Source organism: Chelativorans sp. M5D2P16 (assembly GCF_034427935.1).
In the GTDB taxonomy this organism is placed as follows: Bacteria; Pseudomonadota; Alphaproteobacteria; order Rhizobiales; family Rhizobiaceae; genus Chelativorans.
Window position 1 is genome coordinate 1 of record NZ_JAXQNM010000002.1, and the last position, 167,709, is coordinate 167,709.

At 65.0% G+C, this 167,709-nt stretch carries 151 protein-coding genes; 84 read left to right on the forward strand and 67 right to left on the reverse strand.

Annotation, left to right across the window (positions count from 1 at the left end; translation table 11 throughout):
* The 6 genes from SIN08_RS00025 to SIN08_RS00050 form a co-directional block, all read right to left on the reverse strand.
* Positions 1-438, reverse strand: a 438-nt coding sequence (locus SIN08_RS00025) for a hypothetical protein (protein ID WP_322449403.1), incomplete at its 3' end; no start/stop codon positions are given.
* 26 nt (positions 439-464) lie between these two features.
* On the reverse strand, positions 465-1,439 hold the full coding sequence (locus SIN08_RS00030) for a YVTN family beta-propeller repeat protein (RefSeq protein WP_322449405.1): 975 nt from the start codon (positions 1,437-1,439) through the stop codon (positions 465-467).
* Positions 1,440-1,465: 26 nt separating this feature from the next.
* A complete protein-coding gene (locus SIN08_RS00035; RefSeq protein WP_416207984.1) occupies positions 1,466-2,683 on the reverse strand; it encodes an ABC transporter substrate-binding protein in 1,218 nt (405 codons plus the stop codon).
* 321 nt (positions 2,684-3,004) lie between these two features.
* Positions 3,005-3,688 carry a response regulator transcription factor gene (locus SIN08_RS00040; RefSeq protein ID WP_322449406.1) on the reverse strand — a complete coding sequence of 228 codons (684 nt, stop codon included), beginning with the start codon at positions 3,686-3,688 and terminating at the stop codon, positions 3,005-3,007.
* 10 nt (positions 3,689-3,698) lie between these two features.
* Positions 3,699-5,237: an ATP-binding protein gene (locus SIN08_RS00045; protein ID WP_322449407.1), complete on the reverse strand. Its 1,539-nt coding sequence runs from the start codon at positions 5,235-5,237 to the stop codon at positions 3,699-3,701.
* 79 nt (positions 5,238-5,316) lie between these two features.
* Positions 5,317-6,234: a LysR family transcriptional regulator gene (locus SIN08_RS00050; protein ID WP_322449408.1), complete on the reverse strand. Its 918-nt coding sequence runs from the start codon at positions 6,232-6,234 to the stop codon at positions 5,317-5,319.
* Between the two features lie 112 nt (positions 6,235-6,346).
* Between SIN08_RS00050 and SIN08_RS00055 the strand changes: the two genes are divergently transcribed.
* The 7 genes from SIN08_RS00055 to SIN08_RS00085 all read left to right on the forward strand — a co-directional run bounded on the left by SIN08_RS00055 (position 6,347) and on the right by SIN08_RS00085 (position 15,641).
* Positions 6,347-7,093: an NAD(P)H-dependent oxidoreductase gene (locus SIN08_RS00055; RefSeq protein ID WP_322449409.1), complete on the forward strand. Its 747-nt coding sequence runs from the start codon at positions 6,347-6,349 to the stop codon at positions 7,091-7,093.
* A 325-nt stretch (positions 7,094-7,418) separates the two neighbouring features.
* Positions 7,419-9,290, forward strand: a complete 1,872-nt coding sequence (locus SIN08_RS00060; RefSeq protein WP_322449410.1) for an ABC transporter ATP-binding protein — start codon at positions 7,419-7,421, stop codon at positions 9,288-9,290.
* An 11-nt stretch (positions 9,291-9,301) separates the two neighbouring features.
* Positions 9,302-10,819: an ABC transporter substrate-binding protein gene (locus tag SIN08_RS00065; RefSeq protein WP_416207989.1), complete on the forward strand. Its 1,518-nt coding sequence runs from the start codon at positions 9,302-9,304 to the stop codon at positions 10,817-10,819.
* A 72-nt stretch (positions 10,820-10,891) separates the two neighbouring features.
* A complete protein-coding gene (locus SIN08_RS00070; protein ID WP_322449412.1) occupies positions 10,892-11,815 on the forward strand; it encodes an ABC transporter permease in 924 nt (307 codons plus the stop codon).
* 3 nt (positions 11,816-11,818) lie between these two features.
* Positions 11,819-12,679 (forward strand): ABC transporter permease, encoded by an 861-nt coding sequence (locus SIN08_RS00075; RefSeq protein WP_322449413.1) that lies wholly within the window; start codon positions 11,819-11,821, stop codon positions 12,677-12,679.
* Positions 12,676-14,421 (forward strand): peptidase M14, encoded by a 1,746-nt coding sequence (locus tag SIN08_RS00080; RefSeq protein ID WP_322449414.1) that lies wholly within the window; start codon positions 12,676-12,678, stop codon positions 14,419-14,421. The genes SIN08_RS00075 and SIN08_RS00080 overlap by 4 nt, the downstream gene beginning before the upstream one ends.
* A 146-nt stretch (positions 14,422-14,567) precedes the next feature.
* Positions 14,568-15,641 (forward strand): siderophore-interacting protein, encoded by a 1,074-nt coding sequence (locus SIN08_RS00085; RefSeq protein ID WP_322449415.1) that lies wholly within the window; start codon positions 14,568-14,570, stop codon positions 15,639-15,641.
* A gap of 34 nt (positions 15,642-15,675) precedes the next feature.
* Here the strand turns inward: SIN08_RS00085 and SIN08_RS00090 are convergent, their stop codons facing one another.
* Positions 15,676-15,981 (reverse strand): hypothetical protein, encoded by a 306-nt coding sequence (locus SIN08_RS00090; protein WP_322449416.1) that lies wholly within the window; start codon positions 15,979-15,981, stop codon positions 15,676-15,678.
* Positions 15,982-16,117: 136 nt separating this feature from the next.
* Here SIN08_RS00090 and SIN08_RS00095 point away from each other — a divergent pair, with 136 nt between their 5' ends.
* From SIN08_RS00095 to SIN08_RS00125, 7 genes are all read left to right on the forward strand, one after another.
* Positions 16,118-16,645 carry a hypothetical protein gene (locus SIN08_RS00095; RefSeq protein ID WP_322449417.1) on the forward strand — a complete coding sequence of 176 codons (528 nt, stop codon included), beginning with the start codon at positions 16,118-16,120 and terminating at the stop codon, positions 16,643-16,645.
* Positions 16,646-17,012: 367 nt separating this feature from the next.
* Positions 17,013-18,104, forward strand: a complete 1,092-nt coding sequence (locus tag SIN08_RS00100; RefSeq protein ID WP_322449418.1) for an ABC transporter ATP-binding protein — start codon at positions 17,013-17,015, stop codon at positions 18,102-18,104.
* A 15-nt stretch (positions 18,105-18,119) separates the two neighbouring features.
* Positions 18,120-19,094: an ABC transporter substrate-binding protein gene (locus SIN08_RS00105; protein ID WP_322449419.1), complete on the forward strand. Its 975-nt coding sequence runs from the start codon at positions 18,120-18,122 to the stop codon at positions 19,092-19,094.
* A 9-nt stretch (positions 19,095-19,103) separates the two neighbouring features.
* Positions 19,104-20,852 (forward strand): iron ABC transporter permease, encoded by a 1,749-nt coding sequence (locus SIN08_RS00110; RefSeq protein ID WP_322449420.1) that lies wholly within the window; start codon positions 19,104-19,106, stop codon positions 20,850-20,852.
* Positions 20,840-21,922: an MBL fold metallo-hydrolase gene (locus tag SIN08_RS00115; RefSeq protein WP_322449422.1), complete on the forward strand. Its 1,083-nt coding sequence runs from the start codon at positions 20,840-20,842 to the stop codon at positions 21,920-21,922. Before SIN08_RS00110 ends, SIN08_RS00115 begins: the two co-directional genes overlap by 13 nt.
* Before the next feature lie 10 nt (positions 21,923-21,932).
* Positions 21,933-22,520 carry a dual specificity protein phosphatase gene (locus SIN08_RS00120; RefSeq protein ID WP_322449423.1) on the forward strand — a complete coding sequence of 196 codons (588 nt, stop codon included), beginning with the start codon at positions 21,933-21,935 and terminating at the stop codon, positions 22,518-22,520.
* A gap of 2 nt (positions 22,521-22,522) precedes the next feature.
* Positions 22,523-23,527 (forward strand): LacI family DNA-binding transcriptional regulator, encoded by a 1,005-nt coding sequence (locus tag SIN08_RS00125; protein WP_322449424.1) that lies wholly within the window; start codon positions 22,523-22,525, stop codon positions 23,525-23,527.
* Between the two features lie 28 nt (positions 23,528-23,555).
* Here SIN08_RS00125 and SIN08_RS00130 read toward each other — a convergent pair whose 3' ends face one another.
* The 8 genes from SIN08_RS00130 to SIN08_RS00165 form a co-directional block, all read right to left on the reverse strand.
* Positions 23,556-24,500: a dihydrodipicolinate synthase family protein gene (locus SIN08_RS00130; RefSeq protein WP_322449425.1), complete on the reverse strand. Its 945-nt coding sequence runs from the start codon at positions 24,498-24,500 to the stop codon at positions 23,556-23,558.
* Positions 24,501-24,607: 107 nt separating this feature from the next.
* A complete protein-coding gene (locus SIN08_RS00135; RefSeq protein WP_322449426.1) occupies positions 24,608-25,921 on the reverse strand; it encodes a TRAP transporter large permease subunit in 1,314 nt (437 codons plus the stop codon).
* 3 nt (positions 25,922-25,924) lie between these two features.
* The gene (locus SIN08_RS00140; RefSeq protein ID WP_322449427.1) at positions 25,925-26,440 is read right to left on the reverse strand and encodes a TRAP transporter small permease subunit; all 516 of its coding nucleotides are present in this window, start codon (positions 26,438-26,440) and stop codon (positions 25,925-25,927) included.
* Between the two features lie 25 nt (positions 26,441-26,465).
* Positions 26,466-27,527 carry a TRAP transporter substrate-binding protein DctP gene (gene dctP / locus SIN08_RS00145; RefSeq protein ID WP_322449428.1) on the reverse strand — a complete coding sequence of 354 codons (1,062 nt, stop codon included), beginning with the start codon at positions 27,525-27,527 and terminating at the stop codon, positions 26,466-26,468.
* 242 nt (positions 27,528-27,769) lie between these two features.
* On the reverse strand, positions 27,770-28,492 hold the full coding sequence (locus SIN08_RS00150) for a GntR family transcriptional regulator (RefSeq protein ID WP_322449429.1): 723 nt from the start codon (positions 28,490-28,492) through the stop codon (positions 27,770-27,772).
* A 131-nt stretch (positions 28,493-28,623) separates the two neighbouring features.
* Positions 28,624-30,978, reverse strand: coding sequence for a xanthine dehydrogenase family protein molybdopterin-binding subunit (locus tag SIN08_RS00155; RefSeq protein WP_322449430.1), 2,355 nt, complete (start codon positions 30,976-30,978; stop codon positions 28,624-28,626).
* Entirely contained in the window at positions 30,975-31,469 is a 495-nt protein-coding gene (locus SIN08_RS00160) for a (2Fe-2S)-binding protein (RefSeq protein ID WP_322449431.1), read from the reverse strand. Before SIN08_RS00160 ends, SIN08_RS00155 begins: the two co-directional genes overlap by 4 nt.
* Positions 31,466-32,335 (reverse strand): xanthine dehydrogenase family protein subunit M, encoded by an 870-nt coding sequence (locus SIN08_RS00165; protein WP_322449432.1) that lies wholly within the window; start codon positions 32,333-32,335, stop codon positions 31,466-31,468. The genes SIN08_RS00160 and SIN08_RS00165 overlap by 4 nt, the downstream gene beginning before the upstream one ends.
* 295 nt (positions 32,336-32,630) lie before the next feature.
* Between SIN08_RS00165 and dctP (SIN08_RS00170) the strand changes: the two genes are divergently transcribed.
* From dctP (SIN08_RS00170) to SIN08_RS00195, 6 genes are all read left to right on the forward strand, one after another.
* Positions 32,631-33,635 (forward strand): TRAP transporter substrate-binding protein DctP, encoded by a 1,005-nt coding sequence (gene dctP / locus SIN08_RS00170; protein WP_322449433.1) that lies wholly within the window; start codon positions 32,631-32,633, stop codon positions 33,633-33,635.
* Between the two features lie 92 nt (positions 33,636-33,727).
* The gene (locus SIN08_RS00175; RefSeq protein ID WP_322449434.1) at positions 33,728-34,243 is read left to right on the forward strand and encodes a TRAP transporter small permease; all 516 of its coding nucleotides are present in this window, start codon (positions 33,728-33,730) and stop codon (positions 34,241-34,243) included.
* Positions 34,244-34,249: 6 nt separating this feature from the next.
* Positions 34,250-35,563, forward strand: coding sequence for a TRAP transporter large permease subunit (locus SIN08_RS00180; RefSeq protein WP_322449435.1), 1,314 nt, complete (start codon positions 34,250-34,252; stop codon positions 35,561-35,563).
* 63 nt (positions 35,564-35,626) lie between these two features.
* Entirely contained in the window at positions 35,627-36,904 is a 1,278-nt protein-coding gene (locus SIN08_RS00185) for an ArgE/DapE family deacylase (protein WP_322449436.1), read from the forward strand.
* Between the two features lie 39 nt (positions 36,905-36,943).
* A complete protein-coding gene (locus SIN08_RS00190) occupies positions 36,944-37,543 on the forward strand; it encodes an SRPBCC family protein (RefSeq protein ID WP_322449437.1) in 600 nt (199 codons plus the stop codon).
* 27 nt (positions 37,544-37,570) lie between these two features.
* A complete protein-coding gene (locus tag SIN08_RS00195; RefSeq protein ID WP_322449438.1) occupies positions 37,571-38,917 on the forward strand; it encodes an MFS transporter in 1,347 nt (448 codons plus the stop codon).
* Between the two features lie 65 nt (positions 38,918-38,982).
* On the opposite strand, the gene SIN08_RS00200 is transcribed toward SIN08_RS00195, so the two are convergent.
* Positions 38,983-40,449 carry an aldehyde dehydrogenase family protein gene (locus SIN08_RS00200; RefSeq protein ID WP_322449439.1) on the reverse strand — a complete coding sequence of 489 codons (1,467 nt, stop codon included), beginning with the start codon at positions 40,447-40,449 and terminating at the stop codon, positions 38,983-38,985.
* Positions 40,450-40,625: 176 nt separating this feature from the next.
* On the opposite strand from SIN08_RS00200, the gene SIN08_RS00205 reads away from it, so the two are divergent.
* The 6 genes from SIN08_RS00205 to SIN08_RS00230 all read left to right on the forward strand — a co-directional run bounded on the left by SIN08_RS00205 (position 40,626) and on the right by SIN08_RS00230 (position 46,986).
* A complete protein-coding gene (locus SIN08_RS00205) occupies positions 40,626-41,414 on the forward strand; it encodes an SDR family oxidoreductase (protein WP_322449440.1) in 789 nt (262 codons plus the stop codon).
* A 24-nt stretch (positions 41,415-41,438) separates the two neighbouring features.
* Positions 41,439-43,088: a thiamine pyrophosphate-binding protein gene (locus SIN08_RS00210; RefSeq protein WP_322449441.1), complete on the forward strand. Its 1,650-nt coding sequence runs from the start codon at positions 41,439-41,441 to the stop codon at positions 43,086-43,088.
* A gap of 29 nt (positions 43,089-43,117) precedes the next feature.
* On the forward strand, positions 43,118-43,471 hold the full coding sequence (locus SIN08_RS00215) for a cupin domain-containing protein (protein ID WP_322449442.1): 354 nt from the start codon (positions 43,118-43,120) through the stop codon (positions 43,469-43,471).
* Between the two features lie 89 nt (positions 43,472-43,560).
* Positions 43,561-44,247, forward strand: coding sequence for a GntR family transcriptional regulator (locus SIN08_RS00220; RefSeq protein ID WP_322449443.1), 687 nt, complete (start codon positions 43,561-43,563; stop codon positions 44,245-44,247).
* Between the two features lie 40 nt (positions 44,248-44,287).
* Positions 44,288-45,478 (forward strand): diaminopropionate ammonia-lyase, encoded by a 1,191-nt coding sequence (locus SIN08_RS00225; protein ID WP_322449444.1) that lies wholly within the window; start codon positions 44,288-44,290, stop codon positions 45,476-45,478.
* 29 nt (positions 45,479-45,507) lie between these two features.
* Complete coding sequence (locus SIN08_RS00230) at positions 45,508-46,986, forward strand: pyridoxal-phosphate dependent enzyme (protein WP_322449445.1); 1,479 nt, start codon at positions 45,508-45,510, stop codon at positions 46,984-46,986.
* 45 nt (positions 46,987-47,031) lie between these two features.
* Here SIN08_RS00230 and thiI read toward each other — a convergent pair whose 3' ends face one another.
* Positions 47,032-48,501, reverse strand: coding sequence for a tRNA uracil 4-sulfurtransferase ThiI (gene thiI / locus SIN08_RS00235; protein WP_322449446.1), 1,470 nt, complete (start codon positions 48,499-48,501; stop codon positions 47,032-47,034).
* 232 nt (positions 48,502-48,733) lie between these two features.
* On the reverse strand, positions 48,734-49,651 hold the full coding sequence (locus SIN08_RS00240) for a LysR family transcriptional regulator ArgP (protein ID WP_322449448.1): 918 nt from the start codon (positions 49,649-49,651) through the stop codon (positions 48,734-48,736).
* Between the two features lie 100 nt (positions 49,652-49,751).
* On the opposite strand from SIN08_RS00240, the gene SIN08_RS00245 reads away from it, so the two are divergent.
* Both SIN08_RS00245 and SIN08_RS00250 read left to right on the forward strand, forming a co-directional pair.
* On the forward strand, positions 49,752-50,360 hold the full coding sequence (locus tag SIN08_RS00245; protein ID WP_322449450.1) for a LysE/ArgO family amino acid transporter: 609 nt from the start codon (positions 49,752-49,754) through the stop codon (positions 50,358-50,360).
* A gap of 359 nt (positions 50,361-50,719) precedes the next feature.
* The gene (locus SIN08_RS00250) at positions 50,720-52,096 is read left to right on the forward strand and encodes a S10 family peptidase (RefSeq protein WP_322449451.1); all 1,377 of its coding nucleotides are present in this window, start codon (positions 50,720-50,722) and stop codon (positions 52,094-52,096) included.
* A 12-nt stretch (positions 52,097-52,108) separates the two neighbouring features.
* On the opposite strand, the gene SIN08_RS00255 is transcribed toward SIN08_RS00250, so the two are convergent.
* The 3 genes from SIN08_RS00255 to SIN08_RS00265 are packed head-to-tail and all read right to left on the reverse strand — an operon-like array spanning position 52,109 to position 55,229.
* Positions 52,109-53,188: an ABC transporter substrate-binding protein gene (locus SIN08_RS00255; RefSeq protein ID WP_322449452.1), complete on the reverse strand. Its 1,080-nt coding sequence runs from the start codon at positions 53,186-53,188 to the stop codon at positions 52,109-52,111.
* The gene (locus SIN08_RS00260; protein WP_322449453.1) at positions 53,185-54,552 is read right to left on the reverse strand and encodes a sensor histidine kinase; all 1,368 of its coding nucleotides are present in this window, start codon (positions 54,550-54,552) and stop codon (positions 53,185-53,187) included. Before SIN08_RS00260 ends, SIN08_RS00255 begins: the two co-directional genes overlap by 4 nt.
* Positions 54,549-55,229 carry a response regulator transcription factor gene (locus tag SIN08_RS00265; protein WP_322449455.1) on the reverse strand — a complete coding sequence of 227 codons (681 nt, stop codon included), beginning with the start codon at positions 55,227-55,229 and terminating at the stop codon, positions 54,549-54,551. The genes SIN08_RS00260 and SIN08_RS00265 overlap by 4 nt, the downstream gene beginning before the upstream one ends.
* 103 nt (positions 55,230-55,332) lie before the next feature.
* Between SIN08_RS00265 and SIN08_RS00270 the strand changes: the two genes are divergently transcribed.
* From SIN08_RS00270 to SIN08_RS00280, 3 genes are all read left to right on the forward strand, one after another.
* Positions 55,333-56,319 carry a Bug family tripartite tricarboxylate transporter substrate binding protein gene (locus SIN08_RS00270; RefSeq protein ID WP_322449456.1) on the forward strand — a complete coding sequence of 329 codons (987 nt, stop codon included), beginning with the start codon at positions 55,333-55,335 and terminating at the stop codon, positions 56,317-56,319.
* A gap of 75 nt (positions 56,320-56,394) precedes the next feature.
* On the forward strand, positions 56,395-56,826 hold the full coding sequence (locus tag SIN08_RS00275) for a tripartite tricarboxylate transporter TctB family protein (protein WP_322449457.1): 432 nt from the start codon (positions 56,395-56,397) through the stop codon (positions 56,824-56,826).
* Between the two features lies 1 nt (position 56,827).
* Positions 56,828-58,348 carry a tripartite tricarboxylate transporter permease gene (locus SIN08_RS00280; protein WP_322449458.1) on the forward strand — a complete coding sequence of 507 codons (1,521 nt, stop codon included), beginning with the start codon at positions 56,828-56,830 and terminating at the stop codon, positions 58,346-58,348.
* 53 nt (positions 58,349-58,401) lie between these two features.
* On the opposite strand, the gene SIN08_RS00285 is transcribed toward SIN08_RS00280, so the two are convergent.
* The 3 genes from SIN08_RS00285 to SIN08_RS00295 all read right to left on the reverse strand — a co-directional run bounded on the left by SIN08_RS00285 (position 58,402) and on the right by SIN08_RS00295 (position 61,015).
* A complete protein-coding gene (locus SIN08_RS00285) occupies positions 58,402-59,973 on the reverse strand; it encodes a GMC family oxidoreductase (protein WP_322449459.1) in 1,572 nt (523 codons plus the stop codon).
* Between the two features lie 67 nt (positions 59,974-60,040).
* A complete protein-coding gene (locus tag SIN08_RS00290; protein WP_322449460.1) occupies positions 60,041-60,580 on the reverse strand; it encodes a gluconate 2-dehydrogenase subunit 3 family protein in 540 nt (179 codons plus the stop codon).
* Positions 60,581-60,619: 39 nt separating this feature from the next.
* On the reverse strand, positions 60,620-61,015 hold the full coding sequence (locus SIN08_RS00295; RefSeq protein ID WP_322449461.1) for a VOC family protein: 396 nt from the start codon (positions 61,013-61,015) through the stop codon (positions 60,620-60,622).
* 203 nt (positions 61,016-61,218) lie between these two features.
* Here SIN08_RS00295 and SIN08_RS00300 point away from each other — a divergent pair, with 203 nt between their 5' ends.
* Positions 61,219-61,560, forward strand: coding sequence for a ribbon-helix-helix domain-containing protein (locus SIN08_RS00300; RefSeq protein WP_322449462.1), 342 nt, complete (start codon positions 61,219-61,221; stop codon positions 61,558-61,560).
* Between the two features lie 70 nt (positions 61,561-61,630).
* Here the strand turns inward: SIN08_RS00300 and ilvD are convergent, their stop codons facing one another.
* Entirely contained in the window at positions 61,631-63,466 is a 1,836-nt protein-coding gene (gene ilvD / locus SIN08_RS00305; RefSeq protein WP_322449463.1) for a dihydroxy-acid dehydratase, read from the reverse strand.
* Positions 63,467-63,819: 353 nt separating this feature from the next.
* On the opposite strand from ilvD, the gene idi reads away from it, so the two are divergent.
* Positions 63,820-64,392: an isopentenyl-diphosphate Delta-isomerase gene (idi, locus tag SIN08_RS00310; RefSeq protein ID WP_322449464.1), complete on the forward strand. Its 573-nt coding sequence runs from the start codon at positions 63,820-63,822 to the stop codon at positions 64,390-64,392.
* Here the strand turns inward: idi and cydB are convergent.
* Positions 64,386-65,390, reverse strand: a complete 1,005-nt coding sequence (cydB, locus tag SIN08_RS00315) for a cytochrome d ubiquinol oxidase subunit II (RefSeq protein WP_322449465.1) — start codon at positions 65,388-65,390, stop codon at positions 64,386-64,388. The two genes, idi and cydB, sit on opposite strands and share 7 nt — an antisense overlap.
* Before the next feature lie 5 nt (positions 65,391-65,395).
* Positions 65,396-66,832: a cytochrome ubiquinol oxidase subunit I gene (locus SIN08_RS00320; RefSeq protein ID WP_322449466.1), complete on the reverse strand. Its 1,437-nt coding sequence runs from the start codon at positions 66,830-66,832 to the stop codon at positions 65,396-65,398.
* 269 nt (positions 66,833-67,101) lie between these two features.
* Between SIN08_RS00320 and SIN08_RS00325 the strand changes: the two genes are divergently transcribed.
* Positions 67,102-67,860: a TIGR04290 family methyltransferase gene (locus SIN08_RS00325; RefSeq protein ID WP_322449467.1), complete on the forward strand. Its 759-nt coding sequence runs from the start codon at positions 67,102-67,104 to the stop codon at positions 67,858-67,860.
* 9 nt (positions 67,861-67,869) lie between these two features.
* Here SIN08_RS00325 and SIN08_RS00330 read toward each other — a convergent pair whose 3' ends face one another.
* The 11 genes from SIN08_RS00330 to SIN08_RS00380 form a co-directional block, all read right to left on the reverse strand.
* Positions 67,870-68,931 carry a glycosyltransferase gene (locus tag SIN08_RS00330; protein WP_322449468.1) on the reverse strand — a complete coding sequence of 354 codons (1,062 nt, stop codon included), beginning with the start codon at positions 68,929-68,931 and terminating at the stop codon, positions 67,870-67,872.
* Positions 68,922-69,785 (reverse strand): PIG-L family deacetylase, encoded by an 864-nt coding sequence (locus tag SIN08_RS00335; protein WP_322449469.1) that lies wholly within the window; start codon positions 69,783-69,785, stop codon positions 68,922-68,924. The genes SIN08_RS00330 and SIN08_RS00335 overlap by 10 nt, the downstream gene beginning before the upstream one ends.
* Positions 69,782-70,699 (reverse strand): beta-xylosidase, encoded by a 918-nt coding sequence (locus tag SIN08_RS00340; protein ID WP_322449470.1) that lies wholly within the window; start codon positions 70,697-70,699, stop codon positions 69,782-69,784. The genes SIN08_RS00335 and SIN08_RS00340 overlap by 4 nt, the downstream gene beginning before the upstream one ends.
* 14 nt (positions 70,700-70,713) lie before the next feature.
* Entirely contained in the window at positions 70,714-71,559 is an 846-nt protein-coding gene (locus SIN08_RS00345) for a nucleotidyltransferase family protein (protein WP_322449471.1), read from the reverse strand.
* Between the two features lie 3 nt (positions 71,560-71,562).
* Entirely contained in the window at positions 71,563-72,669 is a 1,107-nt protein-coding gene (locus SIN08_RS00350; protein ID WP_322449472.1) for a CgeB family protein, read from the reverse strand.
* Positions 72,666-73,283, reverse strand: a complete 618-nt coding sequence (locus SIN08_RS00355; protein ID WP_322449473.1) for a histidine phosphatase family protein — start codon at positions 73,281-73,283, stop codon at positions 72,666-72,668. The genes SIN08_RS00350 and SIN08_RS00355 overlap by 4 nt, the downstream gene beginning before the upstream one ends.
* Entirely contained in the window at positions 73,280-74,383 is a 1,104-nt protein-coding gene (locus SIN08_RS00360; protein WP_322449474.1) for an inositol-3-phosphate synthase, read from the reverse strand. Before SIN08_RS00360 ends, SIN08_RS00355 begins: the two co-directional genes overlap by 4 nt.
* A gap of 189 nt (positions 74,384-74,572) precedes the next feature.
* Positions 74,573-74,908, reverse strand: coding sequence for a hypothetical protein (locus tag SIN08_RS00365; RefSeq protein WP_322449475.1), 336 nt, complete (start codon positions 74,906-74,908; stop codon positions 74,573-74,575).
* 55 nt (positions 74,909-74,963) lie between these two features.
* Positions 74,964-75,818, reverse strand: a complete 855-nt coding sequence (locus SIN08_RS00370; RefSeq protein WP_322449476.1) for a GGDEF domain-containing protein — start codon at positions 75,816-75,818, stop codon at positions 74,964-74,966.
* Positions 75,819-75,934: 116 nt separating this feature from the next.
* On the reverse strand, positions 75,935-76,600 hold the full coding sequence (locus SIN08_RS00375; RefSeq protein WP_322449477.1) for a thermonuclease family protein: 666 nt from the start codon (positions 76,598-76,600) through the stop codon (positions 75,935-75,937).
* Positions 76,597-77,136, reverse strand: coding sequence for a thermonuclease family protein (locus tag SIN08_RS00380; RefSeq protein WP_322449478.1), 540 nt, complete (start codon positions 77,134-77,136; stop codon positions 76,597-76,599). Before SIN08_RS00380 ends, SIN08_RS00375 begins: the two co-directional genes overlap by 4 nt.
* Before the next feature lie 582 nt (positions 77,137-77,718).
* On the opposite strand from SIN08_RS00380, the gene SIN08_RS00385 reads away from it, so the two are divergent.
* The 14 genes from SIN08_RS00385 to SIN08_RS00450 all read left to right on the forward strand — a co-directional run bounded on the left by SIN08_RS00385 (position 77,719) and on the right by SIN08_RS00450 (position 93,667).
* A complete protein-coding gene (locus SIN08_RS00385; protein WP_322449479.1) occupies positions 77,719-77,919 on the forward strand; it encodes a hypothetical protein in 201 nt (66 codons plus the stop codon).
* 18 nt (positions 77,920-77,937) lie between these two features.
* Positions 77,938-78,927, forward strand: a complete 990-nt coding sequence (locus tag SIN08_RS00390; RefSeq protein ID WP_322449480.1) for a type IV secretion system protein — start codon at positions 77,938-77,940, stop codon at positions 78,925-78,927.
* Between the two features lie 17 nt (positions 78,928-78,944).
* Entirely contained in the window at positions 78,945-79,634 is a 690-nt protein-coding gene (locus tag SIN08_RS00395; protein WP_322449481.1) for a virB8 family protein, read from the forward strand.
* Positions 79,634-80,476 (forward strand): TrbG/VirB9 family P-type conjugative transfer protein, encoded by an 843-nt coding sequence (locus SIN08_RS00400; protein WP_416207985.1) that lies wholly within the window; start codon positions 79,634-79,636, stop codon positions 80,474-80,476. Before SIN08_RS00395 ends, SIN08_RS00400 begins: the two co-directional genes overlap by 1 nt.
* Positions 80,473-81,639 carry a type IV secretion system protein VirB10 gene (virB10, locus tag SIN08_RS00405; protein ID WP_322449482.1) on the forward strand — a complete coding sequence of 389 codons (1,167 nt, stop codon included), beginning with the start codon at positions 80,473-80,475 and terminating at the stop codon, positions 81,637-81,639. The genes SIN08_RS00400 and virB10 overlap by 4 nt, the downstream gene beginning before the upstream one ends.
* Complete coding sequence (virB11, locus tag SIN08_RS00410) at positions 81,620-82,636, forward strand: P-type DNA transfer ATPase VirB11 (protein WP_322449483.1); 1,017 nt, start codon at positions 81,620-81,622, stop codon at positions 82,634-82,636. The genes virB10 and virB11 overlap by 20 nt, the downstream gene beginning before the upstream one ends.
* A 242-nt stretch (positions 82,637-82,878) precedes the next feature.
* Positions 82,879-83,379 (forward strand): helix-turn-helix transcriptional regulator, encoded by a 501-nt coding sequence (locus SIN08_RS00415; protein ID WP_322449557.1) that lies wholly within the window; start codon positions 82,879-82,881, stop codon positions 83,377-83,379.
* A gap of 158 nt (positions 83,380-83,537) precedes the next feature.
* Complete coding sequence (locus SIN08_RS00420; RefSeq protein WP_322449484.1) at positions 83,538-84,551, forward strand: polysaccharide deacetylase family protein; 1,014 nt, start codon at positions 83,538-83,540, stop codon at positions 84,549-84,551.
* Positions 84,552-84,655: 104 nt separating this feature from the next.
* Complete coding sequence (gene panB, locus SIN08_RS00425; protein ID WP_322449485.1) at positions 84,656-85,501, forward strand: 3-methyl-2-oxobutanoate hydroxymethyltransferase; 846 nt, start codon at positions 84,656-84,658, stop codon at positions 85,499-85,501.
* A complete protein-coding gene (gene panC, locus SIN08_RS00430; RefSeq protein ID WP_322449486.1) occupies positions 85,498-86,397 on the forward strand; it encodes a pantoate--beta-alanine ligase in 900 nt (299 codons plus the stop codon). The genes panB and panC overlap by 4 nt, the downstream gene beginning before the upstream one ends.
* A 132-nt stretch (positions 86,398-86,529) precedes the next feature.
* Positions 86,530-88,338: a DNA helicase RecQ gene (gene recQ / locus SIN08_RS00435; RefSeq protein ID WP_322449487.1), complete on the forward strand. Its 1,809-nt coding sequence runs from the start codon at positions 86,530-86,532 to the stop codon at positions 88,336-88,338.
* 583 nt (positions 88,339-88,921) lie between these two features.
* On the forward strand, positions 88,922-90,268 hold the full coding sequence (locus SIN08_RS00440; protein ID WP_322449488.1) for a TolC family protein: 1,347 nt from the start codon (positions 88,922-88,924) through the stop codon (positions 90,266-90,268).
* Positions 90,265-92,466 carry a type I secretion system permease/ATPase gene (locus SIN08_RS00445; protein ID WP_322449489.1) on the forward strand — a complete coding sequence of 734 codons (2,202 nt, stop codon included), beginning with the start codon at positions 90,265-90,267 and terminating at the stop codon, positions 92,464-92,466. Before SIN08_RS00440 ends, SIN08_RS00445 begins: the two co-directional genes overlap by 4 nt.
* Positions 92,459-93,667: an HlyD family type I secretion periplasmic adaptor subunit gene (locus tag SIN08_RS00450; protein ID WP_322449490.1), complete on the forward strand. Its 1,209-nt coding sequence runs from the start codon at positions 92,459-92,461 to the stop codon at positions 93,665-93,667. The genes SIN08_RS00445 and SIN08_RS00450 overlap by 8 nt, the downstream gene beginning before the upstream one ends.
* Positions 93,668-93,770: 103 nt before the next feature.
* Here the strand turns inward: SIN08_RS00450 and SIN08_RS00455 are convergent, their stop codons facing one another.
* Entirely contained in the window at positions 93,771-94,649 is an 879-nt protein-coding gene (locus SIN08_RS00455) for a GntR family transcriptional regulator (RefSeq protein ID WP_322449491.1), read from the reverse strand.
* A 268-nt stretch (positions 94,650-94,917) separates the two neighbouring features.
* On the opposite strand from SIN08_RS00455, the gene SIN08_RS00460 reads away from it, so the two are divergent.
* Genes SIN08_RS00460 through nagA form a run of 3 tightly spaced genes read left to right on the forward strand, consistent with a single transcriptional unit; the run spans position 94,918 to position 97,995 of the window.
* Positions 94,918-95,817, forward strand: a complete 900-nt coding sequence (locus SIN08_RS00460) for an N-acetylmuramic acid 6-phosphate etherase (RefSeq protein ID WP_322449492.1) — start codon at positions 94,918-94,920, stop codon at positions 95,815-95,817.
* The gene (locus tag SIN08_RS00465) at positions 95,810-96,838 is read left to right on the forward strand and encodes an SIS domain-containing protein (protein WP_322449493.1); all 1,029 of its coding nucleotides are present in this window, start codon (positions 95,810-95,812) and stop codon (positions 96,836-96,838) included. Before SIN08_RS00460 ends, SIN08_RS00465 begins: the two co-directional genes overlap by 8 nt.
* Positions 96,835-97,995, forward strand: a complete 1,161-nt coding sequence (gene nagA / locus SIN08_RS00470; protein ID WP_322449494.1) for an N-acetylglucosamine-6-phosphate deacetylase — start codon at positions 96,835-96,837, stop codon at positions 97,993-97,995. Before SIN08_RS00465 ends, nagA begins: the two co-directional genes overlap by 4 nt.
* A gap of 13 nt (positions 97,996-98,008) precedes the next feature.
* Here the strand turns inward: nagA and SIN08_RS00475 are convergent, their stop codons facing one another.
* The 4 genes from SIN08_RS00475 to SIN08_RS00490 form a co-directional block, all read right to left on the reverse strand.
* Entirely contained in the window at positions 98,009-98,173 is a 165-nt protein-coding gene (locus tag SIN08_RS00475; protein WP_322449495.1) for a hypothetical protein, read from the reverse strand.
* A 24-nt stretch (positions 98,174-98,197) separates the two neighbouring features.
* On the reverse strand, positions 98,198-99,616 hold the full coding sequence (locus SIN08_RS00480; protein ID WP_322449497.1) for a TRAP transporter large permease subunit: 1,419 nt from the start codon (positions 99,614-99,616) through the stop codon (positions 98,198-98,200).
* Positions 99,613-100,233 carry a TRAP transporter small permease subunit gene (locus tag SIN08_RS00485; RefSeq protein ID WP_322449499.1) on the reverse strand — a complete coding sequence of 207 codons (621 nt, stop codon included), beginning with the start codon at positions 100,231-100,233 and terminating at the stop codon, positions 99,613-99,615. Before SIN08_RS00485 ends, SIN08_RS00480 begins: the two co-directional genes overlap by 4 nt.
* Positions 100,234-100,311: 78 nt before the next feature.
* On the reverse strand, positions 100,312-101,439 hold the full coding sequence (locus SIN08_RS00490) for a TRAP transporter substrate-binding protein (RefSeq protein ID WP_322449500.1): 1,128 nt from the start codon (positions 101,437-101,439) through the stop codon (positions 100,312-100,314).
* Between the two features lie 216 nt (positions 101,440-101,655).
* Between SIN08_RS00490 and SIN08_RS00495 the strand changes: the two genes are divergently transcribed.
* On the forward strand, positions 101,656-102,297 hold the full coding sequence (locus SIN08_RS00495) for a LysE family translocator (RefSeq protein ID WP_322449501.1): 642 nt from the start codon (positions 101,656-101,658) through the stop codon (positions 102,295-102,297).
* A gap of 3 nt (positions 102,298-102,300) precedes the next feature.
* Here SIN08_RS00495 and rlmN read toward each other — a convergent pair whose 3' ends face one another.
* From rlmN to SIN08_RS00525, 6 genes are all read right to left on the reverse strand, one after another.
* On the reverse strand, positions 102,301-103,527 hold the full coding sequence (gene rlmN / locus SIN08_RS00500) for a 23S rRNA (adenine(2503)-C(2))-methyltransferase RlmN (RefSeq protein ID WP_322449502.1): 1,227 nt from the start codon (positions 103,525-103,527) through the stop codon (positions 102,301-102,303).
* A 136-nt stretch (positions 103,528-103,663) separates the two neighbouring features.
* Positions 103,664-104,752, reverse strand: coding sequence for a sn-glycerol-3-phosphate ABC transporter ATP-binding protein UgpC (locus tag SIN08_RS00505; protein ID WP_322449503.1), 1,089 nt, complete (start codon positions 104,750-104,752; stop codon positions 103,664-103,666).
* A complete protein-coding gene (locus tag SIN08_RS00510) occupies positions 104,752-106,440 on the reverse strand; it encodes an alpha-glucosidase (RefSeq protein ID WP_416207986.1) in 1,689 nt (562 codons plus the stop codon). Before SIN08_RS00510 ends, SIN08_RS00505 begins: the two co-directional genes overlap by 1 nt.
* 8 nt (positions 106,441-106,448) lie before the next feature.
* Positions 106,449-107,585 carry a carbohydrate ABC transporter permease gene (locus tag SIN08_RS00515; protein WP_322449504.1) on the reverse strand — a complete coding sequence of 379 codons (1,137 nt, stop codon included), beginning with the start codon at positions 107,583-107,585 and terminating at the stop codon, positions 106,449-106,451.
* Complete coding sequence (locus SIN08_RS00520) at positions 107,582-108,544, reverse strand: sugar ABC transporter permease (RefSeq protein WP_322449559.1); 963 nt, start codon at positions 108,542-108,544, stop codon at positions 107,582-107,584. The genes SIN08_RS00515 and SIN08_RS00520 overlap by 4 nt, the downstream gene beginning before the upstream one ends.
* A gap of 347 nt (positions 108,545-108,891) precedes the next feature.
* On the reverse strand, positions 108,892-110,256 hold the full coding sequence (locus SIN08_RS00525) for an ABC transporter substrate-binding protein (RefSeq protein WP_322449505.1): 1,365 nt from the start codon (positions 110,254-110,256) through the stop codon (positions 108,892-108,894).
* A gap of 273 nt (positions 110,257-110,529) precedes the next feature.
* Between SIN08_RS00525 and SIN08_RS00530 the strand changes: the two genes are divergently transcribed.
* From SIN08_RS00530 to SIN08_RS00560, 7 genes are all read left to right on the forward strand, one after another.
* Positions 110,530-111,606 carry a substrate-binding domain-containing protein gene (locus SIN08_RS00530; protein WP_322449506.1) on the forward strand — a complete coding sequence of 359 codons (1,077 nt, stop codon included), beginning with the start codon at positions 110,530-110,532 and terminating at the stop codon, positions 111,604-111,606.
* A gap of 31 nt (positions 111,607-111,637) precedes the next feature.
* Positions 111,638-112,993, forward strand: a complete 1,356-nt coding sequence (locus SIN08_RS00535; protein WP_322449507.1) for a GH1 family beta-glucosidase — start codon at positions 111,638-111,640, stop codon at positions 112,991-112,993.
* 70 nt (positions 112,994-113,063) lie between these two features.
* Complete coding sequence (locus SIN08_RS00540; RefSeq protein WP_322449508.1) at positions 113,064-113,723, forward strand: DUF599 domain-containing protein; 660 nt, start codon at positions 113,064-113,066, stop codon at positions 113,721-113,723.
* Between the two features lie 1,022 nt (positions 113,724-114,745).
* Positions 114,746-115,714 (forward strand): metal ABC transporter solute-binding protein, Zn/Mn family, encoded by a 969-nt coding sequence (locus SIN08_RS00545; protein WP_322449509.1) that lies wholly within the window; start codon positions 114,746-114,748, stop codon positions 115,712-115,714.
* A 13-nt stretch (positions 115,715-115,727) separates the two neighbouring features.
* Positions 115,728-116,543: a metal ABC transporter ATP-binding protein gene (locus SIN08_RS00550; RefSeq protein ID WP_322449510.1), complete on the forward strand. Its 816-nt coding sequence runs from the start codon at positions 115,728-115,730 to the stop codon at positions 116,541-116,543.
* A gap of 52 nt (positions 116,544-116,595) precedes the next feature.
* Complete coding sequence (locus SIN08_RS00555) at positions 116,596-117,807, forward strand: metal ABC transporter permease (protein WP_322449511.1); 1,212 nt, start codon at positions 116,596-116,598, stop codon at positions 117,805-117,807.
* A gap of 10 nt (positions 117,808-117,817) precedes the next feature.
* A complete protein-coding gene (locus SIN08_RS00560) occupies positions 117,818-118,744 on the forward strand; it encodes a metal ABC transporter permease (protein WP_322449512.1) in 927 nt (308 codons plus the stop codon).
* Here SIN08_RS00560 and SIN08_RS00565 read toward each other — a convergent pair.
* Entirely contained in the window at positions 118,677-120,935 is a 2,259-nt protein-coding gene (locus tag SIN08_RS00565) for a heavy metal translocating P-type ATPase (protein ID WP_322449514.1), read from the reverse strand. The two genes, SIN08_RS00560 and SIN08_RS00565, sit on opposite strands and share 68 nt — an antisense overlap.
* A 69-nt stretch (positions 120,936-121,004) precedes the next feature.
* On the opposite strand from SIN08_RS00565, the gene SIN08_RS00570 reads away from it, so the two are divergent.
* Together SIN08_RS00570 and SIN08_RS00575 are read left to right on the forward strand one after the other, a co-directional pair.
* A complete protein-coding gene (locus SIN08_RS00570) occupies positions 121,005-121,433 on the forward strand; it encodes a helix-turn-helix domain-containing protein (protein WP_322449515.1) in 429 nt (142 codons plus the stop codon).
* A gap of 602 nt (positions 121,434-122,035) precedes the next feature.
* Positions 122,036-122,941: a LysR family transcriptional regulator gene (locus SIN08_RS00575; protein ID WP_322449516.1), complete on the forward strand. Its 906-nt coding sequence runs from the start codon at positions 122,036-122,038 to the stop codon at positions 122,939-122,941.
* Positions 122,942-122,979: 38 nt separating this feature from the next.
* Here SIN08_RS00575 and SIN08_RS00580 read toward each other — a convergent pair whose 3' ends face one another.
* The 3 genes from SIN08_RS00580 to SIN08_RS00590 form a co-directional block, all read right to left on the reverse strand.
* Positions 122,980-123,999 carry a LacI family DNA-binding transcriptional regulator gene (locus SIN08_RS00580; RefSeq protein ID WP_322449560.1) on the reverse strand — a complete coding sequence of 340 codons (1,020 nt, stop codon included), beginning with the start codon at positions 123,997-123,999 and terminating at the stop codon, positions 122,980-122,982.
* A gap of 67 nt (positions 124,000-124,066) precedes the next feature.
* On the reverse strand, positions 124,067-125,035 hold the full coding sequence (locus SIN08_RS00585) for a DMT family transporter (protein ID WP_322449517.1): 969 nt from the start codon (positions 125,033-125,035) through the stop codon (positions 124,067-124,069).
* A gap of 156 nt (positions 125,036-125,191) precedes the next feature.
* Positions 125,192-125,668, reverse strand: a complete 477-nt coding sequence (locus SIN08_RS00590) for a MarR family transcriptional regulator (RefSeq protein ID WP_322449518.1) — start codon at positions 125,666-125,668, stop codon at positions 125,192-125,194.
* A 189-nt stretch (positions 125,669-125,857) separates the two neighbouring features.
* Here SIN08_RS00590 and SIN08_RS00595 point away from each other — a divergent pair, with 189 nt between their 5' ends.
* The 4 genes from SIN08_RS00595 to SIN08_RS00610 all read left to right on the forward strand — a co-directional run bounded on the left by SIN08_RS00595 (position 125,858) and on the right by SIN08_RS00610 (position 129,613).
* Positions 125,858-126,619, forward strand: a complete 762-nt coding sequence (locus tag SIN08_RS00595) for a creatininase family protein (protein WP_416207987.1) — start codon at positions 125,858-125,860, stop codon at positions 126,617-126,619.
* Positions 126,620-126,686: 67 nt separating this feature from the next.
* Positions 126,687-127,748 carry a GTP-binding protein gene (locus SIN08_RS00600; protein ID WP_322449519.1) on the forward strand — a complete coding sequence of 354 codons (1,062 nt, stop codon included), beginning with the start codon at positions 126,687-126,689 and terminating at the stop codon, positions 127,746-127,748.
* A gap of 192 nt (positions 127,749-127,940) precedes the next feature.
* On the forward strand, positions 127,941-128,915 hold the full coding sequence (locus SIN08_RS00605) for a WD40 repeat domain-containing protein (RefSeq protein ID WP_322449520.1): 975 nt from the start codon (positions 127,941-127,943) through the stop codon (positions 128,913-128,915).
* 53 nt (positions 128,916-128,968) lie between these two features.
* A complete protein-coding gene (locus SIN08_RS00610) occupies positions 128,969-129,613 on the forward strand; it encodes a UdgX family uracil-DNA binding protein (protein WP_416207988.1) in 645 nt (214 codons plus the stop codon).
* Positions 129,614-129,819: 206 nt separating this feature from the next.
* Here the strand turns inward: SIN08_RS00610 and SIN08_RS00615 are convergent, their stop codons facing one another.
* The 3 genes from SIN08_RS00615 to SIN08_RS00625 all read right to left on the reverse strand — a co-directional run bounded on the left by SIN08_RS00615 (position 129,820) and on the right by SIN08_RS00625 (position 133,906).
* On the reverse strand, positions 129,820-131,085 hold the full coding sequence (locus SIN08_RS00615; RefSeq protein WP_322449522.1) for a glycerate kinase: 1,266 nt from the start codon (positions 131,083-131,085) through the stop codon (positions 129,820-129,822).
* Positions 131,086-131,376: 291 nt separating this feature from the next.
* A complete protein-coding gene (gene guaD, locus SIN08_RS00620; RefSeq protein WP_322449523.1) occupies positions 131,377-132,681 on the reverse strand; it encodes a guanine deaminase in 1,305 nt (434 codons plus the stop codon).
* A 10-nt stretch (positions 132,682-132,691) separates the two neighbouring features.
* Positions 132,692-133,906: a urate hydroxylase PuuD gene (locus tag SIN08_RS00625; protein ID WP_322449524.1), complete on the reverse strand. Its 1,215-nt coding sequence runs from the start codon at positions 133,904-133,906 to the stop codon at positions 132,692-132,694.
* Positions 133,907-134,032: 126 nt separating this feature from the next.
* Between SIN08_RS00625 and SIN08_RS00630 the strand changes: the two genes are divergently transcribed.
* The 3 genes from SIN08_RS00630 (at position 134,033) to SIN08_RS00640 (ending at position 136,674) form a co-directional block, all read left to right on the forward strand.
* Positions 134,033-134,953 (forward strand): LysR family transcriptional regulator, encoded by a 921-nt coding sequence (locus SIN08_RS00630; protein WP_322449563.1) that lies wholly within the window; start codon positions 134,033-134,035, stop codon positions 134,951-134,953.
* Between the two features lie 166 nt (positions 134,954-135,119).
* Entirely contained in the window at positions 135,120-135,635 is a 516-nt protein-coding gene (locus tag SIN08_RS00635) for a DUF992 domain-containing protein (protein ID WP_322449525.1), read from the forward strand.
* A 247-nt stretch (positions 135,636-135,882) separates the two neighbouring features.
* On the forward strand, positions 135,883-136,674 hold the full coding sequence (locus SIN08_RS00640) for a MipA/OmpV family protein (protein WP_416207990.1): 792 nt from the start codon (positions 135,883-135,885) through the stop codon (positions 136,672-136,674).
* 24 nt (positions 136,675-136,698) lie between these two features.
* Here the strand turns inward: SIN08_RS00640 and xdhC are convergent, their stop codons facing one another.
* The 4 genes from xdhC to uraH all read right to left on the reverse strand — a co-directional run bounded on the left by xdhC (position 136,699) and on the right by uraH (position 141,998).
* On the reverse strand, positions 136,699-137,511 hold the full coding sequence (xdhC, locus tag SIN08_RS00645) for a xanthine dehydrogenase accessory protein XdhC (protein ID WP_322449527.1): 813 nt from the start codon (positions 137,509-137,511) through the stop codon (positions 136,699-136,701).
* A gap of 90 nt (positions 137,512-137,601) precedes the next feature.
* Positions 137,602-139,947 carry a xanthine dehydrogenase molybdopterin binding subunit gene (gene xdhB / locus SIN08_RS00650; protein ID WP_322449528.1) on the reverse strand — a complete coding sequence of 782 codons (2,346 nt, stop codon included), beginning with the start codon at positions 139,945-139,947 and terminating at the stop codon, positions 137,602-137,604.
* Entirely contained in the window at positions 139,944-141,428 is a 1,485-nt protein-coding gene (gene xdhA / locus SIN08_RS00655; RefSeq protein ID WP_322449529.1) for a xanthine dehydrogenase small subunit, read from the reverse strand. The genes xdhB and xdhA overlap by 4 nt, the downstream gene beginning before the upstream one ends.
* Positions 141,429-141,632: 204 nt before the next feature.
* The gene (uraH, locus tag SIN08_RS00660; RefSeq protein ID WP_322449530.1) at positions 141,633-141,998 is read right to left on the reverse strand and encodes a hydroxyisourate hydrolase; all 366 of its coding nucleotides are present in this window, start codon (positions 141,996-141,998) and stop codon (positions 141,633-141,635) included.
* Positions 141,999-142,156: 158 nt separating this feature from the next.
* On the opposite strand from uraH, the gene puuE reads away from it, so the two are divergent.
* Genes puuE through SIN08_RS00680 form a run of 4 tightly spaced genes read left to right on the forward strand, consistent with a single transcriptional unit; the run spans position 142,157 to position 145,540 of the window.
* The gene (gene puuE, locus SIN08_RS00665; protein ID WP_322449532.1) at positions 142,157-143,611 is read left to right on the forward strand and encodes an allantoinase PuuE; all 1,455 of its coding nucleotides are present in this window, start codon (positions 142,157-142,159) and stop codon (positions 143,609-143,611) included.
* The gene (locus tag SIN08_RS00670) at positions 143,608-144,450 is read left to right on the forward strand and encodes a bifunctional allantoicase/(S)-ureidoglycine aminohydrolase (RefSeq protein ID WP_322449533.1); all 843 of its coding nucleotides are present in this window, start codon (positions 143,608-143,610) and stop codon (positions 144,448-144,450) included. The genes puuE and SIN08_RS00670 overlap by 4 nt, the downstream gene beginning before the upstream one ends.
* Complete coding sequence (locus SIN08_RS00675; protein ID WP_322449534.1) at positions 144,447-144,947, forward strand: ureidoglycolate lyase; 501 nt, start codon at positions 144,447-144,449, stop codon at positions 144,945-144,947. The genes SIN08_RS00670 and SIN08_RS00675 overlap by 4 nt, the downstream gene beginning before the upstream one ends.
* A complete protein-coding gene (locus tag SIN08_RS00680; protein ID WP_322449535.1) occupies positions 144,944-145,540 on the forward strand; it encodes a nucleoside deaminase in 597 nt (198 codons plus the stop codon). The genes SIN08_RS00675 and SIN08_RS00680 overlap by 4 nt, the downstream gene beginning before the upstream one ends.
* Positions 145,541-145,561: 21 nt before the next feature.
* Here the strand turns inward: SIN08_RS00680 and SIN08_RS00685 are convergent, their stop codons facing one another.
* From SIN08_RS00685 to xylB, 4 genes are all read right to left on the reverse strand, one after another.
* Positions 145,562-145,891, reverse strand: a complete 330-nt coding sequence (locus SIN08_RS00685) for a hypothetical protein (RefSeq protein ID WP_322449536.1) — start codon at positions 145,889-145,891, stop codon at positions 145,562-145,564.
* A complete protein-coding gene (locus SIN08_RS00690) occupies positions 145,888-146,112 on the reverse strand; it encodes a hypothetical protein (RefSeq protein ID WP_322449537.1) in 225 nt (74 codons plus the stop codon). The genes SIN08_RS00685 and SIN08_RS00690 overlap by 4 nt, the downstream gene beginning before the upstream one ends.
* Before the next feature lie 266 nt (positions 146,113-146,378).
* Complete coding sequence (gene xylA / locus SIN08_RS00695; protein ID WP_322449538.1) at positions 146,379-147,689, reverse strand: xylose isomerase; 1,311 nt, start codon at positions 147,687-147,689, stop codon at positions 146,379-146,381.
* Positions 147,686-149,140: a xylulokinase gene (gene xylB, locus SIN08_RS00700; RefSeq protein WP_322449539.1), complete on the reverse strand. Its 1,455-nt coding sequence runs from the start codon at positions 149,138-149,140 to the stop codon at positions 147,686-147,688. Before xylB ends, xylA begins: the two co-directional genes overlap by 4 nt.
* A gap of 217 nt (positions 149,141-149,357) precedes the next feature.
* On the opposite strand from xylB, the gene SIN08_RS00705 reads away from it, so the two are divergent.
* A complete protein-coding gene (locus SIN08_RS00705) occupies positions 149,358-150,335 on the forward strand; it encodes a 2-hydroxyacid dehydrogenase (protein WP_322449540.1) in 978 nt (325 codons plus the stop codon).
* 58 nt (positions 150,336-150,393) lie between these two features.
* Entirely contained in the window at positions 150,394-150,822 is a 429-nt protein-coding gene (locus SIN08_RS00710; protein ID WP_322449541.1) for an AprI/Inh family metalloprotease inhibitor, read from the forward strand.
* Here the strand turns inward: SIN08_RS00710 and SIN08_RS00715 are convergent.
* Positions 150,809-151,582: a gamma-glutamyl-gamma-aminobutyrate hydrolase family protein gene (locus tag SIN08_RS00715; protein WP_322449542.1), complete on the reverse strand. Its 774-nt coding sequence runs from the start codon at positions 151,580-151,582 to the stop codon at positions 150,809-150,811. The two genes, SIN08_RS00710 and SIN08_RS00715, sit on opposite strands and share 14 nt — an antisense overlap.
* Positions 151,583-151,802: 220 nt before the next feature.
* Between SIN08_RS00715 and SIN08_RS00720 the strand changes: the two genes are divergently transcribed.
* A complete protein-coding gene (locus tag SIN08_RS00720) occupies positions 151,803-152,891 on the forward strand; it encodes a TRAP transporter substrate-binding protein (protein ID WP_322449543.1) in 1,089 nt (362 codons plus the stop codon).
* Between the two features lie 55 nt (positions 152,892-152,946).
* On the opposite strand, the gene SIN08_RS00725 is transcribed toward SIN08_RS00720, so the two are convergent.
* The gene (locus SIN08_RS00725; RefSeq protein WP_322449544.1) at positions 152,947-154,338 is read right to left on the reverse strand and encodes a TRAP transporter large permease subunit; all 1,392 of its coding nucleotides are present in this window, start codon (positions 154,336-154,338) and stop codon (positions 152,947-152,949) included.
* On the reverse strand, positions 154,338-154,910 hold the full coding sequence (locus tag SIN08_RS00730) for a TRAP transporter small permease subunit (RefSeq protein ID WP_322449545.1): 573 nt from the start codon (positions 154,908-154,910) through the stop codon (positions 154,338-154,340). Before SIN08_RS00730 ends, SIN08_RS00725 begins: the two co-directional genes overlap by 1 nt.
* A gap of 541 nt (positions 154,911-155,451) precedes the next feature.
* Here SIN08_RS00730 and SIN08_RS00735 point away from each other — a divergent pair.
* From SIN08_RS00735 to SIN08_RS00775, 9 genes are all read left to right on the forward strand, one after another.
* A complete protein-coding gene (locus SIN08_RS00735) occupies positions 155,452-158,925 on the forward strand; it encodes an indolepyruvate ferredoxin oxidoreductase family protein (protein ID WP_322449546.1) in 3,474 nt (1,157 codons plus the stop codon).
* A 91-nt stretch (positions 158,926-159,016) separates the two neighbouring features.
* On the forward strand, positions 159,017-161,323 hold the full coding sequence (locus SIN08_RS00740; protein ID WP_322449548.1) for a putative bifunctional diguanylate cyclase/phosphodiesterase: 2,307 nt from the start codon (positions 159,017-159,019) through the stop codon (positions 161,321-161,323).
* A 250-nt stretch (positions 161,324-161,573) separates the two neighbouring features.
* Positions 161,574-162,254, forward strand: a complete 681-nt coding sequence (locus tag SIN08_RS00745; RefSeq protein ID WP_322449549.1) for an N-acyl amino acid synthase FeeM domain-containing protein — start codon at positions 161,574-161,576, stop codon at positions 162,252-162,254.
* A 179-nt stretch (positions 162,255-162,433) separates the two neighbouring features.
* Positions 162,434-162,577, forward strand: a complete 144-nt coding sequence (locus SIN08_RS00750) for a DUF3096 domain-containing protein (protein WP_416207991.1) — start codon at positions 162,434-162,436, stop codon at positions 162,575-162,577.
* A gap of 69 nt (positions 162,578-162,646) precedes the next feature.
* The gene (locus SIN08_RS00755) at positions 162,647-163,957 is read left to right on the forward strand and encodes an ABC transporter substrate-binding protein (protein ID WP_322449550.1); all 1,311 of its coding nucleotides are present in this window, start codon (positions 162,647-162,649) and stop codon (positions 163,955-163,957) included.
* Positions 163,958-164,141: 184 nt separating this feature from the next.
* Positions 164,142-164,369, forward strand: coding sequence for an aa3-type cytochrome c oxidase subunit IV (locus tag SIN08_RS00760; RefSeq protein WP_322449551.1), 228 nt, complete (start codon positions 164,142-164,144; stop codon positions 164,367-164,369).
* Between the two features lie 66 nt (positions 164,370-164,435).
* Positions 164,436-165,893 carry a Re/Si-specific NAD(P)(+) transhydrogenase subunit alpha gene (locus SIN08_RS00765; RefSeq protein WP_322449552.1) on the forward strand — a complete coding sequence of 486 codons (1,458 nt, stop codon included), beginning with the start codon at positions 164,436-164,438 and terminating at the stop codon, positions 165,891-165,893.
* Positions 165,893-166,309, forward strand: coding sequence for an NAD(P) transhydrogenase subunit alpha (locus tag SIN08_RS00770; RefSeq protein ID WP_322449553.1), 417 nt, complete (start codon positions 165,893-165,895; stop codon positions 166,307-166,309). Before SIN08_RS00765 ends, SIN08_RS00770 begins: the two co-directional genes overlap by 1 nt.
* A 1-nt stretch (position 166,310) precedes the next feature.
* Positions 166,311-167,708, forward strand: a complete 1,398-nt coding sequence (locus SIN08_RS00775; protein ID WP_322449554.1) for an NAD(P)(+) transhydrogenase (Re/Si-specific) subunit beta — start codon at positions 166,311-166,313, stop codon at positions 167,706-167,708.
* Position 167,709: the final 1 nt, after the last annotated feature.

Genomic DNA, 167,709 nt, shown 5'->3' on the forward strand with positions numbered 1-167,709 from the left:
GCCCTTCATGCCTCTGTCTTCAAGGTCTGGGACGGACCATGTGAAGAAGCCTGGTCTTGCGGCGACGAACTGGACCTGGATGGTGCCTGGGGCGTCGAATTCGAGCCAGGCGGGGGCGCCGTTCATGTGCACTTCCAGGTCCTCGATGACGATCTGGTTCATCCACACATTGCGGAAGAGGTCGGTGAAGAACTTGTATTCCAGCCGCCCCTTCGACGTGATCTGCCAGCGATAGGCCTGGCCGGCCACCAGCTCGAAGTTCTGCCGGTTGACGGCGAAGTCGTCGTCGGGCGCGCCCAGCACCAGCTCCGGCACGTCCTTGCTCGATAGCGTGATCTCCGGGCCGTCGTCGTCATCGTCGTCGTCCTGCGCCCAGGCGAGGCCCTGCGGCAGCAGCGCAAGGCTTGCCGCCAGGAGCAATGTCGCCAGCTTCTTCATGGGTCTTCCTCCCTCCGCTTGTGTGATCATTCCGGCGCCACCACCACGCCCCAGGGCTGCTGGCCCACCGTCACCGACTGCACCGGCTCGTCGCTCGCCACGTCGATGAAGGTCACGTCGTTGGAGATGCCGTTGGTGCTGATGACCATCGCCTGGTCCGGCGTGAAGGCGAGCTGCCACACGCGCTGGCCGACCAGGATGTAGTCGAGCACCTCGTAGGTTTTCGTGTCGACCACTGCCACCCGGTTGGCCGGGCCGAGCGCCACATAGGCCTTGGTGCCGTCCCTGGTGATGCGCACCCCCACCGGCTGGATCGATTCCGGCCTCAGACCCGGGATCTCGAAGGTGATCTTGTGCTTGATCTCGCGGCTCTCGTTGTCGATCACCGACACCGTGCCGCCGATCTCCGCGCTCACCCACACCTCCGCCCCGTCGGGCGTGAACTCGGCGAAGCGCGGGCGCGAATCGACCAGCACGTTGTCGGTGATCTCGTGGCTCTCCGTGTCGATGAAATGCGCCATGTTGGTGGTCTCCGAGGTGTTGACCAGCGTCCTGCCGTCGGGGCTGATGCCCATCCCCTCCGGCTCCACCCCGACCGGGATCTCGGTCACCACGCTGCGGTTCTCGATGTCGATCACGGTCACCAGATTGTCGTCCTCGTTGGCCACATAGAGCGTCTTGCCGTCGGGCGACAGCACGAACAGCTCCGGGTCCGGCCCCGACGGCAGCGTGCCGACGATCCGGTGCGTCTCCGTGTCGATGATCTCCACCGTGTCGTCGTCGCTGGCGCACAGATAGATGAACCTGCCGTCATGGGAGATGGTGATGCCGCGCGGGCGCTGGCCGGTCTCGATGGTCTCGACCACCGCCATCGTCTCGGTGTCGATGACGCTGACGGTGTTGCCCCGCTCGTTCGACACATAGGCCATGGTGGCCGAAGCCGGCGTGGCGAGCGCCGCCGCCAGCGCGGCGCCGGCGAGCGCGGACAGGGTTCTATGCATGCAGGCTCCTCCCGATCGGTGAAAAACTAGTCAAGCACGCAGCGCGTCTCCGGCCGGTCGACGCCCAGCGTGTCGAGCTCGGAGACCTGGTGCAGGAAACCCTCCTGCGGCGAGGTCGACACCACCGAACGCCCGTCGCCCAGAAAGATCGGCTGGCGCAATTGCTGGTTCCAGTCGCGGTAGGTCAGCTTCTGGCCGCGGAAGGCGGCCACCGCGAAATCGTCGGAACGGATGAAGGCGGCCACCTCTTCAGGATCGCCGCTGCCCGTGCGCGTCACCGCCTCGCCGATCGAGCGCGCCGCCGTCCAGGCCGACATGTCCTTCGACACCATGCGCCGGCCGATCCTGTCCGCGAACCGGTTCTGGATCTGCGTGCCGCCCCATTGCTCGCTCGCCGGGTGCCAGGCCGAGGGCACCAGCCCCGCCGTGCCGGCCACCGGCCGCGGCACCCAGGTGCGGTAGGGCAGATAGGTGCCGAACACCTCGCTCTCGTCGGCCACCAGCACCACGTCGTGCTCCGGCAGCCCTTGCGTGAAGACCGGCATCTCGCGCTGGATCTGGGTGACGCCCGAATCGGCGCGCCGCGCCGTGCCGCGGTCCTCGTAGAGCTTCTCGGCCACGATCTCGCCGCCGAAGCGTTCCGCCGCCCGCTTGAGGGCCTCGGCGAACAGCCGGTCCGGCGCGTGCGAGCCGTGGATCAGCACCCAGCGCCGCCACTGCTTCCACATCAGATACTGCGCCAGCCCGTCGGCCAGCATCGAGCGCGTCGGCGCCGTGTGGAAGACGTTCGCCCGGCATTCCTCCTCGCGCAGAATGTCATCCGGCGCCCCGACATTGAACAGGATCACGCCGGCTTCGGCCGCCAGATCGGCGATCGAGACGAGCTGTTCGGCCGAGACGTCCGTCAGCACGAACCGGTTGCCGTTCTCCACCAGCCCGCGAAAGGCCTCCCTCGCATTCGCCCCCGGCGCGATCTCGCGCACTTCCAACGCAAATTCCTGGCCGAGGAAGCTGCCCGTCGTGTTGTTGTCCGCAACCGCAATCTCCGCCCCCGCAACCCCCTCGTCACGCGGCGGAATGTCCAGAACCGACAACGCCAACTCCGGCGCATACGCGCGGAGATAGCCGATCTTCACTTCCAGCGGGGAGTCTTCCGATCCATCCGACTGGGCAAAAGCCGTGCCGGAAGCGATGCACATGAGCAGCCCCACGAGGACGGCGATGATCGATCTTTTCTCCACCATACGGCTTTCCACGGTACACATGTCAGTCGGCGCGAAGGCAAAGGCCCCCATGCGCAACGCTCTTCCCTGAGGCGTTTGGCCGGCCATCTCCGGCAGCTTGCGAAGAGGGGAGCTGTCCACCCCACCGCGCCGACCAAACGCCAGCTTGTCTTCAAGTCCGGGCAGCTTATTGAAGTCGGCGGTGCCAGGCTACGGCAACACTTCTCGATTTCATTGCCAAAAGTTCCCGGTCCGCTTCCTCGACTTCCCGTCCCGCCGCGGGATCGACCGGACGCGGAAGAGAACTTGCGTTCTCCCTTCCTTGCCCTTCGCCGGACGGCGTCAGCCCGTTCCACCGTCTCCGAGTTGAAGCTCGGGCGGGGGCGGCCGGTCGGTTGTGGATGAAACATAGTGGACAGCCATGCGGATCAGTTCAGGGAGATTGCGGACGCCGAGCTTTCCCTTGAGCTGCGAGCACAGATTGGCCACGGTCTTGTAGCTGACGTTGAGTTCATGGCCGATCTGGCGATACGCCTTGCCCTCGGCGAGCAGGGTGAGCACCTGCAGTTCGCGCGGCGAAAGGCCGCTGAGCCCGCCGATCGCCGGACGCGCACCATGCAGCGCCACCTGGACTGCCGTGTCGTGGTTCAGATAGGGCTTGCCGTTGCGCACGGACTCGAAGGCATCGAGGAAATCGCCCGGGCCGGCGTCCTTCAGCACATAGCCGGTGGCGCCGGCCTGCAGGGCCCGGCTGACGATGAAGGCATCGCTGTGCATGCTGAGCACCAGGATGGGAAGCCGGCTGTCATGAAGGCGCATACGGGCGACGAGATCCAGGCCGCCCAGCCTGTTGCCCTTGAGCGCAAGGTCAACAATGACGATGTCCGGGCGGTTGCGCCGGAAAAGCCGGTATCCGCTCGTCGCGTTGCTGGCCTCCAGAACATCGCAGACGCCGGCATCCTGCAGAACCCTCCGGCAGCCCTGAAGGACCATCGGGTGGTCATCGACAATGAGGACCCTGGTCATCGTACTCCTCTCAACGGTGGCTTTCGCCAGGTTCGCATCCGCGGGGCGCCTCGGCCAGCGGTATCGTCACCTCGAGCCGCGTTCCGCCGTCAGGCGTGCCGGCGACCGTCACCGTGCCGCCGAGTGCGCGGACCCGCTCCTCCATCGCCGTCAGGCCAAGGCCCTTTTTTGCGCGCCGGGCCATGCCGGGCCCGTCGTCGCGAACGGAAAGACAAAGGACGGATAGAGCTTCCGGTCCATCACCCCGTTCGCCGCTGCACTCCGACAGAGCGACGGTGACGGTGTTGGCCCGGGCATGCCGCTCGGCATTCGTGATGCCTTCCTGCAGACAGCGATAGACTGTGAGATCGACCGAGTCGCCATAGCTGTCGGCGAGCGGCCCGACAACGGCGGTCACCTTGGTCTGCGGGTTGAGGCGCTCGAAATCCGCCGCCAGGCCGGTGACGATCTCGGCGAGCGGCACATGGCCGAGCGCCATCGGCCGGATCCTGCCGAGCAGTCCGCGGTTGAGCATTTGGATCCGGTCTGTGATCTCGCCGAGGGTCGCAACGCGCTCGCGCAGCGGCGCAGCCAGCTTCCCGCCGGCTTCCGCGGCCAACTTATCCAGGGAAGCGATGTTCGCTTTCATGCCGAAGAGGCACGGTCCGATCTCGTCGTGCAGTTCGGCAGCGATCTGCCGGCGCTCGTCGTCCTGCACGGAGACAAGCCTGCGCGTCAGCCGGCCGTTGTCGGCTTTCGCCGCCCGCAAGCGGTCGGCGAGCGCGTTGAAATGGTCCGCAATATAGGCGAGTTCACGGATTTGCGGCCGGGAGAGGCGATGCCGGAACTGGCCCCGCTCCAGTTGCCGCAGCCCTTGCGCCAGGCCGGTGAGCGGATCGAGCAGGCGTCCGAGGGTGAAATACAGAATGGCGATCACCGTCAGATTGACGGCGAGTGCGATGATCGCCAGGTGCTTGGTATCCCTCCAGACTTCGGCGATTTCGTCCGCGGGATGGCCGACGAGGACGACCGACCCGCGCAGCCGGCCGTCGGAGACGATCTTCATCTCGCGCCGGATGTCGTCGACCCGGACAAGCGCGGTAAACCAGCCCGGCACGCGCGTTTCGGGGCCGGCCGCCGTGCCGAGCGCCTCGGCTGGCAGAAGCGACGGCAGTGCTCCATTGCTGTCGGCAAAGAGGATCCGCACGTGCCGCAATTGCCCGAGTTCAAGCACCAGGTTACGGAAAAGGGCCGTCAGGGGTGTCCCGGCTCCGCTGCGCTCCACGGCCGCGTGGACCAGACGTTCGGCCACGCGCATCGAGGCGGCCATTTCAGCCTGGGCCGCCTGCCGCGCGTCGTAGACCACCACAGCGGTCGCGGCCAAGGCGGCGATGATGTTTATGAGGACGATCGCTGCGAGAATTCGGCTGCGCAGCGACAACCGCTCCCATAGTTCAAACCACCGGCGGCGGAAGGTGGAGCCAAGGACCCTTCGCGCGGGATCGAGCGGCCGCAAGGCATGGCAATGCGGCAAGACGGAAGACGACTCCTTCACGGGAATTCCGGTCATCATTCCTCCCTTGGGTTCGCGGCCTGGGAAACCCGGTGCCTAGTTTTCTGCAAAGCGCGGCCGTGTTCCAGCGGGAATTTCACCGGGCGGGAACTTTATCGCCGCTTTCGTGCCGGGATGGCCAACCTTCCCCGGCGAGCCTGCCCCGCTGGCGCTTCAGAGCATCAGCGAGAAAATCGAGAAACACCCGGATCCTGGCGGTCGCACGCAGATCCGCATGGGTGAGCAGCCAGAGATCGGTCGCGAGGGCCTCGATGGGGGCGCCCACGCGCCTCAGTTCCTTGTCGCCGTCGCCGAGATAACATGGCAGGACCGCCAGGCCCGCGCCTTCCTTTGCGGCCAGGTAGAGCCCGAGCATCGTATTGGTCCGGTAACGGCTATGTGCAAGCAGGCCCGCCTCGCGCAGCCACTTCTCGAGGGCCGGATATTGCATGCGTTCGTCCGGCCCCACCCATGCATGGGCGTGGATATCCGCAGCGTCGGGGATAAATTCACGGTTGCCGTAGACCGCCTGCGCGATGGTCGCGATCCTGCGGCCTACGAGGATCTCCGGGGGTGCCGTGGCCGGGCGCAAGGCCACGTCCGCTTCGCGTCGCGTGAGGCTGAAGACCTCGTTCGAGGCCGCCACTTCCAACTCGATCTCCGGATAGGCCTCACGAAAGTCTGCGAGGATCGGCGAGAGAACGCCGAAGAGGAGCGTGTCCGTGGTGGTGAGGCGAACCGTTCCCGACGGGCGCAGGTCCCGGCCTGCGATGCGCCGCTCGGCAGCCAGGACCTCGCGCTCGATCCGTCGCGCGACCGTCGCCAGTTCCTCACCCGCCAGGGTGGGCGTATAGCCGTTTCTCGACCGGTCGAACAGCCTGACGCCCAGGCGCTCCTCCAGACCGCCGAGTTGTCGGAAGACCGTGGCATGGCTGACGCCGAGCCTGCGTGCGGCGCCCGAGAGCGAGCCGGACGCGGCGATCGCCAGGACGAGATGCAGGTCGTTCCACTGCATCAGACTGTTCATATCTGCAAACGGAATATGCGCATTCTTCGGATTTCGGTTTGCATATGAACAAACTACATCCGGGTGGCCGTTGGCAACAGCATCAAGGAGACCAGCTACCATGCATGCCCTGATCGTCCTCAGCCATCCCGAGCCCACGTCGTTCAATGCTGCGCTCAAGGACGTGGCGGCGGATACGCTGGAGCGCCTTGGCCACAGCGTCGACGTCTCCGATCTTTACGCCGAAGGGTTCGATCCGGCGGAAAGAGCCGCCCAATACCCGGCCCGCAAGCACCCGGACAGGTTCGCCGCGCTGGCCGAACAGCGCCACGCCAGCCAGACGGGTAGCCTTCCGGCGGACGTTCGCCGCGAGATCGAGCGCCTGGAGCGGGCCGATCTCGTCGTCTTCCAGTTTCCTCTCTGGTGGCACGCGCAGCCGGCGATGCTGAAGGGCTGGTTCGACCGGGTCTTCGTCAATGGCGGGCTCTACACCAGCACAATGCGCTACGACCGTGGATATTTCCGCGGCAAACGGGCCGTCCTGTCGGTGACGACCGGCGCTCCGGCGGCGGCGTTCGGCCCGAACGCGCGCGGCGGCGACATGCACCATCTGCTCTGGCCGCTGCACTATTCGCTGCATTATGTGGGGTTCGCGGTTCTGCCGCCTTTTCTAGCCCACGGGGTGCAGGGGCATGGCTACGCCTATCAGGACGCGGATCGCTTCGCGGCCCAGCTTGCGGACGAAAAGGCGCGATGGCGGCGGCGTCTGGAAACCCTGGACGAGGCGGAGCCGCTCGCCTTTCCGGGATGGAACGACTGGACCGAGGACGGCGGGGCGAAGCAGCCGGGCTTTCGAGCGGCCGTGTAGTGCCGCCGTGATCGATCTCCTTTGAAATGCAGCAGCACCCGGTATCGCCCGGGCGCTGCCGGCGTCATGCGCCGGGACAGGTGTGTGTGTGTGTGTGTGTGTGTGGGCTCCCGCTCCGATTAAGAACACATTATTGACATTTTATCGTTAAAATGATGATGTGCCCTGAAACCACGAGATCCGGGGCGCTGCCGTTGCAGGCAAGAACGATCTTCACGCTGACGCTGGCGGGCAGCCAAGGCCATTTCCGGCAGGGGTCGGGGAAGGCGGGTTGCGCGTCCATCTCTGCAGCCGTTTGCATCCCGCCAAGGGGCGGCGGGGCGCGATGACGGCTCGGCCGCTGCTGTCCGTTCGCTCCCTTGACATCGACTTCGGGGAAAACCGGGTCGTCGACGATCTGAGCTTCGACGTTCATGCCGGCCGCACGCTGGCGATCGTCGGCGAATCCGGCTCGGGCAAATCCGTGACATCGCTCGCCATCATGCAGCTCGTGCAGCACCTCAACGGCACGATCGCGGGCGGCGAAATTCTTTTCGACAACGGCAAGGCGGCTACCGATCTGGTGCGTTGCGACGAGCGGGCGATGCGACGCGTCCGCGGCAAAGAGATCGCCATGATCTTTCAGGAGCCGATGACGTCGCTGAACCCGGTCTTCACGATCGGGGATCAGATCATGGAGGCGCTCATCCTCCATGAAGGCCGCAGCAAGGCATCCGCGCGGGCCGAGGCCAAGAGGCTCCTGGAACTGGTGCGTCTGGCCGACGCCGGGGCGCTCCTCAGGCGCTATCCGCACCAGCTTTCGGGCGGCATGCGCCAGCGCGTCATGATCGCCATGGCGCTCGCCTGCCGCCCCAGGCTTCTGATCGCCGACGAGCCGACCACGGCGCTCGACGTCACCATCCAGGCGCAGATCCTCAGCATCATGCGCGACCTGCAGCGCGAACTCGAAATGGCCGTCATTTTCATCACCCACGACATGGGCGTGGTGGCCGAAATGGCCGACGACGTGGTGGTGATGCACAAGGGTCGCAAGGTCGAGCAGGCGCCGGTGGAAACGCTGTTTGAAGCACCCGCCGACATCTACTCGCAGACGCTGCTTGCCGCGGTCCCCAAGCTCGGCAGCATGGCCGGCGAAAAGCTGCCGCGCCGCGAGCCGCTGATCGTTCTGGAGGAGGGCCGGCGCCGGCGGATCGGTGAGGCGAAGGTGCAGGATACGGCGCGCTACGACGCGCCGCCGGTCGTCTCCGTTCGCGATCTGGTGACCCGCTTCGACATCAAAAAGAGCTTTTGGGGCAGCGTGACCCATCGCGTCCACGCGGTCGAGAAGGTGAGCTTCGACATCTTTCCCGGCGAGACGCTGGCTCTTGTGGGCGAATCCGGGTCCGGCAAGTCGACCATCGGGCGCACCATCCAGCAGCTGCAGGAGCCGACGGCGGGCGAGATCCTGTTCGACGGCAAGCCGGTCTCGGCCATGGACCGTGCCGGGCGCATGCGGCTGCGCCAGGAGGTGCAGTATATCTTCCAGGATCCATTCGCCTCGCTCGATCCGCGCCGCACCGTCGGGTTTTCCATCGCCGAGCCGATCCATACGCACGGACTTCTGTCGGGCAAGGTGGTGGAAAAGCGCGTGCACGCGCTTCTCGAGCGTGTCGGCCTCGAGCCGCATCACGCGCGGCGGTATCCGCACGAATTCTCCGGCGGCCAGCGCCAGCGCATCTCCATTGCCCGTGCACTCGCCTCCGACCCGAAGCTGATCATTGCCGACGAGGCGCTGTCGGCGCTGGACGTCTCCATCCAGGCGCAGATCATCGATCTCTTCATGGAGTTGCAGGCCGAGCGCGGGCTCGCCTACCTCTTCATCAGCCACGATATGGCCGTGGTGGAACGCATGAGCCACCGGGTCGCGGTGCTTTATCTCGGCCAGGTGGTGGAATTCGGCCCGCGGCAGGCCGTCTTCGAGAACCCGAGTCATTCCTATACACGCCGGCTCTTGTCGGCCGTTCCCGTCGCTCGGCCGGGGCTCAGGCGCGACCGGCCGCTCCTGGAGGGGGAAATCCCGAGCCCGGTGCGGCGCGCCGGTAACGAGCCGGAAATCGTCAGTCTAAAGGAAACGGCGCCGGGCCATCTGGTGGCCGTCGAGAATCAGGTGCCGCAACAGGTCTCAACCGAGCATTCAAAGGAGTTCAGTTCCCCATGACCAAAATCTTGATGACGGCCTTCATGGCCACCTCCGTTCTTGTCTCCCCGGCCGCCCTGTCGCAAGCAGCCGCCGCCGGCGCTCTCACCATCTCCTCGCCGCAGGATCCGGGAAGCTGGGATCCGATCGACACCTTTCTCGTCAACTGGGCCTCGGTCTCCACGAACATCTTCGATGGACTGACCTATCGCGGCCCGGATCTGAAGCTGGTGCCGGCACTCGCCACCTCCTGGGAGGAGCTCGACGAGGGCCAGCGCATCCGCTTCACGCTGCGCGAAGGCGTGACTTTCCACAATGGCGAGCCCTTCAACGCCGAGGCCGTGAAGTTCACTTTCGATCGCCTGCTTGGCGAGGAGGGTTCGAAGGGGCCGCAGCAGTCGAACTACGTCGCTGTCGAGAACGTCGAGGTCATCGACGACTTCACCGTCGACTTCCACCTAAAGGAGCCCGATCCGGTGCTTCTGACGAAGCTCGCCGGCTACGGTGCCATGATCGTGCCGCCGGACTATATCGAGGAGCACGGTGACGAACATTTCAACACCCATCCGGTCGGCACCGGCCCCTTCAAGTTCGTCTCCTACGAGCCGCGCGAGGAAATCCGGCTCGAGGCCTTCGCCGACCATTGGGGCGGTGCGCCGAAGCTCGACACGGTGACCTACCGCTTCATTCCGGAGCCGGCGACGGCCGTCGCCGAGCTGCAGGCCGGCCGGGTCGACATCGTCATCCCGCCGACCATCCCGATCGGCATGATCCCCACCATCGAGAACGACCCCGATCTTGACCTCGTCTCGGTGACGAGCCCGACCGTCGAGGCGCTGCGCTTCAACACCGAATCCGGCATCACGGCGGACGAGCGGGTGCGCAAGGCGATCATCATGGCGATCGACCGCCAGGCGATCATCGATTCCATCCTGGCCGGCCAGGCCGAGCCGATCGCCAGCTTCCAGGGCGCGCTCTCCTTCGGCCACGACCCGGAAATGGAACCGCTGCCCTTCGACCCCGCCGAGGCAAAGCGGCTTCTGAGCGAGGCGGGGGTGGAGCCCGGCACGCAGATCCAGATCGACGTGCGCGGCAACGATTCCACTTTCGGCGAGGTGGCGCAGGCCGTGGCCGCCTATCTGCAGGCGGTCGGCATCAACGCCACGATCCGGCCCTACGAGACCAACGTTCTTTTGAACGACATCATTCCGGCCGGACGAACGGGCGTGATGTTCCAGCAGAAGTGGGGCGGCTGGACGTTCGACTACGACAACACGGCCTATCTGATGTACCACACGGGCGAGCGCTGGAACCCCTATGACAGCGACCCGGAGCTCGACCGCATGCTGGAGGCCCAGCGCAGCATAACCGACCGCGCCGAGCGCGAAGAGATGCTGCAGGAGATCGCCCGCTACACGGCCGACCGGGCGCTCGAAATCCCGCTTTACAACATCAACGCGCTCTACGGCGTGAACAAGCGGGTGGAGAATTTCGAAGCCGCCCCTGACAGTCGCCTGCGGCTGACGAACGTCTCGGTCTCGGACGAGTAGGGCTTTCCGCTCCCGCCGGCGTGCCGGCGGGAGCGGTCGCCTTCAAAGGCATCGCATTCCGGAAAGGGCGCCGTGGCGAAGTTCATCCTCACCCGCATCCTGCAGGCGATTTTCGTCGTCCTGGTCGTGACGCTGATCGTCTCCTTCGCCATTCGGCTGACGGGCGATCCGGCCTTGATGCTGACCCAGGGCGCGGGCAGCATCACCGAGCAGGATCTGGAAAACATCCGCCAGGCGCTGGGACTGAACCAGTCCTTCGCCGCGCAGTATCTCGACTTCCTGCGCGGGCTCGTTGTCGGCGATCTGGGGCGCAGCTTCATGGGCGGCACGCCGGTGAACGACCTCGTCGCCCGCGCGCTGCCGGCGACCTTGCTGCTCGCCTTCGCCTCTATGCTGGTGTCCATCGTGCTTTCGATCCCGCTCGGCATCCAGGCGGCGGTGGCCCGCGGCAAATGGGCGGACCAGCTCATCCGCATCCTGTCGCTGGTCGGCCTTTCCTTCCCGAATTTCTGGCTGGCGATCATGCTGGTCCTGCTCTTTTCGATCACCTTGCAATGGCTGCCGCCGAGCGGGATGGAAGGGATCGAGAGCTTCATCATGCCGGCCGCCACGATGGGCGTGATCCTGACGGCGACCAACGTACGGCTGGTGCGCACCACCATGCTGGACACGCTGCGTTCCCAATACGTAATGGTCGCCCGGGCGAAGGGGCTTTCGGAAACCGCGGTGCTCTACAAGCACGCGCTGCGCAACTGCGCCATTCCGCTGATCACCTATTTCGGCCTGCAGTTCGGACAGCTCATGGGCGGCATCGTCGTGGTCGAGCGGGTGTTCGACTGGCCGGGGCTCGGCACGCTCGCCTTCGAGGCGGTCGCCGCGCGCGACTATCCGGTCCTGCAGGGCGTCATCACGGTGCTCTCGTTGCTCATCATCACCGTCAACCTCGCCGTCGACATCGCCTATGGCCTCGTCGACCCGCGCATACGCACGGAGTGATCCATGTCGGACGGGACCATCGGCAAGGGCAGCCCTCTCAATCGCTTCAAAACGCTGGAATTCATCCTCGGCGTTCTCCTCGTCGGCGGGATCGGGCTTGCCGTGCTCTTCTCGGGCCTTCTGTTTCCCGGCGGTGGCGCGGCCGTGGATCTCGCCGCTCGGCTGACACCGCCCTTCATGAGCTGGGCGCATCCTCTCGGTACCGATCCGCTCGGCCGCGACGTCCTCGCGCGCGTCGTGGTGGGCGGCGAAATCTCGCTTCAGGTCGGGCTCTATTCCGCTGCGGGTGCGGTGGTGATCGGTGTTCTCCTGGGACTCGTCTCGGGCTATTACGGCGGCTTCTGGGATATCTTCGTGATGCGCTTTGCGGATGTGCAACTGGCGCTGCCCTTCATCCTGCTCGCCATCACCTTCATCGCCATCATCGGTGGCAGCACGACCAATACGATCCTGCTGCTAATTGTATCCCAATGGGTGCAGTATGCGCGTCTGGTGCGCGGCTCCGTCCTGTCGCTGAGGGACCGCGAGTTCATCCAGTCGGCGCGCGCCATCGGCGTGCGCGACCATCGCATCCTCTTCCAACACCTGCTTCCGAACCTGATCGGTCCGGTGATCGTGCTGACGACGCTCAACGTCGCCAACAACATCCTTCTGGAAAGCAGCCTCACCTTCCTCGGCATGGGCGTCGATCCGACGATCCCGAGCTGGGGCGGCATGCTGGCCGAGGGCCGCACCTATCTGCAGACGGCATGGTGGGTGAGCGTCTTCCCGGGCCTTGCCATCCTCCTCACGGTGCTCGGCCTGAACCTTTTAGGCGACTGGCTGCGCGACACCCTTGATCCGACGGGACGCACCAGCCGATGACGATACTGCTGGAAAAGACCTTCGAGCGCACCCTGGACCGGCTTGTCGCCGACTACGCCACGCCGGCCAATCGTGGCGGCCAGCTCGAGGCCTGGGTGTTCGAGGACGCCGAGACACGGCAGGCGGGCGAGCGGCGCCTTGCCGAGCATGGCGTTACGGCGCGGATCCGCAGCGCCTACAAGCCGCTCGTCCATGCCTTCCTCGAGGAGATCGATCTGGAAGGCGTGGAGGAAGTCCGCGTCACCTATCCATTGCTTGGCGAGATGCCGCGCCGCTTTCGCCTGGAAGCCTATCCGCTGGCCGCGCTCGTGGCGCCCGCCAGGCTCGTTTTCACCGAGGAGGAAGAGGGCGGTTTCACCTATCGGGTCGCTCTCGTGCGGGCGGACGGCCGCAGCCGGACGTTTGATGTTTTCGCGCCGAACCGCGCGCATACCGATCCCATCGGCATGACGGTCACCTCGCCGACGGGCTGGCTGAAGTGGACCGGACCCGATGGCGATATGGAGGAGCGGCGTCTCGAGACGGACTATGAGGCTCTATTCTCCGCGGCAGTGGACGTGATCGCCCGATATCCATGGGGCGAGGAGGAGCCTTACTTCGAGGCCCTGTCGATCCGGGCCGAACTGCCCGTGCGAGACCGACCGCTTCCCCACGGCCATGAATCCATCAGCTTGTGCGAGGCGCTGCACGAGGATCTCTATTTCTCCGCACTCGAAATCTTCCAGAAGAAGTCGGGCCGCCCGCTGGGTGATCGCGGTCTGCGGCCCGGGCAGATCGTCCCGGAGGTCCTGAACGGGGAGGGCGCGCCGCGGCTGCGCGTCGAGGCGCGCGCGCTGCAGGCGTCGGCATGGAGCGGGCCAAAATACGATCTGGACAGCGCGCCGGCGGCGATCGGCCCCGGCCAGGTCGGCGCCGTTCTGGATTCGCTCGGAGGACGCCGCTTCACTGCCCGCTCGCGCGCCGGCCGCAAGGTCGAGGGGCTCTATCGTCCGGGCGCGGACCCGGCGGTGATGATCAGCGGTGGTCAGCATGCCAACGAGACCTCGGGCGTGATCGGCGCGCTGAGGGCTGCAAAGCGGCTGGCGGGGCTGCCGGAGGCGCATTTCGCCGTCTCGCCGCTGGAAAATCCCGACGGCTACGCCCTGCATCACCACCTTTGCGCCGCACACCCCGCGCACATGCATCACGCCGCGCGCTACACCGCCTTCGGCAACGACCTGGAGTTCGAGCCCGAGCCGGCCGAGGGTGCGGCCGGTTTCGAAAAGGACATCCGGTGGCAGGCGGAGGCGCTTTGCGCGCCAAAGCTCCACGTGAACCTGCACGGCTACCCCGCGCATGAATGGACGCGGCCCCTGACAGGCTATGTCCCGCGCGGTTTCGAGATGTGGACGATCCCCAAGGGCTTCTTCCTCGTGCTGCGCCATCATCCCGACTGGGAGGAACGCGGCGCGCGCCTGATCGAGGCAGTCACCGCCCATCTCGACCGCGTTCCCGGCCTCAGGGCCTTCAACGAGGCGCAGATCGCGCTTTTCGAGATTCACGCCGGCGAGACGGGCTTTCGCATCGTCAATGGTGTTCCCTGTCTCATCAGCGTTGAGACGCGGCACGCGGCTCCCCTGACACTGATCACCGAATATCCCGACGAGACGATCACGGGTGCGGACTTCGTGCAGGCGCACACCGCGCAGATGGAGACGGTGCTGGCAGCCTATCACGCGTTCCGGCAGATGATGCTGTCCTGAGCCAGCGGCGATTTTTTCCACCATCCTCAGGGTTGCGGGGGCGCGGCTGCAAAGAGCCTCGCCGTTCCGCTTCTGCTTTCTTGCCAAGGCATAAAGTCGACTGTAAATGTCAGGAAAACATTTCGTCTTGCCGAGGCAGCGCTTCCATGATCACCGCATCCGATCGTTTCCATGCTCGCGCCACACTCGCCGGCGTGTCGGAGTCAGGTATTCTCAAGGCCGTTCAGGAAGGGGCCGAGGGCGGTGCCGTGGAAAGGGCGGAGGGCGGTTGGCGGGTGGCGCATGCCCTCGGGCGGATCGCGCTGCGGCCGCAGGACAGCGGCTTCGAAATCCTGCTCGAGGCAGAGGATCGCACCTCGCTCGCCTATCTTCAGCTCGGCCTCACCTATCGCCTCTCCACGCTCAACAGGCGCCTTCAGCCCGATTGGGAAAGCGACAACAAGCCCGGGATGCTGCTGCCCTATTTCCGCGAGATGCGCGTGGTGTCGGTGACCGACGTCACGCCGCGCCTGCGCCGCGTCCGGCTGGCGGGCGAGGATCTGGCGCGCTTTGCCCGCGACGGGCTTCATGTCCGCCTCCTGTTTCCGCCCGAAGGCGCGGAAAGACCTGTCTGGCCGCGGATCGGCAAGAACGGCGATGCTGTCTGGCCGGACGACGAAGACCGGCCCGTGGCGCGGGTCTACACGATCCGCCGGATCGACGTGGCCCGGGGGCTGGTGGACATCGATATGGTATTGCATGGTGGCGATGACTATCCGGGTGCCGGATGGGCGGCGCGGGCAAAGCCGGGCGATATCGTCGGCATGACGGGTCCGGGCGGCGGCGGCGCGCCGAAGGCGCGCAAGCTCGTGCTCCTGGGCGACGAGACGGCTTTGCCCGCCATCAGCCGGATCCTCGAGAACCTGCCGGAGGAGGCGGAGGCCGTCGCCCGCGTGGAGATCGCCGATGCGGCAGAGATTCAGCCACTTGAAACCCGGGCCGCGCTCGATTTCGCCTGGCTGCCGCGCGAGGGGCGTCCGGCCGGCAGCACGGTCCTTTTGCCGGAAGCGCTGAAGAGCCTGCAGTTGCACGGGGACGACCCGGATGTCTTTGTGTGGGCCGGCTGCGAGTTCTCCGCCTTCAAAACCATTCGCAGGCATTTGCGCACGGCGTTGCGTTTGCCCAGGGCACAGCATCTGGCCGTCGCTTACTGGCGGCGCGGCACTGTCGGCGCCCACTGAAGCGCGATCCGAAACGGCCGCAGACCCGCCGGCTTCAACCGCCTTCGTGCGCGGGATTCCCGGGTGCCTCGCGGGCGGCGTCCAGACGGCGCATCGCGGCAAACAGCACCTCGCGATCCCGGCAATGGGCTTCGAACAGCGCGACGAAGATCGTATTGGTCGTGTCGTGTGGGCCGGGCGCTTCCATCGCGCGCGAAAGGCTCTCGGCGGCAGCCTGCTTGGCCTCGCGGACGGCGCGCCGCAGCCGTTCGATCTCAACGGTATGCTGCTCGCGGGAAGGCGTGTCCTGACTGGGCCCGGCAGGGAGAGGCCGTGGCTCAGGGAAACCGAAATGCATCATGTCGCAACGCCTCCCGGCGCCTTCTGAAATCCTGCTCCTTCCGATACATAATACCTTACCAAAAAAGTCAAGTTTATGCTAGGATGCGTTCGATGACGCCTGAGAGGAAGGGGCGCAACGATCCGGAGGACCGCACATGCCGGAGAGGCGAAACGAGCTTGACGATCCGTGCCGCTATTTCGAGCGTCCCGCCGAGAAACTCGTGCTGGAGGGCTACCGCTGCTGGACCCACGGCTATGCCACGCGTTCGACCGAACCCTGGATCGATGCCCAGCGCCTTTATCGCCGCCTTCTCGGCGAGGAGAACGGGGCTGATGCAATCATCGCGCTCGCCGGGTTCGTGAAGACGCTGGGCGTGTGCGCAGTCTGTCCGTTACGCATGTTCCGGTCGGGCGCCCCGTTCATCTGCCGCGACGAAGCCCTTGTCCTCGGGCTGATCTCGGGAATCCAGAACGCGGACCAGCCGACGGTGGATTATTGCCTGCAAAGTCTGTGCTGCCCACAGTTTTGCGAGGACGTCGCCATGACCGCAGGGGCGTTCGCGCTCAGCCTGAAGGCCTCCGACAGGATCATGATGCCCATCCCCGTCCACGTTCTCGCCAGGATCGGCGAACGGTCCCACGAGAGCGACCGGGATCCGGCGATCTCGCGGACCATCCACTGATGCATGGTTGCCGGCCTATGCCGGCGCCTCGAACAGCAGGAGGGCTGCTGTCCTCGTCATCCGGCCAAGCGGCAACGCCTCGCCTCGCCGGGATCCGTTGAGCAGCGGCGGTCGTTCTTCGGGGAATGCGCTGACGGTTTCCGACGAGGGGCAGTACTCGATGACGTCCCAGCCGATAGGTGCCGGATAAGCTCTCTGCTTTCCGGGCGACGGGGTCGTCCTCTATGCGATTTGCCCTGCCCTGAGGCGGGGAGAAGATGTCATCGGCCCGTCATCGGCGTGTAAAGCGCGTGACACAAACCTTCGCTATCCGTTCCGCCATCGCGTTGCACACGAGTGCAAACATGCGAGCGAGAGGCGGGGCCGGATGAGTGCCATCGAGTTGCAGTCGGTTTGCAAGTCCCTCGGGGGAAAGCCCGTGGTGCGCGACGTCTCCCTCTCGATCGCGAACGGTGAGTTCGTGGCCATTCTCGGACCGTCGGGTTGCGGCAAGACGACCATGCTCCGCCTGATCGCGGGATTTGAGACCGTCGACAGCGGCCGCGTCCTTGTGGGCGGGCGGACGCTTTCCGCGCCGGGAACCCACGCCCCGCCCGAGGTGCGCAATGTCGGGATCGTCTTCCAGAACTACGCCTTGTGGCCGCACATGTCGGTAGCAGAGAATGTGGGCTTCAGTCTCAAGGTGGCCGGCCTGCCGCGGGCAGAGCGCGAGGCGCGCGTCTCCCAGACTCTGGCCATGGTGGGGCTGACGCAGTTCGGCGACCGCGCACCGGCGGCGCTTTCGGGCGGCCAGCGCCAGCGCGTGGCGCTCGCCCGCTGCCTGGCCGCGAAGAATCCCGTGGTGCTTCTCGACGAACCGCTCGCCAATCTCGACGTGCATCTGCGCGCGGCGATGGAGGACGAGTTCGCCGATTTCCACGCCCGCTCCGGCGCCACCATGCTCTATGTCACGCACGACCAGGCCGAGGCCATGGCGCTGGCCGACCGCATTGCGGTCATGGATGCCGGGCGGATCGTCCAGTTCGATACGCCGCAGACGCTTTACCGCGAGCCGGCGAACGAGATGATCGCCCGTTTCGTCGGCGACGGCCGGCTGGTCGCGGTCGAGGATCTGCGGCCGCTCGGAGACGGCCGTGCCACGGCGCGGCTGTACGGACAGCCCGTCACCGTGCGCTGTGCCGCCGGGGAACGGGCGCGCCGACGCGCCAGCCTGTCGCTGCATCCGGGTGACCTGTCGCTGACAGGGGACGATCCGCAGGCGGGCCTTGCCGCCGAGGTCCTCCGGATACGCTACCGCGGCGACCATTTTCGCGCCGAGCTCGCGCTCGGTGCCGATCCGCGGATCGTTCTGCCCGTCAACCTGCCCCAGCGGGTGCCGGTGGGGCAGAAGGTGGCCGTCGCGCTGCGCGACGGCTGGGTTCTTCCGGACCCGAATCTTGCCCAAGCTCAAGCCGCTTAACTGAAGGATGATACGATGAGAGTCTCGACCATTGCCCTTGCGGCCGCGCTCGCCGTCGCGCCGTTCGCCGCTTTCGCACAGACCACGCTCACCCTCTACACCAGCCAGCCGCCGGAGATCGCCCAGCAGACGGTCGACGCCTTCCAGGCCGAGCACCCCGAGATCGAGATCGACTGGATCCGCAACGGCACCTCGGCGCTGATGAACGTGCTGCGCGCCGAGATCGAGGCAGGCGAACTGAAGCCCGACGTGCTTCTGGTGGCGGACGTCATCAATCTCGGCCAGCTCAAGGCCGAGGGCCATCTGATGGCTTACCCGGAAGCCCCGGTCGAGCCCTACGACCCGGCCACCTACGACAAGGACATGACCTTCTTCGGTACGAAGGCGATCACCACCGGCATCGCCTACAACACCGAGAACGCCGAGCCCGTCGAGACGTGGGCGGATCTCCTGGTGGAGGAAAACCGCGGCCAGATCGCCGTGCCGAGCCCGCTTTATTCGGGCGCCGCGCTCAACCACCTCCATGCCCTCATCAACGAAGAGGACATCGGCTGGTCCTTCTACGAGGGGCTGGAGCAGCTCGACATCGTGCCGGAAGGCGGCAACGGCCCGGCGCTGAAGGCGGTCGCCTCGGGAATGGCCAAGTACGGCATCATCGTCGACGCCAACGTGCTGACCGCAAAGGCGCAAGGTTCGCCGATCGACTATATCGTGCCGGCCGACGGTGTCTCCTTCATCACCGAGCCGGTGGCAATCATGGCCAACACGGACCAGCCGGAGGCAGCCAAGCTGTTCGTCGACTTCCTTCTGTCCAAGGAGGGCCAGGAACTGGTGGCCGAGCAGAACTACCTGCCGATCCATCCCGACGTGGCGCCGCCGGAAGGCTTTCCCGCGATTTCCGGCATGAAGCTGCTGGGCTATGACGCCGACGCGGCGGTGAAGGACAACGAAGAGGTGCGCGCCCGCTTTGCCGACATCTTCGGCGGCTGAGCCGGGATCATGACGGACACCACGCAAACCTTCGAGGAGCGCCCCACGCGGGCGCTCCTCCCTGTGCCGAGGTTGCGTCGGCCGAACACCGAGCAGGTGACACTGGTCCTGCTCGCCCTGCTTGTCGCGGCGGTTTCGCTGGGTCCGCTCCTGCGCTTGATCTGGGCAGCGCTGATGCCGGACGGCGCGTTCGATACGGCAAGGCTCAAAGAACTCCTGTGGAGCCGCAGGGTCCTGGAGGCGATCTGGAACACCGTCTATATCTCGCTTTCCGCCACCGTTCTCGCCGTGGTCGTGGGGACGGCCGCCGCGCTGCTTGTCGGCCTGACGGACATGCGTTTCAGGACGGCCTTCGTTTTCGGCTTCGTCCTGCCGCTGATGATCCCGCCGCAGGTGACCGCGCTCGCGTGGATCCAGTCTTTTTCGCCTGCAAGCCCCATCCTCGGTGCGCTCGGTCTGTCGCTGGAAGGGGGCATGCGCCATCCGCTCTATTCTGCCGCCGGCATTATCCTGCTGCTCGGCCTCTACAACGCGCCGCTCGTCTTCCTGACGGTGCGCGCCAGCCTACGGCGCCTGCCGGGCGAACTGATCGAGGCGGGCCGCGCGGCGGGGGGACGGCCTTTTCGGCTTCTTCTCGAGATCGTCCTGCCGCTGTTGCGCGCAGGTATTTTCGCCGGGGCCGCACTCGCCTTCGTCTCCTCCATCGGCAATTTCGGCATCCAGGCGATGCTGGGCATTCCCGCGCGCGTGCACACGATGATCACGCTCATCTACCGCAGGCTCAACGCCTACGGTCCGTCTGCTCTGAACGACATGGCGCTTTTGGCGGTGGTGCTCGCCGTTCTCACCATTGCCGGCGTGGCGCTTGCGGGCTGGCTCGGCAGCCGCGGCGACCAGCGGGTCAGCGGGGCGGCCAGAAGCGTGAGGCTGCCCCTGGGGCGCTGGCGCAGGCCCGCGCAGGCCGCCGCCTGGAGCTATCTGGTGCTCACATTGGCATTGCCCCTGAGCGCCCTCGTCGGCTCCTCCCTCGTTTCGGGATACGGTCAGGCACTCACCCTCGAGACACTCACCTTCGCGCACTATCGCAATGCGCTTTTCGAGCACGGCGCCATCCGCGAGGCCTTCGTCACCAGCCTGGGGCTGACGGTCGCCGCCGTCATCGTGCTGATGCTCGTCTCGGTCGTGCTTGGCTATTATCTCAGCTGGCGGCGCGGCCGGCTGGCACGGCTGCTGTCGCTTTCCAGCGAACTGACCTACGCCCTGCCGGGCATCGTCATCGGCGTGGCGATGATCCTCTTCTTCCTGCGCCCGCTGCCGCTCATCGACGTCAGCCTCTACGGGACGGTGTGGATCATCCTCATCGCGTACATGTCGAACTTCCTTGTCCTCAGCCTGCGCCCGACGCTCGGCGGCTTCGCCCAGCTCGACCGCAACTGCGACGAGGCGGCACAGGTGGCCGGTGCCGGCTTTCTCCGCCGCATGGCGAGCATCGTCTTTCCCATGGTGCTGCCGGCGGCGGCGGCCGGGGGCGTCATCGTCTTCATGACCGCGCTCAACGAGATCCAGGCCTCGGTTCTTCTCGTCTCCTCCAAGGCGCAGACCATCGGGCCGATGATCATTTTCCTGGAGGAGGCGGGTTCGTCCACGCTGGCAGCGGCCGTCGGCTGTCTGATGATACTGGCGGTCCTCTTCCTGATGCTCGCAAGCTCGGTCTTTGCCAAGCGCCTGCCGGCCGGGATCCTGCCATGGCGCGACTGAGCATACTGGGCGGACTGGGCCGCAAGGGACCGGCCGCCTTTCTTCTGGAAGTCGAGGGACGGCGCATCCTGATGGACCTCGGCGAGGGGCCCGTGCCCGGCGAGCGGCCGTGCCTCGACAAGCTCGGCGCGGTGGATGCGCTGGTGCTGTCGCACGCCCACATGGACCATTGCGGCGCCCTCGACCTGCATACACGCATCGGCGCGCCGCCGGTCCATGCCAGCGCCGCTACCTGGGCGCAGATCCCGCCCGAGCGGCTGGCCGAACGCCATCGCGTCGTCGTGCCGCTCGAAGGCGTGGCGGAGGTCGCCGGCCTGGCGATGCGTTTCGGGCGCAGCGGGCATGCCCTCGGCGGCGTCTGGATGCGCATCGATACCCCGCGCGGCGGTCTGCTCTACACGGGCGACTGGAGCGTGGAGTCCGAAATCTTCCCCTTTGATCCCCCGCCTGCGGCGTCGACACTGATCGTCGACGCCTCCTATGGCGACCGCGCGCAAGCGCTGGAGGATCAGTTTGACCGGATCCGCGCCATGGCGCAGGGCGGCGCCGTCCTCTGCGTGCCTGCCGCCGGGCGTGGTCCGGAAGTGGCTCTGCGTCTCGCGCGTGCGGGGCTTTCGCCGAAGGTGTGTCCCGTCGTGGCGCGCGAGATCCGTCTTCTGGCCGGAGACTTTGAGAGCGGATGCGTGCCCGAGATTCGCGCCGCGCTCGCCGCGTTCGCGTTTGCCCTCGCCGACGGCGGCACTGCGCGACCCGGCGACGCCATCGTCGCCACGGAGGCTAATGCCGAGGCCGGGCTTGCCACCGCGCTCCGCGCCCGCCTCGGCGAGGGGTTCCGTTTCCTCTTTTCCAGCCATGTGCCTGCCGGCACCCCGGCGGAGGCGCTGCTTCAGGCCGGTGCCGCGCACTGGCTGGGCTGGAACGTGCACCCGCGGCTCGGAGACGTTCTGGACCTTGCCGATTCCTGCGCCGCGCGACGGGTGGTCCCCCTCTTCCTGAACGTTTCCGAAGCGCCGAACCTGGGTGCCGGGCTGGGTGACCGGCTCTGTCTCGACAGGACGATCGAAGTCTAGCGGATAGCTAATGCAGAAAGCCTTTCCTTCCGTCATCCACCAAACGCCGGGGGACCGGCCGGTCCTCGCTCCTGTGGGGCACGGCTTCGGCCGGGACCGCCTCACGCTCTATATCGGCAACCTTTCCGCGGCCGAAGATGCCGGCATGCTGCAGGCCGCCGGCGTGACGGCCAGCCTCAATGTCGCTCTCAACGTGTTCCCGATGCCGCTGGCGCTGGCCGACGGGATGCATATGCGCCGTTATCAGATCGGCCTGACCGACGGTCCGGGAAACGATCCCCGCGTTCTTGCCGCCGCCGTTCTGGCGCTCCACGGGCTGGTCGAAACCTATACGGAAGGAAAGCCGCACTACCCGCCGAACCGGCGCGGCAATATTCTGGTCCACTGCCGCGCCGGCCAGTCCCGCTCGGCCACGGTGCTCGCCCTTTATCTGCATATCTGCCGGCCTCGCGATTATCCGCGCCTTAGCGACTCCCTGGTGCATATCCGGCGTTGCCGTGGCATGGACGAGCGCTATCCGCTGGCGTCCATGATCGCGCTTGCCGAACAGGCCTTACCGATGCTCGCGGCGATAAGCGGCCGGGCGGAGGCCCGCTGAGCATGCGCCGGGGGTTCGTGAGGGCGCTCGACGTCGCGCTGCATGCCGGCGTTTCGCGCTCGGCGGTCTCGCGCTGCTTCACCCCCGGCGCCAGCGTCTCGGATACGGTGCGAATGCGGGTCGAGGCCTCGGCACGGGCGCTGGGCTACCGCGTCAATCGCCTGGCGCAGACCCTTCATACCGAGCGTTCCAGCCTGGTGGGCGTTGTCGGGTCGAACCTCGCCAATCCCTATCTCGCGGTCCAACTCGCCGATCTCACCGCGGCGCTGGTCGAAGAGGATCTTCAATGCCTGCTGATGAACGCCAGCGGCGACGGGAAGGACCTGAGGCGGTCGCTTCAGCTGCTTCTGGAATATCGTGTCCGTGCGGTGGTGGTCCTGTCCGGCGCGCCGCATCATTCGCTGGTGCGCGAGTGCCTGGATAACGGCGTGCGCGTCGTCCTCATCAACCGGACCGTCGACAGCGCCCTGGCCGATATCATCGCCTTCGATGCAGAGCAGGGCGGGCGGCTCGCCGCCGAGCGGCTGATCGCCGACGGGCGCCGGCGGGTGGCGGTGGTGCAGAGCGCCAGCAAGACTCTGTCGAAGCAGCAGCGCGCAGAGGCATTCCGCGCGCGCATGGCGGAGGCGGGGGTGGAGGTCGTCACATGGGCGCGCGGCGGCAACAGTTACACCGCGGGCGAAGAGGCCGCTCGCGCACTCCTGGGGCAGGGCGGCATCGACGGCGTGTTCTGCGTCACGGACGAATTGGGGCTGGGGTTCCTGAACACTGCGCGCCATGCGCTCGCCCGGCGCATCCCCGAGGAGGTGTCGCTGATCGCCTTCGACGACGTGCCGCAGGCGGCGTGGTCGTCACACGCCATGACAACCATCCGGCAGCCGGTCGCCGAGCTCAATCGCGCCGTCATCGAGGCGCTCACCCGCGACACGGCCGGAGATCGGCGCCCCTTCGTGCGCAAGATCCCGGTCACCCTCGTGGAGCGCGGCACCACGCTGCCGGGGCGTTGAACCCCGGCAGTTAAAAAGCAAGGTCTCCTCAGGCGTCGTCCTGCGCGCTCCAGTCCGCGTACCAGTCGCGGAAGAGCGCATACTGCGCTTCGAGATAATTGCGCTGGGCATCGGTCAGCGCGTCGGTTTCATTGAAATGCAGCGCGTATTCGCTGTCGCCGTTCAGCACCATCAGGTGCTTGTAATAGAGCACCAGGTCCGGTCCCTCGTCGAAGGAGGAGAGGACCGCCATCGCCTCGTCGAGCTCCTTCGCACGGATGCGGGCGCGGGCGTTGCCCCTGGCCGCCTTCTCGCACAGGGAAACGAGGTGCAGCACCTCGCGCGGGAGCGCATTGCCGATGCCGGTGATCGCGCCCCTGGCGCCGCAATTGACGAAGCCGTGGAAGACGTTGGTGTCGACGCCGACCATCAGCGTCACGTCGTCATCTTGCGAGGTGATGTGCTCGGCGGCGTAGCGCAGGTCGGCGGCGCCGCCGAATTCCTTGAAGCCGATCAGGTTGGGATGCTCGGCACGCAGCGCGAAGAACAGGTCGGCCCGCGTGGCGAAGCCGTAATAGGGGCTGTTGTAGATCACGGCGGGCAGGTCGGGGGCGGCCGAAAGGATCGCCTTGAAGTGCGCGCGCTGGGCGCTGGGCGAGGTGCCGCGCGAAAGCACGCGTGGGATCACCATCAGGCCGTGCGCGCCGACCTCGGCGGCGTGCGCCGCATGGGCCACCGCCTGCCTGGTGTTCACCGCGCCGGTGCCGACGATGGTGGGCACGCCCGCCGCGACGAGCCGCGCCACGCCCTCCATGCGCTCGGCGTCCGTCAGAAGCGGCCAGTCGCCCATCGAGCCGCAATAGACGACGGCGGACATGCCCGCTTCGATCAGCTCCTTGCCCTTCTTCACGAGCGCGGCGTAGTCGGGCGTGCGCTCCGCCGTGCAGGGCGTCATCAGGGCGGGAATTGTGCCTGTGAAAATGTTGTCAGCCATCTTTCTATCCTTCGGGTGTGCCGGGCACCGGGAGTTTGGCGGTATGCGACTGCGCTTCTGACAATGGCATCGCGCCGGATGTGCCCGTTAGGGGAGGGGACGGTCGGTCAGAACCCCACGATCTTGGAGGGCAGCCAGGTCGTGAGCTCGGGAAAGAGCGCGATCGCGACCAGGGTCGCCAGTTGCAGCAGAATGAAGGGCGTCACGCCCCGGCACATCTGGCCGTATGTCATGTCGGGCGGCGCGATGGATTTCAGGTAGAAGATCGACGATGCCATGGGCGGCGTGAGGTAGCTCGTCTGGATCACGACGATCACCATCGTGCCGAACCACACCGGGTCGATACCGGCGGCGCGGATGAAGGGTGTGAAGAGCGGCACGCAGATCAGCACGTTCGCGGTCCAGTCGAGAACGAAACCGAGGAGCAGGACGATAAGCAGGAACAGCGCGATCATGCCCGCGTCGCCGAGCCCGGCGGTTTCGACCATGGTGCGGATGAGGCGCGACCCGCCGTTGGCCGCGAAAGTGCCCATGAACATGGTGCCGGCCGCCACGATCAGCAGGATCATCGCCGAGATGCGCACGGTGATCTTCAGGGATTCGCGCAGCATGCCGAGGCTGAACCGGCCATAGGCGATGCATAGAATCAACGCGCCCACCGCACCCACGGAGGCGGCTTCGGTCGGCGAGGCGATGCCGGCAAGCAGGGAGCCCAGTACCGCGAAGATCAGGGCGAAGATGGGCAGGAGGGACGTAGCGGTCAGGCGCAGCTTCTCCGCCAGCGGAACGTCGGTGAAGTCGTCTTCCGCCTCGGGCTTTTCGGGCGGACGCACCAGACCGTGGACCAGGAGGAAAAGGATGAACAGCGCCACCATCAAAAGCCCCGGCAGCATCATGCCGGCAAGAAGCTCGCCCACCGACATCTGAGCGAGCGAGGCATACATCACCGCGATGACCGAGGGCGGGATCATGGTGCCCAGCGAGCCGCCCGCGCAGATCGTGCCGGCGATCAGGCTGTTGTCGTAGCGATAGCGCTTCATGGCTGGAATCGCCATCATGCCGATCATCACCTCGACGGCGCCCACGACGCCAGCGGCGGCGGCGAAGACCGCGCCCATGGCGATGGTGGCGACGGCGAGCCCGCCCGGCAGGCGCGACATCCAGAGCTGCATGACGCGGAACAGCCGCTCGGCGATGCCTGAGCGTTCGAGAATCGCTCCCATCAGGACGAACATCGGGATCGCCGCGAGGATGAAGTTTGTGGCAGCGGAATAGAAAGAGCCGTAGAGCTGCCCGAAAGCGTTCGGCCCGAAGGCGATCAGCCCCGCTCCAGCCGAAACCACGGCGAGCGAAAAGGCGATCGGAATGCCCGAAAGGACGAGCAGGAACAGCATTGGAAACATGAGCGCGGCAATGAGCATGTCTCAGGCTTCCAGATCGAAATCGGTGTTGGTTTCGCCCCGGAAGGCGCGCAGGCCCTGCACGGCGATCTGGAGGGTAAGCGCCACCAGGCCCAGCGCCAGCATGGTGTAGAAGGGCCACATGAGGGGCGCCCAGGGGCTGACCATCTCCACCTCGCCGGTCGCATAGGCACGCCAGGCGCGGCCGATCGCGAACCAGGACAGGCCTGCGAAGATGGGTGTCAGCAGAACGAAGAAAACGACGCCCTCGATAGCGCGGCGAGCGCCGGACGGCATCTTCTGTGCGAGGAAGTCGATGCGTACATGGGCGTCCTGGCGCAGCGCGTAGGCGGCGCCGAGGACGAAGAGCGTTCCGGTGCACATGTAGGAGATGTCGAACGCCCAGATGGTGGGCGCGCCGAAGACATAGCGCGCCGCGACCTCATAGATCATGGAGACGACCAGCACGAGGGTTATCAGTTCCGCAACGCGGGAAAGCGCTCCCGACATTGCGTCCACCGTCCTGAATAGCCGATTCATTCCGGTCGTCTCCGATCCTTGGGTTTCAGTCTTCGTTGCGGATCAGGTAGCTGCTTTCGGAAGACCAGCGGTCCTTGAAAGCCATGTAGTCGGAAAGCAGTTCCGCCATCTCGGGCTTGCCTTCCTCCTTCAGGGCCGCGGCCTTCTTGGTGATCCAGTCGACGCCGGCTTCGGACAGCTCGGTCACGAATTCGGGATCGAGGGTGATGATCTCGTTGGGTCCTTCGCGATAGGTTTCCATCGCCTTGAGGTCTTCGCCGTAGAAATGCAGCAGTGCCTGCATCGTCGTCAAATCCGCGGCCTTTTCGACCAGCGGCTTCAGCTCATCATCGAGCGCGTCCCAGGTTTCCTGTTTGAGAACCACCTCCCACAGGAAGGTCGGCTGATGAACGCCCGGCACGATGATGTACTTCGCCGCTTCATGGAAGCCTTCCGGCAGGTTGCCCGAGGGCGGGCCCCACTCGACCAGATCGACGCCCTTGCGCTGCAGAAGCGTGTAGATCTCACCGGGAGGCACGACCGTCGGCACGGCGCCGAAATATTCGCCCATCACCTCGGCCCAGGGGCCGGATGTGCGGTACTTGACGCCCTTGAGGTCCTCGGCAGTGCGGATCGGCACGTTGGCATGGGCCATGATTTCCGAAGAGCCGATGCCGACGATCAGGCTCTTGAAGCCTTCCTCGGCACGCAGCGCGTAGAGCGCTTCCTTGCCGCCGCCCTCGTAAATCCAGGTGATGTAGGCCTCGGGCCCCATGCCGCCGGGAAAGCCGGCGAAGATCGCGTTGATCGGGTCCTGGTTGACCCGGTAGCTCGGCGTGGAGTGGCCGGCCTGGACGATGCCGTCGCGTACGCCGTCATAGACCTGCAGGGCGGGCACGAGAACGCCGGCGCCAAAGGGTTCGATCTCGACACGGCCCTCGGTCAGAACGTCGACGTTGTCGGCGAAGCGCTCGAGAAAATTGATGTAGAACGGCGAGCCCTCGGGCACCGAGGTCGGCACCTGCCAGGTGACCTCCTGAGCCGTGGCGGTCGTGCCCACCATCAGGAGCGGCACGATCAACCCCCATTTTCTGATGTGTTCGAACATTACAATCCCCTGTTGTTTGTCTGTTCCACGGGCCTGTGCATGGCGCCAGGCGGTTCCGGTCGCCCGCCGCACGGAACCGAAGGTTTCACTGGCCGGACGCGCGCGCCGGCTCCAGCCACGATGCAGGCTAATGCAGAAGACTTATCATGTCGACAACAAATATACATGAAATCCAGCGTAACGTTTGACGGCACTCCACGGTGTCTTTTTTTGCGGGGAGAATGCGGCCGGTAGGCCTACCGTCAGAGCGTCAGTTCGGCGTTCACGCGGCGGTCGGCGGCGATATAGGCCTGAATCTGGCGGACGATCTGGTCTGCGTGCGCCCGGGCCACGCGGTCTGCGCGCGCCACGTCGTGGGCTTCGATAGCGGCGACCATCTCTTCGTGCTCGTCGAGATAGGCGCGTGGCAGTTCGTCATTGAAGGAGGAATAGTAGAAGCGCAGGAGGCGGCGCCCCTCGTCGAGCAATCGCTCGAAGAGCTCGGTATAATAGCGGTTCTTGCCCGCCCTTGCGATCTCGGCGTGAAAGTTGCGGTTCACCTCGATCATGCCGGAGACGTCCTTTGCCGCCACGGCTTCGGCATAACCTGTCTGCAGCGCGCGGATCGTGGCGATCTCATCCTCCGTCCGGTTGGCGGCGGCCAGCCGCGTGGTCACCCGGTACATCAGCGAAAGCGCATCGAAGAACTGCGGCATCTCCAGGAAATCGATCGGCGCGACGACGGTCGAGCGGTTGGGGAGGGTGACGACCAGTCCGTCGCTCGCCAGCCGCACAAGCGCCTCGCGGATGGGCGTCCGCGACATGCCGAAACGCTCGGTCAGCTTGATCTCGTCGATGAGGCTGCCGGGCGGAATCTTGAGTTCCAGGATCTCCCGCTTGAGCGTGGCATAGGCGGTGGCCACGCCGAGTCCGCGCTTGCGCTTGGCGCCGTTCGCCTCCGAGGCGGCGGAGGTTTGTTCGTTCATGAGTCCGCGCCCTGCCAATAGGAACATCTTGTCGACAAGGTGTTCCTATCAGCGCGCATGTCGAAATGAAAGGGGCCGCCTCGTGCGGCGGCCCGGAAAGGAAAGCGGGGGGAGGGCGACGCCCTTTCGTATCACCCGGCCCGGTTCTTTTCGCCCTTTCGTGCCAGATGCCACAGGGCGTTGGCGTTGAGCGGCGTCTTCGACACCTCGATGCCGAGCGCATCGGCGACGGCATTGGCGATCGCCGCCGCCGGCCCGATCGCGCCGCCTTCGCCGAGGCCCTTTGCGCCGAGCGGTGTGAGCGGTGTCGGCGTTTCGATGTGGTGCAGCTCGATCTCCGGGATTTCGGTCGCCAGCGGCATCAGATAGTCGGCGAAGGTGACGGTAAGGGGTTGGCCTTCCTCGTCATAGATGAAGTGCTCGAGCATGGCCGAGCCGATGCCCTGCACGACGCCGCCGCGCACCTGACCGTCGACGATGAGCGGGTTCAGGATGGTGCCGCAGTCCTCGACCACGACGAAGCGTTTGAGCCGCATCTTGCCGGTTTTGGTGTCGATCTCGACCACCGCCGCGTGGACGGCATTGGAATATGTGCCGTCATTGGGTCCGTCGAGCGAATATTGCACCTCCAGCCCCGGCTCCATTCCCGCCGGCAACTGGTCGACATTGCGCAGCGCGGCGCGCGCCAGCTTGGCGACGGCGACATGCCTGTCGGGATGGCCCTCCGGATGGGCCGCACCGTTCTGCAGGACGATCTTCTGCGGGTCTGTCTGAAGAAGGTGGCCGGCAATGGCCTTGAGCTTGTCGGCGATGCGGGTGGCGGCGACATGCACCGCGCCGCCACCGAGCGCCCCGCCGCGGCTGCCCCACGTGCCGACGGAATAGGGGGTCGTCAGCGTGTCGCCGTGACGCACATGTACATCCCCCGGATCGATCCCCAGGGCATCGGCGGCGACCTGGGCCATGACGGTCTCGTGGCCCTGGCCGTGGTTCTGCAAGCCGATGTCGACGAAAGCCTGTCCGTCGGGCGTCATTTCCACCCGGGCGGCGATATAGCCCGTCTCGATGGGCACGCGGCGGCGGGTGAAGTCGGGCGTGCCGTGCGCGGTCTGCTCGACGAAGCAGGCAAGGCCGACGCCGATCCTTTTGTGCGGATCCTTGTGCGAGGCTGCGGCCGCCGCGCGATCCTCGGCCAGAAGGTCGCGGACCTTCTCCAGGGTCTCTGCATAAGAGCCTGGATCATAGGTGAAGCCGAGCGCATTGGTGTAGGGAAAGTTCCGGACGACGTTCTTGAGACGGAAGGCGATGGGATCGAGGCCGAGCTCCTTGGCGATGTCGTCCATCAGCCGTTCCTGCGAGAACACGGCGGACGGCCGCCCGACGCCGCGATAGGTGCCGATCGGGCACTTGTTGGTCGCCAGGGCGCGGAAGGTGGCTTCGTAGTGCTGGAAGTCATACGGGCCGGGCATCACCTTTGCCGCCATGCCGGGATCGCCGGCGGCGGTGAACGGAAAGGTGGAATAGGCGCCGACATCCACGCTGATGTCCGCTTTCAGCCCGAGAATCCGGCCGTCCTCGGACACATAGGCCTCGAGCGTGTGGCTGTGGTCGCGGGCGTGGATGCTGGAGGTGAGGTGCTCGCGGCGGTCCTCCACCCATTTCACCGGGCGGCCCGTCTTCATCGCCAGCCAGGGGACCAGGACCTCCTCCGGGAAGACCTGTCCCTTGACGCCGAAGCCGCCGCCGACATCCGGCGCGACGACACGCAGGCGCGATTCCGGCAACCCCAGTTCCTCCGCGATATAGGTGCGCACGAGATGCGGGATCTGCGTCGAGGACCATACGGTCAGCGTCCGGTTGGCGGGATCATATTCGGCGGCGACGCCGCGCCCCTCCATGGGTACGCCGGCCTGGCGCTGGGTGGTGTAAGTGCGCGTGATCACATGGGCGGCCTCGGCCTTCGCCGTGGCGATGTCGCCGCCCTTCATCTGCCGTTCCACGAAGACGTTGGTGCGCCATCCCTCGAAGAGGCCCGGGACCTCCGGATCGCGTGCCTGGTCCATGGTCGTGACTACTTCCAGGGGATCGTAATCGACGAAAACCATCTCGGCGGCGTCCTCCGCCCGGTAGGCGTCGTCGGCCAATACCGCGGCGACCGCCTCGCCGACGAAGCGGACACGGTCCCTGGCGAGCAGGGGCTGCTCCGAATACTGCATCTCCGGATAGTCCTGGTGCGCCTTGATCGACAGATCGCCGATGTCGGCGCCTGTGAAGACCTGCGTCGGGAAACCGATGTCCTCAAGCGTCTCGGTGTCGATCTCCAGGATTTTCGCATGCGCCATCTGCGCGCGGACAAAGCGCAGATGCAGCATGTTCGGCAGCCGGATGTCGTCGATATAGCGCGCCGTGCCGGCAAGCAGGCGCGTGTCCTCGAAACGCTGAATGCGGGCGCCGATATGCTTCGGCCGGTCCATATGCTGGGTCATGCCTGCGCGCCCTCCTTAAGATTTTCGCCGATGGCCTTGCGCACCGCTTCGACAATGCCCTGATAGCCGGTGCAGCGGCAGATATTGCCACTCATGGCTTCGCGGATCTCCTCGTCGTCGGGCATGCGTCCCTCGGCCGTCATCTCCTCGACGAAGGGGATGAGCGTCATGATGAAGCCCGGCGTGCAATAGCCGCACTGCAGGCCGTGCTCGCTGCGGAAGGCCTTTTGCAGCGGGTGGTCGGCATCGACGCCGCCGACGCTTTCCACGGTGCGGACCGACATTCCGTCGCATTGGGCGGCGAAGGTGAGGCAGGACAGGCGTGGCTTGCCGTCGAGATGAACCGTGCAGCAGCCGCAGGCGCCCTGGGCGCAGCCAATGTGCACGCCCGACAGGTTGAACTCCTGACGCAGAACGTCGGCGAGCAGCCTGCGCGATTCGACGCTGAGCCGACGCGTCTCGCCGTTCACTTCGAGGGTGATCTCGATCATGATGCCTCCATTGCGCGGGAACAGGCGACGGAAAGGGCCCGTTCCACCAACTGCCCGATCAGCGCGCGGCGATAGTCCGCGCTGGCGGAATGGTCGTCGGGGGGATTGAGGGTGTCGGTGAAGGCGGCGATGGCGGTCGCGGCATCCGGGCACTCGAGCTCCAGGCCTTCCAGCGCTTCCTCCAGTTGCGGAGCGCGCATGGCCGTCTGGCCGGCACCCGAACAGGCGACCGCCGCGCGGGTGACGCGCCCTCCGGCGTGTTCCAATGTCACGCCGCAGGCGGCAATCGCGAAATCACCACGCCGTTCCGCCATCTCGACAAAGGCGCCCGAGGAGGACGCCGGCGGGACGGGCAGTTCGACGGCGACGATCATCTCGCCCGGCTCCAGCACCGTCATATAAGCCCCTTCGAAGAACTGCGTGGCGAGGATACGCCGTTCACCCCCGGCGGAAGCGACGATGATCTCCCCGTCATGAAGCATGCACAAAAGCGGCAATTCGGCCGTCGGGTCCGAATGGGCCAGGCTCCCGCCAATCGTGCCGTTGCGGCGGATGGTGGGATGCCCGATGGCGTGTACTCCGTCGATGAAGGCCGGAAAATTGTCGATGATGAGTGGCTCGGCGAGATAAGTTTCGTGGCGCACGAGGGCGCCGATGCGGATGACGCCGCCCCCTTCTTCGATGGCATCCAGCCCGAGGCCGTTGATGTCGACCAGGTGAGCGGGGCGGGCCAGCCGCAGGTTCATCATCGGCACGAGGCTCTGGCCACCGGCAATCGGCCGGCCCTCGTCGCCAAACTCCTGAAGCAGCGCCAGCGCCTGCTCCAGGCTCTCCGCCTTATGATACTCGAATTCCGAAGGCCTCATCTGCAAGTCCGTTGGTTGCAAGCCCTTGGTGCGGGCACCGAGGGCATGGGGTTTACGTGGGTTCCGACCACAATCGAAACCGACGCGCCCGCAGGCGCGCGGGCGTGGCTGTTGCAGCCTGCGAGGAACCTACCCATCGGGCCTGTTGTATGCAATGAAAAAAAGATTGTAGACAAAAACGCGATCAACGTATTAGGTTTGGCTATGTCAGCCTCGCTCAGGATGGCTGAGGGGAACAGACGGCTGAAGCGGCCGGCGGCCGCCAGAACATTGGAACAACGCAAGGGAGAACGGAATGAACAAAGCGATCAAGGCGGCTCTAGGGGCGCTCGTGGTGGCCGCGCTTTCGAGCACCGCCACCATTGCCGTTGCACAGGAGAAGGTCACGCTCAGGATGGTCGGCGCGTTTCCGATCGGGCCTTCGCCCACGGCCGAGATCGGCAACAAATTCATGGAAGCGGCCAATCGCCTGGGTGAGGGCAAGGTGGAGATCAGGTATCTCGGCGCATCCGACGTGGTGCCGACCTTCGATCAGCCCGAGGCGCTGGTGAACGGCGTTTTCGACGTCTGGTATGGAGCGCCGAACTATTGGGCCGGCGTCGTGCCCGGCGGCGACTTCACCGAACTGTCCGATCTCAAGGTTCCCGACGGCGGCCCCGGCTCGGAAACCTATGAATATCTGGTCGACATGTTCGCCGAGAAAGGCGTGCGCTATCTTGCACACGCAGCCGGCGACGTCGGTGTCGGCACGCACAAGCTGAGCACCAATTTCGAGGTCGGCTCTGTGGAGGACCTTCAGGGCAAGAAGATCCGCGTCGCGCCGCTGCTGCGCCACTTCGTGGAGGCGGTCGGGGCCGAGCCGATCACGCTCCCGCCGAGCGACATCTTCCTGGCCATCGATCGCGGCACGGTCGACGGGTTCACCTGGCCCGTGGCCGACGGCTACACCAATAACGGCTGGGAAGAGGTGACCGAAAATCTGGTCGATCAGCCCATGTATCGCAGTGGTGCGGGGCTGGCCATGAACCTCGACAAGTGGGAAAGCCTGTCGCCCGAGGTGCAGGACATCCTGACCGAGGCCGTGGTCGAGGCGCAGACCTTCGCGCAGGATTGGTTCCTGAAGAACGAGCAGGAGCAGATCGAAAAGATGAAGGCCGCCGGAATGGAGATCCTGCCCATCTCCGAGGAGGAATCGGAGAAGTGGACCGAGATCGCCAACGACGCGCTGTGGGAGTACTATCAGGAGGTCCTGACCGAGGATCAGGTCGCCGAGGTTTCGCGCCTGCTCGGGCGCGAGTGACACTCTCCCCGCACAACCGCGGCCGCGCACGCTCCGGTGACGCGGCTGCGGTCCAATAAGCGATAAAGACAACGCGGCGTCGGGGGTTGCGCATGCAACTGCTAGAGAAGATCTTCACTTGGATCGTCAATTTTTTTGCCGTGCTTGCCGGACTTCTTCTGGTGGCCATCATGCTGGCCACCGTTTTCAAGGTCGGCTTGCGCGGAATCGCGGGGCAGGGGATCATCGGGATCGACCAGCTCAGCGGAACCGCCATGGTCTATATGACCTTCCTCGGTAGCGTTTGGGTTCTGCGCAACGACAGCCACGTCACCGTCGACCTGGTGTTGAGCACGACGCGAGCGGCGGTAAGGCGCAACCTCATCGTTCTCAACTCCGTCATCGGCGCCATCATCTGCTTCATCGTCAGCTATTACGGTTTCGTCGCGGTTCAGACCTCTCTGGCCCGCGGCATAATGGTGGTCCAGGAGCTGGAAATCCCGCGGGCCATCGGGCTCTTTCCGATCCCCGTCGGTGCTCTTTTGCTTGGTATCGAATTCGTGCGCCGCGCGATAGCCGCCCATCGCGGCGCTTTCGACGTGCAAGAAACAATAAAAATGGAGGCTTGAGACTCCATGGAATGGTGGCAATTTCTTCTGGCCTTCTTCTCGGCCCTCGGTGTCCTGCTGCTCATAGGTCTGCCGGTCGCGTTCGCCTTCCTGCTCGTGAACATGGTCGGGGTCTACTTCCTGTGGGGCGGCACCTCGGGATTCAACCAGATCATCATGAGCATCGAAAGCTCGATCTCGACCTTCGTTCTGGTGCCTATACCGATGTTCGTCCTGATGGGCGCGATCATGTTCCATTCGGGGATCGCCCGGAAGATGATCGACGTTCTCGACCACTGGATCGGCTTCGTTGCCGGCCGGCTGGCCGTGCTGGCAATTACCACCGGGGCGGTCCTCGGCGCCCTGACCGGCGTGGCGATGGGGAGCGTCGCCATTCTCGGCTCAGCCCTCCTGCCCGAGATGAAGGAAAGGGCCTATTCGAAATCGATGTCCGTCGGGCCGATCCTGGCAAGCGGCAGTCTCGCCATCCTGATCCCGCCAAGCACGCTCGCCATCGTGCTCGCCAGCTTGGGTGGCTTTTCAGTAGCGAAAATCCTCGTGGCCATTGTGGTACCCGGGCTGCTTCTGGCCATGATGTATGCGACCTACATCATTCTGCGCTGCGTGTTCAATCCGGAACTGGCGCCGGCCTACAGGGTGCCGCAGGTGCCGATGTCGCAGCGCCTCAAGGAGACCTTCATTCACCTGGTGCCACCGGTCTCGATCATTGTCTTCGTGATCCTGGCCATCTTCTACGGCGTGGCGACGCCGACCGAGGCTGCGGCCCTCGGCACCTTCGTCACCTGTATTCTTGCCGCGCTTTATGGCTATTTCAACTGGAAGGTCATCCGTACCTCGATCGCCTCGGCGACGTCCCTGTCGATCATGGTCCTGATCATCCTCACGGGCTCGGCCGGATTCAGCCAGCTTCTGAGCTTCGCCGGCGTGACGACGGCGATCACCAGTTTTGCCACCGACCTGCCGGTTCATCCGCTGATCCTGCTGATCCTGATGCAGCTGGTGGTCATGTTTCTCGGCATGTTTCTCGAGCAAACCTCCATCGTGCTGGTCACCATCCCGATCTTTTTGCCGATCATCCATGCCCTGGGCTGGGACCCGATCTGGTTCGGCACGATCATGATGCTCAATCTGGAGATGGCAACAATCACGCCGCCCTTCGGGCTGTCGCTTTTCGTCATGAAGGGCATCGCCCCGCCGGACGTGACCATCGGCGATATCTACAAGGCCGCGGTCCCCTTCATCCTCATCAACATCGTCCTCATGGCCCTGATGATCGCCTTTCCGCAGATCGTTCTCGGGCTTCCGAACATGATGAACTGAGAACGCGGTCGCCCCGTCCGGCAGGGGGTTCCACGGGTCAAACATGCGTCAAAGGAGCAATGAATGAGCACCGATCATCGCCAGGCCATCATCGTCAAGGTCGAGGAGAACCGCGACTACGCGATCGAATTCCTCCGCCGGATGATCGCCATCCCGAGCGTTACCGGAGACGAGGCGGCGATCCAGAAGTTCGTCGCCGAGCACATGCGCAAAATCGGGCTCGATGTCGACATGTGGGAGACGGACTGGGAGGAGCTCAAGAAGCATCCCGGCTATCGCCCCGTCGCGCGCGGATACGAGAACCGGCCCAACATCGTCGCCACGTACAAGGGCACCGGCGGCGGCCGCTCGCTGCTTCTCAACGGCCATACCGACGTCATCCCGGTCGGTGATGGATCGGGCTGGACCGACGACCCGTGGTCGGCGAAGATCCGCGACGGGCGCATCTACGGGCGCGGCTCGGCCGACATGAAGAGCGGTGTGGCCAGCCATATCCTGGCGGTCGAGTTTCTGAAGCAGCTCGGGCTGCGCACGAAGGGCGACGTCTACGTCAACGTGGTCATCGACGAAGAGGTCAGCGGACACGGCACGCTGGACACCGTCATCCGCGGCTACCGCGCCGATGCCGGCATTTCCGGCGAGACCAGCGATCTGCACATCCAGCCGGCCTGTATCGGGCGCATCTGGTTCGAGATCGCCGTCCAGGGCAAGCCGGCCGGTGTCCAGAAGCGCTACGAGGGCATCAGCGGCATCGAACTCGGCAACAAGATCGTCAAGGCGGTGCAGGAACTCGAGGACGAGCGCGTCGCCACGGTGACGCATCCGCTCTATCCCGTCGCCATCGACTCCCTGCCGTGCCTGATCGGCAGCTTCCAGGCGGGCAGCTATCCCAGCGCCTTCCCCGACAGTGCCGTGCTGAAGGGCTCGATCGGTACCGTGCCGGGCGAGGACCACGAGGGGGTCAAGCAGAGCCTGGTCGACAAGATCGCCAAGGTCGCCGCCGAGGATCCCTGGATGAAGGACCATCCGCCGGTGGTGCGCTTCGTCGGCTACGACGCCGAGGCCTCGGAAATCCCCACCGATCATCCGATCGTCGAGATGCTGAGCGGCATCTATAAGGAGCATACGGGCAAGGAGCCGGAGATATCCGGCCGCCAGGGTGCCGCCGACACGCGCTTCCTCAACAAGTATGCCGACACGCCCACCGTCATTTTCGGTCCGGGTTCCACATCCGTCATGCACGCCAATGACGAGTACGTGTCGATCGACGACTTCATCACCGCCATCAAGGTGATGGCGCTGGCGATTCACGACTGGTGCGGGGTGGAAAGCGCGGAGTAAGCCGCGGCCTTTCGCCCGCCGACAACAGGAAAGAGCCAAATGGCCGAGTTGAAGCAGGAATTTGTCGTAGCACAGCCCAGAGAGAAGGTCTGGGCTGTCTTCCAGGATATCGAGACCGTCGTCGGCTGTCTTCCGGGCGCCAGCCTGACTGAGCCGCCGACCCCGAACCACGCCAAGGGCCGCATGACCGTCAAGCTGGGGCCGGTGAAGGCGAATTTCGCCGGCGAGGCCGACATCGAGCGCGACGAGGCCGGCTATACGGGTGTCATCAAGGGCTCCGGGATCGACAAGAACCAGGGCTCGCGTGCCAAGGGCAATGTCCGCTATGCGCTGGAGGAGGCCGACGGCGGCGGCGCCACCAAGGTGGTCGTCGCCGTCGACTACACGCTCTCCGGCGCGCTGGCGCAGTTTTCGCGCGGGGGCATCGTCGAGGCCGTGGCCGCCAAGCTGACGGAGGATTTCGCGACAAACCTCGAAGCGGAGCTGTCGGGCGGCGATGCCGCGGCCGATGCGCAACCGGCGTCCTCTGCGGCCGGCGGCGGCGAGCCGAAAGGAGCCCGATCCAACGAGCTCAACGCGTTGAGCCTGATCGGCGCGGTCGTCAAGGGCTGGTTCAGGAAGCTTTTTGGTGCAAAGTAGGGGCGCATAGCTGGAAGGACTGGTCCGATGCTTTTCGAGGTGCTGCGCAATCCGACCTATCAGCGTCTGTTCGGCGCCCAGATCATCGCTCTTCTGGGAACCGGACTGCTGACGGTTGCCCTCGGCCTTCTTGCCTTCGACGCGGCGGGTGGGGAGGCCGGCGTCGTTTTGGGGATGGTGTTCTTCATCAAGATGGTCGCCTATGTGGGGCTGTCCCCGCTGGCCAATGCCGTCGTTTCGAGATTGCCGCCGCGCCGCGTGCTGGTGGCGATGGACCTTGTCCGTGCCGTTGCCGCGCTGTGCCTGCCCTTCGTGGATTCCATCTGGCAGATCTATCTCCTGATCTTCGTGCTGCAGGGTGCGTCGGCGACGTTCACGCCGACATTCCAGGCGCTCATCCCAGAAATCCTGCCGGACGAGCGCCAGTACACCCGCGCCCTGTCGCTTTCGCGGCTGGCCTACGATCTCGAGAACCTGGTGAGCCCCGTCCTTGCCGGCCTCGCCTTGCTGTTCGTCAGCTATCATTGGCTTTTCGGCGGCACGACCTTCGGCTTTCTTTTGTCCGCGTTGCTGGTCGTTTCGGCGACACTGCCGCACAGGGAGCGCGCGCAACAGGCGCAGCCCTTTCTCGACCGGCTGAGCCGGGGCATGCGGATCTACCTCGCGACGCCGCGCCTGCGCGGCCTGTTGTCACTGAATCTGGCCGCGGCTTCGATCGGCGCGATGGTCATCGTCAACACGGTGGTGATCGTGCGCGCGGGCTTCGGTCTGGGTGAGCCGCAGGTGGCGATGGCGCTCGGCGCCTTCGGTGCGGGCAGCATGACAGCCGCGCTGCTCCTGCCGCGGCTGCTCGACCGCCTCGACGACCGAACGGTCATGCTGGCCGGCGCCGCGGTGGTCAGCACTCTTTTCCTGGGCCTGTCGCTCGGTCTCGGCAGCTTCACCCGGCCCGGCTGGGGGGGCTTTCTGGCCCTGTGGCTGGTGATCGGATTCTGCTATGCCGTGGTTCTGACGCCCTCCGGCCGGCTGCTTCGGCGCTCCGCGCAAACGGCGGATCTTTCCCCGGTCTTTGCGGCCCACTTCGCCCTCTCACACGCTTGCTGGCTCGTCACCTATCCGCTCGCGGGCTGGCTGGGCGCGCGGCTCGGCATGGCCGAAACGGCGCTCGTCCTGGGTCTGCTCGCGGTGGCCGGCGTGCTGACGGCGCTGTTTCTGTGGCCGGTCCGTGGCGACAAGTCCGTCCTGGAGCACGTACACACCGATCTCGACCCGGCGGACCCGCACATCGCCAATGCCGTGCGCACGCCGCACGGCTGGCGCCACGCGCATGTCTTCAATATCGACGATCGCCATCGGCGCTGGCCGAGCCATTGAAAAAAGCGACCGAATAAAAAGGCCGCCCGAGGGGCGGCCTTTTTGGGCAGATGCTTGTCTGTGCCTCAGCGCGGGATCGGGTGATGCACGCAGATGTTCTTGATCTGCTGATAGGCGTTCAGCGCTTCGAGGCCCTTTTCCCGCCCGAAGCCGGACAGCTTGTAACCGCCGAAGGGGAACTCCACGTCCAGCCCCACGGCGAAGGAATTGATCCAGACCTGGCCAGCACGCAGCCTCTCGGCCATTGCCAGGGCCGCGTCGATGTTGCGCGTGTGGACGCCGGCGACGAGCCCGAACGGCGAGTCGTTGGCCAGGCGTGCGGCCTCCTCGGCGCCGTCGAAGGGAATGACGGTCAGGACCGGCCCGAAGATCTCCTCGCGTGCCACGCGTGCCGCGTTGCTGGCGCCGACGACCAGGCCCGGACGCACGAAGGCACCACCCGACAGCGGATCTTCCTTCGGCGTCTGGGCACCGAGGATCAGTTCGCCTTCCTTGCGCGCGATGTCGTAGAACGCCTCGACGTCCTTCTTGTGGGCAAGGCTGACCAGCGGACCGAGGTCGGGATCGTCGATGCCGGCGCCGATGGACATGCCTGCGATCTTCTTCTCGAGCCTGTCGACGACCTTGTCATGGATGCTGCGCTCGACGAGAAGGCGCGTTCCGGCATTGCAGACCTGGCCGCAATGAGTGAAGACGCCGCCCGCGATGACCGGCAGGGCACGATCAAGATCGGCGTCGGCAAACAGGATCTGCGGCGACTTTCCGCCCAGTTCCATGTTGCAGGGGATCGCGTGCGAGGCCGCGGCGACCATGACGCGCTCGCCGGTGGGCACCGAACCGGTGAAGGTGATCTGGTCTACGCCGGGGTGGCGCGCCAGCATGTCGCCGGCCACCGAGCCGCGCCCGTTGACGAGGTTGACGAGACCCTCCGGCAGCTCGGCTTCCTGGCAGATCTTCATGAACTCGTAGGCGGTCACCGGCGTCTCGGCCGACGGCTTGATGATCACCGCGCAGCCGGCCGCCAGCGCCGGTGCGACGCCGCGGGCGATCAGCTGGAACGGGTAGTTCCACGGGATGATATGGAGGCTGACGCCGATCGGGTCTTTGACGGTCCAGTCGGACCAGTCGGGCCCGAGCGGAATGGAGCTGCCATGCAGCTTGTCGGCGGCGCCGGCATAGAATTCAAAGAAGCGCGCCGAGCAGTCGACCTCCCAATAGGCGTCGCGCAGCGGTTTGCCGCTGTCGGCGCATTCCTTGCGCACCAGATCCTCACGGCGTTCGAGGATCAGGTCGGCGATCCGCTGCAGCACGCGGCCGCGCTCGAAGGGGCGCATCCGCCGCCACGGGCCTTCGTCGAACGCCTTGCGTGCGGCGGCGACGGCCTGGTCGACTTCCGTCTGCCCTGCGCGGGCGAATTCGGCGATGACCTTGCCGGTTGCCGGGTCATGGGTGCGCCCGACGCCGTCGGAGCCCTCGGTAAGGACCGAGTTGCCGCAGACGATGGGAATGAGCGGTGGAGAAAGGGTGTTCACGAAATGCCTCCTCGGTCGTGACGCTGCGTTTAATTTCGAGGGCAGCCGCGGGGGACCGTCCTCCGGCAGGAGGCTTTCATGTGTATACAATATCGTTTTCATTGTCTACAGTATTTGACAGAGTGTGTTCCGAGTGGTACCCGATGTCTTCAAAAACGACACCAGATGGAGCCTTCATGAATCTTGAATTGCGGGGCAAGCGGGCCCTCGTTACGGCGGCCTCACGCGGACTTGGAAAGGCATCGGCCTTGGCGCTCGCCGAGGAAGGGGCGAGCATCGCCGTTACCGGGCGCGACCCGGCCCGGCTCGAGGCTCTGGTGGACGAACTGCGCGCAGCCGGGGCGAGCGATGCCATCGCCGCCGTCGTCGATCTGGGGCGCCCCGAGACCTTTGCGGAAGCCGTCGAGGCTGCGGTCTCCCGCTTCGGCGGGCTCGACATCTTCATCGGCAATACCGGCGGGCCGGCGTCCGGGCCGTTCGTCGACATTCCGCGGGCGGAGTGGGAGCGCGCGCTGGGCGAGACCCTGCTGCCGATGGTGGATCTCTGTCACCTGGTGATTCCGCATCTGAAGACGTCGGATTGCGGACGCATTCTCTTCATCACCACCGTCGGCGTGAAGATCGTGCAGCCGCATATGGTGCTGTCCGATTCCCTGCGGCTGGCGATCGTCGGCCTGGCGAAGTCGCTGTCGCTGGAACTCGCCGAATACGGAATCACAGTCAATTGCCTCTGCCCCGGCCCGTTCAGGACCGACCGCATGGAGGACCTGATCACCGCGAGCATGGAGCGCGAGAAGGTCGATCGCACTGCCGCCGAGGCCATATGGCTGGAGGAGGTGCCGCTGGGCACGTTCGGCGATCCGGCGGATTTCGGCGCCATGGTTGCGCTCCTGTGCTCGCCGCGCGGGCGCTTCACGACGGGAACCGCCATGACGATCGACGGCGGCAAGTCCCGCGCCTACTGACCCTGATCAATGGAAACGCAGAAGATGACGAAGCAGCAGAATCTGGACGGAGGAGCGGCGGTCGTCCGCTGGCTGAAGGCGGCTGATGTCGACCACGTCTTTTCCGTGTCGGGCGGACCGATCAATCCCGTCTACAGGGCGTGTGCCGAACTCGACCTTCCGCTCGTCCACGCGCGCCACGAGGCGGCGGCCTGTTTCATGGCCGAGGCAGCCTCGCGCGTTAACGGCAAGGCGGGCGCGGTGGTCGTCACGCTCGGACCGGGCGCCACCAACACGGTCACGCCGGCGCTGGTGTCGACGCTTGCCGGGACGCCCCTCATCATCATCGCGGCGCAGGCGCCCACGCACACCTTCGAGCGCGGTGCGGGCATGTCCTACGATCCGCTTCCCATTCTCTCCAGCGTCACGAAGTGGTCGGCGCGCGTCCTCGATGTGGATCGCATCTCCGAGTATCTGGACATCGCCTGGCGCAAGATGTGGGCAGGTCGGCCCGGCCCGGTCTTCCTCGAGATTCCGGCCGACATCATGGCGGCGCCGCTTTCGGATTCTCCGACTTCGCTCGCCCGCTCCGCGCCGCCGGCCCCGGTGCGCCCGGCGCCCTCGGCAGGCGATGCCGGACGGCTTGCCGAGGAACTGTCGCAGGCCAGGCGGCCGCTGCTTCTGCTCGGCGAGGAGATCTTCTGGACGGGCGGTGCCGGCTGGCGCGCGGTCGTTGAGAAGCATCATCTGCCGTTCGCGACGCTGCGCCTGGCGCGCGGCATCGTCGACGAGCACCATCCGCTCTTCATGGGACCGGGCTACAGCCCCTGCAACGCGACCTTGCGCAAGGCATTGCAGGAGGCGGACCGTGTCTTTCTGATCGGCCATCACTTCGAGTTCGATCTCGAATTCGGCGACAAGCTCGGGGCCGAGACGCGCGTCATACAGATCGCTTCCGACCCGGAACTCCTCAACCGCAACCGGCGGGCCGACCTGGCGATCGCCTCGGCGCCGGCGAACGTGGTGCAACTGTTCGAGGCGGCACCGGAGGCGCCGGTCGAGCGGCAATGGGTCGACGGCCTGCTGGCCGGTTGGCGCGAGGAGTGGCAGGGCCAACTCGGCGTGGATGCCGAGGATGGCGGGCTTCACCCTATCGCCGCCATCGATGCGGTCACCGACGCCGCACCCGCCGAGACCATCTATGTGTCCTCGCACGGCAACGTCGATTTCTGGGCCGATGCGCGTCTTCGCCTCAACGCTCCCGGCCGCTATCTGCGTGCCGGCCAGTCCGGGGCGCTCGGCGCCGAGGTCCCGTACGGAGCCGGCGCGGCCTTTGCGGCGCCCGGTGCGCCGGTGATCGTCTTCGTGGGGGATGGGGGCGTCGGATTCCATGTCACGGAGCTCGACACGGCCGAGCGCTACGGCAAGCCCTTCATCATCGTCGTGCTCGACGATGAATTGTGGGGCGCCATCGCGCTGCCGCAGGAAGCCAGCTACGGCGCTATGTATGAGATGGACCTGCCGCGCCGCGACTGGGCCAAGGTAGCCGAGGGGCTGGGCGGCAAGGGCTATACCTGCCGCAATCGGGAGGAGATCGACCATGCGGTCAAGGATGCCCTTGCGAGCGGCAAGCCGGCCATCATCCAGGTCTCGGTGCGCTCGGTGATCAGTCCCTACATGGAATACATCTCCTGAATTATGAAAATGAACGGGAACTCAAAGCGATGAAAGTCTGGAAGGACGGAGACAAGCGCGGCATCACGCCGCCCAATCATTTCGGCGGGCTCGAGGTCCTCGATATCGTTTCGCTGGCCGGCAGCCCTTTCTCGGTGCAGGTCTCCAAAGCGCCGCCCGGGGGCGGCGGTGAAATGCACCACCATGAAGAGTGGTCGCAGGTTTTCTACGTCGCTAAAGGTGAGATGACCTTCGATACGGGCAACGAGCGCTTCACGCTGACCGAGGGTCAGTCGGTTCTGTTCGAGCCGGGCGATCCGCACTACACGTTGAACGAGAGCGAGGAGGAGAGCACCTGCCTGGTGATCACGGTCGATCACAGTCGGGCCGGTTCTCGGGCATAACGGTCGCCAAGTCGATTGCCTTTGCGTCGCGCCGGCCATATGGCGGATCTAGAATGGATACGCTTGAAAACAATGGCGAGAGGTGAACAATGCAACGCCAGCTAGTCTCGGGCAGGGAGACCGCTTCCACGGCCGCTACCGTGGTCGAAGCGCTGGAGGACGATATCCTCCACAGCGTCTTGAAGCCTGGTGACAGGCTTGACGAGCAGGCGCTTGCCAAGCGGTTTCAGGTCTCGCGGACACCGATCCGCGAGGCGCTGCGCGATCTGGCGTCAAGCGGGCTCGTCGAGATCCGGCGCAATCAGGGTGCCATGGTGCGCACCCTCACCACGACCGAACTCATCGAGATGTTCCAGGTGGTGGCGGAACTCGAAGGCCTGTGCTGCCGCCTGTGCGCCCGGCGCATGAACGACGCAGAACTGGCGGAAATCCGCAGGCTCAACGAGGTCTGCGACGAGCGCGCACGGGCAAACGATCATGACGGCTTCTTCGCCGCCAACAACCTCTTCCACGAGATGATCTACGACGGGTCGCGGAACGCCTATCTCCAGGAGGAGGTGCGCAAGCTGCGCAATCGCGTCAACGTCTACCGCCGCCACATCAGCTTCCAGCCGCGCCGCATGGTGCGGTCGGCGGCCGAGCACTGGAAGATCGTCGAGGCGATCGAGAAAGGCGAGGAGGAGGCCGCGCACAACCACATGCGCGAGCATGTCGACCTGCTGGCGGGTTCGGCGGCGGACGTGCTCCTGGCGCTCGAGGCGCGCAACAGAAAATAGGTCCGGCCGTCGAGCCGGCGCAGATCGGATACGTAACTAAATGAAGATCATAGACAACCGGGCGGCAGCAAAGGGTGCAGCGCTGTCGCCGCAGGAGGCCGAAATCGTCGGGCTGAGCGCGCCCGGCATCGTGGCGCCGTTCATTGCCGCCTGCCCGAAGCACGGGGCCACGCCGCTCGTCCCGCTGCCGGGGCTGGCCGCTTCACTCGAGGTCGCCGGCATCGACCTCAAGGACGAGGGCCAGCGTCTCGGCCTCAAAAGCTTCAAGGCCCTCGGCGGCGCCTACGCGGTGGCGCGTCTGGTCCACGAACACGTGGAGGCGCGTCTTGGCCGCAAGGTCGCGCCGTCCGAATTGAGGGACGAGGCGATCCGGCCCATTGCCGCCGAATTGACGGTCTGCTGCGCCACGGACGGGAACCACGGCCGTTCCGTCGCCGCGGGGGCGCAGCTGTTCGGTTGCCGCTGCGTGATCTTCCTGCACGAGGGAGTCTCGAAAGGGCGCGAGGAGGCGATCGCCGGCTTTGGCGCGCAAATCCGCCGCACCGACGGGAATTACGACGCGTCCATGGCCGAGGCGACCGAGACCGCCGGGCGCGAAGGCTGGACGACTGTGTCCGACTTCTCCTGGCCCGGCTATGAGCGCATCCCCGGTCTCGTCATGCAGGGCTATACGATGATGCTGGCCGAGATCGTCGAGCAGATCCAGGCGCCCTATACGCATGTCTTCGTACAGGGCGGGGTGGGCGGCCTTGCCGCCGCGGTCGCCGGATACTTCCATGACTGGCTGGGCAGGGACCGACCGAAGCTGATCGTCGTCGAGCCGGATCGCGCCGCCTGCCTTCAGGCGAGTGCGGAAAAGGGCGAACGCCTTGAGATCGCGGCCGGCGACTCCACCGTCATGGCCATGCTCGAATGCTACGAGCCTTCACTCATCGCCTGGCAGATCCTGGAGAAATCGGCGGATGCCTTTATCGACATTCCCGATGGCGCCGCGGTGGACATGATGCGCCGGCTTGCCCACCCCGCTGGCGGCGACCAGGCGCTGGAGATCGGCGAATCGGGCGTGGCCGGCCTTGCCGGGCTCAAGGTGGCGGCAGCGCAGCCGGAGCTGCGCGCCGCGCTGGGGCTCGACGCCGGCTCCCGCATTCTCGTGATCGGCACCGAGGGGGCGACGGATCCCGTCCTCTACCGCCAGCTCGTCAGCGGCGACACGGCGGCCGGCGAAGCGTAGATGAGCGCCGCATTTCGGGAGAACGGACCATGAGCAATCTCTTTTCGCAGACCGTCGTCGACCAGGCCGCCTACGACAATGTCGTTGCGCAGCTGAAGGACAAGGGCGTCCGTCTTCCCAGGATCGCCGAGCTGGCCGACCCGTCGACGATCGCGCCGGAGATCGTCTCGGATCTGCACGCCGTGGACCCGGATGCGGCCGATGCGCGCAACCTGTTTCGCGTGCACTGGTACAATGACGCCGGGCGCAAGGGCTTTGCCGACACGCCCGCCCATCTGGTGCTGCCGCCCGAGCTCACCGGCGTGCGGGCGACGATCATCGTCGCCGTCGGCGCCCGCTTTCCAATGATCAGGGCGCACAAGGTGCTGGCGGCCTACGGGTGCCTGGTGCCGCGGCTGGTTACCGGGCAGTTCGATCCGTTCGCACAACGCAGCGTCTGGCCGTCCACCGGCAACTACTGCCGCGGCGGTGTCGCCATCGCCACCACCCTCGGCTGCCGCAGCGTTGCCGTCCTGCCGGAGCTGATGAGCAGCGAGCGCTTCCGCTGGCTGGAGGAATGGGTGGCGGATAGGCGCGACATCGTGCGCACGCCGGGTTCGGAAAGCAATCTGAAGGAGATCTACGACGCGTGCCGCGAACTGGCCGGGGACCCGCAGAACGTCATCTTCAACCAGTTCAGCGAGTTCGGGAACTACATCATTCACCGCGCCGTCACCGGGCCGGCGCTGGAGGCCGTTTTCAACGCGGTGAACGGGGAGGGACGTCTCGTCCCGCGCGCCTTCGTTTGCGCGTCCGGCTCCAGCGGCACGCTCGCCGCCGGCGATCACCTGAAGAAAAAGCTCGGCAGCGCCGTTGCGGTGGTCGAAGCGCTCGAATGCCCGACCTTGCTGCGTAACGGCTACGGCGAGCACAACATCCAGGGGATCGGTGACAAGCACGTTCCGCTCATCCACAACGCGCTCAACAGCGATTTCGTGATCGGCGTGTCCGACCAGGCCTCGGACCATCTCAATCTGCTCTTCAACACGGAGGAGGGCAGAGCCTATCTGGCGCATCGCAAGGGCGTCGACGCTGCGCTTCTGCGGCAGCTTTCCGCACTCGGCCTGTCGGGTATCGCCAACGTCGTGGCGGCGATCAAGCTGGCGCGCCATCTCGACCTGGGGGAGGACGACGCGCTTATGACCGTGGCGACCGACAGCGCCGAGATGTATGGCTCCCAGGCCGAAAAGACCTTGAAGCAGGACTATCCGGAAGGTTTCGACACGGTGTCGGCGGCGGAGGTGGCGGGGCGCTACCTGTTCGGCGCGGCCACCGACAATCTGGAGGAACTCGATCACGTGGGCCGCCAGCGCATCTTCAATCTCGGCTATTACACCTGGGTCGAACAGCAAGGCGTTGCGCTGGATGATTTCGATCGTCGCCGTGATCCGCGCTTCTGGGACGGGCTGATGGACATGGTGCCGATCTGGGACGGTCTTATCGACGCGCTCAACGCGCGGCTTGGATGAGGTGAGACAGGGTGCGATCCCTTTTCCGAACCTCACAAGGGCGGGCTATGCCGGTTCTGCGCCGTGGTCGTGGCGTTTGCGGATGGCGCCGATGCCGCCGCGCAGCGCATAGGCCTGGTATCCGTATTGCTGCATGATCTCCGCCAAATGCGCCGATTGCGTGCCGAACGCGCAGTAGAGAACGTATGAGTGCCGCTTGTCGAAGCGCTTCATGTCGCGGATGACGCTTTCGGGGGAGCGGTTCACCGCGCCGGGAAGGTGCCACCGGTCGTAGTGCGCCTTCGGCTGGCAATCGATCACCTGCGCACCCTCCGGCACCTCGTCGACGAAGAGATAGTCCGTGCGCAGATCGGCCCCCGTCACGGTGGCGAGATCGACCTGCCGCATGCCGGCGATGGCACGCTTAAGCGCCTGTTCTTCCGTCTTCGCTTCCTCGCTCGCCGCGGCGCGCGCCGTGCTGCGCACCGCCGGCGAGCGGTTCGCAAGAGCGCAATGCTCGGGAATGCGCTCCGACAGAAGCGCTGTGCCGATATGGCGGGCCTGGGCCATGATCTCGCTCTTGTCGAGGCCGACCAGCGGGCGCAGGACGAGCCTGTCGGCCGCCGGCTCGATGGCACTCAGGTTCGACAGCGTCTGCGACGAGACCTGGCCGAGGGCCTCGCCGGTGACGATCGCCTGGGCCCTGAGGCGCTCGGCGAGACTGGAGGCGGCGCGGTACATGAGGCGCTTGAGGACGACCTGCCAGAGGGCCGGGTCGACATGCGCCTTCATGTCCGAGACGACTTCGTTGAAATCGATCACGAAGATGCGCGGGCGCCCGCCGAAGGCCCACATGTCCGTCAGCACCTTGGCGATCTGGATGACCTGGCGCTCGTAGGCGCCGCCGGCGAGGTTGCAGAACAGGAAATCGACGGCGACGCCGCGCCGCATGATCCGCCAGGCCGCGACGGCCGAATCGAAACCGCCCGAAAGAAGCGCCACCGCCTTGCCTTCGCTGCCGAGCGGCAGTCCGCCGGCTCCTTCAACGCGCTCGGTGAAGAAGTAGGCGTCGTTGCCGAGAACCTCGACATGGACGGTGACCTCCGGATTGTCGAGGTCGACGGTGGCGTGCGGATTGAGAACAGCACCGAGATGGCGCTCCACATCGACGGAATTGAAAGGGTGGTGCCCGGTGCGGCGCACGCGCACCGCGTAGCGGCGGCCCTCGACCGTGCGGGCGAAATGCGCTTCCACCGTTCGCGCCATGTCGTCGAGGTCCGCCTTGCAGCGCGCGGTTACGTGCGAGAAGTTCGCGATGCCGAACACACGACCGAGTTGCGCCCGCGCCCGCGCTTCATCGCTTGCGAAGACGAAAAGCCGGCCGTGGGTCTGCGCGATTCGTGCGCGCACACCTGCCTGCGACAGGGCGGCAAGAATGTTGCTTCGAAGCACTTGCGCGAAACGTCCCCGGGTCCTGCCCGACTTGGTCGAGAGGTCGGCGGAGAAACGCACGATGAACAGGGCTTGCGACGTCATTCTTCCTATCGGCGTTTTCGTGGCGGTGCCTCGGCTGCGGTGCGCGACCGGGGCCGCGCACCATTTGGGCCGGGCGGCCAGGAATTTCAAATCGGTCTATCAGCTTGGTCGGCGCGGCAGGCTGCGATGCATCCGCCAGCCGTGCTTCTATCGCGGTTGTCGACCCGTATCCAGTGGTCGGGCCCGTTTGCGCGGGGTGCCCGCCGCATCCGCAACAGCGTCCTTGCGGCGCTCATTCATCCTCACGCGGCGCCTCCTGCGCAAGGTCGCGCCGGGCGGTGGCGACGATCTCCTTGGTAAGCCCTTCAAGCCGTTCGGCGGCGAGACGGTTCACCTGCCAATAAAGCCGAACGTCGAGCCCGAGACCAGGGATCAGTTCCACCAGCCGGCCCGATTTCAGGTCGTCCTTCACCAGTTGCGCCGGGTTCAACCCCCATCCCATGCCGGACCGGCAGGCTTTGACGAAGGCTTGTGTCGAAGGCAGCCAATGGGTGGGATGGGAGAGCTCTTCTCCGAAGGCCTGCCCGATCCACTGGGCCTGCAGGCGATCTTTCTGGTTGAAGGTGAGAGCGGGCGCATGGGCGAGGCTTTCGGGGGTGACGCCTTGAGCGAAATGTCGCGCGAAGAAATCGGGGCTGGCCGTCGCGTGATAGCGCAGGGCGCCGAGAAAGATGCGGCGGCAGCCGGCAACCGGTTTATCGAGGCTCGTCACCGCGGCAAGTACCCTGCCGCGCTGCAGCCACTCGGCCGTGTGGTCCTGATCGTCCACGGCGATGTTGAGGAGATACGCCGATTGGCCGGAGAAGCGCGCAACCGCCTTGAGGAACCATGTCCCCAGGCTGTCGGCGTTTGTCGCCACATGGATGGTGACCTTCTGTGGCGTTTCCTGTCCAGCCAGCGCGGGAAGGGATCTGTAAAGCTCGCTTTCCAGCATCCCAACATGCTCGACATGCCGGCATAGCAGTTCTCCTTTCGCGGTGGCCACGCACGGGTTCCCACGGACGACGAGGACGACTCCGAGCCGCTCCTCCAACTGCTTGATGCGCTGGGAGACCGCGGAGGGGGTGACATTGAGCACGCGTGCGGCTTTCTCGAAGCTGCCGGTCTGTACGACCGTGGCGACGGCGCGAAGAGCGGGATAGTCCATCATCAGATTAGTTCTGCTTTATTCAACTTAGAAACATTAATTGGCCTAAAGTTGCAGCCGCGGCTAGAGGAAAGTCGTGTCCGGACATCGGGATTTTCACGGCATGGCGGTTTCGGTCTACATGACGGGGCTGACGATCGGTCTCGGGCTGATCGTCGCGATCGGTGCGCAGAACGCGTTCGTTCTGCGCCAGGGCTTGCGCAACGAGCACGTCTTTGCCGTCTGCCTCGCCTGCTCAGCGTCCGATGCGTTGCTGATCACCCTCGGCGTTACCGGCTTTCAGCGCGTCGCTGCCTTCCTGCCCTGGCTCGACCCGGCCATGCGCTACGGCGGTGCTGCCTTCCTTTTGTGGTTTGGCGCCAGGAGCCTCTATTCGGCCATGCAAACGTCCGAAGCGCTCGAGGCCGGCGCAATGGGCGCGTCGAGCCTGCACAGAACTCTCGCCACCTGCCTGGCGCTGACCTGGCTCAATCCGCACGTCTATGTCGATACGGTCGTGCTGCTCGGCACGGTCTCGACGCAGTTTCCCGATGCTGGCGTGTCGTTCGCCGCGGGCGCGGTGACGGCGTCCTTCCTGTTTTTCTTCACGCTCGGTTACGGGGCGACGCGGCTGCGCCCCGTCTTTGCGCGACCGTCCTCCTGGCGCGTTCTGGAGGCGCTCATCGCCGTCACCATGTGGGCGATTGCCTGGAAGCTGTTGGCCGGCATCTAAAGCATTCCAGGAAAAGTGGATGCCGGCTTTCCGTTTGGATTATGTGAGATCCAGCACGCCCGGCCTTTTCATCGTGAGTTCAAAACCGGACGTGCTAGGTTGCCGCGACAACCGGATTCGATCAAACGGCGGCACGAATGAAATTCCTTTCCAAATCGGCGCCTTGGGCGACACAGGCAGGAAATACGGAGCATGGAAGGGCGGCCGGCTCTCCACCGTGGCTGCGGGCCATCCTTGTCGCGTTTCTTAGCTGCTTCCTCGCTGCGCCGCTGTCTTACGCGCAGGATGAGAGCGATGCCCAAAAGGCTGGATCCGCGGCCGAGACCCAGGAGGCTCAGCCGGCCGATGCGCAAGGGCGCTTGCCGGAGACACGGCGGACGCGGCACACGATCCGGATCGGCGGGGAAGACATCCGCTTCATGGCCACGGCGGGGGCGATCACCCTGACGAATGCGCAGGATCGGCCCGAGGCGGACATCGCTTTCGTCTCCTATACACTGGAGGGTGCCGATCCGGCCGCGCGGCCGGTCACCCTCGCGGTCAATGGCGGCCCGGGGGCGGCATCCGCCTATCTTCACCTCGGCGTGCTCGGACCGTGGATCTTGCCGATGGACGAGGAGCAGATCGTGCCCTCGCAGAAGGTCGGACTGGTCGAAAATCCACAGACCTGGCTGGCGTTCACCGATCTCGTCTTCATCGACCCTGTCGGGACCGGGTTCAGCCGGCTCGTCGATTCGAACGACCGGCTGCGCGAGCGCTATCTTTCCATCGACGGTGACATCGAGGCGCTCGCCCGTTTCATCGTGCGCTGGCTTACGGAAAACGGCCGCCTGGCCTCGCCGAAATTTTTCGTCGGTGAGAGTTACGGTGGCTTCCGCGGACCGCTTCTGGCGGAAGCCTTGCAGACCGACCACGGGGTCGGGCTCAGCGGCATGGTCCTCCTCTCGCCGGTTCTCGATTTCGGCTGGTGGGCGCAACCGGAGCATTCGCCTCTGCCCCTGGCCTCCCGCCTGCCGTCATTCGCCGCCACGGAGATGGAGCGCCGGGGCACCTTCTCGGAAGAGGGGCTTCGCGAAGCCGAGGCCTACGCTAGCGGCGCGTTCGTGACGGACTTCCTGCGCGGGGTGAGTGACGAGGACGCGCTCGGCCGGATCGTCGAACGCGTTTCCGAATTCACCGGACTGCCGCAGGATCTCTTGCGCGAGCATGGCGGGCGGATCGGTATGGACACTTTCACGCGCAATTTCCTGCGGGAGGAGGGGCGTATCGCCAGCAGCTACGATGCGGCGGTCAGCCTCGAGGCACCGGTGCGGGGGCGGCGCACGCACGTGCCGGATCCCGTCCTCGACGCGATGACGGCACCGCTGACCAGCGCGATGCTCGCCCACTACCGCGATACGCTCGGCTGGCTCCCCGAGCGGCGCTACCACCTCCTCAACACCGGGGTGAACCGCGCCTGGGAATGGGGCGGCGGGCGCAGCCAGCCGGAGGCGATCAGCGCGCTCGGCCGGGTTCTGTCGCTGGACCCCGCGTTCCGGACGCTGGTCGTTCATGGCTACACGGATCTGGTGACGCCCTATTTCGCGAGCCAACTGCTTCTGCGCCAGCTTCCCGCCTTCGGGCAGGGAGAACGCCTGCAACTCGAGACCTATCGCGGCGGACACATGTTCTACACACGTGAAGGCTCGCGCTCGGCGTTTCGGGACGATGCGCGGTCGCTTTACCCCGGTCGATAGAAGGGCCGCCCTTCAAGGGCTCCCGGCGGCGATGTCGCCCGAGGGCAGTGCCGCGCGCCATTCCTGAAGAAAGATCTCGCGCTTGGCCCGGTCGAGCCCGACCAGGAGCGCCGGGGTCATGGCCACCGGCCGGAATGTGCGCGCATCGGCACTGCCGTCGGCAAGCATGCGCGCCAACTCCTGCGCGCCGTCGATGGGCGACAGAAGCCGCATTTGCGCCGTCAGGACCTCGCGCCCGGCCGGGGAGAGCATGAAGCTGATGAAGGTCTCCGCAAGTTCCGGCGCGCGGGCGGTGGCCGGGACGAATGCCGCCCGCGCGAAGACGAGCGTATAGTCGGAAGGCAGGACAATGCCGATGCGCTCGTCGCTGCGGATCATCTGAAGCGCGTAGGAGCCCAGCACGTTGTAGCCGACCAGCAGGCGCCCGTCGGCAACCCGGTCGAGGATTTCCGCCGTGCAGCAGAACAGCCGGGCGCGGTTGCGGCCGAGACTTTCCACCAGCCGGCCCCAGGTGCTGGCCTGCAGCGCGTCCTGGAAGGCGAAGAGATAGCCGACGCCCGAGGCCTGAATATCATAGGTGCCGATCTTGCCTATGAAATCCTCGCTCTCGCGCAGGAGGTCGATCAGCTCGAAGCGGCTCTGCGGCACCGCGCGGCCGGTGAAATAGGCGCGATTGTAGACCATCACCGCCGGCTCGAAGGTGAGCCCCACGAGTTCCTCGCGCCAACGCGCCCAGTCGGGCAGCCCGGCGCGGGCTTCCGCCGGCAGGGCAAGGGCGCAGCCGTCGTTGACGAGCTTGAGCTGCTGGTCGACCGATGAGCTGACGACCAGATCGGCCACGAAACGGCCCGCCTCGCAGGCCGCAGAAACGTGATCGTCGAGTTCGTTGGTGGTGAGCTCGCGATAGGTGATGGCCACGTCCGGGTGGCCGCTCTGGAAGGCACGCAGCATCGGCTCGAAGATGGCGAAATCCGTCGAGCTTTCGATCACCAGGTCCCGCGCGGCCGTGCCCGGCGCCTCCAGCCGCGTTTCCGTCCCCCAGGCCGGAAGCGCCGTCAAAAGCAAGAGGGCGATGAAGAACACTCTTTTCATGCCGCCGCCATCTCCAGGCCGATCGAGAAGCCATCGGCACAGGTCCCGCGCGTCAGCCGCGCGTCGTGCATGCGCGCCACGGAGGCGACAATCGACAGGCCGAGGCCGGCGCTGTCGGGGCCGATCCCGTTGGCGGTGAAGCGCTCGCCGATGCGCGCGGCCAACTCTTCGGGAAGGCCATCACCATGATCGTGTACCGTGATGGCGGCGTGCCGGCTGCCACAGTGCGCGACCCGAAGCGTGACCGGTGGTGCGCCGTATTTCGCGGCGTTGTTGAGCAGGTTCTTGACCGCTTCGCGCAGGCTGACGGGGTCGCCTTCGACCCATACCGGCCCGTCGGGCAGGTCCAGCGCGACCGTCCGATCCGTCGCCGCGTGCAGGGCGCGCTCGGCCTCGATCGCCACGCGGCGCAGATCGATGCGCTCCTTCTCAGCCGTGTCGGCGCGGTGGGAAACAAGTGCCTGGCTCAACAGCTGGTCCGCCAGCCGACCGAGCCCCACACTGCGCGCGTAAAGCCTCCGGTGCAGCCGCTCCAGGCGGGCCGGCTCCTTCTCTTCGAGCGCCAGTTGGGCCTGGGCCCTGAGAGCGGTGATCGGCGTGCGGATCTGATGCGCGGCATCGGCGACGAAGTTCTGCATCGCCTCGATGCGCCGGTCGAGCCGGCCCATGAAGCGGTTGATGGCCGAGACCAGGACGGCGATTTCCTTCGGCGCCGGGATGGCGATGGGCGACAGGTCGTTCGCCTCGCGCTCCAGAATAGCCCGTTCGACGCGGGCGAGCGGCCTGAGGGCGACACGCAGGACGAGAAGCGCCAGGAGGAGAAACAGAATGCCGGCCGCTGCGATGATCAGCACGGCGCGCAGGGCGATGCTGTTTGCCAAGGCGGTGCGCTCGCGCGTCGTCTGGGCGACGAGGATGACGACCTCGCCGCTGATGGTGCGCTCGGCCAGTTGCCGGGTCAGCTTGAAGGCGCGCACATCCACGCCCTTGAAGCGGGTGTTGTAGAAGCTGTTCGGCGCTTCCTCATCGGGCGGCGGCAGGTCTCCATAGCCCGTCATCGTTTTCCCGTCGGGGCCGATGACGCGATAAAACACCCGGTCGGTCGCCACCAGCGACAGAAGCTCGAAAGCCGAAACCGGCAGGTCCACCTGCGCCTCGCCCTCGCTGACGGAGATCCGCTCGGCGATCTGCAGCGCGGCCCCGCGCAGAAGCCGGTCGAACGCCTCGTCGCTGGCGGCCTGCCCGAAACGCGTCGCCGCCACCATGCTCGCCAGCACGACCAGCACGAGGATGAACCCCATTGCCATGGCCAAGCGGAAGGCAAGGGACTGAGCACGGGGGAGGGCGCTCGCCGCGGTGGTCACGGTCTTTCTCCCTGGCGGATCGTGGCCTGGTAGCCCAGTCCGCGCAGTGTCTTGATTTCGAGATCCGCCGTTTCCAGCTTGCGCCGCAGCCGCCCGATATAGACCTCCACGGCGTTCAGCCCCGCCTCGCCGGTGAGGCCGTAGAGGCGCGAGTAAAGATCGTCCTTTTCCAGAACCCGGCCGAGATTGCCGAGGAATGCCTCCAGCAGGATGAATTCGCGCCGGGTCAGCTCCACCTCGCACCCGTCAATGGCGACGGTGCGCGCGGCGAAGTCGCAGCGCAGGTTCCCGGCATCTATTGCCGCCTCCGCCACGCCGTGACGTCTGCGGCTGACGGCGCGGGCGCGCGCCTCCAGTTCCCGCAGGTCGAACGGTTTGACCAGATAGTCGTCGGCACCGAGGTCGAGTGCATCGATCTTGTCTTCGACGTGCATGCGGGCGGTCAGCACGAGAACCGGCACATCGTTTCTGGCCGTGCGCAGTTCCTTGAGAAGCGTCAGCCCCGAACCGTCCGGCAGGTTGAGGTCGAGGATGATCAGGTCGTAGGGCTCAAGGTTCGCCAGATGCGCGGCATCCTCTCTGTTGGCCGCATGATCGCACACGTGGCCTTGACGCTGAAAATGGGTGACGATCGCCTCGGCGACGTCGTGGGTGTCCTCCACCACCAGAACCCGCACTGTCTTGTTCCTCCCGAAATGACAGCTTGTTGACAGCTTGCCGTCTTATCTTCCCCGAACCTTCGCACAATGTACGTGCGGCAGGAACAAGGGAGGTTTTCTCATGAAAAAGCTGATCGCGGCCGGCGCCGCAACTCTTTTTGTCACCATTGCCTCGGCCGGCGCTTCGCTTGCGTTCGAACCAGGCAAGACCGAGTGCATCGCTCCGGCGAATGCCGGCGGCGGCTGGGACTTCACCTGTCGCCAGGTGGGCAAGACGCTTTATGACCTGGAGATCGTGCCGGGACCCATGCAGGTGACGAACCTCGCCGGTGGTGGCGGCGGTGTCGCCTTCGCCGAGGTCGTTTCCAAGCGCAATGACGACGACAGTCTCATCGTCGCCGCGTCTTCATCCACCACGACGCGGCTCGCCCAAGGAGCATTCCCCGGCGCCAGCATGGACCAGGTCCGCTGGCTCGGGACCGTCGGTGCCGATTATGGCGTCATCGCGGTCGCCAAGGATTCCCCGGTCGAGACGCTGCCGGAGCTTTTCGAGCAGGTGAAGGAGAATCCGTCCTCCGTTTCCTTCGCCGGCGGATCCGCTGTCGGCGGCTGGGACCACCTGAAGATCCTGGTGGCGGCGCAGGCGGCCGGCATCGAGGATGTGCGTTCCATCAAGTATGTCGCCTTCGAGGGCGGCGGCGAAGCCGTCACCCAACTCCTCGGCGGCCACGTGCAGGCCTTTTCGGGCGACATCTCCGAGACCAAGGGGTTCGTGGATTCGGGCGACCTGAAGGTGCTCGCCGTGCTTTCCGACGAGCGCCTGCCCGGTGACGACTTCGCGCGGTTCCCCACCGCCAAGGAGCAGGGTATCGACGCTGTGGGCGCCAACTGGCGTGGCTTCTATGCGCCGGGCGGCATGAGCGACGAGGCCTATGACTTCTGGGTCGACGCGGTCAAGACCACCTATGAAAGCGACGAGTGGAAGGAGATCATGGCGAACAACGGCCTGATGCCGCTCGCCAAGTTCGGTGACGATTTCAATACGTTCGTCGGCGAGCAGATCGACGCCACCGAAAAGCTCAGCCGCGAGATCGGCATCCTCAAGTAAGGGCCGGCAAACCGGCGAGGCAGGCCGCGGGCGAGCGTGTCCGCGGCCCCCGTGCCAACGAAACGGGAGGAAACCGTGAGCGACCGTATCCTGGGCAGCACATGCCTTGTCCTGGCGCTGCTCTACATCTACTTCGCCCTGCAGACGCCCGTCGGGTTCGTATCGGACCCCATGGGACCGAAGGCCTTTCCCGTCGGCATCGGCGTGGTTCTGGCAATCGGCGCGGTCTATACGCTCCTCAAACCGGATCCGGAGCCGGTCTGGCCGCGGCTGGGCCGCTTCGGGGAGATCGTCTTCGCCGTCGTGGTGATGGTCGCCTACACCTACGCCCTGCCGGAGTTCGGCTTCGTCGTTTCCACGAGCGTCGCCGCGGGCCTGCTGAGCTGGCGCCTGGGCGCAGGGCCGCTCGCGGCCGCCGTGGCGGGTATCGGCATTGCCGTTGCGATCTTCGTCATCTTCCGCCTGGTCCTGGGCCTGTCGCTCGCCGTCGGCCCCTGGGGGTTTTGACATGGACATTCTTTCGAATCTCGCCGACGGCTTCGCCGTAGCACTCACCTGGCAGAATCTTGGACTTGCGCTGATCGGCTGCTTTCTCGGCACCATCATGGGTGCGCTTCCCGGGCTAGGGCCGTCGAACGGCGTCGCTATCCTCATCCCGCTCGCCTTCACGCTCGGCCTGCCGGCCACGCCCGCCCTGATCCTGCTGACCTCGGTCTATTACGGGGCCATGTATGGCGGGCGCATCTCCTCGATCCTGCTCAACATCCCGGGCGACGAGCCGGCCCTGATGACCACGCTCGATGGCTATCCGATGACCAAAAAGGGCCAGGCCGGCGAGGCGCTGGCCCTTTCGGGCGTGGCCTCCTTCGTCGGCGCCTTCTTCGCCACCTGGGGGCTGGTCTTCCTGGCGCCGCTTCTCGTAAATGTGGCACTCCTGTTCGGGCCGGCCGAATATTTCGCGCTTTTCACGCTGGCCTTCGCCACACTCGGCGGCATCGCCGCCCGCAACCAGGCCAAGGCGCTGATCGCCGCGGCCCTCGGCCTTGGCGTGGCCATGATCGGCGTCGACCACCAGACGGGAGTGCCGCGGCTGACCTTCGGCAACATCCATTTCTACGACGGCATTCACTTCCTGATCGCCATTGTCGGCCTGTTTGCGATCTCGGAGGTCCTTCTCTTCCTCGAGCATCAGAAGGGCGAGGCACCGGAGGCGGGTCAGACCAAGCTCGGCCGTATCACCGCGCCTTTCTCGATGCTGGCCAAGACCGCGGCGACGATGGCCCGCAGCACCGTGATCGGCTTCGTCTCCGGCGTGCTGCCGGGCGCCGGTGCCTCGCTCGGCTCCTTCGTCTCATACACGATCGAAAAACGCCTGAAGGACAAGGACAAAACCTTCGGCACGGGAGATCCGCGCGGCGTGGCCGCACCCGAAGCCGGCAACAACGCCGCCGCCGGCGGCGCGCTGGTGCCCATGTTGGCGCTCGGCGTACCGGGTTCCGGTACGACGGCGGTGCTTCTTGCCATGCTGATGGCGCTCAACATCACGCCGGGCCCGCTCCTCTTCACGCAGCAGCCGGAGGTTGTGTGGGGGCTGATCGCAGCGCTCTTCATCGGCAATATCATGCTGCTTCTTCTCAACGTGCCGATGGTGAGCATCTTCGTGCGCGTGCTTCAGGTGCCGACCAAATATCTGATGCCGGCGGTGGCCATGATCTCCTTCGTCGGGATCTACGGCCTGTCGGGCTCGACCTTCGATCTTCTGGTGATGATCGTCTTCGGCGTGGCGGGCTATCTGCTGCGCAAGCTCGACGTGCCGCTCGTGCCGGTGATCCTCGGCATCCTGCTCGGCAACGAGATGGAGAAGAACCTGCGCCGGGCCCTCACCATCTCGGACGGAGACCTGTCGATCCTCTGGGGCTCACCCATAGCGATCGGCATCTGGATTCTGGCCATCCTGGGCTTCATCGCGCCGCTGCTGTTCGGGCGGTTCGTGCGGCGCAAGCGTGCCGAGGTGAAAGCGGCGCCGTAGAAGCGTCCCGCCTCGCCGGAGAGGGGCAGCGCGGCGAGGCGCTGCCCCTTGCTTCAGATTTCCCTCTTGGCCATCTGGTCGGCGATATACTCCGCCTGCCGGACGGCCAGCGCGACGATCGTCAAGGTGGGGTTCTCCGCTGCTCCGCTGGTGAACTGGCTACCGTCGGAGACGAACAGGTTGGGAATGTCGTGCGTCTGGCCCCACTTGTTCACCACGCCTTCCTCCGGCTTCTCGCTCATCCGGTTCGTACCCAGATTGTGCGTGGACGGATAGGGTGGGGTGGGCATCGTGCGGGTGGCGCCCACCGCATCGTAAAGTGCACTCGCCTGCCGGAACGCGTGCTCGCGCATGGCAACGTCGTTCGGATGGTCTGTGAACCGGACGTCCGGTATCGGCAAGCCGTATTCGTCCTTTTCTTCGCCGTGCAGCTTCACCGCGTTCTGCTCCTGCGGCATGTCCTCGCCGACGATCCACAGCCCCGCCATGTTCTCGTAGTGGTCGAGCGCGGTCGTGAAGGAGCGGCCCCAGGATCCCGGATTCAGGAAGGCCGCCATGAAGGGGAGGCCCAGCGACAGCGTCTCCATCTCGTAGCCGCCGACAAAGCCGCGCGATGGATCATGACGCGCCTCGTCCTGGACGATGCCGGCCATGGTCGTGCCGCGCCACATGCGCACCGGCTTGTCGAAGATGGCGTAGACGGAGGCGGTCGTGTGGCGCATGTAGTTCTTGCCGACCTGGCCGGAGGAATTCGCGAGCCCGTCGGGGAAGAGGTTGGACGCCGAGTTCAGGAGAAGCCGCGGGCTTTCGATGGAATTTCCGGCCACGCAGACGATGCGTGCCTTCTGGCGCTGGAGATCGCCGTCCCTGTCCGCATAGACGACCTCGCTCGCCTTGCCGTCGGTGTCGTGCTCGATCTTCAGCACCTGGGATTGCGGCCGGACCTCGAGGCGCCCGGTGGCCTCCCCCTTCGGTATCTCTGTATAGAGGGTCGACCACTTGGCGCCCCACTTGCAGCCCTGGAAGCAGAAGCCGGTCTGCTGGCAGGCCATCCGATCGTCGCGCCATTCGGAATTGATGGCCATGCGGCCGGTGCTGACCTCCTTGTAGCCGAGCTTCTTCGCCCCGGCTTCAAACACCTTGTAGTTGTTGTTGCCGGGCAGGCCGGGGATGCCGTTGGTGCGCGTGACGCCCATCTTGTCCTCGGCCTTGGCGTAGTACGGCGCGAGGTCGGCGAGCGTGATGGGCCAGTCGATCAGGTTGGCGCCGTCGACCGCACTATAGTGCGTGCGCGGCTTGAACTCGTGTTCCTGGAAGCGCAACGAGGCGCCTGCCCAGTGGGTGGTCGTGCCGCCGACGGCCTTGACGATCCAGGCGGGCAGGCCGGGAAAATCCTTTGCAAGCCTCCAGCCCCCGGAAGCCGTGCGCGGGTCGAGCCAGGAAAGTTGGCTGAAGGCGTCCCATTCGTCATTGATGAAGTCCTGATACTCGATGCGCGGACCGGCCTCGAGGATGACGACATCGATGCCTTTCTGGGCCAGTTCGTTGCCGAGCGTGCCGCCACCGGCGCCCGAACCGATGATGACGACGACACTGTCGTCGTTCAGGTCGTAAGGTGCTGCCATTTTTTTCCTCCCGAAAACGACGCCTGCTTCCCGGCTGGGAAAGGCGCCGGTTGCTCAGCCTTACGGGCTAGAGCCAGTCGATGTCGTCGAAACCGCGGTCGATGTAGCCGCCCTTGGAGTAGGATTCGCCCTCGTAGCCGAAGACCGGCCAGACATCCTTTTGATTGTATAGGCCGGTCACGAGGTCCGCCCGCAGGCTCTGGAAAAATGCACTGTCCTCGATGTCCTTGAGGATTGCGGTCCGGTCCTCCTCCCAACCGACGAAGCGGTAGCCCTCTCCTCCGGCGCGGCTGTCGAGATCCGCCACGCCTTCCTCCAGCATCGCGCGATAGTCCGCATCTTCCGCCGCCTTGACATCGTGGTTCTTGACCGCGACCGCATAGAAGCGGTCGGCGATCCGGTCATGGGGATAGATGTCGCGCGCCATCTGGATCAGCGTCGCCACGGTCTCGGCCTTGAGCGCCTTCGGCTCCAGGCCCCAGGCCTGGGGCGGGCAAATGACCGTTCCCCCGCTGACCACGAGAAGTCCGCCGACGCCGAGCGTGCCGGCCCGGCGCATCAACTCGCGGCGCGTTATGCCGGAATCTCGCCTGTAGACTGTGACCATTTCCTCCTCCCTTTGCTGTCCTAGGAACTAAAGCGCCCGTCACAGGTAGCGGCCCCGGCGCTGAAGGACTTCGATCTGATAGCCATCCGGGTCGGCGACGAAGAAGAAGCGCGCCAGAAGCTTTCCCTCGTGGCTGAACTCGACGATCTTTCGCGGCTCGAGACCGGCCTCCTGAAAGCGCTTGTGCTCCGCGTCGAGGTCATCGACGGAAAAAGCCAGATGGCCGTAGCCGTCGCCGAGGGCATAGGGCTCGCTGCGATCCTTGTTGACCGTCAACTCCAGCTCGAATTCGCTCTCGGCGTTGCTCAAATAAACGAGGGTGAAGGAGTCGAACTCCAGCCGCTCCGCAACTTCGAGGCCGAACGCTTGCCTGTAGAAGCGGGTCGAGCGCGCTTCGTCGAGGACCCGGATCATGGAGTGAATCGCTTTCGCCAATGGCTCGCTCCTCTGTGCTGTTTCGCCCATTGTGCCACGGCCGCGGCGGCGGTGGTGGCATCGGGCTACTACATGGAGCGTTTCAGCGCTGAGGTGGCGGTCACGCGGATGGCGGGGGGCGCGGCAGTCGACGGGCGAGTGGATTTGGCCGTCATTGGCCTGTAAGGTTCTCGTCAAGAACCACAACAAAGGAGGAGGAAGCCATGTGCAAGGTATTCGCCGAGCAGGATCCCGCCGGCTACATGCACGTTAGCCGCTCCGTTCGCATCGGCGGCCATGCCACCAGCATCCGGCTTGAAGCGGCCTTTTGGGCGCTGCTGGACGAGGTGGCAAGGTCGCAGGGGATGACCACCCCGAAATTCCTGTCCACGCTCTACGAGGAGGCCCTGGAATCCAAGGGTGGGGTAGGCAATTTCGCGTCCATGCTGCGGACGACTTGCCTGCTCTATCTGCGCGGCAACCATGTTCCCGGCGCGGAGGATTGCGTGGCCGACTCCGAGGCCGACCAGATCGGAAAGCATACCGCACCGCTTCACCTGCAATAGAGGGCAGGCCCGGAAGCTCTCCGCCGTTCCGGGTGCCGGCTTTCGTCAGCACCCTGGTCTGGCGCTCTGCTTATTCGGGCACGCGGCGCACCGCGCCCTGGGCGGCGCTGGTGGTCATGGCCGCATAGGCCTTGAGCGCGGCGGTGACGTGACGCTTGCGCGGGGCTGCGGGCTTCCAGCCGGCCGCGTCCTGCTCGGCCCGGCGGCGTTCCAGCTCCTGCTCGTCGACGGCGAGCCGGATCGAGCGGTTGGGGATGTCGATCTCGACCGTGTCGCCCTCGCGTACGAGGCCGATGGCGCCGCCTTCGGCCGCTTCCGGCGAGACATGGCCGATCGACAGGCCCGAGGTGCCGCCCGAGAAGCGCCCGTCGGTGACCAGCGCGCAGGCCTTGCCGAGCCCCTTCGATTTCAAATAGCTGGTGGGGTAGAGCATCTCCTGCATGCCCGGCCCGCCGCGGGGTCCCTCGTAGCGGATGATCACCACGTCGCCCGGCTTGATCTCGTTCGACAGGATGGCCTTGACGGTGGCGTCCTGGCTTTCGAAGACACGGGCGGGGCCGGCAAATTTCAGGATGCTCTCGTCGACGCCCGCCGTCTTCACGATACAGCCGTCGGGGGCCAGATTGCCCTTCAGCACGGCCAGCCCGCCGTCCTTCGAAAAGGCATGCGGGACGTCGCGGATGGCGCCCGTCTCGCGGTCGAGGTCGAGCGTCTCCCAGCGCCGTTCCTGGCTGAAAGCCTGTTGCGTGGGCACCCCGCCGGGGGCGGCGCGGTAGAACGTATGAACCTTCTCCCCCGTTGTGCGGCGAACATCCCAGCGCTCGATGGCCTCGCCGATCGAGGCGGCATGGACCGTCGGCACGTCCCGGTGGAGGAGGCCAGCCCGGTCGAGCTCGCCGAGGATGGCCATGATGCCGCCGGCGCGGTGCACGTCCTCCATGTGCACGTCCGACTTGGCGGGCGCCACCTTGCACAAGACCGGCACGTGCCGCGACAGCCGGTTGATGTCGTCCATGGTGAAATCGATTTCGCCTTCCTGGGCGGCGGCGAGGATGTGGAGTACCGTGTTCGTCGAGCCGCCCATGGCGATGTCGAGCGTCATGGCGTTCTCGAAAGCGGCCTTGCTCGCGATGGAGCGGGGAAGAACGCTCTCGTCGTCCTGCTCGTAGCGGCGCTGGGCGAGATCGACGACGAGGTGCCCCGCCTCGACGAAGAGGCGCCGGCGGTCGGCATGGGTAGCGAGCATCGAACCGTTGCCGGGCAGCGACAGGCCGAGCGCTTCCGTCAGGCAGTTCATCGAATTGGCGGTGAACATGCCGGAGCAGGAGCCGCAGGTGGGGCAGGCCGAGCGCTCGATCGCCTGGACGTCCTCGTCCGAGATCCGGTCGTCGGCGGCCGCCACCATGGCGTCGACGAGATCGAGTGCCTGCTCCTTGCCGGAAAGCACCACCTTGCCCGCTTCCATCGGTCCGCCGGAGACGAAGACCGTCGGGATGTTGAGCCGCATGGATGCCATCAGCATGCCAGGTGTGATCTTGTCGCAATTGGAGATGCAGACCATCGCATCGGCGCAATGGGCGTTGACCATGTACTCGACGGAATCGGCGATGAGCTCGCGCGAGGGCAGGGAATAGAGCATCCCGTCGTGCCCCATGGCGATGCCGTCGTCCACGGCGATGGTGTTGAATTCCTTGGCCACCCCGCCGGCCGCCTCGATCTCGCGCGCGACGAGCTGCCCGAGGTCCTTCAGGTGCACGTGGCCGGGCACGAACTGGGTGAAGGAATTGACGACGGCGATGATCGGCTTGCCGAAATCCGAGTCCTTCATGCCGGTGGCGCGCCAGAGGCCGCGGGCGCCGGCCATGTTTCTGCCGTGGGTCGTCGTGCGGGAGCGGTAAGAAGGCATGTCTTTTCTTCGGTTCCTCTTGATCTGTCGGGCGCGACTATATCCGGGCGGACCGGCCAAGGCTACCGCCCACGTGGCCGTCCTCAGCCGCGGTCCTTAGCGGGAAAGGACACGAGGGGCACGACCGCCCATCATCGAGCGAGGACTTGAGGCGTGCGGCGTGCGGTTCTCGCGAAACGCCGCGCGCCCTTGACCCGATGGGATTGCGGCGTATCTGTCGGGGATGCTCCGTGTCGCCACATTTCCGGCCGCCGCGCCATGGCGGCGTCCGGCGCCGGCCAGTCAACGAAAGGAACGCCCACCGCTTCTTCCGGCAGCGGCAAGGGGCGGAGAATTGCAAGGGCCTCCTTCCGATGTCGCATGAAGAACAAGTCATCCTGGTCAGCCCCGACGACAGGGCCGTCGGCGTTGCCGGAAAGCTCGAGGCGCATCGCCGCGGCCTCAGGCATCGGGCGTTTTCGGTCATCCTGTTCAATGGCGAAGGCGAGATGCTGATTCAGAAGCGGGCGGCGGAAAAATATCATTCCGCCGGGCAATGGGCGAACGCGTGCTGCTCCCATCCGCGTCCCGGCGAGGCGGTGGATGCGGCGGTCGTCCGCCGGCTCCGATGGGAGCTCGGCATCGACTGCCCGGTCATGCCGCTGCAGACCGTCTCCTATTGCGCGCGCGTCTCGTCCGAACTCGTGGAGAACGAGGTCGCGCATCTCTTCGTCGGCCGTCATGACGGCACGCTGCGGCCCAATCCGGAAGAGGTCGCGGAGACGCGCTGGATCGATCCGGACCGCCTCATGCGGGAGGTTGCGGCCGCGCCCGAGCGGTTTACCGTCTGGTTCCGGATTTATCTCGAGCGGTGTGCGCCGTCATTTGCCGCCGCGGCCCGCAAATTGTCGGTCTCCTCGCACAGGGCGCTTGTGACGCCTCAGTGATATCCTTCGCCGGGTGCGATCTTGCCGCGGAAGACCCAGTAGACGAAAGCGGTGTAGCCGAGCACCAGTGGCAGCAGGAAGATGGTCCCCATCAGGAAGAAGATCTGCGATGCCGGCGCGGCGGCCGTGTCCCAGAAGGTCAGGTGCGGCGGCACCAGATACGGCACGTTGGAAATGACGAGACCGGCATAGCCCAGCAGGAACAGGACGATGGTGCCGAAGAAGGGCAGGCCGTCCCTGCCGGCCTCGATCCAGCGCCACACGCCGAAGGCTGTCAGGGCCGCGGCGAGCGGGATCGGCCAGAGCAGAAAGATGTTCGGCGTGCTGAACCAGCGTTCGGCGACGCGGTCGATCCCCAACGGCGTCCAAACGCTGATCACCGCCATTGCCCCGACCACGCCGAGAAGCAGCGCAGGCGCGTAACGGCGGGCGAACTCGCGCACCGGCCCGCTCGTGCGCATGATGAGCCAGGTGGCGCCGAGGAGGGCGTAGCCCGCCACCACGGCCAGGCCGACGAAGATGGAAAAGGGTGTGAGCCAGTCGAAGGCACCGCCGGCATATTGCCCGTTCTCCACGTCGATACCCTGCAGAAGGCCGCCCAGGATCACACCCTGCAGGAAGGCGGCGACGATCGAACCGCCGGCGAAGGCGATGTCCCATATCAGGTGGCCCGGCTTGGCGACCCAGCGGAACTCGAAGGACACACCCCGGAAGACAAGCGCCAGAAGCATGCCGATGACGGGCAGGTAAAGCGCCGGCATGACAACGGAATAGGCCATCGGGAAAGCGACCCAGAGGCCGCCGCCGCCCAGCACCAGCCAGGTCTCGTTGCCGTCCCAGAAGGGGGCGACCGAGTTCATCATCAGGTCGCGCTCTTCCTCCTCGCGGGCAAAGGGAAACAGGATGCCGATGCCGAGGTCGAAGCCGTCGAGAATGACATACATGGCAACAGCGGTGCCGATCAGGCCGGCCCATATGACGGGAAGATACCATTCCATGATCGTCACCCCTTCGGCGCCGTGAGGGGCCGCCCCGGGCCCTCGCCGGATTCGCGGCCGGTCGCTTCGCGCGTGGCTCCTTCGGCGCCCGAAAGCGGCCGGTTCGGCACGCCGGTGGCGGCTTCGGTGGCCCGGCCGACGGGGCCCTTATGGATCAGCCGGTTGATGTAATAGATCCCCATCGCGAAGACGATGCCATAGATGAAGACGAAAAGCGCCAGCGTGCCGGCGACACTGGCGCCGGGCACGGGCGAGACGGCGTCCACCGTTCGCATATGGCCGTAGACGACCCATGGCTGCCGGCCCTGCTCGGTCACGAACCAGCCGGCGAGGATGGCGATGAAGCCGAGCGGCCACATATAGGAGGTGGAGCGCAGGAAGAAGGCGCTGTCGAAGAGCCGTCCGCGCCACCACAGGTAAAGGCCCCAGAAGCCGACGGCGATGAGCAGCAGGCCGATGCCCACCATGATGCGGAAGGTGAAGAAGACATTGGCGACGGGAGGCCATTCGTCCTCGGGGAAATCCGTGAGGCCGAGATAGGTGCCGTTCCAGTCATGGGTCAGGATAAGCGCGCCGAGATGGGGGATGGCGACCTCGAAATGGTTGGTGCGCTGTTCCTCGTCGGGAATGCCGAACAGCACCAGATGGCCGGGATCGCTCTCGCTCCAGTGCCCTTCCATCGCCGAGACCTTCACCGGCTGGTGCTCGAGCGTGTTGAGGCCATGCATGTCACCGATGACGAGTTGCAGCGGTGCGGCAACGGCGATCATGCCGACCGCCATTCTCAGCATGGTGCGGCTTTCCTCCTCGTGGCGGCCGGCGATGAGGTAGCGCGCGCCCACGGCGAGCACCACGACCGCCGTCGTCAGATACGCCGCGTTCAGCATATGCGCCAGCCGGTAGGGAAAGCTCGGATTGAAGATCACCTGCAGCCAGTCCACGGGATAGGCGATGCCATCGCGGATCTCGTGCCCGGCCGGCGTCTGCATCCAGCTGTTGGCGGCCAGGATCCAGAATGCGCTGATCGAGGTGCCGATCGCCACCAGCACCGCGGCAAGGGTGATCAGCCAGTCGGGAAACCGGTTCCAGCCGAACAGCAGGATGCCGAGGAAGGTCGCCTCCAGATAGAACGCCGTCAGCACTTCGTAGCCGATCAGCGGGCCGATCACATTGCCGCTGAATTGCGAGAAGCGGCTCCAGTTGGTGCCGAACTGGTAGGACAGAACGATGCCGGAGACCACGCCCATGGCGAAGGAAACGGCGAAGATCTTGGTCCAGAAGCGCGCCAGCCGGTGGTATTTCTCATTGCCGGTCCGCAACCAGGTGAGGAGCAGGACCGCGATGAAGGCCGACAACCCGATGGTGAAGGCAGGGAAGATGATGTGGAAGGAGACCGTGAAGGCGAATTGGATGCGTGCCAGAAGAACCGGATCAAATTCCATTTCCCCCTCCAATGGCGGCAAGCCGCAACGAACCGGCTCGCGGCGCCATAATCTGCAGGATGGGTGTGCTTGTCCACCCCGCAGGTGTCGCTGCGTGCGAAAGCCGCACCCGGTTCGATAGGACACGTCGGAATTGCCGCGCATGCGGAACTCTCGCAGCCGCGGGAGGTTCTGACGGGAAGACGCCTCAGGGCCGGTGGATAGATGGTCGCGCTACGCCACACCATAGCTGTCCATGGGCCCGGGGAAACGCGCAGGAGACAAACGCGATGACGGCCGGCTTGGACGCGGAAGACACGCGCGAGATTCGCAAGCGTATCGAGGAGCTTGGCCCCTGGTTTCACAATATGCGGATTCGCGGCGTCGAAACCGCGCCCGATCACTTCCTCGGCAATTATCCGGCGTGCAAGTGGGAGACCTTCGCGCAGGTTCTGCCGGAGGATCTGACGGACAGGACGGTGCTGGACATCGGCTGCAACGCCGGCTTCTACTCCCTCGAGATGAAACGGCGCAACGCGCGGCACGTGGTGGGCATCGATCACGACGCGCATTATCTGCGCCAGGCGGGTTTTGCAGCGGAGCAGGAGGACTTGGACCTCGAATTGCACCAGATGTCCGTCTACGATGTGCCGAAGCTTCAGCGCAGGTTCGACCTGGTGATCTTCACCGGCGTTCTCTACCATCTGCGCCATCCGCTGCTGGCGCTGGATATGATCTACGAGCACGTCGCGGACGATCTGCTTCTCTTCCAAAGCATGCAGCGCGGCAGCGATGACGTTCCGCAACTGGAGCGGGATTATCCGTTCTCCGAGCAGGCGGTGTTCGACGAGCACGCCTTTCCCAAGCTGCATTTTGTTGAGCACCGCTATTGCGGCGATCCGACGAACTGGTTCATTCCCAGCCGCGCGGCCGTCGAAGGCATGTTGCGCAGCGCCGGATTCGCCATCGAGGCGCATCCGGAGCGCGAGGTCTATCTTTGCCGGAAGGGTGTGCGGCCGGACTATGTCGATCCGCCGCCATGCGCGTAGCAGGCGGCCTCAGCCGGTCTTCTCCAGCGCGCCTTCTTCACCATTCTGCCGGCCGATACGCCCGTAGACATCGAAATACCGCGCCGTCATCGTTTCGAGCGAGAAGCGCTCGGCCGCAACGGCCCGGCATTCCTCCGGATCGAGGTCGCCGGTGGCAAGGATCGCCTCTGCCATCTCGCGCGCATCCCTGACAAGGAAACCGGTCTTGCCGTGTTCGATGATGGATGGAAGCGCGCCGTTGGGCAGTGCGACGACCGGCGTGCCGCAGGCAAGCGCCTCGATCGCCGCCAGCGAGCTTGTCTCGGCCGCCAGGCTCGGGATGAGCGCGCAGCGCGCAGCGGCGAGAAGGCGCCGTTTGCGGTCGAAGCCGAGCGGGCCGAGAAAGCGGCGGCGTTCATCGAGAAGAGGTCTGACCCGTTCCTCGAAATAGCACTCATGAGCCGCATAGGGGAAAACCTGGCCACCGATCAGCAGCGGCGTATCGGCCAGGCGGCAGGCTTGAAGGGCGATGTCGATCCCCTTCTCGGGGCAGATGCGGCTCAGGACGATCGCATGCCCGCGCTTGCGGCACGTGGTGGCAAACAGCTTCGGCGAGACGCCGTTCGGTATTGGCGGCAGGAGTTGCGCTCCCGGCGGCCGGGTCGCGTGTTGGGCCTCGGAGACGCAGTGGAGCCGGAGATCGGCCTGCAGATGGAAAATCGAGGTGGGATACCAGTCGAGCGGCAGGTGGAGGGTGGCAAGCGTGGGAACGCCTTCGGGGAGGTATGCCGGAAAGTCGATTCCGTGCAAATGAACCAGATCGAGAGTTTCGTCATGCACGACCTCGCTGATTGCCGCGCGGTAGGCTGCCCAGGCCCGCTCGTGGGCGGTCTCGTCCACCCGGCCGCTTTCCACCGCGACGGGTACGAGCTCTCCGGCGGAGCTCGACCCCTCGCAGGCGATCACGATCGAGCGATGCCCTTGTTGGACCAGCGCGTAATCCAGGGCGGACAGCACCTGCTCCGCGCCGCCCACGGCGTCGAGACCGACGGGGGCGAAAGGGTAGGCCACATTGAGGACCGTCAGAACCATCGCGGCAGGCCGAGTTCGCGGCGCGCCTCTTCGGCGAGGCAAAGCCACGTCTTCCCATCGAGCCCCCAATCGAAGCGCTCGTAAAGAAGTTCCCCGCCATTGGGCAATCCCGCAAAATCGTAGCGCGGCGCAGGGCGAAAGCACTCCACCGCGCAGGTGAAGCGCGCAAGCGTACGGTGCTGGCTGGCATGAGCCCAAAGCATTCTTTGTTTGCCCTGCGCCCTTTCGGGCGTGAGGGCGATTCTGATCTCCCTGCCGCCGGGATGTGGCCGCAGCGCGAAATCCTGGGCCGTCCAGTTGCCACAGCGTGAATGATACAACGGACATTCAACGATTTCAGGTGCGGCGGCACCGCGCTCCTCCAGGAGCCGGCACGCGGCATGGACGATATGGGCGGTCGCGTCGTGATCCGGATGGCCGCCCTCATAGGCATGGGTGATCACCGTGCGTGTCTGGCTGCCATGGAAGGTCGCGGCCAGCGACCGCGTCAGTTCAGGCATTTGAAAGGCCACTGTCTGGTCGGCCGCGCCCAGGGGAAGCAACGCTTCGGCCGGAATACCGGCCATGGCCACGGCGGCGGCCAGCTCACGTTTTCGCGCTGCGGCGTAGTCTTCGCGGCGGGAGAACCCGTTGGCCAGGGCGTCCGCCATCCCGGCGGGGGCTCCATCCGTCACGTGAAGCAGGCGGATTCCCGGCAGCCGCGGCAGATGTCCGCCGATGGCGATGGTTTCGTCATCGGGATGGGCGAAGACGGCCATTATGCCGCTGCCGTCGATGATCGCTTCAACGGAATTGCCGAGCCGGTCGAGGAAGCGGCGGCCCGCCTGCCGTTTCCGCCCGGCATCGGGCTTCATGCGGCTCCTCTTATGCGGCGTTTGGAATGGCCCGCGTAGCGCTCGATCATGGACGCACAGAAGTCGGCGAACTCCTCCTTCACGAGCGGCGGGCTGGTGTGGTGGGGGGCGATGCCGCGGTGCTCAGGCGTGAAGCAAAAGGTAAGCGTCACGTCGAAATCCTCGATCGCCGCCATCTGCCGGTCGAACCAGTCGAGCGCGTTGGGGCGGAAACTGTCGGCCCAGGAAAGACCCGTACGCAGCGACTTCACGCCCAGCCGCTTCAGCCACTCCACGCCTTCCTCGAGACGCGGATCTTCGAAATGGAACCACTGGCAGATGCCGAAATCCGGCGTATGGCGGGCGAATTCTTCCAGCGCCGGCTTGGGCGTGCCGTCCTCGCGGATGAGTCCCATGTAGAAGTGCCGGTAATAGGAGGAGCCTTCCGCTTCCTTGTGCCGCGTCGTGGCCCCCCAGGATTGCGGCAGGTCGAACAGGCTGTACCATTGGATGCGCGGTGCGCGGCCCTTGAGCAGTTCCGCCGTGCGCTTCAGGCCCCACAGCTGGACTTCCTCCGCGCCGAACGACGAGACGCCCACCTCGCTGACCCAGACGGGCAGCCGTGTGAGCGCCTGGATCTCGGCGAGCTTATCCGGCCACTCGTGGACCGACCACAGGTTCCAGTCGAGCGGGAAGCCGTGGACCGCGACCGCGTCGACATGGTCCAGCACCGATCGGCTCTGCATGTTTTGAATGAAGAGCGGGTCGATCGGCGAGATTCCGCCCAGCACCGTGGTGACGTCTGGGTTCGCCTCACGGATCGCATCCGCAGCGCTGACCGCCATGTCGGCGAAAAGCGACCAGGCCGGATCGATCTCCAAGTCCCAGTGGGACTTGTTGTTGGGCTCGTTCCATATCATTGCAGCTTCGATCATCGCTCGGCTTTCCCTCAGGTGCGTTGTTCGATCTCGGATGCGGCAGTGACGGACGGCAGGCTGCGTTTCGGCGCGAAAGGCCGTCTGCCGGCAGGCGCGGCCATGGTGACGTGGGTTCCGCCCTCCGCCGCCGCGGGTCTGTCGCTGCGCAGCAACTCGCCGGCTGCGCGGTAGCCGGCGAGGGTGCCGACGTCGACATAGGCTTCGCCCGCCTTGACGCCGGCGGCTTCGCCGCCCTGGGCAAGCCATGCATTGACCAGGGTGCCCATATACTCGTCGGCTCGGCCGCGCTCGATCCACAGTCGCCGCAGATCGTGCAGTATCCGGCCCGGCATGCGGAAGGCGCCCCACACCCAATGGGTCGAGGGCCGCGCGCGCTTTACCTGGATTTCGCGAACATGGCCGGCGTCGTCGGTCTCCACCGCGTCGAAGGCTGTCGGGTTGTCGACGGGGAAAAGCAGGAAGGAGAGCTTGTCCTGCGGTAGCGCGCGATAGCCGTCGGCGGGCAGCCAGATGGTGTCCGGCAGGCCGACGAGCACGTGTTCCTCCGGCGTGATCAACGGTGCGACGCGGAAGATCGCATCGCATAGGCCCGCCGGCTCGGGCTGGACCACATAGGCGACCGAGGCCGGTCCGTAGCCGCCGCCGTAATATTCCATGATGTCGGACTTGCCCGGCGCGATGACGAAGCACAGCTTGTCGGCGCCGCCGCGGATCATGCGCTCGCAGAGATATTCGCTGACGGCGCAGGGGCGTTCCGATTCGCCGTCCAGCCGGCTGCCGACAGGCAGCAGTTCCTTAGAGAAGGCCAGCGGCTGGATACGGCTACCGCTGCCGGCAGCGGGAATGATGCCCCACATCCTTCAGCTCCCATGCATTTGCAATGTTGGCCTGTCGTCGGCGGATTCCCGGGCGCGTTCCAGACAGGAAACGAACTCGCCGGCCCGCTTTTGCGAGGTGTGCTCGGCCAGCACGCGGTCACGCGCGCGTGCGGCGATGGTCTTCAGCTCGGCCTCGCTGCGGTCGAGCGCGGCCAGGGTGTCGGCTGCCTGCCGCGCCACGAGGATCTCGCGATCGGGCGCGAAGAAGTGATCGAGCCCCTCCCACCAGTCCGAAATGACCGGTACGCCGCAGGCCGCCGCCTCGAAAAGCCGGCCGGAAGGACACCACCCCATCTCGGCCATAGCGCGACGGGTGATGTTGAGGGTCAGCCGGCCCGAGGAATAGAAGGCCGGGTGCTCGTCGGGCGGGAGGTGCCGGACGAAGAAGATGTTTCTCGCCCAGGGAAAATCGTCCGGATATTGCGTGCCGGCTATGACGAAGCGGTTGGCGGGCCGCTTTCGCGCGGGTTCGACGAACAGTTCCACCAGCGCATCCTGCCGGTCGGCGGCATAGGTTCCGATATAGGACAGGTCCGCGGCATAGTGCCGGCGTGGCGTGGTCGGCCTATGCACGGCCGGGTCCACATGACCGTAGAGCGGTCGCACCAGGCGCGCGCCCAGCCGCTCGCGCAGAGCGTGCAAGGCGCGGCCGCCGGTATAGCTTAGAACGAGGTCGAAGTCCCGCAGCCCGCGTGCGCCGATATAGGGCACACGTTCGCCGCGCCCGAGCGCCGACAGCGTGACCGGTGTGTCGAGATCATAGAAGACCTTCACGGGCCGTTCGGCCGACAGCGCCAGGTCCGAGGCATGCACGCCGTCCGGACAATAGGACGTGACGATGGCGGCATCCGCCTCCCGCAGGTGGCGCCGGGCGGCGGGAAGGATGTCCGTCCAGTCCCGGTAAAGGACAAGCTCGCCTCCTTCGATCTCGAACAGGTCGCGGGCGTCGGCGTAGTAGGGGACGTCGCGTTCGAAGAAGACGACGGTCCAGCCCTGGCGCGCCAGGGCCCGGACAAGACCACGCCACAGCGTGGCATGGCCGTTTCCCCAGGAGGAGGAGATCGTCAGGCCGAAAATCACCATCTTCAAGGCACGCCCTCCTCGGCCAGATGGCCGCAATCGTTGAGCGCAAGGATCTTTCCGCCACGCGGCCCCAGCGCAAGCGTGGTGACGGCGGCGGGTGAGATCTCGAAAGCGTCCACGGACTGGAACGGCCGGCCGCTGAAGCGGCAGACGGCGGCCTTGATGACGTCGCTGTGGCTGACGAGGCAGACCGTTGCGCCGGGCAAGCGCAGCGCGAGGCCTTCCATGAAGCCGGTGATGCGTTCGGCAACCATCCGCATGGTGTCGCCGGCCGGTGTGGCGGCGAGGTCCCGCTCGGCATTCCAGCGCTGCCATTCAGGGTCGTCTTCGAGAGCGGCGAATGTCTTGCCCGTCCAGCGGCCGAAATCGATCTCGTCGAGGGCGGCTGCGCTTTCCACTTCCACGCCGACGGCGGCGGAAAGGATCTTTGCGGTCTGGCGCGCGCGCGGCTGCGGGCTGGCGAAGAGGGCAGCGGTTTGCCCTTCGCGCAGATGTCGGGCCAGGGCTCCGGCCTGGGCACGGCCGGCCTCGGAGAGGTCTATACCCGGCATCCGTCCGGTGAGAACCGTGCCGACGTGGCCGTGGTCCGCGTGTCGCACGAGATGAAAGACGGTACTCACTGCGCGGTCCTGGTGGGAAATTCGTCATCGCCGGAGATGAAGCGCAAGGTGCGCGCCCGGGCATCGGAATCGGTGAACTGCTGGGGCGGCGACTTCATGAAGTAGCTTGAAGGACCGATCAGCGCGCCGCCCAGCCCGCGATCGAGCGCGAGCTTCGCGCAGCGCACGGCGTCGATGACCACACCGGCGGAATTGGGCGAGTCCCAGACCTCGAGCTTGAGCTCGGCACTGATGGGCACCCCACCGAAGGCGGTGCCTTCCATCCGGATATAGGCCATTTTCCTGTCGGTGAGCCAGGGGACGTGGTCGCTGGGTCCCACATGCACGTTCTCCGCCGGCATCGGCACGCCGAGCTGGCTCGTCACCGACTGGGTCTTGGAGATCTTCTTCGATTCCAGCCGCTCGCGTTCCAGCATGTTGAGGAAGTCGGTGTTGCCACCGAAATTGAGCTGGTAGGTCCGCTCCAGCTTGATGCCGCGCTCGCGGAACAGGTTGGTGAGCATGCGGTGAACGATGGTTGCGCCGACCTGGCTCTTGATGTCGTCGCCGATCAGGGGCAGGCCGCGTTCCTCGAAGCGCGCGCGCCATTCCGGGCGCGAGGCGATGAAGACGGGAATGCAGTTGACAAAGGCGCAGCCGGCCTCCAGCGCCCGCTCGGCATACCAAAGGGAGGCCTGCTCGGAGCCGACCGGCAGATAGGAGACGAGCACGTCGGTGCGGCTACGGCCGAGCACCTCGGTCACATCGGCCTCGGGCTCGTCCGATTCCTCGACCAGATCGCTTACATACTGGCCGATTCCGTCCAAGGTTTTGCCGCGCTCGACCTTCACTCCCGTTGGGGCGACGTCTGCAAAGTGCATGGTGTTGTTCGGCGGTGCGAAGATCGCTTCCGAAACGTCGCGGCCGACCTTTGCGGCGCCCACGTCGAAGGCCGAGGAGATCACGACGTCGTCGACCGAGTAGCCACCGAGATCGGTGCTCATCAGGCCGGCGATCGGTTCGTTCGAGTGCTTCCCGCGGTAATAGCTCAGCCCTTGCACGAAGGACGACGCGCAGTTTCCGACGCCGACGATTCCGACCCTTAATTCTGCACCTTGCATGCTTCACCTCCAGCTGCCGGAGGGCGGCCGGCGTTGGCCAGAGGCACCGGCCGAACCGCTCCTCACGCTACCAACAACGAGGCGTTGCGTTTGTTCCAGAGATGCTGGTTTCGGCTCCCGCGCCCTTTTGGGGGGGGGTCGACCCGCGACAGGGGCGGTTTCGTGTCGCAGCCGGCGGTGCCGACTGGCTCAGCACGCGTTTTGATTCAGTCCCTTGCGGGCGAGAAGGATGGCGCGGAGATTGCGCCAGCGCTCTTCGGGCAGCGCAAGGTTCTCGAACGCCGCCTCATCGGGCACGCGCATCAGACGATCGATTTCCCTGTCGTGCAGGTGGGCAATGACGGCGTGCTCCCACACACGCAGCTCGCCTTTGGACACCGGTCCCCGGTTAAGCCGCTCGCCGAGATCCTCGAGCAGGCGCAGAAGCTCGGCATAGCCCTCCGCCGCAGATCTGCCCGTCGGCGGGACGTGCAGGTCCAGCTTCTGCGGCAAGCCGGAGGGGATGTGGTGATGCCGCGTGATCATTCCGGCTCTCCGACAGGCGCGATCGGCGGTTTTCGCCGCCCAGTCCTGTTGAAATCTAATGCCCGGTGGCCGGCAATGTTCCCCGGCAGTCGGGCAGGACCTTGGCCTCCTCGGGGGCGACGCCCGGGGCCTGGCGCGTGTCGTGCGGGTGTTTCTCCCGCGCGAGAGGCTGGATGATGACGCGGTTGCGGCCGCGATTCTTGGCCTGGTAAAGGCAGAAGTCGGCTTCGCGCATCAGGAATGAGGCGGGCTGTCCACCGATCTCCGCCGCGCCGCCGATGCTGACGGTGAGCGGGACTTTGCTGCCGTCGGAGGCGATGAACTCGATGCACTCCACCTCCCGGCGGATGCGCTCGGCCACCTCCAGAGTCTCGTGCGCATCGGCGTTTATGAGGATGATCCCGAATTCTTCGCCGCCGATCCGCGCGACGATGTCGTTGGCCCGGACGGCCCGGCACAGCGCCTGGCTGATCTGCATCAACGCCTTGTCGCCCACCAGATGGCCATGTCGATCATTGATCTTCTTGAAGTGGTCCGCGTCGATGATGAGCAGCGAACGTATCTCGGACTTGCGGCGGCTGCTCTTGAGCATGCGGTAGAAGTGTTCGCGGTTGGAGAGTCCGGTGAGATGGTCGGTGCGCGTTTTCGCCTCCAGCCGCGCGTAGGCGCGCGTCAGTACTTCCAGTTCCTGCGCCAGGCGATGGTTGCGGGCGAAGACGGTCAGGCTGAAGAGGAAGGCGGTGCATGCGGCGGCGAGCGCGACAGCGACGGCGAGCGCGACAGCGACGGCGAGAAGGGGTGTAAACGGCTCACCGACGGTTGCCCGCGTGTGGATATGGAGCGCAGCGAGCAATCCAGCGGCCGCGGCAGCGAGCGCCGTCAGCCCGGCTCTCAGGAAGACGTCTTTCATTCCCATTCCGCATGCTCGGCGTCCCTTCCGAGAAGCCGGCTTACAGAGATCGGATGAGTATCATCCTTCAAAAACCGTTCGGATTTGAACAATCCCTATCGACGGGCGGTAAACGTTCACCGGTCCCTGCGCACCGGCCGTCTGCGGGCATCCCGGAAAGGTGGTGAAATCTCTTTTTCGCGCTCGGCAAGCAGATTGAAATCTGCGATGGGCTTTCGGCGGAGCGTCTTGTCGCGCGCCTTCCGGCGCCATTCCTCCATATCCAGAACGTAGGTTTTCCACATGCCGTAGCGTGCGGCCATGGCGTGGCGTTGCGCGGTGAGATAGCCCGCCCGGGACGGGCGCGGCGTGTTTACCCGCGCCCACCCCGCCTGCAGCATCTCGGCACCGAGATCCCGTCCGGCCACGCTGCAATACGCCGTTGCAAGGTTTCCCACATCATAAGCGGCGGTCACGCACCGCACGCTGCTGCCGCCGACCAGGCGCTTCAGCCAAGCCCTGGCCAGGGGACCGCACGGCACGGGGGCGGGCGATTTCGTGTGCTTGCGGTTCTCCCATTCCGGATCGAGCGCCCATTGCGGCAGTTTGCAGGTATCGAGATCCGTCAGGCGCACCTTCTGCGCGAAGCGGGGGTACCACAGGGTGCGCCCGTCCATCACGGCCACCCTGCCCTCGAATATGGGGAGGCCGGCGATACCGCGTACATCAGGCGTCGACGGGCCGGCGGTGCAACCCGCCGCTGCGGCCGATGCGCTGACCAGGAGGACGGCGAACCGCTTCATTTTGCGGTTCCACCCGCGCCGTGTCGCGCGTTCGTGCTCATGAGAACTGCGGGGTGGACGACGTCGCTGAACTGCCACAGCCCCTCCTTTTTCTTCCGCGCCGTCTGTTCGGCGAGGGCATAGGCCATCTGGTACGGCATTCCTTCCGCGTCGAGCGCCGCAAAGGCATAGCCGCTGTTGATCAATAAAAGGCCGAGATCGCTGCGTTGCCTGCCGACAGTGGCGTAGCACATGACGTAGGTCAGATCGGGGGTCCGCATGACGGGCGCGCAGACTGGGCTCGTGTCCTCGATGAATGCCGCCAACATGGCCATGGAGGCCTCGCCGCAGTCCCGTTCACGATTTTGCTTGTCGGTATAGGTGGTGCCGCGGAGGCAGGACTGGACGCCATAGAGTCGGTAGCGCCCCTTGTCATCACGCCAGGTGTCGCCGCTTTCGAGCGTGATCTGCGGTTCCAGGTCGAAGTAGCCGGCAGGTGCAGCGACGGCACTGAACGGAGACAAGGCGGCGAAGACGATCAGCAGTGCAGATTTCATCGTTTTCCTCCCAGGATAGTGGATAGCCAGAACGGTATCAAAAAATCTCTGGATAACTGCGCCAAATACGTATACGTATATGTGGCATTAATCAATGCTGGCTTGTACGGGCATCGAGATCGTTAGGGAGGAGCGATGAGAGGCGTGAAGGTTCCAGGCCTTGTATCCGGGCTGTCCCCGGCGGTGGTGGCCGGGCTTTTTTCGCTGTCGGTTCAGGCCTCCGAAAAAGAAAATATTACATTCTAAAACAATAATTTAAGAGATGATAGAGTTCATGTCGAGCTTGCGTTGGCTGGTGCCACCTTCGATGAACGCTGGGGTGCCGGAGAGCGTGCCGACGCTGCGATTCTGAGAAGGGAAGGAGGCGTTATGGCCTCTGCAATCCCATCGTATAGATTGCATCAAATCGGTAATGTTTACTTAGATGAGTTGATGTATGCGAACTGCTCACGATCAACGAGATGATCGGGGTGCTGAACGGCGTCCTGGCCTCGCAACAGGCGGAGAACCAGCGAAAGCTGAGCAATCTCTCGAGCATGAGCAAAGCGCTTAGCTATGGCCGCCGCCGTCCCTAACCTGCGCATGGCGGGCTTGCTCCTGATCGTGCTGGCCTCGCTCGTCGAGGCCGGCTGCTCACAGACGGTGAAGGAGAAGTCCGCCCCCTGCAAACGGCCCGCCGGCGTGATGGGTTTCGCCGCCGACCCCGGCGATTGCGGGCCCATGGCGCCGATCAACGAGAACCCGGCCGACGTGCGCGCAGCCCTTGCGGCGATCGGTGGCTGAGATGGAGGAGGCAGGCCGGTGGAGAATTTCCTGACAGACGTTCTCGGTAGGGTCGACGAGGCGGGCGCATCCTTTTCGGAACAAGCATATACGTTCATCGGTGCCCAGATCGCGCCGTTGCTGACGGCGCTGTTGGTGCTGTACGTCGCTTTTTACGGGGTCCAACTCATCACCGGCACCGCCTCGGTCGGCGCTGCCGAACTTGCGGGGCGCCTCGTAAGACTGGTCGCCGTTCTGGTGCTGATCGTCAACTGGCACAATTTCGACGTGCTGTTTTTCGGCTGGCTCGACAGGACGCCGGAGCAGGTCGGCCGGGCACTGCTTCAGGCGACGCTGTCCAAGATCGACGATCCGGTCGGTGCCCTCTCGGAGATTTGGAAGACGGCCAATATCGCCGCAACCGCCTTTGCCGCGCAGACCGGTTACGAAGACGGCCTGCCGAGCCTGGTCAGTTTCCTGTTCATCTTGGTCGCCGGCGCGTTCGTCGGCGTCGCCCTGGCGATCCTGTTTCTCGCCAAGGTCATGCTCTGGGTGCTCGTCGGCACCGCGCCCATTTTCATCGCGTGCATGCTGTTCGAGCAAACGCGCGGCTACGGCCGGGGCTGGGTGAACCAGGTGCTCGTCTACGTGCTTACGCCGATGTTCGTCTATGTGGTCACCGCGTTCCTCGTCATCGCCATGGAACCGAGCCTTAACGAGCTGGAAAGGCACATCGATCTGAAGGACCTGCAGTTGAGCGATTTCGCCGTTTTCGTGCTTCTGTGTATCGCCGGTGCGATCGTCTTGGCGCAGGTGCAACTCCATGCACACGGAATCGTGCGCGGCATTGAAACAGGCATTGCCCGCGGCCTGGGGCGCGCGACCGGCCGTTTCCCCGCCAGGTGGATGGCCGAAGCGGCGTGGGAGCGCCGTGGTCCCCGGCGCAATGTGTCGTCCGTGTACACCGGCAGCACCGAAAACATGCAAGCCATGCAGAACCGTATCAGCGCAAACAGCATGCCGCTTTAAGAACGAGGCAGGGTACGATGAGTGCAGGACCGGACGAACTTCGCACCTACTATCAGGACGGCGTCTGCTGGGAAGCGGAGATCATCAAGAAGGCGAAGCGTTCCCGCGCGCTTGCCTGGTTCGTCACCACGATTTTCGGCGCCGTCGCGCTCATCAGCCTGACGGTGCTGCTCATGCTCGTGCCGTTGAAGAGCTTCGAGCCGTACATCGTGGAGGTCGACACGAACACCGGGTACGTCGAGGTGAAGAGCGGCCTCACCCGGCCGCTGAACCTTACGGAGGAAAAGGCCGTCACGCAGGCCAACATCGTTCGCTACGTTCGCGCGCGCGAAGGGTACGACCCCTATCGCATCTCGGACAATTATCGCCTTGCCGCTCTTCTTTCGACGGCGCGCGCGGCAAAAGACCTCCAGAGCCTCTACAGTTCCGGCAACCCGAAGAATCCCAAGCGCATATATGGCGACAGCACGGAAGTGCTGGTCCGGATCAAGTCGGTCAACTTTCCCAACGACACCACCGCCATCGTGCGTTTCTCGACCGAGGAACGCACGAGCGTCGACTCCCTGACGCGCCACTACGCGTCGGTTGTGCGGTTTCGTTATACCGATACCCCGACGGCCAACAAATGGCGCTTCGAAAACCCCCTCGGCTTTCAGGTCTACCACTACCGCCGAGAACAAGAGACCGTTTCACCGGAGGCGGGCTGATGTCGAGATCGCATTTCGGCGGCGGTGTTTCCATCTTCGGCCGCGCACTGATCGGCGCCGCGATGGTTGCCCTGACGCTTCCTTCCGCGCAGGCGGGGCAAAGCCCGAAACCGGGCCGGCGCGACCCACGGATCACCACTGTTACCTACAAGCCCAACGATGTCGTTCAGGTAAACGCCGCCTACGGGATCTCCACCATGATCATTTTCGACGAGGATGAAAGTTTTGAGACCATCTCCCTGGGCGACACGGAGAGTTGGCAGGTCGTGCCGGCCAAGAAGGGCAATATTCTCTTCGTCAAGCCGGTTGCCAGGGATGTCCCGACCAATATGAACGTCGTGACGAGTAAGCGCGTCTACTACCTGGAACTGCGCGATCACCGGCCAGGTGGCAGGGATGTCTTCGGGATCCGTTTCATCTATCCGGAGAAGGATTTGAACTCTGCGCTCAGGGCCGAGGCGGAATACCGCGCCGCTTTCCCGAACATGTCGAAGATCGACAAGCAGAACGTCAATATCGACTATTCCTATTCGGGGACGGCGCCGCTCAAGCCGCAGATGGTCTTCGACGACGGGAAGAAGACCTTCTTCAAGTTCGGCGCGCGGATACCGGCGATCTTCGGGGTCGACGCGGATTATTCCGAAACGCTGCTCAACTTCCACAAGGAAGGGGACTATGTGGTGGTGGACGGCGTGGCTAAGCAATTCACGCTGCGCGACGGCGACGATTGGGTGTGCATCTTCAACCTCGCCGCGCCTGATTTCGGTGCGCCCGATCCCGCCATCCATGGGCCGGCGCATGACGGGACCGCCAAAAAGCGCAGGGGCAGCGGTAACCGATGAAACGCTCCCCCGAACTCGATGCCCTGTTGACGGCTGACGAATCCGACGTGCGGGATTCGAATGCCGGGCGCTACCAGGGCCTGCGCCTTGCGGTACTGCTCGCCGGCGCCGCCGTGATCATCTATTTTCTGTTCCTGGGGCAGGACGCGCCGACCGACATGGGACTGAGCGGGGACGAGGAGTTTCGCACCACCGAGTTGTACCCCTCTTCCTTCGAACGGAAGACGCCGGAACCGCCCGAGCCGGTGGAGTTGCCGGAGCTTCCCCCACCGCCCGAGGCGCCAGTGGAGCCGCAGATTCCACCACCGCCCGCGCCCGAAGAGGACTTTCCCGCCCGTTATCTGTCTGGCCTGGTCCTTATGGACGAGACGGCGGCCTCCGAAGGCGCGGGCGATGCGGCCTTCGGCGGCGTGGCCGGGCAGGACAGAAACAGCGTCTTCCTGGGTGCACTCTCGGCGATCGGAAACCGGACGGCCACTGCCCGGCGCCTGAAGCGGATCGATGCCCTCGTTCCCGAAGGAACCATGATCCCGGGCATTCTGGAGACCGCGATCAACTCCGATCTGCCGGGCCAGGTGCGTGCCGTGGTTTCGCGCGACGTCTATTCCTTCGACGGCCGACGGGTGCTGATTCCAACCGGATCGCGCCTGATCGGCGAATATCAGGCGGATGTCGAACGCGGCCAGACACGGGTCTTCGTCGTCTGGTCCCGGCTCCTGCGCGAGGACGGCGTGTCGGTTCGGCTGAACTCGATCGGAGCCGATGGAATGGGACGCGCCGGACTGACCGGACACGTGAACACGAAGTTCTTCAAGCGCGTTTCGACGGCCATGCTGCTTTCCGTGGTGGGAGCAGGCGCCGGCTATCTGATCGATCCCAGAGAGACGTCAACGGAGGTGTTCGACCCGAGGACCGGGCTAACGCGACGCAACGTCAGTCGAGAAAGTGGAAAGGAGGCTGCAGTCGAATCGATCGTGAGGGCGACATCCGAAATGACGAAGAACGAGTTCGGCGCAAATCTCGACATACCGCCCACGATCAGCATTCCCCAGGGGGAGCGCATCTTCGTCTATGTGCGTCAGGATCTCGATTTCGCGACGCTCTACGACGATCCGGTGACGGAGGCGCTGAAGGAGATCAAGCGTGAGCGCAATCTCGAATAGAGCCGCCAGCGTCGAGTACTTTCTCAGACGTGCTTTGGCACCGGTCCAGACATTTCTCAACGACCCGCGCGTCGTCGAAATTGCCGTGAACCGGCCGGGACAGGTGTATGTCGAGCGCTTCGGCGCCGGTTTCATGGAGCACCACGAAATTCCGGAACTGACCGCCGAGGAGATCCAGAACATCGGCGAACGGGTGGCGGCGGTCACGGACCAGTTCATCAGCCCGGCTCACCCGATCCTCAGTGCCGCACTGCCGACAGGCGAGCGCATTCAGGTGGTGCTGCCCCCGGCGGCGCCGCTGGGCGGGACGATTGCGATCCGCAAGCAGGTGGTCCAGGACTTCACCCTGGAGGAATATCGTGACAATGGCTCGCTCGACGGGGTTTCCGTCGCCGTCGGCGGTCTCAGCGACAGCGATCGGGCTCTGATCGATCTGCTCAGGCGCGAGGATATCTACGGCTTCATCGGCACGGCGATCCGCAACCGGGTCTCCATTCTCATCAGCGGCGGCACCTCGTCGGGCAAGACCACCTTTCTCAACGCCTGTCTCAAGAGCATCGACCCGCGGGAGCGGATTGTCACACTCGAGGATACGCGGGAGCTTTTCCCGCCGCAGCCCAACACGGTTCACCTCCTGGCTTCCAAGTCCGATCAGGGCACGGCACATGTGACGATCCAGCATCTGCTCGAAGCCTCGCTCAGGATGCGGCCCGATCGTCTCTTCGTCGGCGAGATCCGTGGAGCGGAGGCATTTTCGTTCCTGCGGGCGATCAACACCGGCCATCCCGGGTCCATGTCGACGGTCCACGCCGATACGCCGATGGGGGCCTACGAGCAGATCGTCATGATGATGCATCAGGCGGGAATGGGCGCGGGATATGCCAAGCACGACCTCATGTCGTATATCCAGGAGGTCATTCCCGTTGTCATTCAGTTGCGCCGTGACGGCGGCAAGCGCGGCGTCTCGGAAATCTATTTCGCGCGCCAGACGGAGTAGCCGTGCGCCCGGCAGAGGCCGGTTAGCTGCCTTACGCTCCCCCGGTGGCAGGGGTTCCGGCGCTTAAAGTTTATGTTAGTTTCTGGCGTCATATAGCTGTTTCTCAGTACCGGTGGGGCGTGCGCACCGTCGCTGCGTTCTCGGGCGGTGCCGTGCGGCGCTCTCCGAAAACAGCCCTGTGAGCAGTGAAGGGGAAACAGGTGTCGAGGATCAGCTTGAAAAAACGTGCGGCTGTACCCGACATGGACGCCTACAAGAAGCAGATGGGGCTCGTGGAGACGGCGGATCCCGATATCGCCAAGCCCGTATATCGCCGTCCCTCGTTCGACGGTGTTCGCACGCTCGGTGAAATGGAACAGCGGATCGCCGCCCACTTGCGCCGCAAGCGCAAGGAGAAGGCGCTTTCGCGCGAGGAGCTCGCCGAACTGCTCGGGCTTTCGGCACAGGTTTACGGACGCTATGAGCGGGCGTTCTCCAAGATGCACGTCACGCGCATGATCCATCTTTGCGAGGTGCTCGGCCTCATGCCCATGGAGATGCTGTTCGACGCCGCACCGCACATCTGGGGCCGGACGCCCGAGGAGGCGGAGGACCGGCTGGCGCTGGCGAAGCTCGTGGTGGGATTGCCACACGCCGTGACAAAGGATCTGCTGCGCATCGTCGAGCACCTTTCCCAGGACGAAGAACAGCAACCGGCAGAGCAGATGAGGCAAGCGCCGCGCCGTATGGCCGGCCGGGGGTGAGCGCCTCGGAAGGGTGAATGCGGGCCGTTTGCAAGGGGGCGGGCATCATGGGACATGGCAGGCTTGCGAGCCGAATGACAGGCGGGGCGTTCTTTGCGCCGGAGGGGCCTTCAGCTCCGGAGACGGCCAGGTCTCTGCTGCGCGCTGCCGCGGTGCGGATGAGACATGCCGTCATTCGGGCCGGCCTGGAAGCCACGGCGCTTTCCCGTGCGGCCCGACTTGTCCCGACCGTCGGCGGGCGTGGACTGATTTTCACCCTTCACCACGTGCGGCCGCACGAGAAAGCGCCCTTTTCGCCCAATGCCGCTTTGTCGGTCACGCCCGAGTTCCTGGAAAAGGCCGTGGTTGCGGCGCTCGACGGCGGGCTCGTTCCGGTCCACCTGCATGCGCTGCCGGCGCTGTTGGCCGAGCCGGACGGGCGCAAGTTCGTCGCCTTCACCCTGGACGACGGCTATCGCAACAACGCGCAGTTCGCCGCGCCCGTTTTTCGCCGGTACGGGATTCCCTACACGATCTTCATCACCGCCGGGTTTGTGGAGCGCAAGCGTACCCTTTGGTGGGAAACGGCGGCGGAGCTGGCCGGGCGCGGGACTGGCTTCGTCTTTGACTTCGGCCGCGGCCCGGAAGAGGTGCCGGCGCGCACGCTGGCGCAGAAGAACGCCGCCTTTGCGCGCTTGGCGGCTTATGTTCACGCGATCCAGGAGGACGAGGCCGTGGCACGGATCGACACGGCGGCCGCCGAGGCCGGCATCGATGCCGGGTCGATCGTTCGCGAACTCGTCATGGATGCGGATGAATTGAAGGCGCTTGCCGAGGATCCCCTGGTTCATTTCGGTGCCCATACCGTCACCCATGTCAACCTGCGTCGGGTGCCGGCGAAACGGCTGAATGAAGAAATCACCGAATCCGCGCGCGCGGTCGAGCGTTATGTCGGCAGCAGCCCGCGCTCCTTCGCCTATCCATACGGAGGGCGATCGGCAGCAGGTCCGCGTGAGATGGCGGCGGTCGCCGAGGCGGGTTTTTCGGCTGCAGTCACCACGCAGCCGGGCCGTCTGGAGGCGGCATGCCTGGAGCAGCCGACCGGGCTTCCCCGGGTTTCCCTGAACGGGCTTTTCCAGAAGAAGCGCTATGTCGCGGCGCTGATGACGGGGCTGCCGTTCCGGTTCACCTGACCAGGTCACGGCCTTGCGTAGCCTCTCTCGCGCGTGCACAGCGACTTCGCATTTGCGCCAGAATGTGTCATATGCCGCCCACCGCCTGGCATAAGGAGGACCACATGAGCGCATCGAGCAAGGCAGCCGCCATTACCGCGCCCGGGATCGCCCGGCACAAGGGCAAGCCGTCGCTGGTCTGTCTGACGGCTTATACCACCCCGGTCGCGGAACTCGTGGATGCCCACTGCGACATTGTTCTGGTCGGCGACAGCGTCGGCATGGTCATGCACGGGCTTTCCTCCACCCTTGGCGTCACCCTCGACATGATGATCATGCACGGCAAGGCCGTGCGCCGTGGGGTGAAGCGCGCGCTGATGGTCGTCGACATGCCATTCGGCACGTATGAGGAAAGCCCGGAACAGGCCTTTCGCAACGCCACCCGGCTGATGGCGGAGACCGGCTGCGCCGCCGTCAAGCTGGAGGGCGGCGAAGAGATGGCAGAGACGATTCGCTTCCTTTGTGCCCGCGGCATTCCGGTCATGGGCCACATCGGGCTGACGCCGCAGGCAGTGAACAGCCTCGGCGGCTACCGCGTGCAGGGCAGGGGCGAAGGCGCAGAGATCGTCAGGCGTGACGCAGCCGCCGTAGCGGAAGCCGGCGCCTTCTCCATTGTGCTCGAGAAAGTGCCGGATGGGCTCGGACGGCTGATCACCGAAGAGATTCCCGTTCCCACCATCGGCATCGGCGCGTCGGCCGCCTGCGACGGGCAGGTGCTCGTGACGGACGATATGCTGGGAATGTTTACGGCTTTCCGTCCGAAATTCGTCAAGCGCTATGCGGAACTCGGCCAGGCGGCGGATGCGGCTATCGCCGCATTCGCGCGGGAGGTGCGCGAGGGGCGTTTCCCGGCCGCCGAGCATGTTTTCGCAGACGAGATTCCGACAGCTCCACGGGGAGCAGCGGTATGAGCGTACCGATCGTTCGCACCGTCCCGGATCTGCGCGCCCGGGTGCGGGCGTGGCGGGAGGAGGGCGCGCGAATCGCCGTGGTGCCCACCATGGGAGCGCTCCACGAGGGGCATCTGAGCCTCGTGCGTGCGGCGCTGCGCCGGGCCGACCGCGTGATCGTCACGCTGTTCGTCAATCCCAAGCAATTCAACAGCGCCTCAGACCTTGCCGCCTATCCGCGCACGGAAGAAGAGGATGCGGCCAAGCTCGCTCCGCTCGGGGTGGATATCCTTTACGCTCCCGGCGCGGAGGAAATGTATCCGGAGGGCTTCGCCACGACCGTGTCGGTGGGCGATGTCAGCGAGGGCCTGTGCGGGGCCTTTCGTCCCGGCCATTTCGACGGCGTTGCGACAGTGGTCACGAAACTCCTGCTGCAGGCCGGAGCCGACCTCGCCTTTTTCGGCGAGAAGGATTTCCAGCAGCTGCAGGTGGTGCGCAGGCTGGTCCGCGATCTCGATATTCCCGTCGAAATCGTTGCCTGCCCGACGGTGCGGGAAGAGGACGGACTGGCGATATCCTCGCGCAATGTTCGCCTGTCGGAAACGGAGCGGCAGATCGCGCCGAAGCTGGCGGAGATTTTGCGCCTGGCGGCCGGGCGGATTGGCGCGGGCGCCCCGGTGGACCGGACCCTGGCGGACGCCCGGAGCGCGATCCTGGCAGCGGGATACGCGCGCCTCGAATATCTCGAATTGCGTTCGGAGGAGGACCTCGCCCCCCTTTCCACGCTGGACCGTCCCGCCCGGCTGCTCGCCGCCGCCTGGCTGGGCGAAATCCGGCTCATCGACAACATCCAGGTGATGCCGTTGCCGCAGAACGGCCTCGCCGGCGCTTCGGACCGGCAGCTGGAGGAAGGGTGATCCGGAGCCTGCCGCGTACGGGAGGCCGGCGGTGGGCCGATTTTCATTGGATGCGGCGGAGGGGCACGTGCAAACGGCCCGGCCGGCTGTTATGAAGCCGGCGGAGCTTCGTTCCCGCCAGCCTGTGTTTCAATGTCCCAGCCCCTGCATATCCTGAAGACAGTCTACGGCTACGAGGCCTTCCGCGGGCGCCAGGAAGAAGTCATCAGCCATGTGCTTGCGGGCCGCAACGCGTTCGTGCTGATGCCCACGGGGGGCGGCAAGTCACTTTGCTATCAGATCCCCGGGCTCTGCCGCCCGGGCCTGGGGATTGTCGTTTCTCCGCTGATTGCGCTGATGGCCGACCAGGTGGCGGCACTGCGTCAGGCGGGCGTGCGTGCGGCCGTCATGAATTCCACTCAGGCGTTTCAGGAAAGAGCGGATGTCTGGCGGGCGATCGGGGACGGTACCCTCGATCTCCTGTATGTGGCGCCGGAAACGCTGCTGAAGCCCGAAACGCTGGAGCGGCTGAGCCAAATCCGGCTTTCCCTGATCGCCATCGATGAGGCGCACTGTCTCTCGCAATGGGGCCATGACTTCCGGCCGGAATACCGCCGGCTCGATTGTCTGGTCTCGCATTTTCCCGACACGCCGCGGATCGCGCTTACGGCCACCGCCGATGCGCCCACGCGTGGTGAGATTCTGGAACACCTGCGGATTTCGGCCGAAGACAGCTTCGTAGCAGGCTTCGACCGTCCCAATATCCGCTATGCCATCGCCGAGAAGGACAGCCCGAGAAAGCAGATGCTGTCGCTTCTCGAGCGCTTCAAGGGCGAGAGCGGTATCATTTACTGCCTCCGCAAACGCACGACGGAGGAGATCGCCGCCTTTCTCAACGAGCGCGGCTTTACCGCACTTGCCTACCATGCCGGCCTCGACAAGGCCGTGCGTGAGGCCAACCAGACGCGCTTCCAGCGCGAGGAGGGGCTGATCATCGTCGCCACCACCGCGTTCGGCATGGGGATCGACAAGCCCGACGTGCGCTTCGTGCTCCATCTCGACCTGCCGGGCAGCATCGAGGCCTATTATCAGGAGACGGGGCGGGCAGGGCGCGACGGATTGCCGGCGGAGGCGCTGCTGCTTTACGGGTATGACGATATCGCGCTGCGACGCCGGTTCATCGACGAATCGGAAGCCTCGGAGCCGCGCAAACGCATGGAGCGGCAGAAGCTCGATGCTCTTCTGGGCCTGACCGAGACGGGCCGGTGCCGGCGCGAGATGTTGCTCGACTATTTCGGCGATGCCCACGCCCGGTGCGGCAACTGCGACAATTGCGAGGCGCCGCCCGCGCTCTTCGACGCCACGGTCTCCGCCTTGAAGGCGCTGTCGTGCATCTACCGGACCGGCGAGCGCTTCGGACAGGCGTACATCGTCTCGGTCCTTCTGGGGGCCGAAGACGAGCGCATCGCCCGTTTCGGCCATGACCGGATCTCCACCTACGGCATCGGCAGCGAGCATGATGCGCGGCAATGGCGGTCCATTCTGCGCCAGCTTGTCGCGCACGGGCTGGTGTCGGTCGACCTGGCAGGCCATGGCGGACTCTCGATATCGCAAAAAGGCCGGGATTTCCTGCGGGAAAAGCCGCAACTGATGCTGCGCGGGCCGAAGCAGAGGCAACGCAAGGACAGAAATGCTGCCGCACGCGCGGCCTCCGGCGCGGTCCCGGCCGAGGCGCAGGGACTTTTCGAGGCGCTGCGCGAAAAGCGCCTGGAGCTTGCTCGCGCCCAGGGCGTGCCGCCCTACGTCATCTTCCATGACAAAACCCTTGCGCAGATTGCTGCCGAACGTCCGGCAGACCGGCAGGCGCTTTCCGCCATTTCCGGCATCGGCGCGGCAAAGCTGGAGCGTTATGGCGACGTTTTCCTCAACGTCGTCGCACACCATGAGGGTGCCCGTTCCTAAGTCGGTAGTGCGTGCGTAATCGCGCACGGCACCACTTTGCCTTTGTCTTTGTCGCATGGCTGCGGCGCAAGTGATTCCCCCGCCTAAAAGAATGCTCCAAAGCCTGTTTGGACTTCGGACAAGACCGGGTCGGAGCAGGGAAGGCGGGCTCTTTGCGTCTAGCGGAATGCGCGGGCTGCTACCGGTGCTGGATCGTGCCGGTTCTTCACTCGTTTTTCGAAAGTTCGATATCCCCGGCTCACGAACCTAATGTGGCTCGACAACCGGTGCGTGTTCGTTTATTCCTTTCGTATATGATCTGTGGTTATAAACTATAATGTTTTCAAAGCGGTGATTTGACTATTTAAATATAGCTTTCCGTTATGTTGCAATACAGATTGCACGTAAACGCAGCTTCCGACCGGCCTCAGGGCAGTGACGGAGCGCGGGTTGGTTTGTCCTGAGTGTTTTCCGGGGCGACCAGTCGGAGGGCCGGCGTACTGCCAAAAGCAGTACGGCCTGTGGGCAGACGCCACTGTCGGTTTGAGATGTTCAGGAGCGGATTTTGGTTTTTAGGAATTTCTGCGAAGCGTTAGCGGCTACCATGGTCACAGCCCTTCTCGTTCAAGGGTGTGTGGGCGCGGTTGCGGACGGGACCGGCGACGTTGCGGCCGGGAAAACAGCGGAGCAGGCGCGAGCGCCGGAAGAGGAGCGCGCGCCGACGCCGCAGCGGCGGGTCCAGTCTGCGGTCGTTCCGACGGATTCGAAGCACGAGGGCGCCAGAAGCCTGCGAAGCTCCGTCGCCGCCGCACTCGGTCACAGTGCGGACGGGCGCAAAGCGCAGGCAAATCTTGCTGCTGCGGCAACGGACACCAAGATTGCCTACGCGGGGTACCAACCGACCATCCGGAGTGGGGTCGGCGTCGGGACGGACGACACCTATGATTTCAGTGTGACGGTTTCCCAGCCGCTTTTCGACTGGGGGCACACCCAACAAGAGGTCGGCAAGGCGAAGGCGCTGCAATCGGCGGCCTCTTCGCGGCTTTCCGCGACCTGGGAAGCGGATGCGCTGAACGCCGCAAAGGCACATATTGACCTGAAGCAAACGGAGGAACTGGTCGCGCTAGCCGAGAAGAACGTGACGGTTCACAAGCGTTTCACCGCCTTGGCGAAGGATCGCACGGAAGGCGGTGTCGGTGACGCTACCGAGATTGAACTTGCCGGCGTTCACGAGGCGACAGCCGAATCGACGCTGGAGCAGGTGCGTGGTGCGCTGCTTGACGCGCGCAGTACCTATATCTCGAGGACAGGCGTTCAACCGGACAATCTGGCGCCTGTCCCGGAACTCGCCCTGTCGCTGCCGCAGGGCAGTGACTTCGAGGCGGCGACCGACGAAGCGCCGACCGTCAAGAGCGCCCGCGCGGAGGGGCAGGCGGCCCGTCACGCCGTGAAATCGGAACGGAAGGGCCTGTTGCCGACGCTGAGTGCCGAGGCTTTCGCCCGTCGTGACGAGAACGACAACGAGACCGAAACGGGCATCGGTTTGCGGCTGAGGGGGCCGACACTCGTCGGACTCAGCAGCTTCAGCAAGGTGGAAGCTGCACGGTTGCGCGCCGAGAGTGCCACATGGGCCGCCGAATCGGCGCGGCGCGAGGTGAGGCTGCAGGTTCATGAACTCTTCGACCGCGAGCCGATTCTCCGCAAGCGGATCGGCATCCTCTCGCAGCAGCTGAAAAAGGCGCGCGCCCTGCGCGATCTTTACGAGGACCAGTTCAAAATCGGCCAGCGCAAGCTCGCCGATCTGGTCAATGTGCAGGCGGACGTCTTCCGCTTTGAGCGGGATCTGGTGGAAGCGCACGCCAAAATCCGCGAACTCCAATACTCGGCGGCGGCTTCCCTCGGAACACTGGTGGAGACGCTCGGCCTGAAATCGGGCGGAGGCATGGAATGACGACAAAAGGAACCGGGAGCAACGAAAAGAAGCCGGTGCCGAGGCAGGCTTCGCACGGCCCGCGCGACGATCTGCTTGAAGGGCTTCTCCTTCTGTGCCGGCTTCATCACCGGCCGACCACGGCAAGTGAGTTGACGGCCGGCCTGCCGCTCGCGGACGGACGGATGACGGTGCCGCTGCTGCGCCGCGCGGCTGCCCGTGCCGACGTCGATGTGCGGGTGCGGGAGGTCACGGATCTCGGCGCTGTTCGCGCCGCGCTCCTGCCGGTTCTCCTGCTCCAGCGTGACGGTTCCGTGTGCGTTCTCTCCAAGATCGGGGAAGAAGAATGCACCATCCTCTTGCCGGAGGTGGAGACGCGCGAGCAGGTGGTGCCGCGTGCCGCGCTTCAAGCAAACCACGCGGGCCTCATCGTCTATGCCGCCCCGCTGGCGCGCGAGGACGACCGGGCCGACGATTTCGCGCCGACGTCGCGGGGGCACTGGTTCTGGAGCGAGTTCTCCCGCTACAAGTGGAACATCGGGGAAATCGCCTTGGCGGCGGCCGTCGCCAACCTGCTCGCCATCACCACCTCGCTTTTTTCCATGCAGGTCTATGACCGCGTGGTGCCGAATCTCGCCTTCGCCACCTTATGGGTGCTCGCGAGCGGCGTGGGGCTCGCCATCCTGATCGAAGCATCGATGCGCATCGTGCGTGGTCATTTGATGGACATCGTCGGCCGCCGCCTCGACCTGGCTCTCTCGTCGCGGATCTTCGAACGCGCGCTCGGGATCCGGCTCGAGGCGCGGCCGAAATCGACCGGTTCCTTCACCAATCAGGTTCGCGAATTCGATGCGGTGCGGGAATTCTTCACCTCCACCACCATCGGCGCGGTGAGCGACCTTCCCTTTGTCGCCTTCTTCATCATCGTGATCGCGCTGATCGGCGGGCCGGTGGCCTGGGTGCTGGTGGCCGCTGTTCCCTGCATCGTCCTGCCCGGCATCCTGGCGCAGTGGCCGCTGTCGCGCATGTCTAGCATGCACCTGAAGGAAAGCTCGATCCGCAACGGGCTTCTGATCGAAGCGATGTCGGGCGTGGAGACGGTCAAATCCCTGCAAGCGGAGGGCCGTTTCCAGAGACTGTGGGAGGAATATGCGGTGCTGCTTGCCGGTAACGGCATGCGCATGAGGGTGCTTTCTGCGGTGCTCACCTATTCGGCGACCGCCGTCCAGCAGGCATCCTATGTCATGGTCATGATCGTCGGCGTCTACCAGATCGCCGCCGGCAACATGACCACGGGTGCGCTGCTGGCCTGCGCCATTCTATCCTCGCGCACCATCGCACCGCTGACTCAGCTCGCCAATATCTTTTCACGCTGGCAGCACATGCGGGCGGCGCTCGGCGGCATGGAGGCGATCATGCAGGCGCCCGTCGACCGGCCGGCGGAGCGCAAATTCGTTCACCGCCCCCGCCTTAAGGGAGCCTATCAGCTGGAGGATGTCGCTTTCCAATACGACCGGGAAAGCGAACCCGCGTTGAACATACCCGCCCTGAGCCTGACCCCGGGAGCGAAGGTGGCGCTGCTCGGCGCGAACGGTTCCGGCAAGTCCACGCTGCTCAAGCTTCTGTCGGGCCTCTATCATCCCCTGAAGGGGCAACTCTCGCTCGACGGCACCGATATCCGGCAGATCGATCCTGCCGACATCCGCAGGGCGGTGGCCTATCTGCCGCAGGACGTGCGGCTTTTCCACGGCACGCTGCGCGAGAACCTCAATCTGGGCCTCACCCTGCGCGAGGATGAGGAACTGCTGGAAGCGCTTGCCTTCGTCGGTGCCGAGGAGCTCGTCCGCGGGCACCCACTCGGTCTCGACCGGCAGATCGGCGAGGGTGGGGCGGGCGTTTCCGGCGGCCAGCGCCAGTCAATCGGGTTGGCGAGGATCTGGCTGCGCGATCCGCGCGTCGTGCTCCTCGACGAGCCGACGGCGGCCATGGATCAGGCTTTGGAAGCGCGCGTGATCGGAAACATGGACGATTGGCTTTCCGGGCGCACCCTGGTGTTGGCGACGCATCGCCAGGCAGTCCTAACGCTGGTCGATCACGCGATGATCCTCAGAAACGGGCGGATTGTGGCGAATGAACCGGTCGAAAACGTCCTGGGGAATGTTTCCGCCAAGCGCCGGCCCGCCAAGGTGGTTGTAGCGGGGAGCGCCGGCAATGACTGACAGTCTCGACAATGCCGCCGGCGAGAGCCACGTTGCCGGACGTCTGCTTGACAATCCGCTGGCAAAAGCCGTCACGCAACGCTCTGTGCTGTGGCTGACGGTTCTGGCCGTCCTCATCTTCTTCCTGTGGGCGGCCAACGCGCCGCTCGACGAAGTGACTCGCGGCATGGGAAAGGTCGCGCCGCTCAGCCGTGGACAGGTGATCCAGAGCCTGGAAGGCGGGATCGTTGCCGACATCCTCGTGCGGGAGGGTGAGGAGGTATCCGCAGGGCAGGTCCTGGCGGTGCTCAACGACGCGCAGATCCGGGCGGCCTATCGGGATCTGAACGGACAGGTGATCCAACTGCGCGCCTCGCTCAGCCGCCTTCACGCCGAGCAGGACGGCGCCGACGAGGTGCAGTTCGATGCCGAAACCGCGAAACACCCCGAGGTGGTGGAGGTGGAGCGGGAACTCTTCGTGGCGCGGCAGCGGAACTTCATCGAAGCGATCGCCACGCTGGAGGAGCGTCAGAAGATGGCGCAGCGTGAGCTGGATCTCGTCGGCCCGATGGTCGAGCGCGGCGCGGCGAGCGTCGTCGATGAAATCCAGCTGCAGCGCGTGATCGCGGATCTGAGGGGCGAGCTTGCAAAAACGCGCAACGGCTATTTTCAGGAGATCAACACCGAGATCACCGAAAGGAGCGCCAAGCTGCACAGTCTGGAACAGCAGCTTGCGCAGAAGCGTGATGCGCTGAAACGCACCGAGATGCGCTCGCCGGTGCGGGGGATCGTCAAGAATCTCAGGATGACCACCCGCGGCGGCGTGATCGCGCCGGGCGAGACGATCATGGAAATCGTGCCGCTTGACGATCAGCTCTACGTGGAAGCGCAGATCCGGCCACGGGACGTGGCGTTCCTCCGTCCGGGGCTGCCGGCCACGGTCAAGATCACCGCTTACGATTTTTCGATCTACGGCGCGCTTTCGGGAGAACTCGTCTTCATCAGCGCGGACACGATACGCGATGAAACCCGCACCGACAGCGAACCCTACTACCGCGTGCGGGTGCTGACCGACAGCGCATATCTCGAAGGACCGGACGGCCCGCTTCCGATCAAGCCCGGCATGGTCGCCGAAGTCGACATCCAGACGGGCAGCAAGACGGTTCTGGACTACCTTCTGAAGCCAATCCTCAAGGGGCAGCAGGCGCTGAGCGAGCGATAAGGCGGTGGCGGGAGAGCCCGGTAGCGGTTTTCGTTCGACATCGCGCGCGGTCGGATGGTCGGATCATGCCACCGTTTTCACGCAACGGCGGGCATGATCTCTTTCAAGCCGCTCCGTCGCCGCCTTTGCGGCGCGGCAGGGTAAGCTCGGCGACAAAGTCGAAACGATCGCCGCGATAATGGGAGCGTGTGAATTCCACCGTGCGGCCGTCGGCGAGGCGCGAAGTCCGCTCGATGTAGAGCGCGGGCGCGCCCGCCTCGGCCTCCAGGAGGGCGGCTTCGCGTTCCGGCAGCGCGCAGGCATGCATACGCTGCAACGCCTTTTCGGGGTAGGCACCGGCCCTGGACAGTTCCTCATAGAGGGAATCACCCATGCTCTCCAACGGCGGCAGCAGATCGGCCGGAACGGTTGCCAGTTCGACGGCCAGCGGAAACCCGTCCGCCAGCCGGATGCGGTAGAGGCGCGCGATCCGGTCTTGCGGCGACAGGCCCAGCACCATGGCCTCATGGGCCGTGGGACGTGCGTATTCGCAGGTGAGCCAGCGCACCGAAGGCTTGCGCCCGTAGGAGATCATGTCCTCGCTGAAGCCGGTGACGCTCGCCAGCGGCTGCTCGATCCGTTCGACGGGCGGGCGAACATAGGTGCCCGAGCCGCGGCGCTGGTCCACCAGCCCTTCATGGGCGAGCAGGTCAATGCCCTTGCGGATCGTCACGCGTGAAAGAGAGGTGGCGTCGGCGATGGTGCGCTCCGAGGGCAAGGCCTCGCCCGGGCGCAGCCTGCCTTCCTCGATGAACTTGCGCAGAAGCGTGGCCATCTGCATGTAGAGCGGCGTCGGATTGTCCGCCTTCTCGGCGAACCGCTCCCGGGCGAGCAACTCCTGCAAGCTTTCCTTCCGCTCCATGCCGGTTCCCGATCGTTTGCCGCGGCGCAGGCCGACATGTCGTCCACGGTCCTGTTCCTCGCCCGGTTCGCCTGTGCGCACCGCGCTGCCTATATACGCCAGTTATCTACCAGTTCGCAGGCGGGGGCAAGCGGGGCCGTGCGCCCGCGTGGTATCTCCCCACTGCCATTTTTGAAAAGATGCTGTAAAATTTCCATGGTTTTCTCGATTGCGCCGGAGCCCATCAACGGCGGTGGGAGCCATTTCGGGGATTTGCCGCCCGGCCCGGTGGAAAACGGCCGAAAAGCTGCTATAGCACTTTGGTATCATATTGGTTCTATCGCGGCAGAACGAAACCGGGATAACCGCCATGCAGACGGAAAGCGCTAATCCTGAATACGGTGACCTGGAGCGGGCCGGCGAGGCGCGGATGCTTCGGGTGCTGCTGGAAGGCCAGCAGACGGCGTACGCCGCCGTTGCGCGGGCGCTGCCCGATTTGGAAAAGGTGCTTGCGGCGATGATCGCCCGGCTGCGCGGATCGCAAGGGCGCATCTTCTATGTGGGCGCCGGCACGTCCGGACGGCTCGCCGTCCTTGACGGGCTTGAACTGAACACCACCTTCGGCTGGCCGCCGGAGCGGCTGGTGCTGCTGCTGGCCGGCGGAGATTCGCTCACCCTTTCCAATGAAAATGCCGAGGATGACGCCGATTCGGCCCGGCTGGCGATCGAACGGGCCGCGTGCGGGCCCGACGACGTGGTGCTGGCGCTGGCCGCAAGCGGCACGACGCCGTATACCCTGTCTGCCGCCCGGACGGCACGCGCCCGGCATGCCCTTGTCATCGCTTTCGCCAACAATGCGGACACACCGTTGTTATCGGCCGCCACGCATGGCGTGCTGCTCGAGACCGGCCCGGAGGTGCTGGCCGGCTCGACGCGCCTTGCCGCTGGCACCAGCCAGAAGATCGTCCTCAACATGCTCTCCACTGCGCTCATGATGCGGCTCGGCAAGGTCTTTCGGGGGCAGATGGTCGACATGCAGGCCTCCAACGCCAAGCTGCGCCGGCGCGCCGTCGCCATGCTGACCGACATCACGGGGGTGGGGGAGGCCGAGGCCGTAAGCGCGCTCGAAAAGACGGGTTACCGCGTGAAACCCGCCATCCTCGTCGTCGGTGGCATGGAGGCGGAGGCGGCAGACGCCGCGCTCGCGCGTCACGGCTGCGATCTTCATGCGGTTCTAAACAACCGGAACACGGAGCCGGGCGATGGGTAAGCACCCCTCATTGATGTTCAAGGAGACCGGCGAGGCGGCGGATGCGGTTGCGCGCCTACTTGCGCGGGAGAAACCGGTTTTCGCCGAGATCGGGCGGCTCATCGGACAGCGCCGCCCATCCGTCGTTACGGTCGCCGCGCGCGGCTCCTCGGATCATGCGGTGAGCTTCTTCAAATATCTGTTCGAGATTACGGCCGGGATTCCCGTCGCATCCATCGGGCCCTCCGTCGTTTCCGTCTACCGTGCCACGCTGAACGTGCCGAACGGCCTGCACGTCACCGTATCCCAATCGGGCGCAAGTCCCGACATCATCGCCGTGCAGGAGGAGGCGAAGCGGGGCGGCGCGACGACGCTGGCGGTCGTCAACGTCGAAGACAGCCCGCTGGCGCACGCGGCGGACGTCGTGCTGCCGATCCATGCCGGCGAGGAGAAAAGCGTGGCGGCCACGAAATCCTTCATCGCTTCGGCCGCCGCGCTCGCCGCGCTGACGCAGGCCGCGACGGGCGAGGCGGCGCTGACCGGCGGCCTGACGCAGTTGCCCGAGATGCTTCGGCGTGTCTGCGAAGCCGATTGTGCTGATGCCCTTCCGATGCTTTCCGACGCGCAGTCGCTCTATACGGCCGGACGCGGCCCGGGCTTCGCAATCGCGCTGGAGGCGGCCTTGAAGGCGAAGGAGACGGCGAAGCTTCATGCGGAGGCGTTTTCGCTGGCGGAACTGATGCACGGGCCCATGCAGCTCGTCGAGCGGGGATTTCCCATCCTTGCCTTCCTGCAGGAGGATGAGGCGCTTTCGGCGAGCACGGCCGCGCTGGACAAACTCAAGGCCCTGGGCGCGGGGGTGGTGTGCTTTTCTTCACGAGCGGGGGGTGACACGGTTACGGTTCCCTCGACCGGTTACGCAAAGCTCGATCCGCTGGTCGCGATCGCCGCCTATTACCGGTTGATCGAGCGCCTGGCGCGCGAGCGGGGGCTCGACCCGGATACGCCTGAAAGGCTCCGCAAAGTCACGGAGACCATGTGATGGATGTGGCTATCCTCACCGGCGCGCGGCTGTTCGACGGGGAGCGCTTTCGCGATGGCCAGGCGCTCGTCCTCGAAGACGGGCGGGTGAAGGCGCTCGTGCCGGTGGCGGAGGTGGGAAGCAGCGAGACCATCGTCCGGCTGGACGGCGGAATCCTCGCCCCCGGCTTCATAGACGTCCAGGTCAATGGCGGCGGCGGGCGCATGCTCAACAACGATCCCTCGGCCAAGACCATGGCCGAGATCGCCGCAGCCCATCGCCGCTACGGCACGACGGCGCTGCTGCCGACGCTGATCACCGACACGCGCGACGTGACCGAGGTCGCCATTGCGGGGGCCATCGAGGCCTGCCGGTCGGACGGCGGCGTTGCCGGCCTCCATCTCGAAGGGCCGCATCTTGCCCCCTCGCGCCGCGGGGCGCATCTGGCGGCCTTGATGCGGCCGATGGCGGAGGCGGACGTGGAGCGGCTGTGCCGTGCGGCGGAACTGCTCCCCCGTCTGCATGTCACGCTTGCCTGCGAGCAGGTGACGGTCGCCCAGGTCGAGCGGCTGGCCAGGGCGGGTGTCGTGGTGAGCCTTGGCCATACCGATTGCGCCTGTGACGACGCAAAGCGGTTCTTCGAAGCCGGTGCACGGGGTGTGACGCATCTTTTCAACGCCATGAGCGGGCTTTCCCACCGTGCGCCGGGGCTGGTGGGCGCGGCCCTCGATACGGGAGCGGCCTGGTGCGGCATCATCGCCGACGGCCACCATGTCGATCCGGTGGCGCTGGGCATTGCGCTGCGCGCCAAGCGCGGGGCGGGCCGGCTCTATCACGTCACCGACGCCATGGCGCTGGTGGGCAGCGCCGCCGACAGCTTCACACTGAACGGGCGCACGGTGCGGCGCGAGCCTGGTGCGGTGTGCTCCCGGCTCGTGCTGGAGGACGGGACCCTGGCCGGCTCGGATCTCGACATGGCGTCGGCGGTCCGGTTCGGCGTCGAGGTGCTGGGATTGGCGATCGATGAATCGCTCAGGATGGCCAGCGCCTATCCGGCGCTCTATCTCGGCATCGAGCACGAGCGCGGGTTCCTGAAGCCCGGCTGCCGCGCCGACTGCGTGCATCTCAGCGACACGCTCGCGGTGGAACGGGTGTGGCTCGGCGGCAAGCCGCAATAGCGCCCACTGGTATCTATTTCCTGTTGCGGAAGAGCTGGTTCCAGAAATCGAAATAGACAAGGGCGAGCACGACCGCCGTCACGACGATCAGCGCCGGACGTGGCACAGAGACGACGAAGATGCCGAGATAGAGCGTCAGCGCAGCCAACGCGACCAGGGCAATAATGCGGTCAAGCATGAGCGGCTCTCCATTCCCGCCTGTTCATCGTCCGTAGAAGAGCTCCGGTAGCCAATAGATCACCGCCGGCACGTTGTAGAGGATGACCATCGCCAGGACCACCATCAAGAGATAGGGCAGGGAGCCCGCGAATATCTGTGTCAGCCGCACATGGGGTGGGGCGATCCCCTTCAGATAGTAGGCCGACATGGCCATGGGCGGCGTCAGGAAGGATGTTTGCAGGTTGAGCGCGATCAGGATGCCGAAGAACAGCGGGTCGATGTCGAAGAGCGGCAGCAGCGGCAGGAAGATCGGCACGAAGATGATGATGATTTCCGACCACTCCAGTGGCCAGCCAAGCAGGAAGATGATGATCTGCGCCAGGATCAGGAACTGCAGCGGCGTCAGGCTGAGGCCCTCGACGAACTCGCGGATGAGCTGCTCGCCGCCGAGATAGGAAAAGACCGAGGCGAACACCCACGAACCGACGAAAAGCCAGCATACCATCGCCGTGGTGCGCACGGTCAGGTAGACCGATTCCTGCAGGCGCCGCCAGGTGAGCGCGCGATAGGCGACGGCCAGCGTCAACCCGCCCAGCGCGCCGATGGCGGCCGCTTCCGAGGGGGTGGCGAAGCCGAAGAGGATGGCACCCAGCACGGCGACGATGAGGAAGGCGAGCGGGAAGAAGGAGGTCAGCAGCATCCAGGCGATCTGCAGCAGGCCGATATCTCCGCCCATCTTTTCCGCCTTGGGCGCGATACTGGGCTGCAGCGTGGCACGGCCGACGATATAAAGCAGATAAAGGCCCGCCAGCAGGAAGCCGGGCAAGAGCGCCCCGGCATAGAGGCGTACGATCGAGACGCCGGAGGTTGCCGCGTAGACGATCAGCATGATCGAGGGTGGTATGAGGATACCCAGCGTGCCACCGGCGCAGATGACGCCCGATGCATAGCGCGTCTCGTAGCGCGCCTTCAGCATGGCGGGATAGGCCAGCAGGCCCATCAAGGTGACGACGGCGCCGACGATGCCCGTTGCGGTGGCGAAGAGCGCGCAGGTGATCAGCGCCGCCACGGCCATCGAGCCCGGCACCCGGCGCGTCGTGACGCTCAGGGTCTGGAACAGGCGGTCGACGATGTTGGCGCGCTCGACGATATAGCCCATGAACAGAAAGAGCGGCACGGCGGTCAGAACGTCGTTCGCCATGACCGAATAGGTCTGGTTGACGAACAGGTCGAACACGCGGTTGTTGAAGAAGCCGCCGACCCAATGCTGGACCAGCGACATCGTGTCGGCGTCCTCCTCCAGGGCGCGCGCGTATTGGATCCACATGCGGTCGGCGTTGTAATAGGCGTAGTAGCCGAAGCCGATGCCCATCGCCATCAGCGTGAAGGCGATCGGAAACCCTAAGAGAATGATGAAGATGAAGATGCCGAGCATGGCCACCGCCACCTGAGGGTCGGTCATGAGCGCGGCTCCCTCGGCTCGGTGATGTCGATTGCTTCGCTGCCGTGGCGGAGCGCCTCGGCGCCTTCACGCTGAAGCAGTGTCTCGAGCTCCTCCACGTCCTCGACATGGCGGGGCCATTCGCCGGTGCGGATGGTGATGATGCAGCGGCAGACCTGGGCGATGCCCTGGATCACGAGCAGCACGCCGGCGGCGATGATGATGGTCTTGAACTGATAGATCGGCACATTGGCCGGGCTCATTGTGCTGACCTCGAGATAGCGCCAGGAGCGGCTGGCATATCGCCAGCCGGAAAAGACGAGCGCCAGGACACCGGGGAAGAAGAAGATGAAGTAAAGCGCCAGTTCGACCTTCGCCTGCGTGGCGGGGCTCCACAGCCGATAGATGAAGTCGCCCCGCACGTGACCGTCGCGCGAAAGCGTATAGGCACCGGCCATCATGAAGAGCGTGCCGTACATGATGTAGGTCAGGTCGAAGGCCCAGACGGTCGGCGCATTGAAGGCGTAGCGCGCAACGACCTCGTAGCTGACGGCGAGCGTCATCAGGACCACGCACCAGGCGAATGCCTTACCGAACCATGCCGAGACCTGATCGGCGAAAGCGATATAGCGAAGCATTGGAGCAGGTTACCGTTGAGAGGGGATCCGGCAGCCGCGCCTGGCCGCCGGATCGCATTCCTTCATGCCGGCCGGGCCCTAGAGGGACAGCTTGCCGGGGAAGTAGTGCTCGTAGGCAAGGGTCAGATCCGGCGCGTTCGTCAACTCGTAGAAGACGACCCGCTCCACCCATTCGCGCTGGCTGTCGAGGACGCGCTTCATGAATTCGTCCTCTTCCAGCATCGGGATGAGTTCGTCCCAGGCCTGGAGCTGCGCGTCGAGAATCTCCTGCGACGTGCGGTGCACGGTGACATCGTGCTCCTCCTGAAGCGTCTGGAGATCGGCCGAATATTGATCGAGTGCCAGGGCCGTGTTGGCCGTGCTTACCGCTTCCACGCCATATTCCAGGATGGCCTGGAGATCGTCGTCGAGAGAGTCGAAGACATCCCTGTTGAACAGGAACTCGAAAGATTCGCTCGCCTGATGATAGGAGGAGAGGAAATAGTTCTTTGCCACGTCCTGTGCGCCGAAGCGCATATCGGAGGACGGATTGTTGAACTCGAAGGCATCAATGACACCACGTTCCATGGCCGGCACGATCTCGCCGCCGGGCAGTTGGGCAACCGACAAGCCCATCTCCTGCATGAGATCGGCGGCCAGTCCGACCGTGCGGTACTTGAAGCCCTGGACATCCTCCACGGTGGTGACCGGTTCCTTGAACCAGCCGAAGGGCTGTGCCGGCATCGGGAAGCCGTAGAAGCCGACGACATTGAGGCCGAGAATGTCCTGGGTCAGTTCGCGATAGAACTCCTTGCCGCCGCCCTGGTGAAACCAGGCGAGCATGGTGGTGGCGCTGCCGCCGAACACCGGACCCGTGCCGAAGAGCGAGGCGGCCTTGTGCTTGCCGTACCAGTAGACCGGCACGGTGTGCGCGGCATCGAGTATGCCGTCATGCACCGCGTCGAGCACCTGGAAAGCGCCGACGACTGCGCCGGCGGGCAGGAGATCGATCCTGATACGGCCGCCGGACATCCGTTCCACCCGCTCGATGTACTGGCGCGCGAAGTCCATCCAGATATCGGACGACGGCCATGACGTCTGCATCTTGATGGTCACGGGCGTCTGCGCGTGAACGGCGGGCGCCGCCAGGGTGCCGGTTGCGGCGGCCCCGGCCGCCACCGTGGCGTTGCCAATGAATTTTCGGCGTGAAACCTTGTTGTCACTCATCGTCATTCCTCCCATTTTCGACTGGATTTGTTTTTGTTCTCCAGTATGGCAGCAAGCTACCTTCTTGATCATGCACGAAAAGCCGTTGAGTGAAAAACCATCTTCCAGAGACTTACCACCAAAGCGGTATGCTATGTACCTCGAAAGAGGTATGCCGCTGGCTCTCTGTGAGAAGCTGCGTTAGCCTGGCAACCTGCGAACCCTGACAGGAACCCCATGAGCTTCGTTCCCGATTTCACCACCATCGCGCAGTTCGCCGTGGCGACCTTCGTCATCGCCATCACGCCGGGCCCGGACATGACCCTTTTCGTGGGGCGCGCGCTCGCGCAGGGCCGTGCGGCCGGGTTTGCCTGCATGTTCGGGGCGATGACCGGCATTCTCGTGCACACCGTCCTGGTGGCCGTGGGGCTGTCCGCCCTCATCGTAGCCTCGCCGGCGGCTTTTCTCGCATTGAAGGTCTTCGGCGCGGGCTATCTGGTTTGGCTCGCCTGGCAGGCCATCCGCCATGGATCGGCCTTTTCGCCCGAGGCGCGCGCCGATGGCGGGCGTTCGCTCGTGAAGAACTGGGCGACCGGGCTCGGCATCAATCTCATGAATCCGAAGATCATCCTGTTCTTCATGACCTTCCTGCCGCAATTCGTTTCAGCAAGCGATCCGCACGCTTCCGCGAAGCTCCTTTTTCTGGGTGTTCTGTTCATTCCGCTGTCGTTGCCGATCACCACGCCGATGGTGCTCGCCGCGGACGGGTTCTCACAGCTTCTGAGGAAAAGCCCGAAGGTGACGCGCGCGGTCGATTACCTGTTCGCCGGCGTGTTCTCCGCTTTCGCGCTGAAGATTCTCACGACGCAGGCGCGGTAGCGCCTACTCGCCGTGTCCGGCGATCATCATCGCTTCGAGCTTTAGCCGGTCAGCCTTTTTCATGCGCTCTGACTGCGACTTGAGCTGTCCGCAGGCAGCCAAAATGTCGCGGCCGCGCGGGGTGCGGATGGGGGAGGCGTAGCCGGCGCGGTTGACCAGGTCCGCGAATTTCTCGATCTGCTCCCAGTCCGAGCATTCATAGGCGCTGCCCGGCCACGGATTGAAGGGGATCAGGTTGATCTTGGCAGGGATGCCCCTCAGGAGCCGCACCAACTCGCGCGCATCGTCGAGGGAGTCGTTGACGCCCTTCAGCATCACATATTCGAAGGTGATGCGGCGGGCGTTCGACAGACCGGGATAGGCGCGGCAAGCGTCGAGGAGCTCTTTCAGCGGGTACTTCCTGTTGATCGGAACCAGCTCGTTGCGCAACTCGTCGCGCACGGCATGCAGCGAGATGGCGAGCATGACGCCGATCTCCTCACCCGTGCGGTAGATCTCGGGCACCACGCCGGAGGTGGACAGGGTGATGCGGCGTTTGGACAGCGACAGGCCCTCGCCGTCGGAGGCGATCAGCAGCGCCTTTTTGACGTTCTCGAAATTATAGAGCGGCTCGCCCATGCCCATCATGACGATGTTCGTCACCTTGCGCCCTTCGGCGGGCACGATCGCACCGTCCGGCGTGTCGGCGTTCGGGAAGTCCCCCAGCCGCTCGCGGGCGATCAGCAACTGGTCGAGAATCTCGCCGGCTGTCAGGTTGCGCACCATCTTCTGCGTGCCGGTGTGGCAGAAGGAGCAGGTGAGCGTGCAGCCGACCTGGGAGGAGATGCACAGCGTGCCGCGTCCTTCCTCGGGGATGTAGACCGTCTCCACCTCGACCGGGCGTCCGGCGCCGCGCGGCGGAAAGCGCAAGAGCCATTTACAGGTGCCGTCGGTCGATATCTGTTCCTCGACGATCTCGGGACGGGCAACGGTGAAAGCCGCGTCGAGGCTCGCGCGCAGATCCTTGGAGATGTTGAACATCTGAGTGAAGTCGGAGACGCCGCGCACGTAGAGCCAGTGCCAAAGCTGGCGCACGCGCATGCGGACCTGGCGCTCGGGGACGCCGATCGAGGCGAGCGCCTCGCCCAGCTCCTCGCGCGAAAGGCCGATCAGCGAAGTCGTCTCCGGCGATGCCTGCGGGCGCAGTCGCGCGCGAGCCTCCGGGGTTGTGGTGTCGATCGTCAAGGTCATGGTATGTTCAAACAAAGTTCGGGCGGCGCCCGGCCGCCCGTTCATTCAGGGCGCTCATAGCACAGCCTGGGCGTCCGGTCACCCTTCGGCTGTTCCACGGCATAGATACGTCGTTTGCGACGGCATTCAACGCATTTCACAGATAAAGCAGCGAACGGCCGTCCTCGTTGAAGAGATGCATCTTGCCGGGCTCGGCGGAAAGCGACACCACTTCGCCCCGATTGAAGCGCTGGACGCCGGGCAGCTTGACGATCATTGGCTCCGGGACGTTCTCGACCTTGAGATAGACGTTCGTCACCTCGCCGAGCGATTCGACGAGGTCGACGCGACCGTCGATCAGGCCATTGCCGTTGGAGGCGATGGCAAGGTCCTCGGGGCGGACGCCGAAATGCACCTCCCGGCCCGCCATGTCGGCGGGCGAGGGGATCGGCAGGTCGGCCTTCCGCCCGGCGAGCGCGACCGTGGTCTTCTCACCCGTTCTGTCGATCCTGGCGCGCTGCACATTCATGGCCGGCGAGCCGATGAATTGCGCCACGAACAGGTTGGCGGGCTTCTCGTAGAGCTCGATGGGCGTGCCCACCTGCTCGATGGTACCGGCTGACAGCACGACGATGCGGTCGGCCAGCGTCATCGCCTCGACCTGGTCGTGGGTGACGTAGATCATGGTGGAATCGGGCATCGACTCCTTCAACTTGGCGATCTCGATCCGGGTCGCCACGCGGAGCGCGGCGTCGAGGTTGGACAGCGGCTCGTCGAAGAGGAATACCTTCGGGTCGCGCACGATGGCGCGGCCGATGGCCACGCGCTGGCGCTGACCGCCGGAAAGCGCCTTGGGCAGCCGCTCGAGAAAGGGGGTGAGCTGGAGGATTTCGGCGGCCGCCTTCACGCGCTTGTCGATCTCGGCCTTGGGCGCCTTGGCGATGCGCATGCCGAAAGCCATGTTGTCGTAGACGCTCATATGCGGATAGAGCGCGTAGGACTGAAATACCATGGCGATGCCGCGCTGCGAGGGCGGGATGTCGTTCACGCGCTCCTCGCCGATATACATGTCGCCTTCGGTGATGCTCTCCAGCCCGGCAATCATGCGCAGGAGCGTGGACTTGCCGCAGCCGGACGGGCCGACGAAGACGACGAACTCGCCCGTGCCGATCTCCAGATCGATGCCGTGGATGACCTCCGTCGCCCCGTAACTCTTCTTGATGTTCTTCATCAGAACGCCGGCCATCACTCTCCTCCCCCGTCCTCTGTCCTGGCAAACCAGCAGCCGTAAGGCCGCAGGGTGAGTTCTCCTTGCTCGAAGCGGCCGCCCGCGTCGAAGCCGGGAATGGCCTCGCAAGCGCGTGTGCCGAGCGCGATGGTGGCTTGCTCCCCACCCATATTGATGGCGACAACAAGCATGGCGCGGCCTGCCAGCCGGCGCTCGAATGCGAGCACGCGGCCGCTTTCGCCGATGAAGCGGATGTCGCCCTTGACGACCTCGGGATGGCGGGCGCGGAAGGCGAGCATGGTTCGGTAGTGATTGAGGAGCGCCGTCGGGTCGCTCTCCTGGATGGAAACGGCCAGGGGCAGATGCTCCGGTGCTACCGGGAGCCACGGCTTGCCTTCGGAGAAGGCGCCATTGGGCGCTTCGCCGGACCACACCATGGGTGTTCGGCAGCCGTCGCGCCCCTTGAAGGCGGGCCAGAACTGGATGCCGTAGGGGTCCTGCAGGTCCTCGAAATCAATGCTCGCCTCCGTCAGCCCCAGTTCCTCCCCCTGGTAAAGGCAGACGGAGCCTCTGAGCGACAGAAGGAGCGTTGCCAGCATGCGCAGGTAGGCGCCCGGGTCTGGGAGACCGGCTGCCCAGCGCGAGGCGTGGCGCATCACGTCGTGGTTGGAGAAGCTCCAGCAGGTCCAGCCGTCGCCCGCGCATTCATCGAAGCGCTCGACCATACCGCGAATTCGGGCCGGCGTTGGGGGCTCGAGCGAAAGGAAGTCGAAGGAATAGCACATATGCAGCCTGTCGCCGCCGCAGGTGTATTCGGCCATCAGTTCCAGGCTGCGGCGCGACTCGCCCACTTCGCCGATGGACATGGCGCCGGGATATTCGTTGAGCAGGCGCCGGAAGCGCTTCAGGAACGCCACCACCTCCGGCCGGTTCTTGTCATACAGGTGCCGCTGATAACGGTAGGGGTTCACCGCCGGCGTATCCGCGCCCAACCGTTCGTCCGGCGGTGCCGGCGGATTGTCCTCCAGGCCGCGGCTGTGGAAGAGAAAATTGAGCGCGTCGAGGCGGAAACCGTCGACACCGCGGTCGAGCCAGAAACGGGCGGTGTCGAGGATCGCGTCCTGGACCGCCGGGTTGTGGAAATTCAGGTCCGGCTGGCTGGAGAGGAAGTTGTGGAGGTAATATTGGCAGCGGGTGGAATCCCACCGCCAGGCGGAGCCGCCGAAAACGGAAAGCCAGTTATTGGGCGGTGTGCCGTCCGGTTTCGGATCGGCCCAGACATACCAGTCCGCCTTCGGGTTGTCGCGGCTCGACCGGCTCTCGGTGAACCAGGCGTGCCGGTCGGACGTGTGGGAATAGACCTGATCGATGATGATTTTCAGCCCCAGCCGGTGCGCCTCGGCGATCAGGGCTTCAAAGTCGGCGAGCGTCCCGAACATCGGGTCGATCGCGCGGTAGTCGGCGATGTCATAGCCGAAATCCAGCATGGGCGACTTGAAGAAGGGCGAGATCCACACGGCGTCGACACCCAGCGAGGCCACATAGGTAAGCCGCCGGGTGATGCCGGCGAGGTCGCCGATGCCGTCACCGTTCGAATCCTGGAACGAGCGCGGATAGATCTGGTAGATCACCGCGCCGCGCCACCATTCCGTCTCCCTGTCCGCATCGGCCCCGCGCCGGGCCTGGGGGATGCTCATGACGTTCATACGAGACCTCAACCTCCTTTCACCGACCCGGACAGCAGGCCGCGGACGAGATAGCGCTGCAATGCGAAGAAGACGACGATCGGCACGACGATGGCAATAAAGGCCGAAGCCGACAGGATTTCCCAATTGCCCCCGCGGGAGCCCAGAAGCTCGCGTAGCCTCCCGGTGAGCACGAGCTGCTCCTCGTTGTTGCCGAGGAAGACGGTCGCCACGAGCAGGTCGTTCCACACCCACAGGAACTGGAAGATGGCGAAGGAGGCGAGCGCGGGGAAGGAGAGCGGCAGGACGATCTTCCTGAAGATCTCGAAATCCGAGGCGCCGTCCACCCTGGCGCTTTCGATGATCTCGCGCGGCAGGCCGGCGATGTAGTTGCGCAGGAGGTAGACGGCTAGCGGCAGGCCGAAGCCTGTATGCGCCAGCCAGATGCCGATGAAGGACTTGCCGACCCCGATCTCGTTATAGAGCCTCAGAAGCGGGATCAGCGCCATCTGCAGGGGCACGACGATCAGCCCGACGATGGTGGCAAGCAGAACGGCGCGTCCCGGAAATTGCATCCAGGAAAGTGCATAAGCGGCGTAAGCCGCGATCAGGATCGGAATGACGGTTGCCGGTATGGTCACCGTCAGGGTGTTGACGAAGCTCTGGCCGATGCCTTCCGAAAACAGCACGGTCTCGTAATTCGCGGTGGTGAATTTCGGCGGTTCAACGGAAGTGACGAAGAGCCGTTCGCCGCGCCGGCCCTCTGGCTGCTCCGGGAAGGTAACGATATAGTCGCCGTTCTCCTGAACCGTCGCCGTGCCGCCGCCGCGCATCTCGGCGCTCTCACCGATAGCGAATTCGCCCGGCCGCTGGATGGAAACGCCAAAGGCGCTGACGCGGCCGGAACCGCTTTCGAAGACATTGCCTTGAAGCACCCAGCGGCCGTCTTCCTCGACCGCCTCGTCGGGCGGCGCGGTGCGGGCGACGATGTTGCGCTCGGACGATGTGAGCGCCGTCCACCAGCCGCTGACGGCAAGCTGGTCCTTGTCGCGGAAGGAGGAGACGAGGATCCCGAGCGTGGGAAGGGTCCATGCCACGACCAGGAAGACGACGGCGATGTTGACCGCCCAGGTCAGGCCCGAGCGCTGGCCGACTGCCGTGCTCATCGCATGTCCTTTCGCGCTTCGCGGATGTTCCAGACCATGATCGGCACGACCATGACCATGATGACGAGGGCGATGGTCGATGCACGGCCGAAGTCGAGCCCGCGGAACATCCAGTCGAACATGTAGTTGGCCAGCACCTGCGTGCCCCACTGGCCGTTGGTCATGGCCAGGACGATGTCGAAGATCTTGAGTACGAGGATGGTGATCGTCGTCCATACCACGGCGATCGTGCCCCAGATCTGCGGCACCTTGATCTTGTAGAAGATCTGGAACGGCGAGGCGCCGTCGATGATGGCCGCCTCGATTGTCTCCTCCGGAATGCCGCGCAGGGCGGCCGACAGGATCACCATGGCGAAGCCGGTCTGGATCCAGATCAGCACCACCATCAGGAAGAAGTTGTTCCAGAAGGGGATGGTGAGCCAGGCTTGCGGATCACCGCCGAGAGAGGTGACGATTGCGTTGAGAAGCCCGATCTGTTCGGTGCCGGCCGGGCGGTAATCGTAGATGAACTTCCAGATGACGCTGGCGCCGACGAAGGAGATCGCCATGGGCATGAAGATGAGGCTTTTGGCGACGTTGCCCCAGGGGATGCGGTCGGTGAGCGCGGCCGCGACGAGGCCGAAGAAGGTGGCCGCCGCCGGCACGACGATAAGCCACAGGATGTTGTTGCGCAGGCTTTCGCGGAAGTTCGCGTCCCGGACCAGCCATTGATAGTTGTACGCGCCGACCCAGTTCTCGCCCGTCGGACCGTGGAAGCTCAGGACCACCGAATTGACCACAGGATAGACAAGGTAGAAGCCGAGCACGATGATTGCCGGGCCCATGAAGAGCCACGGGCGTATGGCGTTGGCCTTGGTGAGATTGGCTGCGACGTTTTCGCCGGATGCGGGGTAGATGCTATCGAGGAGGCGGTTCGAGCCCCAGAAATAGCCGAAACAGGCCGAAACGCCCAGAATCATCACCAACACGGCGTTGAGCAGCTTGTAATAGGGCAGAACGACGCTGATGGCGCTGTAAACGGCAAAGGCCAGGGCGACGCTGACGGCCACACCCGCTGCCATGATGAAGAGAGTCAGGAACGCCGTCGTTATCAGCGCTCCCGCGCCGCTCGCGCCTCCCGCGGGGGCCCCCGTTGTCGTGGATACTGCCACTTCCTCAGCACTCCGGCTGGAGCGGACGCTTTGCCTGCCGCGAGGTCCGCTCTCGCTTCTCCTGTCCGGGAAGGGTCGTACGGCACACGTTCCTTCCCGATGAGATTGTCACGAGCGGGCCGGCATCGACGGATCCGCCCTCTGCCGCTCTGCGACTACTTGATGCTCTCCCATTCCCGCTGGATATCGCTCGCCACCTCCTCGGCCGGCTTGCCGCCGACATAGTCGACCATGCCGGTCCAAAAGGCACCCGCGCCGATGCTGCCGGGCATCAGGTCCGATGCATCGAAACGGAACGTGGTCGCCTCCGTCAGGATTTCGCCCTGCTTCTTGAGCGGCTCATTGGCGTAGGCTTCCGGATTGGCGCCCGTATGCGGCGTCAGGAAACCGGACTGGGCCATCCACAGCTCATGGGCGATCGGCGTCTTCAGGAACTCGATGAAGATGCGCGCGGCCTCGGAATCGGAGGTGATGGCGAAGACGGTGCCGGCACCCAGAACGGGGTTTCCCAGGTCCCTTTCGCCATAGGGCGGCAGATAGAAGAAATCGGCGTCGATCCCGAGCTCGCTTCCTTCGGGAAAGAAGCTGGGGATGAAGGAGGCTTGGCGGTGCATGTAGCATCCGGGCGGGAAGGAGAAGAGCCCCGACGGGCTGTCGCGAAAGTCCGTCGACGCGACCGCCTCGGGCCCGCCGGCGACGAAATCCGGGTTCTTCGCGAACCAGCCGAATTCCTCGATCGCTCCGACCACGCGCTCGTCTTCGAAGGGGATCTCGTTCGTCACCCACTGATCGTAGACCTCCGGCGGCTGCGTCCGCAGCATCATGTCCTCCACCCAGTCGGTCGCCGGCCAGCCGGTCGCCCCGCCGGAGCCGAGGCCGATGCACCAGGGCGTACCGCCGTCGGCCACGATCTGTTCCGTCAGCGCCTTGAGGTCCTCCATGGTCTCGGGCACCTCGTAGCCGGCATCCTCGAAATTTTCGGGCACGTACCAGACGAGCGATTTCACGTCGGCCTTATACGGAAAGGCGTAGAAGGCATCGGTGCCGTCCTCGCCCGTATATGTGCCGAGGGCTGCCCAGGAATCTCCGGCGGCGTAGTTTTCAGCCACCCAATCCGCGGTCTCGCTGCCGAGCGATGCCAGATGGCCTTGGGAGGCGAGATTGGCTGCAAGGCCTGGCTGAGGAAACACCGCCACGTTCGGCGCACTGCCGGCCTGGGCATCTATGACGATCTGCTGTTCGAAGGAGTCGGAGCCCGTATAGTCGACAGATGCCCCGGTCGCCTCCTCGAAATAGGCGACGATGGATTCGAAAAGCTCCTCGTCCTCCGAAAGCCACGGTCCGAAGATGGTGAGTTGCTGACCGGAAAGGTCGTGCTCGGACGAAAACGCCTCGAAGCTTTGCCAGTTGAAACGATCGTCTTCGCCCGGCGCGAAAACGAGCTCGTCTCCGCCCTGCGCAAACAGGGTGCTGCTGGAAAAAGCCAGGACGCAGACGCCGGCCACTATCCGTATCTTCATCATCTCCTCCGCAACGCTTCTGCTCGCTTGATTCATTCTTCAGGCGCGTTCGTGCGCTTCGGTGAAGGTCTTCGATCTCCAAAGCGCTTTGAGCATCTGTAACATCAAACGCCTGCAGGCGTGAGTCAAGGACGATGGTAGGTGGTGGAAAAAGGCCAGCTTCAGGAATATCTGTGCTGGAAGCATAGTCGGGCTTGATTTGACTATAATCTTGCGAAATTATCCAAAGCGCTTTGATTGCGGATGGGGCGAGTGAATGTGGCCCGGGAAACGGTGAATCTACGCAGGCTTTCGGAACTGCTGGGTCTTTCCCAGACCACCGTCTCGCGCGCGCTCAACGGATTTCCCGAGGTCAACGAGGTGACGCGGGCGCGAGTGGTTGCGGCGGCACAGCGTCTCAACTATCGCCCGAGCGCCAGCGCGGCGAGCCTGGCCACGGGCAAGGCTTGCGCCATCGGCCATGTGGTGCCGCTTACCGAGCACATGATGATCAATCCCCATTTCTCCGATTTTCTGGCGGGCGCGGGCGAGATTTACGCCCAGTTCGGCTACGAGATGCTTTTGCGCGTCGTCGCACAGGTGGACGAGGCGGACGTCTACCGCGATTTCGCAAGCCGCGGGCGTGTCGACGGCGTGGTCGTGCACGGTCCGCTGACCAACGATCCGCGCCTGCCGCTCCTGAAATCGCTGGGGCTGCCTTTCGTCGTGCACGGGCGCTGCGACGAAGAGGCGAAGGATTATTCCTGGATCGACGTCAACAACCGGCGCGCCTTCTATCGCGCCACCGGCTTCCTGGCCGATCTCGGGCACCGGCGCATTGCCCTGATCAACGGGCTGGAAACGATGAACTTCGCCGACCGCCGCCGGCAGGGCTACGAGGCGGTGGTCGCGGAGCGCGGGCTGGACGCCGATCCCGCACTCGTCTTCAGCGAGGATATGGTGGAGCCCTATGGCTATCGCGCCGCCGGGGAACTGTTGAGCGGACCACAGCCGCCGACGGCCATTCTCGTCTCCAGCGTGCTTCCGGCGATGGGCGTCGTGCGGGCAATGGCCGAGCACGGTTTGCGTCCGGGCAGGGACGTTTCCGTCATCGCCTTCGACGATAGCCTTTCCTTTCTGCAGGCGTCGGGCGAGGGCAAAACGGGAGAGGTCCCGTTCTTTACCGCCATGCGCTCCTCCATCCGGCAGGCCGGCCGGCGGGCGGCCGAAATGCTGCTGGAGCAGATCGTCGCGCCCAATGGCGCGCCCCGGCGGGAGCTATGGGAAGCCGAACTGGTGATCGGCCAGACCACCGGGCCATGCCCGGCGGACCGGCGCACGCCGGTGCCCGCGGATGAAGGCCGCGGCTGAGTTTTCAACCAAGCCATTTGGAGGGTACATCATGGGTGAGCGAGCCGGCCGGCAGGCGATGGATTACACGCGGGCGGACTTTCCGGCGGATTTCCGCTTCGGCGTCGCCACCTCGAGCTATCAGATCGAAGGGGCGCGGTTCGGCGGATGCGGCCCATCGCACTGGGACACCTTTGCCGCCACGCCCGGCAACACCGCGCGCGGCGAGGATGGCGCGACAGCCTGCGACCACTATCACCGCTGGGCGGAGGATCTTGATCTCGTCGGCCGGGCCGGGTTCGACTGCTATCGTTTCTCGATCTCCTGGGCACGTGTCCTGCCGGAAGGGGCCGGGCAGGCGAATGCGGAGGGGCTCGACTTCTACGACCGGCTCGTCGACGGAATGCTGGAGCGTGGCTTGAAGCCCTTCGCCACGCTTTATCACTGGGATCTTCCCGCCGCCCTTGCGGATCTCGGCGGGTGGCGCAACCGCGACATCGCACACTGGTTCGCCGATTACGCCGAACTCGTGGGGCGGCGTCTCGGTGACCGCCTGGCTGCGACGGTGCCGGTCAACGAGCCGTGGTGCGTGGCCTGGCTCAGCCATTTCCTGGGCGAGCACGCGCCGGGCCTGCGCGACATCCGGGCGGCCGCGCGCGCCATGCACCATGTGCTGCTCGCCCATGGGAGGGCGATCTCGGCCATGCGGGCGCTCGGCATGCGCAATCTCGGCCTGATCACCAATTTCGAATATGCCGCTCCCGCCGACGAGAGCGCGGAGGCCAGGGCCGCCGCGCAGCTCTACGATGCCATCTATAACCGCTGGTTCATCGAAGGCGTTTTCAAGAAGTCCTATCCGCAGGAGGTGCTCGCCGGGCTCGCCCCGCACATGCCGGACGGCTACGAGGATGACTTCGACACCATCGCCACGCCGGTCGACTGGGTCGGCATAAACTACTACACGCGCAAGCTCATCGCGCCCGACGGCACAGGACAGTTCCCGGCGCTCAAGGAGGTGGAGGGACCGCTTCCAAAGACGCTGATGGACTGGGAAATCCATCCCGAGGGCCTGTCCTTCTTCATCCGGAGGGTGCATCGCGAATATGCCAAGGGGCTGCCGATCTACGTCACCGAGAACGGGATGGCCTCGCCCGACCGGTTGGTCGACGGCTCGGTCGCCGATCCGGACAGGATCGAATTTCTCAACCGCCATCTGGCCGAAGCGCGGCGGACGATCGAAGACGGCTTGCCGCTCAAGGGCTATTTCATCTGGTCTCTGCTCGACAATTATGAATGGGCGCTTGGATACGAAAAGCGGTTCGGGCTCGTTCATGTCGATTTCGATACGCTGGAGCGGACACCCAAGGCGTCGTGGCATGCCCTGCAAGCGGCGCTCACGGCTGGTTGAATCCTGCCGGTATTTGCGTCCGCTGCCGAGCGCCTCTAGAAAGGGGAAAAGACCTGACGGGTGAAGTTTCGTGACACTGGCCGGCTCTCTCTTTCCGCTCCTGTGCTGGGTGTTCTACAATATGCTCGCCAGTCGGATCGAGGTGGTTCGGCCGTCGCTGTCCGTCATCATGAGTGCGCAGCGCCGGCGCTGGGTGCACAACGCCGTGCGCCGCGACACGCCGCTCGACGCGATCCTGTCGGGCAATCTTATGAGCGCGGTCTCCTTCTTCGCTTCGACCACGGTGCTCATCATCCTGGCGCTGTTCGCCGTCTACGGACAGATCAGTTCCGTCGTCGAGGCGGTGAACATCATTCAGCCGCGTCAGGAGATCTCCAAGGTTGACGTGGAAATCCACCTTGCCCTCATCCTCGTCATCTTCGTGCTGGCTTTCCTCTCCTTCACGCTGTCGCTCAGACAATTCAATCACTTCTGCATCATGCTGGGCGCAGCCGATCATTCGGAGAAGCAGGATCCTGACGAGATCTATGTGATGGCGGCCTTGAACACGCTGGGCGCGCGCAATTTCAACCAGGGTATCCGCGCCTACTATTTCGCCCTCGGCATGCTGGCCTGGTTCATCTCGCCGATTGCCGCGATCGCGGTAACGGTGCTGATCTTCGCCGTCATTTTGTACCGGGAGTTCTATTCCTCGGCGCGCAATCTCGTCGCCCGGTTGAAGGTGGATTGAACCGTTTTTTGCGAGCGGGCGAAAATGGCGTTCTCGCTGCATTGAACCTGCTACGCGCACCGGCCCGTTGGAGCGTCCGCATACGCCGGGTGAATGTAGCCCAGTGTAGAATAAACGACAGGTACCTTCCGGGTGCGGCCAACCCTTTGTCGCCCGTGGACGCATTCGCTTCGAAAAAAGGCCGCGTCCGTTTCGACGGGCGCGGCCTGTTCTGGGATACTATGCTCTGGTTCTGAAAAAAGAACGCTCCCAGCAGCTGTTGTAGTCATGGTGTAAGACGGTTCTCTGGAGCACCGCTTACCTATGTTTCGTCAATGCCGTTCAATCCTTTGTCGGCTCAAAACGCCTTTGGGGGGCGGCGTTCGATTGACGAACCTGAAAAGTCATAGGTTATAAAATAATAGTTGTATACCATTTCGTTTACAGTAAATCGTATCGCGTGACTCTCTTGACGTAAAAAAGTGTATTTGTCGACCGCGGATGTGTTCACATTTTTCATCGCACGGCCGGTGGTAACGTGATTGTGAACACCGGATGTGGTGCCATGCACCATGGCGCGCGTGCCCGTGACCCATTCCCGAAGGGGATATCGGTCGAAGCGACGCGAGGGGCGCTGTCCTTGGCGTCATCCTGGCCAGCAGCGATCCCCCAAGTCGCGCTCCATTGTGCAGCATGGCCATTCTTCGCAGAAAGCGCTAACGGCCCGACCCGCAGGCGGGACGCGGAGAACCGGCCATGCTCCGTGTTCCGATCTATGCCCTCGCACGAGCCTTCTGCTTTCCAGGCGGACGGCGAGGGCGCGGTAATGGCGGCGAATGATTGCCCTGCCGCTCTTCACGTCGTTTTGATCGGAATAGTGCGGTGTCGGCATTCATACGCGTTCCCCAGTGGCACGCTTCCCTCTTGCAAATAATTTGCAGTTGCATTAATTGGGAACCCGGACGGTACCTTTGGGGTTTGGTTTTGCCCGCGTGTTGCAAACGGAACGCATTTGCGAAGGCCGCTTGAGAAAGGATCGATTGATGGACTGCAACAGGCGCATTTTTCTGGCGGCTTTCGCCCTACCTCTGGCTGCAGCGCTGCCGGCGGGCCCTGTCCTAGCGCAGGACAGGCTACAGGTGGTGGCCACCACGGGCATGATCGCCGATGCGGCGCGGCAGGTGGGCGGCGACTTGGTGGAGGTGCGCGCGCTGATGGGGCCGGGAGTCGATCCGCATGCATACCGGCAAACGCGCACCGATATCCTGGCCATGACGCGAGCCGACCTGGTGCTGTGGCACGGGCTCTATCTGGAAGCGCAGATGGAGGACTTCATGAAATCACTCGGTGCCCGGCGCGAAGTCGTTGCCGTGGCCGAGACGTTGCCGCGCGACGTGCTGCTTGCGCACGACACCTATGAGAGCCGCTACGACCCGCATGTCTGGATGGATCCGGAGCTGTGGGTGCGGGTGGTGGACACTGTCAGGGACGCGTTGATTGCCGTGCGCCCGGACTCGGAGGCTGTCTTCCGCGCCAATGCGGAGCGCCATCGCGAGGCGATCATCGAATTGGCCAGCTATGCGAAGAAGGTGCTTGCGACCGTCCCCGAAAAGGGCCGCGTTCTCGTGACGGCGCACGACGCATTCAACTATTTCGGGCGCGCCTACGGCTTCGAGGTGTTGGGCATTCAGGGTATTTCCACGCAAAGCGAAGCCGGGCTCAACCGTATTTCGCAACTGGTCGACATCCTCGTGGAGCGCGAGATCGGTGCCGTTTTCGTCGAATCCTCGGTCTCCGACCGCAATATGCGCGCGCTGGCGGAGGGTGCTGCGGCCAAGGGACAGGAAGTGGCGATCGGTGGCCAGCTCTTCTCCGACGCGATGGGGCCGGACAATACCTATGAGGGCACATATATCGGCATGATCGACCACAATACGACCGTGATCACGCGCGCCCTGGGCGGCGAGGCGCCGGAGCGTGGCATGCGCGGCATGCTCTCGGTCGGCAGTTGAAGGACAGACAGCGATGACCGGCGCGGCACTCGAACTGGCCAGTGAGGCGGGACAGCGGATCGTCACACCCGACCCGGTGGAAAGCCCTTTGTGCATCCAGGAACTCACGGTTTCCTATGGGCAGAAGCCGGCCGTCTTCTCGGTCGACGCCACCTTCCAGCCCCGGGCCATGACGGCGATCATCGGGCCGAACGGTGCCGGCAAGTCGACGCTTCTGAAGGCGGTGCTCGGCATCGTGCCTCGCCTGTCCGGCAGGGTGCTGGTTTTTGGAAAGCCGATCGCCAAGGTCATGCACCGCATCGCCTATGTGCCGCAGCGGGCTTCCGTCGACTGGGATTTCCCGACCCGCGTGATCGACGTCGTGCTCATGGGGCTCTATCGGGAGCTCGGCCTTTTGCGACCCGTGCGCAGGCACCACCGCGAGCGGGCAGTCGCGTGCCTGGACCGCGTCGGCATGGCCGATTTCGCCGACCGTCAGATCGGCCAGCTTTCCGGTGGCCAGCAGCAGCGCGTGTTCCTGGCCCGCGCCCTGGCGCAGAATGCGGAGCTTTACCTGCTCGACGAACCCTTCGCCGGGGTCGATGCAGCCACGGAGCGGGCGATCATCGACGTCCTGAAATCGCTCAGGGCCGAGAAGCGCACCGTGGTGTGCGTGCATCATGATCTTGCGACCGTCGCCGATTATTTCGATCACGTGCTTCTGATCAATGTGCGCAAGATCGCCGAGGGGTCGGTGGCGACCACCTTCACGGCGGAAAACCTGCAGAAGACCTATGGCGGCCGCCTGGCCACCGCGCATATCGATCAGCTGAAGCTGCCGGCGGCATGACGGTCGCCATGCGCGTGCTGATAAATCCTGTGCGAGAATCAGGTGCCGAGCGATGATCGACCTCTTCCTCGACGCGCTTCTTCTCAAGGCCGGCTATAACGCCGCGCTGGTTGCCGTCGGCGCCGCACTTCTCGGCATCGCCGGCGGCAGCGGCGGTACGTTCCTCTTTTTGCGCAAGCGTTCGCTGGTGAGCGACGCAACGGCGCACGCGACGCTTCCCGGAGTCGGAATCGCCTTCATTGTAATGGTGGCCTTCGGCGGGGACGGACGCAATCTTCTCGGCTTGCTTGTTGGCTCCGCGATCTCGGCCGGGCTGGGGCTACTGGCGGTGGAATGGATCGCCAGCCGCACACGACTTGCCGAGGACGCGGCCATCGGAGCGGTTCTGTCCGTCTTCTTCGGTTTCGGCATCGTGCTGCTCACCATCATCCAGACCATGTCGAGCGGCTATCAGGCGGGGCTGGAGAGTTTCCTGCTCGGTTCCACCGCCGGCATGCTGTTCCAGGATGCCGTCGTGATCGCTGTGGGCGGCGCGCTCGCTGTGGCTTTCGTCCTCATCTTCAGGAGGCCGATGACGCTCGTGGCTTTTGATGCCGAGTTCGCGGCGGCCTCCGGCATCGACGTGCGCCGCATGGACCTCGCCATGATGGGGCTGGTGATGGCGGTCACCGTCATCGGGCTGAAGCTGGTGGGCCTCATCCTGGTCGTCGCCATGCTCATCATCCCGCCGGCTACCGCGCGGCTGTGGACGGAGCGCACCGATCGGGTGATTCTGATCGCCGGCATCGTTGGCGGGCTTTCGGGCTATATGGGAGCTGCCCTTTCGGCTTCGGCGCCCGGTCTGCCCACGGGCCCCATCATCGTGCTCATCGGGTTCGCCATCTTTTGCGCGTCCCTTCTCTTCGCGCCGGGGCGGGGCGTGCTTGCCGCGCTTTTCCGGCACCGGCGCTTCCAACTGCGCGTGCACCGGCGACAGGGGCTTCTGGCGCTCGCCCGTGGCGAGGCGATCTACGATCCGCTCACTCTTGCGGTCCTGCATCGCGAAGGGCTCATGCGCCAGGACGCCGTGGCTACCGAGGAGGGCAGGGCGGCGGCCGCCAAGATGCTTCTCGATGAAAGGCGCTGGGCGCTCGCCCGCCAACTCTACCAGGACGATGAGGTTTCCGGCCGATACGACGGGCTCACACCGATCGAGACGGTGCTCACCCGCGACGAGATCGCCGAGATAGACCGCCGGATCGGCCCGCCGGCGGCCGTCGCGTAAGGAGATCGCCATGGGCGCGGATTTCGTGCAACTCAGCCTGACCCCGATGCTGATCGGCATCCTCGCAGCGATTGCCTGCGCGCTGCCCGGCAACTTCCTCATCCTCAGGCGTCAGGCACTCATCGGCGACGCCATCAGCCATGTCGTTCTGCCCGGCATTGTCGTGGCTTTTCTCGTCACGGGCGTGATCTCCACCTGGCCGATGCTTTTGGGGGCTGCGGGTGCGGCGGTGGTCGCGGTGGTCCTCATCGAGACGGTCAAGCGCGTGGGGCGGATCGAGCCGGGTGCGGCGATGGGCGTGGTCTTCACGGCGCTCTTTGCCGCCGGCGTGCTGCTTCTGGAGCAGAGCGACACGAGCGGGGTTCATCTCGACGTCGAACACGCCCTTTACGGCAATCTGGAAAGCCTGATCTGGTTTTCTGCAGAGGGCTGGGGATCGCTTGTCGATCCGGCCGCGCTCTTGACCTTGCCGCCAGAGCTTTTCCGCATGGCGGCCGTGGCCCTCCTGATGACAGTCCTGACCGTCATCTTCTGGCGGCCGCTGAAGCTGTCCACATTCGACGAGGGCTTCGCCGGGGCCGTGGGTATCCCGACGGCGGCGTTCGGTTTCGGTCTCGTCGTCGCCGCGGCGGTTGCCGCGGTCGCGGCGTTCGACGCGGTGGGCTCCATCATCGTGATCGCCATGTTCATCTGTCCGCCGGCCGCCGCAAGGCTGATGACCAACCGGCTGGAGATCCAGGTGTTGTGGAGCGTTGCCTTCGCAACCGTTTCGGCCGTGTTCGGCTATGTGCTGGCGGGGTATGGACCCCTTTGGCTGGGGGCCGACAACGCGGTGAGCGCGGCAGGCATGATCGCCACGGTCTCCGGTATCATCCTGGGGCTTGCCTGCCTGTTTGCGCCGCATCGCGCACGCGTTGGCGCACCGAAGGACGCTTGACACGTTCAGCCCCCGGTTTCCACGCGAGCAGCCGCATGGCGTTTGCCGTCACCAGGACGGTGGCGCCGGTGTCGGCCAGAATGGCCGGCCACAGTCCGGTTATGCCGAGCACGGTGGTGACGAAGAAGGCGAGCTTCAGGCCGATGGCGATGGTAATGTTCTGGTGGATATTGGCCATGGCCTTTCGCGACAGCACCACCATGGCCGAAACGTCGCCCACGCGGCCGTGAAGAACCGCCGCATCCGCCGTTTCCAGCGCCACATCGGTGCTGCCGCCCATGGCGATGCCGATATCGGCAGTGGCAAGTGCGGGCGCATCGTTGATGCCGTCGCCCACCTTGCCGACCCTGTAACCTTCCTTCCGCAGATCGCCGACGATACGGGCCTTGTCCTCGGGCATCAGCTCGGCTTGCACCTCGACGCCCAATGCACCGGCGACCGCCTTCGCCGTGCGGCGGTTGTCGCCCGTCAGCATCATGGGGCGGATTCCCAGTGCCCGAAGGCTTGCGAGTCCGGCCCGAGCGTCCGCGCGCGGCTCGTCGCGCACGGCGATCGCACCGGCGACGCGGCCGTCGACGGCCAGCACGGAAACGGTCTTGCCCGCATCGTTGAGGGCTGCGATCGTTCTTGACTGGTCCTCTGTAAGGGTGGCCGTTTCGGCCGCCGCCCGAGGCGAGCCGAAGTAGACGGATTTCCCCGATACGGTTCCGGTGAGGCCTTTGCCGCCGATTGCGGACGCCTCGGTTGCAGGAGGCGGGGTGATGTCGCGCCCGGCCGCCTTCTCGAGTACTGCCATGGCCAGCGGATGGCTGGATCCCTGCTCGAGGGCGGCTGCCAGGCGCAGCACCTCGGCTTCTTCGGCCGCGAAGGAGATGATGTCGGTGACGCTCGGCTGCCCGCGGGTCAGCGTGCCGGTCTTGTCAAAGGCGACGACCTGCAGCCGGCCGGCCTCCTCGAGCACCGCCCCGCCCTTCATCAACAGGCCCTGCCGGGCGCCAGCAGAAAGCGCGGCGGCGATCGCCGCCGGGGTTGAGATCACCAGCGCGCAGGGGCAGCCGATGAGCAGGATGGCAAGCCCCTTGTAGATCCATTCGAGCCATGGTTCGCCGACGGTTAGCGGGGGCAGGACCGCCACCAGGGCGGCCAGCAGAACCACGCCCGGCGTGTAGTAGCGCGAGAAGCGATCGATGAAGCGCTCCGTCGGCGCCTTCTTCTCCTGGGCTTCCTCGACCAGCCGGATGATGCGGGCGATGGTGTTGTCCTGTGCGGCGGCGGTCACGCGCAGGCGAAGCACGCCGTCGCCGTTCACCGTGCCGGCAAAGACGGCGTCTCCCGGCGCCTTTCCGGCGGGCAGACTCTCGCCCGTCACCGGCGCCTCGTCGACGCTGCTGGTGCCGGAGAGCACCTCCCCGTCGGCGGCGATGCGGTCACCGGGACGGACCAGAATGTGGTCTCCGACGGCAAGCCGCTCGGCGGCGATCTCTTCGATCCGGCCGTCGGCCCCCTCCAGACGCGCCATCTTCGGCACCAGCGCGCTCAGGCTCCGAATGCTGGCGCGCGCGCGACCGGCCGCCAGGCCCTCCAGAAGTTCGCCGAGGAGGAAGAGAAAGATGACCGCCGCGGCTTCCGCCGTCGCGCCGATGACCAGCGCGCCCACGGTGGCGATCGTCATCAGCGTTTCGATGGAAAACGGGGTGCCCGCGAGCGCGGCGGCGAAGGCGCGCCGGGCGATGGGCACCAGCCCTACCATGAGGGCGGCGGCGTAGAACCAGGAGTCCAGATTCGGCAGGAGGCGGCCTGCGGCAAAGGCCAGTACGAGGGCGAGACCGCAGAAAAAGATCAGGCGCACCCGAGGCTGCCGCCACCAGGGCGCCTCGCCGGCAATCCCCGGGTGACCCGCGGCCGCCGCAGTATGCGCGACGTCCCGGGCCGTTGCCGCAGCAGTACCTTCGGCCGGGCTCTCTCCGGGCAGGAGGTGAAGCCGGTATCCGAGCCGCGTAACCTGCTTTTCGATCGCCGGTCGCACTGACTGCGGGTCGGCATGTTCCACGGTCATCGCGCCGCTCGTGGCGGAAACGGCGACGTCCTCGACGCCGTCGATGCGGCGCACCGCGGCATCGATCTTGCGCGCACAGCCGGCGCAATCCATGCCTTCCACCCGGTAACGGCTCCTGGCCAAAAGATCCGACATCTTCCTCGTCCTTGCACTCGTCCGATTGGAGCCTTACTTCCTCTAGCGACTATAGGAGCAAGCAAAAAAATGTCCGCACGTGTCATTTCCATCGGCGAGGCCGCCCGGCAGACCGGGGTGAAGGTGCCCACCATCCGCTTCTACGAGCAGATCGGGCTTTTGCCTTCGCCACCACGCAGCGACGGCAATCGGCGGCAGTTCGACGAAAAGGATCTCAGCCGCTTGAGCTTCATCCGGCATGCGCGGGAGCTTGGCTTCGAAGTCGGCGACATCCGCGAACTGTTGGCGCTCAGCGAAGCACCGCAAAGCTCCTGCCATGAAGCCGACAGCATCGCCTGGCGTCATCTGCGGGAGGTCGAGGCGCGCATTGCCAAGTTGCAGGCGCTGCGCGGAGAGCTGCAACGAATGGTTGATGAGTGCGGCCACGGAAAGGTTTGCGAATGCCAGGTCATCCAGGTGCTGACCGACCATGCGAGATGCCGTAACGAAACCCATTGAACGGCTCTTTTCCGATTTCCACGCGATCCGAATCACCGTGCGAGACGTATGTGTCGCGTAAACTTCAGGTTGTTTATTCGGCGGAATACGCTGATTGCAAGGTTGAATATTTTAGCGCAGCGTTGGATGTGCGCAGGCCCTTTGAAGAAAAACCCATTTTCAAAACAATTGGTTGAGTGCCGTAGCCGCTTTCTGTGGACGTTGTCGCAAGCGACGCTCGTTTAGGTTGTAATTATTCAACTCCTGCGTTAATTTTTGTGAAGTTCAGTCGATGGCAGGAGGGGCGCGTGATAGGGATGAGATCCTGAGAGGGGCTGGGACCGATCTGAGTGAGCGTTTCCCGTAAACCGAGTGGGTTTAAACGGTAGGTTGTAAATCTGCCGACTGCTTGGACGGGATATGCTTGAACCGCCGGCGTCCGGTTTCGGCGGTGTTGAAGCAGTTATCACCGCAGCTTTCCAGCCTCGGGCGAGCACGCTCGGGGAACGGGGCCTGCATGTCTCAGAAGGGTGAGCAAGGAGAAGAGGCTTGATACGAAGAACGCGAACCACGGACATGATTGCAAGAAAAGCCTTCATTCAAACGGGAAAGAGGTGGGGAAGATGAGTGCGCACAAACAGGACGGGCTGTCGTTCGCGACGCTGCGCGCCGCCGAGGCGGTGATCGAAACGAAAAGCCTGACGGGCGCGGCCCTGAAGCTCGGCATCAGCCAGCCGGCGATCAGCATGCATCTGGGCCGCCTTGAAAGGGCGATCGGCACCTCGCTCATCAAGAAGGTGGGCAACAAGATTATCGTCAAGGAGGAGATTTCCCGCCTGATCCGGCAGATGCTGGACCTGGAGAGACGCCTGAAAACGGTCGGCTACGAGAAGAACATCTCAAAGCTGAAGGTGGGAATCTGCACCTATTGCGCGCCGCTTCTGGTGGAGCGGACGGGCGCGCTCGGCAAGATGAAGGAGAACTTCGCCTGGCGCATCGCCGACTCGCGCCGGCTTGAGGAGATGTACGAGCAGGGCGAGCTCGACGCCGTTTTCCGGGCCCTTTATCCTTCCGAGATCGCGCCGGACCTGACGAGTGCATTTTCGCTGAAGTGGGTTGGCGAAAAGCAGCTCCTCGACTTCATGAAGAACGACGCGCACGGGCTTCCGGTGGTCCTGCCCTCGCCGCATTCCCCGCTCGGGGCCGTGGCGCGCGAGTGGCTGCGCCGTCACGAGGTGGTCTATGACATCGTCGGCGAGGTCGACGACATCATGACAGGGATCCGCCTCGTTTCGAGCGGTATCGCGCTGTGTCCGCTTCCTGTCTACGTGCTCGACCGGCTGTCGGTGGAACTGAACGCGTGTACGCAGATCCTGCCGGGGCAGGTCGCGGCGCGCTACGGCATGTTCTTCGACGAGCGGCGGTTCAACCTGCGCGCAGCGCTCGACATCTTCGAACTTCTCAAGGATGAATTGGTGCACGTGCCGCCGCCACACGAAATTTCCCGGCCAAGCCTGGCGCATCAGTAGCTTCCGCCCCGCTGGCGGCGGGGCAAGCGCGCCGCCGGCTACCGCTCGACCGGCTTGCCCGTCGACTGGCGCACGTGCAATTCCGGTTTGATCAGTTCCTGGGTCGGGTTCACCTCGGCGCCGTTCAGTCGGTCGAGCAGCACCCGGGCCGCCCTGCGGCCCACCTCCCGCTGACCGTTCCAGACCGTGGTCAGCGCCGGCGTGGCGATGGCGGCCTCTTCCAGATCGTCGTAGCCCGTGACGGAGATGTCGACGCCGGGCACCAGACCCGCCCGGGCGATGCCGTTCATGAGGCCGATGGCCACAAGGTCGTTCCAGCATACGGCGGCCGTCGGCTTGTCCTTGAGCGCCAGGAAGGCGCCCGTGACCTCGAAGCCCGCCTGCTTGGTGCGCGGGCCGGGGAAGCGCCACTCCGGTTTCACTTCGAGGCCCGCCTTCTCCATGGCCAGCACGTAGCCGCGATAGCGGTCGCGGCCCGTGGAGGTGTGGTCCGTGCCGCCGATCATGGCGATGCGGGTGTGGCCGAGCGAGATGAGATGGTTGGTGGCGAGACCAATGCCGTAGGCGTCGTCGCCGCGGAAGACAGGGACGCGCGCGCCCTCGACCGAGCGGGCGATCAGCACGACCGGCAGCCCGTTCTCCTCCGCAAGCGCGATGTCCTGGGCCGGCGTGCCGATGGCCGGCGACATGATCACCCCGTCGGCCCCGAGCTGGAGAAGGGTGTCGATGAAGGTGCGCTGCTTTTCGAGCTGGTCGTAGTGGTTCGACAGAAGAAAGGTCTGACGCGAGCGATCGAGCTCGCTTTCGATGGAGCGCAGGATCTCGGCGAAGAACGGGTTCATGATATCGTGGACGACGACCCCCACGATGCCTGAACGTGACGTTCTCAGGCTCGCCGCGCGGCGGTTGTAGATGTAACCGATTTCCCGGGCGTGCTCTTTGATGCGCTCTCGCGTCCCGTCGGCCACCAGCGGGCTGTCGCGCAGCGCCAGCGATACGGTCGCCGTCGATACGCCGAGTGCATCGGCGATGGTCGAAAGCTTGATCTTCTGCGCCAGGGCGCCCCTCCTGGCTTGACGCCTTTTAAACTGTTTGAAGCCGCTTATGCCATCGATCAGGTGAAGGTCAAAGCCTTTTTGCCCGGGGATCGTCCTGCGCGCGCGCCGCCTTGCGGGCGGCAAGCCGCAGCTTGTGCTCGCGGCGGACGATGTAGAGGCCGCTCGTGACAATGATCGCTGCACCGAGGATCGTCCACGCATCAGGCAGGTCACCGAAGACGACATAGCCGAAGGCCACCATCCAGACCATCTGCAGATAGGGATAGGGTGCAAGCGCATAGGTCGTCGCCTGGCGGTAGGCGAGGATCAGGAGCCAGTGCCCGAACCCGCCGAAGAAGCCGAGCGCGACAAGCACCACCCAGTGCAGCGGGTCGGTGGGAAGGGTGCCGTAGAGCGGCACTGCGGGAAAGATGAGCACGACCGGCGTTAGGGCCGAATAAAAGATGAGGCTTTCCGCCGTCTCCCGGGCGCCCATGCGGCGCGTCAGAATGACGTAGAGCGAATAGCAGGTCATGGCGCCGAGCGCGAAGACGTGGCCGATGGAGAAGGTGCCGAAACCCGGCCGGGTGATAACGAGCACGCCGGCGAAGCCGGCCAAGATCGCCATCCAGCGCCGCCAGCCGGCCCACTCGCCCAGAAGCGGTCCGGCGAGCGCGGTAATGACCATCGGCGCGAAGAAGAAGATGGAAACCGTCTCGGCGAGCTGCAGTGTGCGCAGAGCCAGGAAATTGCAGAGTGTCGACCCGAACAGCAGGCCGCCGCGCACGATCTGCCAGGGCAGGCTCGAGACCCTGAAGAGGGCGGGGTTCTTCCATGCCTGAAACAACAGCAGAACCAGCACCAGATGGACTGCGAAGCGCACCCAGGCCACGAAGGGCGCTTCGAATCCGGCGGTGACCAGAAACTTGCCGCTGGTGTCGAGGCACGAAAACAGAAAACCGGAGCCGAAGATCAGCCCGATCGCCGAAGCGGGCGCTCCGGCGTCGGGGACGGCGTCCCGCTGCTCCCGGACGCCGCGCTCGTTGAAAGTCGTCATGGAATCTCCGCCGCGGGAAGACGGGTGGAACGGGCACATGAGCGCGCAGAAAGGTCATTGTGCCCGAAAGGTCCGACCACGCCAAGGGTTGCGGCCTTCCTGGCCCAACGCAGCCTTGACCCTAGTCCTAACGGCCTCCGGCCCGTGGCGGAGACTTCACGCTTCCTGCCCCGGCTCCAGTTCTTCGCCGTCGGGTTGCACGCCGTTCCGGGACAGATTCGCCTCGATGCGTGCGAGAAACTTGGCGAGCACCTTCTGCTCCTTCTTGTCCAGCGACTTCAGCGCCTGTTTCTCGGTCTTGCGGAGCGACTTCTCGATGGCGCGGATCGCCTGTTCTCCATGGTCGGTCAGGAAGATGTGGGCACGCCGCGCGTCCTCTTCGGAGGCGCGCTTTTCCACGAACCCCTGGGCGGCGAGCCGGTTGATCGTTTTCGTGATCGTCGGCGGCCGCACGCCCAGCTTCTCCGAAAGCTGGCTGGGTGTCTGACCGTTCTCTTGGAAAAGGGCGAGCATGATCTGGTCCTGTCCGGCATAGAGTCCCTGGTCGAGCAGCCGCTCGGCAAGGACGGTGCGCGACAGCCGAGCCGCGGTCTGCAGCCGGCCTATGATTGAGCCTTTCGCTGTCTTGGCCATGTGGTGTTTCCCTTTGCCCATGCGCCCGGTGGACCCCTCTCTCACACCGGCTCATTCCCCACTTGGAAGATAGGCCGGCAAACAATCTTGGCAACAACCCCCGCCGCTTGTCCCACAGCAAGTCTCGGAATAGCCTGCTCAAAGCCGCTGTTCGTTTCCAGGCTAATGCCAAAGGGGCGTATCAGACTTGTGACAAAGGAGGCGCATCTGACCTGCCGCGCGCGAATCGCCGTCCTGCCGCTCGGGGCGACAGAGCAGCACGGACCGCACTTGCCGCCCGAGACGGATTGGCTCATCGCCGAGGCCGTTGCCGAGCGGGTGCGTGCTGGGGCTGACGGCCTGCCCGTGGATTTCCTGCCTGTCGAAAAGGTCGGCTATTCCATCGAGCATGCGCATGATGCGCGCACCCTCTCGCTTCCATTCGACAAGGCCGTGCGGCGATGGACCGGCATCGGCGAACGGCTTTCGGAGCGCGGCACGCGCAAGCTTGTCATGCTCAACGCGCATGGCGGCAACTCGCCGTTGATGACGGTTGTCGCCACGGAACTGCGCGTGCGGTGCCGTATGCTCGCGGTCGCCACCAGTTGGACCCGATTCGGCTATCCGCCGGATCTCGTCTCCGAGGAGGAACGGGCGCTCGGCATCCATGGCGGCTTTGTCGAGACCTCGGTCATGCTGGCGATCCGGCCCGATCTCGTAGCCATGGAGCGGGCGCGCGACTTCGCCTCCGCGCAGGCCGGTTTTCGGCGCGACTTTAGGCATCTGCGCGCCTACGGACCGCATGCCTTCGGGTGGACAATGCGCGATCTTTCGCCCGACGGCGTGGTGGGCAACGCCGCCGCCGCGAGCGCTGAAGCGGGAGGGCGGATTCTCGACCACGCGGCGGCGGGGCTGCTGCAGCTTCTGGCCGATGTGGACCGTTTCGACCTGACGCATTTCGATGCTCCTTGAGGGCGTGCATCACGCCTGTCGAACGCTTATATGAGACCGAGCAAAACCACCCGTGCGAGAGATATCCATGTCCGAACAGCCATCGCAAATTCCGGTCACCGTGCTCACCGGCTATCTCGGCTCCGGCAAGACCACGCTTTTGAACCGCATTCTCTCGGAGGACCACGGCAAGCGCTATGCCGTCATCGTCAACGAGTTCGGCGAGATCGGCATCGACAACGACCTGATCGTGGAATCCGACGAGGAAATCTACGAGATGAACAATGGCTGCGTGTGCTGCACGGTGCGCGGCGACCTCGTGCGCGTGGTGGAGGGCCTGACGCGCCGGCCCGGCCGCTTCGACGCGATCGTCGTCGAGACCACGGGGCTGGCGGATCCGGCACCGGTGGCGCAGACCTTCTTCATGGACGACGATGTGCGCGCCAAGACCAGGCTCGACGCGGTCGTGGCGCTGGTCGACGCCAAGCATCTGCCGCTGAGGCTCAAGGACACGCGCGAGGCTCAGGACCAGATCGCCTTCGCCGACGTGGTGGTGCTCAACAAGACGGACCTCGTCGACGAGGAGGAACTGGCGGCGGTGGAAGCGGCGGTGCGCACCATCAATCCCTCCGCGCGCATCCACAGGAGCGAACGCGCGGGCGTGGCCCTTTCCGAGGTGCTCGACCGCGGCGCGTTCGACCTGCAGCGGGCGATCGACAACGACCCGCATTTTCTCGGCCATGATCAGCCCGACCATGTCTGCGGGCCGGATTGCGATCATGATCACGATCACCACCATGGCCACGAGCATGATCACCACCATCACGCACACGGCGGGCTGTCGGACGTCCACGATGTCGGCGTGAAATCGATCTCGCTGCGTGGTGGGGAGATGGACCCGAAGAAGTTCTTTCCGTGGATCCAGAAGACGACACAGGTGGACGGGCCGAACATCCTGCGGCTGAAGGGCATCATCGCCTTTCCCGACGATCCGGACCGCTATGTCCTGCAAGGCGTGCACATGATCCTGGAGGGCGATCACCAGCGGCCCTGGAAGGAAGACGAGAAACGGGAAAGCCGTCTGGTCTTCATCGGAAGGGACCTCGACGCGGAGCGGCTGAAGCGCACTTTCGAGGCGTGCCAGATTTAGGCGAACGTCTTTAATTCTCGTGGTTCGCCTTTCGACACAAGCTCAGGAGGCCCGCCGAGAGGTGAAGGCATCACCACGCCACGCGATCATCCACATCGAGGAGAAGGGCAAACACCAGCCCTCATCCTGAGCTTGTCGAAGGACGAGGGCGGGATGCAGGCCGCGTCATCCGAAAGAGAAACACGATAGCCCATGCCCACAGTCGCCCCGCTCGATCTCGAGACCCATTGCGTCGCCGCAGCCTGGCTGAACGACATTCCCTTCTTCGCGCTTGCCGACGGCGTGATCCACCGGCTCGATAACGGCCACAAATGGTGCGAGGGGCATGATGGGCTTTTATGCGCGGCTCCTGCGTTCGATAGAAAGTCGCTGATCACGGGCGGGGAGGACGGCAAAGTGATGGCCGTAGGCGCCGATGGAAGCGCAGTAGAACTTGGCGAGATCGGCCGCAAATGGGTGACGAGCATTGCTGCCGGTCCCCAAGGCGCAGTCGCGTTCGCCAGCGGGCGTTCGGCCCATGTCCGCTTCAGTGATGGCAGGATGCGCGAATTCCAGCATCCGCGCTCGGTCGAGGGGATCGCCTTCGCGCCCAAGGGCATGCGGCTCGCCGTCGCCCGCTACAACGGCGCCACGCTGCATTTTGCCGCCACCGAAGGCAAGCCGACGGAACTCGAGTGGGGGGGCGCACATACCGGCATCACCTTTTCGCCGGACGGAAAGTTCCTGGTCACCACCATGCAGGAAAACGCATTGCATGGCTGGAAGCTTGCCGACGGCAAGCACATGCGCATGGCCGGCTATCCGGCGAAGGTGAAGAGCTTTTCGTGGAGCGTGAAGGGCCGATGGCTCGCCACCTCCGGAGCGCCGGCGGCGATCGTCTGGCCGTTCCAGGCCAAGGACGGCCCCATGGGCAAGGCGCCGCTGGAGCTCGGCACGCGCGGCGATACGATGGTCACCCAGGTCTGCTGTCATCCGACGGAGGATGTGGTGGCGATCGGCTATGGCGACGGCATGGTGCTTGCCGTCCGCTTCGGCGATGCCAAGGAGGTGCTTTTGCGCCGTTCCGGCAAGAGCGCGGTCACCGCCATGTGCTGGGATGACGAAGGTCGACGGCTCGCCTTCGGATGCGAGAACGGAGAGTGCGGCGTGATCGACATCAGTGCCTGAACCGCGCCGGCGGTCAATCGCAGGAACCTTTCCTCGCCTTTCCGCTTTGGCGTTTGAACGCCCGGGAAAGGACACCCATGGCTGCCGAGACCGCGGAAAAGACAGCGCCCGCCTCGCTCGATGCCGTGCGCGAGGAAGCGGAGGAATGCAGGCGCTGCGATCTTTACAGGAACGCCACGCAGACCGTTTTCGGCGAGGGCGGGGAGAATGCCCGCGCGGTTTTCGTGGGCGAGCAGCCGGGCGACAAGGAGGACATCGAGGGTCGACCCTTCGTGGGGCCGGCGGGAAAGCTCTTTGACGACGTCCTCGAGGAAGTCGGCATCGAGCGGAAGAAGACTTACGTCACCAATGCCGTCAAGCACTTCAAGTTCGAGCCGCGCGGCAAGCGCCGCATCCATTCCAAGCCCAATGCCGGCGAGATAAGGGCCTGCCGCTGGTGGCTCGATCAGGAGCTGACGTTCTTGAAGCCGGAGGTGACAGTGGCGCTCGGGGCCACTGCGGCGCGGGCGCTCGTCGGCAGACCGGTGCCGATCACCAAGATGCGCGGCAACATTGTTCAGAGCGCCGAAGGCGTGCCCGTTTTCATCACCGTTCATCCCTCGTCGCTCCTGCGCATCCCCGACCGCGAAGTACGCCATGCCGCGCGTGCGCAGTTCGCCGACGACATGCGCAAGGTGAAGAAGCTGATGAAGGGGTGATCGGTTTCGGCAACCGCGTCCGTCATCCCGGAAGCCCCAAAGAGGCTATCCGGGACCCATTGGCCGTGGGATCGTCGAGCGCGGCCCGGTTGTTATCTGGCCACTCGTCAGTGCCGCTATCGCCCTCTGTGGAGGCCGGCCATGCCTCTCAATGGGTCCCGGGTCTCGCTCCGCTCGCCCGGGATGACGACCGGTGTTCTCCACATTTATCGCACCAGCACCGCCCGCAAATCGTTCACGTTCGTCCCCGTCGGGCCTGGCACGAACAGGTCGCCCAGCATGTTGAAGGCGCCCCAGGCGTCGTGCGTGGCAAGCAGCGCCTTGGGGTCGCAGCCGGCCGCGCGCAGCCGGGCGGCGGTGGTGTGATCGGCAAAGGCGCCGGCATTGTCTTCGGAGCCGTCGATGCCGTCGGTATCGGCGGCGAAAGCCGCGATCCCCTCCACATCCTCGATGCCCAGGGCCAGCGCCAGAAGGAATTCGCTGTTCCGCCCGCCGCGGCCGCCTTTCCCGCGTATGGTAACCGTGGTCTCTCCACCGGAAAGAATGAGTACCGGCTTGCGGAAGGGGCGGTCGCGCAGCGCCACCTCGCGGGCGATCGCCGCGTGGACCTGACCCACCTCGCGCGCCTCGCCTTCCATGGCGTCGGAGAGGATCGCCGGCGTGACGCCGTGTCTTTCGGCCTCGGCGGCGGCTGCCTCGAGCGACCGGGCGGCGGAGGCGATAACGTGGACCTCGTTGCCGGCAAAGCGTGGGTCGTCGGACTTCGGCGCGTCGGCTTGCGGCGACTTCAGGTGACGCAGGGCGGCTTCGGGCAGGGCGAGGTTCCACGTCTCGATCACTGCCAGCGCATCCTGCCGCGTCGCCGGGTCGGGCACGGTGGGACCGGAGGAGACGAGGGCGGGGTTGTCGCCCGGAATGTCGGAGACGATCAGCGAGACCACGCGCGCTGGATGTGCGGCGGCGGCGAGCCGTCCGCCCTTGATGGCGGAAAGGTGCTTGCGCACCGTGTTCATGGCGGAGATGGGCGCACCCGAGGCGAGAAGCGCTTCGTTGACGGCGATCTCGTCGTCGAGCGTCAGGCTGGGCGGCGGGGCGGGCAGAAGGGCCGAGCCGCCGCCGCAGACGAGCGCCACCACGAGATCGTCCTCCGTCAGTCCTTCCACGCACTGCAGCAGGCGGCGCGCGCCTTCGCGGCCGGCGGCATCCGGCACCGGGTGGGCGGCCTCGACAACCTCGATCCGTGTCGTCGGCGCTCCATAGCCGTAGCGGGTCACCACCATTCCCTCGATCGGCCCGTCCCAGGCCTCCTCGAATGCCTGCGCCATCTGCGCGGCACCCTTGCCGGCGCCGACGACGATGGTGCGTCCCCTGGGGCGGGCGGGCAGGTGCGTGCGGACGGTCTTCTTGGGATCAGCGGCTGCGACCGCGGCGCGGAAGAGGCCTTCGAAGAAGGGTTTGGGGTCTATCGTCATTCGAGAGCACTCCTCCTCGGGCATTCCGACCCGTGGCTTTGCCGAGCCGAAAACGTCGACCGCTGGTGGGGTGTCAGTGTTTAGGCATGGGTCCTCGGGTCAAGCCCGAGGATGACGACGTTAAAAGTGACACGGCCAGTCAGACGGGTAGGCGATTGGCGCAAACCTCGGAATCTCGTCATCCTCGGGCTTGACCCGAGGATCCATGCCGTGATGTTCCAACAAGAGCGGTCACGGTCGCAAGCTCTGGTAGCCGGAATTTCGTCGACTCTGCAAGGGCGCCAGGCGGGTTCAAAGCCCGCCCTTGACCGCTTCCCCCGCCACATAGGTCTCCACCACGGCACGGTCGTCGCCCAGCGTCTGCAGCACGAAGAGCTCCTCGGCGAGTGTTTCGGCACGCTCCATGCGCAGGCGCATGGCCGGCGTGGCGCATGCGTTTAGAACCACGAGATCGGCGTCGGTTCCAGGCTCCAGCGTGCCAATGCGGCTTTCCAGCGACAGGGCTTCGGCGTTGCCGCGGGTGATCTGCCAGAAGGAGGCGAGCGGATTGAGCTTCTCGCCGTGGTAGGCGACGACCTTGTAGCCTTCGTCCATGGTGCGCAGCATGGAATAGTTGGTGCCCCCGCCCACATCCGTCGCCGCGGCGATGCGCAGCGGTTTGGCGCGGCGGCGATAGCGCTGGTAATCGAACAGGCCCGAACCCAGGAAGAGGTTCGAGGTAGGGCAGAAGACGGCCACCGAGCCCGAGTCCGACAGCACGTCGGCCTCGCGTTCGGACAGGTGGACGCAGTGACCGAAGAGGCTTTTCGGGCCGAGCAGGCCGTAGTGTTCGTAAATCCCGGTGTAGTCCGGCGCCTCCGGATAAAGATCGCAGGAGAGAGCGATCTCGGCGTGGTTTTCCGAGAGATGCGTCTGCATGTGCAGGTCGGGATGTTCCTCGACCAGCGCCTGCGCCATCTCCAACTGTTCGGGCGTTGAGGTGATGGCGAAGCGCGGCGTGATCGCGTAATGAAGCCGCCCCCTGCCGTGCCACTGTTCGATGAGCCGCTTGGTGTCGTCATAGCTCGATCGGGGCGTGTCGGTGAGCGCGCGGGGCGCGCTGCGGTCCATCATCACCTTGCCGGCGATCATGCACATGCCGCGCCCTTCCGCTTCCGCGAAAAAGGCTTCGGCCGATTGCGGGTGCACCGTGCAATAGACGGCGGCAGTGGTGGTGCCGTGGCGGACGAGCTCGTCCAGGAAGCAGCCGGCGATGCGGGCGGCGTGCGCTTGGTCGTGAAACTCCGCCTCTGCCGGGAAGGTGTAGGTGTTGAGCCAGTCGAGAAGCTCGGCGCCGAAGCTGGCGATCACCTGCGCCTGCGGGAAATGGGCATGCGCGTCGACGAAGCCGGGCATGAGGAGATGCGGGCGGTGGTCGATGATCTCGGCCGCCCCGGCGGCGGCCTTCACCTCGGCAAAGGCGCCGGCGGCGCGGATGATGCCTCCCTCGACGAGCACCGCGCCGTCCTCCTCGAAACGATAGGAGGCGCCATCGTCGGCAGCCTGCGGTTCCGCCAGGAAGGTCAGCAGCCGCCCGCGGATGAGTTTCATCGTCATGACGTCCACCTCATCGCGCTTCTTCGAACCAGGTAACGAGCAGCCGGCGCTCTTCCTCCGTCATTGCGGAAACGTTGCCCGGCGGCATGGCGTGGCTGCGGCCCGCCTGAAGATAGATTTCGCGCGCATGCGCGGCAATCGCGGCGTCCGTGTCGAGCACGACATCCTTCGGCGCCGCGCGCACGCCCGCGAATCCTGGCTCGGCCGCATGGCACATGGCGCAGCGGCCCATCACCGTGTCGCGCACGGCGGGAAAATGGGTCGAGGCCAGGAAACGCTCTTCCGCCGCCGAGACCTGGCGTTCGCCGGTCAGCACCGCGGGGACGGTGGACAGCCACATGATGATGACGAAGAGGATGGCCGACAACGCCCAGGTCCAGTGCGGATTGCCTTTGCGGGCGTGCACGGTGTTGAAATAGTGCCTGATCAGCACGCCGATGATGAAGATGAGCGCGGCGATCACCCAGTTGAACTTTGTGCCGAACGCCAGGGGATAGTGGTTCGACAGCATCAGGAAGACCACAGGCAGGGTGAGATAGTTGTTGTGCAGCGAGCGCTGTTTCGCCTGGGCACCCAGCTTCGGCGCCGGGTCGCGCCCGGCCTTGAGTTCCGCCACCACGATCTTCTGGTTGGGAATGATGAGGAGAAAGACGTTGGCCGTCATGATCGTGGCGGTGAAGGCACCCAGATGCAGGAACGCGGCGCGGCCGGTGAAAAGCTGGGTGTAGCCCCAGCTCATGGCCACGAGAATGGCGTAGAGCACGAGCATGAGGGCGGTATCGTTCTTGCCGAGCCGCGACTTGCAGAGCATGTCGTAAAGCAGCCAGCCGAGGCCGATCGAGGCAAGCGAGATGAGGATGGCGACCGGCGCTGAAACGTCGAGCACGTTGCGGTCGATCAGATAAAGGTCGGCGCCGGCATAGTAGATGATCGCCAGAAGGGCGAAACCGGACAGCCACGTGGCGTAGGATTCCCATTTGAACCAGGTCAGGTGCTCCGGCAATTGCGGCGGCGCCACCAGATATTTCTGGATGTTGTAGAAACCGCCGCCATGCACCTGCCATTCCTCGCCATGCACGCCCTCCGGCAAGCCGGGACGCCTGGTGAGGCCGAGGTCCAGAGCGATGAAATAAAAGGACGAGCCGATCCAGGCGATGGCGGTGACCACGTGCAGCCAGCGCACAGCAAAGCCCAGCCAGTCCCACATTACGGCGAAATCGTCCACGCCCTGCTCCTTTGCCGATCTTCAAGTGTCGAGCTTACGGTTTTCGATACAAACAAAAAGAGAAGCACGGCACGATGACTTTCAAAATTTTCTGGAAAATCGTCGTGCTAAATGCATGCTGAGAGTATGGCCTATTTCGACAACATCTCGGTGTTCGTGCGCGTGGTGGAACTCGGCAGCCTTTCGGCCGCGGGTCGGGATCTGCGCATTTCGCCGGCGGTCGCCTCGAACCGGGTCAAGGAACTGGAGAAATATCTGGGCGTGCGGCTCTTGAACCGTACGACGCGGCAATTGACGCCGACCGAGCACGGGCGTGCCTTCTATGAAGGGGCCAAGAAGGTGTTGGAAGCGGTGGAGGAGGCCGAAGCCTCCGTTGCTGCACTCTCCGGCCAGCCGCGCGGCACCATCCGCGTCACGGCACCGCTGGGGCTGGGAAAGCGGCTGATCGCCAGCGGCATCCCGGAGTTTCGCGACCGCTATCCGCATATCGAGGTGCGGCTCAGGCTTTCGGACCGCGCGGTGGACCTGATGCACGAGGGCATCGATGTCGCCTTCAAGCTGGGCGTTCTGGAGGATTCCAGCCTGCGCATGCGCGGCATCATGGATTGCGAGCGGGTTCTGGCGGCCTCGCCGGATTATCTCGAACGACGTGGCGAGCCCGCGCGGCCGGAAGAGCTCGTCGAAGACGGGCACGATTGCCTTATGCTGCGCTTTCCCGGCACGCACGAGTATTTCTGGACCCTGCAGACGGACGAAGGGCCAAGGAAGTTCGAGGTGCACGGACCCTTCGATACCGATGACGGCGACGTGATTACCGGCTGGGCGCTCGCCGGCCACGGCATCATCAACAAGCCGCGTTTCGAGATCGAGCCGTTCATCCGCGACAGGCGGCTCAGGATCATCCTCCCAGAGACGCCGCCGACGGCTGTGAAGCTCGCCGCCATCTATCCGCACAAGAAGCTGCAGGATCCCAAGGTGCGGCTCCTGGTCGATTTCATGGCCGAGCGCTGTCAGCGTCTCATCAGGGAGATACTTGCAGGGCGGTAAGCCCGCCCGCGCGCCGATGACAGCGTGCGGCGCCGGTAGCCCCCGAGCCCCGCCCTATCCGTGCGCTTGCAGCAATGGCATTGTTTTCGTTTGTCGGCCATATTCAGCTCACAATTTACCCGATATTTCGCGTCTGTTTACAGAAAGTATTTGAGGAAGTATACGTATGATGAAATACATTTTTGCCGCGACCATTTTCTCCTGCGCTTTTGGCTTCGCCGCGGCCAATGCGGCTGAGACGGGCGCGCAGGCGAGCGAGGCCGCCTCGAAGCCGGCGGAGCAGACAAAACTCGGCGTTCTGTCTTGCGTCGTGGATGGGGGCATTGGTCTGCTCATCGGTTCGAGCAAGGGCGTGAATTGCGAATTCACCCATTCCGACGGAACCGTCGAGCGGTATACCGGCACGATGGGCAAGCTCGGCCTCGACATCGGCATCACCGCGAAGTCGTACCTGAAGTGGGTCGTGGTCACGCCCATCGGCAATGAAGTCGGCGAGCACGCGCTGGCAGGTGACTATGTGGGCGTCTCCGCCGGCGGGTCGATCGGCCTTGGCCTCGGCGCCAACGCTCTGATCGGCGGCTCCAGCAAGAAGATCGGACTGCAGCCCTTCAGCGCCGAAGGCACCAAGGGCCTCAATGTGGCGATCGGGGCCAGCAAGCTGTCCCTTAAGCCGGCCGGCTGACACATCCTGTGCCTTTGTAGCTTGCGAAGTTGGTAGGGTGCGCGGTTTCCGCGTGCCCTGCCGTCCGCCATCGGGGGGTGTCGCCCGCACATTTGCGAGGATCGTCGCAAACGACGCTGCCGCTGCCGTCTCCATGCACTTCCCGAGGTCGCGCCGTCGCTTGTGGGCGTAAACGCTTTTGCTTTCATATTGCATATTGTACGAACGGAGTACTTTCTTGCTTAAACATAATTTTGTTTGCAGAGGGATTGCCCTGGGTATTGCGCTCTGCGCTGGCGGCTTCCCCGCTCTCGCTCAGGAGGACGAGCGTCACTTCTGGTCCGGCGACTGGTCTCTTACGGTGGGTGCCACGGGGCTGGCGGGACCGCGTTTCGAGGGCTCGGGCAGCCGCGCGTTTCAGGCCGCGCCGCTGATTTCCCTCGGCCGCCAGGGCAACACGGCCCGGTTCACCTCGCGCAATGACAACCCCTCGTTTGCCATCATCGACACGCCCAGTTTCAGAACCGGTGTCGCCGGCAAGCTGCTGTTCGGGCGCGACGAGGAGACGTCGGACGACCTGAAGGGGCTCGATCCCGTGAAGTGGGGCGCCGAGGCGGGCGTGTTCGCCGAGGTCTATCCGCTTGAGTGGATGCGCGTGCGCGCGGAGGTGCGGCATGGCATTCGCTCCCACGACGGCGTCGTGGGTGATCTGTCCGCGGACGCCTTCGCGGACGTGACGCCGGTCATTCGCGTTTCCGCGGGACCGCGACTCTCCTTTGCCAGCGCCGGATATTTCGACGCCTACTATGGCGTCGATGCCGACGAGGCGGCTGCGTCCGGTCTTGCCGAATACCATCCTGGCAGCGGCATCAAGTCCGTCGGTTTCGGCGGCGCGATCACCTGGAAGACCACGGACAGGATCACGACGACCCTGTTTGCCGAGTACGAGCGGTTGAAGGGCCCTGCCGCTGACTCCAGCCTCGTGCGCGAGCGCGGCTCGGCCGACCAACTGACCATCGGCCTTTCGGCGACATACCGTTTCGACTTCACGCTGCACTGAGGCTCTGCGTCCTCCGCCATCCCCTCAGGTAACGCGTGTGAGTGCGGCGATCACCTCAGCGGCAGCCACCGCGGCGATGACGGAGGGGCGTTTGTCCCGCACCGTCTCGCCGCCGATCGGTGTGACAAGCCGGGCCAGGCGTCGCTCGTCGCCGCCGTTCTTCAGATACCAGCTTTTGAACGTCGCCTTTTTCGTCTTCGAGCCGATCATGCCGACATAGGCCGCGTCCTCGCGCGCCAGGGCCTCGGAAACGATCAGGAAATCGAGCGCATGGTCGTGGGTGAGCACGATGAAGGCGGCGCCCGCCGGCGCCTCGCGGACAGCCTCCTCCGGCACCGCCGTCAGGCGCGTTTCCACCTCCTGCGGGATGCCTTCTTCTAGGACGTCGGCCCGCGTCTCGAGGAGAACGGTTCGGACCGGAAGAAGCGCAAGCGCTGCCGCCAGAGCCCGGCCGACATGGCCGCCGCCGAAGAGATAGACATGCGGCCTTGCGGCATCCTCGGTCTCTGCGCGGCGCGCCAGCTCGGCGCGATCTTCAGGCTCGGCGATGCGGATGGCGAGCCCTACGTGTCCGCCGCAGCACTGGCCAATTTCGGGGCCGAGCGGGATATCGAGAGCGCCGGTGGCGATGTTCTTCTCGATCAACTCGCGCGCTCGGGCGATGGCGAGAAACTCGAGCTGCCCGCCGCCGATCGTGCCGAGGATGGCGTCGGGGGACACAAGCATCCACGCGCCTCTCTCGCGCGGGGTGGAACCCTTGGCCTCGGTCACCTCGACCAGGGCCACCGTGGGCGCCGTATCGAGGAAGGCGGCAAGGCTTTTGGCGAGCGCCGTCATGGCCGATTGCCGTCGGTTTGCCTACCAGCCCGGATCAGGCGGGCGTGCAGGAGCGAACGCATGTCAAATCGCTGCGCCAAGCCAATCAATCTACTTCCCCGCGTCCGCCTTCAGCCGCTCCACGGCCATCAGCACGCGCTCGGGCGTGGCGGGCGTGTCGAGGCGCGGGCAGATCTTGTGGTCGGCCACACTCGCCACCGCATCGGAGAGCGCATGCAGCACCGACATGGCGAGCATGAAGGGCGGCTCGCCGACGGCCTTGGAGCGGTGAACCGTGGGCTCGGCGTTTTCAGCCCAGTCGGCCAATGTCACGTTGAAGACCTTCGGCCGGTCGGAAGCGAGCGGGATCTTGTAGGTGGAGGGGGCGTGCGTTGTCAGCCGGCCCTTCTCGTCCCAGACCAGTTCCTCCGTCGTCAGCCAGCCCATCCCCTGGATGAAGCCACCCTCGATCTGGCCGATGTCGATGGCGCGGTTCAGCGATTTGCCGGTCTCGTGCAGGATATCCACCTGCTCGATCATGTATTCGCCGGTCAGCGTGTCGATCGAGACCTCCGCGCAGGCCGCGCCATAGGCGAAATAGTAGAAGGGGTGGCCCTGGCCCTTGTCGCGGTCCCAGTGGATCTTCGGGGTCTTGTAGAAACCGGCCGCCGAAAGCTGGATGCGGGCCATGTAGGCCTGGCGGACGAGATCGGGGAAGGGGATTTCCTGGTTGCCCACCCGCACACGGCCCGGCAGGAAGGCGATCTGCTCCTTCGGCACGCCATGGCGCTCGGCTGCGAAATCGATCAGGCGGTCCTTGATCTGGCGCGCGGCGTTCTGCGCGGCCATGCCGTTCAGGTCAGAGCCGGAGGAAGCGGCGGTGGCCGATGTGTTGGGCACCTTGCCGGTGGTGGTGGCGGTGATCTTCACCTGGTCGATGTCGATCTGGAATTCCTCCGCGACGACCTGCGCCACCTTCGTGTAGAGGCCCTGGCCCATCTCCGTGCCGCCATGGTTCAGGTGCACGGAGCCGTCGGTATAGACGTGGACCAGCGCGCCGGCCTGGTTGTAGTGGGTGGCGGTGAAGGAGATGCCGAACTTCACCGGTGTGAGCGCGATGCCGCGCTTGATGATCGCGCTTTTGGCGTTGAATTCATTGATCGCCTGCCGCCGGGCGGCGTAGTTCGCGCTCTCCTCCAGTTCGCTCACAACGCGGTGGACGACGTTGTCCTCGACCGTCTGGTGGTAGGGCGTGACGTTGCGGTCGACCTCACCGTAGAAATTCTTCTTGCGTATCTCCAGCGGATCCTCGCCGAGGGCGAAGGCGACTTCCTCGATGATGCGCTCCGCCCCCACCATGCCTTGCGGTCCGCCGAAGCCGCGGAAGGCGGTGTTGGAGACCGTGTTGGTGTAGAGCGGCGCGGAGACGGCGCGTACGGCGGGATAGTAATAGGTGTTGTCGCAATGAAACAGCGCGCGGTCCGTCACCGGGCCGGAGAGGTCGGCGGAAAAGCCGCAGCGGGCGGCGTAGGTGAAGTCTGCCCCGAGGATCGTACCGTCCTCCTCGAAGCCCACCGTGTAGTCGATCAGGAAATCGTGCCGCTTGCCGGTGGCCGTCATGTCGTCGTCGCGGTCTGGGCGCAGCTTGACCGGGCGGCCGGTACGCTTGGCGGCGATGGCGGCGACGACCGCGAACAGGTTCGCCTGGGTCTCCTTGCCGCCGAAGCCTCCGCCCATACGGCGAACCTCGATGGCGACGGCGTGGGAGGAGATGCCCAGCGCATGGGCCACCATGTGCTGCACCTCGCTCGGGTGCTGCGTGGAGGAATGGACCGTCACGTCCATGTCCTCGCCCGGCACGGCAAACGCGATCTGCCCTTCAAGGTAGAAATGGTCCTGGCCGCCGACGCGCATGCGCCCCTTGATGCGGCGGGGGGCCGCGGCGATCGCCTTTTCCGCATCGCCACGAACGAGGGCCAGCGGCTTGGTGACGAGCCGGGCGTTCTTCGGGTCCGCCTCGGCGATGTCGATCAGCGCCGGCTGCTCGTCATATTCGATCTTCGCCAGCCGACAGGCGCGGCGCGCGGCCTCGCGCGTTTCGGCGATCACGGCAAAGACGGGCTGGCCGAGGAAGTGGACCTCATGTTCCGCCAGGATCGGCTCGTCATGGAGCCCGGGGGGACTGATGTCGTTTTCGCCCGGCACGTCGCGGGCGGTCAGCACCGCCACGACGCCCGGCGCCTTCTCGACCTCGGAGAGGTCCATCTCCCGGATGGTGCCGTGCGCGACCGCGGACAGTCCCAGATAGGCATGCAGCGTGCCGGCGGGTTCGGCCATATCGTCGATGTAGACGGCCTCGCCGGTCACGTGCTTGTGCGCGGAGTCGTGCCGGCGGTCGGTGCCGACGCCGCCGGAGATTGTCGTCTTCGTGAGATCGAGCGCTTCGTGTCTGGTCATGCGGCGATCTCCTTATGATCGCGCCCCACCTCCAGCGGGCCGGGATCGCCCGATGTTTCCAGGAAGAACCGGCGCAGGAGGTTCTTCGCCGCCAGCATGCGGTACTCGGCGGAGGCGCGCATGTCGCTGATGGGGGTGAAGTCCTGTTCAAGCGCGGTGACGGCCCGCTCGACGGTTTCGCGCGTCCATGCGTTTCCGACAAGGGCGGCCTCGGCCGCCGCGGCGCGTTTCGGTGTCGGCGCCATGCCGCCATAGGCGAGGCGGGCCGAGGCGACCGTTCCATCGCTTGCGCGTTTCACGGCGAAGGCGCCGAGCGCGGCGGTGATATCCTCGTCGCGCCGCTTGGAGATCTTCCACACCGCAAAATGCGTGTCGGGATCGGGCAGCGGGACGTGCACCGCCTCGACGAATTCGCCGGGCTGCCTGTCCTGCTGGCCATAGCCGATGAAGAAGTCCTCGAGCGGGATGGTGCGCCGCCTGTTTCCCTTGCGCAGCGTCAGCGTGGCGCCGAGGGCGATCAGCGGCGGCGGGGTGTCGCCGATCGGCGAACCGTTGGCGATGTTGCCGCCGATCGTGCCCATATTGCGCACCTGATCGCCGCCGATGCGGTCGATCAGGCGGCCGAAAGCCGGTACGTGCGTCGCCAGAAGGGGAAACGCCTCGGAATAGCTTACCCCGGCACCGATCGACAGCGTGCCGTCCTTCTCCGAGATGGTGTGAAGCGCCTCCAGCCCGCCGATGAAGACGACCGGCGCGATGTCGCGCATGAACTTCGTCACCCACAGGCCGACATCGGTGCTGCCGGCCACCACGGTGGCTTCCGGCTCCGCTTCGAGCACATGCGCCAGGTCGTCGACGCTCGCCGGAATGACAAGGCGCTCGCGCCCTTGTCCGATCTCCACGCGTGTGCCGTCGCGCAACGCCTTCAGCTCTGCCGTCACGGCCTCGCGCTCGGTCGCCAGCGGGTCCGTGTCCGCCTCGCCGTAGGACGAGATGGCGCATGCGGCGCGTACGATCGGCGCGTAGCCGGTGCAGCGGCAGAGATTGCCCTGGAGCGCCTTTTCGATGGCCGCCTCGGACGGGTCCGGCCCGCGCATCCACAGCGCGTAGAGCGACATCACGAATCCCGGCGTGCAGAAGCCGCACTGGGATCCGTGAAAGTCGACCAGCGCCTGCTGGACGGGGTGGAGGCTGCCGTCGGGGCGCTTCAGGTGCTCCACCGTGACCACGTGGCAGCCGTCGAGCGAGCCCAGGAAGCGGATGCAGGCGTTGACGCCCTCATAGACGAGCGTGTCGCCGGAAAGCCGGCCGACCAGCACCGTGCAGGCCCCGCAATCGCCTTCCGCACAGCCTTCCTTGGTGCCGGTGAGGCGACGCTCTATCCGCAGGAAATCGAGCAGCGTGCGCTCGGGCGGCACCTCGGTGAGCGTCACCTTGCGGCCGTTGAGCAGGAAACGGATTTCGTGGCGGATGGCAGTCATGATGACCCAATGCCCCCCTCTGTCGGGTCGGGCATTTCTCCCGTACCCGCATCGTCATCCCGGCCAAGGGAGCGGAACTCCCGCGAGCCGGGATCCATTCCGTCACTCGTGCATGTTCCGGAATGGATCCCGGACAGCCGCGCTATCGCCGCGGCTTCCGGGAGGACGTGCGTCTTATGAAGCGCAGACCTGAACATGTCTTTCTCAACTCCCCCGATAAGTGGAGTAGCCGTAGGGCGAAACCAACAGCGGCACATGATAGTGCGCGCGCTCGGCCATGCCGAAGCGGATGGGCACCCGGTCGAGGAAGGCGGGTGCGGGGATCGCCACGTGGTTGGCGCGCAGATAATTGCCCACCTGGAAAATCAGTTCGTACTCACCGAGCGCGAAGTCCCTGCCTTCCATCAGCGGCGCGTCGCAGCGTCCGTCGGTGTTGGTCCGGACGGTCTTGAGGTGCGTGCGGTTCTCGCCTTCGAGCCGGTAAAGCGCGATTTCCATCCCTGCCGCGGGCCGCCCCTGGGCCGTATCCAGCACGTGCGTCGTCAGCCGGCCGGTGCCTTGGTCGCTCATGGCAAGCTCCCTTCGGTTCCATATTATCCCGAACGGATTGTGCGGCAAATCGGCGAGCGGCATAAGGGGGCCTGCGCCATAAAGGCGGCAGAAAGACTTTCAAATATTTCGATGGATTAATCACGCCGGCCTTCGGTTATCGTTGAGGAACCTGATAGATGGAGGGATACGCGAAAGTGACGCGCTACTGTCGGAACATGCGTGGCTATGGGCCCAATCCCCCCGACCCGCAGTGGCCGGGCGGCGCCCGCGTGGCGGTGCAGTTCGTCGTCAACTACGAAGAGGGCGGCGAAAACTGCATTCTCCACGGAGACGAGGCCTCCGAGGCTTTCCTCTCGGAGATCGTCGGGGCCGCGGCCTGGCCCGCCATGCGCCACTGGAACATGGAATCAATCTACGAGTACGGTGCGCGGGCCGGTTTCTGGCGGCTTCACCGCCTGTTCACGCAGGCGCAAGTGCCGGTGACGGTCTTCGGTGTGGCAAGCGCGCTGGCGCGCGCGCCGGAGCAGGTTGCGGCCATGCAGGAGGCCGGCTGGGAGATCGCCAGCCACGGGCTCAAATGGATCGACTATCGCGCGCATGCGCAGGAGGACGAGCGGCGCGACCTCGATGAGGCGGTGCGCCTGCACACGGAAGTGGTCGGCGAGGCACCGACGGGGCTCTATCTCGGGCGTACATCGGTCAACTCGGTGAAACTCGCGATCGAGCAGGGTGGCTTCGCGTGGCTTTCCGATACCTATGACGACGACCTGCCCTACTGGCTCGATCATGACGGGCAGGGCAATCCGATGCGCCCGCAGCTCGTCATTCCCTATACGCTGGATGCCAACGACATGCGCTTCGCCACAGCGCAGGGCTTCAATTCCGGCGATCAGTTCTTCGCCTATCTGAAGGATGCCTTCGACACGCTCTATGAAGAAGGAAGGGCAGGCCGGCCGGCGATGATGAGCGTCGGGCTGCACTGCCGGCTCGTCGGCAGGCCGGGCCGGGTGGCGGCCCTCAAGCGCTTCGTCGACTACGTGAAAGGCCACGAGAAGGTCTGGCTGCCGAGGCGCATCGACATTGCCCGGCACTGGATGGAGCATCACCCTTACCGGGCTCCCGATCTTGTGCCAAGCCGCATGGACGAGGCGGCGTTCGTGGAGCGCTTCGGCGGCATTTTCGAGCATTCACCCTGGATCGCCGAGCGGGCGCTCCGCCTCGAACTGGGGCCGGCGCACGACAGCGCCGCCGGCCTGCACAATGCGCTTTCGCGCGCCTTCCGCTCGGCGAGCGGGGAGGAGCGGCTGGACGTTCTGAAGGCGCATCCGGATCTTGCCGGCAAGCTCGAGGGGGCGAGACGGCTGACGCCGGAATCCACCCGTGAGCAGGCCTCGGCCGGCCTCGACGCGCTGACGGACGAGGAGCGCGCGCGCTTCACCGATCTAAACACGCGCTATGTGCAGAAGTTCGGCTTTCCCTTCATCATCGCCGTCAAGGACCATACGAAGGACGGCATTCTGAAGGCCTTCGAGACCCGGATCGAAAACAGCCGCGAGGAAGAATTCGCCACGGCCTGCGCCGAGGTCGAGCGGATCGCTTATCTGCGGCTCAAGGACATGCTGCCATCATGAGCGGATACTACTACGCGCCCACCGGCGGCCACCCGCCGCAGACGGACCTACTCACCGGCCGGGCGGTCTTCACCGAGGCCTACGCCGTCATCCCCAGGGGCGTCATGCGGGACATCGTGACGAGTTGCCTGCCTTTCTGGGAGAAGACGCGGCTCTGGATCCTCGCCCGCCCGCTTTCCGGATTTGCCGAGACCTTCTCCCAATACATCATGGAGGTGCAGCCGGGCGGCGGCAGCGAAAGGCCGGAGTCCGAGCCCCAAGCCGAGGCCGTTCTGTTCGTGCTGGAGGGCGAATTGACCGTCCGTCTCGACGGACAGGTGCACCGGATGGAACCAGGCGGCTACGCTTTCCTGCCGCCCGGAAGCGGCTGGACCGTTCGCAATGAAGGCACGGCGCCCGTGCGTTTTCACTGGATCCGCAAGGCCTATGAGGCGGTCGACGGTGTGCCCTTGCCGCAGGCCTTCTTCACCAACGAACGGGACATCGCCCCCACACCCATGCCGGATACCGAAGGCAAGTGGGCGACAACCCGGTTCGTCGATCCCGAGGACATGCGGCACGACATGCATGTGACGATCGTTACCTTCCAGCCGGGGGCGGCGATTCCCTTTGCCGAGACCCATGTCATGGAGCACGGGCTCTATGTGCTGGAAGGCAAGGCGGTCTACCGGCTCAACAAGGACTGGGTGGAGGTGGAGGCCGGCGACTTCATGTGGCTCAGGGCCTTCTGCCCGCAGGCCTGCTATGCCGGCGGGCCGGGGAAGTTCCGCTACTTGCTCTACAAGGACGTGAACCGCCATGCGGCCCTCAAACCGCTCGGGCGGGGCGGGACGCGATGACGACGGTCACAGCGACACCGCTGACGCGCGAAGCTTTCGCTCCCTTCGGTGACGTGATCGAGACCGCGGGGGCGGAGAGCTTTCTGATCAACGGCGGCAAGTGCCGCCGTTTCCATGATCTCGCCCGGGTCGAGGCGGCGGGCGCGGATGCGCGGGTGCTGATCAACATCTTCCGGGCCGAGCCCTATCCCATGCCGCTCCGGCTCGAGATGGTGGAGCGGCATCCCCTGGGCAGCCAGGCTTTCATCCCGCTTGCGCCGCGGCCTTATCTTGTGGTCGTCTGCCCGGACGAGGCGGGCAGGCCCGGCGCGCCGCAGGCTTTCGTGGCGCATCCCGGCCAGGGCGTGAACTACGCGCGCGGGATCTGGCACGCCGTGTTGACGCCGATCGGCGAGGCCCAGGATTTTCTGGTCGTCGACCGAGGCGGCGAGGGACGGAACCTGGAAGAGCATTTCTTCGACAATCCTTTCGAAATCCATCTGCCGGATATGCCATGAAGCACGACGCAACCTTCATCGACCGCCTGCTGGACGTGATCGAGCAGCATATCGTGCCGCGGACCCGTACCGGCGTGCGGGCCGGCAACAAGCTGTTCGGTGCCGCGATCCTGAAGAAAGCCGATCTCTCGCTGGTGGTGGCGGCGACCAACAACGAACAGGAAAACCCCCTCTGGCACGGCGAGGTGCACACGCTGAAGCGCTTCTACGAACTGCCTCGGGACGACAGGCCGGCCACCGGGGACTGTGTCTTCCTCTCGACCCATGAGCCCTGCTCGCTCTGCCTTTCCGCCATCACCTGGGCGGGTTTCGACAATTTCTACTACCTCTTCAGCCACGAGGACTCGCGCGATTCCTTCGCCATTCCGCATGATCTCAACATTCTGAAGGAAGTCTTCCGCCTCGATCCGGGCGGTTACAGGGCCGAAAATGCCTACTGGACGAGCCATTCCATCCGCAAGCTCGTCGGCGCGCTACCGGCGGAGGACAGGGGCAGGCTCGAGGCGCGTCTCACGCGGCTGTCGGAAATCTATGCAGGCCTGTCGGAGGCGTATCAGCAAGACAAAGCGGAAAACGATATTCCGCTGAGTTGAGCGATCGGTCCGGCCGCGTCGTCAGAGCTGCACCCGGCCGAACTCACCCGTTTTCCGCGCAAGGCGGTGGTCGGCGCTAAGGCGGCCCAGTCCGTTGCGGACGGGCAGGCGCTTGCGGTCTGCCCGCGCGCTTTCCGGCGGGCAGATAAGGCCGTCGTCGACGAGGAATTCGATCTGCCCCCGGGGGAGACTATCATCGACCGGACGGATGTGGGCGCCGATGTCGTGGCGTTCTCCATGGCGGCCGGGCCGGCCCGGCTCTCCGTGCCGACACGGCGGGACCCTGTCATACCGCGCCTGAACGAAATCGAGGATCTTGCACCGTTGCGGATTCGGGGAGGGGCCTTTCATGCCGCGCTCCTGGAGACCTTCGAATCTGTGTCCCCTTCGAGGGCCTCGCGCATTCTGCGTGCAAGCCGGGCTTGCAGACGTTCGTGCAGGACCTTTTCCCAGGAATCGTCCGCACCCGCCGGACGGGGCATTGCCAGCAGGGTGTCAATGATCGACGCCGTATCGTCGTCCTTTGCCAAAAGGGCGTCGATCTCAGCTTCCAGATTCTTCTCGACCGTCATCGTACGCCTCCGACTCATGACGTGAATCCTTGCCGTTCAATCCTGACTGGATGAAGGCGTCGCGATGAAGATTTGACGACACCTTATAGACAAATAGCGCCTTGCCCAGACAAGCGAAAACCCCTCGCTCGCGGGGACTTCGAAGATCGCGCGCAAGCGGGTGGAGCCGGCCGGAAACGCAGCAGGTGGCGTGGGGTTCCCAAAAAGCGTCCGGACGGCCATCGCTTTCGCGCGGCCGCCCGGACGCGGTGCAGGGCTGGTCTTAACTAGACGTAGCGGTTGACGATGTTCTCGAGCTTCTCCTGCCGGCCGGAGCGTGGCTCGGGATTGACGCTCTCGCGCGCAACGCGATCGGCGATCTCCTCGAGCGAGCGTTCGCCCCTGAGCATCGCCTGGGCCTCCGCATCCTGCCAACCGGCATAACGCTCCTCGAGCGGTGCGGAGAGCGCCTTGTCCTCGATCATCTTCGCGGCGGCCTTGAGGCCGCGGGCGCAGACATCCATGCCGCCGATATGGGCGGCGATCAGGTCTTCCGGATCGATCGACTGGCGGCGCAGCTTGGCGTCGAAATTGGTGCCACCCGTGGTGAAGCCGCCGGCCTTGAGCACGTAGTAGTAGGCGAGAGCGGCTTCGGGCACGTTGTTGGGAAACTGATCGGTGTCCCAGCCGGACTGGTAGTCGTTGCGGTTCATGTCGATCGAGCCGAAGATCCCGAGCGCGGCGGCGAGCGCCAGCTCGTGCTCGAAGGCGTGGCCGGCGAGGATCGCGTGGCCCTGCTCGATGTTCACCTTGACCTCGTTCTCCAACCCGTGGCGCTTCAGGAAACCGTAGACGGTAGCCACATCGTAGTCGTACTGATGTTTTGTAGGCTCCTGCGGCTTGGGTTCGACGAGGATTGTGCCCTCGAAGCCAATCTTGTGCTTGTAGTCGACAACCATGTTCAGGAAGCGGCCGAGCTGGTCCAGCTCCCGTCCCATATCGGTGTTGAGCAGGGTCTCGTAGCCCTCGCGACCGCCCCACAGCACGTAGTTCTGCCCGCCCAGCCGCTTTGTCACGTCCATGCAGGCCTTCACCGTGGCGGCCGCATAGGCGAAGACGTCCGGATCCGGATTGGTCGCCGCGCCGGCCATGTAGCGGCGGTTGGAGAAGAGATTGGCCGTTCCCCAGAGCAGCTTCGGGCCGCCGCTTTCCATCTTGGCGGCGAAATAGTCGGCGATCTCGTTCAGCCGCGCCACGCTTTCGGCATAGGTGTCGCCCTCAGGGCGTACATCATGATCGTGGAAGGTGAAGAAGGGCGTGCCCAGGATCTCGAACATCTCGAAGGCGACGTCGGCCTTCAGGCGCGCCTTGTCCATCGTGTCGCCGAACCACGGCCGCTCGAAGGTCTGCCCGCCAAAGGGATCGTTGCCCGGCCAGACGAAATTGTGCCAGTAGCAGACGGCGAAGCGCAGGTGGTCCTCCATGCGCTTTCCCAGCACCTCCTCGTCCGGATTGTAGTGGCGGAAGGCGAGCGGATTGTCCGAATCCGGTCCCTCATAGGTGGCCGGCTTGATGTCGCCGAAAAATCCAGTGCTCATGTCGAGGCTCCTCGTATTGCGGGATAAAGCGCGCAGTAGCGGCGGTAGGCGTCTTCATAGGCGGCGGACAAACCCGTTTCCGGCTCGATGGTGACCGAGATCTCGGGCGGCGTGCAGACAGTGCGCGGGTCCGCCCTCTCGGCGGCGATCAGGCCCAGGCGAGCGGCGCCGAAAGCGGCGCCGAAATCGCCGTCCGCGGGCAGGTCGACCGGTAGGCCGAGCGCGGTGGCGATCGCCTTCAGCCAGTAGGATGAACGCGAGCCGCCGCCGATTGCGATCACGCGCGGAAGCTCCGTACCGGCCTGTTTCAACGCTTCGAGATTGTCGCGGAAAGCAAAAGCCACGCCCTCCAGCACCGCCTGTGTGAGGGCCGGCCGGTCGCTCTGGTGGGCAAGGCCCACGAAGCTGCCGCGGATCGCGGCGTCGTTGTGCGGTGTGCGCTCGCCCGAGAGATAGGGCAGGAAGGTGACGCCCGTCGGCGCCTTCAGCGTGTCGCCGAGCGCGGCCGTCAGTTCTCCGGGTTTGCTGCCGGTGATGCCGGCCAGCCAATTGAGCGAATCGGTCGCCGAGAGGATCACCCCCATCTGATGCCAGGTGTCCGGCAGGGCGTGGCAGAAGGTGTGCACGGCACTTTCCGGATTGGGCAGGTAGGCACCGTTGGCGGCGAAGAGCACGCCGGACGTGCCGAGCGAGGCGAAGGCCGTCCCCGGGCGGACGGTGCCCGCGCCGCAGGCCGAGGCCGCGTTGTCTCCGGCACCGCCGGCGACGGTCACATCCTCACCCATACCCCAGCGCCCGGCCAGCTCCGCGCGCAGGGTGCCGGAGCGCTCGGTACCTTCGACGAGGCCGGGCATATGGCTTTCGTCGAGATCGGTGGCGGCCAGAAGCGCCGCCGACCAGCGGCGCTGCCGTACATCCAGCCAGGCGGTGCCGGCGGCGTCGGACATTTCCGAGACGTGCTCGCCCGTCAGCCACAGCCGCAGATAATCCTTGGGCAGGAGCACCTTCTTCGTCGCGGCGAAAATCTCCGGCTCGTTGCGCTTCACCCAGACGAGCTTCGGCGCCGTGAAGCCGGGAAACACGATGTTGCCCGTGATGTCGCGGAAGCGCGCATCGGCATCGAGCGCGGCCGCCTCCGCATGGCTACGCGTGTCGTTCCACAGGATTGAGGGCCTGAGCGGCTTGTCGGAGGCGTCGAGCAGCGTCGCGCCGTGCATCTGGCCCGAAAGGCCGATGCCCCTGACCGCCGCCAGCGCCTCTGCGTGGCTCTTTTTCAAAGCTGCAAGCGCGGCTTCCGTCGCCTCGATCCAGTCCGCCGGATCCTGCTCGGACCAGCCCGCGTGGGGCCTGGAGACGTCCAGCGGGGCATTGGCGGAGGCGACAATTTCCTGCGCCTGGTCGATCAGAAGCGCCTTCACACCCGACGTGCCGAGGTCGAGGCCAAGATACATGATTTCCTCCCGCTGCGGAGAACCCCCAGGGTGGCCCGGGAGCCCATCACCTATTTTTTTCGAGTCTCGAAACAAATATGCACAACAGTCACAATGACGCAATCCGCTCGTTCGGGTAAATAGCTTGGAATGGTCTCGGCGCTGTCAGGCGGGCGTTTTCTTCACATCGTGCCCGCATGCGCCTACCGTATCGGCGGTGAGTCGCAGGAGGTAACCGATGAGTTCGACGCAGACGCAGGCAACGGTGCTCATTCCGGGCAAGTTGCACCCGCACGCCGTCAGCCGTATCGAGGAGCGGTTTCGGGTGGTCAGGATCGAGCGGGGCGATGCCGCGCTGCTCGACGAGGAGGCCCGTCGCGCCGTCAGGGGCATTGCTTCCGCGACCGTCATCGACGCCGCGTTGATCGACGCTCTGCCCAATCTGGAGATCATCGCCAATTTCGGGGTCGGCTATGACGTGGTGGACGCCGCACATGCGGGCGCCAGAGGCGTGATGGTGACCAACACTCCGGACGTATTGACGGAAGAGGTGGCGGATACGGCTATCGGCCTGCTCATCAACGCGGTGCGCGAGCTGCCGCGGGCGGAGGCCTATCTGCGCGCGGGGCGCTGGTCCCAGGAGGGGCCCTATCCGCTCACCCGCGGATCCCTGCGGGGGCGCAGCGTCGGCATCTTCGGCATGGGACGAATCGGCCGCGCCATCGCCCGCCGGATCGAGGCGTTCGGCCTGCCGGTCAGCTATCACAATCGGCGCCAGGTCGAGGATATCGATTACCGATATCATCCCACGCTTCTTTCTCTCGCAGAGGCTGTCGACACGCTGATCTCCGTGGCGCCGGGCGGCACGGCAACCGAAAAGGCGGTGAACGCCGATGTGCTTGCAGCACTCGGTCCCGAGGGCGTCTTCGTCAATATCGGGCGCGGCAGCACTGTCGACGAGGAGGCGCTCGCCGACGCGCTCCGCTCCGGCACGATTCTCGCCGCCGGGCTCGATGTCTTCGTCGACGAGCCGAACGTGCCGGAGGCGCTCATGGCCTGTGAGAACGCTTGCCTGCTGCCGCATGTCGGCTCGGCCTCGGTCCATACACGGCAGGGCATGGCCGACCTGACGGTCGACAACCTGATTGCCTGGTTCACCGAGGGGAAGGCCCTGACGCCCGTGCCGGAAACGGCACATGTGGGACAGAAGCGCTAGCGCGTGCTGCCATACAATCGCCAAGCAAGTTTGCGTTAACCATGTTCGGCGAAAATGCATGTCGCGTATCGAACGAAGGGGCAAAGACGTGAAGCTTGCAGTTTCCGGAGTCGCGGCCGCAGGATTGCTGGCGCTTCCCTTTGTCTTCGGTGACGCGGAGAGCGGCAGCGGGCGTGTCTCAAAAACGCCGGACCGGCAGGAAACCCTGTCGAGCTACCGGCTTACCGTTCCGGGCGGGGACGACACTTGCACGGTCGCCAAGGGCGAGATGCTGGGTGGAAGCCGCGCCGAACTGGAGATGGCGGGCAATTGCACCACCTTGCTGCCGCGTCTCGAAGAGGCGCGGTACTGGAAGGAGGGGGCCAATGGCGACGTGATCTTCGCCGATGCCGATGGCCGCGTCATCGCCGAATTCTATGCCGCCGACGGCGTGGCCTACGAATCGGTCAAGCCGGCCGCGCCGCCGATGGCGCTTACCGCGCAATAGCCTCCCGATCCGTCCGTGCTTGGGCATGGGCCCGCACCGCGTCGCCGAAAGCGGCGAAGATTCGCTGCGAGGCGTCGTCGCTTGCCGCCCAGTACTCGGGATGCCACTGCACCCCCACCGCGAACGCCTTGGCGCCCTTCACGGAAACGGCCTCGACCGTCCCGTCTGGCGCCACCGCTTCTACCGTCAGGTTCGCGCCCAGCCGATCGATGCCCTGGCGGTGGACCGAATTGACCCGAACTTCGCCCACCCCGAAAACGCCGGCCAGGCACGTCTCCGGCTCGATGCGCACGGGATGGCTGATCGCGAATCGCTCGTCCTGGGAATCGCTTTCCGGCGCACGGTGGTCGAGCACGCCCTCGCGTTCCTGGATCTCGCCGGCGACGGTGCCGCCCAGAGCCACGTTCAGTTCCTGAATGCCGCGGCAGATCGCCAGCAACGGCACACCCTTCTCGACTGTCTTGCGGATCAGCGGCAGGGTGGTCGCGTCGCGCCGCTCGTCATAGGGACCGTTCTTCTCGTCGGCCTTTCCGCCATAGTGTGCAGGATGCACGTTCGACTTCGCACCGGTCAGCATGACGCCGTCGACCGAGGACAGCAGTGCATCGAAGTCGAGCCGCTCGCCGAAGGAGGGCACGAGAACAGGGAAGACCCCAGCAGCCGAGAGCGCGGCTTCGAGATACTGGTCCGGGGTGGCGTGCCAGTCGTAGTTTTCAAACGCCTTCACGTCGGTGGAAACGGCGACAAGGGGCTGCTTCATTTTCGTTTTTCCTCGGTGCTGCGCAGCACACATCTAATCGCGCCGGCCCGGCTTTCCAACCGGATTCGATCGGCGGAAATCCGGCGTTGGAGCGCCGGTCGGGAAACTGGACTTGCCTGCCCGTGCGTGTATTGATACGCGCCCGGCATCGGGGGAGATGGCGATCGCCAGTGCGCTCCGGTGCCCGTCACATCTGATCTCAGCATTCGGGAGGTTTTTCATGGATCGTCGTTCGTTCATCAAGAAGGCCGGATTGGCAGGCGCGGCGGCAAGCACACTCGCCGCTCCGGCCATCGCCCAGGAGAATCAGACCTGGCGCATGGTCACCACCTGGCCGAAGAACTTCCCGGGACTGGGTGTCGGCGCGCAGCGCCTGGCCGACCGCATCACCGCCGCCTCCGGCGGGCGGCTGACGATCCAGGTCTATGCGGCGGGCGAACTGGTACCGCCGCTGCAGTCGCTGGATGCCGTGATCGACGGCTCGGCTGAGATGTCCCACAGCGCCGCCTATTACTGGCAGAACAAGAGCGCCGGGCTCTCCTTCTTCACCGGCGTGCCATACGGCATGACCTCGCGCGAGCTGACGGCCTGGGTGCGCTACATGGGCGGCCAGGAGATCTGGGACGAGATCTACGACCAGTTCGGCGTGCAGGGCTTCCTGTCCGGTGATACCGGCACGCAGGCGGGCGGCTGGTTCCGCAACGAACTTACGGGCGTCGATTCGATCCAGGGCCTGCGCTTTCGTACCCCCGGTCTCGGCGGCCAGGTGTGGGAGAAGCTGGGCGCGTCCGTGACCAACATGGCTGCCGGCGAGATTTTCCAGGCGCTGCAGTCGGGCACGCTCGACGCGGCGGAGTTCGTCGGCCCCTACAACGACCTGGCGCTCGGCTTTTATCAGGTCGCCAAGAACTACTATTTTCCGAGCTTCGTCGAGCCGGGGCTGGCGACCGAGCTGGTGGTCAGCAAGTCCAAGTACCAGGAGCTGCCTTCCGACCTGCAGGCCATTATTCGCGACTGTGCGCAGGCCGAATACGACAACGTCGCCGCCGACTTCGCCGCCAACGACCCGCGGGCGCTGCAAACGCTGATCGACGAGCACGGCGTCAATGTCCTGTCGTTCCCCGACGAAATTCTCCAAGCCGGCGCCAATGCCGCCAAGGAGATCATCCAGGGGCTGCTGGAGTCCGAGGATGCGCTGACGAAGAAGACCGCTGAGAGCTTTGTCGCGTCGCTCAACATCGTGCGCCAGAAGACGGAGGGGACCGACTCGCCCTTCATCCAGGCGCGCGAGAAATACTTCCAGATCTGACCGCGCGGGATTTCCGACACGCAGGGCCCGGGGTTCCCGGGCCCTTTTTCATGCCTCATTGGTAGATCGCATCCGGCAGCCAGGTGGCGATGGCCGGCACGAGGAACATGATCGCGATGGCGACCACCTGCAGGGCGACGAAGGGGATCGCACCCCGGTAGATCGTCGTCGTCGAGACACTGCCCGGGGCGACGCCGCGCAGATAGAACAGCGAGAAGCCGAAAGGTGGCGTCAGGAAGCTCGTCTGCAGGTTGACGCCGACCAGCACGCCCAGCCACACCGGATCGACATCGAGGGCCAGCAGGATCGGCGCGGTGATCGGGATGACGATGAAGATGATCTCGAACGTGTCGAGAATAAAGCCGAGCACGAACATGATCAGCATCACGACGGCCACCGCCATCAGCGTGCCGCCCGGCAGGCCGGTCAGGAACTCGTGCACCAGGTTGTCGCCGCCCATCAGCCGAAACACGATGGAAAAGACCGCCGCGCCGAACAGGATGATGAACACCATGCAGGTGATGCTGGCCGTGGCGGTCACCGATTCCTGAAGAACCTTGAAGGACAGGCGCCAGCGCAGGGCCGCCAGAACGAGTGCGCCGACGGCGCCCACGGAGGATGCCTCGGTCGGCGTGGCGATGCCGCCGAGGATCGAGCCCAGGACGGCGACGATCAGGAGGAGCGGCGGAATGAGCGTCGTGACGACCTCGCCGAGGAGCTTTTTCCGGTCGCCGTCCTCGACGGGGGTGGCAGGGCAGGAGGCCGGCTGGAAGACGGCCTTGAAGATCATCCACGCGAGATAGAGCCCCACCAGCAGCAGTCCCGGAAGCAGAGCGCCCGCAAAGAGGTCGCCGACGGAAACGGGCGCGGGCGCGAAATTGCCCTTTTCCATCTGCACCTGGGCGTTGATGCCCGACAGCATGTCACCCATGAAGATGAGCACCGTGGAAGGCGGCACGATCTGCCCCAGCGTGCCGGACGCGCAGATGACGCCGCTGGCCAGCTTCGGGTCGTAATTGGCGCGCAGCATGGCCGGCAGCGATATCAGCCCCATGGTCACCACGGTCGCGCCGACGACCCCGGTGGAGGCGGCAAGCAGCGCGCCCACGACGATGACGGAGATGCCCAGCCCGCCGCGCAGATTGCCGAACAGCCTGCTCATGGTCAGCAGCAGTTGCTCGGCGATCTTCGAGCGCTCGAGCACCACGCCCATGAAGATGAAAAGGGGCACGGCGACCAGCACCTCGTTGGTCATGTAACCCAGATAGCGATTGGCTAGGCTGCCGAAATTGGAGGGGTCGAAGACGCCGAACCACATGCCGACGAGGCCGAACATCAGCGACACGCCTGCAAGGGTGAACGCGACCGGAAATCCGAGCAGGAGGAAGCCGATGATGCCGAAGAACATGAGCCCCGACAGGAGCTCGCCGAGAAGGACCGGATCCATCAGACTGCCGTCTCCTGTCGCTTCTGTTCTTCACTCTCGTAGCGCAGATTTTCCGGCAGCAGTTCCTCGTTGCCGGTAAGAACGAGGATCGACCGCAGCGCCATCGCTATGCCCTGCAGACCCACCAGCACGGCGAAACCGAGGATAAAGGTCTTCAGGATGAAGAGGCCGGGCATTCCGCCGACATTCGCGGACCCCTCATAGATGCGCCAGGAGCGCGCGACGAAGGGCCACGCATAGACGAAGACGACCGTGCAGAACGGCAGCAGGAAGAAAATGACGCCGATGAGATCGATGATCGCCTTCCGCCGCACGCCGGCCGGACGATAGAAGACATCGACGCGCACATGGTTGTTGCGCAGCAGCGCAAAACCCGCCACAGCGGTGAACATGGCGCCGTTCAGCCAGATATAGAGATCACGCATCCAAAGGATGCTGGTTGCGAAGACGTAACGCTGCACCACAACGGTGAAGCAGACGAGCACGATGGCCAGGGAGAGCCAGGAAAAGACATGGCCGATCACCGCGTTTAATCCGCTTATCGCGCGGATGACAAAAGCGATCGCACGCACCGAATCACCCTTCCCGGGCGGCAGTCCGCCGTCGCCCGGCCCTTCTTCCAGACATGTCCTGCTCCGACATTTCCCCGTTTTTCTTGTTGATGACCCCGCCTTGCGCGGGTGTCACGACGTGCCGCTCTCTCGGCTTGGCGCGGGTATTTAGCAGCTTTGTGCTGCGGGCAAAAGTGATGGCGTGCGAAATGCGGTCGTTTTCGCTGAAGGGGTCGAAGGCCTGCTGCAGCCGGTGTTGCGGCCGGAATGGAGAGCTTTGCACAGCCAGATTCGTTCGCTATGCGTGGGTTGCGCAAAAGAAACGGTCGCTACCGGCTGGCGAAATTCCTTCGTCTTGCTCTTTTCGTGCGGCGTCCAATTTGATTTGATTTAATGGCGTTCCAGGACAAGACTGAACCGGAATCTCGGACGGCGCGCCGGATTGTCGCGACGGGTTCGGGCAAGGAAGTCGTCGCAATGATCCGGGGCGCTGACGGAAGCGCACGCGGTGGAAAAGCGGCCCGCTGCCCGTCGCGACCGCGCTCCGTCGAGGAGGACACAGATGACGCTTCACCAGGTCTCGCTCGGCGACAAGTACGATCTCGCCAAAGAGCGGATCTTCGTCTCCGGCGCCCAAGCGATCGTGCGCATGCTCCTGATGCAGCGCGAGCGCGACCGTAGAGACGGACTGGACACGGGCGGTTTCATCTCGGGCTATCGCGGCTCCCCGCTGGGCGGCCTCGACCTGCAGTTGTGGAAGGCGCGCGAGCAGCTTTCGCAAACGAACATCATCTTCCAGCCGGGGCTCAACGAGGAACTGGCGGCGACGGCGTGCTGGGGCGCTCAGGAGACGGAACTTCTGGGCGAGGGCCGACATGACGGCGTCTTCGCGCTCTGGTACGGGAAGGGGCCGGGCGTGGACCGTACCAGCGACGTGTTCCGCCATGCCAATCTCGCGGGTTCCTCCAGGCATGGCGGGGTGCTGGCCCTGATGGGCGACGATCACACCGCCGAATCCTCCACCGTCGCGCACGCCAGCGAATTCGCCTTCGTCGACACGATGGTGCCGATCCTCAACCCGGCAGGTGTACAGGAACTCATCGACTACGGGCTCTACGGTTATGCACTTTCGCGTTTCGCCGGCACCTGGACGGCGATCAAGTGCGTCAAGGACAACATCGAATCGACGGCTTCGGTAGACGTGGCGCTGGACCGGCTGAAAATCATTCTGCCGGAGATCGATATGCCGCCGGGTGGCCTGAACATCCGCATGGAGGTCAATCAGCTCGGCCAGGAGGAACGGCTGCACGACTACAAGCGCGCGGCCGCCGCGGCCTTCGTGCGCGAGAACGGGCTCAACCGCATCGTCTTTTCCGGCGGGCGCAAGCCGAAGATCGGCATCATCACCGTCGGCACGAGCTATCTCGACGTGCGCCAGGCGCTGGCCGACCTCGGTATCGACGAGGCGCGGGCGGCGGCTTTAGGGCTGCGGCTTTTCAAGGTTGCCTGTCCATGGCCGCTCGACCTCGAGCACATCAAGGATTTCGCGCGCGGCCTGGAAATGGTGATCGTCGTCGAGGAGAAGCGCTCGCTTATCGAGGTGCAGGTGCGCGAGGACCTCTACGGCACGTCCATGCAGCCGACCGTGATCGGCAAGAAGGACGAGCGCGGCCGGCGGCTTTTCCAGGCAATGGGCGCCCTCGATCCCAACGAGATCGCCATTACCATCGGCGAGCGCATCCTGAAGGTGATCGGCCCCTCGGAGGAGATCGCCGCGCGCGTGGCGCGGCTGCGCCAGTTCCAGGCGATGCTGGCGGACACGCACGATGTCGCGGTGCGCAGGCCGCATTTCTGTTCCGGCTGTCCGCACAACACCTCGACGCGTCTGCCCGAGGGCTCGATTGCCGGCGGCGGTATCGGCTGCCATTTCATGGCGTTGTGGATGGATCGCGGCACGGTCGGCTTCACCGCCATGGGTGGGGAGGGGGCGCAGTGGATCGGCCAGGCGCCATTCTCCAAGCGCGAGCACTTCTTCCAGAACCTCGGCGATGGCACGTACAACCATTCGGGCTCGCTGGCGATCCGCTTCGCGCTCGCCGCCGGCGTCAATATGACGTACAAGATCCTCTACAACGACGCCGTGGCCATGACCGGCGGCCAGCCGCACGAGGGCGGGCTGACCATGGAGATGATCGCCGATCAGGTGCGGGCCGAGGGCGTCAAGCGCATCGCCGTGGTCAGCGACGAGCCGGAAAAGTACAAAGGCGTCGTGCGCTTTCCGCCCGGCACCACGGTCAACCACCGCGACGATCTCGACCAGGTGCAGCGGGACCTGCGCGAGGTGAAGGGCGTTTCCGTTCTCATCTACGACCAGACCTGTGCTGCCGAGAAGCGCCGCCGGCGCAAGCGCGGCACCTACCCGGACCCGGACAAGCGCGTGATCATCAACGAGCTGGTCTGCGAGGGGTGCGGCGACTGCGGCGTGAAGTCGAATTGCGTGTCCGTGCAGCCGGTCGAGACGGAGTTCGGCCGCAAGCGCCGGATCGACCAGTCGAGCTGCAACAAGGATTTCTCCTGCGTGAACGGGTTCTGCCCGTCCTTCGTGACCGTGCACGGGGCAAAGCCGAAGAAGATGAACGGCGCGGCGGGGGACGCCGATCCGCTTCTGGGTCTGCCGGAGCCGCGGCTTTTCCCGCTCGAGGCGGGCTGGGCCGGCATCGTGGACGGCATCGGCGGAACCGGGGTGGTGACGATCGGCGCCGTTCTGGGAATGGCCGCCCACCTCGAAGGCAAGGGCGCCGGCATCATCGACATGGCGGGGCTGGCCCAGAAGGGCGGTGCGGTCTATTCGCATCTGCGCATCGCCCGCACGCCCGCCGACATCAGCACGATCCACGTCCCCGCCGGCAAGGCCGACCTGGTTCTGGGCTGCGATCTCGTCGTTTCCGGTGCGCGCAAGGTCTTGGCCACCGTGCGCGAGGGCCATACGCTGTTCATCGCCAACACGGCGGAAATCATGCCCGGCGACTTCGCTCGCTCGGCCGATTTCTTGCTGCCGATCGAGCGGCTGAAGAAGGCGGTGCGCAAGGCGGCGGGCGAGGAGCAGGCGCATTTCTTCGATGCCACCCATGCGGCCACCGTCCTGTTCGGCAACGCCATCGGGGCCAACATGTTCATGCTCGGCATGGCCTACCAGCTCGGCGGCCTGCCGGTCTCGGCGGAGGCCGTCGAAAAGGCCATCGAGTTGAACGGCCAGGCCGTCTCCATGAACGTCGCCGCCTTCCGCTGGGGACGACGTGCCGCCCACGACCCACGGCATGTCTGCGAGATCATCGAACGCTCCGCACCGACCGCAGGGCATGCGCCCGCCCGTGACCTCGACGAAATCATCCGCCGCCGCGTGGAATTCCTCACCGCCTATCAGGATGCGGCCTATGCCGCGCGCTACCAGGACCGCATCGAACGCATGCGCCGGGTGGAGAAGGAGACCGCCGGAGGCTCCACCGCCGTCACGGAAGCGGCGGCGCGCAACCTTTTCAAGCTGATGGCCGTCAAGGACGAATACGAGGTGGCGCGGCTTTACACCGACGGCTCCTTCCAGCGCCAACTTGCTGCCGAATTCCAGGGCTACGATCGCCTGGAGTTCCATCTCGCGCCGCCGGTGTTCGCGCGACGCGATGCGGAGGGGCACTTGAAAAAGGCAAGCTACGGCCCGTGGATGCTCAAGGCGTTCGCTCTGCTGGCGCGCCTGAAAGGTCTGCGCGGCACCTTCATCGACCCCTTCGGCTATACGGCGGAACGGCGCATGGAGCGTGCGCTTCTGTCGCAATACGAGGCCGATCTCGATCTGATCGAGGAGCGGCTGGCGCCCGACCGCCTGGAAGCGGCGGTGGCGCTCGCGTCGGTGCCTTCGCTCATTCGCGGCTTCGGCCATGTGAAGGAAGCCAGCATAAAGAGGTCCGAGGAGGAGCGCGCGCGCCTTCTCGACCGATTGAAAAGGACCGATCCCGATCCGGTTCTGCAGGCCGCGGAATGACCGCTGCCGAGGCAAAGAACTCAATCTTATCAGCCATAAAGCTTTCTTAATCCGGCTGTGCGATTGCTGGCACGGTCAACGGGTGTGCACTGTGAAAACGAGCAAGTCGGACATCTCTGAAGCCGTCTACGTGGGCTACATCCGATCCCTGTTCCAGGATGTCGGTGTGCTGCCCCTCGGCGCGGCGTGCTTTGCGCTGGTGTCGCTGCTGCTCTACCACAAGACGGGCGCACTGGTTTACCTGATCTTCGCCGGGCTGCTCCTGTTCGCCGGGACCTTCCGCTACTACCTGATCAACCGTATCGATCCTCAACAGATATCGGATTACGAGTCCGCGCTCCATTGGGAGCGGCGCTACGTGCTGTGGGGAACCCTGCACGGTCTCGTCGTGGGAAGCTTCGGCCTGGTCGCCATGGTCTGGGGCGATAATTCCTTCAGCGAGCTCGCCGCGTTGTCCCTTGTTCTGGGCGGCACCATCACCGTGGCGGGCCGCAATTACGGGTCGCGCAAGATGGTGACGATCCTCACGCTCGCGCTGGTGGCACCGCTGGCGCTGGGCCTGATGCTGAAGGGTGATATCTATCATTTTGCGCTGGGGCTCTTCATCGTTCCCTTCATTTTCATCATCATGAAGATGGCTGACCTGGTACGCACGGTCCTGTTCACCGCGATCAGCGAGGAAAAGCGCTCGGCAAGCCTCGCCAGGCGCTTCAACCGGGCCTTGAACACCATGCCCCACGGCCTGCTCATGTTCAGCCCCGAGGGCCGGATCGTCGTGGCGAACGCGCAGGTCGTGGAATTGATGAGCTTCCGTTCCACCAAACAGATGCTGGGCCGTTCGCTGAAGGCGCTGTTGTCGCGCGGCGTGGCGGCGGGCCTGATGGAGCGCAAGGATGTGCAGTTCGCCGAACAGCAACTCACCCGCGCCATGCGGGAGGGGCGCGACAGGAAGGTGCTGCTGCGGCTGACCGATGGCCGCCATCTCGAGTTCTCGGCACGCGAAGGCCGCGACGAACTCGGCGTGCTCACCTTCGAGGAGGTGACGAGCCGCGTCGAGGCGGAGGAGCGGGTCCGCTACATGGCGCGGTACGACAGTCTGACCGGCCTGCCGAACCGGGCCTATTTCAACGAGATCGTCACCGAATTCATGGAAAGCAGCGATCCCGCTCGCCTTTGCGGGCTGGCGGTTCTCGACCTCGACGATTTCAAGAGCATCAACGACACGCTCGGCCATCCCGTCGGCGACGGTCTCATCTACGCGGTCGCCGACCGGCTTTCCTCCTTCGCCGGCGACGACGTCAAGGTGAGCCGTTTCGGCGGCGACGAGTTCATGATCTTCTTCAACCGGCTGGAGGGCGAGGACGATCTCGTCCTGCGTCTGGATGCGATCTTCGAGAAACTTCGCGGCGACGTCGATGTGGCAGGCCACCAACTGCGGGTTCAGCTCAGTGCGGGCGCGGTCCTGGTCAGGGCGGACAGTGACGATGTCGGGGCGATGATCGTCAAGGCCGATCTGGCGCTCTACACCGCGAAGGAGCAGGGCAAGAACAGCTGGCGCCTCTTCGAAACGCAGATGGATGCGGCATTCCGCAGCCGGCAGACGCTCAAGGCGGACTTGAGAAGCGCCATCGAGGCTCAGAGCCTGCGCGTCGTCTTTCAGCCGATCATCGACGTCCGAACCATGCAGATTTCGGGTTGTGAGGCATTGTGCCGCTGGGACCATCCGGAACTGGGGCCGATCTCGCCGGCCGAATTCATACCGCTTGCCGAGGAGATGGGGATCGTCTCCGAAATCAGCACCATGGTCCTGAACGTCGCCTGCCGTGAATGTGTGCGTTGGCCCGAACACCTGCGTGTCTCGGTCAATCTGTCGGCTCGGGATTTCCATTGCAGCTCGGTGGTCGACAAGGTCCAGCAGATCCTGTCAAAGTCGGGCCTCGCGGCGGATCGCCTGGAGTTGGAAGTGACCGAAACCGCGCTGCTCGATGACAAGGCTACCACGCGGGTCTACCTGGAAGAGCTCAAGAAACTGGGGGTGACGATCGCTCTCGACGATTTCGGCACGGGCTATTCCAGCCTGAGCTATCTGCACACATTGCCGCTCGACAAGATCAAGATCGACGGCAGCTTCCTGGTCGACGTGACACGCAGCGAGCGCTCGCTGCGCCTTTTGACCGGGGTGGTGGATCTGTCGCGCAATCTGGGCCTCAGCGTCACCGTCGAAGGCGTGGAGACGTTCAGCCAGTTGAAGATCTTGACGAAGAAGGTGCACCCGGACCTGGTGCAGGGCTTTCTGTTCGGTTCTGCGCTGACGGCCTCTGGCATCGAGACGATGTCCGACAAGAGCTGGACCTTCGGCGGCAATACGCGAACCGCTCTCAACCCCGCATCGGCCTGAGTGCACGCACCCGATTGCTCCCGGAAGCGACCGCAGTTTGCCACAATTTGGCGTTAAGGTTAACGACCGGTTAACAATCTGATCGGGAATTTCAGCTTTACACGATAGGTTGATCGATTACCTTCGGGGGCACTGGTGGGGACCAGATCATAGTGGGACGACAATGAGCTCTATGCTTTCTTCCGCGGGGAAGGAGAAAGGCGTTGGGCGGTCTCTCGACACGCGCTCCTCTGTCTTTCTGCGCAACGTCATGGACCTCCTTGAGCGCACGGAGTACCGGCGCTGCGAGACCGGGGAAGATCTGGAGACGATCTTTCGTCTCCGCTACCGTTCTTACCGGTTGCACGGATTCGTCGCCGAATCGGCGCAAGGGCTGACGCGCGACGAGATGGACGATGCGCCCAACGCATATAATTTCGGTGTCTTCATAGACAGCCAGTTGGTCGCCACCGTGCGTCTGCACCAGATCGACCGGGACTCTCCTTTCGGCCCGGTGATGAAGGCCTTCGGCGACGTGATGAAACCGCGAATCATGCGCGGTGCGACCTGCATAAACGCCAGCATGTTCGCCGCCGATCCCGATTTGACGTCGGAGTTCCGGGCGCTGCCCTACGTGGCCATGCGCCTGGTGGTGGTCGCCTACGCCCACTACAGTTCCACCTACTGCGCGGGCCTCATCCGACAGGAGCATACCGCTTTCTACAGGCGTGTCTTCGGAGCGCATCAGTCGGGTCCGCCGCGCGCCTATCCGCCCATCAGCATTCCCCTGATGCTGTACGAGGCCGAATGCGCCAAGCAGTTCGGCCGTACGGTCGCGCGCTTCCCCTTCTTCCGCTCCACGAAATCCGAGCAGCGGCTGCTTTTCGACAAGGACGGCGACGTTCCTGCACTTACGGTTCTTCCGACGGCGAAATATTCCGCCGCCGCCTGATTCCCGCCCTCGATGGGGCCGAAATGCAACGCCATCGGTGCCTTGTGCATTGAACGCAACGGCAAGTCGCCATACACCTGAATTGTCACGCATAGGTTTGGGACACCGCTGCGATGCGTGGCCGGGTTAACGGGATCGCCACCGGCGGAGCCGGCCAGGGCAGAGGAGAGGACAACATGATGTACGACTTCGCGCTTGCGCCGCTGATCGCGCTCATCGCCGGCATTCTCATCCTGATCATGCCGAGGCTTTTGAACTATATCGTCGCGTTCTATCTCATCATCGTCGGCATTATCGGGCTCTTTCCGGGCCTCGCCGGATAAGTCCTCTGCTCATGGGGTGCCGGCGCGGTCGGCAGCGACAGAAGTCCGGGGCAGAAGGAGGGGATGGAAATGAGACGAGCGATCCGGGCTCTGCTGCTCGCCGTCACCACCGCGGCCGGCCTTTTGCCGGCGGCGGGTGGCGCCCAGGAGAGGATCGTGATCGCCAATCTCGCCTCGCGCACCGGCCCGTTCGCCGCGAGCGCCGCTCCGATCATGAACGGCCAGCGCGACTACATAACGCTTCTCAACGAGCGCGACGGCGGGCTCAATGGGATCACACTCCACTACACCGAATGCGGGATCGATGGCCGCCAGGCGGCCGCGGCGTGTTACGAGAAGGCACGCGCGGATGCGCTGGTCGTGCTGCCCGGTTCCATGGGTGCGATGCTGGAGATGCTGCCGAAGGCGAACGAGGACGAAATTCCCCTCCTGTCTCCGGGGGACGGTCCGTCGGCGATCGCTGAAGGACGGATCTTCCGATGGGCGTTCAACCCGCCCGCCTCGCATTGGGACGGCGTATCGATGATCTTGCGCCATGTGTCCGACGGGGAGCCGAACGCCCTTCACGGCAAGACGGTCGCCGCCCTGCATCTCGACAGCAGCTTCGGCCGGGAGCCGCTGGCGCTGTTGAAGCATCTTTCCGAACAGCACGGCTTCAGGCTGCTCTCCGTTCCCGTGAGCCTGACGGAGATGCAGAACCAATCGGCGCAGTGGCAGCGCATCGACCGCGCACAGCCGGATTTCGTGCTTTTATGGGGACGGGGACCGATGAATGCCGGCGCGATCGCCGGGGCCCTGGAGACCGGCTATCCGATGGACCGGATCATCGGCATCTGGTCTTCCGTCGACGCGGCGGCATTGCAGCGTTTCGGCGATGCCGCCGCCGGCTATCGCGCCGTCACCTGGAACCGCCCCGATGCCGGCGCACCGCTGTTGCGCGACATCCGCAACCACGTGGTGGCGCCGGGCAAGTCGCTGGCCGATGCGGCGGGAGGCGAACCGGAAAGCGTCTTCTACCAGCGCGGCCTGATCATGTCGGCGCTCGCGGTGGAAGCGATCCTCGCCGCCCAGGAGCATTTCGAAGAGCGCCTGCCTGGCCCGGAACAGGTCCGCTGGGGCCTGGAGAACATCGCCATGGATGCTGGGCGCCTCGAGGCGCTGGGCCTTACCGGCATGGTTGCGCCCTTCGAGACGCGCTGTGCCGATCACACGGGGCATGGCGGCGGCTGGATGCTGCGCTGGAACGGCAATGCCTTCGTCGTGGCTTCGGACCTGCTCGAGGCCGACCGGAGTGTGCTCGCGCCGCTGGAGCGACAGAGCGCCGAGCCCTTTGCGAAGACCGGTGTAACCCAGCCCGAGGGCGATGCGTGCCGGCCTTGAAGCGGTCCCGGGGTTCGTCTGCCGATGGTTCGGATTGCCCCCGGCGTGTTTGAAAGCTTGTGATTTCCGGCGGAATTGACGGCGGATCGGGCACGGGAACGTGCGGATGCGTCGATGCGCCCATTGCTCTTGGCGGCCGTTTTCGCTATTCCCTCCGCCAGTCTACTTCCCGAGGGGCTATGCGATGGCAGACAAACAGCCGGAAGGTCCGGCCGAGACGGGTGCGGAAATGGATTACGTGGAGCACGAGCGCACCTACAACCTCTTTCTGACGATCAGCAAGTACACCTGTCTGATCGTTGCCGCGACGCTGATCGCCATGGCGTTCGGCTTCTTCACCGCGGCAGGTTTCATCTCAAGCACCATCCTCTTCATCCTCATCTGCGCGCTCGGCGTCTGGATTCTGCGTTAGGCGTGGACATGGGGCCCGCCGTGGCGGGCCTTCGTGTGGGGGATGTCCAACGACAAGGAACAGACGGTGGGACAGACGATATTTGTTGGTCGAGAGCGGGCTGCTGGCGAGGGACGTGTTTCGGCTTCGCCGGACACGGTGAAGCGGCTTGTCGGTCTTGGCTTTTCGGTTGTGGTCGAGAAGGGTGCGGGGGTTGCCTCGCGCATTTCCGATGCCGAGTACGAGAAGGCCGGGGCGAAGGTTGGCGCGGCTTCCGATGCCGGCAAGGCCGACGTGGTCTTGAAGGTGCGGCGGCCGGAGGCGGCCGAGGTCAAGGGCTATAAAAAAGGCGCGGTGGTGATCGCCGCCATGGACCCTTACGGCCACGAGGGCGAGGTTGCGGCGCTGGCGAAGGCCGGGCTGACGGCGTTCGCCATGGAGTTCATGCCGCGCATCACGCGGGCGCAGTCGATGGACGTCTTGTCCTCGCAGGCGAACCTTGCCGGCTACCGGGCGGTGATCGATGCGGCGGCGGAATATGACCGGGCGCTGCCGATGATGATGACGGCGGCGGGCACGGTGCCGGCGGCGAAGGTGTTCGTGATGGGCGCCGGCGTGGCCGGCCTGCAGGCGATCGCCACGGCGCGGCGTCTGGGCGCGGTGGTCTCGGCGACCGACGTGCGGGCGGCGGCGGGCGAGCAGGTCGCCTCGCTCGGGGCCAAGTTCGTCATGACCGAGGCCTTGAAGGACGCCTCCGGCGAGGGCGGCTATGCGCGCGAATTGACGGACGAGGAGAAAAAGGCTCAAGGAGAGCTCGTTTCCGGGCACATCGCCAAGCAGGACATCGTGATCACCACGGCGCTGATCCCCGGCCGGCCGGCGCCGAAGCTGGTATCGGCCGAGATGGTCAAGTCCATGCGGGCTGGCTCGGTGATCGTCGATCTGGCGGTCGAGCGCGGCGGCAATGTGGAGGGCGCCAAGCCCGGCGAGGTGGTGACGACGGCGGGCGGGGTGAAGATCCTCGGCCATCTGAACGTGCCGGGCCGGGTGGCGGCCTCGGCCTCGCTTCTTTATGCGCGCAACCTCTATGCCTTCCTGGAGACGCTGGTCGACAAGGAGAAGGGGGCGCTTGCCATCGACTTCGACGACGAGCTGGTCAAGGCGACGCTTCTGACCCATGCGGGCAAGGTGGTGCATCCGAACCTTGCCGAGGCGGCCCCGGCGGCCGGCGGGGCGAAGGGCGGCGCGGCGAAGAAGCCGGCGGGCGCCCAGAGAAGCGCATCCAAGAGAGGCGCAGCCAGGACCGGCACGGCCAGGAGCACGGGCGCCAAGACCGGCACGGCCAAGACCACTACGGCCAAGTCGGGTGCCGCCAAGACGGGGGCATCCGGATCTGGCGCGGCCAAGTCGGACGCCACCAAGTCGGACGCGGCCAAGTCGGACGCGGCCAAGTCGGACGCCGCCAAGCCGAAGCAGACCGCGGCCGGCGCCGCCGCACCCGCCGGGACGGCCGGCAGCACGAACACAACGGGGGGAGAGAACTGATGGAACCCACCGCAGTCGAACGGGCGCTCGAGCAGCTCGAGCGCGCCACGGCGGGCGTGCGCGCCGCCGTCGAGAACTTCGAGGCGGCCGATGCCGCCGGCGCCCTGGCGCACGGCGCCACCGGCGGGGCGGTCGACCCCTTTGTCTTCCGCTTCGCCATCTTCGTTCTGGCGATCTTCGTCGGCTACTACGTGGTGTGGTCGGTCACGCCGGCCCTGCACACGCCTTTGATGAGCGTCACCAACGCCATCTCCTCGGTGATCGTCGTCGGCGCGCTGCTGGCCGTCGGCATCTCGGCCTCGGGGCTGGCGACCGGCTTCGGCTTCGTTGCCCTGGTGCTCGCCTCGGTCAACATCTTCGGCGGCTTCCTGGTGACCAGCCGCATGCTTTCCATGTACAAGAAGAAGGACAAGTGACGTGAACGCCGAGCTTGCTTCCTTCCTCTATCTCGTTTCCGGCATCCTGTTCATCCTGGCGCTCAGGGGCCTGTCGCACCCGACGACCAGCCGGCAGGGCAATTATTTCGGCATGGCGGGCATGGGGATCGCCATCCTGACGACGCTCGCCATCGCCACGCCGTCTGCCGGCGGGCTGGGGCTGATCGTCCTCGGGCTGGCCGCCGGCGGCGGCGCCGGCGCGGTGATCGCCCGGCGCATCCAGATGACCAAGATGCCGCAGCTCGTCGCCGCCTTCCACTCGCTCGTCGGCCTTGCCGCCGTCATGGTGGCGGCGGCCGCGCTCTATTCCCCGGAAAGCTTCGGCATCGGCACGCTGGGCGCCATCCACGCCCAGGCGCTGGTCGAGATGTCGCTCGGCGTGGCGATCGGCGCCATCACCTTCACCGGCTCCATCATCGCCTTTCTGAAGCTCGACGGGCGCATGTCGGGCAAGCCGATCCTCCTGCCGGCCCGCCATGTGGTCAATGCCGGGCTCGGCCTCGCGCTGATCGTGCTGATCGCCCTGCTGGTGACGACCCAGAGCACGACGGTGTTCTGGCTGATCGTCCTGCTGTCGCTGGCCTTGGGTGTCCTGATGATCATCCCGATCGGCGGCGCCGACATGCCGGTGGTGGTCTCGATGCTCAACTCCTATTCGGGCTGGGCGGCGGCCGGCATCGGCTTCACGCTCGGCAATCTGGCGCTGATCATCACCGGGGCGCTGGTCGGCTCGTCGGGCGCGATCCTGTCCTACATCATGTGCAAGGGCATGAACCGCTCCTTCATCTCCGTCATCCTCGGCGGCTTCGGCGGCGAGACTTCCGCCGCGGCGGACGACGGCATCGAGCGCACGGTCAAGCAGGGCTCGGCGGACGATGCGGCCTATCTGATGCAGAATGCCCAGAAGGTGATCATCGTGCCGGGCTACGGCATGGCGGTGGCCCAGGCCCAGCATGCGCTGAGAGAAATGGCCGACAAGCTGAAGGCGGCGGGCGTCGAGGTGAAATACGCCATCCATCCGGTCGCCGGCCGCATGCCCGGGCACATGAACGTGCTTCTGGCCGAGGCCCAGGTTCCTTACGACGAGGTGTTCGAGCTCGAAGACATCAACGCCGAGTTCACCCAGGCCGACATCGCCTACGTGATCGGCGCCAACGACGTCACCAACCCGGCCGCCCGCGACGACAAGGCCTCGCCCATCTACGGCATGCCGATCCTCGACGTCGACAAGGCCCGCACCTGCCTGTTCGTCAAGCGCTCCCTCGGCTCCGGCTACGCCGGCATCGACAACACCCTGTTCTACAAGGACGGAACCATGATGCTGCTCGGCGACGCAAAGAAAATGACCGAGGACATCGTCAAGGCACTCGAACAGTAGG

Coding starts and splice junctions, on each gene's coding strand:
- SIN08_RS00140 (WP_322449427.1), bottom strand. CDS start 26,440: ATGAATCGGCTATTCAGGACGGTGGACGCAATGTCGGGAGCGCTTTCC.
- SIN08_RS00585 (WP_322449517.1), bottom strand. CDS start 125,035: ATGACGACTTTCAACGAGCGCGGCGTCCGGGAGCAGCGGGACGCCGTC.
- SIN08_RS00675 (WP_322449534.1), top strand. CDS start 144,447: ATGACGACGGTCACAGCGACACCGCTGACGCGCGAAGCTTTCGCTCCC.
- SIN08_RS00445 (WP_322449489.1), top strand. CDS start 90,265: ATGACGACAAAAGGAACCGGGAGCAACGAAAAGAAGCCGGTGCCGAGG.
- SIN08_RS00420 (WP_322449484.1), top strand. CDS start 83,538: ATGAGACATGCCGTCATTCGGGCCGGCCTGGAAGCCACGGCGCTTTCC.
- SIN08_RS00575 (WP_322449516.1), top strand. CDS start 122,036: ATGAGTGCGCACAAACAGGACGGGCTGTCGTTCGCGACGCTGCGCGCC.
- SIN08_RS00110 (WP_322449420.1), top strand. CDS start 19,104: ATGACGGACACCACGCAAACCTTCGAGGAGCGCCCCACGCGGGCGCTC.
- SIN08_RS00505 (WP_322449503.1), bottom strand. CDS start 104,752: ATGGCCGGCGTTCTGATGAAGAACATCAAGAAGAGTTACGGGGCGACG.
- SIN08_RS00255 (WP_322449452.1), bottom strand. CDS start 53,188: ATGAAAAGAGTGTTCTTCATCGCCCTCTTGCTTTTGACGGCGCTTCCG.
- SIN08_RS00615 (WP_322449522.1), bottom strand. CDS start 131,085: ATGACGATAGACCCCAAACCCTTCTTCGAAGGCCTCTTCCGCGCCGCG.
- SIN08_RS00525 (WP_322449505.1), bottom strand. CDS start 110,256: ATGAAGATACGGATAGTGGCCGGCGTCTGCGTCCTGGCTTTTTCCAGC.
- SIN08_RS00635 (WP_322449525.1), top strand. CDS start 135,120: ATGATGAAATACATTTTTGCCGCGACCATTTTCTCCTGCGCTTTTGGC.
- SIN08_RS00180 (WP_322449435.1), top strand. CDS start 34,250: ATGGAATGGTGGCAATTTCTTCTGGCCTTCTTCTCGGCCCTCGGTGTC.
- SIN08_RS00450 (WP_322449490.1), top strand. CDS start 92,459: ATGACTGACAGTCTCGACAATGCCGCCGGCGAGAGCCACGTTGCCGGA.
- puuE (WP_322449532.1), top strand. CDS start 142,157: ATGGAGGGATACGCGAAAGTGACGCGCTACTGTCGGAACATGCGTGGC.
- dctP (WP_322449433.1), top strand. CDS start 32,631: ATGAACAAAGCGATCAAGGCGGCTCTAGGGGCGCTCGTGGTGGCCGCG.
- SIN08_RS00375 (WP_322449477.1), bottom strand. CDS start 76,600: ATGAAGCGGTTCGCCGTCCTCCTGGTCAGCGCATCGGCCGCAGCGGCG.
- SIN08_RS00045 (WP_322449407.1), bottom strand. CDS start 5,237: ATGACCGGAATTCCCGTGAAGGAGTCGTCTTCCGTCTTGCCGCATTGC.
- SIN08_RS00160 (WP_322449431.1), bottom strand. CDS start 31,469: ATGATCGAGATCACCCTCGAAGTGAACGGCGAGACGCGTCGGCTCAGC.
- SIN08_RS00565 (WP_322449514.1), bottom strand. CDS start 120,935: ATGTCGGATCTTTTGGCCAGGAGCCGTTACCGGGTGGAAGGCATGGAT.
- recQ (WP_322449487.1), top strand. CDS start 86,530: ATGTCCCAGCCCCTGCATATCCTGAAGACAGTCTACGGCTACGAGGCC.
- SIN08_RS00085 (WP_322449415.1), top strand. CDS start 14,568: ATGATCACCGCATCCGATCGTTTCCATGCTCGCGCCACACTCGCCGGC.
- SIN08_RS00190 (WP_322449437.1), top strand. CDS start 36,944: ATGGCCGAGTTGAAGCAGGAATTTGTCGTAGCACAGCCCAGAGAGAAG.
- SIN08_RS00705 (WP_322449540.1), top strand. CDS start 149,358: ATGAGTTCGACGCAGACGCAGGCAACGGTGCTCATTCCGGGCAAGTTG.
- SIN08_RS00770 (WP_322449553.1), top strand. CDS start 165,893: ATGGAACCCACCGCAGTCGAACGGGCGCTCGAGCAGCTCGAGCGCGCC.
- SIN08_RS00745 (WP_322449549.1), top strand. CDS start 161,574: ATGGACCTCCTTGAGCGCACGGAGTACCGGCGCTGCGAGACCGGGGAA.
- SIN08_RS00415 (WP_322449557.1), top strand. CDS start 82,879: ATGGACGCCTACAAGAAGCAGATGGGGCTCGTGGAGACGGCGGATCCC.
- SIN08_RS00600 (WP_322449519.1), top strand. CDS start 126,687: ATGTCCGAACAGCCATCGCAAATTCCGGTCACCGTGCTCACCGGCTAT.
- SIN08_RS00080 (WP_322449414.1), top strand. CDS start 12,676: ATGACGATACTGCTGGAAAAGACCTTCGAGCGCACCCTGGACCGGCTT.
- SIN08_RS00490 (WP_322449500.1), bottom strand. CDS start 101,439: ATGAGTGACAACAAGGTTTCACGCCGAAAATTCATTGGCAACGCCACG.
- SIN08_RS00290 (WP_322449460.1), bottom strand. CDS start 60,580: ATGGTCACAGTCTACAGGCGAGATTCCGGCATAACGCGCCGCGAGTTG.
- SIN08_RS00465 (WP_322449493.1), top strand. CDS start 95,810: ATGGGTAAGCACCCCTCATTGATGTTCAAGGAGACCGGCGAGGCGGCG.
- ilvD (WP_322449463.1), bottom strand. CDS start 63,466: ATGCCTTCTTACCGCTCCCGCACGACGACCCACGGCAGAAACATGGCC.
- SIN08_RS00680 (WP_322449535.1), top strand. CDS start 144,944: ATGAAGCACGACGCAACCTTCATCGACCGCCTGCTGGACGTGATCGAG.
- SIN08_RS00230 (WP_322449445.1), top strand. CDS start 45,508: ATGAGCAATCTCTTTTCGCAGACCGTCGTCGACCAGGCCGCCTACGAC.
- SIN08_RS00475 (WP_322449495.1), bottom strand. CDS start 98,173: ATGCTTGACCGCATTATTGCCCTGGTCGCGTTGGCTGCGCTGACGCTC.
- SIN08_RS00130 (WP_322449425.1), bottom strand. CDS start 24,500: ATGGCTGACAACATTTTCACAGGCACAATTCCCGCCCTGATGACGCCC.
- SIN08_RS00725 (WP_322449544.1), bottom strand. CDS start 154,338: ATGGATCCGGTCCTTCTCGGCGAGCTCCTGTCGGGGCTCATGTTCTTC.
- SIN08_RS00105 (WP_322449419.1), top strand. CDS start 18,120: ATGAGAGTCTCGACCATTGCCCTTGCGGCCGCGCTCGCCGTCGCGCCG.
- virB10 (WP_322449482.1), top strand. CDS start 80,473: ATGAAACGCTCCCCCGAACTCGATGCCCTGTTGACGGCTGACGAATCC.
- SIN08_RS00285 (WP_322449459.1), bottom strand. CDS start 59,973: ATGGCAGCACCTTACGACCTGAACGACGACAGTGTCGTCGTCATCATC.
- SIN08_RS00570 (WP_322449515.1), top strand. CDS start 121,005: ATGTCCGCACGTGTCATTTCCATCGGCGAGGCCGCCCGGCAGACCGGG.
- SIN08_RS00060 (WP_322449410.1), top strand. CDS start 7,419: ATGACGGCTCGGCCGCTGCTGTCCGTTCGCTCCCTTGACATCGACTTC.
- SIN08_RS00035 (WP_416207984.1), bottom strand. CDS start 2,683: ATGGTGGAGAAAAGATCGATCATCGCCGTCCTCGTGGGGCTGCTCATG.
- SIN08_RS00480 (WP_322449497.1), bottom strand. CDS start 99,616: ATGACCGACCCTCAGGTGGCGGTGGCCATGCTCGGCATCTTCATCTTC.
- SIN08_RS00030 (WP_322449405.1), bottom strand. CDS start 1,439: ATGCATAGAACCCTGTCCGCGCTCGCCGGCGCCGCGCTGGCGGCGGCG.
- SIN08_RS00755 (WP_322449550.1), top strand. CDS start 162,647: ATGAGACGAGCGATCCGGGCTCTGCTGCTCGCCGTCACCACCGCGGCC.
- SIN08_RS00040 (WP_322449406.1), bottom strand. CDS start 3,688: ATGACCAGGGTCCTCATTGTCGATGACCACCCGATGGTCCTTCAGGGC.
- idi (WP_322449464.1), top strand. CDS start 63,820: ATGTCGCATGAAGAACAAGTCATCCTGGTCAGCCCCGACGACAGGGCC.
- SIN08_RS00175 (WP_322449434.1), top strand. CDS start 33,728: ATGCAACTGCTAGAGAAGATCTTCACTTGGATCGTCAATTTTTTTGCC.
- SIN08_RS00670 (WP_322449533.1), top strand. CDS start 143,608: ATGAGCGGATACTACTACGCGCCCACCGGCGGCCACCCGCCGCAGACG.
- xdhB (WP_322449528.1), bottom strand. CDS start 139,947: ATGACCAGACACGAAGCGCTCGATCTCACGAAGACGACAATCTCCGGC.
- SIN08_RS00185 (WP_322449436.1), top strand. CDS start 35,627: ATGAGCACCGATCATCGCCAGGCCATCATCGTCAAGGTCGAGGAGAAC.
- SIN08_RS00090 (WP_322449416.1), bottom strand. CDS start 15,981: ATGATGCATTTCGGTTTCCCTGAGCCACGGCCTCTCCCTGCCGGGCCC.
- SIN08_RS00545 (WP_322449509.1), top strand. CDS start 114,746: ATGGACTGCAACAGGCGCATTTTTCTGGCGGCTTTCGCCCTACCTCTG.
- SIN08_RS00300 (WP_322449462.1), top strand. CDS start 61,219: ATGTGCAAGGTATTCGCCGAGCAGGATCCCGCCGGCTACATGCACGTT.
- uraH (WP_322449530.1), bottom strand. CDS start 141,998: ATGAGCGACCAAGGCACCGGCCGGCTGACGACGCACGTGCTGGATACG.
- SIN08_RS00320 (WP_322449466.1), bottom strand. CDS start 66,832: ATGGAATTTGATCCGGTTCTTCTGGCACGCATCCAATTCGCCTTCACG.
- SIN08_RS00165 (WP_322449432.1), bottom strand. CDS start 32,335: ATGAGGCCTTCGGAATTCGAGTATCATAAGGCGGAGAGCCTGGAGCAG.
- SIN08_RS00240 (WP_322449448.1), bottom strand. CDS start 49,651: ATGATGGACTATCCCGCTCTTCGCGCCGTCGCCACGGTCGTACAGACC.
- xdhC (WP_322449527.1), bottom strand. CDS start 137,511: ATGACGGCGCTCGCCAAAAGCCTTGCCGCCTTCCTCGATACGGCGCCC.
- SIN08_RS00095 (WP_322449417.1), top strand. CDS start 16,118: ATGCCGGAGAGGCGAAACGAGCTTGACGATCCGTGCCGCTATTTCGAG.
- SIN08_RS00515 (WP_322449504.1), bottom strand. CDS start 107,585: ATGAGCACGGCAGTCGGCCAGCGCTCGGGCCTGACCTGGGCGGTCAAC.
- xdhA (WP_322449529.1), bottom strand. CDS start 141,428: ATGACTGCCATCCGCCACGAAATCCGTTTCCTGCTCAACGGCCGCAAG.
- SIN08_RS00365 (WP_322449475.1), bottom strand. CDS start 74,908: ATGATCACGCGGCATCACCACATCCCCTCCGGCTTGCCGCAGAAGCTG.
- xylA (WP_322449538.1), bottom strand. CDS start 147,689: ATGAGCACTGGATTTTTCGGCGACATCAAGCCGGCCACCTATGAGGGA.
- SIN08_RS00720 (WP_322449543.1), top strand. CDS start 151,803: ATGGATCGTCGTTCGTTCATCAAGAAGGCCGGATTGGCAGGCGCGGCG.
- SIN08_RS00065 (WP_416207989.1), top strand. CDS start 9,302: ATGACGGCCTTCATGGCCACCTCCGTTCTTGTCTCCCCGGCCGCCCTG.
- dctP (WP_322449428.1), bottom strand. CDS start 27,527: ATGTTCGAACACATCAGAAAATGGGGGTTGATCGTGCCGCTCCTGATG.
- SIN08_RS00440 (WP_322449488.1), top strand. CDS start 88,922: ATGGTCACAGCCCTTCTCGTTCAAGGGTGTGTGGGCGCGGTTGCGGAC.
- SIN08_RS00345 (WP_322449471.1), bottom strand. CDS start 71,559: ATGTGGGGCATCATTCCCGCTGCCGGCAGCGGTAGCCGTATCCAGCCG.
- SIN08_RS00205 (WP_322449440.1), top strand. CDS start 40,626: ATGAATCTTGAATTGCGGGGCAAGCGGGCCCTCGTTACGGCGGCCTCA.
- SIN08_RS00555 (WP_322449511.1), top strand. CDS start 116,596: ATGATCGACCTCTTCCTCGACGCGCTTCTTCTCAAGGCCGGCTATAAC.
- SIN08_RS00685 (WP_322449536.1), bottom strand. CDS start 145,891: ATGAAAGGCCCCTCCCCGAATCCGCAACGGTGCAAGATCCTCGATTTC.
- SIN08_RS00590 (WP_322449518.1), bottom strand. CDS start 125,668: ATGGCCAAGACAGCGAAAGGCTCAATCATAGGCCGGCTGCAGACCGCG.
- SIN08_RS00280 (WP_322449458.1), top strand. CDS start 56,828: ATGGACATTCTTTCGAATCTCGCCGACGGCTTCGCCGTAGCACTCACC.
- SIN08_RS00760 (WP_322449551.1), top strand. CDS start 164,142: ATGGCAGACAAACAGCCGGAAGGTCCGGCCGAGACGGGTGCGGAAATG.
- SIN08_RS00385 (WP_322449479.1), top strand. CDS start 77,719: ATGGCGGGCTTGCTCCTGATCGTGCTGGCCTCGCTCGTCGAGGCCGGC.
- SIN08_RS00690 (WP_322449537.1), bottom strand. CDS start 146,112: ATGACGGTCGAGAAGAATCTGGAAGCTGAGATCGACGCCCTTTTGGCA.
- SIN08_RS00100 (WP_322449418.1), top strand. CDS start 17,013: ATGAGTGCCATCGAGTTGCAGTCGGTTTGCAAGTCCCTCGGGGGAAAG.
- SIN08_RS00395 (WP_322449481.1), top strand. CDS start 78,945: ATGAGTGCAGGACCGGACGAACTTCGCACCTACTATCAGGACGGCGTC.
- SIN08_RS00400 (WP_416207985.1), top strand. CDS start 79,634: ATGTCGAGATCGCATTTCGGCGGCGGTGTTTCCATCTTCGGCCGCGCA.
- SIN08_RS00075 (WP_322449413.1), top strand. CDS start 11,819: ATGTCGGACGGGACCATCGGCAAGGGCAGCCCTCTCAATCGCTTCAAA.
- SIN08_RS00220 (WP_322449443.1), top strand. CDS start 43,561: ATGCAACGCCAGCTAGTCTCGGGCAGGGAGACCGCTTCCACGGCCGCT.
- SIN08_RS00715 (WP_322449542.1), bottom strand. CDS start 151,582: ATGAAGCAGCCCCTTGTCGCCGTTTCCACCGACGTGAAGGCGTTTGAA.
- SIN08_RS00330 (WP_322449468.1), bottom strand. CDS start 68,931: ATGGTTCTGACGGTCCTCAATGTGGCCTACCCTTTCGCCCCCGTCGGT.
- SIN08_RS00380 (WP_322449478.1), bottom strand. CDS start 77,136: ATGAAATCTGCACTGCTGATCGTCTTCGCCGCCTTGTCTCCGTTCAGT.
- SIN08_RS00055 (WP_322449409.1), top strand. CDS start 6,347: ATGCATGCCCTGATCGTCCTCAGCCATCCCGAGCCCACGTCGTTCAAT.
- SIN08_RS00485 (WP_322449499.1), bottom strand. CDS start 100,233: ATGCTTCGCTATATCGCTTTCGCCGATCAGGTCTCGGCATGGTTCGGT.
- SIN08_RS00135 (WP_322449426.1), bottom strand. CDS start 25,921: ATGCTCATTGCCGCGCTCATGTTTCCAATGCTGTTCCTGCTCGTCCTT.
- SIN08_RS00735 (WP_322449546.1), top strand. CDS start 155,452: ATGACGCTTCACCAGGTCTCGCTCGGCGACAAGTACGATCTCGCCAAA.
- SIN08_RS00520 (WP_322449559.1), bottom strand. CDS start 108,544: ATGATTCTGGGCGTTTCGGCCTGTTTCGGCTATTTCTGGGGCTCGAAC.
- SIN08_RS00150 (WP_322449429.1), bottom strand. CDS start 28,492: ATGAACGAACAAACCTCCGCCGCCTCGGAGGCGAACGGCGCCAAGCGC.
- SIN08_RS00370 (WP_322449476.1), bottom strand. CDS start 75,818: ATGAAAGACGTCTTCCTGAGAGCCGGGCTGACGGCGCTCGCTGCCGCG.
- SIN08_RS00155 (WP_322449430.1), bottom strand. CDS start 30,978: ATGACCCAGCATATGGACCGGCCGAAGCATATCGGCGCCCGCATTCAG.
- SIN08_RS00125 (WP_322449424.1), top strand. CDS start 22,523: ATGCGCCGGGGGTTCGTGAGGGCGCTCGACGTCGCGCTGCATGCCGGC.
- SIN08_RS00335 (WP_322449469.1), bottom strand. CDS start 69,785: ATGAAGCCCGATGCCGGGCGGAAACGGCAGGCGGGCCGCCGCTTCCTC.
- SIN08_RS00510 (WP_416207986.1), bottom strand. CDS start 106,440: ATGAACGTCATGAGCATCCCCCAGGCCCGGCGCGGGGCCGATGCGGAC.
- SIN08_RS00460 (WP_322449492.1), top strand. CDS start 94,918: ATGCAGACGGAAAGCGCTAATCCTGAATACGGTGACCTGGAGCGGGCC.
- SIN08_RS00050 (WP_322449408.1), bottom strand. CDS start 6,234: ATGCAGTGGAACGACCTGCATCTCGTCCTGGCGATCGCCGCGTCCGGC.
- SIN08_RS00115 (WP_322449422.1), top strand. CDS start 20,840: ATGGCGCGACTGAGCATACTGGGCGGACTGGGCCGCAAGGGACCGGCC.
- SIN08_RS00630 (WP_322449563.1), top strand. CDS start 134,033: ATGGCCTATTTCGACAACATCTCGGTGTTCGTGCGCGTGGTGGAACTC.
- SIN08_RS00360 (WP_322449474.1), bottom strand. CDS start 74,383: ATGCAAGGTGCAGAATTAAGGGTCGGAATCGTCGGCGTCGGAAACTGC.
- SIN08_RS00550 (WP_322449510.1), top strand. CDS start 115,728: ATGACCGGCGCGGCACTCGAACTGGCCAGTGAGGCGGGACAGCGGATC.
- cydB (WP_322449465.1), bottom strand. CDS start 65,390: ATGGAATGGTATCTTCCCGTCATATGGGCCGGCCTGATCGGCACCGCT.
- SIN08_RS00225 (WP_322449444.1), top strand. CDS start 44,288: ATGAAGATCATAGACAACCGGGCGGCAGCAAAGGGTGCAGCGCTGTCG.
- panC (WP_322449486.1), top strand. CDS start 85,498: ATGAGCGTACCGATCGTTCGCACCGTCCCGGATCTGCGCGCCCGGGTG.
- panB (WP_322449485.1), top strand. CDS start 84,656: ATGAGCGCATCGAGCAAGGCAGCCGCCATTACCGCGCCCGGGATCGCC.
- rlmN (WP_322449502.1), bottom strand. CDS start 103,527: ATGACCTTGACGATCGACACCACAACCCCGGAGGCTCGCGCGCGACTG.
- SIN08_RS00340 (WP_322449470.1), bottom strand. CDS start 70,699: ATGATCGAAGCTGCAATGATATGGAACGAGCCCAACAACAAGTCCCAC.
- SIN08_RS00210 (WP_322449441.1), top strand. CDS start 41,439: ATGACGAAGCAGCAGAATCTGGACGGAGGAGCGGCGGTCGTCCGCTGG.
- SIN08_RS00215 (WP_322449442.1), top strand. CDS start 43,118: ATGAAAGTCTGGAAGGACGGAGACAAGCGCGGCATCACGCCGCCCAAT.
- SIN08_RS00245 (WP_322449450.1), top strand. CDS start 49,752: ATGGCGGTTTCGGTCTACATGACGGGGCTGACGATCGGTCTCGGGCTG.
- SIN08_RS00495 (WP_322449501.1), top strand. CDS start 101,656: ATGAGCTTCGTTCCCGATTTCACCACCATCGCGCAGTTCGCCGTGGCG.
- SIN08_RS00750 (WP_416207991.1), top strand. CDS start 162,434: ATGTACGACTTCGCGCTTGCGCCGCTGATCGCGCTCATCGCCGGCATT.
- SIN08_RS00605 (WP_322449520.1), top strand. CDS start 127,941: ATGCCCACAGTCGCCCCGCTCGATCTCGAGACCCATTGCGTCGCCGCA.
- SIN08_RS00560 (WP_322449512.1), top strand. CDS start 117,818: ATGGGCGCGGATTTCGTGCAACTCAGCCTGACCCCGATGCTGATCGGC.
- SIN08_RS00195 (WP_322449438.1), top strand. CDS start 37,571: ATGCTTTTCGAGGTGCTGCGCAATCCGACCTATCAGCGTCTGTTCGGC.
- SIN08_RS00325 (WP_322449467.1), top strand. CDS start 67,102: ATGACGGCCGGCTTGGACGCGGAAGACACGCGCGAGATTCGCAAGCGT.
- SIN08_RS00120 (WP_322449423.1), top strand. CDS start 21,933: ATGCAGAAAGCCTTTCCTTCCGTCATCCACCAAACGCCGGGGGACCGG.
- SIN08_RS00535 (WP_322449507.1), top strand. CDS start 111,638: ATGGGTGAGCGAGCCGGCCGGCAGGCGATGGATTACACGCGGGCGGAC.
- SIN08_RS00270 (WP_322449456.1), top strand. CDS start 55,333: ATGAAAAAGCTGATCGCGGCCGGCGCCGCAACTCTTTTTGTCACCATT.
- xylB (WP_322449539.1), bottom strand. CDS start 149,140: ATGTATCTTGGCCTCGACCTCGGCACGTCGGGTGTGAAGGCGCTTCTG.
- SIN08_RS00710 (WP_322449541.1), top strand. CDS start 150,394: ATGTCGCGTATCGAACGAAGGGGCAAAGACGTGAAGCTTGCAGTTTCC.
- thiI (WP_322449446.1), bottom strand. CDS start 48,501: ATGACGTCGCAAGCCCTGTTCATCGTGCGTTTCTCCGCCGACCTCTCG.
- guaD (WP_322449523.1), bottom strand. CDS start 132,681: ATGACGATGAAACTCATCCGCGGGCGGCTGCTGACCTTCCTGGCGGAA.